The 226,725-nt window shown below is 63.0% G+C and carries 214 protein-coding genes, 1 tRNA gene and 14 pseudogenes (1 of these 229 only partly in view); 112 read left to right on the forward strand and 117 right to left on the reverse strand.

Going from position 1 to position 226,725, the window contains the following annotated elements; all coding sequences use genetic code 11:
- A partial coding sequence (locus tag X742_RS01000000169530) for a hypothetical protein (protein WP_032924728.1) occupies window positions 1-397 on the reverse strand: 397 nt, incomplete at its 3' end.
- A gap of 252 nt (window positions 398-649) precedes the next feature.
- Window positions 650-2,635, reverse strand: coding sequence for an LEPR-XLL domain-containing protein (locus X742_RS1000000176430; RefSeq protein ID WP_084569470.1), 1,986 nt, complete (start codon window positions 2,633-2,635; stop codon window positions 650-652).
- Between the two features lie 1,172 nt (window positions 2,636-3,807).
- On the opposite strand from X742_RS1000000176430, the gene X742_RS166270 reads away from it, so the two are divergent.
- On the forward strand, window positions 3,808-4,344 hold the full coding sequence (locus X742_RS166270) for a hypothetical protein (protein ID WP_023770103.1): 537 nt from the start codon (window positions 3,808-3,810) through the stop codon (window positions 4,342-4,344).
- A gap of 31 nt (window positions 4,345-4,375) precedes the next feature.
- On the opposite strand, the gene X742_RS166265 is transcribed toward X742_RS166270, so the two are convergent.
- From X742_RS166265 to X742_RS1000000173765, 3 genes are all read right to left on the reverse strand, one after another.
- Entirely contained in the window at window positions 4,376-9,622 is a 5,247-nt protein-coding gene (locus X742_RS166265) for an ATP-binding protein (protein WP_023770104.1), read from the reverse strand.
- Between the two features lie 479 nt (window positions 9,623-10,101).
- Window positions 10,102-11,919 (reverse strand): AAA family ATPase, encoded by a 1,818-nt coding sequence (locus X742_RS166260; RefSeq protein ID WP_023770105.1) that lies wholly within the window; start codon window positions 11,917-11,919, stop codon window positions 10,102-10,104.
- A gap of 271 nt (window positions 11,920-12,190) precedes the next feature.
- Window positions 12,191-12,409 (reverse strand): hypothetical protein, encoded by a 219-nt coding sequence (locus X742_RS1000000173765; protein WP_156939338.1) that lies wholly within the window; start codon window positions 12,407-12,409, stop codon window positions 12,191-12,193.
- Window positions 12,410-13,005: 596 nt separating this feature from the next.
- Here X742_RS1000000173765 and X742_RS166250 point away from each other — a divergent pair.
- The 3 genes from X742_RS166250 (at window position 13,006) to X742_RS166240 (ending at window position 17,706) form a co-directional block, all read left to right on the forward strand.
- On the forward strand, window positions 13,006-15,393 hold the full coding sequence (locus X742_RS166250) for an ATP-binding protein (protein ID WP_023770107.1): 2,388 nt from the start codon (window positions 13,006-13,008) through the stop codon (window positions 15,391-15,393).
- Between the two features lie 118 nt (window positions 15,394-15,511).
- Entirely contained in the window at window positions 15,512-17,188 is a 1,677-nt protein-coding gene (locus X742_RS166245) for a DEAD/DEAH box helicase family protein (RefSeq protein WP_023770108.1), read from the forward strand.
- On the forward strand, window positions 17,185-17,706 hold the full coding sequence (locus X742_RS166240) for a hypothetical protein (protein ID WP_023770109.1): 522 nt from the start codon (window positions 17,185-17,187) through the stop codon (window positions 17,704-17,706). The genes X742_RS166245 and X742_RS166240 overlap by 4 nt, the downstream gene beginning before the upstream one ends.
- Window positions 17,707-17,858: 152 nt before the next feature.
- Here the strand turns inward: X742_RS166240 and X742_RS166235 are convergent, their stop codons facing one another.
- Both X742_RS166235 and X742_RS166230 read right to left on the reverse strand, forming a co-directional pair.
- The gene (locus X742_RS166235; RefSeq protein ID WP_023770110.1) at window positions 17,859-19,016 is read right to left on the reverse strand and encodes a DNA cytosine methyltransferase; all 1,158 of its coding nucleotides are present in this window, start codon (window positions 19,014-19,016) and stop codon (window positions 17,859-17,861) included.
- Window positions 19,003-19,494, reverse strand: a complete 492-nt coding sequence (locus X742_RS166230) for a very short patch repair endonuclease (protein ID WP_084569473.1) — start codon at window positions 19,492-19,494, stop codon at window positions 19,003-19,005. Before X742_RS166230 ends, X742_RS166235 begins: the two co-directional genes overlap by 14 nt.
- 279 nt (window positions 19,495-19,773) lie before the next feature.
- Here X742_RS166230 and X742_RS1000000171990 point away from each other — a divergent pair, with 279 nt between their 5' ends.
- From X742_RS1000000171990 to X742_RS166220, 3 genes are read left to right on the forward strand one after another with little or no spacing between them, the layout of a single operon-like run.
- Window positions 19,774-20,202: a DUF3489 domain-containing protein gene (locus X742_RS1000000171990; RefSeq protein ID WP_023770112.1), complete on the forward strand. Its 429-nt coding sequence runs from the start codon at window positions 19,774-19,776 to the stop codon at window positions 20,200-20,202.
- A gap of 5 nt (window positions 20,203-20,207) precedes the next feature.
- Window positions 20,208-20,681, forward strand: a complete 474-nt coding sequence (locus tag X742_RS166225; protein WP_023770113.1) for a DUF2924 domain-containing protein — start codon at window positions 20,208-20,210, stop codon at window positions 20,679-20,681.
- Complete coding sequence (locus X742_RS166220) at window positions 20,678-22,369, forward strand: recombinase family protein (protein ID WP_031247635.1); 1,692 nt, start codon at window positions 20,678-20,680, stop codon at window positions 22,367-22,369. Before X742_RS166225 ends, X742_RS166220 begins: the two co-directional genes overlap by 4 nt.
- A gap of 200 nt (window positions 22,370-22,569) precedes the next feature.
- On the opposite strand, the gene X742_RS166215 is transcribed toward X742_RS166220, so the two are convergent.
- A tRNA-Ile gene (locus X742_RS166215) sits at window positions 22,570-22,645 on the reverse strand.
- Between the two features lie 133 nt (window positions 22,646-22,778).
- Here X742_RS166215 and X742_RS166210 point away from each other — a divergent pair.
- Window positions 22,779-23,489, forward strand: a complete 711-nt coding sequence (locus X742_RS166210) for an SIMPL domain-containing protein (RefSeq protein WP_023770115.1) — start codon at window positions 22,779-22,781, stop codon at window positions 23,487-23,489.
- Between the two features lie 160 nt (window positions 23,490-23,649).
- Here X742_RS166210 and X742_RS166205 read toward each other — a convergent pair whose 3' ends face one another.
- Together X742_RS166205 and X742_RS166200 are read right to left on the reverse strand one after the other, a co-directional pair.
- Window positions 23,650-24,006, reverse strand: a complete 357-nt coding sequence (locus tag X742_RS166205; protein ID WP_023770116.1) for a hypothetical protein — start codon at window positions 24,004-24,006, stop codon at window positions 23,650-23,652.
- Window positions 24,007-24,303: 297 nt separating this feature from the next.
- Window positions 24,304-24,750 carry a YcgN family cysteine cluster protein gene (locus X742_RS166200; protein ID WP_023770117.1) on the reverse strand — a complete coding sequence of 149 codons (447 nt, stop codon included), beginning with the start codon at window positions 24,748-24,750 and terminating at the stop codon, window positions 24,304-24,306.
- Window positions 24,751-25,600: 850 nt separating this feature from the next.
- On the opposite strand from X742_RS166200, the gene X742_RS166195 reads away from it, so the two are divergent.
- Together X742_RS166195 and X742_RS1000000176435 are read left to right on the forward strand one after the other, a co-directional pair.
- Complete coding sequence (locus tag X742_RS166195; RefSeq protein WP_023770119.1) at window positions 25,601-27,082, forward strand: OmpA family protein; 1,482 nt, start codon at window positions 25,601-25,603, stop codon at window positions 27,080-27,082.
- A gap of 259 nt (window positions 27,083-27,341) precedes the next feature.
- Window positions 27,342-27,476, forward strand: coding sequence for a hypothetical protein (locus X742_RS1000000176435; protein WP_023794280.1), 135 nt, complete (start codon window positions 27,342-27,344; stop codon window positions 27,474-27,476).
- On the opposite strand, the gene X742_RS166190 is transcribed toward X742_RS1000000176435, so the two are convergent.
- From X742_RS166190 to X742_RS166180, 3 genes are all read right to left on the reverse strand, one after another.
- On the reverse strand, window positions 27,470-28,336 hold the full coding sequence (locus X742_RS166190; protein ID WP_023770121.1) for an NAD(P)-dependent oxidoreductase: 867 nt from the start codon (window positions 28,334-28,336) through the stop codon (window positions 27,470-27,472). The two genes, X742_RS1000000176435 and X742_RS166190, sit on opposite strands and share 7 nt — an antisense overlap.
- Before the next feature lie 449 nt (window positions 28,337-28,785).
- A complete protein-coding gene (locus X742_RS166185; protein WP_023770123.1) occupies window positions 28,786-29,472 on the reverse strand; it encodes a helix-turn-helix transcriptional regulator in 687 nt (228 codons plus the stop codon).
- 8 nt (window positions 29,473-29,480) lie between these two features.
- A complete protein-coding gene (locus tag X742_RS166180) occupies window positions 29,481-30,353 on the reverse strand; it encodes a S1C family serine protease (protein ID WP_023770124.1) in 873 nt (290 codons plus the stop codon).
- A 168-nt stretch (window positions 30,354-30,521) separates the two neighbouring features.
- Between X742_RS166180 and X742_RS166175 the strand changes: the two genes are divergently transcribed.
- The gene (locus X742_RS166175; protein WP_023770125.1) at window positions 30,522-31,472 is read left to right on the forward strand and encodes a trypsin-like peptidase domain-containing protein; all 951 of its coding nucleotides are present in this window, start codon (window positions 30,522-30,524) and stop codon (window positions 31,470-31,472) included.
- Window positions 31,473-31,481: 9 nt separating this feature from the next.
- Here the strand turns inward: X742_RS166175 and X742_RS166170 are convergent, their stop codons facing one another.
- A complete protein-coding gene (locus X742_RS166170; RefSeq protein WP_023770126.1) occupies window positions 31,482-31,907 on the reverse strand; it encodes a VOC family protein in 426 nt (141 codons plus the stop codon).
- Window positions 31,908-31,973: 66 nt separating this feature from the next.
- Here X742_RS166170 and X742_RS166165 point away from each other — a divergent pair, with 66 nt between their 5' ends.
- Window positions 31,974-32,567 carry a TetR/AcrR family transcriptional regulator gene (locus tag X742_RS166165; RefSeq protein ID WP_023770127.1) on the forward strand — a complete coding sequence of 198 codons (594 nt, stop codon included), beginning with the start codon at window positions 31,974-31,976 and terminating at the stop codon, window positions 32,565-32,567.
- A gap of 99 nt (window positions 32,568-32,666) precedes the next feature.
- Here X742_RS166165 and fabF read toward each other — a convergent pair whose 3' ends face one another.
- Window positions 32,667-33,935 (reverse strand): beta-ketoacyl-ACP synthase II, encoded by a 1,269-nt coding sequence (fabF, locus tag X742_RS166160; protein ID WP_023770128.1) that lies wholly within the window; start codon window positions 33,933-33,935, stop codon window positions 32,667-32,669.
- Between the two features lie 71 nt (window positions 33,936-34,006).
- Window positions 34,007-34,588 (reverse strand): TetR/AcrR family transcriptional regulator, encoded by a 582-nt coding sequence (locus X742_RS166155; protein ID WP_023770129.1) that lies wholly within the window; start codon window positions 34,586-34,588, stop codon window positions 34,007-34,009.
- A gap of 175 nt (window positions 34,589-34,763) precedes the next feature.
- On the opposite strand from X742_RS166155, the gene X742_RS1000000174715 reads away from it, so the two are divergent.
- Complete coding sequence (locus X742_RS1000000174715; RefSeq protein WP_023770130.1) at window positions 34,764-34,862, forward strand: hypothetical protein; 99 nt, start codon at window positions 34,764-34,766, stop codon at window positions 34,860-34,862.
- 21 nt (window positions 34,863-34,883) lie between these two features.
- Here X742_RS1000000174715 and X742_RS166150 read toward each other — a convergent pair whose 3' ends face one another.
- The gene (locus X742_RS166150; RefSeq protein ID WP_023770131.1) at window positions 34,884-35,846 is read right to left on the reverse strand and encodes a LysR family transcriptional regulator; all 963 of its coding nucleotides are present in this window, start codon (window positions 35,844-35,846) and stop codon (window positions 34,884-34,886) included.
- Window positions 35,847-35,953: 107 nt separating this feature from the next.
- Between X742_RS166150 and X742_RS166145 the strand changes: the two genes are divergently transcribed.
- Window positions 35,954-36,589 (forward strand): FMN-dependent NADH-azoreductase, encoded by a 636-nt coding sequence (locus X742_RS166145; protein ID WP_023770132.1) that lies wholly within the window; start codon window positions 35,954-35,956, stop codon window positions 36,587-36,589.
- A gap of 227 nt (window positions 36,590-36,816) precedes the next feature.
- Here the strand turns inward: X742_RS166145 and X742_RS166140 are convergent, their stop codons facing one another.
- Complete coding sequence (locus tag X742_RS166140) at window positions 36,817-37,116, reverse strand: AzlD family protein (RefSeq protein WP_023770133.1); 300 nt, start codon at window positions 37,114-37,116, stop codon at window positions 36,817-36,819.
- Window positions 37,113-37,847: an AzlC family ABC transporter permease gene (locus X742_RS166135; RefSeq protein WP_023770134.1), complete on the reverse strand. Its 735-nt coding sequence runs from the start codon at window positions 37,845-37,847 to the stop codon at window positions 37,113-37,115. The genes X742_RS166140 and X742_RS166135 overlap by 4 nt, the downstream gene beginning before the upstream one ends.
- Window positions 37,848-38,016: 169 nt before the next feature.
- Here X742_RS166135 and X742_RS166130 point away from each other — a divergent pair, with 169 nt between their 5' ends.
- Window positions 38,017-38,475 carry an Lrp/AsnC family transcriptional regulator gene (locus X742_RS166130; RefSeq protein WP_023770135.1) on the forward strand — a complete coding sequence of 153 codons (459 nt, stop codon included), beginning with the start codon at window positions 38,017-38,019 and terminating at the stop codon, window positions 38,473-38,475.
- A 28-nt stretch (window positions 38,476-38,503) separates the two neighbouring features.
- On the opposite strand, the gene X742_RS166125 is transcribed toward X742_RS166130, so the two are convergent.
- Window positions 38,504-39,427, reverse strand: coding sequence for a LysR family transcriptional regulator (locus tag X742_RS166125; RefSeq protein ID WP_023770136.1), 924 nt, complete (start codon window positions 39,425-39,427; stop codon window positions 38,504-38,506).
- A 126-nt stretch (window positions 39,428-39,553) separates the two neighbouring features.
- Between X742_RS166125 and X742_RS166120 the strand changes: the two genes are divergently transcribed.
- The 3 genes from X742_RS166120 to X742_RS166110 all read left to right on the forward strand — a co-directional run bounded on the left by X742_RS166120 (window position 39,554) and on the right by X742_RS166110 (window position 42,350).
- Window positions 39,554-40,072 (forward strand): cupin domain-containing protein, encoded by a 519-nt coding sequence (locus X742_RS166120; protein WP_023770137.1) that lies wholly within the window; start codon window positions 39,554-39,556, stop codon window positions 40,070-40,072.
- A 15-nt stretch (window positions 40,073-40,087) separates the two neighbouring features.
- On the forward strand, window positions 40,088-41,005 hold the full coding sequence (locus tag X742_RS166115; RefSeq protein WP_023770138.1) for an alpha/beta hydrolase fold domain-containing protein: 918 nt from the start codon (window positions 40,088-40,090) through the stop codon (window positions 41,003-41,005).
- 142 nt (window positions 41,006-41,147) lie between these two features.
- A complete protein-coding gene (locus X742_RS166110; protein WP_023770139.1) occupies window positions 41,148-42,350 on the forward strand; it encodes an MFS transporter in 1,203 nt (400 codons plus the stop codon).
- A 70-nt stretch (window positions 42,351-42,420) separates the two neighbouring features.
- On the opposite strand, the gene X742_RS166105 is transcribed toward X742_RS166110, so the two are convergent.
- Window positions 42,421-44,403: an EAL domain-containing protein gene (locus X742_RS166105; RefSeq protein ID WP_051410571.1), complete on the reverse strand. Its 1,983-nt coding sequence runs from the start codon at window positions 44,401-44,403 to the stop codon at window positions 42,421-42,423.
- 309 nt (window positions 44,404-44,712) lie between these two features.
- On the opposite strand from X742_RS166105, the gene X742_RS166100 reads away from it, so the two are divergent.
- Window positions 44,713-45,747: a class I SAM-dependent methyltransferase gene (locus X742_RS166100; protein WP_023770141.1), complete on the forward strand. Its 1,035-nt coding sequence runs from the start codon at window positions 44,713-44,715 to the stop codon at window positions 45,745-45,747.
- A gap of 114 nt (window positions 45,748-45,861) precedes the next feature.
- Here the strand turns inward: X742_RS166100 and X742_RS166095 are convergent, their stop codons facing one another.
- Window positions 45,862-46,158 (reverse strand): HlyU family transcriptional regulator, encoded by a 297-nt coding sequence (locus X742_RS166095; RefSeq protein ID WP_023770142.1) that lies wholly within the window; start codon window positions 46,156-46,158, stop codon window positions 45,862-45,864.
- 44 nt (window positions 46,159-46,202) lie between these two features.
- Window positions 46,203-46,844 carry a TetR/AcrR family transcriptional regulator gene (locus tag X742_RS166090; protein ID WP_023770143.1) on the reverse strand — a complete coding sequence of 214 codons (642 nt, stop codon included), beginning with the start codon at window positions 46,842-46,844 and terminating at the stop codon, window positions 46,203-46,205.
- 178 nt (window positions 46,845-47,022) lie between these two features.
- Here X742_RS166090 and X742_RS166085 point away from each other — a divergent pair, with 178 nt between their 5' ends.
- The gene (locus X742_RS166085) at window positions 47,023-47,700 is read left to right on the forward strand and encodes a PspA/IM30 family protein (RefSeq protein ID WP_023770144.1); all 678 of its coding nucleotides are present in this window, start codon (window positions 47,023-47,025) and stop codon (window positions 47,698-47,700) included.
- Between the two features lie 64 nt (window positions 47,701-47,764).
- Complete coding sequence (locus X742_RS166080; RefSeq protein ID WP_023770145.1) at window positions 47,765-48,025, forward strand: YiaA/YiaB family inner membrane protein; 261 nt, start codon at window positions 47,765-47,767, stop codon at window positions 48,023-48,025.
- 69 nt (window positions 48,026-48,094) lie between these two features.
- Here X742_RS166080 and X742_RS166075 read toward each other — a convergent pair whose 3' ends face one another.
- From X742_RS166075 to X742_RS166050, 7 genes and pseudogenes are all read right to left on the reverse strand, one after another.
- Window positions 48,095-48,793, reverse strand: a complete 699-nt coding sequence (locus X742_RS166075; RefSeq protein ID WP_023770146.1) for a PadR family transcriptional regulator — start codon at window positions 48,791-48,793, stop codon at window positions 48,095-48,097.
- Window positions 48,794-48,938: 145 nt separating this feature from the next.
- The gene (locus X742_RS166070; RefSeq protein ID WP_023770147.1) at window positions 48,939-49,307 is read right to left on the reverse strand and encodes a DCC1-like thiol-disulfide oxidoreductase family protein; all 369 of its coding nucleotides are present in this window, start codon (window positions 49,305-49,307) and stop codon (window positions 48,939-48,941) included.
- A gap of 19 nt (window positions 49,308-49,326) precedes the next feature.
- Complete coding sequence (locus tag X742_RS166065; RefSeq protein ID WP_023770148.1) at window positions 49,327-49,596, reverse strand: DUF333 domain-containing protein; 270 nt, start codon at window positions 49,594-49,596, stop codon at window positions 49,327-49,329.
- 110 nt (window positions 49,597-49,706) lie between these two features.
- Window positions 49,707-50,000: a GYD domain-containing protein gene (locus tag X742_RS166060; protein WP_023770149.1), complete on the reverse strand. Its 294-nt coding sequence runs from the start codon at window positions 49,998-50,000 to the stop codon at window positions 49,707-49,709.
- A gap of 693 nt (window positions 50,001-50,693) precedes the next feature.
- Window positions 50,694-52,472, reverse strand: a pseudogene (rpoD, locus tag X742_RS0135740) (RNA polymerase sigma factor RpoD); the annotation flags it as partial.
- A 426-nt stretch (window positions 52,473-52,898) separates the two neighbouring features.
- Window positions 52,899-54,833, reverse strand: coding sequence for a DNA primase (dnaG, locus tag X742_RS166055; RefSeq protein WP_023770150.1), 1,935 nt, complete (start codon window positions 54,831-54,833; stop codon window positions 52,899-52,901).
- A gap of 143 nt (window positions 54,834-54,976) precedes the next feature.
- Window positions 54,977-55,345, reverse strand: coding sequence for an RcnB family protein (locus X742_RS166050; RefSeq protein WP_023770151.1), 369 nt, complete (start codon window positions 55,343-55,345; stop codon window positions 54,977-54,979).
- Between the two features lie 452 nt (window positions 55,346-55,797).
- On the opposite strand from X742_RS166050, the pseudogene X742_RS01000000169540 reads away from it, so the two are divergent.
- From X742_RS01000000169540 to X742_RS1000000172005, 4 genes and pseudogenes are all read left to right on the forward strand, one after another.
- Window positions 55,798-57,532: pseudogene (locus X742_RS01000000169540) on the forward strand (Na/Pi cotransporter family protein).
- A gap of 130 nt (window positions 57,533-57,662) precedes the next feature.
- Window positions 57,663-57,872: a DUF2061 domain-containing protein gene (locus X742_RS166045; RefSeq protein ID WP_023770153.1), complete on the forward strand. Its 210-nt coding sequence runs from the start codon at window positions 57,663-57,665 to the stop codon at window positions 57,870-57,872.
- Window positions 57,873-57,985: 113 nt separating this feature from the next.
- Entirely contained in the window at window positions 57,986-59,170 is a 1,185-nt protein-coding gene (locus X742_RS166040; RefSeq protein WP_023770154.1) for an MFS transporter, read from the forward strand.
- A 65-nt stretch (window positions 59,171-59,235) separates the two neighbouring features.
- A pseudogene (locus tag X742_RS1000000172005) lies at window positions 59,236-59,386 on the forward strand (P1 family peptidase); the annotation flags it as partial.
- 93 nt (window positions 59,387-59,479) lie between these two features.
- On the opposite strand, the gene X742_RS166035 reads toward X742_RS1000000172005, so the two are convergent.
- Together X742_RS166035 and X742_RS166030 are read right to left on the reverse strand one after the other, a co-directional pair.
- Complete coding sequence (locus X742_RS166035) at window positions 59,480-60,037, reverse strand: GNAT family N-acetyltransferase (protein ID WP_023770155.1); 558 nt, start codon at window positions 60,035-60,037, stop codon at window positions 59,480-59,482.
- A gap of 52 nt (window positions 60,038-60,089) precedes the next feature.
- Entirely contained in the window at window positions 60,090-60,800 is a 711-nt protein-coding gene (locus X742_RS166030; RefSeq protein WP_023770156.1) for a DNA helicase, read from the reverse strand.
- Window positions 60,801-61,178: 378 nt separating this feature from the next.
- Here X742_RS166030 and X742_RS166025 point away from each other — a divergent pair, with 378 nt between their 5' ends.
- On the forward strand, window positions 61,179-62,162 hold the full coding sequence (locus X742_RS166025; protein WP_023770157.1) for a hypothetical protein: 984 nt from the start codon (window positions 61,179-61,181) through the stop codon (window positions 62,160-62,162).
- Window positions 62,163-62,189: 27 nt separating this feature from the next.
- Here the strand turns inward: X742_RS166025 and X742_RS166020 are convergent, their stop codons facing one another.
- Window positions 62,190-62,981 (reverse strand): alpha/beta fold hydrolase, encoded by a 792-nt coding sequence (locus tag X742_RS166020; RefSeq protein WP_023770158.1) that lies wholly within the window; start codon window positions 62,979-62,981, stop codon window positions 62,190-62,192.
- Window positions 62,982-63,080: 99 nt separating this feature from the next.
- Between X742_RS166020 and X742_RS166015 the strand changes: the two genes are divergently transcribed.
- Entirely contained in the window at window positions 63,081-63,998 is a 918-nt protein-coding gene (locus X742_RS166015; protein ID WP_023770159.1) for a LysR family transcriptional regulator, read from the forward strand.
- A 64-nt stretch (window positions 63,999-64,062) separates the two neighbouring features.
- On the opposite strand, the gene X742_RS166010 is transcribed toward X742_RS166015, so the two are convergent.
- Window positions 64,063-64,512: a GatB/YqeY domain-containing protein gene (locus X742_RS166010; protein WP_023770160.1), complete on the reverse strand. Its 450-nt coding sequence runs from the start codon at window positions 64,510-64,512 to the stop codon at window positions 64,063-64,065.
- 274 nt (window positions 64,513-64,786) lie between these two features.
- Between X742_RS166010 and carA the strand changes: the two genes are divergently transcribed.
- Entirely contained in the window at window positions 64,787-66,088 is a 1,302-nt protein-coding gene (gene carA / locus X742_RS166005) for a glutamine-hydrolyzing carbamoyl-phosphate synthase small subunit (protein ID WP_031247641.1), read from the forward strand.
- Between the two features lie 33 nt (window positions 66,089-66,121).
- On the opposite strand, the gene X742_RS166000 is transcribed toward carA, so the two are convergent.
- Window positions 66,122-67,387 (reverse strand): tetracycline resistance MFS efflux pump, encoded by a 1,266-nt coding sequence (locus X742_RS166000; protein WP_023770162.1) that lies wholly within the window; start codon window positions 67,385-67,387, stop codon window positions 66,122-66,124.
- Window positions 67,388-67,543: 156 nt separating this feature from the next.
- Window positions 67,544-68,464: a neutral zinc metallopeptidase gene (locus tag X742_RS165995; protein WP_023770163.1), complete on the reverse strand. Its 921-nt coding sequence runs from the start codon at window positions 68,462-68,464 to the stop codon at window positions 67,544-67,546.
- Window positions 68,465-68,689: 225 nt separating this feature from the next.
- On the opposite strand from X742_RS165995, the gene X742_RS165990 reads away from it, so the two are divergent.
- On the forward strand, window positions 68,690-69,052 hold the full coding sequence (locus X742_RS165990; protein ID WP_023770164.1) for a hypothetical protein: 363 nt from the start codon (window positions 68,690-68,692) through the stop codon (window positions 69,050-69,052).
- Between the two features lie 69 nt (window positions 69,053-69,121).
- Here X742_RS165990 and X742_RS165985 read toward each other — a convergent pair whose 3' ends face one another.
- The 3 genes from X742_RS165985 to mntR form a co-directional block, all read right to left on the reverse strand.
- Complete coding sequence (locus X742_RS165985; RefSeq protein WP_023770165.1) at window positions 69,122-69,955, reverse strand: alpha/beta hydrolase; 834 nt, start codon at window positions 69,953-69,955, stop codon at window positions 69,122-69,124.
- A 26-nt stretch (window positions 69,956-69,981) separates the two neighbouring features.
- Window positions 69,982-70,170, reverse strand: coding sequence for a hypothetical protein (locus X742_RS165980; RefSeq protein WP_023770166.1), 189 nt, complete (start codon window positions 70,168-70,170; stop codon window positions 69,982-69,984).
- Window positions 70,171-70,274: 104 nt separating this feature from the next.
- Window positions 70,275-70,724: a manganese-binding transcriptional regulator MntR gene (mntR, locus tag X742_RS165975; RefSeq protein ID WP_023770167.1), complete on the reverse strand. Its 450-nt coding sequence runs from the start codon at window positions 70,722-70,724 to the stop codon at window positions 70,275-70,277.
- Between the two features lie 303 nt (window positions 70,725-71,027).
- Here mntR and X742_RS165970 point away from each other — a divergent pair, with 303 nt between their 5' ends.
- The 3 genes from X742_RS165970 to X742_RS165960 all read left to right on the forward strand — a co-directional run bounded on the left by X742_RS165970 (window position 71,028) and on the right by X742_RS165960 (window position 74,045).
- A complete protein-coding gene (locus X742_RS165970) occupies window positions 71,028-72,392 on the forward strand; it encodes an Nramp family divalent metal transporter (RefSeq protein ID WP_023770168.1) in 1,365 nt (454 codons plus the stop codon).
- Window positions 72,393-72,445: 53 nt separating this feature from the next.
- Window positions 72,446-73,282 carry a protein-L-isoaspartate O-methyltransferase gene (locus tag X742_RS165965; protein WP_023770169.1) on the forward strand — a complete coding sequence of 279 codons (837 nt, stop codon included), beginning with the start codon at window positions 72,446-72,448 and terminating at the stop codon, window positions 73,280-73,282.
- A 112-nt stretch (window positions 73,283-73,394) separates the two neighbouring features.
- Entirely contained in the window at window positions 73,395-74,045 is a 651-nt protein-coding gene (locus tag X742_RS165960; RefSeq protein ID WP_023770170.1) for a dihydrofolate reductase family protein, read from the forward strand.
- A gap of 9 nt (window positions 74,046-74,054) precedes the next feature.
- Here X742_RS165960 and X742_RS165955 read toward each other — a convergent pair whose 3' ends face one another.
- On the reverse strand, window positions 74,055-74,924 hold the full coding sequence (locus X742_RS165955; protein ID WP_023770171.1) for a LysR substrate-binding domain-containing protein: 870 nt from the start codon (window positions 74,922-74,924) through the stop codon (window positions 74,055-74,057).
- A 96-nt stretch (window positions 74,925-75,020) separates the two neighbouring features.
- Between X742_RS165955 and X742_RS165950 the strand changes: the two genes are divergently transcribed.
- Window positions 75,021-75,620: a LysE family translocator gene (locus X742_RS165950; protein WP_023770172.1), complete on the forward strand. Its 600-nt coding sequence runs from the start codon at window positions 75,021-75,023 to the stop codon at window positions 75,618-75,620.
- Between the two features lie 20 nt (window positions 75,621-75,640).
- On the opposite strand, the gene X742_RS165945 is transcribed toward X742_RS165950, so the two are convergent.
- Entirely contained in the window at window positions 75,641-76,435 is a 795-nt protein-coding gene (locus X742_RS165945) for an SDR family oxidoreductase (protein ID WP_023770173.1), read from the reverse strand.
- A gap of 278 nt (window positions 76,436-76,713) precedes the next feature.
- Between X742_RS165945 and X742_RS165940 the strand changes: the two genes are divergently transcribed.
- Window positions 76,714-77,172 (forward strand): MarR family winged helix-turn-helix transcriptional regulator, encoded by a 459-nt coding sequence (locus X742_RS165940; RefSeq protein WP_023770175.1) that lies wholly within the window; start codon window positions 76,714-76,716, stop codon window positions 77,170-77,172.
- 64 nt (window positions 77,173-77,236) lie between these two features.
- On the opposite strand, the gene X742_RS165935 is transcribed toward X742_RS165940, so the two are convergent.
- Window positions 77,237-78,415 carry an MFS transporter gene (locus X742_RS165935; RefSeq protein WP_023770176.1) on the reverse strand — a complete coding sequence of 393 codons (1,179 nt, stop codon included), beginning with the start codon at window positions 78,413-78,415 and terminating at the stop codon, window positions 77,237-77,239.
- Window positions 78,416-78,611: 196 nt separating this feature from the next.
- Between X742_RS165935 and X742_RS165930 the strand changes: the two genes are divergently transcribed.
- The 4 genes from X742_RS165930 (at window position 78,612) to carB (ending at window position 84,588) form a co-directional block, all read left to right on the forward strand.
- Window positions 78,612-78,968 carry a helix-turn-helix transcriptional regulator gene (locus tag X742_RS165930; protein ID WP_023770177.1) on the forward strand — a complete coding sequence of 119 codons (357 nt, stop codon included), beginning with the start codon at window positions 78,612-78,614 and terminating at the stop codon, window positions 78,966-78,968.
- 97 nt (window positions 78,969-79,065) lie between these two features.
- A complete protein-coding gene (locus X742_RS165925; RefSeq protein ID WP_023770178.1) occupies window positions 79,066-79,836 on the forward strand; it encodes a metallophosphoesterase family protein in 771 nt (256 codons plus the stop codon).
- Between the two features lie 149 nt (window positions 79,837-79,985).
- Window positions 79,986-80,822, forward strand: a complete 837-nt coding sequence (locus X742_RS165920; RefSeq protein WP_023770179.1) for an SH3 domain-containing protein — start codon at window positions 79,986-79,988, stop codon at window positions 80,820-80,822.
- A gap of 196 nt (window positions 80,823-81,018) precedes the next feature.
- Window positions 81,019-84,588: a carbamoyl-phosphate synthase large subunit gene (gene carB / locus X742_RS165915; RefSeq protein WP_023770180.1), complete on the forward strand. Its 3,570-nt coding sequence runs from the start codon at window positions 81,019-81,021 to the stop codon at window positions 84,586-84,588.
- A gap of 174 nt (window positions 84,589-84,762) precedes the next feature.
- Here the strand turns inward: carB and X742_RS165910 are convergent, their stop codons facing one another.
- The 6 genes from X742_RS165910 to X742_RS165885 all read right to left on the reverse strand — a co-directional run bounded on the left by X742_RS165910 (window position 84,763) and on the right by X742_RS165885 (window position 89,419).
- Entirely contained in the window at window positions 84,763-85,551 is a 789-nt protein-coding gene (locus X742_RS165910; protein ID WP_023770181.1) for a type I restriction enzyme HsdR N-terminal domain-containing protein, read from the reverse strand.
- A gap of 162 nt (window positions 85,552-85,713) precedes the next feature.
- Window positions 85,714-86,106, reverse strand: a complete 393-nt coding sequence (locus tag X742_RS165905; protein WP_023770182.1) for a RidA family protein — start codon at window positions 86,104-86,106, stop codon at window positions 85,714-85,716.
- Window positions 86,107-86,339: 233 nt separating this feature from the next.
- A complete protein-coding gene (locus tag X742_RS165900; RefSeq protein WP_023770183.1) occupies window positions 86,340-86,804 on the reverse strand; it encodes a cupin domain-containing protein in 465 nt (154 codons plus the stop codon).
- Between the two features lie 354 nt (window positions 86,805-87,158).
- Complete coding sequence (locus tag X742_RS165895) at window positions 87,159-87,716, reverse strand: DUF4142 domain-containing protein (RefSeq protein ID WP_023770184.1); 558 nt, start codon at window positions 87,714-87,716, stop codon at window positions 87,159-87,161.
- Between the two features lie 129 nt (window positions 87,717-87,845).
- Window positions 87,846-88,844 carry a YihY/virulence factor BrkB family protein gene (locus tag X742_RS165890; RefSeq protein ID WP_023770185.1) on the reverse strand — a complete coding sequence of 333 codons (999 nt, stop codon included), beginning with the start codon at window positions 88,842-88,844 and terminating at the stop codon, window positions 87,846-87,848.
- Window positions 88,845-88,996: 152 nt separating this feature from the next.
- Window positions 88,997-89,419, reverse strand: coding sequence for a pyridoxamine 5'-phosphate oxidase family protein (locus X742_RS165885; RefSeq protein WP_023770187.1), 423 nt, complete (start codon window positions 89,417-89,419; stop codon window positions 88,997-88,999).
- A 105-nt stretch (window positions 89,420-89,524) separates the two neighbouring features.
- On the opposite strand from X742_RS165885, the gene X742_RS165880 reads away from it, so the two are divergent.
- Window positions 89,525-89,743, forward strand: coding sequence for a DUF2945 domain-containing protein (locus X742_RS165880; RefSeq protein ID WP_023770188.1), 219 nt, complete (start codon window positions 89,525-89,527; stop codon window positions 89,741-89,743).
- Window positions 89,744-89,749: 6 nt separating this feature from the next.
- On the opposite strand, the gene X742_RS165875 is transcribed toward X742_RS165880, so the two are convergent.
- Window positions 89,750-90,493 (reverse strand): DUF899 family protein, encoded by a 744-nt coding sequence (locus X742_RS165875; RefSeq protein ID WP_023770189.1) that lies wholly within the window; start codon window positions 90,491-90,493, stop codon window positions 89,750-89,752.
- Window positions 90,494-90,647: 154 nt separating this feature from the next.
- On the opposite strand from X742_RS165875, the gene X742_RS165870 reads away from it, so the two are divergent.
- Window positions 90,648-90,986, forward strand: coding sequence for a hypothetical protein (locus X742_RS165870; protein WP_015316182.1), 339 nt, complete (start codon window positions 90,648-90,650; stop codon window positions 90,984-90,986).
- Window positions 90,987-90,999: 13 nt separating this feature from the next.
- Here the strand turns inward: X742_RS165870 and X742_RS165865 are convergent, their stop codons facing one another.
- From X742_RS165865 to X742_RS165845, 5 genes are all read right to left on the reverse strand, one after another.
- On the reverse strand, window positions 91,000-91,824 hold the full coding sequence (locus tag X742_RS165865; RefSeq protein ID WP_023770190.1) for a carbohydrate ABC transporter permease: 825 nt from the start codon (window positions 91,822-91,824) through the stop codon (window positions 91,000-91,002).
- Window position 91,825: 1 nt separating this feature from the next.
- Window positions 91,826-92,740 carry a sugar ABC transporter permease gene (locus X742_RS165860; RefSeq protein ID WP_051407597.1) on the reverse strand — a complete coding sequence of 305 codons (915 nt, stop codon included), beginning with the start codon at window positions 92,738-92,740 and terminating at the stop codon, window positions 91,826-91,828.
- Between the two features lie 38 nt (window positions 92,741-92,778).
- Complete coding sequence (locus tag X742_RS165855; protein WP_023770192.1) at window positions 92,779-94,047, reverse strand: ABC transporter substrate-binding protein; 1,269 nt, start codon at window positions 94,045-94,047, stop codon at window positions 92,779-92,781.
- A gap of 137 nt (window positions 94,048-94,184) precedes the next feature.
- Window positions 94,185-94,673 (reverse strand): GNAT family N-acetyltransferase, encoded by a 489-nt coding sequence (locus X742_RS165850; protein ID WP_023770193.1) that lies wholly within the window; start codon window positions 94,671-94,673, stop codon window positions 94,185-94,187.
- 5 nt (window positions 94,674-94,678) lie between these two features.
- Window positions 94,679-95,611, reverse strand: a complete 933-nt coding sequence (locus X742_RS165845; RefSeq protein ID WP_023770194.1) for a lytic transglycosylase domain-containing protein — start codon at window positions 95,609-95,611, stop codon at window positions 94,679-94,681.
- Window positions 95,612-95,791: 180 nt separating this feature from the next.
- Here X742_RS165845 and X742_RS165840 point away from each other — a divergent pair, with 180 nt between their 5' ends.
- The gene (locus tag X742_RS165840) at window positions 95,792-96,361 is read left to right on the forward strand and encodes a methylated-DNA--[protein]-cysteine S-methyltransferase (protein WP_023770195.1); all 570 of its coding nucleotides are present in this window, start codon (window positions 95,792-95,794) and stop codon (window positions 96,359-96,361) included.
- 23 nt (window positions 96,362-96,384) lie between these two features.
- Here the strand turns inward: X742_RS165840 and X742_RS165835 are convergent, their stop codons facing one another.
- Window positions 96,385-96,711, reverse strand: a complete 327-nt coding sequence (locus X742_RS165835) for a hypothetical protein (RefSeq protein ID WP_023770196.1) — start codon at window positions 96,709-96,711, stop codon at window positions 96,385-96,387.
- 274 nt (window positions 96,712-96,985) lie between these two features.
- Here X742_RS165835 and X742_RS165830 point away from each other — a divergent pair, with 274 nt between their 5' ends.
- Window positions 96,986-97,198 (forward strand): cold-shock protein, encoded by a 213-nt coding sequence (locus X742_RS165830; protein ID WP_015316174.1) that lies wholly within the window; start codon window positions 96,986-96,988, stop codon window positions 97,196-97,198.
- A gap of 243 nt (window positions 97,199-97,441) precedes the next feature.
- On the opposite strand, the gene X742_RS165825 is transcribed toward X742_RS165830, so the two are convergent.
- The 3 genes from X742_RS165825 to X742_RS165815 all read right to left on the reverse strand — a co-directional run bounded on the left by X742_RS165825 (window position 97,442) and on the right by X742_RS165815 (window position 100,029).
- Entirely contained in the window at window positions 97,442-98,050 is a 609-nt protein-coding gene (locus X742_RS165825; RefSeq protein ID WP_023770198.1) for a glutathione S-transferase family protein, read from the reverse strand.
- A gap of 231 nt (window positions 98,051-98,281) precedes the next feature.
- On the reverse strand, window positions 98,282-99,136 hold the full coding sequence (locus tag X742_RS165820; RefSeq protein WP_023770199.1) for an EAL domain-containing protein: 855 nt from the start codon (window positions 99,134-99,136) through the stop codon (window positions 98,282-98,284).
- Window positions 99,133-100,029 (reverse strand): EAL domain-containing protein, encoded by an 897-nt coding sequence (locus tag X742_RS165815; protein WP_023770200.1) that lies wholly within the window; start codon window positions 100,027-100,029, stop codon window positions 99,133-99,135. Before X742_RS165815 ends, X742_RS165820 begins: the two co-directional genes overlap by 4 nt.
- Before the next feature lie 217 nt (window positions 100,030-100,246).
- On the opposite strand from X742_RS165815, the gene X742_RS165810 reads away from it, so the two are divergent.
- A complete protein-coding gene (locus X742_RS165810; protein ID WP_023770201.1) occupies window positions 100,247-101,449 on the forward strand; it encodes a pyridoxal phosphate-dependent aminotransferase in 1,203 nt (400 codons plus the stop codon).
- A gap of 70 nt (window positions 101,450-101,519) precedes the next feature.
- Here the strand turns inward: X742_RS165810 and X742_RS165805 are convergent, their stop codons facing one another.
- Window positions 101,520-101,915 (reverse strand): cupin domain-containing protein, encoded by a 396-nt coding sequence (locus X742_RS165805; protein ID WP_023770202.1) that lies wholly within the window; start codon window positions 101,913-101,915, stop codon window positions 101,520-101,522.
- Between the two features lie 392 nt (window positions 101,916-102,307).
- On the opposite strand from X742_RS165805, the gene X742_RS165800 reads away from it, so the two are divergent.
- Window positions 102,308-104,359: an elongation factor G gene (locus tag X742_RS165800; RefSeq protein WP_023770203.1), complete on the forward strand. Its 2,052-nt coding sequence runs from the start codon at window positions 102,308-102,310 to the stop codon at window positions 104,357-104,359.
- 719 nt (window positions 104,360-105,078) lie between these two features.
- A complete protein-coding gene (locus X742_RS165795) occupies window positions 105,079-105,576 on the forward strand; it encodes an isoprenylcysteine carboxylmethyltransferase family protein (RefSeq protein WP_023770204.1) in 498 nt (165 codons plus the stop codon).
- Between the two features lie 20 nt (window positions 105,577-105,596).
- On the opposite strand, the gene X742_RS165790 is transcribed toward X742_RS165795, so the two are convergent.
- Window positions 105,597-106,493, reverse strand: a complete 897-nt coding sequence (locus tag X742_RS165790) for a LysR family transcriptional regulator (RefSeq protein WP_023770205.1) — start codon at window positions 106,491-106,493, stop codon at window positions 105,597-105,599.
- 88 nt (window positions 106,494-106,581) lie between these two features.
- On the reverse strand, window positions 106,582-107,556 hold the full coding sequence (gene trxB, locus X742_RS165785; protein WP_023770206.1) for a thioredoxin-disulfide reductase: 975 nt from the start codon (window positions 107,554-107,556) through the stop codon (window positions 106,582-106,584).
- A 263-nt stretch (window positions 107,557-107,819) separates the two neighbouring features.
- Here trxB and X742_RS165780 point away from each other — a divergent pair, with 263 nt between their 5' ends.
- Both X742_RS165780 and X742_RS1000000175430 read left to right on the forward strand, forming a co-directional pair.
- Window positions 107,820-108,299 (forward strand): Lrp/AsnC family transcriptional regulator, encoded by a 480-nt coding sequence (locus X742_RS165780; RefSeq protein ID WP_023770207.1) that lies wholly within the window; start codon window positions 107,820-107,822, stop codon window positions 108,297-108,299.
- Between the two features lie 304 nt (window positions 108,300-108,603).
- A pseudogene (locus X742_RS1000000175430) lies at window positions 108,604-108,807 on the forward strand (glycosyltransferase); the annotation flags it as partial.
- Between the two features lie 487 nt (window positions 108,808-109,294).
- Here X742_RS1000000175430 and X742_RS1000000171430 read toward each other — a convergent pair.
- From X742_RS1000000171430 to X742_RS1000000176670, 7 genes and pseudogenes are all read right to left on the reverse strand, one after another.
- Window positions 109,295-110,060 (reverse strand): annotated as a pseudogene (locus X742_RS1000000171430) (HAD-IIIA family hydrolase).
- Window positions 110,053-110,625 carry an SIS domain-containing protein gene (locus X742_RS165765; RefSeq protein WP_023770211.1) on the reverse strand — a complete coding sequence of 191 codons (573 nt, stop codon included), beginning with the start codon at window positions 110,623-110,625 and terminating at the stop codon, window positions 110,053-110,055. The pseudogene X742_RS1000000171430 and the gene X742_RS165765 overlap by 8 nt, the downstream one beginning before the upstream one ends.
- An 8-nt stretch (window positions 110,626-110,633) precedes the next feature.
- Window positions 110,634-112,127, reverse strand: coding sequence for a D-glycero-beta-D-manno-heptose-7-phosphate kinase (gene rfaE1, locus X742_RS165760; protein ID WP_023770212.1), 1,494 nt, complete (start codon window positions 112,125-112,127; stop codon window positions 110,634-110,636).
- A 133-nt stretch (window positions 112,128-112,260) separates the two neighbouring features.
- Complete coding sequence (locus X742_RS165755) at window positions 112,261-112,893, reverse strand: LysE family translocator (RefSeq protein WP_023770213.1); 633 nt, start codon at window positions 112,891-112,893, stop codon at window positions 112,261-112,263.
- A 46-nt stretch (window positions 112,894-112,939) separates the two neighbouring features.
- Complete coding sequence (locus X742_RS01000000169550; protein WP_245275481.1) at window positions 112,940-113,347, reverse strand: hypothetical protein; 408 nt, start codon at window positions 113,345-113,347, stop codon at window positions 112,940-112,942.
- Complete coding sequence (locus X742_RS1000000176440; protein WP_280800177.1) at window positions 113,340-113,465, reverse strand: hypothetical protein; 126 nt, start codon at window positions 113,463-113,465, stop codon at window positions 113,340-113,342. Before X742_RS1000000176440 ends, X742_RS01000000169550 begins: the two co-directional genes overlap by 8 nt.
- A gap of 18 nt (window positions 113,466-113,483) precedes the next feature.
- Window positions 113,484-113,531, reverse strand: a pseudogene (locus tag X742_RS1000000176670) (type II toxin-antitoxin system prevent-host-death family antitoxin); the annotation flags it as partial.
- Window positions 113,532-113,716: 185 nt separating this feature from the next.
- Between X742_RS1000000176670 and rfaD the strand changes: the two are divergent.
- The 3 genes and pseudogenes from rfaD (at window position 113,717) to waaC (ending at window position 116,548) form a co-directional block, all read left to right on the forward strand.
- Window positions 113,717-114,591, forward strand: a pseudogene (gene rfaD, locus X742_RS01000000169555) (ADP-glyceromanno-heptose 6-epimerase).
- On the forward strand, window positions 114,564-115,571 hold the full coding sequence (gene waaF, locus X742_RS165745) for a lipopolysaccharide heptosyltransferase II (RefSeq protein ID WP_023770215.1): 1,008 nt from the start codon (window positions 114,564-114,566) through the stop codon (window positions 115,569-115,571). The pseudogene rfaD and the gene waaF overlap by 28 nt, the downstream one beginning before the upstream one ends.
- A complete protein-coding gene (waaC, locus tag X742_RS165740; protein WP_023770216.1) occupies window positions 115,568-116,548 on the forward strand; it encodes a lipopolysaccharide heptosyltransferase I in 981 nt (326 codons plus the stop codon). The genes waaF and waaC overlap by 4 nt, the downstream gene beginning before the upstream one ends.
- An 834-nt stretch (window positions 116,549-117,382) precedes the next feature.
- Here the strand turns inward: waaC and X742_RS165735 are convergent.
- The gene (locus X742_RS165735; RefSeq protein WP_023770217.1) at window positions 117,383-117,916 is read right to left on the reverse strand and encodes a tetratricopeptide repeat protein; all 534 of its coding nucleotides are present in this window, start codon (window positions 117,914-117,916) and stop codon (window positions 117,383-117,385) included.
- Window positions 117,917-118,057: 141 nt separating this feature from the next.
- On the opposite strand from X742_RS165735, the gene X742_RS165730 reads away from it, so the two are divergent.
- The 3 genes from X742_RS165730 to X742_RS165720 all read left to right on the forward strand — a co-directional run bounded on the left by X742_RS165730 (window position 118,058) and on the right by X742_RS165720 (window position 120,632).
- Window positions 118,058-118,483: a DUF3775 domain-containing protein gene (locus X742_RS165730; protein WP_023770218.1), complete on the forward strand. Its 426-nt coding sequence runs from the start codon at window positions 118,058-118,060 to the stop codon at window positions 118,481-118,483.
- A gap of 200 nt (window positions 118,484-118,683) precedes the next feature.
- Complete coding sequence (locus X742_RS165725; protein WP_023770219.1) at window positions 118,684-119,709, forward strand: extensin family protein; 1,026 nt, start codon at window positions 118,684-118,686, stop codon at window positions 119,707-119,709.
- Between the two features lie 116 nt (window positions 119,710-119,825).
- Window positions 119,826-120,632: an extensin family protein gene (locus X742_RS165720; protein WP_023770220.1), complete on the forward strand. Its 807-nt coding sequence runs from the start codon at window positions 119,826-119,828 to the stop codon at window positions 120,630-120,632.
- 7 nt (window positions 120,633-120,639) lie between these two features.
- On the opposite strand, the gene X742_RS165715 is transcribed toward X742_RS165720, so the two are convergent.
- On the reverse strand, window positions 120,640-121,350 hold the full coding sequence (locus X742_RS165715) for a gamma-glutamylcyclotransferase (RefSeq protein ID WP_023770221.1): 711 nt from the start codon (window positions 121,348-121,350) through the stop codon (window positions 120,640-120,642).
- Between the two features lie 110 nt (window positions 121,351-121,460).
- Here X742_RS165715 and X742_RS165710 point away from each other — a divergent pair, with 110 nt between their 5' ends.
- Both X742_RS165710 and X742_RS165705 read left to right on the forward strand, forming a co-directional pair.
- Window positions 121,461-122,168: an LssY C-terminal domain-containing protein gene (locus X742_RS165710; RefSeq protein ID WP_023770222.1), complete on the forward strand. Its 708-nt coding sequence runs from the start codon at window positions 121,461-121,463 to the stop codon at window positions 122,166-122,168.
- Window positions 122,169-122,262: 94 nt separating this feature from the next.
- Window positions 122,263-123,573, forward strand: a complete 1,311-nt coding sequence (locus X742_RS165705) for a hemolysin family protein (protein WP_023770223.1) — start codon at window positions 122,263-122,265, stop codon at window positions 123,571-123,573.
- A 62-nt stretch (window positions 123,574-123,635) separates the two neighbouring features.
- On the opposite strand, the gene X742_RS165700 is transcribed toward X742_RS165705, so the two are convergent.
- The 4 genes from X742_RS165700 to X742_RS165685 all read right to left on the reverse strand — a co-directional run bounded on the left by X742_RS165700 (window position 123,636) and on the right by X742_RS165685 (window position 129,410).
- The gene (locus tag X742_RS165700) at window positions 123,636-124,955 is read right to left on the reverse strand and encodes an HlyD family type I secretion periplasmic adaptor subunit (RefSeq protein WP_023770224.1); all 1,320 of its coding nucleotides are present in this window, start codon (window positions 124,953-124,955) and stop codon (window positions 123,636-123,638) included.
- A 1-nt stretch (window position 124,956) separates the two neighbouring features.
- Complete coding sequence (locus X742_RS165695; protein WP_023770225.1) at window positions 124,957-126,693, reverse strand: type I secretion system permease/ATPase; 1,737 nt, start codon at window positions 126,691-126,693, stop codon at window positions 124,957-124,959.
- 35 nt (window positions 126,694-126,728) lie between these two features.
- Window positions 126,729-128,210 carry a family 16 glycosylhydrolase gene (locus X742_RS165690; RefSeq protein ID WP_023770226.1) on the reverse strand — a complete coding sequence of 494 codons (1,482 nt, stop codon included), beginning with the start codon at window positions 128,208-128,210 and terminating at the stop codon, window positions 126,729-126,731.
- 324 nt (window positions 128,211-128,534) lie between these two features.
- Window positions 128,535-129,410, reverse strand: coding sequence for a DMT family transporter (locus tag X742_RS165685; protein WP_051407592.1), 876 nt, complete (start codon window positions 129,408-129,410; stop codon window positions 128,535-128,537).
- A 228-nt stretch (window positions 129,411-129,638) separates the two neighbouring features.
- Between X742_RS165685 and X742_RS165680 the strand changes: the two genes are divergently transcribed.
- Window positions 129,639-130,043 (forward strand): YciI family protein, encoded by a 405-nt coding sequence (locus X742_RS165680; RefSeq protein ID WP_023770228.1) that lies wholly within the window; start codon window positions 129,639-129,641, stop codon window positions 130,041-130,043.
- Window positions 130,040-131,298 (forward strand): annotated as a pseudogene (locus tag X742_RS01000000169565) (RNA polymerase sigma factor). Before X742_RS165680 ends, X742_RS01000000169565 begins: the two are co-directional and overlap by 4 nt.
- 102 nt (window positions 131,299-131,400) lie before the next feature.
- Here the strand turns inward: X742_RS01000000169565 and X742_RS165675 are convergent.
- On the reverse strand, window positions 131,401-132,006 hold the full coding sequence (locus tag X742_RS165675; protein WP_023770229.1) for an NADPH-dependent FMN reductase: 606 nt from the start codon (window positions 132,004-132,006) through the stop codon (window positions 131,401-131,403).
- Between the two features lie 90 nt (window positions 132,007-132,096).
- On the opposite strand from X742_RS165675, the gene X742_RS165670 reads away from it, so the two are divergent.
- Window positions 132,097-132,465, forward strand: coding sequence for a helix-turn-helix domain-containing protein (locus X742_RS165670; protein ID WP_023770230.1), 369 nt, complete (start codon window positions 132,097-132,099; stop codon window positions 132,463-132,465).
- Between the two features lie 478 nt (window positions 132,466-132,943).
- Here the strand turns inward: X742_RS165670 and X742_RS165660 are convergent, their stop codons facing one another.
- Both X742_RS165660 and X742_RS165655 read right to left on the reverse strand, forming a co-directional pair.
- Entirely contained in the window at window positions 132,944-133,339 is a 396-nt protein-coding gene (locus X742_RS165660; protein ID WP_023770232.1) for an acyl-CoA thioesterase, read from the reverse strand.
- Between the two features lie 206 nt (window positions 133,340-133,545).
- Window positions 133,546-134,487, reverse strand: a complete 942-nt coding sequence (locus tag X742_RS165655) for a phosphoribosylaminoimidazolesuccinocarboxamide synthase (RefSeq protein WP_023770233.1) — start codon at window positions 134,485-134,487, stop codon at window positions 133,546-133,548.
- Between the two features lie 253 nt (window positions 134,488-134,740).
- Here X742_RS165655 and X742_RS165650 point away from each other — a divergent pair, with 253 nt between their 5' ends.
- The 3 genes from X742_RS165650 to X742_RS165640 are packed head-to-tail and all read left to right on the forward strand — an operon-like array spanning window position 134,741 to window position 138,488.
- Complete coding sequence (locus X742_RS165650) at window positions 134,741-136,357, forward strand: GMC family oxidoreductase N-terminal domain-containing protein (RefSeq protein ID WP_023770234.1); 1,617 nt, start codon at window positions 134,741-134,743, stop codon at window positions 136,355-136,357.
- Complete coding sequence (locus X742_RS165645) at window positions 136,354-137,568, forward strand: mandelate racemase/muconate lactonizing enzyme family protein (RefSeq protein WP_023770235.1); 1,215 nt, start codon at window positions 136,354-136,356, stop codon at window positions 137,566-137,568. Before X742_RS165650 ends, X742_RS165645 begins: the two co-directional genes overlap by 4 nt.
- Window positions 137,565-138,488, forward strand: coding sequence for an NAD(P)-dependent oxidoreductase (locus tag X742_RS165640; RefSeq protein ID WP_023770236.1), 924 nt, complete (start codon window positions 137,565-137,567; stop codon window positions 138,486-138,488). The genes X742_RS165645 and X742_RS165640 overlap by 4 nt, the downstream gene beginning before the upstream one ends.
- Window positions 138,489-138,574: 86 nt before the next feature.
- Here X742_RS165640 and X742_RS165635 read toward each other — a convergent pair whose 3' ends face one another.
- The gene (locus tag X742_RS165635) at window positions 138,575-139,513 is read right to left on the reverse strand and encodes a diacylglycerol kinase family protein (protein ID WP_023770237.1); all 939 of its coding nucleotides are present in this window, start codon (window positions 139,511-139,513) and stop codon (window positions 138,575-138,577) included.
- A gap of 903 nt (window positions 139,514-140,416) precedes the next feature.
- Here X742_RS165635 and X742_RS165630 point away from each other — a divergent pair.
- The 3 genes from X742_RS165630 (at window position 140,417) to X742_RS165620 (ending at window position 142,654) form a co-directional block, all read left to right on the forward strand.
- A complete protein-coding gene (locus tag X742_RS165630; RefSeq protein WP_023770239.1) occupies window positions 140,417-140,851 on the forward strand; it encodes a hypothetical protein in 435 nt (144 codons plus the stop codon).
- Between the two features lie 6 nt (window positions 140,852-140,857).
- Window positions 140,858-141,988, forward strand: coding sequence for a hypothetical protein (locus X742_RS165625; RefSeq protein WP_023770240.1), 1,131 nt, complete (start codon window positions 140,858-140,860; stop codon window positions 141,986-141,988).
- A 144-nt stretch (window positions 141,989-142,132) separates the two neighbouring features.
- Window positions 142,133-142,654, forward strand: a complete 522-nt coding sequence (locus tag X742_RS165620) for a hypothetical protein (RefSeq protein WP_023770241.1) — start codon at window positions 142,133-142,135, stop codon at window positions 142,652-142,654.
- 446 nt (window positions 142,655-143,100) lie between these two features.
- On the opposite strand, the gene X742_RS1000000175435 is transcribed toward X742_RS165620, so the two are convergent.
- The 6 genes from X742_RS1000000175435 to X742_RS165605 all read right to left on the reverse strand — a co-directional run bounded on the left by X742_RS1000000175435 (window position 143,101) and on the right by X742_RS165605 (window position 148,772).
- Complete coding sequence (locus tag X742_RS1000000175435; RefSeq protein WP_023770242.1) at window positions 143,101-143,358, reverse strand: hypothetical protein; 258 nt, start codon at window positions 143,356-143,358, stop codon at window positions 143,101-143,103.
- Between the two features lie 47 nt (window positions 143,359-143,405).
- Window positions 143,406-143,603 (reverse strand): hypothetical protein, encoded by a 198-nt coding sequence (locus X742_RS1000000175440; RefSeq protein WP_023770243.1) that lies wholly within the window; start codon window positions 143,601-143,603, stop codon window positions 143,406-143,408.
- Complete coding sequence (locus X742_RS165615) at window positions 143,600-145,303, reverse strand: FAD-binding oxidoreductase (protein WP_023770244.1); 1,704 nt, start codon at window positions 145,301-145,303, stop codon at window positions 143,600-143,602. Before X742_RS165615 ends, X742_RS1000000175440 begins: the two co-directional genes overlap by 4 nt.
- 180 nt (window positions 145,304-145,483) lie before the next feature.
- Window positions 145,484-145,726, reverse strand: a complete 243-nt coding sequence (locus X742_RS165610; RefSeq protein ID WP_015316128.1) for a DUF1344 domain-containing protein — start codon at window positions 145,724-145,726, stop codon at window positions 145,484-145,486.
- Window positions 145,727-146,424: 698 nt separating this feature from the next.
- Complete coding sequence (locus X742_RS1000000175445; protein WP_023770245.1) at window positions 146,425-147,603, reverse strand: DUF3137 domain-containing protein; 1,179 nt, start codon at window positions 147,601-147,603, stop codon at window positions 146,425-146,427.
- Between the two features lie 95 nt (window positions 147,604-147,698).
- Window positions 147,699-148,772, reverse strand: coding sequence for a CapA family protein (locus X742_RS165605; RefSeq protein ID WP_031247646.1), 1,074 nt, complete (start codon window positions 148,770-148,772; stop codon window positions 147,699-147,701).
- A 144-nt stretch (window positions 148,773-148,916) separates the two neighbouring features.
- Here X742_RS165605 and X742_RS165600 point away from each other — a divergent pair, with 144 nt between their 5' ends.
- The 9 genes and pseudogenes from X742_RS165600 to X742_RS165565 all read left to right on the forward strand — a co-directional run bounded on the left by X742_RS165600 (window position 148,917) and on the right by X742_RS165565 (window position 159,994).
- Window positions 148,917-150,173: a hypothetical protein gene (locus X742_RS165600; protein ID WP_023770247.1), complete on the forward strand. Its 1,257-nt coding sequence runs from the start codon at window positions 148,917-148,919 to the stop codon at window positions 150,171-150,173.
- A 537-nt stretch (window positions 150,174-150,710) separates the two neighbouring features.
- Complete coding sequence (locus X742_RS165595) at window positions 150,711-152,312, forward strand: DUF2778 domain-containing protein (RefSeq protein ID WP_032924743.1); 1,602 nt, start codon at window positions 150,711-150,713, stop codon at window positions 152,310-152,312.
- A gap of 117 nt (window positions 152,313-152,429) precedes the next feature.
- A complete protein-coding gene (gene uvrB, locus X742_RS165590; protein WP_023770249.1) occupies window positions 152,430-155,591 on the forward strand; it encodes an excinuclease ABC subunit UvrB in 3,162 nt (1,053 codons plus the stop codon).
- Window positions 155,592-155,719: 128 nt separating this feature from the next.
- A complete protein-coding gene (locus X742_RS165585) occupies window positions 155,720-156,625 on the forward strand; it encodes a DMT family transporter (protein ID WP_023770250.1) in 906 nt (301 codons plus the stop codon).
- A 300-nt stretch (window positions 156,626-156,925) separates the two neighbouring features.
- On the forward strand, window positions 156,926-158,452 hold the full coding sequence (locus X742_RS165580; protein ID WP_023770251.1) for an ABC-F family ATP-binding cassette domain-containing protein: 1,527 nt from the start codon (window positions 156,926-156,928) through the stop codon (window positions 158,450-158,452).
- Between the two features lie 48 nt (window positions 158,453-158,500).
- Window positions 158,501-158,650: pseudogene (locus tag X742_RS1000000173775) on the forward strand (addiction module antidote protein, HigA family); the annotation flags it as partial.
- A gap of 138 nt (window positions 158,651-158,788) precedes the next feature.
- Complete coding sequence (locus X742_RS165575; protein ID WP_023770253.1) at window positions 158,789-158,971, forward strand: hypothetical protein; 183 nt, start codon at window positions 158,789-158,791, stop codon at window positions 158,969-158,971.
- 152 nt (window positions 158,972-159,123) lie between these two features.
- Window positions 159,124-159,540, forward strand: coding sequence for a glyoxalase/bleomycin resistance/extradiol dioxygenase family protein (locus tag X742_RS165570; protein WP_023770254.1), 417 nt, complete (start codon window positions 159,124-159,126; stop codon window positions 159,538-159,540).
- 100 nt (window positions 159,541-159,640) lie between these two features.
- Window positions 159,641-159,994: a DUF1428 domain-containing protein gene (locus X742_RS165565; protein WP_023770255.1), complete on the forward strand. Its 354-nt coding sequence runs from the start codon at window positions 159,641-159,643 to the stop codon at window positions 159,992-159,994.
- A gap of 104 nt (window positions 159,995-160,098) precedes the next feature.
- Here X742_RS165565 and X742_RS165560 read toward each other — a convergent pair whose 3' ends face one another.
- Window positions 160,099-161,715: a sulfotransferase gene (locus X742_RS165560; RefSeq protein ID WP_245273809.1), complete on the reverse strand. Its 1,617-nt coding sequence runs from the start codon at window positions 161,713-161,715 to the stop codon at window positions 160,099-160,101.
- 875 nt (window positions 161,716-162,590) lie between these two features.
- Between X742_RS165560 and X742_RS165555 the strand changes: the two genes are divergently transcribed.
- The gene (locus X742_RS165555; protein ID WP_023770258.1) at window positions 162,591-162,860 is read left to right on the forward strand and encodes a hypothetical protein; all 270 of its coding nucleotides are present in this window, start codon (window positions 162,591-162,593) and stop codon (window positions 162,858-162,860) included.
- 324 nt (window positions 162,861-163,184) lie between these two features.
- Window positions 163,185-163,802, forward strand: a complete 618-nt coding sequence (locus X742_RS165550; protein ID WP_023770259.1) for an NAD(P)H-dependent oxidoreductase — start codon at window positions 163,185-163,187, stop codon at window positions 163,800-163,802.
- Between the two features lie 42 nt (window positions 163,803-163,844).
- Here the strand turns inward: X742_RS165550 and X742_RS01000000169575 are convergent.
- Window positions 163,845-164,186 (reverse strand): annotated as a pseudogene (locus tag X742_RS01000000169575) (Kazal-type serine protease inhibitor domain-containing protein).
- Window positions 164,187-164,828: 642 nt separating this feature from the next.
- Between X742_RS01000000169575 and X742_RS165545 the strand changes: the two are divergent.
- The 3 genes from X742_RS165545 (at window position 164,829) to X742_RS165535 (ending at window position 166,196) form a co-directional block, all read left to right on the forward strand.
- Window positions 164,829-165,041, forward strand: coding sequence for a cold-shock protein (locus X742_RS165545; protein WP_006202520.1), 213 nt, complete (start codon window positions 164,829-164,831; stop codon window positions 165,039-165,041).
- A 316-nt stretch (window positions 165,042-165,357) separates the two neighbouring features.
- The gene (locus tag X742_RS165540) at window positions 165,358-165,570 is read left to right on the forward strand and encodes a cold-shock protein (RefSeq protein ID WP_008877668.1); all 213 of its coding nucleotides are present in this window, start codon (window positions 165,358-165,360) and stop codon (window positions 165,568-165,570) included.
- Between the two features lie 185 nt (window positions 165,571-165,755).
- Entirely contained in the window at window positions 165,756-166,196 is a 441-nt protein-coding gene (locus X742_RS165535) for a BA14K family protein (RefSeq protein ID WP_023770260.1), read from the forward strand.
- Between the two features lie 93 nt (window positions 166,197-166,289).
- Here X742_RS165535 and X742_RS165530 read toward each other — a convergent pair whose 3' ends face one another.
- The 3 genes from X742_RS165530 to X742_RS165520 form a co-directional block, all read right to left on the reverse strand.
- Window positions 166,290-166,928, reverse strand: coding sequence for an MBL fold metallo-hydrolase (locus tag X742_RS165530; protein ID WP_023770261.1), 639 nt, complete (start codon window positions 166,926-166,928; stop codon window positions 166,290-166,292).
- Between the two features lie 135 nt (window positions 166,929-167,063).
- On the reverse strand, window positions 167,064-167,381 hold the full coding sequence (locus X742_RS165525) for a hypothetical protein (RefSeq protein WP_023770262.1): 318 nt from the start codon (window positions 167,379-167,381) through the stop codon (window positions 167,064-167,066).
- Between the two features lie 145 nt (window positions 167,382-167,526).
- Complete coding sequence (locus X742_RS165520) at window positions 167,527-168,420, reverse strand: branched-chain amino acid aminotransferase (RefSeq protein WP_023770263.1); 894 nt, start codon at window positions 168,418-168,420, stop codon at window positions 167,527-167,529.
- Between the two features lie 261 nt (window positions 168,421-168,681).
- Here X742_RS165520 and X742_RS165515 point away from each other — a divergent pair, with 261 nt between their 5' ends.
- Both X742_RS165515 and X742_RS165510 read left to right on the forward strand, forming a co-directional pair.
- Complete coding sequence (locus X742_RS165515) at window positions 168,682-169,215, forward strand: MarR family transcriptional regulator (protein ID WP_023770264.1); 534 nt, start codon at window positions 168,682-168,684, stop codon at window positions 169,213-169,215.
- Window positions 169,202-169,921: a response regulator transcription factor gene (locus X742_RS165510; protein WP_023770265.1), complete on the forward strand. Its 720-nt coding sequence runs from the start codon at window positions 169,202-169,204 to the stop codon at window positions 169,919-169,921. The genes X742_RS165515 and X742_RS165510 overlap by 14 nt, the downstream gene beginning before the upstream one ends.
- 52 nt (window positions 169,922-169,973) lie before the next feature.
- Here X742_RS165510 and X742_RS1000000175450 read toward each other — a convergent pair whose 3' ends face one another.
- From X742_RS1000000175450 to X742_RS1000000171445, 3 genes are all read right to left on the reverse strand, one after another.
- Complete coding sequence (locus X742_RS1000000175450; protein WP_023770266.1) at window positions 169,974-170,414, reverse strand: glutamine amidotransferase; 441 nt, start codon at window positions 170,412-170,414, stop codon at window positions 169,974-169,976.
- 81 nt (window positions 170,415-170,495) lie between these two features.
- Window positions 170,496-171,497, reverse strand: a complete 1,002-nt coding sequence (locus X742_RS165505) for a rhamnose ABC transporter substrate-binding protein (RefSeq protein ID WP_023770267.1) — start codon at window positions 171,495-171,497, stop codon at window positions 170,496-170,498.
- A gap of 48 nt (window positions 171,498-171,545) precedes the next feature.
- Complete coding sequence (locus X742_RS1000000171445; protein ID WP_051407593.1) at window positions 171,546-175,046, reverse strand: ATP-binding cassette domain-containing protein; 3,501 nt, start codon at window positions 175,044-175,046, stop codon at window positions 171,546-171,548.
- Window positions 175,047-175,349: 303 nt separating this feature from the next.
- Here X742_RS1000000171445 and X742_RS165500 point away from each other — a divergent pair, with 303 nt between their 5' ends.
- The 3 genes from X742_RS165500 to X742_RS165490 all read left to right on the forward strand — a co-directional run bounded on the left by X742_RS165500 (window position 175,350) and on the right by X742_RS165490 (window position 179,751).
- Complete coding sequence (locus tag X742_RS165500; RefSeq protein ID WP_245275482.1) at window positions 175,350-176,546, forward strand: ROK family transcriptional regulator; 1,197 nt, start codon at window positions 175,350-175,352, stop codon at window positions 176,544-176,546.
- Window positions 176,547-177,062: 516 nt separating this feature from the next.
- On the forward strand, window positions 177,063-178,478 hold the full coding sequence (locus tag X742_RS165495) for an ATP-binding protein (protein ID WP_023770270.1): 1,416 nt from the start codon (window positions 177,063-177,065) through the stop codon (window positions 178,476-178,478).
- Window positions 178,479-178,728: 250 nt separating this feature from the next.
- Entirely contained in the window at window positions 178,729-179,751 is a 1,023-nt protein-coding gene (locus X742_RS165490) for a glycosyltransferase family 1 protein (protein ID WP_023770271.1), read from the forward strand.
- 60 nt (window positions 179,752-179,811) lie between these two features.
- Here X742_RS165490 and X742_RS165485 read toward each other — a convergent pair whose 3' ends face one another.
- The 3 genes from X742_RS165485 to X742_RS165475 form a co-directional block, all read right to left on the reverse strand.
- Entirely contained in the window at window positions 179,812-180,171 is a 360-nt protein-coding gene (locus X742_RS165485; protein ID WP_023770272.1) for a tRNA-binding protein, read from the reverse strand.
- 15 nt (window positions 180,172-180,186) lie between these two features.
- Window positions 180,187-180,687, reverse strand: coding sequence for a YbjN domain-containing protein (locus X742_RS165480; RefSeq protein WP_015316098.1), 501 nt, complete (start codon window positions 180,685-180,687; stop codon window positions 180,187-180,189).
- A 319-nt stretch (window positions 180,688-181,006) separates the two neighbouring features.
- Window positions 181,007-181,309, reverse strand: coding sequence for an accessory factor UbiK family protein (locus X742_RS165475; RefSeq protein WP_015316097.1), 303 nt, complete (start codon window positions 181,307-181,309; stop codon window positions 181,007-181,009).
- Window positions 181,310-181,532: 223 nt separating this feature from the next.
- Between X742_RS165475 and X742_RS165470 the strand changes: the two genes are divergently transcribed.
- The 7 genes from X742_RS165470 (at window position 181,533) to X742_RS165440 (ending at window position 187,831) form a co-directional block, all read left to right on the forward strand.
- A complete protein-coding gene (locus X742_RS165470) occupies window positions 181,533-181,775 on the forward strand; it encodes a BrnA antitoxin family protein (RefSeq protein ID WP_023770273.1) in 243 nt (80 codons plus the stop codon).
- Window positions 181,776-181,921: 146 nt separating this feature from the next.
- Complete coding sequence (gene lgt, locus X742_RS165465; protein WP_023770274.1) at window positions 181,922-182,782, forward strand: prolipoprotein diacylglyceryl transferase; 861 nt, start codon at window positions 181,922-181,924, stop codon at window positions 182,780-182,782.
- Window positions 182,779-183,867 (forward strand): class I SAM-dependent methyltransferase, encoded by a 1,089-nt coding sequence (locus tag X742_RS165460; protein WP_023770275.1) that lies wholly within the window; start codon window positions 182,779-182,781, stop codon window positions 183,865-183,867. The genes lgt and X742_RS165460 overlap by 4 nt, the downstream gene beginning before the upstream one ends.
- Window positions 183,868-183,969: 102 nt before the next feature.
- A complete protein-coding gene (pgeF, locus tag X742_RS165455; protein WP_023770276.1) occupies window positions 183,970-184,911 on the forward strand; it encodes a peptidoglycan editing factor PgeF in 942 nt (313 codons plus the stop codon).
- Window positions 184,911-186,062 carry a Xaa-Pro peptidase family protein gene (locus X742_RS165450; protein ID WP_023770277.1) on the forward strand — a complete coding sequence of 384 codons (1,152 nt, stop codon included), beginning with the start codon at window positions 184,911-184,913 and terminating at the stop codon, window positions 186,060-186,062. The genes pgeF and X742_RS165450 overlap by 1 nt, the downstream gene beginning before the upstream one ends.
- Before the next feature lie 42 nt (window positions 186,063-186,104).
- The gene (locus tag X742_RS165445) at window positions 186,105-186,740 is read left to right on the forward strand and encodes a hypothetical protein (RefSeq protein WP_023770278.1); all 636 of its coding nucleotides are present in this window, start codon (window positions 186,105-186,107) and stop codon (window positions 186,738-186,740) included.
- 155 nt (window positions 186,741-186,895) lie between these two features.
- Window positions 186,896-187,831, forward strand: a complete 936-nt coding sequence (locus tag X742_RS165440) for a ribose-phosphate pyrophosphokinase (protein WP_023770279.1) — start codon at window positions 186,896-186,898, stop codon at window positions 187,829-187,831.
- Window positions 187,832-187,855: 24 nt separating this feature from the next.
- Here the strand turns inward: X742_RS165440 and X742_RS01000000169590 are convergent.
- Window positions 187,856-188,777, reverse strand: a pseudogene (locus tag X742_RS01000000169590) (helix-turn-helix transcriptional regulator).
- 1,464 nt (window positions 188,778-190,241) lie between these two features.
- Entirely contained in the window at window positions 190,242-191,099 is an 858-nt protein-coding gene (locus X742_RS165435; RefSeq protein ID WP_023770280.1) for an alpha/beta hydrolase, read from the reverse strand.
- 150 nt (window positions 191,100-191,249) lie between these two features.
- On the opposite strand from X742_RS165435, the gene X742_RS165430 reads away from it, so the two are divergent.
- From X742_RS165430 to X742_RS165410, 8 genes and pseudogenes are all read left to right on the forward strand, one after another.
- Entirely contained in the window at window positions 191,250-191,678 is a 429-nt protein-coding gene (locus X742_RS165430; RefSeq protein WP_023770281.1) for a MarR family transcriptional regulator, read from the forward strand.
- Window positions 191,679-191,908: 230 nt separating this feature from the next.
- Complete coding sequence (locus X742_RS165425) at window positions 191,909-192,550, forward strand: 50S ribosomal protein L25/general stress protein Ctc (protein WP_023770282.1); 642 nt, start codon at window positions 191,909-191,911, stop codon at window positions 192,548-192,550.
- 24 nt (window positions 192,551-192,574) lie between these two features.
- Entirely contained in the window at window positions 192,575-193,330 is a 756-nt protein-coding gene (gene pth, locus X742_RS165420; protein WP_023770283.1) for an aminoacyl-tRNA hydrolase, read from the forward strand.
- A gap of 98 nt (window positions 193,331-193,428) precedes the next feature.
- Window positions 193,429-193,539, forward strand: a pseudogene (locus X742_RS1000000175455) (aminoacyl-tRNA hydrolase); the annotation flags it as partial.
- 94 nt (window positions 193,540-193,633) lie between these two features.
- Window positions 193,634-194,607: pseudogene (locus X742_RS01000000169600) on the forward strand (redox-regulated ATPase YchF).
- Window positions 194,608-194,787: 180 nt separating this feature from the next.
- Window positions 194,788-195,318 (forward strand): solute carrier family 23 protein, encoded by a 531-nt coding sequence (locus tag X742_RS25640; RefSeq protein WP_023770284.1) that lies wholly within the window; start codon window positions 194,788-194,790, stop codon window positions 195,316-195,318.
- A gap of 151 nt (window positions 195,319-195,469) precedes the next feature.
- Entirely contained in the window at window positions 195,470-195,940 is a 471-nt protein-coding gene (locus X742_RS165415; RefSeq protein ID WP_023770285.1) for a MaoC family dehydratase, read from the forward strand.
- On the forward strand, window positions 195,937-196,395 hold the full coding sequence (locus X742_RS165410; protein ID WP_023770286.1) for a MaoC family dehydratase: 459 nt from the start codon (window positions 195,937-195,939) through the stop codon (window positions 196,393-196,395). Before X742_RS165415 ends, X742_RS165410 begins: the two co-directional genes overlap by 4 nt.
- Window positions 196,396-196,563: 168 nt before the next feature.
- Here X742_RS165410 and X742_RS165405 read toward each other — a convergent pair whose 3' ends face one another.
- From X742_RS165405 to petA, 7 genes and pseudogenes are all read right to left on the reverse strand, one after another.
- Entirely contained in the window at window positions 196,564-197,109 is a 546-nt protein-coding gene (locus X742_RS165405) for an adenine phosphoribosyltransferase (protein WP_023770287.1), read from the reverse strand.
- 94 nt (window positions 197,110-197,203) lie between these two features.
- Entirely contained in the window at window positions 197,204-198,349 is a 1,146-nt protein-coding gene (locus X742_RS165400; protein WP_023770288.1) for an alpha-hydroxy acid oxidase, read from the reverse strand.
- Between the two features lie 251 nt (window positions 198,350-198,600).
- Entirely contained in the window at window positions 198,601-199,296 is a 696-nt protein-coding gene (locus X742_RS165395; RefSeq protein ID WP_023770289.1) for a phosphatase PAP2 family protein, read from the reverse strand.
- A 149-nt stretch (window positions 199,297-199,445) separates the two neighbouring features.
- Window positions 199,446-200,318 (reverse strand): cytochrome c1, encoded by an 873-nt coding sequence (locus X742_RS165390; RefSeq protein WP_023770290.1) that lies wholly within the window; start codon window positions 200,316-200,318, stop codon window positions 199,446-199,448.
- 27 nt (window positions 200,319-200,345) lie between these two features.
- Window positions 200,346-200,900 carry a hypothetical protein gene (locus X742_RS1000000176675; protein WP_348524168.1) on the reverse strand — a complete coding sequence of 185 codons (555 nt, stop codon included), beginning with the start codon at window positions 200,898-200,900 and terminating at the stop codon, window positions 200,346-200,348.
- Window positions 200,895-201,618 (reverse strand): annotated as a pseudogene (locus X742_RS1000000176680) (cytochrome b N-terminal domain-containing protein); the annotation flags it as partial. The pseudogene X742_RS1000000176680 and the gene X742_RS1000000176675, both read right to left, overlap by 6 nt.
- A 16-nt stretch (window positions 201,619-201,634) precedes the next feature.
- Window positions 201,635-202,195, reverse strand: a complete 561-nt coding sequence (petA, locus tag X742_RS165385) for a ubiquinol-cytochrome c reductase iron-sulfur subunit (RefSeq protein ID WP_023770291.1) — start codon at window positions 202,193-202,195, stop codon at window positions 201,635-201,637.
- A 315-nt stretch (window positions 202,196-202,510) separates the two neighbouring features.
- Between petA and X742_RS165380 the strand changes: the two genes are divergently transcribed.
- Window positions 202,511-202,855: a cupin domain-containing protein gene (locus tag X742_RS165380; protein WP_023770292.1), complete on the forward strand. Its 345-nt coding sequence runs from the start codon at window positions 202,511-202,513 to the stop codon at window positions 202,853-202,855.
- Window positions 202,856-202,870: 15 nt separating this feature from the next.
- Here the strand turns inward: X742_RS165380 and X742_RS165375 are convergent, their stop codons facing one another.
- The 5 genes from X742_RS165375 to X742_RS0135850 form a co-directional block, all read right to left on the reverse strand.
- A complete protein-coding gene (locus tag X742_RS165375) occupies window positions 202,871-203,182 on the reverse strand; it encodes a DUF6665 family protein (protein ID WP_023770293.1) in 312 nt (103 codons plus the stop codon).
- Between the two features lies 1 nt (window position 203,183).
- Window positions 203,184-203,651, reverse strand: coding sequence for a GNAT family N-acetyltransferase (locus X742_RS165370; RefSeq protein ID WP_023770294.1), 468 nt, complete (start codon window positions 203,649-203,651; stop codon window positions 203,184-203,186).
- Between the two features lie 4 nt (window positions 203,652-203,655).
- Window positions 203,656-205,539 carry an ABC transporter ATP-binding protein gene (locus X742_RS165365; RefSeq protein WP_023770295.1) on the reverse strand — a complete coding sequence of 628 codons (1,884 nt, stop codon included), beginning with the start codon at window positions 205,537-205,539 and terminating at the stop codon, window positions 203,656-203,658.
- Between the two features lie 10 nt (window positions 205,540-205,549).
- Window positions 205,550-207,436, reverse strand: coding sequence for an ABC transporter ATP-binding protein (locus tag X742_RS165360; RefSeq protein ID WP_031247651.1), 1,887 nt, complete (start codon window positions 207,434-207,436; stop codon window positions 205,550-205,552).
- Between the two features lie 93 nt (window positions 207,437-207,529).
- Entirely contained in the window at window positions 207,530-208,057 is a 528-nt protein-coding gene (locus tag X742_RS0135850) for a hypothetical protein (protein ID WP_245275483.1), read from the reverse strand.
- A gap of 451 nt (window positions 208,058-208,508) precedes the next feature.
- On the opposite strand from X742_RS0135850, the gene X742_RS165355 reads away from it, so the two are divergent.
- Entirely contained in the window at window positions 208,509-208,967 is a 459-nt protein-coding gene (locus X742_RS165355) for a tRNA (cytidine(34)-2'-O)-methyltransferase (protein ID WP_023770297.1), read from the forward strand.
- A gap of 129 nt (window positions 208,968-209,096) precedes the next feature.
- On the forward strand, window positions 209,097-209,543 hold the full coding sequence (gene soxR, locus X742_RS165350; protein ID WP_023770298.1) for a redox-sensitive transcriptional activator SoxR: 447 nt from the start codon (window positions 209,097-209,099) through the stop codon (window positions 209,541-209,543).
- Here the strand turns inward: soxR and X742_RS165345 are convergent.
- Complete coding sequence (locus X742_RS165345) at window positions 209,540-209,797, reverse strand: hypothetical protein (RefSeq protein WP_023770299.1); 258 nt, start codon at window positions 209,795-209,797, stop codon at window positions 209,540-209,542. The genes soxR and X742_RS165345 overlap by 4 nt on opposite strands.
- Window positions 209,798-209,965: 168 nt before the next feature.
- Between X742_RS165345 and hemF the strand changes: the two genes are divergently transcribed.
- The 5 genes from hemF to X742_RS1000000172040 all read left to right on the forward strand — a co-directional run bounded on the left by hemF (window position 209,966) and on the right by X742_RS1000000172040 (window position 213,785).
- Window positions 209,966-210,880, forward strand: coding sequence for an oxygen-dependent coproporphyrinogen oxidase (gene hemF / locus X742_RS165340; RefSeq protein ID WP_023770300.1), 915 nt, complete (start codon window positions 209,966-209,968; stop codon window positions 210,878-210,880).
- A gap of 297 nt (window positions 210,881-211,177) precedes the next feature.
- Complete coding sequence (locus X742_RS165335; protein ID WP_023770301.1) at window positions 211,178-211,438, forward strand: DUF1344 domain-containing protein; 261 nt, start codon at window positions 211,178-211,180, stop codon at window positions 211,436-211,438.
- Window positions 211,439-211,624: 186 nt separating this feature from the next.
- Window positions 211,625-211,810: a DUF1059 domain-containing protein gene (locus X742_RS165330; protein ID WP_023770302.1), complete on the forward strand. Its 186-nt coding sequence runs from the start codon at window positions 211,625-211,627 to the stop codon at window positions 211,808-211,810.
- A gap of 248 nt (window positions 211,811-212,058) precedes the next feature.
- Window positions 212,059-212,637, forward strand: coding sequence for a hypothetical protein (locus X742_RS165325; protein ID WP_031247653.1), 579 nt, complete (start codon window positions 212,059-212,061; stop codon window positions 212,635-212,637).
- A gap of 86 nt (window positions 212,638-212,723) precedes the next feature.
- The gene (locus X742_RS1000000172040; protein ID WP_023770304.1) at window positions 212,724-213,785 is read left to right on the forward strand and encodes a S8/S53 family peptidase; all 1,062 of its coding nucleotides are present in this window, start codon (window positions 212,724-212,726) and stop codon (window positions 213,783-213,785) included.
- 49 nt (window positions 213,786-213,834) lie between these two features.
- Here the strand turns inward: X742_RS1000000172040 and X742_RS165320 are convergent, their stop codons facing one another.
- Genes X742_RS165320 through X742_RS165310 form a run of 3 tightly spaced genes read right to left on the reverse strand, consistent with a single transcriptional unit; the run spans window position 213,835 to window position 216,355 of the window.
- Complete coding sequence (locus X742_RS165320) at window positions 213,835-215,097, reverse strand: CCA tRNA nucleotidyltransferase (protein WP_023770305.1); 1,263 nt, start codon at window positions 215,095-215,097, stop codon at window positions 213,835-213,837.
- Window positions 215,094-215,726, reverse strand: a complete 633-nt coding sequence (locus X742_RS165315; RefSeq protein WP_023770306.1) for a CoA pyrophosphatase — start codon at window positions 215,724-215,726, stop codon at window positions 215,094-215,096. Before X742_RS165315 ends, X742_RS165320 begins: the two co-directional genes overlap by 4 nt.
- Window positions 215,726-216,355: a DUF1285 domain-containing protein gene (locus X742_RS165310; protein WP_023770307.1), complete on the reverse strand. Its 630-nt coding sequence runs from the start codon at window positions 216,353-216,355 to the stop codon at window positions 215,726-215,728. The genes X742_RS165315 and X742_RS165310 overlap by 1 nt, the downstream gene beginning before the upstream one ends.
- 158 nt (window positions 216,356-216,513) lie before the next feature.
- Between X742_RS165310 and X742_RS165305 the strand changes: the two genes are divergently transcribed.
- From X742_RS165305 to X742_RS165290, 4 genes are read left to right on the forward strand one after another with little or no spacing between them, the layout of a single operon-like run.
- Window positions 216,514-217,518, forward strand: coding sequence for a MoxR family ATPase (locus X742_RS165305; RefSeq protein WP_023770308.1), 1,005 nt, complete (start codon window positions 216,514-216,516; stop codon window positions 217,516-217,518).
- Entirely contained in the window at window positions 217,518-218,483 is a 966-nt protein-coding gene (locus tag X742_RS165300; protein WP_023770309.1) for a DUF58 domain-containing protein, read from the forward strand. Before X742_RS165305 ends, X742_RS165300 begins: the two co-directional genes overlap by 1 nt.
- Window positions 218,480-221,302 (forward strand): DUF4159 domain-containing protein, encoded by a 2,823-nt coding sequence (locus X742_RS165295; RefSeq protein WP_023770310.1) that lies wholly within the window; start codon window positions 218,480-218,482, stop codon window positions 221,300-221,302. The genes X742_RS165300 and X742_RS165295 overlap by 4 nt, the downstream gene beginning before the upstream one ends.
- A gap of 57 nt (window positions 221,303-221,359) precedes the next feature.
- Window positions 221,360-223,432, forward strand: a complete 2,073-nt coding sequence (locus X742_RS165290) for a membrane protein (RefSeq protein ID WP_023770311.1) — start codon at window positions 221,360-221,362, stop codon at window positions 223,430-223,432.
- Between the two features lie 97 nt (window positions 223,433-223,529).
- Here the strand turns inward: X742_RS165290 and clpS are convergent, their stop codons facing one another.
- From clpS to X742_RS165270, 4 genes are all read right to left on the reverse strand, one after another.
- Entirely contained in the window at window positions 223,530-223,835 is a 306-nt protein-coding gene (gene clpS / locus X742_RS165285) for an ATP-dependent Clp protease adapter ClpS (protein WP_023770312.1), read from the reverse strand.
- Between the two features lie 130 nt (window positions 223,836-223,965).
- The gene (locus X742_RS165280; protein ID WP_023770313.1) at window positions 223,966-224,280 is read right to left on the reverse strand and encodes a hypothetical protein; all 315 of its coding nucleotides are present in this window, start codon (window positions 224,278-224,280) and stop codon (window positions 223,966-223,968) included.
- Between the two features lie 166 nt (window positions 224,281-224,446).
- Window positions 224,447-224,740, reverse strand: a complete 294-nt coding sequence (locus X742_RS165275; protein ID WP_023770314.1) for a hypothetical protein — start codon at window positions 224,738-224,740, stop codon at window positions 224,447-224,449.
- Between the two features lie 38 nt (window positions 224,741-224,778).
- Window positions 224,779-225,078 (reverse strand): hypothetical protein, encoded by a 300-nt coding sequence (locus tag X742_RS165270; RefSeq protein WP_023770315.1) that lies wholly within the window; start codon window positions 225,076-225,078, stop codon window positions 224,779-224,781.
- Between the two features lie 279 nt (window positions 225,079-225,357).
- Here X742_RS165270 and X742_RS165265 point away from each other — a divergent pair, with 279 nt between their 5' ends.
- Both X742_RS165265 and X742_RS165260 read left to right on the forward strand, forming a co-directional pair.
- Entirely contained in the window at window positions 225,358-226,074 is a 717-nt protein-coding gene (locus X742_RS165265; protein WP_023770316.1) for a response regulator transcription factor, read from the forward strand.
- Window positions 226,071-226,725, forward strand: partial view of an ATP-binding protein gene (locus X742_RS165260; RefSeq protein WP_023770317.1) — the 5' portion only. Its footprint extends 755 nt past the window's final position; 655 of the gene's 1,410 nt are visible here — the first part of the coding sequence; its start codon is at window positions 226,071-226,073; the stop codon falls past the right edge of the window. The genes X742_RS165265 and X742_RS165260 overlap by 4 nt, the downstream gene beginning before the upstream one ends.

Raw genomic sequence — 226,725 nt, forward strand, 5'->3', positions numbered from 1 at the left:
GCAGCACGCCCGGGACCGGCGTGCCCGAAGTGATCGGATCGGCAGCGGCAAGATCCAGCAGCCGGAATTTGTAGGAGCCGGTCGCATCGAGCGAGCCATCGACGATTAAGGTGTAGGCGCCGGCCACAAGATCGAGAAGCGGAGGAGTGCCGAAGGGGCCATCTGAATTTGAGAAAGTGACCGGGGTGCTGGTCACCTCGCCGCGTGGACCGGTTAGCCTCCAGAAGAGGTTCGGGTCATTGGTGAGGCTGTCGAAATAGAGCCGTGCCGGGCTCGCGAGATCGAAGGCAAACCGGTTCTGCTGGCCGGAATGGGCGATCGCGCCGTCCATCGTCGTGCCGACCGTCAGCGGTGCCGTCGTGTCCTCGACCTTCTGAATCCCAAAGGTGAAATCCACCGGGCTCGTATTGGAAACATAGCCCTCGACCGCCAGCGTGTAGGTCCCGTTNACGTATAGCGGTTCTGCTGGCCGGCATGGGCGATCGCGCCATCCATCGTCGCGCCGACCGTCAACGGTGCCGTCGTGTCCTCGACCTTCTGAATCCCAAAGGTGAAATCCACCGGGCTCGTATTGGAAACATAGCCCTCGACCGCCAGCGTGTAGGTCCCGTTGAAGGCCAGCGTCTCGACATCCTGGTCCACGAAGCTGTTAAACCAGACCTGCTTGCCGAACGGATCGATCAGACGCCAATAGACATTGCCGCTGCCGGTTTGGCTTTGCTGGTCGAAGAAGAACTTCTCGCCGGCCTGCGCATCGAAGCGGTAGAGCGCCGTCTCCGTGCCGGTCGGCAGCACGCCNGCTTTGCTGGTCGAAGAAGAACTTCTCGCCGGCCTGCGCATCGAAGCGGTAGAGCGCCGTCTCCGTGCCGGTCGGCAGCACGCCTGGGACCGGCGTGCCCGAAGTGATCGGATCGGCAGCGGCAAGATCCAGAAGCCGGAAGCTGTAACTGCCGACCGAGCCTTGCACACGCAGTTGATACGTTCCAGGCACAGTAAGGGTAAATGTCGGGTCGCTCACATCCGAACTGAAAAACCGCGGGGAAACCACCTCGCCCTGTGGTCCGATCAAGCTCCAGGTGTGACTGGTGTTCGTCAGGGCATCGAAGAAAAGCTGTGTCTTCTGCGTGACGTCGAAGACGTAGTTGTCCTCTTCGCCCTCCGTGTCGATCGCACCTGGGGTGACGGCGCCCAGCAAAAGGGCTTCTCCAGCCGGAGCCGGCAGATCTACATGACCCTCGGATGTAACATTGAAGGTGTACTGAAGTGCCCCGTTGGCCTCGACCTGCCCCTCAAAGAGCAGCGTATAAGTACCCGCCAAAGGCAGCGTCAGGGTCGGGCTGTCGTTGAAAAAGCTCCCATAGACCTGACCGCCAAAGGGATCGATCAAACGCCAGTACGGGCTGCCGCCACTGAGTGCTTGCCGGTTAAGCAGAACCTGGTCTCCAGCCGCGGCATCGAAGCGGTAGAGCGCCGTCTCGTTTCCTGAGGCCAAAATCCCGGTGGAAGGATCACCGAGTACGATCGGATCGGCAGCGGCAAGATCCAGCAGCCGGAATTTGTAGGCACCGGTCGCGTCGAGAGAGCCGTCGACAATCAGGGTGTAAGCGCCGGCCACGAGGTCGAGTACCGGATTGCCTGAGAGATTGGCCGCATCCGAATAGATGAAGTATCGAGTGCTGACCTCCTCTCCGTGTGGACCGATCAACGTCCAGGAGAGGTTCGTGTCATAGGTGAGACTGTCGAAATAGAGCCGTGCCGGGCTCGCGAGATCGAATGTGAACCGGTTCTGCTGGCCGGAATGGGCGATCGCGCCATCCATCGTCGCGCCGACCGTCAACGGTGCCGTCGTGTCCTCGACCTTCTGAACCGCAAAGCTGAAATCCACCGGGCTCGCGTTGGAGACATAGCCCTCGACCGCCAGCGTGTAGGTGCCGCTAAACGCTAGCGTCTGGACATCAACGTCCAACTGCAACCAGTTCGACCAAACCGTGCCACCGAATGGATCGATCAGCCGCCAGGCGGCGGCGCCGCCGGTTTGGCTCTGCTGGTCAAAGAAGAACTTCTCGCCGGCCTGTGCATCAAAGCGGTAGAGCGCCGTCTCCGTGCCGCTTGGCAGCATGCCCGTGATCGGCGTGCCCGAAGTAATCGGCACCGCCGTCGCGACATCAAGCAGCCGGAAGCTATAGGAACCGGTCGTGTCCGCTGCACCACTGACGCTCAGAGTGTAATTTCCGACAACCAAGTCAATGGGCGAAGATGCTGATCCGTTTGGACGATCAGAATTATTACTGAAGGTGGATTCAGAGACTTCGGATCCATTCGGACCAATGAGGCTCCATGCGTACTGTCCGTCGCCGATTAGTGCATCGAAATAGATCTTCGTATCTTGGGAAATGTTGAAGCTGAATCGATCTGTTTCTCCAGGTACGTCTATCGACCCCTGAACCGGCATGAAGTCAGCTGACAAGAGCAGTCGTGGTTCCAGCGCCTCGAAATGAACCGCTCGTGTTTCGTGTTCGCGCCGTTTTCGCAACGGCTTTTCTTGCTTAGACTTCGCGCCATATCCAATCGCCGCTGCAAGCGCAGATACCGAGCAACTGTTTCGAAAGTTCGCGTTCCGGTAGCGGAATGTCATGCCCCTGACCCCCGGGAAGACACTCGAGAGATATGATCGGGAGCTATACGCTGCTCGTTCCCATCGCGAGCGACAAGTGTTTCCCCCGAGCGGGCCCACCTTCGGGCCGAGCAGGAGGCGACCTGACTTTGGCCACGCGCCTCATCTGGCACCGATGCACGAATTGTCGGAGTTCGCGATAGATGTTGGTCGGCGTAGCCGCGAAAGGTCAAGGTAAAAGGCGATGGCCATGTGAAAGTAGTTGCCGAAGTGCCGCCGGAGCTTACACTCGCACTGCTGGATAGCGCCAGCGACAATACATCCGTGAACGTGAACTCAGCCACGTCGACAACCCCCAGCCGCTCGGCAATACTATCAGTTGCCAAGTTACAGCTACTCGAGCACGAAAATCTGCCAATTTAGCCCAGGCTGATAAGTGCCTGACGACCCGCCGTTATTATTCTCCCGCTCGCTTTTTCCCGAAATTTCAAGTTGCCGCTGCAGTACACTAATGTCAACTGCTTTATTAGCAACTCCGAAAATTCCATCCGCTCAATTGGCGAGGGTGTGCCTGCAAGTTTTTGAGTTCCTTTGTCCCGTACCTCAAAAAGCCGGTGCCTACGATCCCCGTTTATGCCAAAGGAGGTCGCGCCGCGTTCGCTATCACCTGAATTTTCTCGGGCTGTTCGAAGTCAGTTGTGGACTAGTAGTCTGGATTCGAGCCCGTTTCGGAACTGCTGGGCTAGAAACTAGACCGAAGACCAACGCTGCCCTTCAATCTCTAAAGGCACTGATATCGCTCAAACGCGGAAAATTTCGCTTTACAATAATTTATTTCGCGTATATACGAACTTCCAACGCAACAAGAAGGACTCCCACAAATGATCCCGCGATCTTTCGAACGCAATGGCGAGGTGTTTAACCGCGTAACAATCGATTTCCTCCCTGGGCCGCATGCTTTGCAAGTCCGCGCCTGGACGCACGACGCCTTGATCCATGCCCACGGCTATCCGACGGCGCGTCTACTTACGGGGACCCTCGCAAGAGCTGGTGGGCGTTTTCGGGTAGCCATCGCCATGCGAAAGACCAAGGCATTGAAGCGCCGGCTCCTGCCGCTAGTTCGAGCCGGTTTGATTGCCCTTTACGTCGCTGGCCATCGCATTTTCGGGACCAAATGATAGGAATGTGGATTGATGCCGAGTCTTGCAAGTTGGATTCAAAGCTGGCGCGAAGTGGCGGAAGAGGTACCTGCCGGTCGCTACGTGCCAATCAATGTTGAGCGGGACGGCGTGAGTTACGAGATTTTGCGGATATCCAACTTTGACCCGCAGATCGACGGCGAGCGCCGCTTCGTGCGCACTGGCGCCCGCGAATTCGATGACAGAGTGGCCTTGTTCACACACTTGACGCGCGACATCGGGCTCGTACGGGTGATATCCCTTCGTGGCAGGCCACGCTGGGTGCTTGAACCGGGTGCTGACTCGCTCGAATGGCTCGCCGATGTGGAGGGCGTGTCGGTGCGTGAACTGAGCCTTGCAGCGCGTGAAGGCGCGTTGGGCCGCCGTGTCGCTGGTCTCGTACGACGCCGGGAACGGCGGTCGCGTGAAGTTTTGGAGGCCCAAGTCCAAGCACTACGAGAGCGAGCGGAGGATGCCGAGGCCGAGGCAGCGCTTCAACGTGCCGAGCTACAGACCAAGGAGCGCGATCTATCGCGTTACGACAAAGATTAGCGTTGGCAATCTCGCACCCAAGGCCGACACCTTAGTCCACCCCAAAGAATAACCGGACCCCTGCGCTCTTCTGTTCTGTGTAAAAGCTCTTGCCTTCCTCGCTCCGCGGGTTGGGAAGGACGCCCAAGGTGGCCTGATCGGGCTTCAAGGCATTCACGACATAAAGGATCCTGTAGTGAAGTCGGTTCTCCGCGTGGCAGACTTCCGCTTTCGCGATCTCGGTCGATCCCAGCTCGACCATTCTGACGTCTCCAGGGTCGGGCGAGGCCGTCGCCTTGACCTCGAAGAACCAGGTGGCCTTGCCGCTCTGGATCTCGAAGTCATAGCCGAGAAGGTCTTCACCCGTCTTTCCGCATGCATGGACGCGATAGCCAGACTTCCAGCACTCGTAATCGACCACACGGTTGCGGCCGAACTTTGCCTTGAGCCAGGCAAACGCGATTGCTTCACCGAAATAGCCGATGACGGCCTTCTCGTCATCACTGACGCGACTTTTCCCCCCGGTCCAGCCTCCGCCGTCGCCCCCTCCAGATCCGCCTTTCGACAAGATGACATGCCTGCCTTTGATCGTCTTCGAACTGGAGGCCAGGAGGGCTGCATTGCCGTCTGCGAGCTCGGATATCTGATCGGTGATCGAGGCAAGCGTCGTCTGGCCGACCACAAACGTTCCACCGGTGTAGTCGAGCTTGGGCGGTGGCGGGCTGGCGCGTTCCTCCCGCGCCTTACGCTCGGCCTCCTTCAAGGCCTCAAGGTCTTCGGCGAGCAAGCCATGATCGACGGGCGCCAGCGACGTTGGCCAATTCGCCGGCCAAAGCCCGCCGCGGCCGAGCCAATCTAGGATGCCTGCCTCATCAAGGCGGTCGAAGTCGAGCCATCCCTGCGCGTTCGCAAGCGCAACCAGCCGGCCCTCCAGACCATCGGGATCGCGCCACTGCTTGACGATTTCCGCCTCAATCCCAAGCTTTTTGACGAGCATTAGCCGCGCCTTTGGCGCCAGCGCCTTGAGGATTTTTTGATTTGCGTCGCGAACGGCATCGAGGCTCGCCTCGGCTCCAGGCAATTCGACAAGCGTGGCTATGTTCCAGCCGACGAGCCAGTCTGCCAGCCACAAGGCCCAGTCGGTGGGGCCGCTGCGAATGAGAGAGTGGCCGATGCCCCGTGGTATCGTCGGGGCTGGCGCGTCGCGCGCCGCCAGGTATCGGGCCAGCTTGCCTGAGCGGAAGTCGGCACGGCAGGCCTGGCGAATGCTTTCTCGTACCCGCGCTTTCTGGCGCAGATAGTAGTTGCTGAACATCTCCTCGTGATAAGCTGTCCGGTCAATCGATCGGTAAGGAACTTCGAGCTCCTCCAGGACCGTATTGAGAGCCGCCAGGTCGACGCCCAGATCCAATGCGGCAGCTTCCACCGAACCGCTGCGGCAGGCATCGAGCAATCGGGCCCCCGCGACCGGCATCGAGGCGAGAGCATCGAGGGCTGCCACCAGATCACCCTCGGTGCTCAGGCGGTGGTCCTGTAATATCCCTTCCACCGCCGCGGTGGCGCCCCACAGGCGGATAAAGGGACGGGCCACGTGCAGCAATGCTCCAAGCAGCGATCGGGACGCCTGCATTGCAGCGATAACATCTTCGGACGCGACGTCCAGCGCTTCCGCCAGACCTTCTGGCGTCAGGCCCTTGCCGGCTTGAAACATGCGCGCGGCCACGGCATAGAAGGCGTCACTTGCCAGCGGTCTCGAAGCGATCGCCTCGCCGATCCCCGGCGCTAGGACCATCAGTTCCCTGTCGGTACCCCTGGCCGCCATGGGCGCCAGCAAAGTGTCCCCCTGCCCGGCGTTCACGAGAACGGCCGAATGCTGGAACGAGGGCAATGGCAGCGTGTGCTGGCCGACCTGCAGTTCGAGCGAGTCCACCCATCGGATGCGCAAGGCCGAAAGCTTGCCGAGGATCTTGTCGGGTCCGGCTGAGACGAACTTGCACCTGTAGCGGACGGTCAGCAGAACGAAGCTACGCAGGTCTCCAACGAAGTCCTGTTCCAGCAAGGCATCGGACGTGTCGTAGGTGAACGCGCCGTCGGGCGTCCTGTAGACCACCTCCATGTCAGACATGCGCTGCAGGCGCTCGGAAACCTTTGAGCATAGATAGCTCGCCACGTCCTTTGCCTTAACCAGAGGCGGCTCGAACATGATGACGCCTCGCGCGACGCGAGAAAGGGCTGCCGCCATGGAACGGTCGTCGGCATCGGCGATGTAGACAGCGCGTTCCTCGGTGCGCGGATCAAACGAGATCACCGCCCCGTCCATTTTTCCAAGCAGACGCATGCCGGCGGGCAGGTCCCGGCTGAGGCTGGCATGGGCCCAGGCGTCAACCGTGAGGGCCCACAGCCGTTCGGCCGGATGAGACGACCCATCTAGCCATTCCCCCGCCTGCGCCAACAGACGCCACGCTGCGCCCTGTTCGCCGAAGATGGACAACCCCTCGTCAACCAGGATCTCCCGCGCCTGGTCGGCGCGCTCGATTGCCGTTCGCACGTGGTGGGTGACCAGGGGCGCCTGCGGCGGCGGCGTCTCGTGCAGCGCGGGCAGCCATGACTTATCAAGCGTTCGCTTCACGTCGCCGATGATGGGAACCCAGGCCTCGGTGGCGAGGAAACTCCGCGCCGGCGAGGCCCAAGTCCGTGTGTTGGGAGCACCGGAATGATTGGGCCGGAACACCGTCATCTCGACCAGCCCGGGAAAGTCCTCAAGCATGCGGACAACCTGGATCGCGTAGGCCTCCGCGGCAATCTTACCGATCTCCTTGTAGTCAGCCTGTCCCGGGAAGCGCCATGCGTCGCGAACGGTATATTCGGTGAGAGGATTGGGCAGGTTCGCCTCGCTTGCGAGACGCTTGATCCAGGCTTTTTGTTGATCGTCGGAGAGCGCTAGCTTGCGGCCCGCAAGTGCTGAAATGACGCTGTTGCCCTGGGCACGAACAGGCTGGCCAGCGATCGTCTGCAAGGGCCGCAGGTGATCGACGACGCCGGCCTTTTTCAGGAAGGCGATCCATGCCTCGCGCTTGCCCGGCGGAACGTTCCACTGCGTGTAGGGAACAAGCCGATAGTCGCTCAAGGAAGCCAGCTCGGCTGACACAAGGGACACCTTGTCAAACAGATCGTCCAGCTCATGCGAGCGCGTTCCGGCCCAGCCGCCGAAAAACGCTTCTGTCGCCCGCACCCAGCCTGCGCGGGCCGGCACCCGCAGACCGATTTCATCGGCCTCGGCAATGGAGCCGCCTTCGCCGGTGCAAATCGTCAAAATGGCAGTAAGCGCTTCCCACCTAGCCTGGTCGGGATCCTTCGCCTGACCCGGGTCGATGATCACGCCGGCGATCACGCGCAGAATCTCGCGCCGGTCATATTCGCGGACCAGATTTGCGCCGACAAGGAACTTCCTGCCTGGATTGGCGCCATCAGAGACGCAAGCCAGCGCGCCGTTCAGGTAGGTCATGCGTCTTGAAACTGCGACTGGCAGAGCAAGCAAGGCCGACGCCTGGCGCAAGGGTGGCAGGAAAACGGTCGACAGGCGCCGGCGCACCCTTACCTGCTCGTCAGGAACCGGCGCCTCAGTCAAAACCAGTTCGTTGCGATCGGTCAGAAGGATCGGACGGCCCTGCAGCCGCTCACCAGCGTTGGGAAGCAGTTCCGGCAAGGCGGAATAGAACCGGTCCCAGTCGGAGACGGGTGCGCCGGCGTTAAACAGGTCCTGCGCAATAGCGACGGCGACATCGGCCTTTTCCTCGAGACTGACCGACAGGTTGACGGCCGAACCTGCCAGCTTTCGAAGATTGGCGATGCGTGTAGGACCCAATCGGGTATCGACGAGTGGAAAGGCTGCTGATTGCGCCACACGCTTGGGCAAGAAAAAGCCGGCGTTTTCCCACACGCGAACCGATTTCAGGCTGGCCCAGCCCGGTTCCCCGCGCCGGTCCTCGGCAGGAATGACAAGGTCGCCCTTGTCGAGCAGAGCGGTGCGAATGTCGGTGTGACCCTGCCCCGTCCAGAACAACAGGTCGGCCACTACATGGCGTGCGGGGTGATTGTCCAGCACCGACTTGGCGATGGTTGCCGCGGCCAATGCCAGGGAACGGCACTGCTTCATCAGATAAGCGTTGAAAGTCCCGCCCTCTTCAAGGTTCTTGCGCTCGATCGTAGCAAAGAACGGGGCGTCCAGGTGACCTGCAAGCGGAGCCTCGGCACCCTCGCCCATCGGCAAGAAGGTATAGAGCCGGCCCTTGATTGGATCTCCCGAGGCAGCCACGGCCAGCGATATGATGGCATCGCCCTTCCAGTCAGCCCAGCTTTCCGGCAGCGCCTCGCTGCCGAGATCGGCCTCGATAACCTGGCGGATCGTCGCCTCTTTCAGGGTTCGCCGCGCGACGATATAGCTCCTGGACCCGCAGGCCACCTTCTGCAGCTTCAAATCGTCGAGCTCGTAGAGCGTTTGCGGATCGCGGCCGAGAACATGGGTTTTGCCCGCCAGCTCAATTTTCAATTCCGAGATGCGATCGAGAAACAGCTGTACTTCAGGCTGGCCGGTGGCAAGCGCGTGCAGCTGGGCCTCGACAGCCAGGCGCGCTTCCTTGTTCTTCAGTGGAAGGCGCAGGACGGTTGCGTAGCCTTCCTCACCCAGTGAGAGAACCCGTGGAGGCGGGCTGCAGGATGGTAGTGCGAGATAAAGCTGCGGCATGCTGTCGGCAATGCGAACCACTTGGTCCGCCAGCCCCTCCGGCTCAAGGAATGTGCGCAACTGGCTGACGTCCGCGAAGGAAAAGCAATAGCCGTCAAAATCCGGCGATCGGATGGGTCTGGGCCGCGAATAAACTTCCGGATGGGCACATATCTGAAAGACGCTCAAAAAGCCGACGCCCTTGTTGCCGATGGCCTCATTTACCGTCTTCGTGGTGCGCGTCGGGCTACAAAGCGCGGTCAGATTGTCGCCGGTAAAGCCTAAGCCGTCGTTGGCTGCGTAGAGGACGCCATGGTTACCCTCATCTTCGAGCAAGAAGCGAATTCGACCTTTGGTTTCGCCCGGGGCATGGGCGTCGTGGGCGTTTTGCAACAGCTCAAGCACGGATCGGTTGCGGTATGAAACCGAGACGGTCGTACAAAGTCCTCTCAGGTCCGAATAGACCCGCACGTCCCGCGGCGACTGCAGGAAATGGTTTATTCTGTCAAGCGTCGCTGTCCTGATCTCCTCGATCGGATCGACATGTTCCGCCGTCTCCAGGACGATATTCAGCATACCCCACCCATTCAATTGCCCATCGTCGCGTAGGTTGCCGCACGCCTGCCTGCTCGAACCGCAGTACCTTACCTGCTCATTCCACGGCGACAGGCACAGGTTAGCCGCCATCCTGTCGAAAAATACAAGATCGTCACCCTCACAACACTTCCGCAACAAACCTGGAAGGCTTTGTTGTCGCTTTGAGGGGCTGGGATATAATCTCAGTTACGGCGCTCTCCGACTCTCAAAATGACGGCGATCAGTCTGCGATCCCAACAAAGTGCTGGTGCATCGCCTAAGCGCGGAACAAATCTTCCGACGATGGGACTCTACCTCCCAATGCCGACGATGACGACGCAATCCCCGGTACTCCAGACTGAATGTCAGAGACGCGCAAAGGACTCACATCCCCCTTTTGGCTCAAGGTCCGCCCGCATCAGGACGGCCGCTCGAGCACACCTTTGCACGCTCCAGTCTCCATTCGAAGACGGCGTATTTCACGCGGCCGCAGGCATCTCTGGAACGGCAAGGTAGCGAAGCACTTCGTCCAGCAGAGTACCAACTCTCGCGAACTCGGTACGGATGCGATCTTCACCAAAACGCCTCACGTAATTTGCTGCATCTACCTTTGTACCGCCACGAAACTGCTTTGTTACGTAGGTTCTATAAGCCTCGTCGACGACCACATTGCCAGCCTCTCCCTTGAGGATTTGTTCGACGAGGCCAGTCGGGAATGTTTCAGCCCGGATCCGGTCCTCAAGCATGCCGTTTTCCTCAGCCCATTGCCAAATATCGACACCGTAAAGAACCTCTAGCGTTACGGGAAGCCGGAAGCCGGCGGCTAGGGCAGCGATCGCATGAGCAGGCTTTGGATAGCAGAAGCACTTAGCCGAGTTAACATTTCCAGAACCAGCGTTCCACGCGTTTTTCATCTCGACAGCGTCCCAATCCAAGACGCCCGCTGCTCGTGGGCCTCCTGGATGATGCTTATGTTGGGACCGCCAGCCGTTAAGCATATCAATTACGTAGCTGTGGCCGGCGCCATCACGCTTCGTTTCAAAGTCGACGAGCGCCGCTCGCGCTGGGTGGAAAACAGTCGCACAACGCTGCAAGATGATCCGATCGCTCTCTCCCTCGACAAAGATTTTCGGGCGGTTCTGCCGCGCCAATTGCTCGGCCGCGACCCTCGCCTCGACTTGGCCGCGAACGTCCTGAACAAGCTCTTTTACTCGGGGGGCAAGAAGCGCCATAGTCCCCATCTTCTCATCGACCTCAGAGGCCGAGTCGCTCGCCTCGCTACCCCGTTCATCAGTATCTCTGAAGATGTGCGAACAGGACACTTGCGCCGCCGTCGTGTCATTTAGGTCATAGAACACTGGCGAATGCGTGGTTAAAAGTATCTGGGCCACCCCATCCCTCGCAAATCCCGAAAGTTGCGACGCAAGCTCCACTGCACTTGCGAACTCGAGATTGTTTTCCGGCTCTTCGTAGGCCCAAATAAAACTATAGGGCGGCGCTCCTCGCCCTTGAAGCGACCGTTTCTTCTCGGTCATGAACTTAAGAATTAGTGGAATGTGTCGGCACTTTATGCCGTCACCGCGGTGGTTGAGCGAGATGCCCTTGGCGCCGCCGAGGAAATCTAATCGCTGGAAGATGTGGCTAAGGTCACGGGGAAGCGCCAGGCGGGTTTCGAATCCCAGTGCGTGTCCGATGCCCGTAGTGAGGTCCGCTAGATGTTCTCCGATCGAGTCTTCGAATGCAGTACTCGACGTCCTGAAGGTTCTAGCCGCAACCTCGGCAATGATAGCGTAGATACGGCCGCGTAGGTCGTCAAAGTACCCGGCGTCCTTGATTGCCGGAACATACTCGAATTCAATTTGCCTCAGAAGGGTATGCGCGTTGGACTTCTCGGGGATGTCGACATTTGTCCGCACCTCTCGACCACGACGATTCGTTGTGAGCCTGTTGCCCCAATATTCGTTCGAATGAAGACCGCCAGCACGCCATCGTTTCTCCCAAATGATGATCTCACCATTGGTCGCGCGATAGGAAGTCGGAATATCGAGCTCTAGCCGTACGACGACTTCCTTTGCCACCTTTGCCCGGTCGGGCACGAAAAGATTATAGTCATCGTCGAAAACGAACGCTTTTCCCGGGTTTGTTACCCCGTTGAAGAAAAGATTTAGGGCTCGCAAAATGTTAGATTTTCCGCAGTCGTTCTTTCCTACAAAAATAGATAGCTTGCTCGCAGGTATCGTAATCCGCTGTATTGAGCGGAAGTTCTCAACGTGGATTTGACGGATTGATACGCTCAACGACGCCCCCCAATTCAAACAAACGCCCCCACGGCGTATACAGGCTCCTGAATATCACGGAATGATCGCCTGCCAAGCCTATCAGCACAGCTGTGGAGGCTCTATTCACAAGCGAGCATCCCGAATGTGGGCACCCTTGTGAGCGTAACCTTTTTTCCTTAAGCGCATATTCGAACCTGGAAAAATGCCCAGGAACTCGAACGCTTTGCCGTTATCTGTATGTAGGTTGCCAACGCGCTGTGAACGAGATCCATGCTATCCCCAATACGCTTCATTCGTCCTGCTCAATAAGCCGATGGAGGCGACCGACGAAATAATCGTTCACCCGTTCGATGGCATCCCGCACGGGAAAGGCGAAGTGCTCGTCCAGTTTGCTTCCGAGTATCGCCAAGGGTGGCTGCAACGAGAGTAAATCATAATAAAAGACGATGTGCGCATGACTCGACGTTGGTGCAAAACCCGCCTTTCGCCCGTAGTCCTTGAGCAGCATGTGTGTTCGAAGCAAATCCTCTTGGATCAGGCGCCGTTTTCCTAGGTCATATGATCCATTGCCTCTTTTTACGTTATATGAGCTTAGCCGCCCGCTTTCCTCGTCATATACGAGTATGTCGACCCGGATGGATCGTTCGCGATCTCCATAGGCGAGGTCCGTCCTTAGCAGCGGTTCAATTCGCTCCACGATTCGTGTTTGTTGTAGCGACTCATGCGAAAGTTTGAACTCGTCCTCGGTCCAAACTCGAAATCGAGCGCAATCCTTCAATCGCTCCAACAAAGCTCGATCCAGGATCGCTCCATGTCGTTTATAGGCTGAACTGATGATTGACGTCGCTCGGGAGTATTTCCGACCGGCAACAGGATCGTCTCGGAAACTTGCGTTCCCTAGTTTCTCAATCGTATCGTCGACCAGGGGACGGAGTCGATCAAGGTAGGCATCCGTTTCCAAAGCCACGGATGGGTCGGGGTGAGGCGACACCATGAACATCCCTTTGCGCATATCTAGTAATATTGATATTTTTACGAGTGATCTGAAGTATTAATCGGAAAGATTAGCAGAATTTCAGCATGTCATGGACACAGGAAAATATCATGATCAGTCAAGACTTCGATTTGCAGCCCGATCCGCGCGTCCTGCCGATGCTTGGCGAGATCAACATTGATCAATGGCGCTGCCTCGCGGAGTTGATCGACAATTCCATCGACGGATTTCTCAAAGAGAGCCGCACGGGGACTCCTCTTTCAGGTGCCCGCGTTGATGTCATACTTCCAGCCGCCGACAAGGAAGGCGCGGTTGTCCGCGTCATCGACAATGGTTCTGGCATGACCTCGGACGTTCTCGAAAGTGCGGTTCGCGCGGGATGGTCGGGAAATAATCCCATCGATAGCCTTGGTCTCTTCGGAATGGGATTCAACATCGCGACTGCCCGCCTGGGCTCGGTGACCGAGGTTTGGACGACACGGAAGGGTGAATCGGAATGGCATGGATTGTCGATCGATTTCGACGCGCTGAGGCGTCAGCGACATTTCCGCACTCCCCATCTGACAAGGCCCAAGACCGACCCAAACCAGCATGGGACGGAAATCACGATCAGGCAACTCAAACCGGAACAGCGCAGGTGGCTTGCGAAAAACGGAAATCAGACGATCGTCCGCAAGAGATTGTCGCAGGCCTACTCCGCGATGCTTCGCGCTAATGGCATCCCTATTTCCTTCGAACTATACCTCAACAACAAACGTGTCGAGGCCCGCCGCCACTGCGTGTGGAATGAGGATCGAGTCGTCTCAGGCGTGGGCGGCATCGACGTGAATGCCGTCATACAGGTCAATCACGCTCTTTCGGAACGCTTCTATTGCACGAACTGCATGAGCTGGCTCGCGGAAGCGTCTGAATCCGCAGCTTGCCCACTATGCGCTTCGACCGGAACCGTCGTCAAACGCACTCGGCGTGTCACCGGGTGGCTGGGCATACAGCGGTATTTGGATCAATCCGAGTTTGGAATCGACTTCATTCGAAATGGTCGCAAGATTGAAATCGCCAATAAAGACCTCTTTTCCTGGCATGATGGTGAAGCCGAGGAACGCGAATACCCCATCGACGATCAACGAAACCGCGGCAGGATAGTTGGAGAAATCCATATCGACCATTGCCGCGTGAGCTACGCGAAGGATCGGTTTGATCGAGCCGATCCGACTTGGGACGAAATGGTGCAGCTCCTTCGAGGAGATGGGCCGCTACGCCCTGAGAAGGCAAAGGACTTGGGCTTCCCCACGAATGAGTCGCCCCTTTTTCGTCTATTCAAAACCTTCCGCCGCACGAGCCCCCACTCCAAAACCGCCGGCGCGTACGCGCGTATCTTGATCGTCAAGGACAACAACCGAGCCTTGGAAATGGCGAGTTATTTCCATGAAGGCAATCCGGAATATCAGGACGACGACAAGTGGTGGGAACTGGTCGAGGCCGCTGATCGCGAGCTTCTATTTGGCCAGGGAGGCGGCGAAACATCTAACGGAGGAGACGCACTCCCAACGGGGCTAGTTGACGAGCCGTTACGCCCTGCTGACAATCCTGCCCCTACTCCGCCGCCCGTGGCCCCTAAACCAGCGCCGCCGGCTCGAAGGGACGTGCCATCCCTGAGCCGAAAATACCATCATCAGCCATCGAGCATTCAATGGAACGTTTTGGCATTCGAGGTTGCAAATACTGATCCCGACCTGCCGAGCGGTGCTCCTTGGACGGTTCGCATGGGCGATATTCCGACAAAGACGTATCACTATCTTTATAACCCAGCTCACCCAGTGTTTCAATCTATTACGATGACACCACAGGATGGGCTGTTGGCCAATCTTGCCTTCATGACGGCCGATCAAACTCGATCCTCCAGCCAGACTCCCGATATCGCGCGCATTCTTAGCGAATTCCGCCTGGAATATGGCGACGAAAACGCATTGGATTATAAATCACTGCCTGCCGATGCATCCGCTATCTTGATTGACGTGGCAAGGTCCATGGTGGCTGCTTGTCCCGTGGAAGAGAGAGCTTCGCTCTTCAATGGGCTTTCGGTCTCCGAACAACATACAATCATGCGGGCGCTAGCTGGCAAGAAAATAAAGCCGGCCGAGTCGACGATCGACGGCAGTTTCCTTCAATCCGCACCTTCGGAAATCATCAAGGTCCTGGTGAAGAGCCGGCCCGAACTATGCTTCGATGGAAACGTTTGGGACGAAGCGTACGCCGACCTCGATTACGGCGACCCAGACATCACCGAGGATGCCAGGCGGAATGTCCTATCCAAGTACGTGAGCCTAGTGAGCGATGCTATCTGGCTTTCGAAACAAGACCTCAGTGACTTGGGAATGGCTTCGAAGGATGAGATCATCCGGGCGGTCATGTCGTTGATGCTTCTCAGGCCAGATGTCGANACCCCGAAATCACGGAAGACGCGCGAAATGCGGTTCTCTCGAAATATCTCGGTTTGATAAGTGACGCCATTTGGCTTGCGCGACAGGACAGTAGCGACCTCGGCATCGCGTCCCGTGATGAGATTATTCGTGCGGTCATGTCGCTGGAACTTCTTAGACCCGACGTCGAGCCAGCATGATGAATGCCTTTTTGGATGACCGGCGCCTTTTGCGCGGCCCTTGGCAGGCATTCGAGCGCGATGTAGCGAGACTCTTAATTCACGCAGGTTTCGATGACATTCGCGTTGTCGGCGGGTCTGGTGATAAGGGCGCGGACATTGTTGGCGTCAAGAATGGTGAGATCTGGGTCATCCAATGCAAGCACACGACGACCGCTCCGCCGACGAAGTACGCGGTCCAAGAAGTCGTTGAAGCCGGTACTTTTTACGGCGCCAACCGTATGCTTGTCGCTACCTCACGCGCAGTTGGCGGTGGAATTCATGCGGAAATCGAGCGCTACAGGCGTATCGGTATCAATGTCGAATTGCTTGACCCCGCTCGTCTCGTCGCCATGGCGGCAAGAGTTCCCGAATACACCAAGGCGCGGCGCGAACTTCGTCCATATCAACAAGACGCGCTCGCTCGATTTCGTGAAGGACTAACAGACACCGGCCGCGCTCAAATCGTGCTCGCGACCGGTCTTGGAAAAACGGTCGTCATGGCCGAGGTAGTCAGCGATTTGTATCGTGACAGGCTCATCCGCGATAATCGCGTCCTGGTGCTGGCGGATAAACGCGAACTTATTCGACAATTGCAATTTGGGTTCTGGTTTCAACTACCGAAGTGGGTTCCTACTCATTTGCTATCAGGTGACGAGACGCCATCCTTCTATGACGGCATCACGTTCGCGACCGTGCAGAGCGTGATTGGGAGAATTGATGATCTGCCGAGCTTCGGCTTAGTGCTTGTTGATGAAGCCCATCATATAGGTTCAACCACCTTCCGGCGCGCTCTCGAGGCCCTTGGGCCACCCATGGTCGGTGGAGTCACGGCCACGCCTTGGCGTGGCGATGGTTTTGATATCGACGAAGTTGTTGGCAAACCACTCGTGCGCCTTGGAATCTCCGACGGCCTTCAGAACAAATATCTTAGCGAAGTGGACTACCGATTGCTCGCTGATAACGTCGACTGGAAGTTCGTGCAGGACATTTCAGCCCATAATTATTCGCTGAGCCAGCTCAATAAGAAGTTGATCATGCCCACGCGGGACGAGGAAGCCGCTCGTCAAATTACGGAGGTATTCCACAGCGAAAATCGTCGTGGAGGCATCGTGTTTTCTCCAACGGTTGATCACGCGGAAAGCTTCGCGGGCTCCCTGCGCGGCTTCGGACTTAGTGCCGAGGCGATATCCTCTCGTCAGGACGCGCGCGAGCGCGATCGCTTGATGGCCATGTTCCGTAGAGGCGACATTGACCTCCTTACGAGCGTTGATCTTTTCAACGAAGGCGTTGATGTTCCCGACGTTGACCTGATCGTTTTCATGCGTGCGACCCATAGCCGGCGCATTTTTGTCCAGCAACTTGGGCGTGGACTCCGTTTAAGCCCAGGGAAAGACAAGGTCATCGTGCTCGATTTCGTTACTGATTTGAGACGCGTCGCCGAAGTAATCGAGTTGGAGAAGGCCGCGTCAGGGCCATTGGAAAGATTGCCGTTGGGCAATCATTTGATCAATTTCCGCGATGCGTCGGCGGGCAGCTTCATGTTCGAATGGATGAAAGATCAGGCGGACCTCATGTTACGGGAGGGAGACGCGCAGCTCGAAATACCGCGCTTCGAATTTCCTACTGTCCCTCAACCGGGCGGTGTCGCATGAGCGTGCCAACCAAAATTAAGAAAGCTATCAAAGATCGACTTTGGGCCGAAGCGGATAACCTCAGTTGGTGGTCGCTGTCAGCCGCCGACAAAACTCGTTACTACACCATCTGGACGGAGACGAAGGAAGTCGGAGGTGTCCTCGGCTCCTACATGGACCCGCGCCAAGTACGCGTCTACATCAAGGACACTTTGCTCAAACCTTATACGCGAGAAACGTCAGCGAGTCCGGAAAAGGCTTTCCGTGTGCTCGGCATAGGGCAGGATGCTTCGACCATAGCTACATTCATCAAACCGCATGGCCGATTGCTTGCTGACAATCGACAAATCGCTTGGAGCAAGGCAAGCGAATGGAAGGCCACGCTAATGGCGCTTCACGAACGGTCATTCGAAAAGGGCATGCCTTTCGCTGCGGTATTGACCGAGGCCGGTGGTAAATTCTCCACGAAACAAGATCGATCCGTCGTGGAAAGCGCGGCCACGAAGCTTGGCATCGAAAAAGTCGTTTGGCTCGATTAGGGGACGTCAAACTTCGTCTGTCATGTCCTCGGCTTCCGCCTGGTCCTCGGCTTCTTGTTCTTCGATCACTTGGGTGTCTGATTGTCGACAAGGGCACGAACGGTTTCTTGGCAAGTTCGGCCTTGTCGAGAGGATTGTCCCGTCGCCCCCTATCACGCCGCAGTCCTTGGCAGATGCTCGGCGACGCTCTCTCCGACGACGCGGGCGAGATCAACGGGAACTGCGTTTCCGAGTTGGCGCATGGTTTCGCCCCAAGAACCATGGAAAAGAAAATCATCCGGGAAGGTTTGTAGGCGAGCGCTTTCGCGCACGGTGAAATAGCGAACCGATCCATCGGGGCGTAGCAGCATGTTCTCCCCACCAGGGACGCCATGCACGCCTGCCTTCAAGGTCTTGGCAGGTTCGTCCAAGGGGCTGCCGGTGTGACCCTTATAGGATCGCGCGCCGGACTGAAAACGGTGATTCAAGATGATGGCGCTATTCTCGTGTTCGAATTCGGGATCGGGAAGGCCAAAGAGCGCGTCGCGTGTTGTGCGCCAGGGCCTTTCGCTAGGCTTGTCTTGCTTGCTAACGCGATCAGAGCCTTTGGGGCACAAGCGGAATTTGCGGGCGATCTGATGCCGATCCCAGTAGTCGCCGTGCAGTTGATCCCAGATTAAAGCGTCCTGGGAATGCGTCGCGAGGGGAAAATGCCAGCTGACGGCGAGGTCCTCGCGAAAACCCACGAAAAAGACCCGCTCGCGCTTTTGAGGAATACCGTGATCGGCGGCGTTTACCAGTTGCGTGACGACGCGGTAGTTGAGCCCCGCCCTGTTCCCGCTGGTGTGGTGCTGTTCGAGGCGGGCAAAGTGATTAGCCCAATCCTCGCCGCGCTTGGCTTTGATGTCGGGATGTTCGAGTTGCAGGCGAACATATTCGAAATAGTTGCGGAAGGAGTTGCGGGTGAGGCCCTTCACGTTCTCGAAAACGAAGGCTTGAGGCCTGGTCTCGCGCACGGCGCGAATAGCTTGGGGGAACATATCACGCACATCGTCATAGGCGCCGTGTTTGCCGCCGAGCGAGAAAGGCTGGCAAGGCGGCCCACCAGAGACCAGTTGAATCTTTCCGTTGTAGGGCTTGAAATCAACCTTGCGAACGTCGCCTTGGGTAACTTTCCAATTTTTCACAGCATGGAGGCCGCGGGCCTTATTCTCGCGAATGGTGTCACAACAATAAGAGTCCCATTCGATGACATTGACGGGGCGAAAACCGGCATCGTGCAGTCCGATGCCAAGTCCACCCGCGCCAGCGAAAAGTTCAAGCGATTTCATGACTGAAGAAGGACCCAATTGTTGACTTCAGGAAAGCGCGATCTTTGAGTTCACATTCCCATATCACCAGGATATCCCAGCCAAGAGCGCGAAGTCCCTCTTGATTGCGGCGATCCCGAGCGGCGTTCGCTTCAAGTTTCGGAAGCCAGAACTCGCTGCGGGACTTGGGCAATCGGGCGAGCTTGCAGGCCGAATCATCGTGGCGGTGCCAAAAGCATCCATGCACGAAAATGACCTTGTGCCGAGAGCGGAAAACGAGGTCTGGCTTTCCGGGCAGGCCAGGATCGTGAAGGCGACAGCGGTAGCCCATCGCGTGAACCAGGCGGCGCACGATCATCTCCGGCCCGGTATCCTTTCCACCGATCCGCCCCATGCGCTCGGAGCGCTGCTCTTTGGTCAATGTGTCCGCCACGCCGGATGATACCCAGCCGGCCAGCCGCAGGCAAACTTCTTCAGGGAGTTGCAACTTAACCGCCATCAAGCGCTAAAGGCGTCGGTCCAGGTTCTTGCGACCGGGGGCCGCTCCCATCGACTCCAAGCAAGGGGAAAATCCCAGTGCTTCTCACCTGCCATTCTTAAAATAGCTAGCCGTCGACGCTCATTCCACTGGACTTCGTTACGCACGCAAGCATTGCTCTGGGTAACAACGCGGCGGCAGTCTTCTCTGCAGTTACCAGGTCTCTCCAGCCCGCCAGGCGGGCTCAAGTCAGTACAGGCGCCGGATCGGCCGGCAACTGCAAACTGAAGGAGAACGACCATGGCAACACTCGGCACTGACCAGAGCACTGAATCGAACCACGACAAGCTTCAGATCCCATCGGCCCCGCACGAGCACATTTCGGATGTGCTAGCGAACCCGCCCAAGCAGGCTAAGAAGGCCAAGTCCACCAAGAGACAGACGGGTGGCACGGAGAGCACGGCGGAGCCGGCATCTACGAAGCCGCCGAAGCTTGCGCCCCGTGGTGAGACCAAGCCGAACAAGTCGGACCAGGTGCTGAAGAAGCTTCGCCTGGCAAAGGGTGCCACCATCGAGATGTTGATGGAAGCGACTGGTTGGCAAGCACACTCGGTGCGAGGCTTCTTGTCGGCGGTCGTCAAGAAGAAGCTTGGCCTCAACCTGGTCAGCGACTTCGGCAAGGACGGGGTTCGCCGCTACCGTATCGACGACGGCTCGAAAGACGCCTGAGCCTCATGCGCGCCAAGCTCGACATCGAAGCAGAGGTCGCCGCCTTGGGCGACCTCTCCCGCGAGGAACTCGCTGTGCAATGGGAGAAGATCTACAGGTGCGCGCCACCAAAGGGTGTCAGGCGCGAGCTTCTGATCCGGGCAGCAGCCTGGCATCTTCAGGCAAAGCGTCTCGGTGGGTTTTCCACCGAGACGCGTCGCATGCTCAGGTCCGCCATAGATCGCGTCGAGAAGAAGCTCGCCGACCGCGACAGCCAAGCTATCGTCGTCGTCGACGACATCAAGGTGACGATCGCTTCAAAGCGCAGACAAGTTCTGCCGGGCGCGCGGTTGGTTAGAGATTGGAGCGGCAAGACCCACATCGTCGATGTGGTCGAAGATGGCTTCGTCTTCGACGGAAAGGTCTACCCTTCTTTGTCGTCCATCGCGCGCAAGATCACCGGCGCGCATTGGTCCGGTCCGAGGTTCTTCGGGCTATGAGCAGCAACTCGACACCCCGCCTGCGCTGTGCGGTCTACACTCGCAAATCGAGCGAGGAAGGCCTCGACCAGGAATTCAACTCGCTCGACGCCCAGCGCGAGGCCTGCGTGGCGTTCATCGCCTCGCAGGTTGGCCTTGGCTGGAAGCTTGTCCCTGATCGCTATGACGACGGCGGCATCTCCGGTGGGACGATGGATCGCCCTGCCCTGCAGCGACTGCTTCAGGACATCCGCGATAAGAAGGTGGATGTCGTGGTCGTCTACAAGATCGACCGCCTCACCCGCTCGCTTATGGACTTCTCGAAGATCGTCGAGATCTTCGACGCCAGTTCGGTATCATTCGTCTCTGTCACGCAGCAGTTCAACACTACCACATCGATGGGCAGGCTGACGCTCAATGTCCTTCTCTCCTTTGCGCAGTTCGAGCGCGAGGTCACGGCCGAGCGCATCCGCGACAAGATCGCGGCATCCAAGAAAAAAGGTATGTGGATGGGCGGTGTCGTGCCGCTCGGCTATCGCGTGGAGCACCGCAAACTTGTCATCCACGACGCCGAGGCGAAGATCGTTCGACACCTCTTTGATCGCTATCTGACTCTGAAATCAGTGCGTGACCTCGCTGACGAGGCCGCGCGCGACGGCCTCGTGACTCGAACCCGCGAGCGCCAGGATGGGACCGTTGCCGTCACGATGCCATTCGGCCGTGGCAATCTCTATCACCTGCTTTCAAACCCGGTCTACATCGGAAAGATCAAACATAAGGATCAAGTCCACGACGGCGAGCATGAGCCGATCATTGCAGGCCCGGTGTTCGAAGAGGCACAGGCGCTTTTGGCGTCTCAGGCACCGCGCCGCCGGAGCACATCGAACGTCACTCAGCAGCATCTTCTCACAGGGCTGCTCTTTGATGAAAGCGGTGAAAAGCTTCGATCGATGCATGCCAACAAGCGCGGCGTTCGCTATCGGTACTACGTCTCAAAACAATTTGTTGATCAGCGACGCGGCACCTCCGACGGATGGCGTCTTCCCGCCTACGCAGTTGAATCAGTCGTTGAGCAACAGCTGAATCGTATTCTCAGCGATCACAGCCAAATCGCTGATTTGATTCAGCGATGGGGAGGTCCCGGCGAAATCCAATACGCGATGCGTCGCGCGGCTGAGGTCCGGGCTGCTTGGAGCTCCGAGACTGCTGACGCTAAGCGATCGCTGCTGCAAGAACTCGTCCGCATCACGCTTGGTCAGAAGGAGCTGACAATCGACATTGATTGCCGCGCATTCTCCGAGCATCTGCTCGACAAAGTTTTGCCATCCGGTAGCGACGCTGAAACGGTGTCAATCACATGCCCATTTGACATCAAGCGACGTGGCGTCGAGATGCGCATCGTTCTAGGTGATGCCTCGTCCAACAACCCAGAGCCGGACGCTGCATTGATCGATGTTGTCCATCGCTCTCATCGATACCTTCACCAACTCACCGACGGCTCTTGCCGAAGCCTGACAGAGATCGCCAGCGTGAATGCGACCACCGTCTCGGAAGTGAGCAGGCTGCTACCCCTAGCTTTCCTCTCGCCAAAAATCGTATCCAAGATCATCGCCGGCCAGCAGCCGATCGAACTCACAGCCCATGGGCTGTCGCGCCTGTCCGGCCTTCCGCTCGCCTGGACCGATCAGGCTGCCCTCCTCGGCCTTTGATTTCGACCATCAGCCGAGCATCGCTTTTCCAAACAGTTGGCTACGGAAATGGGCGGCAGAGACGGAGGCCCGAAATCCGGGCATTATGGGCCCGGAAGGCGGCGTCTCCGCCAAGCGGTGCCACGAAGCCGCCGCTAACCTGCGGAAATGTCGACGCTATTCTGAGACGGTCGAAAACGCGCCAAAACTGGCGGACTGAATGGTGGGCCCGGAGGGACTCGAACCCCCAACCAAGCGGTTATGAGCCGCCGGCTCTAACCATTGAGCTACAGGCCCCACGCGGGCTGGATTAATGTTTTTCGCATCCCGGCACAAGGCTTTCCCGGCGGGCTTTCGCAGATCGCCCAAATCAACCCATAATCGCGCTCTACGCGACCCTGCGACTTGATCGCAGACCAAGGAGATTTTCATGACCAGACATCTGTTGCCCCTCGCGCTCGCCGCTGCAATCGCTTTTCCGGCGATGGCTGGAGCCACCGATCTGCCGACGCCGCCCCGCATCATTGTGTCCGGCGAGGGGGAAGCAACCGTGGCCCCAGATCTGGCGGTGCTGACGCTCAGCGTCATGCGCGAAGCCAAGACGGCGCGCGCCGCGCTCGACGCCAACAATGATGCCATGGCCGCCGTGATCGCCGCGATGAAGGCCGCCGGCATCAAGGATCGCGACCTGCAGACCGCGGGCATCCAGATCAACCCCCGCTACGATTACACCAACAAGCCGGACGGCGGCCAGGAGGCCGAACTCGTCGCCTATCAGGTGACCAACACGCTGTCGGTGCGCGTGCGCGACGTCGACAAGACAGGCGAGATCCTCGACAAGGCGGTGTCGCTCGGCGTCAACCAGGGCGGCGGCATCGCCTTCACCAACGACAATCCGGCGGCCACCGTCACCGAGGCCCGAAAGAAGGCTGTCGCCGACGCCATGGCCAAGGCCAAGACGCTGGCCGAGGCGGCCGGGGTCAGCCTGGGCCGGGTGCTCGAGATCACCGATCAGAACATCAGGCCGGCGCCGATGCCTATCAACGCCAAGGCATTCGACGCCGCGGCCGGCGCGGCGCCGGTACAGGCCGGCGAGAATGCCTACAATGTCCAGGTTACCGTTACCTTCGAACTGAAGTAGGCGGCGCTGGACGCCGTGGCCGAGCATTGCTTGGCCACGGACCTGCTAATGAGAGACCACAGCGGACATTCAAAAACCCCGCGGAATCGCTCCCGCGGGGTTTGGGGCCACTTGTTTCCGAGAAAGGGGCTCCATCTTCATGGTTTCAGGCCGAAAAACTTCAGCGATTGATGACCGGGCAACCGCGCTCGTTGGCGAACACGATGACGACGCGGTCGCCGTACTGACGGCCCATCACCTTGACCACGCGGCGGTTGACATCGACGATGCGGGCACGGTGCAGCCCCATGCGCTCGGCCTTGTCGAGAGCGCGGTCCGGCGAGCAGCCACGGCGCCAGTCGTCGCGGCGCTCGTCCCGGCGGTGGCGATAGCCGTCGTCGCCGGCATAGACGCCGAAGCGCGGATCCTGGTTGTTGCCGAAGCCAAGATAGAGGCTGTCGGCATGGGCGGGCATGGCCGCCAGCGTGCCGAGGCCGACCAGAGCCGAAAGCGCCGCCGTCTTGATGGTGGTGTACATGGTTGTCTCTCCTTGTTGCGGGCTTGCGCCCTCCTCGTGAAACCGATGGCGGGAGAATGCACCGGCCTGTCTGAACTATTTACGAACTGCCCGTTCATCTGCGGTTCATGTGGCGCCGCACGGGCAAAGCGGCCGAATTTGCAAATCTCTCGCCGGCCAAATCCCTCGCCGGCCAAATCCCTTGCCGGCCAATCCCTTGCCGGCCAATCCCTTGCCGGCATTCAAAATTATCGCGCCAAGCGTCTTGCCCTCGCACGGTTCCCGACAGGCAAACTCCTGACGGTTTACTGTCGCGCGTCAGGGCTCGTCGTCGAGCATATAGTCAAAATAGTCTTCCGGCTCGGCCAGGTCGGTCTCGCTCGCCTTGACCCGGCCGCGCATGGAAATGCCGGCCTCATGCACGGTCTCGGCATTGCCCGAGACCAACCGATGCCACCAGTAGAGGTCGCGGCCCTCGGCCACCAGCCGGTAGGCGCAGGTGCTGGGCAGCCAGCTGATGGCGCGCACATTCTGCGGCGTCAGGCCGACGCAATCGGGAACGCGCGCCAGCCGGTTGGCATAGTCCGCACAGCGGCAGCTCTCGGCGTCGAACAGCCGGCAGCCGACGCTGGTCCAGTAGATTTCACCGGTGTCCTCGTCCTCGAGCTTGGACAGGCAGCACTTGCCGCAGCCGTCGCAGAGCGATTCCCACTCGGTGGGGCTCATCTCTTCCAGCGTCTTGGTCTTCCAGAACGGGGTTTCCATTCCCGGCATGTGGCCCCAGCCGCGGCCAAGGTCAAGCGCGGCAACAGCCGCAATGAGGCTGCTAGCGGGCCGAATGACATGAAGTTGCCTTCAAAAAGTCGGCCAATAGCCCTGTACGGCCCCTAACGATGGGCAGCTGGAACCAATTTCGTTAAAAGCGGTTTCGGCAAGGATGGGACCCCACAAGGAGAATTTCGATGAAACGCCAACCACGGATTCTGGCAGGCACAGCACTTGGCCTGTTGATGGCGTCCGCGCCGTTAGGCGCGTCCCCGCTTCAGGGGACAGCCGCGTTCGGCCCCATGCAACCCGGGGGGACACCGCAGATCGTCCTGGCGCAGGACACGCCCACTGACCAGAGCGACCAAGAACTGCCTCGCAAGAAGAAGCGCGAGCAGCAACAGCAGACCCAACAGGCGCCCGCCGCCGAGCAGCCCGCGCCTGCGGCCGAGGAGCAGCAGCCCCGCAGGAAGAAGCGCGACCAGCAGCAGCAGACCGAGCAGGCCCCCGCCGGAGAGGCGGCACCCGCNCCGACGAGCAGCAGCCCCGCAGGAAGAAGCGCGACCAGCAGCAGCAGACCGAGCAGGCCCCCGCCGGAGAGGCGGCACCCGCCACCGACGAGCAGCAGCCACGCAGGAAGAAGCGCGACCAGCAGCAGCAGGCCGAGCAGGCCCCCGCCGGCGAGGCGGCACCCGCAACCGACGAGCAGCAGCCACGCAGGAAGAAGCGCGACCAGCAGCAGCAGACAGAGCAGGCCCCCGCCGGCGAGGCAGCCCCTGCCAACGACAACCAGCCGACCAAGCCTGGCAGGAAACACAAGCTGGACCAGCAGAAAGAGGCGCCGGCCGCCGTGCCGGAGACCGCTCCGACACCGAAGCAGGCTCCTGCCGGCGAAGCGACGCCGAAGGTTGAATCCGCTCCCGCCGGCGAGCAGGCTCCCGCCCAGGGCGAGCAACCTCAGGACAAGACGAAGAAGCACGGCAGGAAACCGGCTGGCGAACAGCCGGCGAATGGCGAGCAGCCCGCGACCGGCCAACAGCCGGCGACGGGAGAGCAGCCCGCTACCGGTGGGTCCGCTACCGATGGGAAGGCCGCGCCTGTCCAGGGCGAAAACCCGGTTCAGGGCGAAGCACCCGCCGACAAGAATGCCGCCCCCATCCTCGATAGCCAGAAGGATGCCAGGCGCAAGGGTCGTGGCGAGAACGGCCGGAACCCAGCCAACCAGCCCGCCAACCAGAATGGCGAAGAGCAGAACGGTGGACAGCAAAATGGTGGGCAAAACGCCCAGCAGGGCGGTGACCAGGGCCGGAAGCCGGTAGTGGCGCCGGTGGATCAGGGTCCGCCTCCAACCGACGACAGGGCAGCCCAGGAGGCGATCAAGACGGAAAAAATCGTCCCGGTGACGCAGGAGAAGGGCAAGCGGCTCGAGCGCGCGCCTGACGAGAACATCCGTGACCGCCGCAGGCCCAAGGGCGTCGACGTCCTCAAGGAGATCGGCGACCGGGTGATCGTCCAGTTCAACGACCAGACGTTCGTCCAGAGCAACGATCGCCCGCGCCTGACCCGCGGCGCCAAGGATGTCTACTACGAGGACCTGCCGCAAGGCCGCACGCGCGAGACGGTCGAGCGCGACAATGGCTTCCGGATCGTCACCATACGCAACCGCTACGGCGACATCCTGCAGCGGTCGCGCATCGCACCCGACGGTCGGGAATATGTGCTGAGCTATGTCGACGAGCGCAGCTATCAGGACGAAGAGGACTGGCGCGATCCCGGCGATGATCTGCCGCCGATGCGGCTGACCATCCCGCGCCGGGACTACATCCTAGATTCCGAGGATGTCGAAAGCCCCGACGACTACTACACCTTCCTCGAACAGCCGCCGGTGGAGAAAGTGCAGCGTCTCTACTCGATCAACGAGGTCAAGCGTTCGGCTCGCGTGCGTGACATTGCACGGCGCATAGATCTCGACACGCTGAACTTCGAATTCGGCTCGTCCTCGATCTCCGACACCGAGGTGCAGAAGCTCCAGGGTGTCGCCGACGCCATGGAGAAGCTGTTGAAAAAGAACCCGGCCGAGACCTTCCTGATCGAGGGCCACACCGACGCCGTCGGCACGCCCGAGGCAAACCTTGCTCTGTCGGACCGTCGCGCCGAAGCCGTCGCCGAAGCGCTGACCAACGCCTTCGGCATCCCGCCCGAGAACCTGACGACACAGGGCTATGGCGAGGAGTATCTGAAGGTCGATACCTCGGCGCCCAACCGTGAGAACCGGCGCGTCGCCATCCGCCGCATCACCTCGCTTGTGGCGCCGGTGGCGAGCAACAACTGACCTGCGTTTCCAGCCACTTGTAGTGATTCCTGGAATCAGATCGGCAACAACGTCCCATCCCGGTCAACCGGGATGGGATTGAATCACCGGGGTTCGCACCCCAGATTCCTGACTGGGCGTTCCCTGCCCCGTCCCGACTCCAGCGGGACGCATTGAGCCCCGCCGGCCCTCTCCGGCGGGGTTTTTTGCTTTCAGATCCACCGTGCAAACCGTGCCCTGCTGGCCGAAATACGTGCTCAACGAAGGACGAGGCGACTTGATGCCTACGGAAGAAAACGGCGATCAGAAGCTTGAGCAGCTTCGTCGGGCAATCGATGAGCGCGACCAGTCAGGTGAACCGGAGCTCGAGTCGTTTTTTGAAAGCGAGCGGCGGCAGCAGGATTCCCTTCAGTAGATGTTCTTGATCTTGCTGTCCGTCCTGGCAAACACCTCATCCGGCACAAAAAAGTCTCCGGCCAGCGGTCCGGTTGCGTCAGGCGCATAGACCGAGAAATCGCTGACGCCCTCGGCGCGCAGCACCTCTTCGTCGATATAGAAATTGCCTGATGCCACGCGCGACGGCCGCATGAAGATCGCATGCGCGGCATCGGCCATGATGTCGGGCGACCGGCTCATCGCCGCCACCGTGGCTCCGCCCAGAAGGTTGCGCACCGCGGCGGTGTCGATGGTCGAGATCGGCCACAGCGAATTGACCGCGATGCCATCCCTGGCGAATTCCGCGCTCATGCCTAGCGTGCACATCGACATGCCGAATTTGGCCATGGTGTAGGCGACATGGTTCTTGAACCATTTGGCCTTCATGTCGAGCGGCGGCGCCAGATTCAGGATGTGAGGGTTTTTCGCCAACTTCAGGTGTGGAATGCACATTTTGGACACGAGGAAGGTGCCGCGCGTGTTGATCTGATGCATCAGATCGTAGCGCTTCATGTCGGTTTCCAGCGTGCCGGTGAGCTGGATGGCGCTGGCATTGTTGACGCAGATATCGATGCCGCCGAATTTCTCGACGGTTCTGCCGACCGCCTCGGCAACCTGCGCTTCCTCGCGGATGTCGCATAGCACCGGCAGTGCCTTGCCGCCGGCCTGCTCGATCTCTTCAGCGGCGCTGTAGATCGTTCCCGGCAGCTTCGGATGCGGCTCCGCCGTCTTGGCCGCGATCGTCACATTGGCCCCGTCGCGCGCGGCGCGCAGCGCGATCGCCAGGCCGATGCCACGTGACCCGCCGGAGATGAACAGCGTTTTTCCGTTCAGCGACATTTTCCGCCTCCCTGCAATCTTTTCGTCGTCGCGATCCTTGCCCGCGCTGCAGCGGGATACAAGAGCCCGCGACAGGAAGCCATGGTGACGCAGCGGAGGCCGGCCAGGGTTGGGAGCGCAAAACCTATTGGATTGGCAGCCCCGGTTGTTGGCAGCGCCAACCTTTCTTGAAACCACCATGGTGCTCGCGGGCAGCCGGTAGGATCAAGTCCTGGATCGCCTTGAACGCTTCCTGTGAACCGCCTTGTTCGAGACAATCGACTTCACCGGCGCGACCATGCAGCTGTCGCCCCGGCAAGCCTTTCCGCGTTACGGCAAGGGGCGGCACCCGCGGCGCTGACCTTCGGCGACTGCATCGCTTACGCCACGGCGCGGCTCGAAGCCGTGCCGCTGCTCTCACGAACGAAGACTTTCGGCCGACCGACATCGAAGGCGCGATCTGATCAATGTCAGACCAGAACCAGCCCCTGCCGCATCGCGATGGCGATGGCGTCCGTACGATTGACGGCACCGAGCTTGATCAGGATCGCGGCGACATGGAACTTCGCCGTGTGGACGGAGATGTTGAGCCGCCGCGCGATCACCTTGTTGGGCGCCCCTTCGGCCAGCAGCGCCAGCACTTCCGCCTCGCGCGGCGACAGCGCCGGCCGGGCGGCGGCGCCATCGTCGACCGTTTCCTCACCGAACAACCCGCTATGGCTTTCATCCCCATTGGCCGCATCGCCGCGGTCGAAATCGGCATGCCTATCCGGCACCGAACGCCCTTCGCCGGACACCCGGTAGCCGGCGGCGGCCAGCCTGACGGCAGCGGCGATCAAAGCTGCGTCCGCGGCCGACGGCAGCACCGCAAACACCTGGCCTTGCGGCCGGCCCGCGCGGTCCGAAAGCAGTACCTTTGGGGTCGTGATGCTGCCGACGCTGGCTCGATCGACCAAGGCCGCGCTGTTGGCGACGGCATCATCGATGATGGCGACATCGGCGACCCCGCCGGCGGCCACGACCGGCAGCAGATCGTCCGTCATGGCAAGCGAAGCCGACAAGCGCTCGGCGCGCGCGGCATCGCGCAGTGCGATCAGCACCACGAGCTGGCGTTCGCCGCGCGCCACGTCAGGCCTTGTCAGCGTGTCGCTTTCCATCCGTCCTCTCAGCTCAGCGGCTTTTCACCGATGGTCAGCACGACGTCGCGCTGTTCGCCGCCGCGCACGACACCCAGCTTCACCGAAACACCGGCGCTGTCGGGCCCGAGCCGACGGATCAGGTCTCGCGGACCATGCACGGCCTCGCCGTTCCATGCCACGATGATGTCGCCGAGCGTGAGGCCAGCGGCCTTGGCCGGACCATTGTCGTCGAGGCTCATCACCATTGCGCCACGCGCGTCGCGGTCGCGCACCGGATGCAGGCCGGCGCCGAGGTAACCGCGGGCGACATGGCCTTTTTCGCGCAGCGTCGCCACCGCGCGTTCGATCGTCTCATGCGGCATGACCAGCGCGCGGCCACGCGGGCCGAACAGAAGCATGCCGATCAGTGCGCCCTTGGCGTCCAGCACCGGGCCACCCTCGAAGCGGCCGCCGGCGCCGACAGCCAGGTTGATGCGCCGGTCGATGGTGCCGCCGCGCATCGAGCGCCAGGCCGGGCCGACTTCACCGACCGAGCCCGACACGGCCAGCACCGAGCCCTGGCTGCTGCCGATGGCTATGGCGATATTGCCTGGCCGAACGGGGCTGGCTCTATCGAGGACAGGCGCGGTGGCCGCATCCGCGGGCTTCAGCAGGGCGACGCCCGTCGAAGGATCGCGGCCGACCAGTTCGGCCTTCGCCGTCTCGCCGGAGGCCAGCGTCAATTCGATCTCCTCGCCGGCCTCGACGGCTTCCTCGGCGGTGACGAAATAGCCGTCGCCCCAGTGGAAGGCGCTCGCCGTGCGGTGATGATGCGTGGCGAAGCTTGCCGTTGTCGGCGTCGCCTTGGCGGCGATATCGGCGATGGCATCGGAAAATGCATTCAGATTGAAGTCGCTCATGATGACCTCCTGGGTTTTCTCCTGCCCCAGATATCGCTCGGCGGTACGCCAGGAGGTACTCGCCTGACGGCTAGTTGCGGGTTCGACTGGCCATCTGGTCAGGTCGCGGCGGTTCCGGCCGCTCCGCACATATAGTCACGATCAAGCCTGAAAACACGGAGCCCCCCAATGGCCCTCGCCGCGCCAAAATTCCAACCGGACGAGACATTGCTCGACGCCTATTCGACGACGGTTGCCGACGCGGTCGACCGCATCGGACCGGCCGTCTGCCGCATTGAGCGCATCGGGGGGCCGGGCGGCCATGGCTCGGGCTTCGTCATCGCGCCTGACGGGCTGGTCGTCACCAATTTCCATGTCGTCGGTGATGCCCGGACGGTACGCGTCTCGATGCCGGACGGCGCCTCCAGCGAGGGCCGCGTGCTCGGCCGCGACCCCGACACCGACATCGCCCTGGTGCGCGCTGACGGCAGCTTCGCCGACGTGGCGCCGCTTGGCGATTCCAAGCGGCTGCGGCGCGGCCAGATCGCGATTGCCATCGGCAATCCGCTGGGCTTCGAATGGACGGTCACCTCGGGCGTGGTCTCGGCGCTCGGCCGTTCGATGCGGGCTTCGACCGGCAGGCTAATCGACGACGTCATCCAGACCGACGCCGCGCTCAACCCCGGCAATTCCGGTGGTCCGCTGGTCTCGTCGGCCGGCGAGGTGATCGGCGTCAACACCGCCATGATCCATGGCGCGCAGGGCATTGCCTTCGCCGTCGCGTCCAACACCGCGAACTTTGTCATTTCGGAGATCATTCGCTTCGGCCGCGTGCGCCGCGCCTTCATTGGCGTCTCCGCCGACACGGTAAACCTGCCGCGGCGCGCGGCACTCTTGTCGCAGGTCTCGACCAGTACGGCGGTACGGCTGCGCAGCGTCGAGAAGGACGGCCCAGCAGCCAGGGCGGGTCTCAGGGAAGGCGACATCATCTCGGCAATAGACGGGCGCCCGGTGACCGGCGTCGACGACCTCGTGCGCATGCTGGACGCCGAGCGTATCGGCCGCGAGACGCTGTGCACCGTGGTGCGCCGCACCGGCGTCAGCCAGATGGCGGTGACCCCGGTGGCACGGGCGGGCTGAGCCTGCCATTCAAGCCCCCGCCGCGCCTTCCGCATACCGCGCCAGGAACTCTTCGCTGGGCGGGATCGGCTTGATGACGTCGATAAGCACGCCGTTGGGATCCCTGGTGATGAAGTGGCGCTGGCCGAAAGGCTCGTCGCGCAGCGTTCGCAGGATAGGCAGGCCGGCAGCAAGGATCCGGTCATGGACCGCATCGGGATCGCGGACCTCGAAATTGATCAGCAGCCCGGAGGTCCGCCCCCGCCCCTCCTCGGGGATCGTCTCGTGGTCGCCCTGGACGATGCCGAGATTGACGCGTTTGTTGTCCACCGACCGCAGATGCACGTACCAGTCGCTCTCAAACAGCGGCTGGAAACCGAAATGCCTGATATAGAAGGCCGCCGTGCCGGCGACATCGCCGGTCATCAGCACCGGATAGTAGCTCGTCGTCTTCATCTTTCCTTCTCCCGTCAATTAACATACAGTCTGCATGTAAATTGAAATAACATACAGGCTGCATGTATGCAACAGGGATCCGCGCGTCGTTCGAACCGCGATCGTACCGAGACGACGCGCGCCGAGCTGATCTCGGCGGCGCGCGAACTGTTCACGGAGAAATCCTATGCCGAGACCGGCACGCCGGAGATCGTTGCCGCCGCGGGCGTGACACGCGGCGCGCTGTACCACCATTTCGCCGACAAGCAGGCGCTTTTCGCCGCCGTGGTCGAACAGGAAGCCGCGGCGGTAGCGCGGGAGATTGACCGCGCCTCCCCGCCTTCGCTCAGCGCCCGCGATGCGCTGATTGCCGGTTCCGATGCCTATCTCACAGCCATGCGCGTGCCCGGCCGCACGCGGCTCTTGCTGCTCGACGGCCCCGCCGTGCTCGGCCGCGCTGAAATGGATGCCATCGACAACCGCCACGGCAACCGCTCGCTGCGCGAGGGCCTTGTCGCGGCGATGCGGACACAGTCGATGAAAAGATTGCCGCCCGAAGCGCTGACCGCCCTGCTTGCCGCCGCCTTCGACCGCGCGGCGCTGGCCATCGAGGCCGGCGCGTCGGGCGAAGACTACCGTGCCGTCCTGACGGCGCTGATAGAGGGACTGTCGCCCGCCTGAAGTACATGGCGACATCGTCGCCCCGCACCCGGGCAATGACTGCACATTCGCGGGCATGCCACCGCCTGACCAGGACATCGCGATTGCCGCGAGCAGCGGCTAGTCCGTCCAGCGCCGGAACAATGCGCTGGCGTTCACGCCGCCAAAGCCGAAGCCATTGGAAATCGCGTAGTCCATCTCCATCGGCCGGGCGTGGTTTGCGACGAGGTCGATCCCGTCGCTTGCCGGATCGGGGGCGCTCAAATTGAGGGTTGGCGGTGCGACCTGGTCCCTGAGCGCCAGGACCGTGAAGATCGCCCCAAGCCCCCCGGCGGCGCCGAGCAGGTGTCCGGTCGCCGATTTCGTTGCACTGACGGCTATGCCGAAATCCACGCCAAAGACGCTTTTGATCGCCTCTATTTCCCCCGCATCGCCGACCGGCGTGGAGGTCGCGTGCGCGTTGAGGTGGCGGACCTCCCGTGCCGAAATACCGGCTTGTTTGATCGCGATTTCCATCGCCCGGCGCGCACCGTCGCCATCCTCCGGACCGGAGGTGATGTGATAAGCGTCCGCCGTCGTGCCGTAGCCGACGAGCTCGGCCAGCGGTTTGGCGCCGCGCGCAAGCGCATGGCTCAATGCCTCGATGACCAGGATTCCGGCGCCTTCGCCCATGACGAAACCGTCACGCAGCATGTCGAACGGGCGGGACGCCTGATCGGGACGGTGATTGAAGGAGGTCGAAAGAGAGCGTGCCGCGGCAAAGCCGCCGAGGCTGACCGTATTGATGCAGGCTTCCGTTCCGCCGCAGACCGCGATGTCGGCCTCATTGGCGCGGATAAGACGCGCCGCATCGCCGATCGCCTGGATGCCGGCCGCGCAAGCCGTCACCGGAGCGCCGAGCGGACCCTTGAACCCATATCGGATCGAAATCTGTCCCGCCGCCATGTTCACCAGGAACGACGGCACCGTGAACGGTGAGAGACGCCGGACACCGCGCTGATCGACGGTTCGCACAGCTTCGGTTATCGCGGGAAATCCTCCGACGCCCGAGGCGATGATCGTCGCGGTGCGGGCCCTGTTATCGTCCGAAACCGGATTCCACCTGGCCTCCGCAAGCGCCTCTTCCGCGGCCGCAAGCGCGAACACAATGAAGCGATCGGCCTTGCGCTGTTCCTTGGCGGCCAGGACGGTGTCTGGATCGAAGCCACCTTCGGGATCCTGTTCGAGGGAAGGAACGATGCCGCCGATCTTCGCCGGCAGGTCTCCCACCATTTCGTCCGGAAGGCTCCGAATGCCCGAGCGGCCAGCCAGGAGCCGGGACCAGGAAGTCGCCGCATTGGCCCCAAGGGGGCTGACTGCTCCCATGCCTGTAACAACGATACGACGCATGTCTACTCCAGCTTCTGTTTGATAGGTTCGCCCGACGGCGCCGCGGGGACGCTCGATGGCGACCACCGCCTCTATCCTTGCGCGGCCGCAATTCGCCTGACTTCGCTGGCGGCGGCATCGAGAAAACGCTGCGATATCTCTTCATCTCTGAAGATGCGGGAGATCGTCACCGCCCCCACCATCAGCGACAGCATCGCCATGGTCTTGCGCTGGTTTCTCGGGCCTTCCGCGGCTGGCACCAATTCGTCGAGGACTTCAAGGTGAGCTGCGATCCCATCCTGGAAGGGGATCCTCACTTCCTCGCTTTGACGCGCCGCATCGGAACCAAGCGCCACGATCGGACAACCGTCGCTCTTCTCTTCGCGATGCCCGAGCGAAAGGTAGAGTTCGATAACGGCTTCTAGGGGATCAGGGCTCCCGGTAGCAACAGCCGACCATCTGCGGGTCGCGTGCTCCATCGCTCGCCTCGATGCCTGGGCTGCCAAGTCTTCCTTGGATTCGAACTGCTTGTAGAAGGCACCTTGGGTCAGCCCGGCACCCTTCATCAGATCCTTCAGCCCGATACCGTGAAAGCCGTGCTCTCGAAATAGGCGGCTTGCCGCGTTGATCACCGCTTCGCGATTTGCTTGTGCCTGCGCACGGCTGACCCGCATGTCATTCTTCCAGTTAGATTTTGAATGACATCTATAGCGAGGATAGAGTTTGAATGCAATCTAACCTGAATCACTCACCTTCCGTGGCAGAGAAATGCAATGGCGAGGCAACCGGAACCGTCCAGTCCCGTTATGGCTGCTCACTCACTTGCGGGCTCGCATTCGGGTTGGACACATGAAAAAGACCTATGAGAAACCGACGCTGCACAAGCGCGGAAAATTGACCGCTCGTACGGCGCAGATCGTGGTTTCCGGGGTGACGCTGATCGAATGATTTTCGGCTGAGTTCCAGGATTCAGCCGCCGGCGTTCGCATCGCCGTCGGTCTCCGGCTCCTCTTCGGGCACCTCGCCCGGCTCGAACTCGTTGAAGCAGCCGAGCCCGCGCTTGAACCGGTTGATCAGCCAGGCCGCCGCCGGCTTTGGGCTGCGATCGTTGCGGTGCATGGCAAACAGGGGCGAACTCACTTCCTTGTAGGGCTCGAGATCAAGTTCCACCAGGCGACCCGTGGCCAGGTCGTCGGCGATCAGCCAGCGCGGCAGCCCGCCCCAGCCGAGTCCCTCGCGCATCAATATGTGCTTGGTTCGCATGTCGGTCAGTCGCCAGGTGCGGTAGGCGAAGACGCCGTAATCGCGTCCCTTGGTGCGCTCGGACTGGTCGGTCACGACAAGCTGCGTATGCTCGCGCACATCCTCGAGCGCCACCGGCTTCGGCAGCAGGGCAAGCGGATGATTGGGAGAGGCGGCCGGCACCAGCGACATGAAGCCGATGCGCACGAGATGCACGTCGACATCGCCCAGCAGGCCGCCAATGCCGAGATCGACCTGCCCGCTGACGACAAGATCGGGGATCAGGCCGAGCGTGCCGATATGCAGGCGCAGCATCACGGTCGGAAACCGCGCCTCGAATGCCTTGAGCACCCGCACCAGCACGGGGGAAGGCAATGATACGTCCACCGCCAGCGCCACCTCGGCCTCCAGCCCGTGGTGGTGCCCGTCGACGCGCGAGCGCATCCGCTGCAGCACGCCCACCATTCGCCGCGCGTCTTCCAGCATAGCCCGGCCGATCTCGGTCAGCTGCGGCTCGCGCGTGCCCTCGCGTTCGAAAAGCTTCAGCCCGAGCTGCGCCTCGAGATTGGCGATTCCGTAGCTGATGACCGATTGCGCGCGGTTGAGCTTGCGGCCGGCTGCCGAGAAACTGCCGGTGTCGGCAACGGCGACAAGGATCTGGAGCTGGTCGAGGGTCGGGTTGGGCTGCATCATTGTATCTACTTTATGGATGGATCATATCGAAAATATACCAGTTTATCTGGTAGGTCGATGCCCCATATATGGCGGGACAATTCATTCCACTGGAGAGACCCGCTATGTCCATTCTTCTCGTTACCTCAAGCCCCCGCGGCGCTGCCTCGCACTCGACCCGCATCGCCACCGAGTTCGCCCAGAAGCTTCTCGCCGCCGACCCGTCGAACACGCTTGTCGTGCGTGACCTCGTCGCCAACCCGCTGCCGCACATCGATGCCGACTATGCGACCGGCATCTACACGCCGGCCGATGCCCGCACCCCGCGCCAGGCTGAAGTGGTGGGCGTTTCCGATGTCGTGCTCGACGAGTTGTTTGCCGCCGACACGGTGATCTTGGCCACCGGCTTCATCAACTTCAACATCTCCTCGACGCTGAAGTCCTGGGTCGATCACGTCGCCCGCTCCGGCAAGAGCTTTGCCTATGGCGAGAACGGCCCCAAGGGTCTCGTGACCGGCAAGAAGGTCTACATCGTGCTGGCTTCCGGCGGCATCTATTCCGAAGGTGCGGCCGTGCAGTTCGATCACGCCGTCCCCTACCTGCGCAGCGTGCTTGGTTTTATCGGCATGACCGACGTCGACGTCATCCGCATCGAGGGCGTCGCCAAGGGACCTGACGCGGTCACCGAAGCACTCGCCAAGGCGACCGCCAAGGTAGATGCCGTTGTGGCCAGGACGCGCGACGTCGCCGCGGCCGCGTAGGGCACGGCGTCATCCCGCATCGAAGGCAGGCGCCCCGCGCCTGCCTTTCTTTTTTATCGAGTGTCCTAGCGTCCGCCTGGAACTCGGACAGCGGCGGCGAGCGGATTCGTTAGCGCCGGGTCAGCATGTTTTTCTGGCACCGGACCTGCTCCAGCTCCATCTGTTCAACGCCATGGGTCGACGTCCATGGTCCAGTAAACTCGGACGCCCATCGGCTTTGTTGGACGCTACCCAATGAAATGCCTGAGCAGGCCCGCGGCGCCCACCCCGATCAGCACGGTTGGCAGCATGGAAAGCCGTGTCGCGGCGACCAAGGTGATGGCCAATGCCGCGAGATCAGCGGGATTGCGCGACACGAAGGCCGGCGCGATGACAGAGATCAGCACGCAGCCGGGCGCTGCCTCCATCACCGCCGTGGCGCGGGGACTGAGCACGCGGCTGCGCAGCACGACATAGCCGCCGATCCGCGTCAGATAGGTGACCCCGGCCATCAGCACGATCGTGAAAAGGGTCGCCATGTCGATCATGCGTCACCTGCCATCAGCCAGGCCGCGACCAGCCCCGACACGGCACCTGCCGCGACATACCAAGCGCCGGGAACGAGGAGATATACGAGCGCGGCGACGACAAGGCTTACAAGCCAGGGCCGCGCCGCCGCGACGCCCTTCCACATGCCGCGCATCAGCACCAGGAAGACGGCAGGAAACGCCATGTCGAAACCATAGGTCTCTACATCGCCCAGCATCGGGCCGAGCAAAGCGCCGAGCGTGGTGAAGGCCACCCAGGTCAGATACATCGCCAGCGCCGCGCCCATGTAATAGCGCGGGCTGAAGGCCGGCGCGATGCCGGCCTCGGCGCGCTGTTTGGCGTCGGCAAGGCCCAGCGCCCAGCTTTCGTCGCATAGGAAGAACAGCGCCGGAAACACTTTGCGCCGCGGCAGATCGCGCAGGAACGGCGCGAGCGCCGCTCCCATCAGCAGATGGCGGCTGTTGACCAGGAAGGTGATGGCGACGATGAGCAGGATGTGCGGCGGCGACGTCCACAACTGGATCGCCGCGAATTCCGAGCCGCCGGCGAAGTTCAGCCCAGTCATCGTGGACAACTCGACCGTGCTCAGCCCTTTCTGCACGGCCTGGGCGCCAAGCACCAGCGCATAGGGGATGGTGCCGAGCAGCACCGGCGCGCAGGACGCCACGCCACGGCGAAACTCCGATCTCGAACCGTTGCCCACCGACTCGACTGCCTGTGAAATGCTCATGTCCTGCCATTGGGCGGCCTCACAGCCGCCTGCTTGCGTTTGAAAATCTCGTGATGTCAGGGGCAAAACATACCTACACCTCGACGCAATTGGGTTGCGAAGATTGTTGTCTTTCGTCAGATTTTGGCATTCACTGTTACGAAGCCACAGGAAAATGGAATTCGACGCCATGAAGCTCGACGACATCGACAAACGCATCCTGCGGGCGTTGCAGCGAGACGGCCGCATGGCCAATAATGATCTGGCCAAGGAGGTCGGCCTATCGCCCTCGCCTTGCCTGCGGCGCGTCAAGCTCCTGGAGGAAGCCGGTATCATCGACCGCTACGTCGCCGTGATCAATCCGGCCAGCATCGGCAAGGGCCTCACCTTTTTCACCCGCATCTGGCTGAAGGCACAGGACGAGGACACGATCGAACATTTCGCCACCGAGGTCGCCAAGCTGCCGCAAGTGATGGAGTGCTATCTCATGCTCGGCGACTGCGACGCCATGGTGCGTGTGGTGGCCGCCGGCATCGATGACTACCGGCGCTTCCAGTCAGAGCATCTGAGCCGCATCAAGGGCGTGCAGAACGTCAAGACCGACGTACCGAGCCAGACGATCAAATATACGTCGGAACTGCCGATCTGATCCTCGAAAATCCCGCGCCGAGGCGGCATCAACCCGTCGCCACGATGCCGCCTTGCCAATGCTCGTTAGGGACGGAAACCTCGCGCATGAAATCCACGAAGCTGCGCACGGTCTGCGACAGCTCGCGCTTGCTCGGAAACAGCAGATTGACCTCGACCGGAGCGATGTCCCAATCGGTGAGCAGCGGAACGAGACGCCCTTCGGCGAAGTCGTCCGCACAGAGATAGGTGGAAAGCACGCCCAGGCCCGCGCCGTTGCGAACCAGTTGGTGGATGGTCAGCGCATCGTTGACGCTGACCCGGTTGTGCACATCAACCGTGGCCATCTCACCGCCCCGGTAGAAATGCCAGGTCCGCGTGCGGCCGTCGCCTCGGGGCATTTCGATGCATTCATGGGTGGACAGATCGGCCGGCGTGAGCGGCGTGCCATGCCGGCTGAGATAGCCGGGCGCGGCAGCGAGGCAGCGCCGCACACTGCCCAGGCGCGTCGCCACCAGTGCGGAATCCGGCAGCGGGCCCATACGGATCGCCACATCGACCCGCTCGGCGACAAGATCGAGGTCGCGGCTGGTCAGATCGAGCGCGACGTCGACATGGGGAAACCGGGCGAGGAACGCCGGCAGATGCCGGGACAAGACATTGATGCCGAAACCGATGCCGGCGCTGACCCGCAGCAGACCGCGTGGCTCGCCCGCGAGGCTCTCGACATAGGTCACCGTCTCGTCGATCCGCGACATCAGCTCGACGCAACGCGTCCGCAACGCGTCTCCGGCCGCGGTCAGGATCACCGCGCGGGTGGTGCGCTGGAACAGCCGTGCGCCCAGCTGCTGCTCCAGCCGGGCAATGTTTCGGCTGACTGTCGACTTTGGCAGGCCGAGTACGCGGCCAGCCGCCGAAAAGCTGCTGGTCGCCGCCACTCTTTCGAAGACGCGCAAATCGTTGAGATCGATCATGGGGGCGACTGTTCCATCCGTGGGACAGTGAGTCCAGCCGGTCGAACGAGCTTTTTGGTGCTTTGGCGCCTGCCAGCAGCTACCACTGACAAGGGCTGGAAACCTCGCCGACCCTGGAGATCAGACATGCTTGAGTTCACCATCCCCGCCGACGATCCCAACCGCCAGATGTCGATTGTTGATCCCGACGATCCGTCGCTCCAGCATCTGGCCATAGTGGGCGACACCTACACCATCCTGCTGTCCGGCACGCAGACCGCCGGGCGCTTCTGCCTCATCGACATGAAGGTTCCCGATGGCGGCGGCCCCGGTCCCCACCGGCATGATTTCGAGGAGACGTTTCATCTTCTGGAAGGCGAGATCGAGTTCACCTTTCGTGGCCAGAAAAGCGTGGCCAAGGCAGGCATGACGGTGAACATCCCGGCCAACGCCCCGCATTCGTTCAAGAATGTCTCGGGCGCGGACGTCCGCATGCTGTGTATGTGCGCGCCGGCGGGACAGGAAGAGTTCTTTGCCAGCGTTGGTACACCGGTCGGGAGCCGCACCGCTCCGGCACCGAAACTCAGCCCGGCGGAATTCGGCGCCTTCCTCGGCAAGGCAGCAGCGCTCGCGCCGCAATTCCGCACCGAGCTTCTGAAGCCATAATCCTGACAGGCCGTCATGAGCTTCGAAATCCACCCCGAGGACGAGCGCGACCGCGCCGTCATGCTGGCGATGCGCGACATGCTGGCGACGCTGCCGGCGCTGGAGTTCGCGCCGGCGTCACGGCCGGTCTTCGAAGATCTGATGCAGCACACGCCTGTCGCCGACGGCATCAGTTTCGAGACAGGGACCGTCGGCGCGGTATCGGGCGTCTGGTGCCGGCCAATGGCCGGTGCCGCGCGCGCCGCGATCCTCTACCTCCATGGCGGCGCCTACGTGCTCGGCTCCGCCATCGGTCACCGCAACTTCGTCAGCCAGATCGTGCAACGCGCCGGCGCGCCGGCCTTCATTCCCGACTACCGGCTGGCGCCGGAGCACGGTTTTCCGGCCGCCATAGACGACGCGCTCAGCGTATTCACCGGTCTTTGCGACATGGGCTATGACGCGACCGCGATTGCCGGCGACTCGGCCGGCGGCGGCCTTGCGCTGTCGTTGCTGGCGCTGGTGGCGGCCAGGGCCAGAAAGGGCGCCGGCGTCATGCCGCGTTGCGCGGTGCTGATGTCGCCATGGATCGATCTTGCGCTGGCAGGCGGCTCGATGCTGACGAGAGCGGAAACCGATCCGCTGGTGAAACGCGACGAACTGAAAAAGGCAGCCGATCTCTATCTCAAAGGCACCGATCCAACCGATCCCCGCGCCTCACCGCTCTATCAGCCCCTGGGCGGACTGCCGCCGCTACTGGTCCATGTCGGAGACGACGAGATCCTGCTCGACGATTCACGCCGCGCGGTCGAGGCGGCGTCGAGCGCCGGCGGCGAGGCGGCGCTGCATATCTGGGAAGGCATGACGCACGTCTTCCCCTCTAACCTTGCGCAGTTGCAGGCGGCACGCCAGGCCATCGACATGGTCGGTGCCTTCATCCGCCAGCATCTCTAGATTTGGCTGTATGGATCGCAGGCCCTAAAAAAAATCGATCTGAAAATGTCGATTTGAGCGCTGCTCGGACGTCCTTCGGACGCAACCGGAATTGCCGGGGGGCGTCGAAAGATCGATCCTGCTCCCGGCTGGGAGAAGAAACATGAACCATTCCTACCGTTGGGCCATCGTCGCGGCTGGCGCGCTGATGTCCTGCGTCGCCATCGGCACGATGTTTTCGCTGGCGATCTTTCTCGAACCCATGGCGCTCGATACCAACTGGTCGCGCGCGGGCATTTCGAGCGCCATGACGCTCAACTTCCTGGTGATGGGCCTTGGCGGCTTCGCCTGGGGTGCCCTGTCCGACCGGTTCGGCGCCCGCATCGTCGTCACGATCGGCGCCGTGCTGCTCGGGCTGGCGCTGGTGCTGGCAAGCCGCGCCGGTTCGCTTCTCACCTTCCAGATCACCTATGGCGTGCTCGTCGGACTCGCGGCCAGCGCCTTCTTCGCGCCGATGATCGCTCTGACGTCAGGCTGGTTCGACACCAATCGCGGGCTGGCCGTATCGCTGGTCTCGGCCGGCATGGGCGTGGCACCGATGACAATCTCGCCGCTCGCCCGCTGGCTGATCTCCGCCTACGAATGGCGTAGCGCCATGTTCGACATCGGCATCCTGGCCTGGGTGCTTCTGCTGCCCGCCGTGCTTCTGGTGCGCCAGCCGCCAAAGCCTGTCGCCTCCGATGCGGCCGAATCTCGAGCCGCCGAAGGCGCAGGCCTCACAGTCGGCCAGGCGCTGCGCTCACCGCAATTCATCGTGCTGGGGCTGACCTTCTTCGCCTGCTGCGCGGCTCATTCCGGCCCGATCTTCCACATGGTCAGCTACGCTATGCTGTGTGGCGTCGCCCCGATGGCGGCAGTCTCGATCTACAGTGTCGAGGGTCTGGCCGGCCTGGGCGGCAGGCTGCTCTACGGCGTGCTGGCCGACCGGCTCGGTGTCAAGCCGGTGCTGATCGCCGGGCTGGCTATCCAGGCGATGGTCATTGCCGCCTATCTCTCCATCAGCCAGCTCGACCAGTTCTATATGCTGGCCGTCATCTTCGGCGCCACCTATGGCGGCGTCATGCCGCTCTACGCGGTGCTGGCGCGCGAATATTTCGGCCAGCGCATCCTCGGCACCGTATTCGGCGCCGCCACCATGCTCTCCAGCCTCGGCATGGCGCTGGGGCCGCTTGCCGGCGGCATGATCTTCGACGCCTATGCCAGCTACCATTGGCTGTTCATCGGGTCGGCGCTTATCGGCCTGGGTGCCGCGGGGATAGCGATCGCCTTCCCGCCGCTGCCACGCAGGGCGTTGCGGACGGCATAGGCATCGCCGCGCTGCAATCGCCAGAGGGCAGACGAGCTTGACGGGCCAATGGCCGGTCAAGCCAGCGCCTTTAGGCAGACTTGAGAACCGTGAATGGCCGCTTTTGAACGGCCCGCTTGGTCTGGAAATTCGCGGCCGGAGCGGGACGGCCGACGTGAAAGCCCTGGACCTGGTCTATGCCGAATTGGCGCATGAGGACCATCTGCTCTTCGGTCTCCACCCCTTCGACCAGGATCTTGTGGCCGCGATTTCTGACCAGCGCAATGATGTCCTGCAGCATTGCCATGCCCTTGGGAGTGCCGCAGTCGTGAAGGAAGGAGCGGTCTATCTTGACCGTATCGAACTCGATGAGACGAAGCCATGAAAGGCCGGCGAAGCCCGTCCCGAAATCATCGAGCCAGATCTTGATCCCGAGCAGTTTCAGGTCGCTGATGCAGCGCAGGATGTCGGAGTGCATCTCCATCTCCAGCCCCTCGGTGATCTCGAAGGCCAGCCTGTTTCCGGTTACGCCGGTCTCGCCCAGAATGGTCGCGACCGACGTCGCGAAGCCCGGCGTCTTGAGCTGGATCGGCGAGACGTTGACGCTGACGACGCGCACGTGATCCTGCGCCAGGAGTTCGGCGCACACCGTCCTTATTGCCCAGCGCCCGAGCTCGAGGATGGCGCCGGTTCGCTCCGCGACGGGAATGAACAGGCTCGGCGGAACCAGGGTGCCGTCGAGCATCTTGAGGCGCATCAGCGCCTCCACGGCCTCGACCCCACCCGACGCGACATTCTGTATCGGTTGGTAGACGAGCGAAACCAGGTCCTGGCCAATGGCGATCTTCAGCAAGGCCGCCAGGTTCTCGCTCTCGTCGCTGCTCTGGGGATCGGTCGGATCGAACAGCCGGGCACAGTTTCGGCCGCTGGCCTTTGCAAGATAGAGCGCTCGATCGGCCTCGTGGATGATCTTCTCCAGCTTGGCGGCGGTCTGCTTCCTGGTGAACGCCGCGCCGACGCTCGCCGTCACGATCGAAATGCCATCCCGGCGCAACTCGTGCGCGATCGCCAGGTTCTCGATCGTGCGGCAAATGGCTTCCGCCAGATCCGAGACCTCGCCCTTCTTGTCCATGCGGGCCAGGACGATGAATTCCTCGCCGCCGTAGCGGCCGATGGAGCCATCATGTTGCTTGATCAGGTCGCTGAGCGCATCGGCGACCTGGATCAGGCAACGGTCGCCTTCCTGATGGCCATAGCAATCGTTGAACTTCTTGAAGAAGTCGACGTCGATTAGGATCGCCGCGAAACCGTGACCAAGCTTTTGCCAGTCATTCCAATAGTCGCGCAGTTTTTCGTCGATCGCGCGCCGGTTCTCCAGCCCTGTCAGCGGATCCGTGCGAGACAGCCTGAGCAGGGCCTTGCCGCGCTCGGTCGCCTCCTTGTGCTGGATCTTGGCTTCCAGCGCGTTCAGGAAGACGTTGTAGCGCTCTTCGTTCAGCTTCCAGTTCACATAGGACGTGAATGTGAAGCACGAAACGTAGAAGGTGCCGAATACCATTTTGTATATCAGCGTAGCGGGTAAAAAGTAATTCACCACATACAAGATGCACAAAATTATCGTCGACGTTATGATTGAGACCTTGAAGCGGAATGTAAAAAAGAGATTGGCACTCATCATGAAAATGGTGCCGAAGACCATATAATAGGCGACGCTTTCCTTGTTCGCGCCCATGGAAGCGGGGTAAAGCCAGCCGATATAGCCAAAGATGATGGCCGCGGCGCAAGTTACGTCAAGCCAGTCGGTGGCGGCTCCCCTGCGAAGCTGTGCTTCCAGCACCAACAGTGCGGTCAGTCCGACAGCGAAGCGGGCCGTGATCGTAAGGGCGGCAACATCGGGTATCAGCAGCAGATCCGATACCGAAAACAAGACGTAGATGGCGACGGCGATCCAGAGGCCTGGCCTGGCTTCCTTCCTTCGCTTCGCCTGGGCTTCCGTGCGGTAGAGCGTTCGAAGTTCGGCCGCCCCCAGCTCCTGGCGCGGATCGTGCGGTTCCGCAGTCACCGCATCGGCCACTGTGGATGACGCGCGTTCGTTCACGACAAATCCCGGTTGAAGGGCATTTCGCGTTCCGAACTCTTTTCCAGCTTCTGCCCCCAACGCAGACCGACTCCTTGGGCGCGACACGTTTGCCGCGCGATCAAATGCAATGACGCAGGACAAGTTTCCGTTAACTCGAACCCGGAATCCCGTCCTTAAAAACTCCAATGAATTGGCATGGTTAGCAGGAAATTAATCATATCGGTAAAAGGCACCGGACCCGCCGTTGGCAAATGGAGTATTCTACGCAATAAGTTAACTGACTGTTAACCAAGGAGTCCTGGTGTGCAAACCGTGTTTGATGGCAAGAGCCTTATCACTGCCGAGGCGATCGCCGGTGGTCTCCGTCGAGGAAAGCCCGAGCATCATGGCGAAGCGTTCGAAACCGCTCGCGCGGAGCTGGCGCTGATCCTCCACGCTACACAGCAACAGGTCGAGCAGCAGAAATTTCCCGCCGAGATCGTCCGCCGACTGCTCTCGCTTCTCAATGCGCTGCGCGCCAAGGTCCATCCCGACGTGTGGCAGGCCTTGATACCGGTGGCGCAGAACCACCCGATCCAGAAGTACTTTCTGGAGGATCCGCTGACGCATTGGTCCTTCACCAAGCCCAGGGGGTATTCCGGCGACGCGCAGTTGCTCGACTACATCTATTGCGACCCGCATGTTGCCGAGAGCGTCGCAAGCGCTTCGGAGGTCGGCAAGGCGCTTTACAGCCATACCCAGAACGTTCCGTCATGCGTCGCGGCACGCGAGCGCCGCGATCTGCTGACCCGCTATGTCGATGAGACCGCGGCCAGGAACGGACCCGAAACCGAAGTCCTGGCGATCGCTGCCGGCCATCTGCGCGAGGCGAACCGTTCGGCCGCTTTGGCCGAGGGCGGTCTCAAGCGCTGGGTCGCGCTCGACCAGGATCCCCAGAGCGTCGGACTGATCGCGCGCGACTTCCAGGGCACCGCGGTCGAGGCCATCGACGGCTCGGTGCGCACCGTGCTCACCAGAGGCCACAAGCTCGGCAAGTTCGACCTCATCTATGCCTCCGGCCTTTACGACTACCTCCAGCACAACGTCGCAGTGAAACTCACCAAGACCTGCCTGCAGATGCTGAAGCCGAACGGGACCTTCCTGTTTGCCAACTACGCCGAGGGCACTCCTGACGCCGGCTACCGGGAGACGTTCATGGACTGGGTGCTGCTGCTGCGATCGGAGGTCGATATGTGGAACATCATCAACGCCAGCGTCGACCGCAACGCCGTCGATGCGCAGGTCTACTTCGGCGAGAACCGCAACGTGCTTTACGGCGTCATCCAGAAGCGTGGATAATACCCGTCTGGATGCAAACCGGCTGACGTAAGGACCTCGAGCGCTTCGACCGCGGTGCTCGAGGGTTTCGGTCCTCTTACGCGCGCCCCAGGCTCGCTGCTGGGACCGCCTGTCCTAGCCGAAGATCCGCTCGCCCTGTTCGTCGACGAGTTGGATGCCTTTCTTGATCGAGATGTCGACGGCGTCGTCCAGCCCGGCGAAACGGTCGGCGCGGATGAACCTGTGCTCCTTCACAACGCCGTCGATCTCCTTGGAGACGACGCCGCAGGTCTGGTACTGGCCATCAGCCTTGTAGGGCGTGGCGCTGATCGTGAAACCCTTGTGCTCGACCTGCTTGGCGGGCGCGGCATTTCCAGGCTCGGCCGCTTCGCCCCCACCGCCGCCGCCGAAAAGACGTTTCAGAAAAGACATAGCCCAAATCTCCTTGTCGCCAGCGATCGCGGTTCGCGCGCGATTCACGACGTTATCCCTCCAGCATGCGCGAATGTGCCGCCGCGTTCCAGTCCCCTGATGAAGACGGAGACCAGGAGTTCGATCTGCTGGCTGATCTCATCGGCCTGGCGGCGGTCGGACCTCGCCGCATAGCCGCTGGTGACGATGCCATGCACGCTTGACCAGAGGGTTCGCGCGGCGATCCGGCGCGTGTCCTCGTCGAGATCGAAGCCGCCATCGGCAAGCACGCTGGCGATGATCTCGAACAACTGGTCGAGCCGCGCCTCGTAGACATCGGGCTCGGTCAGCACCGGACGCCGTCTGTTGAAGGCAAGCAGCGCCGGCCAACTGCCGGGGTGCGCCTCGACGAAACGAACATAAGCGCCGGCCAGTGCCATCAACCGTTGGCGCACGTCGGTGATGCCGCGCCTGGCAAGTTCGGCCATCGCCACGGCGCCCGCGCCCCCCAATCGGTCGAGCAGGCGCATGTTGACGGCGCGGTGCACCCCGTCCAGATCGGAAAACAGGTTGTAGACCGAGCCGACCGAGATGCCCGCCTGTTCGGCAATGGTCCTGGCCTTCAGATTGTCCATGCCGCCTTCGTTGAGCAGCGCTTCGGCAATAGCCAGCACCCGCTCGCCCGTCTCTTCCTTGTCGAGTGCCATGCTTTTCCTTCTGATGAGCGCGCCTTGCAAATGACCCGCCATTTCCCGACCCGATCCCGCTCGTTTACCATATCCGGGATATCGTGAACAGCGTTCAAAAACGATCTTGAACAATGTTCATTTCGTGCTATATTGACTTAGTGAACATCGTTCACCCAACGTCTAAGGGAGAAGAACCATGCTTGCCCTGATCAGAACACTGCTCGACGGCGCCAGCGCACGGGCCGAGGACGGCCTGAGGGATCGCTTCGCCATCGACCTTTTGGCGCAGCGCATCCGCGACGCGGAGGCGGGTCTTGCCGCTGCCAAGCAGACGCTTGCATCCCTGATCGTGCGCCAGCGTGCCGAACAGGCTGGCCTCGACCAGCTCGACCGCCGCCACGCCGACCTGGAGATCCGCACGGTCAGCGCACTGGCCGCAGGCATCAATGGCCTGGCAGAAACCGGTGCCGCGGCCATCGCCGAACTGGAGAATGAACGCGAGGTCCGCCGCGCCACGGTGCAAAGCCTTGGCGAAAAGACCTTGCGGATGCGCGTTTCAGTGGAGCGGGCGCACCGCCGCATCATCGACCTCAACCAGGGCATGATCTCGGCCAGGGCCATCGATGCCGAGCGCAAGGCGCAGTCACGCCTGGTCAGGTCGATCGGCCATTCGTCGAGCCTCAACGACGCCGAGGAGCTTCTGGCCCGCATAAAGGGAGCCAGCGATCCCTTCGAGGAGGCCGGCATTCTCGACGAGATCGACGGCGAGCTTCGTCATGATGCGATCCGCGACCGCCTCGCCGACGCCGGCCACGGACCGGCGGTGAAGGTGCGCACCAGGGACGTGCTCGAGCGCCTGAAGACCATCAACTGAAAACCAGCCTTCGCGGACCTGACTTCCATCAAATCCAATATCATCGAAGCAACGGAGAAATTGAATGAACGCCAATCAGACCTACATCATGTTCAACACTATTTCGGTCGGCGCAGCCTATTTCATGCTCGGGCTGTCGCTGTGGCTGGCACCGGTCGACCTGTCGACCAAAGGCTACTGGGCCATGGGCATCCTGCTCTTGACCGGCAGCTTGGTGAACCTGGTCAAGTACCGCACCGACGAACGCATTTCCGCCGAGACCACCGCCAAGATCGAGAAGGCCCGCAACGAGAAGCTGATCAGCGAATATGTCGGCAAGGAATGATGCATCGCGGCGTTGCTGACGAAAAAAGCCCGGGAGACCGGGCTTTTTTGTACGTTTCATCCGACGGGATCAGCGGTGCGACAGCGCTTCCAACGCTTCGGCGGCGGCTTTCAGAATGGCAATCGCCTCGGCCTGCTTTTCGGCCGGGGCATCGACGATCTCGCCGAGTGCCGCGCGTAGCCGGTGGCGGATGGCGCGGAATTCGTCGCGCGTTTCGGAGCGCTCGCCACGGCCACCCCGGCCGCCGCGACGATCCTCGCCGTCGTCGTTCCAGCCGAACCAGTCGCGCGCCTTGGCCATCTTGCGGCCGAAGCGCTCGAGATGATCGAGCACGCCGTCGATCATCTCGCGATTGTCGGCCAGATGCGCCTGCCCGGCCTCGGTGATCGAGAACACCTTCTTGTTGCCTTCGCTTGACGACACGGCATAGCCGGCCTCTTCCAGGAAGGTCAGCGTCGGGTAGACCACGCCCGGGCTCGGGCTGTAGATGCCGCTGGTGCGCTCTTCCAGCGCCTTGATGATGTCATAGCCGTGGCGCGGCGCCTCGGCCAGCAGCGACAGCGTGATCAGCTTGAGGTCGCCATCGGCCAGCATGCGCCCGGCGCGAAAGAAGTCGCCAGGTCCACCGCGACCGCCGCCGCCCCTGCCCCCGAACGGGCCGAAGCCGCCGCCCCCTCTGCCACCGAACTTGCCGGCCATGTGCATGAACATGCGCTCGCCGAAATGATGACGGTCGGAATGATTGTGCCCAAAATTGTGCTTGTGCATTGATTGCTCCTTGAGTTCTATCTCACGATATATCTTAACTAGGCGCACCCAAGCGATGAGTCAAGATATATCTTACGATCTATCTTTAGCCAATCGGTTGCGTCGAGCCATCAGGCGCGGCAGGAATGGGTGGTGTGTGAATGGACTACCAGCGGCCCTTGCGCCGATTCCAGCCGTAGAGCAGATCGGCGAAGCGATCGTAGGCAGCGCGGGTCGGCGGCAGCATGAGCCGATTGCCGAACAGGCGCGCCAGCCATCCCTCGCCAGGCGTTATCAGCCAGACCGCGATCGCCACGTCCGCACCGACCAGCAGTCGGCCATCCGCATCGGTGGCATGCAACCGGCGGCGGATGGCCTCCAGCGAGACGCCATGCGACGACAGCGCATCCGGCTCCAGGTTGATGTCGCGGAATTCGATCCGACCGGCCTTGACCGCCTCGATCAGCCGCCGCTTCTGCCGACCGATGCCGGCATCGCAGACGGGGCAGCGCGTGTTGTACCAGACGGTCAGCACGGCGTGGTTCTGCCATCAGTCACTTGGCGTGCATGCCCGCCTTGGGCCCGACGCATTTGTTGTCGCGAAACAGTGCCCACTCCTCGCAAAGGCGACCGTTGGGCAGCCGGCAAAACCCGTATTCGTTACCGGCCCTGTCTTTCCTGACCGCGAAGCGGCCACCGATCGCGCCGCAATGGGCCGAGGCGGGGTTGGCAATGCCGACCGATTTTCGCGCGGCGGCACCGGCGTCGATCGGCATCAACGACACCAAGGCAAGGCTGGCGGCCAATATCGAGACTTTCTTCATCGCGATCTCCCAGGAGTGGCCGCAATCTATCACGGCGAACCGCCCTGTCTTGCTCCAAGGCGTCCCGCCGCAACCTGAGAGTCGATTTCCAGAAACCCGGCCGCCTTTCTTCATTCAAGCGACGAGACGATCTCGCGGTAAGCGAACTCCGGGAAAGCCTTCAGTGTCCGTGACTTGAGGCTTCCGCCCGCGGCCAGCATCAGGGCGAAACGCGCCAGCACCGCATCGTCCGGCGCCTCGACCACCGCCACCATGTCGAATTCGCCCATGGTCAGATAGAACGACTTGAACGATCCTCCCATCTCGCCCAATTGCTTCTTGGCGGCATCGAGGCGCTTGGGCGAGTCGCGCACATTCTTGGCGCCGTGCTCGGTCCAGTTCATCAGCATGATATAGGTCGTCATGGTAGGCCTCTCTCCGGGGCCCACGGAGCACGGCGCTCAAGCCATGGACTTGTCGACATGGCCTCGACCGGGGCGGGCTTCCGGGGTTGTCGCCCAGAAATGCATCCGACGCGAAATTATCCTCCCTAACGGCGGGGGCCGCAAGGGCGAATACCGCCACGAAAAAGGGCGCCAGTAGCGCCCTTGATCTTCAACAGGAATGGCAGGTCTCAGCTATCGAGGAAGCTGCGTAGCTTGCGGCTCCGGCTCGGGTGCTTGAGCTTGCGCAGCGCCTTGGCTTCGATCTGGCGGATACGCTCGCGGGTGACCGAGAACTGCTGGCCGACCTCTTCCAGCGTGTGGTCGGTGTTCATGCCGATGCCGAAGCGCATGCGCAATACGCGCTCCTCGCGCGGGGTCAGCGAGGCCAGGACGCGCGTGGTGGTCTCGCGCAGATTGGCCTGGATCGCCGCGTCGATCGGCAGAATCGCCATCTTGTCCTCGATGAAATCGCCCAGATGCGAATCCTCCTCGTCGCCCACAGGGGTTTCGAGCGAGATCGGCTCCTTGGCGATCTTCAAGACCTTGCGCACCTTTTCGAGCGGCATGGCGAGCTTTTCGGCCAGTTCCTCCGGCGTCGGCTCGCGGCCGATCTCGTGCAGCATCTGGCGCGAGGTGCGCACGATCTTGTTGATCGTCTCGATCATGTGCANCGATCGGCAGAATCGCCATCTTGTCCTCGATGAAATCGCCCAGATGCGAATCCTCCTCGTCGCCCACAGGCGTTTCGAGCGAGATCGGCTCCTTGGCGATCTTCAAGACCTTGCGCACTTTTTCGAGCGGCATGGCGAGCTTTTCGGCCAGTTCCTCCGGCGTCGGCTCGCGGCCGATTTCGTGCAGCATCTGGCGCGAGGTGCGCACGATCTTGTTGATCGTCTCGATCATGTGCACCGGGATGCGGATGGTGCGCGCCTGGTCGGCGATCGAACGCGTGATCGCCTGCCGGATCCACCATGTCGCGTAGGTCGAGAACTTGTAGCCGCGGCGGTATTCGAATTTGTCGACCGCCTTCATCAGGCCGATATTGCCTTCCTGGATCAGGTCGAGGAACTGCAGGCCGCGATTGGTGTATTTCTTGGCGATCGAGATGACGAGGCGCAGATTGGCCTCGACCATTTCCTTCTTGGCGATCGCGGCTTCGCGCTCGCCCTTCTGCACCTGGTTGACGATTTTCCTGAATTCCAGGATCGAGATCGCCGTTTCGGTGGCCAGGTGCTGGATCTCGGCGCGCAGCTCCTTGATCGCGTCCTTCTCGTTCTTGGTGAATTCCTTCCAGCCGCGCGAGGTCAGGTTGGCGATCGAGCGCGTCCAGTTGGGGTCGAGTTCGGAGCCCTGATATTCCTTGAGGAATTCCTCGCGGCGCACGCCATAGCTTTCGGCCAGGCGCAACAGCTTGCCCTCGTTCTGGACCAGGCGCTTGTTGATGTCGTAGAGCTGCTCGACCAGCGCCTCGATGCGCGCGGTGTTGAGCGACAGCGACTTCACCGCCTTGATCAGCTGGTCCTTCAACTCCTTCAGCCGGCGGTCCTGGCTGGGCGACAGCGTGCCGGCGGCGGCCAGACGGTTCTCGACCTGCTGGTCCTGCAGCTTCCTGAGCTTCTTGTAGGTGTCGGCGATGACGTCGAGCGTCTCCATCACCTGCGGGCGGAGTTCCGCTTCCATCGCCGCCAGCGACAGGCTCGCCTCGTCCTCGTCTTCCTCGTCGTCATCGCCGATGCCGCGCGTGTCGGCGCCGACATTGGTGATGTCGTCTTCGTCGTCGCGTCCGCGACGCGACTTTTCGTCGACCTTGGGTGCTTCCTCGACGCGTTCGACCACCGGCGCCTGCTTGGCTTCGGGGCCGGCATAGGTGGCTTCGAGGTCGATTATCTCGCGCAGCAGGATCTTGGATTCGTTGAGCTCGTCGCGCCAGATGATGATGGCCTGGAAGGTCAGCGGGCTTTCGCACAGGCCCGCGATCATCGTCTCACGCCCGGCCTCGATGCGCTTGGCAATGGCGATTTCGCCTTCGCGCGACAGAAGCTCGACCGAGCCCATCTCGCGCAAATACATGCGCACCGGATCGTCGGTGCGGTCGGTCGGCTCTTTCTTGGTGGTGGTGGCGGCGACCGCGGTGCCGGTCTGCTCGGCCAGCTCGTTGGCGTCTTCCTCGGCATCGGCGGCGGTGTCGCCAGCCTCGGCCTCTTCGCCCTGTTCGTCATCCTCGACGACGTTGATGCCCATGTCGGACAGCATCGCCATTGTGTCCTCGATCTGCTCGGAGGTCACTTCCTCGGAAGGCAGCACCGAATTCAGCTCGTCCATGGTGACATAGCCGCGCTTCTTGGCGGCCTTGATCATCTTCTTGACAGCATCATCGGAAAGGTCGAGCAGAGGCCCATCGGTGGCGCCTTCGCGTTCGGTCTCGACCTCTTCCTTTTCCTTTGTCGCCATAGTCTTTTTCTTCTCCTAGCGGCCGGCCATCGGGGCCGCGTAAGCTGTCGGACCAGTCAAATCGGATACGCCCGTTTTCTAAACGCGCCTTACCCGGCCCACAAACTGCATCCACTCTTTTGTTTGGTGCATGCCGTTCCCCAAAACCGGGTTTCACTCTTGGGCGGCATACATTAAGTCCAGATTAACCCTGATATCTGTGGCAGGCGGGCCGCCTGTCCAGTGACCAAGTTACCTTGCATCGCTTGTTTCCCGTCGACGCGGGTGCGGGTTAACGTTTCGAATCGTCCTGATTCCGTCATTCTGTCCGAAGGTCAAGCGCCTCTGGCATGATTCGCATGAAAAAAGCGAATCAATTACCCGACTTAGCGCACCGCGCCCCCAAGGGAAGCGCGGCCACGCCTTCATTCCTGCACTCAGCTGCGCTTAGGCTCGCCCAGCCCTGCCCGACGAAACGCCAAATCCTTCGATCAGCGCTTCCGTCGCTTGTACATCCTGAAACTGCGCCTGAATTTCGATCAGATGGCGGAAATTTTCGTCCGAAGGATCCGCCTCGAGCGCCGCTTCCGCCTGTTTCAGCTCCTTATGTAAGGTGCGCGCGCTGCGCTGCAAGTGCAACGCCTGGTTCAGGGCGTCGCGGGCGTCCTCGAGCGCCGCCGTCTCCAGCGCCGGCCATTGCCGCGCCCGCTTGATCAGTCCGACGGCGCGCTCCCAGATCTCGGCGCAGCCGGCGCGCTCGATCGTCGCCACCACGGCGTGGCGGTCGTTGGCCATGTCATGCGCCATCGCGTCGAGGATGGCGGCATGCAGCCGGGTCAGATCGGAATTGGCGAGATCGAGGAACTCGACATGAGCGAAGTTCTCGTCGATCAGCGCCGGATGGTTGATCAATGCGACGATGATCGTCGCCTCGCGCACCGACATCCCTTCGCTGCCGCGCTTGACCAGCGCCGACTGGCCGAGGCTTTCGGTGATCGTCATGCGGCCGCCGCCAGGCTTGGCGAATTGGCCACCGGGTGCGGCTGCCTTGCCCTGGCCCGGTTTCCAGTCCTGGCGGCCTTGGCGCGCATTGCGCTGGGAGCCGAAGAAGCTCAGCACCCGCTCGCGCATTTCCTGCTGGTAGTGGTAGCGCGTGCTTTCGTCGCGGATGCGGCTGCTGAGTTCCCGCAGCGTCTGTCCCAATTCCGCCCGCCGCTCCGGCGTGTCGAAGACGCCGCCCGCCGTCTCGCGCATCCATAGAAGGTCGACCAGCGGCCGCGCATCGGCCAGCACGGCGCGGAAGGCGTCCGGCCCCTCGGCCTTGACCAGGTCATCGGGATCCTTGCCTTCCGGCAGCAGCGCGAAGCGCGCCGAGCGTCCGGCCTGTACTGACGGAAGCGCCATGTCGGCGGCCCGCCATGCCGCCTTCAGCCCGGCCTTGTCGCCGTCGAAGCACAGCATCGGCTCCGGCGCCATGCGCCACAACAATTCGAGCTGGTTTTCGGTAAGCGCGGTACCGAGCGGCGCCACGACATTCTCGAAGCCGGCCTGCGCCAGCGCAATCACGTCCATGTAGCCCTCGACGGCGATGACAGTACCGCCTTTCGCCAATGCTTTGCGGGCGCGGGCGAAATTGTAGAGCACATTGCCCTTGTGGAAGAGCTCGGTGTCGGGCGAATTCATGTATTTGGCGAGCGCATCGGGCGCCAGCGCGCGGCCCCCGAAGGCGATGATCTTGCCGCGCGAATCCGGGATCGGAAACATGATGCGATCGCGGAACCAGTCATAGGAGACCGGGATATCGTCGCCATGGCGCACTAGCCCACAGGCCTCGATATCGGCCTTCGGCACGCCCTTGGCCGCCAGATGCTCCTTCAGCGCGTTGCGGCTGTCGGGCGCGAAGCCGAGGCGGAACGACTGCTGTGTCGCCGGTGTCAGCCCACGGTCGCGCAGATAGGCACGGGCTTTGGCGCCTTCAGGCCCTTGCAGGCGCTCCTGGAAGAAGACGGTCGCCATTTCCATGACATCGGTCAGGCTGGCGCGTTCCTTCTCGCGCCGCTCTTCCTGCGCATCGCGAACCGGCATCGGCACGCCGGCCATGTCGGCGATCTTCTCGACCGCCTCGGGAAAGCTCAATCCCTCGAGTTCGGTGAGGAACTTGAAATGGTCGCCCGAGACCGAGCAGCCGAAACAGTGGTAACGCCCCTTCTTGTCCTCGCAGTGGAAAGACGGGCTCTTTTCGCCATGAAACGGGCAGCACGCCCAGTAATCGCCACGCGAGGCATTGGTCTTCTTGCGATCCCACGCGACGCGCTGGCCGATAACCGATGAAATCGGCACGCGGTCGCGGATCTCGTCGAGAAAGGCGGGCGGAAAGCGCATTGAGGGAACTCGTTTCCCCACCATATAATCATGCGCGCGATTTCAGACGACCCCTAATGCGGACCATGCCCGGTTTCCACAGGCCAGATAGAAAGGCGGCCATTGCGGACCGCCTTTCTTTTCAGTCCGACACCAGTCGGAACTTACTGCGCGGCCAACGCGCCGAAGATGACGCCGGAGAGGATGCCGACCAGCACATAGTCGTTGCCGACGCGGATCCACTCCTGGCCGCGGCCGGGACGGCGCAGGCCATAGCGGCCATAGTCGCGGATCGGCCGGTGCTGCCTCCAGCCGGAATATTTCTGGCCATTGCGCCAGTTGTTCCGCTTCACCACGACCTTCTTCATGAAGACACGCTTTTTCATATCCCGGTGGCCGCCGGGCTTCTGCCAGTCGACCTTGGTGTAGTTCGACCGCGGCGCGACCGGAGCGTTCATCGGCGCTGCCTGGCCGGTGAGCGAGGTGGCGGCCAGCATCGAGAAAGCCAGAGCGGAAAGAACAATGCGTTTCATTGGAAGTCTCCTTGGTTGTCGATGCCAGAGGAATAGCGGCCAGGGGATGAACCGAAACTGAACGCCGGCATTACAATCACGTAATGAATCCAGCTGCTTAGTCCGAAGATCTGAACATCATCGCAAGGAGCGGCGCCAACGCCCTCGCAGGTCCGGCCGATCCACGGCTCAAGCTCGTGCAACCATTTGCGGGCCCGTCCATTTTCCGACACTGGCTGTCGCCTCGCGGCGACCCCTTGAAATCGACAAATTTTTATTATCCGGCTAAAATATTCCGGCTATATTCCAAGGCTGCCATGACCATGATTCGTACCCTCGCCTTAGCCACCGGTCGCCATGCTGCCCGCCGCGCGCGCCATGCCGGCATGCAGGCGCCGCGGTGAGCGGCTCGGTCGTCCTTCTGCATCTNATGCTGCCCGCCGCGCGCGCCATGCCGGCATGCAGGCGCCGCGGTGAGCGGCTCGGTCGTCCTTCTGCATCTAGCCGGCGCCGTGGCGCTGATGCTGTTTGCCACCCGCATGGTCAAGACCGGCGTCGAGCGAGCCTATGGCGACGTGCTGCGTCATCGCCTGCGCGCCACCATGCGCAATCCGATCATGGCGGTGCTGGCCGGCACCGGCCTCGCCATCGCACTGCAGAGCTCCACCGCGGTCACCTTGCTGGTCGGCTCCTTCGCTGGTTCCGGCATTGTTTCGGGCGCCGCCGGCCAATTGGCCGTGCGCGGCGCCGAGATCGGCTCGGCCCTGGTGGTCAAGCTGCTCACCTTCGACCTGACCTTGCTGGTGCCGCTCTGCCTGATCACCGGCACGGTGATGTTCATGGCCACCGAGCGGCGCGACTGGCGCCAGACCGGCCGCATCCTGGTCGGCATCGGTCTCCTGATCCTGTCGCTGGAGATGATCGGCCAGGCCTCGGAGCCGCTGCGCAACAGCCAGCTCATGCCGGTCATCATCAACTACTTCTCCAGCGATTCCATCACCGCCTATCTGCTGGCGGCGCTGATCACCTGGCTGTTCCAGTCCAGCATCGCGGCGGTTCTCTTGATGGCGACGCTTGCCGGCCGCGGCCTGATCAGCCCGGAACTGGGCGTCGTTCTTATCCTGGGCGTTAATCTCGGCTCGTCCATCATCGCGCCGATGCTGACCCGCTCGGCTGGCCCCGAAGTTCGCGTCGTGCCGATCGGCAATCTCCTGATGCGCGGGCTGGGCTCGCTGGTCATGCTGATCCTGTTCATGATCTTCAGGCCGCATGTGGGCTTCCTCGGAGCCACGGCGGCGAGCCAGATCGTCAACGCTCACATCCTGTTCAACGTGATCATCCTGCTCGCCGGCCTGCCGCTGGCCGGTTTCGTCTATCGTGCCTCCGAGAAAATCGTGGCGCTCGGTACCAAGGCGGCGCCGGCCGCTGCGCTCGACGTCGTCGAGCTTTCCGCGCTCAACGAAAGCGCGCTCGATGTGCCGAGCCAGGCCCTTGCCAACGCCACACGCGAGGTGGTGCGGGTCTGCGAGACCGTCGAGATCATGCTGAAACGCATCATCGAGCTCTATGAGAGCGCTGACTCCGACAAGATCAAGGCGCTGGCGGCCCTGGACGACCGTGTCGACCGTAGGCACGCGGCCATAAAGCTCTACCTCGCCAAGGTCACCAGGAATCCGATGACCGAAGACGAGGCGCTGCGTTGCCAGGAGCTGATCGGCGCCTGCGTCAAACTCGAGCAGGTCGGCGACATCATCGTGCGCAACATGCTGGTGCATGTGAAGAAGAAATTCGACCGCGGGTTGGAATTCACCGACGAAGGCTGGAGCGAATTGTGCGCCTTCCATGGCTCGGTGTTGGCCAATGCCCGGCNTGGAATTCACCGACGAAGGCTGGAGCGAATTGTGCGCCTTCCATGGCTCGGTGTTGGCCAATGCCCGGCTCGCCTTCAACGTCCTGGTCTCGCGCGATCCCGAGACCGCGCGCCAACTCGTGCTGGAAAAAGACCGGCTGCGCGACCGCGAGAAGGAAACCAGCGCCAGCCATTTTATGCGGCTGCGCGAAGGCACCGCCAAAAGCGTCGAAACCAGCTCGATCCACCTCGACACCATCCGCGACCTGAAGCAGATCAACTCGCTGCTGGCCTCGATGGCGTACCCGGTTCTGGAAGAGCGCGGCCTGCTCACGGGATCACGGCTGAAGGCGAGCTGACCGGCGGAAGTTTCCCGCAATCGCACCGATTTGGAACACGCTTCCATCATTCGGGAAAGAGCGCCAAACTTAGCCTTTGCTTATCCAGCCATCCGTCGGCTAAGCATCCGTTTCCACCGGGAGGAAATCGATGGATACCCATTCGCGCAGTTTCGCCAAGGCGCTTTCCTGGCGCGTGACCGGCACTATCGATACGATGATCATCTCGCTGGTGGTGACCGGAAGCATCAAGCTTGCGGCCGCGATCGGGGTGACGGAGGTCTTCACCAAGTCGCTGCTCTATTATTTTCATGAGCGTGCATGGCTGAAGATCCGTTACGGACGCAAGTCCGTGACCTGATGGGCTTGCGATCGATCGGTCCCGTCAAGAAAACCTAAACCGGCGACAAAAATTTCTGGATTGCCTGCTACGGCCATCCATGGTTTGAGCCCTGCATTCGGGGGTTCCTTTTCATGTCGCTGCCGCTCATCGCCCTGTTCATCGCCGCCTTCGCTTTCGGCACCACCGAATTCGTCATCGCCGGCGTGCTGCCGCAGGTGGCGCAGGGGCTAGGCGTTTCTGTTCCTTCCGCCGGCTACCTCGTCTCCGGCTATGCCTGCGGCATCGCCATCGGCGGGCCGCTGCTGGCGCTCGCCACCAAGAGCCTGTCGCGCAAGACCTTGCTGCTTGGCCTGGCCGTCATCTTCACCCTCGGCCAGGCGGCCTGCGCGCTGGCACCCGACTTCACCTCGATGTTGTTGCTGCGCATTGCCGTGGCTGTCGCGCATGGCGCCTATTTCGGCGTCGCCATGGTGGTCGCCGTCGGACTTGTGCGCGAGGATCAGCGCGGCATGGCGGTCGCCGTCATCCTGTCGGGTCTCACCGTCTCCAACGTCATCGGCGTGCCGGCCGGCACCGCCATCGGCAACATCTGGGGCTGGCGCGCGACCTTCTGGGTGATGTGTGCGCTGGGCGTGGCGGCAACGCTCGCCATCGCGGCCTTGCTGCCGCGCACCACCGGATATCAGGCCAGGGCGGCGAGCCTTGCCAGCGAAGTCCGCGTCCTGGCGCGCCAGCAGGTCTGGACTTCCTTGATCCTGATGCTGATGCTGATGCTCGGCCAGTTCTGCCTGTTCACCTACATCACCCCGACGCTGCTGGAGGTCACCGGGCTCGATGAAAACCTGGTGCCCTGGGTGCTGCTGCTCAACGGCGTCGGCGCCACGCTTGGCGTCTTCCTGGGCGGCAAACTGTCCGACTGGAAACTGATGCCGTCGCTGATCACCATGCTTGCCCTGCAGGCGGTGACGCTGGCCATCATCTATGCCGTCAGCCCCTATCCCGCGCCGATGGTCGTCGCGATCATCGTCTGGGGCGGCCTCAACTTCGCCATCGGCACACCGATCCAGACCCGCATCCTGGCCTGGACGGCCGACGCCTCAAACCTCGCCGCCTCGCTCATCCCGTCCGGCTTCAATATCGGCATCGCGCTGGCCGCGTCGCTGGGCGCCGCCATGCTCAATGCCGGCTACGGCTATCGCAGCCTATCGCTTGTTGGCGCCTTTGCGATGGTCGTCGCTGTCATTGTGGCTGTCATCTCCCATTTCTGGGAACGGCGCAGCGACATCAGCCCGCCGGTACCGGCGGCCGCCGGATAACATGGCAACGACAATCCGATTTCGGCCTGACCTGCGGCACCTTGCCGGCGGGCACGTAAAACGCGATCACCGATGTGCCTGGCGTGCGGCGGTCACTGCACGTTGCGCGACGGCGACATCAACACCGGCGTGACCGTGATCCTGCCGCATGGCGGAAACCTCTTTCGCGGCAAGGTGACGGCTGCGAGCTATGTCATCACCGGCTTCGGCAAGACCGTCGGGCCGACTGGCTGCGCGACCAGCCCGAAAGGCGATAGGCGCGGAAAACGCCATCAGATGGCCGCCGGCGTGGAGTTTCCAAACGGCCTCTTACAAATCGATCCGGAACCGCAGGCTCTCCACCCCGCCATAGGCGGCGTCCTCGAAGAAGCGCTCGACGAGTTTGCCGCCATTGGCCAGCATCACCTTGTGCGAAGCCGGATTGCCGGGCTTGGCGGTGATCTCGACATGGGGCAGGCCGACCGCCCTCGCCTCGTCCAGCATCAGCCGCAACGCTTCGGTGGCGTAGCCGCGCTGCCGCTTCCAGGGCACGACGGCGTAGCCGATATGCCCAAGCACGTGCGAAGGCAGTTCCGCCGTGCCCTTCTGCCAGCGAAAGCCTATCGAGCCCGCCGCCTCGCCGTCCCATATCCAGCGGCGGAAACCCGGCAAACGTGGCACCTGTGTCCCGTCGGGCAAGGCGATGGGCGGCCCCTTGGCCTCGGGATCATCGAGGCTGGCCAGGAACGCCACCGGGTCTTCCTCTATTGCCGCAAGCTGCTCGCGCGTCGCTTCCAGGAGCCGCACATTGTCCGGCGACCAGCCGCGTTCGAGCGCCGCCTTGTAGCTCGGCAGATGTTCAAGCGCCGGTTTGACGATCTCGACCATGATCGATGCCTCCTGAAAAACGCCGCAGGCATAGCCTTGGACAGCAGGGTCCTCAAGCCGCCTGGAAATGGATCTCCCCCTTGTTCAGGAAGCAGGTCTTGCTGAACAGCGACAGGTCGAGCGGATTGGGCAGCCTGATATCGCCGATATCGGGGACCGGTTTTTTCGACAATTCGTACGAACGGTCGACCTGCGCGATGAAGACCAGGATAAGCCCCCTGTCGCGCGCGAATGATCGTAGCCTGCGTATCTGGATCATCAGATCCGGATTTTCCCGCTTCTGGTCGAGCAATTGCAGGTAGTCGATCACCACCAGCGTGCCGGCCCCGGCCTGGGCTAGCCGCGCCACCATGTAGTCGGCCGAGATGACATCGGAATTGTCGAATTCGAACCGACCTTCGAATTGCCGTGGCTCGACCCCGATCGCGCGGAAGCGGTCGAGAATGTCCGCCTGCGTATATTCCAGCGTGAAGAACACGCTGCGCCGGCCGCGCCTCATGGCTTCGACCGCCAGTTCCAGGCTCATCAGTGTCTTGCCCTGGCCCGGCCGAGCGCCGACCAGCAAGAGGTCGCCGGGCGCAAGTTGTGCAAACAAGCTGGCGGCGGGTCCGGTTTTCGCGACCTTCGCCGCAAGCAGGCTCCAGCTCGCAAAACCTTCTTGTGCCGCAATACGATCGAGCGCCTGGTGGAGCGGGATTTTCACCGCGCGGGACAACAGCCTGGCTTGACGCTTCAGATGATAGACGGGCCAAGACAGCCTCATCGCAAAACCTCCTGGTGCGAGCAGTCTTTGCAACCCCTCCTTATGCCTGGTGCTCGAACAGTCGGTGCGGTGATTGGATGGCCCCGCATGAACGATGCTTTCCCGGCGGAGGGAGGAGGCGTGGGGCGCGCCAGAATCAGATCATAGCCCAATCGCGCCGGCTCGAAAATCGGGCGTTCGTAGATATGGAGGCTCCCGCCGCAAGCCTTGACCCGGCATGGCCGCTTATGGATGGTTGCGCGTTGGCCTGGTCTTTTCGCGCCTACTTGCCGGTGCGCTAAACAAGATGTGTTTCGCCTGATGGCGCGCCGCGTTTTATGATCGCCCTCGGGTGATTCCGCGGGGATCACAAACGGCTTCGACAGGAGAATGGGTCCGGTGCGGTTGATATCTGTCCCGTTGGGTGTCGTTACGTTCCTCGGTCTCCTCGTCGCCGTCATGGCCTTGATGGCATCGGCCCGGTCCTTTGCCGCGCCATCGGTCATTCCGGCCTGGCTGGACGCCCATGTCGGCGATGGCGATGGCCAGATCTCACAAGTGGTGCTGGAGCGGGCGCGCGCGCTTTACCTGAAAAAGGTCGCGCAGGGCGTCGTCCGGAACCCCTGCTACTTCGCCATGGACGCCACCCGTCCCGGCGATTTGGGCAATGGCGTGCTCGGGCGCCGCTACTATGTCATATGCGAAGCCAGTCAGTCGTTTCGCGCGATTTCGTCTGGCCACGGCGGCGGCCGCAACCTGAAAGGCACGGTGGACTTCTCCAATGGCAGGCGCTGCGCCAGGAATTTCGGCAATGCCATGGATTCGGAACTGACCGCCGGCGGTCCCTACATGACCCGCGAGGCGAAAACCTCGTTCAAGGGCTATTATCGCATCGGCGCCAAACAGGACGTGGCTTTCCAGCGCACCTTCATCCAGTTCGACGGCGAAGGCGAAGCCGCCAATGCAAGGCAGCGCGTGATCGGCGGCCACGCGGCGCAGGTGCTGCGTGGTATGTGCCTGCGCAAGAGCCCGAACAGTTCCTATGCCGACCATGACGGCTTCGTGCCGTTCGGCAAGCTGGTGGATTATGCCGGCGGCCGCAGCAATGGCTGCACCAGCTGGTCGCCGGCCGATGCCAGGCAGCTCATCTCGATGGTGAAGGACAACCCGACCACGCTCTATATCTATCCGGAATCGCGCGACATCGCCGCCGTGGCAAACGGCCATTCCCGTTCAGGCACCTACTGGAACGCATCCTGCCTGAAGGAAATCGGCACGCCGAAATTCTGGCCGCGAACAACCCTCGAGCCGGTCATTGACCAGTACAAGAAGGACCATCCGGCGGCGCCGCCGCAGCCGCTGCCGATGTGCAAGGAGCCGTGAGATGGACCCACGGCACCCTGCTCCGGCTCAGTGCAGGAAATCGAGCACGGCCTGCATGAACTCGGTGGGGTATTCCACGTTCGACAGGTGAACCGCGGGAAGCACGACAAGCTTCGCGCCGGGCACCGCGGTCGCGATCAACTCACTATGGCTCGCCGCCGTCACGGTGTCGTGCTGGCCGGCGATCACCAGCGTCGGCCTCGGGATCAACGCGACGGTGCGCCGAAGGTCGGCATCGCGAACCGCCGCGAACAGGCCGGCGAGGCCTTGCCGGTCGATCGCAAGCAACATGGCGCGGAATTTCTCGATGACGGGTTCGTTGGCCGCCACCATGTCGGCCGGGAACCAGTTGTTGAGGAACACTTCGGCGGTTTCCGACATGTCCGGCGCCTGCCGCACGACGGCGATCCGCTCGTCGAAATAGCTTGCCGGGGAGAGGTGAGATGAAGTGTTGCTCAGGATCAGCCGGTCGACCCGTTCGGGCGCGTGGATGCCGAGCCACTGCCCAACGAAACCGCCCAGCGACAGACCGAGGAAATGCACCCGGCCAAGGCCGAGCGCATCGATGAGTTCGATCACGTCGCGGCCAAGCCGGTCCAGCGAATAGGCGCCGACTGGCACGCTCGATCCGCCATGGCCGCGAAAGTCGTAGCGCAGAACGCGGAAATGCCTGGACAGTTCGCCGACCTGGCCATCCCACATGTGCAGCGTGGTGGCGATGGAGTTCGAAAGCACCAGCACCGGTTGCCCGGCGTCACCATCGCGGCGGTAGGCGATGCGCGTGCCGTCGCCGACGGTCACGTAATTCAGCTCATTCATGGTAAGATCCTTTTGGAACGTTGAATGAGGCAAAGCGTAGCTGTGGCCGGGATTTGGTGATATTACAAAGATAGAACAATCTCTGTAACCAAAGCTGACATGGCCGAATTCACCCTGCACGACCTCCAGTGCTTCGATGCGGTGATCCGCAGCGGCGGCTTTCAGCCGGCCGCGGCCCTACTCCATCGCTCGCATCCGGCGGTGTTCGCCGCCGTCGCCAGGCTCGAACGACAGCTTGATCTCGTCCTCCTGGATCGCGGTGGCTATCGCGTGCGGGCGACCGAAGCGGGCCTGTCGTTCCATCGACGGGCGCAATCGCTGCTGCGCGAAATGGAAGCCCTGCACGTCCACGCCGCCCAGCTGTCGATGGGCGAGGAAAGCGATATCCACGTCGTGATCGGCGACCTCTGCCCCCGTCCGCAAATGCTAGGCATGCTCGGACGGTTCTTCTCCCAGTACCCCGGCACGCGGCTGCATCTCCATTTCGAAGCCGTCGGCGGCCCGTGGGAGCGCCTTTTTGACGACGAAGCCGATCTCATCCTGCACTGGATCGACAAGGGCGACGTACGGGTTGAATGGATCGATCTCAGCAAGGTGTCGTTCATTCCCGTCGTTGCGCCGGGCTTTCTGCCAGAGCGCGTCGAACAACCGGTCACGCTGGAGAAGATGCAGGCATTCACCCAGTGCGTGATGCGCGACACCGCGACGCATTCGCCGCGACAGGACTACTTCGTGGTCGAGGAGGCGCCGCAATGCCTGGTCCCCGATCAGGCCATGAAGAAGGAAATCATCCTGCAAGGGCTCGGCTGGGGCCACCTGCCTCACTTCCTGATCGCGGAAGAGCTGCGCGACGGCCGCCTATTATCCATAGCCGGCAGTCATCTGCCGGGCCGCACCGACGAATTGGTGGTGGCGCGCCGCCGCGACCGGCCGCACGGGCCGATCGCCAATCGCTTGTGGGAGCATATCCAGCAGGAAGCACCGGCATTGCGCCGCGCGTTGGAGCCTCCGGTCTAACAGCAAGCCTCCGCTTGGCGTCGAGTGGGCCGTGTTGGAAGCCGACGACGCGAGGGTAAAGGCCCTACTGCAACAACCCCTTGACGATGCCGCTGGCCTTGCCGAAATCCATCTGGCCGGCATATTTCTGCTTCAGCGCCGCGATCACCTTGCCCATGTCCTTCTGGCTGGCCGCGCCAGTTGCCGCGATCGCCGCGCGCGCCGCCGCCGTGACAGCCGCATCGTCAAGCTGCGTCGGCAGGAAGCCGCGGATGATCTCCATCTCGCCGCGTTCCTGCGCCGCCAGTTCCGGGCGTTTGCCGTCCTCGAACGCCTTGGCCGATTCCTCGCGCTGCTTCACCATCTTGGCCAGGATCTGCAGGATTTCCTCGTCGCTGGCGGGTTCCTTGCCGGCGCCGCGATTGGCGATGTCGCGGTCGTGGATGGCGGCCTGGATCAGCCGCAATGTCGGCAGCCGGTGCTTGTCCTGCGCCTTCATCGCGGTCTTCAGGGATTCGGCGATTTTCGCGCGCATTGCTCTCTCTCCTTCGGTCGGCGCGGACAATAGCGCCGGGGACAGGCCAACGCAAACCAGATATTGTGGATCAAGCCTATGATATTCCTCAATGAAATAAATCGCGGCCGCATTTCGCATGATCATTGACCGCCCTGTCCCCTTCCCCTATGTACTGGGCCTTGCATGAACTGAAGCTTGGGTGCGTGGAGGCCGCGAATTCGCCGCTTCGCGCCGTTTGCCGCGCCAACGCCCGCCGGGCTATGGAAGCGCGCGGCTTGATAGGAGTGCCGCCATGGCCGAGATGACGCCCGCGCTGACCCCACCTTGGGCCACCGAAAAGCCGACCGCCCTTCTGGTGCTGGCTGACGGCACCGTCATCGAGGGTCGCGGCCTCGGCGCCACCGGTTCCGCCGTTGCCGAAGTCTGCTTCAACACCGCGCTCACCGGCTACCAGGAAATTCTCACCGACCCGTCNCTCGGCGCCACCGGCTCGGCGGTCGCCGAGGTCTGCTTCAACACGGCACTTACCGGGTACCAGGAAATCCTCACCGACCCCTCCTATGCCGGCCAGATCGTCACCTTCACCTTCCCGCATATCGGCAATATCGGCACCAATGGCGAGGACATCGAAGACCTCAACCCAGCCGCCCGCGCCGGCGCCGTCGGCGCCGTGTTCAAGGCCGATGTCACCAACCCGTCCAACTATCGCGCCGCCGGCCATCTCGACCAGTGGCTGAAGAGACGCGGCATCGTCGCGCTCTCGGGCATCGACACCCGCGCGCTCACCGCGCTGATCCGCGAAAAGGGCATGCCCAATGCCCTCATCGCGCACGCGCCCGACGGCGTCTTCGACCTCGACGATTTGAAGCGGCGTGCCGCCGCTTGGTCGGGCCTGATCGGGCTCGATCTCGCCAAGGAGGTCACATCGGGGCAGTCTTCTGTCTGGCGCGAGACGCCTTGGGTGTGGAACGAAGGCTTTGGCGAACAGGCCGATCCGTCGCTGCACGTCGTCGCCATCGACTACGGCGTCAAGCGCAACATATTGCGGCTGCTGGCCGGTCTCGGCGCCAAGGTGACCGTGGTTCCGGCCAAGACTGGTGCCGAAGAAATCCTCGCCATGCGGCCCGACGGCATTTTCCTCTCCAACGGCCCCGGCGACCCGGAAGCCACCGGCGACTATGCCGTGCCTGTCATCCAGGACCTACTCAAGACCGACATTCCGGTGTTCGGCATCTGCCTCGGCCACCAGATGCTGGCGCTGGCGCTGGGCGGCAAGACCGCCAAGATGCATCAGGGCCATCACGGCGCCAACCATCCGGTCAAGGATCACACCACCGGCAAGGTCGAGATCGTCTCGATGAACCACGGCTTTGCCGTCGATGCCGACTCCCTGCCCGCGGGTGTCGAGGAAACCCATGTCTCGCTGTTCGACGGCTCGAATTGCGGCATCGCGCTCACCGGCCGCCCGGTGTTCTCGGTCCAGCATCACCCCGAGGCCTCCCCCGGCCCGCAGGATTCGCACTATCTGTTCCGTCGCTTCGTCAACCTCATCCGGCAAAAGCGCGGCGAGGAATTGCTGGTGGAAAGGGCTTGAGAGGCGTCGCGCCGCCCCTCACTTGCCTCCGGCTCATAGCTGGGCTCCATCTTCCACGACATCGTTCGTGACAGTCATGACCGTCGCCGGCCTAGCCACCTTGGTGACGAAGACGATGACCGCCAGCACCAGGAAGCATGCACCGACCAGATAGGGCGCGCCACCGAAGGTGACGGGCGCGCTGGGGCCGGTGAACCAGGAAAAGATGGCGGTATAGAGCAGCGGCGTGATGATCGATGTGATCGAAAAGATCGAGGTCATCGCGCCTTGCAATTCGCCTTGTGCCGAAGGGGGAACCTTGGCTGCGGCGAGGCTTCTCAGCGGCGGATCGGCCAGCGCTTCCAGGCAGCCGGCGACGATCACCGCGTAGACCATCCAGCCTTGCGAGGCGAAGGCATAGCCGAAGGCGCTGGCCGCGGTGAACGTCAGGCCGATGACCGCAGTCCTCCACTCGCCGAGCCTTGGGATGACGCGCGGCAGCACCGTGCCCATGATGATGGCGCCGCACAGGCCGAAAGCGCCGAGCGAGAAGCCTATCTGCTGCTCGCTCCAGCCGTAGCGGTAGTTGGACACGAACGACCACACCGCCGGATACATCATGTGGCCGAGCGTCATCAGGAAGAAGACCAGCCCAATCCAGCCGATGCCCTGATATTGGCGCATCTGCAGAAGCGTGCCGACCGGGTTGGCGCGTTTCCACTCGAAGCGGCGGCGGTGCTTTTCATCGAGCGTTTCCGGCAGGAAGAACATTGCGATGAGGAAGTTCACGAAGGCGAGCCCGGCGGCGAAAAAGAACGGCACGCGCGGTCCGAACGTGCCGAGCAATCCGCCCAGCACCGGCCCGATGACGAAGCCGACGCCGAAGGCGATGCCGAGCAGGCCGAAATTCTTCGCCCGGTTCTCGTCGTTCGAAATATCGGCGATGAAGGCCGACGTCGTCGAATAGCTGGCGCCCGAAATGCCGGCTAGGACGCGACCGATGAAGAGCATCGGATAGGACCAGGCGATGGCGCAGATCAAATTGTCGATGGAGAAAGTCAGCACCGAGGCGAGCAGGATCGGCCGCCGCCCGAACCGGTCGCTCAGGCCGCCCATGATGGGCGCGAAGAAGAACTGCATGGCCGCATAGACGAAGAACAGCCAGCCGCCTTCGATCGCCGCTTCGCTGATGCCGACGCCGGTCAGTTCCCTGAGAAAGGCAGGCAGCACCGGCATGATCATGCCGAAACCGATGATATCGAGCAGCAGCGTGGTGAAAACCAGCGCAAGGCCCCGCTTGGCGGTTTTGGGGTCGATCATGCTGGGTCAAGCTCCTCTGGCCGCCCTTGGGCGCGGGCGGACGCACCTTATAGGCGAGCCTGCGGAAAGGAACAATGCGAGAACAGGCAGGATGCTTTGATCCTGACACTCCCTGACGGCGTCTTGGCCGCCAGCTCCATGTCCGAAAATGACTGCTTAGAGCGGGCCGCTCATCGTGTTGCAATCGGAAAGCTTGCCGCTCTTGTAACCGCGCGTCAGCCAGGTCTGCCGCTGCTGCGAGGTGCCGTGGTTGAAGCTTTCCGGCACGACATAGCCCTGCATCTTCTTCTGCAGCGTATCGTCGCCGATCTGCTTGGCCGCGTTCAGCGCGCTTTCGAAGTCGCCCTGCTCCAATATGCCCTTCTGCCCGGTATAATGCGCCCACACGCCAGCGAAGCAGTCGGCTTGCAGCTCGATGCGCACCGACAGCTGGTTGGCATCGGCTTCGCCCATGCCTTGCCGCATCTGGTTGAACTTCCCCATGATGCCGGTGAGGTTCTGCACGTGGTGGCCGACCTCATGCGCGATGACATAGGCGCGGGCGAACTCGCCGGAAGCGCCGAACTGCTGGTCGAGTTGCTGGAAGAAGGTCATGTCGAGATAGACCTTGTGGTCGCCCGGACAATAGAACGGTCCGGCCGCCGCCGAGGCAAAGCCGCAGGCGGAGCGAACCTGGCCGGAAAACAGCACCAGCTTCGGGTCCTCGTAGGTCAGGCCTTGCGACTTGAAGATGCCGGTCCAGGTGTCTTCCGTCTCGGCGAGCACGGTCGCCACGAACTGCTTCATCTCGTCATTGGCTGGTGTTGCGCCGCTGTCCTGGCCACCGCTGTTGTCTGATATCTGGCCACCGCCGCCCGGCAGCAGGCCGCCGTCGCCACCGCCCAGGATCGTTGAGGGATCAAAGCCGAAATACCATCCGGCCAGCACCACCAGGATGACGAGAAATATGCTGCCGCCGCCACCGGCGCGGCCACCGATCGGGATGCGGAACTGACCGCCACCACCACCGATCCCGCCGCCGCCATCGCTACGGTCGTCCTCGATATTGTCACTCTGACGACGGCCTCTCCAGAGCATGGCAACTCCTCGTGCTGCGAACTTCCTCATTGCTCCGGCAGGGCCGGCTCAACCCAACAAACAAGTATCGCAATGGTTGCTCCAAGTCACAGCATTTTTGTGGTCAGGCATGGCCGCTTCACCGCACTGGCGTGTGCGCCCAAGGCCTGTAGCATCGCCGGCATTGGGAGGGGTTCCAGGCTTGAGGACGATCAGGGGTTTCCTGTCGCTGCTGGTAGCGTTGCCGTGCCTCGAACAGAAGACAGGCGGCTTTCCCGGCGGCATGCTGCGCAAGGCGAGCTGCGACAGGCTCCCCGACGAGGCGAGCCGCGGCCGGCTGGCCAAGACCGGCTGGCCAAGACCGGCTTCAACGATTGCATCGCGTCCGGCAAGGACCACAAATTCTGCACCAAGGAATTCTCCAAGACCGCCGGCCCGCGCGCTTGCGACAAGGCCCATCCCTGCCGCGCGGATTATATCTGCACCGAAGGCTACGATGATCTACCCGAGGCCAAGCCTGGCGAAGGGACCTGCATCCCGCCCTGTTTCATCTTCCAGTTCCGCGTCGACGGCCATCCGCGCAGCTGGAAGCAAGATGTCAGCGAGTGAAGCAGACCGAGGGCGGCAGGCCCGGAAGGAATTAGACCGGTCCGGCGGTTCTATCAAACGCCGAACCGCCTAGCCGGCTTCCAGGCTCCGCCAGAACTGGAGGACCGTGGCGGCGATCGCCTCCGGCGCATCTTCCTGGACGAGATGCTTGGCGTCGGGGACTGTCTGAAACGTCGCGCCAGGGATGCGCCGCGCCAGTTCCCGGCCGTCCTTTACCGGAATCCAGTCGTCATTTTCGCCCCACAGGATGGCGACCGGACAACGAATCTCGCCATATCGCCACTCCACCTCCTCCGTGTACTTGTCGTCCATCTGCGCGACTTGCCTCCAGAACGCCTTCTGGCCCTCGTCGCCAAGCCATGGACGAAGATAGGCCTGCATCTCGTCTGCGCGTAACCGATTGTCCGTCGCGCCATCGATGTAGGCCCGCAAGATTGCTTCGTGAACATACGCGGGCAGCCCAGCAAAAACCTTCTCGCTCTGCTTGGCTGCCTGGACCAGCGGCGAACCTTGCGGGCTGATCGCCACCGGATCGATCAGCACCAGCGAGCGGAACTCCAAACCGTTGAGCAGATGACCGCGCAGAGCGGTTGATCCGCCGAAATCATGCGCGACCACGTCGGGCCGTTCCAGCTTCCAGTGGGCATAGAGGGCCGCGAACAGCTCGTTCTGGATGCCGCGCGACACATCGCCGTCCGGCTTGTCCGACCAGCCATAGCCAAGCATGTCGAAATAGTGGATGCGTCGCTGCTTCGCTAGCCATGGCGCGATGCGGCGCCACTCGACCGAGGAGAATGGCGTGCCATGGAGAACGACGGCGGGCGGTCCTTCCCCCATCATGCCCCAAGCGATCGAATGTCCCTGAAAGACGAAGCGTTCGGGCGGGCGCCACTCGATGGTCATCCGCATCGATCCAGAACTGCCGCCGCCTAGTCTTTCTGCTTGGCGCCGGCGCTCTTGCCGTCGGAGCTTTTCGAGCGTTCCTCGAAACGATCGGCGCCCTTCTTCAGCGGATGTCCCGTTTCGGCCTCGGTCTTGCGCTCGTCCCTGGCGGCCGCCTGTTCCAATCCTGTGGCTGCCTGCTTGCCTTTTGCGGTCGGTGCCTGCTCGATGCCCATTGCTTCCTCCCTGGCGCGCAACAGGCGCGCAATGAGAGGGGAACGCGTATAAGCGCCGGCGGTTCCAGCGGCTAACATGGTCGAAAACGCGGCAATGAAGCGCTTCAACGCGCCGTCATCGCCTTGCGGAAAGCTTCCAGCGTCTCGGCGCTGACATGGTGCTCGATCCCCTCGGCATCGATGCGCGCCGTCTCGGCGCTGACGCCGAGCGAACGCAGGAAGGCCTCGACTGTCTGGTGGCGGATGCGGCTTTCCTCGGCGACCTTGCGGCCGGCTTCGGTCAGGAACACGCCGCGATAGGGCTTTCGCGACACGAGCCCGTCAGCGCAGAGCCGCGTCAGCATCTTGGCCACTGTCGGCTGGGCGACGCCAAGACGCGCGGCGATGTCGACCTGGCGCGCCTCGTTGCCGTCCTCGATCAGGTCGGCGATCAGTTCGACATAATCCTCGACCAGCGCGCTGCGGCGCGCTTCGCGCGTCTGCCGGAACCCTTCCGAATGGACACCTGCATCGAGCAACGGCTCACGCGGGACCGGTCTGTTCTTAAGCGCCAATGCGCGCTCCTCCTCGGGAGTTTACCGTCCCTGCTTTATAGCACGGGCTGTGATTCTTCAGGCCGTTTATTTGCATTCCGAGAGAGGCGCAACCGGCCTCTCCCAGNTTTATAGCACGGGCTGTGATTCTTCAGGCCGTTTATTTGCATTCCGAGAGAGGCGCAACCGGCCTCTCCCAGGCGCCCCTTCGCACGCACAACGCGGCGAGATAAAAAGCACCAACAATGAAATATAGCATATTGCATAATGTTGAGCCGTGGCATACCTTGAGGGCATCCTCCGGAAGTCGCGGAAAGCCTTTTCATGTCAGAAGCAGACGTCACAACTTCCCGGTCCGCATGGCGCTTCGCCAGTCGGGATGAAGACGATCAGCCCAGTCTGCGCGAGGTCAACGCCTCCATCGCGGTGCCGACATCAGGCGTCTGGTTCCGCCGCCTGTTCGCCTTCATGGGCCCCGGCTACATGGTCTCGGTCGGATATATGGACCCGGGCAACTGGGCGACCGACCTCGCCGGTGGCGCCCAGTTCGGCTACACGCTTTTGTTCATCATCATGCTGTCCAACCTGATGGCGATCCTGCTGCAGGCGTTGGCCGCGCGTCTTGGCATCGCCACCGGCCGCGACCTCGCCCAGGCCTGCCGCGCCTACTATCCGCGCCCGGTCAACCTCGTGCTGTGGATCGCCTGCGAACTCGCCATCATCGCCTGCGACCTCGCCGAGGTGATCGGCACCGCGATCGCGCTGCAGCTTTTGTTCGGCATCCCGCTGATCGGCGGCGCCATGGTCACCGCGCTAGACGCTTTCCTGGTCCTGCTCCTGATGAACAAGGGTTTTCGCTATCTCGAAGCCTTCGTCGTCGCGCTTTTGATCGTCATCTTCAGCTGCTTTGCCATCCAGATCTTCGTTGCCGCCCCGCCGGCCGGCACGATCCTGCATTCGATGTTCGTGCCGTCCTCGGAAATCGTCACCAATCCGGCGATGCTCTACATCGCCATCGGCATCATCGGCGCAACGGTCATGCCGCACAATCTCTACCTGCATTCCTCGATCGTGCAGACCCGCGCCTATGAGCGCACGGAGGCCGGAAAACGCGATGCCATCAAATGGGCGACGACGGACTCCACCATCGCCCTGATGCTGGCGCTGTTCGTCAATGCCGCCATCCTGATCGTCGCGGCGGTCGCCTTCCACGAAACCGGCCACCAGGATGTCGCCGAGATCGACCAGGCTTTCAAGCTGCTGTCGCCGCTGCTTGGCCTCGGCATCGCCTCGATCCTGTTTGCCGTGGCACTGCTGGCGTCAGGCCTGAATTCGACGGTGACGGCAACGCTCGCCGGCCAGATCATCATGGAAGGTTTTCTGCGCCTGCGCATCCCCAACTGGGCTCGGCGCCTGCTGACGCGCGGCCTCGCCATCATTCCGGTGGTGGTCGTCACCGCGCTCTATGGCGAGAAGGGCACCGGCCAGCTGCTGGTCTTCAGCCAGGTGGTGTTGTCCATGCAACTGCCTTTCGCGGTCGTCCCGCTGGTGCAGTTCGTGTCCGACAAGAAGAAGATGGGCAATCTCGCCATTCCGCGCGGCGTCGCCGCACTGGCCTGGGTGGTCGCGGCCATCATCCTGGTGCTCAATTTCAAGCTGCTCTACGACACAATGTTCGGGGTTGGTTGACGTTCCGTTTAATCACGGGACAAGCCGCCGGATCGCGCTATCTTCCCGATGCCATGAGCGACCTCGAAGACATCAGGACATTCTACGCGCGGCTGATGGCGGCCAATGCCGCCTCATCGGACCCGCGCCTGGAAGAAGTGTTCGCCAGCGTACCGCGCGAGGCGTTCCTCGGCCCCGGCCCATGGACGGTCATCACCGGCAACGGCACGGTCACCACGCCAAGCGCCGATCCGGCCCACATCTGCCAGAACGTTCTGGTAGCGCTCGATGCCGACAAGGGCATCAACAATGGCGAGCCGTTCCTGCACGCCATGTGGATCGGAAAAGTCGCACCAAAGCCTGGTGAGGCCATCACGCATATCGGCGCGGGCAGCGGTTATTACACGGCTTTGCTGGCCAAACTGGTTTCGCCAGGCGGCACCGTCACCGCCTTCGAGATCGACGAAAACTTGGCTGGGTTAGCGCGCAAGAATCTGGAAACCTACGGCAATGCGACCGTTTTCCATGGCGACGCCGTGACGTCGCCGCTGTCGCCATCCGACATCATTTATGTCAATGCCGGTGTCGTCGCCCCTCCCGCCGGATGGCTGAAAGCGTTGCGCCCCGGCGGCCGCATGATCTTTCCCTGGCGTCCCGCCGAGCGCGTCCCGCTGGCGATGCTGGTGACCCGCACCGAAAAGGGCTTTGCCTGCGATCCGTTCATGCGTGCCTGGTTCATCCCATGCTTCGGCGCCTCGCTCGCGGATCTTGCGGCGAAGATCCCGACACGCGAGCAGGCCACGCGCAGCCGCTCGATCTGGCTGGTCGAGGACAGGCAACCGGACCGCACCGCCACGGCGATCTTCGAGCATGTCTGGTTCTCGTCGAAAGCCGTGAGCGTCCGCGGCTGACCTATCGCGGGCGGACCAAATCTCGCGGCCTTTGTCGGGACGGGCGCGGTTGCTCCGTCCTTGGGTTGAAGTCCGGCCGCGATGGCGTGGACGCAAGCAAAGGGAGAGCACAATGAGAAAGATCATCGCCGCGACCTTCGTCAGCCTCGATGGCGTCATGCAGGCGCCGGGAGGGCCGGAAGAGGATCCGGTCGGCGGCTTCGAATTCGGCGGCTGGACGTTCCACTATTTTGACGAGGTGGGAGGCGCGGCAATGGAGGAATTGTTCTCCAGACCCTTCGCCCTGCTGCTCGGCCGCAGAACCTACGACATCTTCGCCGCGTACTGGCCCTACCAGAAAGATCCGATCGCGGATGCGTTCAACCCCGCAACCAAGTACGTGGCGACGCATCGGCCTGACACCCTCACCTGGCAGAACACGCACGCGCTTGGGCCCGATATCATCACGGCCTTGCGTCGCCTCAAGCAGGAAGATGGACCTGACCTGCTCATCCAGGGGTCTGGCGATCTCATCCAGACCTTGCTCGCCAACGGGCTGATCGACGAGATCCAGCTGATGATCTTCCCGCTGTTGCTGGGCAAGGGCAAGCGGCTGTTCGGCGATGCAGCGATGCCGGCCGCTTTCAAGCTGGTCAAATCGCGGACTTCGACCACCGGCGTCGTTATCGCGACCTATGAGCGCGCGGGCGAGATCAAGGTCGGCTCCTTTGTCACTGGCGAGCCATCCGACGCCGAACTCGAGCGGCGCAAGAACTGGAAGTAAATTCGGTCATCAAGCAGCCTGTAAACGCCGCGCCAGCCCGTCCCTTATATGCCGGGCGAATTCCTGCGCCGCCGTGCTCACGCCATGCCGCGGCAGGTGCAGGTTGATGGCAAAATTCGGCAGCGGCGGCAGGCCGGTGTCGAACGGCAATATGTCGAGATCGGCTGGCACGGTGGAGGCGAGCCATGTGGTGACGGCGAGGTCGGAACGAACCGTCGCCGTCGTCGCGTCGATGTTGCCGTTCTCGAACACGCTGCGCCATTCCAACCCATGCTCCTTGAGTGCCGCCAGCACCACCGGCCGGAAGGCGCAGGTGTCGGCAACGATCGAGACGGGCAATGGCCGCTTGGCGCGAGCCACCCCACCCCTTGCGCCGACCCAGACCAGCCGGTCGATGGCCAGGCATTCGCCCGAGGTTGGACCGACCCGCTCCTCGATTACCGCGAGGTCGATGGTGCCCGCCGCCAGTGCCGCCGCCAGTTCCGGCGAGGAGGCGCAGACCAGCGATATCTCGACCTGCGGATAGGCCTCGGCATAGGCCTTCAGTACGGGGGCCAGCAAGGTGCCGACAAGGTCGTAGGGAACGCCGAGCCGCACCTGTCCGGCGACAACGCTCCCCACCATCTCGGTCCAGATCTCGTCATTGAGGCTGAGCAGGCGCCTTGCCTTGTCGAACAGCCGCTCGCCGGAATGGGTCAGCCGCAGACCGCGCCGGTCGCGCTCGAACAGCCCGCAGCCGAGCGTTTCTTCCAGCCGCTTGACCTGCTGGCTGACCGCGCCCTGCGTCAGGTGCAGCGCGTTGGCCGCCGCTGTCATGCTGGCCTTGTCGGCGACGGTGACGAAGGTGCGCATGAGACTGGTATCGAGATTGCGGATCATGATCGGCATTATAATTGCTAATGACGATCATCGCAAACATTGCATTTACTGATCCAACTCTCAGTCTAACATGAAGCCTCCGACAAGGGATGCTCCATGCTCCAGCCTATCCTGCCGCTCATCCTGTTTGCCTTCGTGGCCACCGCGACGCCGGGCATCGCCACGACATTATCGACCGCTTCGGGTGCGCAATTCGGCTTTCGCCGCTCGGTTCCCTTGATGATCGGCAGTGCCGCCGGCCTCGCGACCGTGACGGGGGCGGCCGCTGCCGGGCTTGCCGGGCTGCTGCTTGCCATGCCCTCGCTGCAGCTTGCCATGAAGATCGCCGGCTCGCTCTACCTCGTCTGGCTGGCAATCAAGATCGGCCGCGCCGGCCCGCCCAATCTCGATGTCACCATGGCCAAACCCAACAGTTTCCTGGGCGGCGCCGGCATCCAGTGGATGAACCCCAAGGGCTGGGCGATGGGCCTGGGCGCGGCGGCCTCCTTCGCCGCGCTTGCCGACGGGCCGGGACAACTTGCTTTGCTGCTCGGCTCGACCTTCGGCCTCACCGCCGCCATCTCGCTGTCCGTCTGGTGCGTGGCGGGCATGGTGCTGGCGCGGCTGCTCAAGGCCGAGTGGCAATGGCGCGCGCTCAACATCGTGCTGGCGCTGGTGCTCGCCGCGTCGATCATCCCGATGTGGCGGACGGTCTGACGGCCGGCCGCCACGTCGGCCTAAGCCGCGTAGCGCGGGGCCGGCTTGTCGGCATGCAGGCTGCCATAGAAGGCCTGGCGGGCGCCTAGGAATGTGTCCAGCTTCCCGGTGTCGGCAAGCGCCGGCACGGTGACGGCCTCGCCCCTGGCCAGGCCGACAAGGGCAGCGTCCACCAAATCGTCGGCGGTCATGACGATCTCCTTCGGCAACTGGTCGATATCACCGCCGGAAAGCTTCCAGAAATCGGTCCGGGTCGCGCCCGGCAGCACCACCTGCACCGTCACTCCAGTGCCCGCGACCTCGCGATGCAGGGCTTCGGTGAAGTTGACGACATAGGCCTTGGTCCCGCTGTAGATGCCGCCGAACGAGGTATCGAAGGCCAGGACCGAGGCGATGTTGACGATCCCGCCCCGGTCGCGCGCCAAGAGCCCAGGCAGCACGGCACGCGTCAGCCGGGTCAGAGCCACGACATTGACCTTGATCATGCGCTCGGCCGCGTCGGCGTCGGCGGTTGCCACCACTGCCTGGCCGCCAAGGCCGGCATTGTTGACCAGCAGCGTCACGGTTTCGTCGGCTGATATCGACTGCTCGACACGGCGCAAATCGTCGTCGTCGGATAGATCGGCGCTGAGCACGCTGACGTTGCGACCGTGGGCATGGCGCAGCTTCTCGGCCAGCGCCTGTAGTCGATCTGCACGGCGCGCCACCAGCACCAGGTCATAGCCCTGCCCCGCCAGACGGTCCGCATAGACGGCGCCGATCCCCGATGAGGCGCCGGTGACGACCGCCGTGCCCTTGTTGTCATTCTTGCTCATTATCGCGTTCCTTGTGTTCGCTGTCTTCCGCCGGGGTGGATATATATATCGGCCGGCAAGGCTGCTGTTCGAATTAGTGGCATATGCCACTTTCCGCGAAGTAGGTATATGCCAGCATCTTGTCAACGGCGGCGGTGAAAACTATTTTTGCGGCGGGCTGGCGCACCTGCCGGGGCGATTCCAGCAAGTGCTCAGCGGTTTAGCGCCCCGAATTGCGCAACAAGACAGAGCATTGGAGGCGATGCGTTTCGCCGGAGATGTTCCAGCAAGGAGCGGTCATGAGTGAAGCTGATGGATTTAGCCGTTGCAACAATGCCACCTTGCGGCGCACCGCGCGCAGGCTTGGCCGGTTCTACGACGACGCGCTGGCGCCTTCCGGCCTGAAGGGTACGCAGTTCGGCCTGCTTTTCCAGATCAGTGTCGGCGCCGACCCGGCGATGGGAGCCATTGCCGAGGCGCTGATCATGGACCTCTCGGCGCTCGGCCATACGCTGAAGCCCCTGGTCCGCGACGGCTATGTCGAAACCTTCCCCGACAAGGACGATCGCCGCGTCAAGCGCGTACGGCTGACGCCATCAGGACAGGCCAAGCTCGACGAGGCGATCAAGCTATGGAGCGTCGCCCAGCGGCAATTCGAGGCCATGATCGGCGCGGAGCAGGCCGCGAAACTGCGGGCCACACTCGATGAAGTGGCTGCGTTGAAGCTGGAACTGCCCGCGGTCACTCCTTCCAGCTGAAGAAGCGGCCGCCCAGCTGAAGAAGCGGCCGCGAAAAACGACGATGCATGCCTCGGAGCCGGCCTTATTCCGCCGGCATGGTGACGGCCCGGGCAAACACCCGTCCCGCCAGCACGATGCCCAGTCCGATGATCGGGAACACCGCCGCGACCAGGCCGAGATCGGCGGGCGCGCCGTAGCGCAGCACGCCACCACCGACCACCGCGCCCACCGCCACGCCGAGATAGAGCGCCGAGCCGTTGAGCGACAGCACGATCGGTGCGGCGTCCGGCGCCAGCTTGATGATGCGGCTGGCCTGCGCCGGCGGGAACGCCCAGCCGACGATGCCCCAAGGCACCATCATCGCCATCAGCGCCGGTCCGGCGATGTGCTGCGGCAGGAAGGTCGGGATGACCGACAGCATGACCAGCATGGCCGCACTCAACGCCAGCGACCAGCCGACGGTGCGGGTGGCGCCGAAACGGTCGGCCGCCTGGCCGCCGGCAATGTTGCCAACCACAGCGCCGACGCCGAAGGCGAGCAGCATGCCGGGCAGCGCGATCTCGCTCAGCCCGCCGCTCTCGATGGCAAGCGGCGCGACATAGGCAAAGACGGTGAAGGCACCGACCAGCGCCAGTAATGTCGTCACCAGGATCGGCATCACGCCGGGACGCATGGCGGCCGCCAGCCGGCGCTTCAGCGGCAGCCTGGTGCCGATGATGCCGCGAGGCAGGCGGTACCACAGGATGGCGCCGGACAGCGCGCCAAGGCCGGCAATGGCGTAGAAGGTGCCGCGCCAGCCGGCGATGGCAGCGACCAGCGCGCCAAGCGGTGCACCGACAGCGACGGCCACCGTGGTGCCGCCGACGACGACGGCGATGGCGCGGGCTCGGTGATGATCATCCACCAGCGCCACCGCCGTGCCTTGCGCGGTCGCCGCGAACAGGCCCGACGACAGCGCCATGATGATGCGTGCGACGAGCAGCACTTCGAAGGATGAGCTCAGGGCGGCGACGACATTGCCGACGACGAAGAACACCAGCGTCCACAGGATGACGCGGCGCCGATCCCATTCGCCGGTCAGCGTCGCCAGGATCGGCGTGCCCAGGGCATAGGCGAGCGCGAAGGCGGTGATCAGCGAGCCGGCGAGCGGCACCGAGATGCCGGCATCCCTGGCGATATCGGGCAGAAGGCTGGAGATGACGAAGCCTTCGGTCGAGATTGCAAACGATCCGAGCGCAAGCCAGAAGATTCTCTTGTCCATGGGAAAGCGTCCTTAGTTCAAAAGTTATTGAACAATTGGACATAAAAGGGCATCATGTCAATGAAGCCAGGCAAAAATAGCACAACCATGCTGACAGCCCTGTGTCAGGACGGCCCATGAAGTGGAGAAATAGCGTGTATGGACCGGGCAGGATCGACGCGTTGAAATCGGCCCGAACTGTGCTTAGGTTCCAGCGATGACCTTGCCACACCCCAATACGGACCAGATCAGCCTGCCCATTGTGCTCGGCGTGCTCGGCGACCCGACGCGGCTTGCGATCGTGCGCTATCTCGCCAGCAAGGAAGGCGTGCCGCTGAACTGCAGCCGGTTCCTCGATCTCGGCTCCAAGACCAACCTCAGCTACCACCTCGCCAAACTGCGTGAGGCCGGCGTCACCCGCGCCGAAGTGGTTGGCACCAACCGCATGATCACGCTGCGCCGCGCCGATCTCGACGCCCGCTTCCCCGGCCTGCTCGACAGCGTCATCGCCGCGGCTGCGGACGACGCCGCCCTGCCGGCCGTCGGCGGCCACGACATCGAAGCGTCGGCCTGACACGTTTCCTTTCTCTCGCGAAGCGGTAGGAAACCATGTCCCTGTCAGGATCGCCCTTTCGACCAGTCCCTTGCCAGCCTGTGGAGCTCCCTCGAAAATGCGCTTAGCCGTCCTGGCCGATATCCACGGCAATGTTCTCGCGCTCGACGCCGTGCTCGAAGACATGGCGCGGCGCGGCGGCGCCGACCTCACCGTCAATCTCGGCGACAGCGTTTCGGGGCCGCTGTGGCCGCGTGAAACAATGGAGAGGCTGGAGGCGCTCAACCTGCCGACGGTGCGTGGCAACCATGACCGCCGCGTCGCCGTCGATCCGGCCGACGAGACCATGTGGGCGTCCGACATCTATGCGCGGCAGCGACTGACGCCAGCGCAGCGCGATACACTGTTCGCCCAACCCTTGATCCTTGAGATCGCGCCCGGCGTCATCGCCTTCCACGCCCGCCCCGATCACGACGAGAAATACCTGCTCGACGCGATCGTCGATCGTCAGCTGGTGCGCGCGCCGCTGGCGGCGATCCGGCGCCGGCTGAAGGCGCTCGACCCGGCCTGCCGCATCGCGCTGTGCGGCCACAGCCATCGACCCGAACTGATCCGTATCCCTGACGGTCCCGTCATCTTCAACCCGGGCAGCATCGGCTGCCCCGCCTATGACGACGACACGCCGCCGGCCCATGTCTCCGAACAGGGTTCGCCGCACGCCCGCTACGGCATCGTCACCCTGGGCGGCGCCGGCCAGCCGGATCGCTTCGAGATGATCGCCGTCGAGTACGACCACGAGGCGGCGGCACGGCAGGCTGAACCCACGGGACGCCCGGAATGGGCGCACGGCCTGCGCACCGGCTTCATGCCGGAAGCGGCGCGGCCGTGATCCTGATCCCTAGACTTGCACCGCCAGCACCGGTCCGCCGCAATGACTAGCCTCAATTTCCAGCTTACATGGCGGCACATCGTCCCTTATAGAATTCGCCGGACATGCGGCGAGACCGCCGCGGCATGGTGGTATCGGCGCACGGCCAAATGATGAGGCGCACAGTTACGCTCCGAACAGGTTTGCATGCGCTGGTTGCCGCTCCGCTGCTGATGGCGGCATGGCCGGCTGTCGTCCCGGCCCATGCCGAAGAGGCGCCGTTCATCTCCGTCATCACCGGGCTCGCCCCCGACGACCTGCTCAATGTGCGCGCCAAGCCGTCGGCGATCGGCAAGACCGAGGCCCGTCTGGCCGCCGGTGCGAGCGTGAGAAATCTCGGCTGCAACGACATTGACGGCCATCCCTGGTGCAAGGTCGAGTCTGACAATCCCAAAGCCACCGGCTGGGCTCCCGCGCGCTACCTCGTTCCTCTCAATCCCGCGACCGTGCCCGACGGGGCGGCGGATACGCCCGGCATGGCCCCCGAAGCCGCCGCGATGCCCAATGCACCCGACCTGACCGCACGGCTGGGTGGCGCGAGCCAACCGGCCAGCCCCGAAACCATGCCGAAATCCGCGGCGGAGATCGCCATGCAGGATGCCTACGGCCTGGCGCTGGCGGCAACTGAAAACGCGCCCGCGGCCGAAGAGCCAACGGGGGCCACGGCAGCCGCCGATGGCGCCCTGCAGATTCCCTGCGCCCGCTACGTTGGACAACCCATGGCGCCTTGCGCGGCGAACGTGACACACAAGGGCACTGACAAGGCCGACGTGACCGTGACCTGGCCCGAGGGCGGCAGCCGCGTCATCTCCTTCACTGCCGGCCTGCCGGCAAGCTCGGACGCCGGCAGCGACTTCCGCTTCACCCGGGAAGGCAAACTCAACATGATCCGCATCGGCGTGTCGGAGCGGTTCGAGATCACGGACACGGTGGTGTTGGGGAATTAGGCACGCTCCAGGGTCGACGCGAGGGCATGAGACACTTGTTTGCTTAGCACGCGTACCCGCATTTTCGGGGTTACATCGGGCAAAACTCTTCCCTATAAGGCCCTCCTAGCCTGATACCAGAATCGCGAGCACAACCGGCCGGGTCTTCCCGTCCCGGTTTTTTGTGCAAGCCCGCTGCCGAACGGAATTCATAGACATGCCCAGACGAACCGACATCAAGTCGATCCTGATCATCGGGGCCGGCCCCATCGTCATCGGCCAGGCCTGCGAATTCGACTATTCCGGCACCCAGGCCTGCAAGGCGCTGAAGGAAGAAGGCTTTCGCGTCATCCTGGTCAATTCCAATCCGGCCACCATCATGACCGACCCGGAACTGGCCGACGCCACCTATATCGAGCCGATCACCCCCGAAGTCGTCGCCAAGATCATCGCCAAGGAGCGGCCCGACGCGCTGCTGCCGACGATGGGCGGCCAGACCGCGCTCAACACCGCTTTGTCGCTGCGCCGCATGGGCGTGCTCGAGCGCTACAATGTCGAGATGATCGGCGCCGACGCGCATGCCATCGACAAGGCCGAGGACCGCGCGCTGTTTCGCGAGGCGATGAAGACGATCGGGTTGGAAACGCCGAAGTCGATGCTGGCCAACGCCACCGACGTCAAGAACGCCGACCGCAAGACGCATGAGGCCGAGCGCGCCGCGCTGAAGGCCGAGAAGCCGGACAATCTCGACGCCGAACTCGATGCGCTGGAAACCCGCTGGAACCTCGGCGAAGGCGACCGCAAGCAGCGCTACATCAGCCATGGCATGGCGATCGCGGCCCAGGCGCTCGACCATGTCGGCCTGCCGGCCATCATCCGCCCGTCCTTCACCATGGGCGGCACCGGCGGCGGCATCGCCTACAACAGGGCCGAATTCTACGACATCGTCCAGTCCGGCCTCGACGCCTCGCCGACCACCGAAGTGCTGATCGAGGAGAGCGTGCTGGGCTGGAAGGAGTATGAGATGGAGGTCGTCCGCGACAAAGCGGACAATTGCATCATCGTCTGCTCGATCGAGAACATCGACCCGATGGGCGTGCACACGGGCGACTCGATCACCGTCGCCCCGGCACTGACCTTGACCGACAAGGAATACCAGATGATGCGCAACGCCTCGATCGCGGTGCTGCGCGAGATCGGCGTCGAGACCGGCGGTTCCAACGTGCAGTTCGCCGTCAACCCGGCCGATGGCCGTCTCGTCGTCATCGAGATGAACCCGCGCGTCTCGCGCTCGTCCGCGCTCGCCTCCAAGGCGACCGGCTTCCCGATCGCCAAGATCGCCGCCAAGCTAGCCGTCGGCTACACGTTGGACGAACTGGAGAACGACATCACCGGCGGCGCCACGCCCGCCTCGTTCGAACCGAGCATCGACTATGTCGTGACCAAGATCCCGCGCTTCGCATTTGAAAAGTTCCCCGGCGCCGAGCCGGTGCTGACCACGGCCATGAAGTCGGTCGGCGAAGTCATGGCCATCGGCCGCACCTTCCAGGAATCTTTGCAGAAGGCGCTGCGCGGTCTCGAAACCGGCCTCACCGGCCTCGACGAGATCGAGATCCCCGGCCTTGGCCATGCCCTGGGCAACAACCCGGACGACCGCAACGCCATCCGTGCCGCCCTGGGCACGCCGACGCCCGACCGGCTGCGCATGGTGGCGCAGGCGATCCGCATGGGCACCTCGCTGGAGGACGTGCACGCCATGTGCAAGATCGACCCGTGGTTCCTCGAACAGATCGCCGGTATCGTCGCCATGGAAGCNGACGTGCACGCCATGTGCAAGATCGACCCGTGGTTCCTCGAACAGATCGCCGGTATCGTCGCCATGGAAGCCCGCATCCGCGAGCACGGCATTCCGGGCGACGCCGTCAATCTGCGCATGCTGAAGGCGATGGGCTTCTCCGACGCGCGCCTCGCCTCGCTGACGAAGACCGACGCCGAAGTAATTCAAAGGATTCGTGAAAAGCTCGACGTTCATCCGGTTTATAAGCGCATCGACACCTGCGCCGCCGAATTCGCCTCGCCCACCGCCTACATGTACTCGACCTATGAAGTGCCCTTCGCCGGCGCGCTCGCCAACGAGGCGCAGGTCTCGGCGCGCAAGAAGGTCGTCATCCTCGGCGGCGGGCCGAACCGCATCGGCCAGGGCATCGAGTTCGACTATTGCTGCTGCCACGCCGCGTTCGCGCTGCGCGATGCCGGCTATGAAGCGATCATGATCAACTGCAACCCCGAGACCGTTTCGACCGACTACGACACCTCGGACCGGCTCTATTTCGAGCCGCTGACGGCGGAGGACGTGCTGGAGATCCTGCGCGCCGAGCAGGCCTCGGGCGAGCTGGTCGGCGTCATCGTCCAGTTCGGCGGCCAGACGCCGCTGAAGCTGGCGGACGCGCTGGAGAAGGCAGGCATTCCGATCCTCGGCACCTCGCCCGACATGATCGATCTCGCCGAGGACCGCGACCGTTTCCAGAAGCTGCTGCACAAGCTCAACCTCAGCCAGCCGAAGAACGGCATCGCCTATTCGGTCGAGCAGGCCCGCCTCGTCGCCGGCGAGCTCGGCTTCCCGCTGGTGGTGCGCCCCTCCTATGTGCTCGGCGGCCGCGCCATGCAGATCATCCATGACGAGGGCATGCTGCAGAGCTATCTGCTCGACACCGTGCCCGGCCTGGTGCCGGAGGACATCAAGCAGAAATATCCCAACGACAAGACCGGCCAGATCAACACGCTGCTGGGCAAGAACCCGCTTCTGTTCGACACCTATCTCTCCGGCGCCATCGAGGTCGATGTCGACTGCCTCTGCGACGGCAAGGCTACCTTCGTGTCGGGCATTCTCGAACACATCGAGGAAGCCGGCATCCATTCGGGCGACAGTGCCTGCTCGCTGCCGGTTCACTCGCTGCCCGCGGAATTGGTCGACGAGCTGGAACGCCAGACGGCGGCCCTGGCCCGCGCGCTCAATGTCGGCGGGCTGATGAACGTGCAATACGCCATCAAGGACGGCACGGTCTATGTGCTGGAGGTCAACCCGCGCGCGTCGCGCACCGTGCCCTTCGTCGCCAAGACCATCGGCCGTCCTATCGCGAAAATCGCCGCCCGCATCATGGCCGGCGAGACGCTGGAAGACGCCTTCGCCCATTACGGCGCCATGCCCGATCCGCGCAATCCCGGCCACATCGCCGTCAAGGAAGCCGTCTTCCCCTTCGCCCGCTTCCCCGGCGTCGACATCCTGCTCGGCCCGGAAATGCGCTCGACCGGCGAGGTCATGGGCCTCGACCGCGATTTCGCGCTGGCGTTCGCCAAGAGCCAGCTCGGCGCCGGCGTCGACCTGCCCCGCTCCGGCACGCTGTTCGTCTCGGTACGCGACGAGGACAAGAAAGGCATCCTGCCGGCAGTCAAGCGCCTCGCCGGCCTCGGCTTCAAGGTGCTGGCGACCTCAGGCACGCAGCGCTTCCTCGCCGAAAACGGCGTCGACGCGCAAAAGATCAACAAGGTGCTGGAGGGCCGCCCCCACATCGAAGACGCCATCCGCAACCGCCAGGTGCAGATCGTCTTCAACACCACGGATGGCCAGAAGGCGGTGTCGGACTCCAAGTCGCTGCGGCGAGCGACGCTGATGCAGAAAGTGCCGTATTACACGACGCTGTCGGGCGCGGCTGCGGTGGCGGAAGCGATTGCGGCGCTGAAGGCGGGGAGTTTGGAAGTCAGGCCGCTGCAGGAGTATTTTGCCTGAGGTGATTGGCTCTCTTCTCCCCGTTCAACGGGGAGAAAGGTGCCGGCAGGCGGATGAGGGGCAGCGCTCGCACCTCAAATTGGCGGCTGCCAGTCCAGGCAACGCGGCAAAGACGGCCAACATCGCCACTCTACCCATGGGGGCAACCCACAGACGTCTCACTGTTGTTGGAGCTTAGCTCGCTAAATCGGCGACAACAACTTTCGTAACCTTGTTCTTAGCTCGTTCCAGCTTGTTCAGCGCCTTTCGCATTCTGGCGACCGCTTCCTTGGCTTTGTCCCCTTCGATCGTGTCCCGCTTGATCACTTCATTTTCAACCATCAGCGAGAGGTTCTCGTTGCCGACTTTGATGTCAGGAAACAGTCTCCGGATTTCCCGACGCACCACTGAGATGACAGCATCCGACCGTATGATCGCAGATACAGTAAACTTGTTGAATAATTGGGCCTGCTGATGAAAGGCATCCATCGCATCGGTCGTCAGCCCTTCCTTGGCGAACAGGAAGAGGCACTGCAGGTGATCCTCATTCTTGGGATTCATATCCGCGAGTACTATACGGCAAACTTCTTCGTGGCTGATCTGTTTTGCCACATAGATGCGGACCAGCCGCCATTCGACGGCATTGGTCAGGATCACCCAGTGAATGCCTTGATGAGCTCCATAGTCGATGACCTGCCTGAGGTGATTATCGGCCAAGCTGCTGCCTGCTGATTTCACTTCGACAAGCAATCGCAGTTTTCCTGCGATCTTGATCGCGAGATCACAATATGTCGCCTTGATCTGATGTTCCGACGTCAGTTCGTCATATTTGTCGTAGCCAAAAACATCAGCCAGAATGTCCTTGACCAACGTAACGGTGTCAGCCTCCGCGACATCGGATTTTTGCTGAGCCAGCGTAATCCGCTGATACTTCTTGAGATTCGACGCAACTCGCTCGATAAATTTTTTCGATAATTTGTTCAATGACTCACCCTCCCTATCCCCGACGGGAGTTGAGAGGGAGTTTACTTGAAAGACAAGTAAAAATTACACTAGAGACCCCGGCCCTTCGCAGGCTCAGGGCGTTCGAAGCTCGAAAAGCCAAGCGATTGGCTTTTCGTCCGCTGCGCGAACCGCTTCTCACCCTCACCCCACCGCCACGCACTCAATCTCGATATCAAATTCCATCGGCCAAGACGCCACCGGCACGAAACTGCGCGCCGGCGGGTTGACGCTGAAATACCGGGCATACACCCTGTTTATCGCGTTGTAGAAGCCGGAGTTGACGGCGTAGATGCGCACCATCACCACGTTTTCGAGTGAGGTTCCGGCCGCTTCCAGGCAATGTTTCAGCGCCTTCAGCGACGCGTCTGTCTGGGTCTCGATATCGCCGCGCACCATCTCGCCGGTCACCATGTCCACCGGCGGCGTCGCCGAGATGAACACGAAACCGTTGGCCCTCACCGCCGTCGAACAGGGCAGGCCGAGTGAGCGCACCTTGTCCGACATGACAGGCACTTCGATGACTTCTTTCTTCATGGGTGTCCTCCCCCGGGTTGGCAGGGCTGGCGCCACTCCCCCAGCCTCCGCTTCGCTCGGCTGACCTCTCCCCGAGGGGAGAGGAGATCACGAGCGCCGGCGCCGGCTCTTCTCCCCAGCGGGGAGAAGGTGGACGCGAAGCGGCCGGATGAGGGGCTGGCGCCGACTCCTGCGGTAATAGGCAACTTATCCCGGCACCGGCGGAACGCCAGCGCCGACGCATGGTCCAGCCCTCACCCCTGCCCCGGATAGGGCGTGCCGTCCTTGTGCAGGAAGCGCCCGTCAGAACTCGGACTCATCATGTCGATGTCCGAGCAGGTAATCACATCGTCGGGGTTGCGCGAGCCGACTTCCAGGTAGCGTGCGGTAAGCGACGCGCGGTTGATCATGTGATGGCCGTTGCCGCTGTTCTTGGCGAAGGCAGCACTATCGCCGGCCTTGAGCAGCGTCTCGCCGCCATCCTCGACCAGCGTCAGCTCGCCTTCCAGCACATAGACGAGTTCGTCCTCATGGCTATGCCAGTGACGCTGGCTCGACCAGCCGCCCGGCGGCAGCATCATCAGGTTGACGCCGAAATCGGTGAGCCCGCCGGCATCGCCAAGGCACCGGCGCGTGCGGTCGGCACACGGGGCGTCGAAGGGAACGGGGTAGCCCGAGCCCTTGCGCACGGGCACGGATGCGAGGTCGATCTTGGGCATGGGATGCTCCCGAGGTGAGGCCGGGTAGTGTAGCGCATGGCGGGTGGAGGCACAGGGGCCTCTTTCGGCTGCTGGTTTACCAGGGGTAGAGCGCCTGACACCTCAACTTCGTCATCCTAGGGCGAAGCAGCCGCGGAGCGGCGTCGCGGAGACCCTAGGATCCATGCCGCGACATCGATGGGGACGCAGCGGAACAGAATTACGAACTGTAGCGACGCTTTGAAGTCCCGACATGGATCCTCGGCTCTGCGCCGCGTCGCTGCGCTCCTTGCTCCGCCCGTGGATGACGAAATGAAGGAGGTCTCCACCGGCCAGAAGGATGGCCTACCCTTGACCGAACAACTCGCCCAGCCCCTAATGCGCCGCGCCGAGCTCCTTCACGTGCTTCTCATGCATCTTCAGTGTCGGCAGCGTCTTTTTGGCGAATTCCTTCAGCGCGGGGTCGTCGCCCGATCTTGCATAGGTGCTGAACAGCGCGACCGCCTGCTTGTGGGCCTCGGTCTGCATCATCACGTATTTCTGGTCGAACGCCTTGCCGCTGGCGGCTTTCAGCTGGTCCAGCATCTGCTGCTGCTTAGGTTGCAGCGCGGGGCCAGCGGGCTTGATCGAGGCGGTGGTCTGCCCCTTGCTCAGCGCCTGCTTGAAGTCCTCGCCGGCCTTGGTGTGGTCCTTGATCATCTGGCCGGCGAAGGCCTTGACGTCGGCCGAGGCGGATTTCTGTTCGGCGAGCTGGCTCGACTGGATCTCGAATTCATTGGCACTGGGCACGGCGCCGACGAAGGTCGGGGTGTCGACCTTGCTGTCGGGCAACATGGGCGCGACGGCGTTCGAATTGGTGCCGTTCGTCTGGGCAAGGGCGGCGGGCGCGACGGCTGTCAGCGCGACGGCGGCCATGGTCAGGAGCATTTTCATCTGGCGTCTCCGATCGGAATGGTTCCCTCAAGGAGTCCAACGCCGCGGACGCCGCGAGGTTGCCAGCCGGGTCTCTTCTGGTCACGGGAAGGCGGGAAAGCAGCCTTGCAACCGCGGGATGATCTCTCCCTACGGGCGGCGAGGCCCCAGCAGAAAGGCCGTCATCGTTGCGCTCACGCACGCCACCGCCAACAAGGGGACGAAGCCCGAAGAGCCGGGCGTTCGGCGCATTGGAACAGGGCTTTCTGAAGCCGGAGCATTTTGAACCAAACCGTCCAGGTCGGACCTGCTCCCCCGTCGAACGGAATAGGCGCGCGTCAACTCCGCACCGAGCAGAAAGATTTCCGATGAATAATAGACCCAGAGCAGTATGACGAGCAGCCCTCCGGCCGCACCATAGGACGATGCGACCGCACTTGTGCCGATATACCAACCGATAAGCGACTTTCCCAACGTGAACAGGGCGGCGGTCACCACGGCACCGATCCCGACATCGCGCCATTGCAAGGCACGGTCCGGCAGGACTTTGTAGATCGCGGCAAACATCACGGCGATCAGGGAAAAGGAAATCAGGGTGTTGATGGCGCTCAGAAAAAATTCGCCGAACGGCAGATGAGCGCTGATCACGTTGCCCAGAGCCGAGATCGCAGCGCTCGCCGCCAAGGATACCAGCAACATGAAGCCGAGGGCGGCGACCAGGCCGAGACTTGCCGCGCGTGCGCGCAACAGACGCGACAGCGAATCCCCTTTCGCTTCAACCTTCCATATTGCATTCAGGGCCTGCTGCATCTCGCCGAACACGGCGGAGGCGGTGACGAGCAGAGTGGCCACGCCGATAAGCGCCGCCAGGGTCCCCGATGATTTGCTGGACGCCCCTTCGAGCGCCGTCTGAAGGAGCGCCGCGCTTTCCGAGCCCATCAGCCCCGATATCTGGGCGGACAAGGCCAACCGTGCCGCGTCATGACCAAAAGCGATGCCGGCTATCGCGACGACGATTATCAGAACCGGGGCCAGCGACGTGGCGGCATAAAACGCCATTGCCGCCCCATGACTAAGGGCATTGTCGTTGACAAAGCCAACCACGCTTTCTCGCACCAAGTCCCATACGTCTTTAATTACAGGGCGCACGTCCAATCCGTGAAGCGGGTCGCAAACCGTCTCCTATCAATGCAGCGGATCGTCCGATGTTCCGGCCGACTTGAGCGGCTTCAGCAGCCACGTGAAGCGCGGATCAAGGACACTGAAGCCAGCAGGATGCGGCGAGGTTGCCTGCCGGCGCCTCAAGACGACAGGGTCACCTCGCCCTCGTCCTCACCATCCCAGTAATGGGCGCGAACGGCTTCGATCTTGATCATGGCCAGCCCGGGCGTATCGGTCCCCTGTTCGAACCCCTCGTCGATATCGTCGGTCCAGTGTTCCTCGAAGGCAACCTTGTCGCGGATGATCTCGGCCTTGCCCTCAACCGCGACCCAGAAACCATCGTCGCCCTTGAAGGCAAGCGACACATTGGCATCGCGTTCGATATCCTCCACCACCTGCGACTTGTCCCAGGTAAAGTAGAAGGAGGAGCCGTCATAGTCGACGTCCTGGTTGTTGCTCATCGGTCGGCCGGCAATGGCACCGCCTTGCGTGTGGGTGGACAGCATGGCGACATCGATATCGCGCATCTTCTCGGCAATTTCGGCAAGGTTTCTGTCGGTCACGGCGGGCTCCTGTTGGTTGTATTGGCTAGGCCAACGTCCCACCCCGGCTTTGGTTCTCAGGAACCGCGGGCGGCGCGGGACATTCCTGACCCGGAGGACCTTCGGATGCGGAAGCTGCGCAAGGGAACACGCGTCACCTGGGCCTGGGGCGCTCATACCGGCGAGGGCAAGGTGGCGGAAAGTTTTACCCGCGACGTGTCCCGCCAGATCAAGGGCACCGAGGTCAAACGCAAGGCATCGCCCGACGAGCCCGCCTATCTCGTCGAACAGGCCGACGGCGACCATGTGCTGAAGAGCCACTCGGAACTGAAAAGGGCGGACTGAGCGACTTCAGTGGCAGCACGCCTCGCCATATTGCAGTTGCTCGCCGAAACTCGGCCGGCCCTCCGGCGTGAAATCCATCAGGTTCCACAGGATCTCGCAGGTGCCGATGGCGCGCGGGTCCTGGCCGGGCTCGGTCGGCGCGAAACCGAGTTCCGACGACCAGAAATGCCTGATGCCGTCAGCATCGCGGTGGAACACCGACAGCAGCGGGATCTGCGCGCCGTCGGCGTCCTCGGCATTGTAGTCGCGCTTGAAGCTGTTGTTGGCCGACGACACCAGCCGCATGTCGCGCCAGCCGCGATCGCGGCCGAGCGTGACGAGGTTTTCCAGCGCCGTCTTGGCCACCACGGCGAAGTTGAAGCCGGCCGCTTCGAGATGGCCGACCGCGCCGTCGAACTGGTCGAGCAGGGCGGTGCAGGACGGGCATGGCTGGTCGGGCCGGGCGAGCTTCGCCGTACCGCCGCTGGTCGCGACGTCGCGCGTCTCCCGCGGATGGCGCGGGAACATCATGTTGTAGAGGATCAGCGTGTTCTTGCCGGGCGCGAACAGCTCCGAAAGTTTTATCCTGGCGGGCTTGCCGGCGGCATCGAGCCCGTCGAATGCATAATCCTGCGGCACCAGCCCGCCCGGCGGCAGCGCGCGGCGCGCCTCGGCCACGGCTTCCATGGCGCGGCGCAGCTCGATTTCCTTCTTCAGCAGCCTTTCGCGTGCGGTGCGGTATCTGGCGGATTCGTTGGGAAAGGTGATCATGATCGGCTCCTTGGTTCCGCGCGCCGGCGTCCCGGCGCGGTTGCCCTGCGCCCCAAGGACGTTTGGCCGCGACCGGTCCCGACATTTCGCATCGGGACAGGCCCGGCCTTGCCACATCCCCGTTATCGGCTACAGCTGCGGAGTGGAGAGAAGAATGCACGAAGCCGACGAGATCGACCTGCGCTGCCCGCAAGTGGTGGCCGACAATGCCGCCAAGGGCCTGCGTCTGCGCAAGCAGTTCGGCCGTGGCGGCACCGAGATCGGCGTGGCGCGGGCGACGGAGCTGAAGAACCGCGAGAAGCTGGCGCCTTCCACCATCCGCCGCATGGTCAGCTACTTCGCCCGCCACGAGGTCGACAAGCGCGGCAAGAATTACGGCAATGAGGAAAACCCTTCGGCTGGCACCATAGCCTGGCTCTTGTGGGGTGGCGACGAGGGCCGCGCCTGGGCGCTGGAGATCAAGCAGAAGATCGGCAACGCGCCCGATATCTGAACGCGACCGCCCCTCACCCCTTGACCCCGCCGGCGGTGAGGCCGGAGACGATCTTGCGCTGGAAGATCAGCACCAGCACCACCAGCGGCACCGTGACGATCACCGAGGCGGCCATGATGTTGCCCCAGGGGATTTCGAACTGCGAATTGCCCGAGAGCAGCGCGATCGCCACCGGCACGGTCCGCCGCGCGTCGTTGGAGGTGAAGGTCAGGGCAAACAGGAACTCGTTCCAGGCGCCGATGAAGGCCAGCAGCCCGGTGGTCGCCAGCGCCGGCCACATCAGCGGCAGGAAGATGCGCGTGATGATGATCCACGGCGTCGCGCCGTCGAGGATCGCCGCTTCCTCGACCTCCACCGGCAGGTCGCGCACGAAAGCGGTGAGCACCCAGACGGTAAACGGCAGCGTGAAGATCATGTAGGAGAAGATCAGCGCGAAAAGCGAATTGTAGAGGCCGAACAGCCGCACCAGCTCGAACAGCCCGGCCAGCACCGCCACCTGCGGGAACATCGAGACCGACAGGATGGCGAACAGCAATGCCGAGCGGCCGCGAAAGCGGATACGCGCCAGCGCGTAGGCCGCGGTGACGCCGAGGAACAGCGACAGCGCCACCACCGCGCCCGAAACCACCAGCGAGTTCAGGAGGTTGCGCAGGAAGGCGCCTTCGGCCAGCACGTTGCGGTAATTGCCGAGGCTGGGCGCCTTCGGCCATAGGTCGGCCTGGAACAGCTCGGTCCCCGATTTGAGGCTGGTGACGATGGCGTAATAGAACGGGAACACCGCGATGAGCACGATTGCTCCGACCAGCAGATAAAAGGCCATGCGCTTCAGGAGCCACATCTCAGCGACCTCCGTCCAGGCTTATCCGGCCAATGCGGATGGTGAGGATGGTGAGCAGAGCGAGGATGAGGAAGAGCAGGGTCGAGGCGGCCGAGCCATTGGCGAACTTGTCGAACTCGAACAGGTTCTCGCGGGCGAACACCGACATCGACTTGGTGTGCGCATTGTTGGGCGTCAGCACATAGATCAGGTCGAAGATTCGCAGCGCATCGAGCACCCGGAAGATCACCGCCGCCATCACCGCCGGGCGGATCAGCGGCAAGGTCACGCGCCAGAAGATCTGCCAGGGATTGGCGCCGTCCAGCCTGGCGACCTCGATGATTTCGCGCGGCAGCATCTGCAGCGCCGCAAGGATCAGCAGCGCCATGAAGGGCGTCGTCTTCCAGATGTCGATGATCAGCACCGCCGCCATTGCCGTATCGGCGCTGGCGGTCCAGGCGATCTTGTGGTCGATCAGCCCTAGGTTGATGAGCACGACATTCATGATGCCGAACTGGTCGTTCAGCATCCACTGCCACATCTTCGCCGAGACGATGGTCGGGATCGCCCAGGGAATAAGGATCGCCGCCCTGACGATGCCGCGGCCGGGGAATTCGGCGTTGAGCACCAGGGCGACGACCATGCCGAGGATCGTCTCGCAGGTCACCGAAACCACCGCGAACCGCACGGTGTTCCACACAGCGCCCCACCAGACCGGGTCGAGAAGCAGCCCGTCGTAGATGACCCGCCCGCTCGGCATGCGCAGGACCGAGACATAATTGGCCAAGCCGGCCCATTGGCGGGCGTCGAGGTCCGACAGCGAGGCATCGGTGAAGCTGAAATAGACCGTGCGCGCCAGCGGCCAGCCAGCAGCGGCGGCGAGCACCGCAAGCATCGGCGCCAGGAACAGCCATGCCGAGCGCACACGCTGGCTCATCAGCCTCGAACCAGAGCGCGCATCGGCCGGGTGCGCGCTCACCAGCCCTTGCCTTTCAGCCGGGTCAGCGTCGCTTCGAGGTCGGCCAGATTGTCGGCGGCGCTGCCTTCGCCGGACAAGGTCTTATGGACGGCGTTCCAGAACTGGCTGGACGCCTCATTGTACTTGTTCCTCGTCACCGCCGAGGGCCGTGGCCCGGCACTGAGGAAGACCTCCTTCCAGTGTGGAATGATCGGCTGTTGCCGGGCGATGTCGGGGTCGTCATAGAGCGCCTGGATGGTCGGCAGGTTGGCGGTCTTGAGCGTGCGGTATTTCTGCATTTCCGGCGAGGCGATGTACTTGACCAGGTCGATCGCGGCATCCGGGTGCTTGGAATATTTCGAGACCGCGAGGTTCCAGCCGCCGAGCGTCGCTGCCGGCCGCGCGCCCTCGCCCGTGCCAGCCGGCAGCGGCGCGACATCGAACTTGCCCTTGATCGGCGACCCCTGGCTGTTGCCCAGCGCATAGGCATAGGGCCAGTTGCGCATGAAGACCGCATTGCCGGTCTGCCACACGCCGCGCGCCTCCTCTTCCTGGTAGGCGAGCACGCCGGGCGGTGCGATGGTGCCGATCCAGGCCTTGGCCATGTCGAGCGCGGCCGCCGCCTGGGGGTTGTTGATGGAAATCGCGCCATCCGGCTCGACGATATGACCGCCGCCATTCGACACCACCCATTCGAACGCGTCGCAGGTCAGCCCTTCATAGGCATTGCCCTGGAAGACGAAACCCCAGATATCCCTGTTGCCCGAGGCCCGCTCCTTATCCATCACCAGCCTGGCGGTGTCGCCCAGTTCCTTCCAGGTGGCCGGCACCTTGGCGCCGTATTTGTCGAGCAGATCCTTGCGGTAGTAGAGCGCCGGCGCATCGGTGAAGATCGGCAGCGCCACCAGCCTGCCGTCGACGGTCTGCGACTGGATAATCGACGGGAAATGCTTGGCCACGACATCCCTGGTCGCCTGGGTCAGGTCGACGAACTGGCTGGCGAGCTGCGGTGCCCAGATGACATCGGTCTGGTAGACGTCGACGTCGCTGTTGCCGGCAGCGAGCCACAGCCTGTACTGGCCGAACTGGTCGGTCCCCGACGACGGCATGGCGACGATGGTGACCGTGTCGCCGCTCTCCTTCTCATAGCGGTCGAGGATCTCGCGCAGCACCTTGAGGCCGTTGCCGGTGTCGCCCGACACGATCGACAGCTCTACCGATCGCGCCGGACCCGCCGCGAGCACGACAGCGACGCTCAACGCCAGCCATGCGTGGAAAAGCTTCATCGCGGTGGATCTCCCTTGGCAGCCGCCGGCGCACCGCACCGGCAGCCGGTCAGGCCCCACCGTTCATTGAATGCGGAGCAGCGCCTTGGGTTCCCGAACAGCCATCGCCGGTGAAGGGGACGGATCAACGTCGTCGGTCAGCCTTCCCAGGCGACGGGCCTCATGCCCAGCCGCTCATAGAGCCGCACGGCGGCGGGGTTCTCGAGCGTATTGGTCTTGAGATCGACATGGGCGGCGCCCCGGTCGCGAAAAATGGCGAAGGCGTGCCACATCAGCGCTTCGCCGACACCCTTGCCGCGCGCCTCGGGATGAACGGCCAAATCCTTGACGAACGCCGAGCTCCAGCACAGTGCAGCCGCCGCCAGCCTGCCCTTGGCGTCGATGACGAGGAAACACAGCGCCGGGTCGAATTCGGGGTCTTCGGATATGCGCGGCCACCATTCGTCGAAGGGGCCGTCGGTGCCGTCGTCGAACACTTCGCCCAGCAACGCATGCAGGGGCGGCGCGTCGCCGCGCTCGAACGAGCGCATGAGGAAGCCGTCCGGCCAATGCGGTGGAACGAGCGTCTCATCGAGGATCTTGCGCAGCCGGATGTCGTTTGGAGCCGGCGGGCGCGGTTCGGGCATCGCGCTCAGGCGTCGGGCTGAAGACGCCCGCGCTTGCGGTCGGCGCCGAGGCCGGTCGCCTCGAGCAGGCCCTTGCGCTTGGCGTCGAAATAATAGCCGGTCTGGTAGAGCCAGTCGGCCTTCTTGGCGTTGCCGTTGGAGACCAGCCAGGCGCCGCGCAGATATTTGACCGCGTATTTGAGGTTGGTCTCGGCGTCGAACAGGCCTTTGGCCGGCCCGTCATAGCCCATGCCGCGCGCCGTCGCGTGCTTGATCTGCATCAGCCCCCAATGGCCGTTATTGTACGCCTTGGGATTGTAGGTACTCTCGCGATTGACGACATAGCGCACCAGATCCACCGGCACCTGGTAGAAGGCGGCGTATTTGACGATCAGCCGGTCCACATCGCCGCGCATGCCGGTCACCTGCTCTTCCGGCTCGACCGGCGCCAACGGGAACTGCACCAGCGCGGCCGGGTTCTGCGGCACGACATAGGCCACCTGCTGCACGCCAGGCAGTTTCTGGCCGCCCTTGGCAACCGCTGGCATGATGAGCCCGGCGGTCCTGTAGGTCTCCGCCGACTGGATCGGCCGGCCGGCTTTCGCCGGGGCCGGCGCCTGCCAGGCATTGGCGGTCATCACGGCGGGTATCGCCGGCGCCGTTGGGGTCGCCCCGGCAAAGGCGGCGGGCGCCGCGGTCGGCTGGGCGACGGCATCAAGGGCGGGCGTGGCCGGGCTGGGAGTCAATTCAGCCGCCTGAACAGGCTTGATTCCAGAGGATTGCGGCAACACCGAAACCGTTTCCGGCAAGGGGATGGTGAAGCCGGCATCGCTGCCGGCGACAGTCGCGGTTTCGGTCAGGGACGGCGCGGCCTTCATCCGTGAGGTCGAGGTGCAGCCGCTGATGCCGGCAGCCGCCACGATCACGCCGATGGCGATAAGGGTTTGTTTTGCTGGCAAGCCGCGTTCGATGTCCGGTTTGTCGGGTGTTAAGTTTTCCTTACACCAGCGATTCCTGGGTAGCAATCGGGGCCATCTGGTGGTTTTCGGGTGGCGGGATGCAGGCCGTGATGCCATATCGTTCCTGATATGTACCTGCGGGAATCCCGGATTTTGCCGCTTTGCGGAAAGGAGCTCAGCATGCAAACGACATCTTCGATCACGGCCGGCCACGCAGTGTTAGAAACAGTGATCGGTTTCATGGGCATCGCTTGGAGCGAAAAGGGCCTGATCCGTCTTTGCCTGCCGGAACGCAGCCGCGAAGCGGTGGAGCGGCGGTTGATGCGCCATGCCGGCATTTCCGCCTCCACGGCCCAGCCGTCATGGGTGGTCGAACTGATCGCCTCGATCAAGGCTTACGCTGCTGGCGAGGACGTCGATTTCACCGGCTTTCCCGTCGATCTCGATGGCATCGACGATTTCCGCCTCGCCATCTACAACGCGGCACGAAAGCTCAGCTATGGCGAAACCACCACCTATGGCGAACTCGCCAAGCGTGCCGGCCATGCCGGCCTGCCGCGCGAAACAGGGGCGGCCCTTGGCGCCAATCCAGTGCCCTTGGTCATCCCGTGCCACCGCATTCTTGCCGCCGGTGGCAAGATCGGCGGCTTCTCGGCGCCCGGCGGCTCCGTCACCAAGGAAAAGATGCTGGCCATGGAAGGCGTGCATGTCGGCCCGCCGCCGCCGGCGCAGGTGTCTTTCGGGTTTTGAGAGCAGTAAGCCGCTCCCGGGGGCTAATGGCGCCGGATGAATCGATGCCTGAAATGCTCATTGTCCGGCCGCTTGCAGTTGTACACCGGGCAGGACTTGGTGTCGGCGCTCGGCACATAGGCGCGCGTCCGCACCTCGCCCATGGTGCAGAACTGCTGGCTCTGCACATAGCGGTCATAGAGCGGCAGCCCCGGCACCCGCTTCGACTGATAGCGAAGGATAACCGCACCTTGGCGCGCGATCGCCGACTGGACCTTGCCGCAGCTCAAACGTGTCGGGTCGTAGCGCGAGATCGCCTGCGCCTGGGCGGCCACCAGCGTGAGGCAGGTGGCAAGCACGATGGTTTTCATGGTCCTCTCCCCTCGATCCGCCGCCCGGGACGGCACGATCTTGCGCCACGGTTTCACCAGATTGGGGCGGCCGTTGGGCGACCCCAGATCACGACGTTTTCACGCAGTCTTGTTTTTTGTGCGAAAGCAGCCTATATCAGCCCCATTGATATTTCGGCCGATCGATCCGGGCCTCGCGATCTTCGCGTTTGCTGACGTCTATCTCCAAAATCTCGATGCACACCGGCTGGACTTCGGTCCGGTCATACCAAAGCAAATGTGAAGGACTATTTTTATGGCAACTGGAACGGTCAAGTGGTTCAACGCCACCAAGGGTTTCGGCTTCATCCAGCCTGACAGCGGCGGCGCGGACGTTTTCGTCCACATCTCGGCTGTCGAGCGCGCTGGACTGTCGACCCTGGTCGAAGGCCAGAAGATCAACTTCGAGATCGAGCAGGACCGCCGCACTGGCAAGTCGTCCGCTGGTTCTCTGAGCAAGGCAGCCTGATTTTGAAAATGGCGCGCGCCGGACGAGAGTTCGGGGCGCGCGGCAAGTCACGGATGTACTGACGGTCGCGCGAGAAGCGCGCCGGAGCGGAAAGACCCGACAAGCTGGAACAGCAGATAGCTGCCAGCCCGGACCGGATGCTCCCAATCAGGCTACCGAAATGGGAAGGCGGGATTTATCCCGCCTTTTTATTTGTCTGGGGCTCAGAGCTGTGTTGCCGCTTTCGCCAATGGCCTGCCTTGCCTACCCCACCCACTCGATCGGCACATGCCGCGGGTCCGCCTCCACGCGGCCCAGCCAGGCGACCACCGACGGATAGGCGTCGAGCTGGAAGCCGCCCTGCTCCGCCGTGTGGGTATAAGCATAGAGCGCGATGTCGGCGATGCTGAATGTGCGGCCGGCGAAGAAGTCGTTGTTTTCGAGATATGTGTTCATGACGCCGAGCGCCTTGTTGCCGCGCTCCAGCGTCGCCGCCAGCCGCTCCGGCGTGGCATCCGCGGCCCGCTCCGGAAAGGTCAGCAGCGCCTTGCGCACGGCGATATAGGGCTCGTGGCTGTATTGTTCGAAGAACAGCCACTGATAAGCGAGCCCGCGCTCATACTTGTCCGCGGGCAGCAAGCGTGTGCCTTCGGCGAGATAGAGCAGGATGGCGTTGGATTCTGCCAGCCGCCGGCCGTCGTCCAGTTCCAGCAATGGCACCATGGCGTTCGGGTTCTTGGCGACGAAATCGGCCTTGCGCGTATCGCCGGTATGCGAACTCACCTCGACAGTGGTGAAGGCAAGGCCGAGCTTGGCCATCAGCAAACGCGGCTTGTAGCAATTGCCGCTATCGATCATGCTGTAAAGTATCATCATGGTTCCCCGGAGCGCTGCTTCTGCGAGCCGATTATCGCAGCGGCATCATCCTCAACCAATGATTTGTTTTGGCGCGACCATCAACGCCGCTTATGCAATGGTACGACCTTGTTGTCGAANTATCGATCATGCTGTAAAGTATCATCATGGTTCCCCGGAGCGCTGCTTCTGCGAGCCGATTATCGCAGCGGCACCATCCTCAACCAATGATTTGTTTTGGCGCGACCATCAACGCCGCTTATGCAATGGTACGACCTTGTTGTCGAAGCCCAGCAGCGCATCGACGGCAAGCGGCTCTTCGTTGAAGATGGTGCCGGCCAGCGCCGGACGCCCGAGCAGAAAGCCCTGCAGCAAATCGACCCCGCCTTCGAGCGCGACACGCAAATGGGTGGGCTGCTCGATACCCTCGACCAGCACCTTGGCACCGCGATCGTGGAGGCTGGACACCAGCGGGCGGAAGAAGCGTTCGGCGGCGGCGTGGCGGCAGAATTCCGCGAACCAGCCGCCATCGATCTTGACGATGTCGGGCTGAAGCAGGCTCACCCGCTCCACGGTCGAATGGCCGGTGCCGAAATCGTCAATGGCGATGCGGATGCCGTCGCGCCGCATTTCACGCACCAGCCGGGCCAGCAGCGCATCGTCCGCCGCCTGCTCGGTGATTTCACACACCAGCATGGCTGGCGCCAGGCCGAGTTCGTCGAGGTGCCGGCTCATTAGCCGGATCTCGGCCAGCGCCCGCCCAGCATGGTCGTTGACCAGAGGATTGTAGTTGAAGAACAGGTCGAGCCCGTCGACCCCGATATTATGGAAATTTCTCAGATGCAGCACCCGGCACATTGTTTCGACGTACAGCCGCTCCGGAGCCGCGATGCTGTCGAAGAACATCCGAGGCGACACTGGCCGGCCGGCACGGTGCGGTTCGATCAGGCCCTCTACGGCCACCGGATGCAAGCTGCCGCCGCGCGGGGCGTAGATTGGCTGGTAGGCGCTGCGCAGGCGGAAGTCGCCATGGATCCCACATTCGATGCCGATCTCGTCGATGAAGATCGCATCGCCGACGGTGCGCCGCCGCTCGCGGCTCATCGCGCCACCTTGCGCCCGAAGGCTTTTGCGGGCCGCCCGGTTCGCGGCGCGACGGCGGCGGCAGCGGACGCATGGCTCGAGGGAGGAGCCGGCTCGGGACTGCCCTGGCCGAAAGCGCGGAAACTCGTCGGCGCCAGTTCTGGGCGGGCCAGCACATAGCCCTGGACCATCGAGGCGCCGGATCGTTCGGCCAGCTCCAGTTGCCAGCCTTCCTCGATGCCTTCGAACCCGGTGCGGATGCCCTGGTCCTCGAAGCTCCTCACCATGGATGTCAGCAGCGCGAAACCGGCGCCCGATTCCATCAGTTGCGTGATCCAGTGAGCATCGAACTTGACGATGTCGGGGCGCAATTCCTTGACGCGGGTGATGTCGGAATCGTCGGCGCCATAGTCGTCGACGGCGATCCGGAAGCCGTTGGCCCTGAGCGCGGCGACGAAGCCGTGCAGGGTCTCCTGCGATGCCGATCTCTGCTCCGTCACCTCGCAAACGACGCGGCCCGGATCGATGCCGGCTTCGTGCAGCACCAGCCGCATGTCACGCAAGGCACTGTCGGCGACAGCGCGCTCGGTGAATACCGACGGGTCGAAATTGATGAAGATCGACGCCTCTTGCGGCAGGCAGACGCCGGCATTGAGCAGATGCAGCGTCCTGGTCAGCGCCTCGACATGCAGACGGTCGACCGCCGGACAGGTCGAAAAAAAGCTCATTGGCGATTGCGGCTCGCCGTCGCGAAACGGGCGGATCAGCCCTTCGAAGGCGGCAACCGAAAGCTTGCCCTCATTAAAGGCAAATATCGGCTGAAAAGCGCTTTGCAGGGTATAAATGCCCCAGACACCGCTCGAGGTGCCGTCATCATGACGGACGATTTGGGCAAGTCCGATGCTGCGTGACAAAGGTTCCTCGCTCCGCGACCTGGCGGAATTGAACCGCGATCCTGCCATGCAAGCCTCTACCGCCCGTTAATGAACTTTCCTCTGCCGATCACGCCTGATTGACCGCGCCGTCCCCACTTGGCCCAGCCGACAAGGCTTGCGCTGACGGGAATGTTGCGACATGAGAAGCGCCGCGGCCGCTCCTGGCCGCGCCGATCCTTTGGAGAGACAAAAGGTCATGGCCTTTCTTGCCGACACCCTTTCCCGCGTTAAGCCTTCCGCCACCATCGCGGTGACGCAGAAAGCGCGCGAGCTGAAAAATGCCGGGCGGGACATCATTGGCCTTGGCGCCGGCGAGCCCGATTTCGACACGCCCGACAACATCAAGAAAGCGGCGATCGAGGCCATTCGCCGTGGCGAGACCAAGTATCCGCCAGTTTCGGGCATCGTGCCGCTGCGCGAGGCGATCGCGAAAAAGTTCAAGCGCGAGAACAATCTCGACTACAAGCCCGAGCAGACCATCGTCGGCACCGGCGGCAAGCAGATCCTGTTCAACGCCTTCATGGCGACGCTGAACCCTGGCGACGAGGTCATCATCCCCCGCCCCTACTGGGTCAGCTATCCCGAAATGGTGGCGATCTGCGGCGGCACGTCGGTGTTTGCCGACACCTCGATCGACAATGGCTTCAAGCTGACGCCGGCAGCGCTGGAGAAGGCAATCACGCCAAAGACCAAATGGCTGCTGATGAACTCGCCGTCGAACCCTTCGGGCGCGGCCTATACCGAGGCCGAACTGCGGGCGCTCGCCGACGTGCTGTTGAAGCACCCGCAGGTCTGGACGCTGACCGACGACATGTACGAACACCTGACCTATGGCGACTTCGTCTTCAAGACCATCGCCGAGGTCGAGCCGAAGCTCTACGAGCGCACGCTGACCATGAATGGCGTCTCGAAAGCCTATGCCATGACCGGCTGGCGCATCGGCTACGCCGCCGGTCCCGTCCAGCTGATCAAGGCGATGGACATGATTCAGGGCCAGCAGACCTCCGGCGCCTGCACCATTGCGCAATGGGCTTCGGTCGAGGCGTTGAATGGCCCGCAGGATTTCATCGCCAAGAACAAGGCGATCTTTCAAGGCAGGCGGGACCTCGTCGTCTCGATGCTCAACCAGGCGCGTGGCATCACCTGCCCGTCGCCGGAAGGCGCCTTCTATGTCTATCCGTCGTGCGCCCAGCTGATCGGGAAGAAAACCAGGGCCGGCAAGGTGATCGACACCGACGAGGCCTTCTGTTCGGAACTGCTCGAGGCCGAGGGCGTCGCGGTGGTGTTCGGCTCGGCCTTCGGCCTTGGCCCCAACTTCCGCATCTCCTACGCCACCTCGGATGCACTGCTGGAGGAAGCCTGCACGCGCATCCAGCGCTTCACGGCATCGCTGACCTGATCGAGTAGATCCGAAACAACCCGGCGTCACCGCTGTCGGGCGTTTCCGCCGGGTTTTGTGGATACGGCACTCAGCCGCTATATTGGGCCGCAGTCACTTCTTCCAGCCAGTCGGCATGGACGCCGTCGAGCGCCTCCTGCATAGCGATGTGCGTCATTGCCGATTTCGGCGCCGCGCCATGCCAATGCTTCTCGCCGGGCGCGAAGGAGATGACGTCACCGGCCCTTATTTCCTGGATTGGCCCGTCCCATGTCTGTACCAGGCCGGCGCCCGCGGTGACATAAAGCGTCTGGCCAAGCGGATGCGTGTGCCAGTGGGTGCGCGCGCCGGGCTCGAAACTGACCAGCGTGGCCCGGAGCCGCGCCGGCGGCTCCTTCTCGATGATTGGCGTCTGCAGAACCCGGCCGGTGAAGTATTTTTCCGGCGCTATAACGGTCGGCACACTGCCGCAAGCAATGATCTTCATCGTCTGTCCCTAAGGCTGTTGGGAGTTGGCGAGACGCCGACCCTTGAAGTCAACACATTCTCGACCCGGATAGGCCCGGACGCAACCAGCCGTGTGTCAGCCCGCTCCGACAAAGCCTGATTTTTGATCATGAACCTTGCCCTCATGGGACGCTCGCGCATCTTGGCGGGCGCTGGGGCGAACCGCTCGCGCTCGGCGCCCGAGACGACCGCCGGTGCCTGCTTCTATTTTTCTTGCCCTGCCGGCAAACAAGTGGGACGATAATCGCGGGCAGGTCGACACAGACCGCCCGCGACGGTCGAACAGGCCGGCCGCCGCTCAGGACCGATTGACCCTGGCCTGAACCATGAACGCCAGTCGGTCCCCAGGAAACGCCTGAGTGGAGGTCAGTCATGGGTACTCGCGCCGGAGGACGACGCACGGGACCGAAATGCATTGCCATAGTCGGTCCCTTCGCAAGCGGTAAGACGACACTTCTGGAAGCCATATTGGCGCGTACCGGGGCCATCCCCCGCCAGAACCCAGTTTCCTCTGGCAACACCGTTTCAGATCATTCGCCCGAGGCCCGCGCCCACGCCATGAGCGTCGAGGCGTCGATCGCCACCACCGAGTTCATGGGCGAGCAGTTCACCTTCATCGACTGCCCCGGATCGATCGAATTCTCCTTCGAGGCCGAACCGGTGCTCGCCGCCTGCGACGTCGCGGTGGTCGTGGCCGAGGCCGACGAAAAGAAGATCCCCGCCTTGCAGCTTATCATGCGCAAGCTCGACGATCTCGGCGTGCCGCGCATCCTGTTCCTCAACAAGGTCGACAAGGCGATCGCGGGCGTGCGCGATACGCTGAAGATGCTTCAGCCGACAAGCGCGGCGCCGCTGCTTCTGCGCCAGATTCCGCTGCGCAAGGACGGCGTCGTCATCGGCTCGATCGATCTGGCGCTGGAGCGCGCCTACATCTACCGCGAATATGCCGAGAGCGAGGTGGCCGAGATACCGGGTGACGACAAGGCGCGCGAACTGCAGGCGCGCTTCTCCATGCTGGAGACGCTGGCCGATCATGACGATGAGTTGATGGAGCAACTCCTGGAAGAGATAGAGCCACCGAAGGACGCGATCTTCGACGACCTCGCCGCCGATCTGCGCGAAGGCGCGGTGACGCCGGTGCTGATCGGCACCGCCGAGAAAGGCAATGGCGTGCTGCGCCTCTTGAAGACGATCCGCCACGATGCGCCCGACATCGAGGCGACCCGCAAGCGGCTCGGCGCCCCGGACGGCAATGCGACGGTGGTCCAGGTGATGAAGACCATCCACACGCCGCATGGCGGCAAGCTGTCGGTGTCGCGCATCCTGTCCGGCCAGGTCACCGACGGCTCGGAACTGTGGCTGCCCGGCGGCGACACCGCCAAGGTTTCCGGAATCTACAGGATGCTGGGCAAGGATCAGGTCAAGCTGACCGCCGCCAGGACCGGCGACACCGTGGCGCTCGGCAAACTGGACGCGGTCAAGACTGGCCAGACGCTCACCTCGGCCAAAGGCGGAGCCAAACAGCTCTTCGATGTCGAGCCGCCGCAGCCGGTCTTCGCCTTCGCGCTGCGCCCCAGGGAGCGCAAGGACGAGGTCAAGATGTCGGCCGCCATCCAGCGCCTGGCCGAGGAGGATCCCTCGCTCAGCCTGCGCCACAACCAGGATTCGGCCGAGACCGTGCTGTCAGGGCATGGCGAGATGCATCTGCGCGTCGTGCGCGAGCGGCTGGAGGGCAAGAACCAGATACCGGTGGAAGGCCATGCGCCGGCGGTGCCCTATCGCGAGACGATCCGAAAGCCGGTGCAGCAGCGCGGCCGCCACAAGAAGCAGTCGGGCGGCCACGGCCAGTTCGGCGATGTGGTGATCGAGATCAAGCCGCTGCCGCGCGGCTCCGGCTTCCAGTTCACCGACACCATCACGGGCGGCGTCGTGCCCAAGACCTACATCCAGTCGGTCGAGACAGGCATACGCGATTACCTCAAGTCCGGCCCGCTCGGCTTCCCCGTGGTCGACGTCGCGGTCAACCTGTCGGACGGCTCGTACCATGCGGTCGATTCCTCCGACATGGCCTTCCAGATGGCGGCCAAGCTCGCCATGAAGGAAGGCATGGCCGCCTGCTCGCCGGTGCTTCTGGAACCGGTGATGAAGGTCGAGATCGTCACGCCGTCGGACGCGACGTCGAAGATCATCGCGCTGATCCCGCAGCGGCGCGGCCAGATCCTCGGCTATGACGCGCGGCCCGACTGGCCGGGATGGGATGTCGTCGAGGCGACCATGCCGCAGGCCGAGATCGGCGATCTGATCATCGAGCTGCGCTCGGCCACCTCAGGCGTTGCCAGCTACCGCGCCGTTTTCGATCACATGGCCGAGCTGACTGGCCGTCTCGCCGACGAAGCAATGAACGCCAACGGCAAGGCTGCCTGATTTCGTCCGGCGCCCGATCGAACGATCGGGGGGCAAAAACCAAAAACGACGCCCGGGGGGCCGGACGTCGTTTTGTTTTGCGGACCGTTTTCTCGGGAGGAAAAACGGCAGGTCCGCCGCATGTCAAGGTCGCCGCGCTTCGGCGGAAAAGGTTCGGACGCGGTAGCCGCCTGAGCCCGGGCCGTACGAGTGATGCCCCCATCTCCCGTCCGAACCACACCGCGTCCTATCATTCACTTAGCAGATGGAGGGTGTCCTTGTCATGTTACCAGAGGTTACATGACACTGTTACGCGGCAATTCTGGTGAATTTTTCAGCCATCCCAGTGGCATGCAGGCAACAAAAAAGCCGGATCAATGAAGATCCGGCTGAGTTTGATTGGAAGTGCCTGTTAAGGCTAACCTCCAGAGGGGAACACTCGAGGACGCTAATGGGAGGAGAACGCGTCCAGGAGATGATCTAAATATGTGCTCTTCATGCCCAAGAAACAAGCATCTATTTTGCAACACACACATGCAAAAAGGCACAGGCTGTGGTCCAACCCGTTCCGGAAGCCAATAGGACCAGCAGAATCGTGAAAATGAGCCGCGATTTCGGGTCATTGTCGTCTCGAAAACGCCAATCCCGACCGATTTTGCTCCCGAACGTCCAAAAACACTGATGATGTTGAATGAGGCAGCGGCGGTTCAATTCCAAGGCATTCAAGCGAGGATCGACCATTGCGCAGGTTTTCGGCGATCGCCGGCAGCGGCATTTTCCTGATTGCGGCTCCCGGCGTTGTCGCCGGGCTGATTCCCTGGCTGCTCAGCGATAGCTGGGGCCTGCCATGGTCGCCCCTGCCCTTGTTTGCTCTCACGGGCGGCGTGCTCGTCATTGCCGCGGCCGCAGTGTTGCTGCATGCCTTCGCCCGCTTCGCGCTGGAGGGGCTGGGCACACCCGCCCCCGTCGCGCCGACCGAAAGGCTGGTGATCGGCGGCATCTACCGCCATGTCCGCAACCCCATGTATGTTGCCGTGCTGTCGATCATTCTGGGCCAGGCGCTGCTGTTCTCAAGCTGGTCGATCGCTGCCTACGCGGCAATCGCGGCGGCTGCCATGGTGACCTTCGTCAAGCTCTACGAGGAGCCGACGCTCGCCGACCGCTATGGCGCCGAATACGAGGCCTACCGCCGCAACGTACCGGGCTGGCTGCCGCGGATGACACCTTGGAAGGGATAGGCTCGCGGACCCGACTTGGATCAGAACGACCAGCTTCTGGCCTTGGCGATGATGAAGTCGCGAAACACGTGCAGCTTGGCCTGGTTCTTCATCGCGTCGGGATAGGCGAAATAGGTGTCGAAGGACGGCACTTCGGTCTCCGGCAGCAGCTGCACCAGGCCGGAATCCTTGCTGATCACATAGTCCGGCAGCATGGCGATGCCGGCGCCGCCCTGCACGGCGCGCTTGATCGATAGGATGTCGTTGATCTGCAGCGACGGCACGCGCTGGCCGCTCTCGAAATCGCCGACCGTCTCCAGCCAGTTCAACTCCGACAGATGCGACGGCACGGGCAGGCCGAAGGTGACGATGCGATGGGTTCTCAGCTCCGCGACCGAGCTCGGCTTGCCGTGCTTGGCGACATAAGAGGGGGCTGCGTAGAGGTGGAAATGCACGGTGAACAGGCGGCGCTGGATCAGGTCCGGCTGTTGCGGCTGGCGTAGCCGGATGGCGCAATCGGCCTGGCGCATGGTGAGGTCGAGTTCCTCGTTGGCGAGGATCAGCTGCAAGCTGATTTCGGGATAGAGTTCGATGAACTCCTGCACCCGCTCGGTCAACCAGCCGGCGCCGAGGCCAACGGTCGTCGTTACCCTGAGCACGCCGGACGGCCGGTCCTTGGTCTCGGTCAGCCGCGACTTGATGGTCTCGAGCTTCATCAGCACGTCATGCGCCGTGCGGAACAGCATCTCGCCCTGTTCGGTCAGCACCAGGCCGCGTGCATGACGGTTGAACAGCGGCACGCCGACATCGTGTTCCAGCGCGCTGACCTGCCTCGAGATCGCCGATTGCGACAGATGCAGCGTCTCGGCCGCATGCGTGAACGACCCCGCTTCCGCCGCAGCGTGAAACACGCGTAGCTTGTCCCAGTCCAACGCCATGATTTCCCCTCGTTTCGGTTGGCGTCTGAATGAAAAATCAGGCTTTTACACGGCGTTTCTAAGCCGTTTTTTACAGTCTGCGGCGGCCCTATTCCGCCGCTTCGCGATGGACTTCGATGCTGGCCAGATACTTTTCCGCTTCGAGCGCGGCCATGCAGCCCAGCCCCGCCGCAGTCACGGCCTGCCGATAGATATCGTCGGTCACGTCGCCGGCGGCGAACACGCCGGGCACGTCGGTGCGCGTCGAATCCGGCGCTGTCCACAGATAGCCGTTCGGCTTCTGCTTCAGCTTGCCGGCGAACAGCTCGACCGCGGGCGCATGGCCAATGGCCACGAAGACGCCGTCGATCTTGAGGTGGCTCTCGGCGCCGGTCACGGCATGCCTGAGCTTCAGCCCTTCGACCGAAGGCGGCAGCGGTGCCTTGCCGGGGCGGCCGGTGATCTCATCGACGATCGTGTCCCAGATGACGCGGACATTGTCCTTCTTCAACAACCGTTCGCGCAGGATGCGTTCGGCACGGAAGTCCGAGCGTCTGTGGATGACGGTGACGCTCTTGGCGAGGTTGGACAGATAGAGCGCCTCCTCCACCGCCGAATTGCCACCGCCGACCACAGCGACATCCTTGCCGCGATAGAAGAAGCCGTCGCAGGTGGCGCAGGCGGAAACGCCGAACCCCATGAAGTCCTGCTCGGTCGGGATGCCCAGCCATTTGGCTTGCGCGCCGGTAGCGATGATCAGCGCATCGGCCGTGTAGGTCGTGCCGGAATCGCCCATGGCGCGGAACGGTCGCACGTTGAGGTCAACCTCGGTGATGATGTCGTTGATGATGTCGGTGCCGACATGCTCGGCCTGCTTGAGCATCTGCTCCATCAGCCACGGCCCCTGGATCGGATCGGCGAAACCGGGGTAGTTCTCGACATCGGTGGTGATCATCAATTGGCCGCCCTGTTGCAGACCGGCGACCAGCATCGGCTTCAGCATGGCGCGCGCGGCATAGACCGCCGCCGTGTAGCCGGCCGGACCGGAACCGATGATGAGGACGGGCGCGTGCTTGGTGGTCATTTGGAGCCTCTGCGGGGCGGACAGCGAGTGTGCCTTGGAAAAAAGACGTGGAATATCGCGCTTAATGTAAGGGCTGCCAACCACGCCAGCAAGACGAACGGACCGTCGTCCCCGGAAAGCTTCGGCCCATAAGGATATTCGCGCGATGGCCGCTTTCGTTACCTGTCCACAATCGCGTAGACGAGGGCTGGCTTCGACGCAAAAGTCGTTTAATTACAAAATAGCGAAAGATTCTTGCGCCACACTGATCATCGAGAACCCTGATGCCCCTCAAGGCCGATCTTGACGCCATCGACTGGAAGATCCTGCGCGAGCTTCAGTCGGACGGGCGCATGACCAATGTCGAGCTCTCGAACCGCGTCGGCATTTCGGCACCGCCCTGCCTGCGCCGGGTCAAGCGGCTGGAGGAAGCCGGCATCATTCGCGGCTACCGCGCGCTGCTCAACGCCCCGGCGCTGGGCCTCGATGTCGTTGCCTTCTGCCTGGTCGGACTGCATCACCAGGCTGATGCCGAACTGCGCATCTTCGCCGAGCGCACGCGCGGCTGGCCGATCGTGCGCGATGCCTGGATGGTGTCGGGCGAATCCGACTTTCTGCTGCATTGCGTGGCGAGCGACCTCGGCGCCTTCCAGACCTTCGTCATCGAGGAGCTGACCTCGACGCCGAACGTCGACACGGTGCGCACCGCGCTCACCATCCGCCGCGTCAAGGATGAGGGCCTGGTATCGTTCGAGCGATCCTGAGCCAGGCGAAAACCTGCGCGATGGGCAGATTCCCGACATTCGCCCCACCGGTGCCGCGTTGGTATTCGAAAGACGCTGATGTACAAGGCTGGACGGCTCTGCCGGATTCGCCGCTCAACTGACGCTTCATTGGTTTTTCAAGCAATTCCAGCAAAAATGTGTAACGGTTTTTCCGCCCGGAATTGCTTGAGAACAGATGCCGCCAGCAGCGTATATTCCGGGAAGAATCCGCCATGGGAAGGGGACCATGACCCGTTTTGCAAGCCCGGTCTCGGCGCTGATCATCTGCGTGAACGAGGCCGATATGATCGGCCCGTGCCTGGAAAGCATCGATTTCTGTGCCGAGATCATCATCGTCGATTCCGGCTCGACGGATGGCACCGTCGAATGCGTTGAAAGCTACATCGCCAAGGGCTATCCGATAACGCTGCTGCACAATGACTGGCCGGGCTTCCCCCGCCAGCGGCAATTCGCGCTCGACCACGCCAACCAGCCCTGGTGCCTTTCGATCGACCCGGACGAGCGCGTCGACGACCGGTTGCGGCAGTCGATCGTGGCTATCGCCGGGGCGGCCGGCGGCAAGGCCAGCGGATGGTACATGCGCCGCCGCGACTGGCTGAAGGGCTACGGTTACGCCCATCGCTGGGTGCTGCACAACAGGCTGCTCAGGCTTTTCCGTAGGGAAGGCGCCAGCATGGATCTAACGGCGCGGGTGCATGAATCCATTCACGTGCCGGGCGAGACCGACACGATCGAAGAGGGTNAACACCTATTCCAGCCTCAAGGCGGTGACGCTGGTCGAGAGAGGCAAGAAGCCCGGCCTGGTGCGGCTGGTGCTGTCGCCGTTCGGCAACTTCCTCAAATTCTACCTGGCCAAGCGCTACTTCCTGTGCGGCCGGCACGGCTTCGTCTACTCAATGTCGGTGATGATCTATTCCTTCGCCACCGAAGCCAAGCTCTACGAAGCCTTGCAGCAAAACGACAAGGCGTAGGCCCTACGATCCGAGCGCGTCGATGGCGGCAAGCAGCCCGCCGAGATCGTGGTCGTCATGCAAGCGCCTGATGGCGAAACCAGGCTGAAGCGCCGCCTCACCGTCGACCAGCCAGCCCTGTGCCAGCCCTGCGCGTTGGGCCGCCTGTATGTCGGCCAGCTTGTCGCCCACCATCAGCGAGCGCTGGAGGTCAAGATCAAGGCGCCTGCCCGCCTCGATCAGCATGCCCGGATTGGGCTTGCGCATCGGATGGTCCGTTATGGCGAGCAGCCCGACGCCCGCCTCGTGATAGNACCATCAGCGAGCGCTGGAGGTCAAGATCAAGGCGCCTGCCCGCCTCGATCAGCATGCCCGGATTGGGCTTGCGCATCGGATGGTCCGTTATGGCGAGCGGCCCGACGCCCGCCTCGTGATAGGCGCAGGCCAGCACCATGTCGACGAACGCGCCCTGCCTGTCCAGCAAATGGAGCACGCGGCCGTTTACCGCGGCAAAGACGCCCCAGTCGAAATAGCCGCGCGCGATGCCGGACTGATTGGTGACCACGACCACCGGAATGCCGATCCGGTTGGCGGCGGCGATCGCCGGCAGCATCCGCGGCCTGAGTTCTATCTCGCCCGGATCGCTGGGATAGTCGGTGTCGACATTGATGGTGCCGTCACGGTCCAGGAACAGCGCCGGCGAGCGCGCGGGGAAAACCCGCCCGCCGACCTGCTCCACCCACAGGCCCGGTTCGGTCAGCTGGTGCGGCTTCCCGATCCTGTCACCCATTCGACAGGCGCGCTTCGACCACCTCGCACAGATAGTGATAGAGGCACAGATGGCCCTGCTGGATGATCGGCGTCGAGGTCGAGGGGACGTTGAGCAGGATGTCGGTGAGCGGCTTGAGCTTGCCGCCGGTATCGCCGGTCAGGCTGATTACCGTCATGTCCATCATGCGCGCCTGTTCGGCAGCGGCGAGAATGCTCGGCGAATTGCCGCTGGTCGAGATCGCCAAAAGCACGCCGCCCGCGGCACCATGCGCTTCGACCTGGCGCGAAAACACCGTGTCGAAGCCGTAATCATTGCCCCAGGCGGTCAGCATCCCGGCGTTGGCCGGCAGCGCAATCACATTGTAGGCCTTGCGCTCCTTCAGGAAGCGGCCGACCAGTTCGGTGGCGATATGTATGGCGTCGCTGGCCGAGCCGCCATTGCCGCAGACCAGCAAGGCCTTTCCCTGGGAAAGCGCCGCCACGACAGCACTCACCGCACGATCCATTTCGCCGGTCAGATCTCGCTCGACCGTGGCAGTGATGGCCGCCGCCGAGCGGACCAGATAGTCGTTCAATTCGGACATGAATTCTCTCAGTTGGTGGCGCCGCCGGCGCGCAGTTTGCCGATGGTGCCAGTGGTGCTCTTGCCGGCGACGAGATCGACCAGAACGACACGCCCGCCCGCCTTCCGCACCACATCGGCGCCGACCACGGTGTCGATCGTGTAGTCGGCGCCCTTCACCAGAATGTCGGGAAGCAGCGCCTCGATCAGAGCCAGCGGCGTATCCTCATCGAAGACAATGACGGCATCGACCGAAGCGAGGGCCGCGAGCACGCAGGCGCGATCGTGCTGGTCGTTGACCGGGCGGCCCGGTCCCTTCAGCCGTCGCACCGAGGCATCGCTGTTGAGGCCGAGCACCAGCCGGTCGCACTGGCTGCGCGCCGCGTGCAGCAGGCTGACATGGCCGGCATGCAGGATGTCGAAACAGCCATTGGTGAAGCCGACGCTCAGGCCCTCCGCCTTCCATCCCGCCACCATGCGCGCGGCCGAAGTGGCGTCCAGGATGGCGTCCTTGTGCGCGGTGGGTCCGTGCGAGCGGAACAGTGCGCCGGTGAGTTCCTCGACGCTCAGCCGCGCGGTGCCGCGTTTTCCAACCACGACGCCGCCGGCGGCATTGGCGATGGAGGCAGCGGCGACGGGATCGGCACCGGCGGCAAGCGCAAGCGCGAAGGTCGCGATCACCGTATCGCCGGCGCCCGAGACGTCGAACACCTCGCGCGCCTGGGTGGCGATGTGGCTCGCCTCTTCGGGACCGACCACGCTCATGCCTTTCTCGCTGCGCGTGGCGAGGACGAAATCGAAGCCGTGCGCCACAATCAGTTCCCGTGCCGCCGCAACGATCTCGTCATCGGCGTACACCGCATGGCCAACGGCCTCGCCAAGCTCCTTGCGGTTGGGGGTGACGGCGGTCGCGCCGGCGTAGCGCGCGTAGTCGCGGCCCTTCGGGTCGACCAGCACCGGCTTGCCCGCCTCGCGGCAGATGGCAATCAGCTCGGCGGCGACGCCGTCCAGCAATATGCCCTTGCCGTAATCGGACAGGATGACGATGTCGACATGTTGCAATGCATCCCGGAAACGGCGGATCAGCTCCGCCCGTTCCGCCTCGCCGAGCGGCTTGATCTCTTCCTCGTCGAAACGCAGCACCTGTTGGTTGAGCGCGCTGAAGCGGCTCTTCGACGAGGTCATCCGGCCGCGCTGCTGTGAAAGGCCCACTGTCTCGGCGCCAAGCTCGCCCAGCATCCGTACCAGACTGTCGCCGGCGGGATCAGTGCCGATCACCGAGACCGGAATGGCGCGCGCGCCAAGCGAGACGATGTTGGCCACGACGTTGCCGGCGCCGCCCATCGCCGCGCTTTCGCCACGCCCATGCAGCACCGGGATCGGCGCTTCCGGCGAGATCCGCTCGATGACGCCATTGACGAAGCGGTCGAGGATGATGTCGCCGACCACCAGCACGGCGACGTCGCCGAAGCGCGCAATGGCGCGGTGCAGGGGCTCGGGTGAAGGCGGATTGTGCTTGATCATGTCATCTGCCACGCGCGGGAAACGCCGATCTCAGATAGGTCGAAACACCAGATTTGCGAGGCCGGCCGGTCATGCCTGCCGATATACCGCAATTGGGCACAGCGCAACGCCGGGCGGAGGCAAACCGGACAGGTCAGGCCTTCTGCAAGGCGACGTGGACGCCCAGCCCGACCAGCACCGCGCCGCCTGCCCTCTGCATCAGCCGCTGCGCACGGCTCGAACGCCGCAGCCGGCCGATCACCAGGCCGGCCAGGAACACGCACACCACATCGGCCGATGAGAACATCAGGTTGACGACGGTGCCCAGCACCACGAATTGCACCCAGACCGGGAACCCCGCCGAGGCATCGATGAACTGCGGCAGGAAGGCCATGAAGAAGATCGCGGTCTTGGGATTGAGCACCTCGACGGTGATGCTCTCGAAGAACGCGCGCCGCGCCGACTTCCGCTCGATCGCGGGCAGCGCCACGTCGCCCTCCACGCGCTTGCGAAACAGCGAGATACCCAACCAGATCAGGTACAGCGCGCCCACCAGCTTGACGGCCATGTAGAGCGGCGGCACGGCGTGGAACAGCACCGACAGGCCAGCGGCGGCGGCAAAGACATGGACATAGCCGCCCAGATGAATACCGAGTGCCGCCGTCAGCCCCGACCAGCGCCCCCGCGCCATGGTCTGCGCGGCGGCATAAAGCATGGCGGGGCCCGGAATGTAGGCGAAGATCGCCGTGGTGGCGAAAAACGCGATCAGCAGTTCGGTCGGCGGCATTTCTTGTCCCTCATGATCCTGCCCTGCCCGATTGCAGGGCTTTCAGTCAGCCCGTGGGATGGCTTTGGGTTGGCCCGCGCGAACAGTTGCCATGGAAGCCGACATGACTTTTTGTGGAATGACGGACTGAATGCGCCGATACGTGCACCCGGTTCGAATAAGCCGACCATTCCAGAATATCGTGGTTGTACTCGTCGACTATGACCCAAAGCGGGGTAGGGTCAAGGCCGGCGCGGCGGCGTTCAATTTCCGGAACGCCAACTGCGACGCGATCACGGCCCGGCTGGGTGGAGGTGATTGCAAGGATGAAACGGTTCGTGCCTCCGGCTTTTCCGGGAAGAACGGCAACGAAGGCGCCAGGCCTAGCCTTGCGGCCTTCGGTCTCGCCGTCTCCATGTCGGCGATGCCACAGATATGGATATCGCCAGACGTCCGCGGCCACGGGTTTAATCACCGTGCAATTCCGCGGCGTACTGCTCCAGCATCTCGACATGTTGCAGCGGTGCGTCCTCGGCCGCGTAGACGCGACAGCTATCGTTGCCGAAGCGCGCTTCGTAGGCCTCGATGCTCATCAGGACGTATCTCGGCCTGTTGTGGCGAGTGATGGAGACCGGCTGCTGGCTGGCAGCCGCGAGCACATGGATAGTGTTTCATTGGAAACTTGTTTGCCCCATAATAGACAAAATGGACAAAACAGAAAGCCTGAGCAGGCGAGCCCCGAGCGGCCACCTGCTTTGTCGACAGCCCGGCCAGCCTCCCTTATAAGGACCGGAATCGCACGCAACCAGAGGCCTTCATGATCATCGTCACGGGCGGCGCCGGCATGATCGGCTCCAACATCGTCGCCGCGCTCAATGCGGAAGGCCATGACGACATACTGGTCGTCGATGACCTCACCGACGGCCACAAGATCGCCAACCTGGCCGATTTGACGATAGCCGACTATCTCGACAAGGATGATTTCCTGTCGCCCATGGAGGCCGGCACTCTTGGCCGTGTCGAGGCCGTTTTCCATCAGGGGGCCTGCTCGACCACCACTGAGTGGAACGGCAAGTTCATGATGGAGGTGAATTACGCCTATTCGAAACGGCTGCTGCATGCCTGCCAAGCACTGCGCGTGCCCTTCCTCTACGCCTCCTCCGNCGGCCGCTCAACGTCTACGCCTATTCCAAGAAGCTCTTCGACGACTATGTCAGGCGCACGGTCTTCGACAGTGATCATTCGCAGGTCGCCGGCTTGCGCTACTTCAATGTCTATGGCCCGCGCGAGGCGCATAAGGGCTCCATGGCCTCGGTCGCCTTCCATCTGTTCAACCAGGTCCAGCGCGGTGAAAACCCGAAGCTATTCGGCGCCTATGACGGCTTTGGTCCCGGCGAACAGAGCCGCGACTTCATCCATGTCGGCGATGTCGCCGACGTCAATCTGTGGCTGTGGAAGCGCGGCGCCAGCGGCATCTTCAACTGTGGCACCGGTCGCGCCCAGCCGTTCCGCGCGATCGCCGAAACGGTCATCGACACGCTGGGCAAGGGCGAGATCGAGTTCATCCCCTTCCCCGACCACCTCAAGGGCAGCTACCAGAGTTTTACCCAGGCTGATATGTCCCGCTTGCGCGCGGCCGGCTATAACGGGCAATTCCGCACTGTAGAAACCGGCGTCAGAGACTATGTCGAATGGCTGAAAGCCCAACGATCCTCGTGATCGGCCCACGCTGGGTGGGCGATATGGTGATGGCGCAGTGCCTGTTCTCGGCGCTGAAGGAACTCCATCCCGATGCCGCGATCGATGTGCTGGCGCCCGCCTGGGCGGCACCTCTGGTCAAGCGCATGCCCGAAATCCGACAGCAGATCGATTTTCCGCTGAAGCCTGGCGCACTCGAATTCAGCCATCGCCGCCGTTTCGGCCGTCTGCTGCGCGGCCGCTACGACATGGCCTATGTCCTGCCGGGCAGCTGGAAGTCGGCGCTGATCCCGTTCTTTGCCCGCATTCCGCGCCGTATCGGCCATCTGCGCGAAATGCGCTACGGGCTCCTGACCGACATCGTGCCGCTGCCCGACACCATGAAACGACGCACCGCGCAGGCCTATTTCGGCCTCGCCCAGGGTGGCGGTTTCCGCGCACCCCGGCTCACCGTCGACGCGAAAAACCAGGCCGCCCTGCTCGATCGTTTCGGCTTGGCGCCGCGGAAATTCGTAGCCCTGATGCCCGGGGCCGAGTTCGGCCCGGCCAAGCGCTGGCCAAGCGAAAGCTATGCCGGCCTTGCCCGCGAATTCATGGCCAAGGGCCTCGAGGTCGCTCTGTTTGGCTCGAAGAACGACCGCGACGTGACGGCGGAGATCGCAGCCCTTGCACCCGGCGTCGTCGACCTTGCCGGCCAGACGCGGCTGGAGGACGCCATCGACCTGATCGCGGCGGCCAGGCTCGCGGTCTCCAACGATAGCGGGCTGATGCATGTCGCGGCCGCCGTCGGTACACCCATCGTTGCCGTCTATGGCTCGACCTCCCCTGAAAACACGCCGCCGCTGGCGGAGCGTCGCGAACTGGTCTGGCTCGGCCTGTCCTGCTCGCCCTGCCACCGGAAAATCTGTCCGCTCGGTCATCTCAACTGCCTGAAGACATTGGAAGTCGGGCAGGTCGCCGCGGCAGCGGACCGCCTGCTGAAAGTGTCGGCCGCGGCATGAAGGTGCTGATCGTCAAGACTTCGTCGATGGGCGATGTCATCCACACTTTTCCGGCACTTCAAGATGCCTGCCGCGCACGGCCCGATATCGCTTTCGACTGGTGCGTGGAGGAGGCGTTTGCCGGCATCCTGACGCTGCATCCGGCGATCCGCACCATCCACACTGTGGCGATAAGGCGCTGGCGAAAGAACCTCTTCGACACGAACACCTGGCGCGAGGCGGCGGCCTTGCGCCGAACCTTGCGCGAATGCCGCTACGACCTCGTCATCGATGCGCAAGGCCTGCTGAAGTCGGCCCTGGTGGCACGCCAGACGCGCGCGCCGATCGCCGGCTTCGACCGGTCGAGCGTTCGCGAGCCCTCGGCGACGCTGTTCTATGATATCACCTTTGCGGTGCCGCGCGACCTGCACGCCATCGAGCGGACACGGCGGCTGTTCGGGCTGGCGCTCGGCTATCGGCCGGACCTTTTGACGCTCGACTCCGGCATCGTGGCGCCGATCAGCATGGTCGACGGCATCGACGGCAGGACCGCGTTCCTGCTGCACGGCACTAGCCGCGAGGACAAGAAATGGCCGCTCGAGGACTGGATCGGAACCGCCCGCTTGCTGGTCGAGCGTGGCATGACGCCGCTCACAACCTGGTCGAACGAACGGGAGAAGGCGGTGGCCGAAGCGATCGCCAAGGCCGTGCCATCCACGGTCGTGGTGCCGAAGTCACCGCTGGCCGACATTGCCGCCATCCTCGGCGGCTCGACCCTGGTCATCGGCGCCGACACCGGGCTGACCCATCTCGCCAGCGCCTTCGACCTGCCGACGGTCGCCGTGTTCCTGGCGACGGAGCCGGGTCTGACCGGACCGCGCGGGCCGTATGCGTCGACGTTGCTGGCCGTGCCCGGGACGCATGTGACGCCGGCTGAGGTGGTTGCGGAAGTGGAGAGGTTGTTGATGCTTCGCCAGACCGGTCCCGGCGGAAATTGATTTATTCAATCAATTCGATCCGAAGGGCGCCGCCGCCCCTCATTGCCCTGCCGGGCATTTCTCCCCTTAAACGGGGAGAAAGAAGCTGGCCCGCAACGCCGGCGATTGGCGAAACCCTAAATGACAGCGTCCTTCTCCCCGTTTACGGGGAGAAGATGGCGGCAGCCAGATGAGGGGCCGGCGCGCCATTTGGCAATCGAGCAGAGGCAGAAAAGGCGGCGTGCCCTCGTCTTCGGTTTTTAAATGAACTGCACCTGGACGATCTCATACCCCCTGGCGCCGCCCGGCGCATTCACCTCGATGGCGTCGCCGACTTCCTTGCCGATGAGCGCGCGAGCGATGGGCGAGGNAGTTCAGACGTGTGCTCTTCCGATCTCGTTGACGCGGCCTTCATTGAGGCTCTGCGCCTCTTTGGCGGCATGGTATTCGGCATTTTCGGACAGGTCGCCATGCGAGCGCGCCTCGGAGATCGCCTCGATGATGCGCGGCCGCTCTTCCTGCTGGCGCCAACGCAGTTCTTCCTTCAATGACGCGAACCCCTCGCCTGTCATCGGGACCTTGTTCATAGTGCCTGACCTTTCCTGCCGCCGCCCCCGCATTCGGGGGAAGCCTTGTCGTTGGGGTACAAAAAGAAAACGGTCCGGCAGCCTCGGGCTAACGGAACCGTTTCACCGCAATTTCCCTGAATATAGCAATCTTTGCGGGCTTTTCACGCCCAAAAATCGGTTTTGTAAAAATCATCCCTTCTTTTGTAGCGAGGGCGGCCGTGGGACGGAGCCGAACAAAAACGGCCGCGATCGCTCGCGGCCGCTTTGAGAAATCATGAGGGCCCGATCAGCTCCTCATGAAATGCTCGATCTGCTCGGACAGCATGCCGTATTCGCGCGAACCCTTGCCGGTGCGCTTTTCGATTTCCATCAGCTGCTGCTGGGCGCCGGCCAGGTCGCCGATCTGCAGATGCGCCTCGCCGAGATATTCGCGCACCAGCGTGTAATCGGGATCGATGCGCAGCGCTTCCTCGTAATAGCCGAGGCCGACGGTGACGCGGCCGGAATGGCGGTGCGAGTAGCCGAGATAGTTGAGGATGCGCGGATCCTGCTTGTTGGCGGCGAGGCTGAGCACGGCGATCGCCTCGTCATAGCGGCCGGCCATCGCCAGGTCATGCCCGGCATAGTAAATGCTGTCGTCGTCCAGCATGCCTTCCTGGGGTGCGACGCACTTGTTCTTCTTCTTGTCCCAGACCATGCCTTTCTTGCATTGGGTGGTCGTATTGGTGTCGCCGCCACTGCCCGCCGCAAAAACGGGAACGGCAAGGAACTGCAGAGCGATAAGCGCGCTCGCCGCGTGGATCAGCACTCTTTTATGCATGGAAACCTCCTGAGGGTGTGACAATGCAACACTAACGCCGAGCGGTCCGCGTTTCATCCCCGAAAAGATAACCTGTAGAACATGAGGTGACGGATGCCGCAAATCCGGTATCATCCGGCAAAAGACTGACGGAGAGGGCCCGTGCAGCGACGGCTCGAAAAGGACTGGGATCTCACGATCGGCCCCGATACCGTGCGGCTGTTCATTCTCAAGGCCAAGGCGCTGAGCGCGGCCGTCAACGAGGACTATGCCGACGGCGCCGAACACGAGGTCGAGTTCGACGGCGACACGCATGACAACCACCACCACGACGGGCTCGCCGAGGAAAGCTCGGAAAACCTTACCGAGGAAGAGCTGCGCGAGCTGATCAACGACCTCAATATCGACGAGGCCGCCGAGCTGATCGCGCTGGCCTGGGTGGGCCGCGGCGACTACGACGCCTCGGAATGGGCCGACGCCGTAACCGCGGCACGCGAGCGCGCCAACAAGCGCACCGCAAAATACCTGCTCGGCATGCCGCTGCTCGCCGACTGGCTGGAAGAGGGGCTGGAAGCGATCGGCGCGTAACGCGGAGGTAACCGATTGTGATCGGGTCTAAGCGCCTGTCCAGGCAACTTCAGCCGGCCGGCGCCGTTTTGTGGAGAATGGCAAAGCTGAGCTTTTCTCGAAGGTACAGGATTGCATTGGCCTTAGCCGTCACGGCTCTGCTGGTCATGCCGGCCGACGCCAAACATCGTCACAAACACCATGGGCCGCTGAGCCCGCGCGTGGGGCAACCGCTGACACAGCGGGCCGATCAGCCGCTGAAGCCGCGAGGCAAGCGGCAGTCGAGAGCGCGAGCCAGGCAGCATCTTGCGCCCAATCCGGCACCGCTGGCAACGCAGGATGCTCGGCCGTCCGCCGATGTTCCGGTGCCCGAGCCACGTCCGGTGGACACTCCGAAGGCGGACACCCCAAAGTCGCAAGACCAAAACGCTGAAAATCCAAAGAGCGGCGCGGCGCCCAATCTGCCGAAGGACGAAGAGTCACGTCAGAAAAGCCCGAAACCACCGGAACCACCAGCCGAAACGGAAAGCGAGCCGGAGCCGCCTGCCGTGGCGCCGACGCCGACGCCGAAGCCCGCCACCACGACGCCCGAACCTCAACCGCCGGCCGTCGCCCCGCAGCCAACGCCAAAGCCGGCGGAAGCAGGTGGCGAGGAGAAGATGCTGCCCGATCCACGCTCGGCCGATTTTCCCGCCGACAAGATGCCGGCTGAGGAAGTCGCCTGCCGCGAGCGCCTGAACACGCTCGGCGTCGAATTCGAGGAGCGCAAGGCCGAAAGCAACCCCGAAATCGGCTGCTCGATCCCCTACCCCATCGTGCTGAAGTCGCTTGGCAAATCGATCGCGATTGGTCCGGGCACCGAGCTCAACTGCCCTATGGCCGAGGCGGCGGCGCGTTTTGCCGCCGACGTCATCCAGCCGGCGGCTAAAGCCGAATTCGGCGCCGACCTGAAATCGATCGGCCAGGCGTCGGCCTTCGTCTGCCGGCCGCGCAATGGCACGCGCAAACTGTCGGAACATGCTTTCGGCAACGCGCTCGACATTGCCAGCTTTACGCTATCCGACGGCAAGACGATCGAGGTCGGGCCGGCGCCTCCGGAAAAAGACGGCAAATTCCTCGACGCCGTACGCAAGGCCGCCTGCGGCCCGTTCAAGACCGTGCTCGGCCCGGGCGCCGACGCCGACCACGCGCTGCACTTCCATCTCGACCTTGAGCCCCGGCGGCATGGCGGCACGTTCTGCCAATAAACGCGGTCGACGCAGGATCACCGCCGCAATTCCGCCCCAGGCATGAACGCGGACGCTGAGTTTTCCTTTACCCTTGATCGTTAGAATGCCGGATATGCAGAAGTAGGATTCCGCCAATGGCCGGCAAATTTCGCGCCGTTTTCCTCGCCGCCGCGCACCAACTGAAACCTGCGGCGCTTATGGCCGCCGGTCTTGCATTGGCCGCGGTTTCCGCCTGCAACACCGGCAGCGTGCTGTCGCTGCAGCCTGCCGTCGATGTCGGCTCGCAGACCGCGGCCGTGCCGCAATATCAGGGCATGCAGAAGCTTGTTCCGTCCAATCCTTACATGACGCAGGCCGCCTATCCGCGCATGGACGAGCCGATGTCGCCGGTCGAGCAGATTCCAGCCAGCGAAACCGATTGCCGCCAGCAGCTGAGGCGCCTCGATGTCGCCTACACCGACCTGGCACCGATCCATGAAGGCCAGTGCGGCATCGACTATCCGGTCAAGGTCACGGCTATCGGCAGCATCCAGATGAAACCCGCGGCGACCCTGACCTGCGACATGGCCGCCACCTTCGCCGCCTGGACCAAGAACGAACTCGTTCCCTCCGCTCGCTGGCGCTATTTCTCCGGCGTCAGGACCATCCACCAGGGCTCAAGCTATTCCTGCCGCAACATTGCCGGCGAAGGCGTGCTGTCGGAGCACGGCAAGGGCAACGCGCTCGACGTCATGAGCATCGAACTCAACAATGGCGACGACATCGACGTGCGCAAACCAGGCCTGTTCGCCTTCCGCACCCGCGGCTTCCTCAACAATGTGCGCGCCGACGGCTGCCAGTATTTCACCACCGTGCTCGGCCCCGGCTACAATTACGACCACCGCAACCATTTCCATTTCGACATCAAGAACCGCAGGAACGGTTATCGCGCCTGCCGGTAGGAACAGATCATGCGTCACCGGTGGACGCGATAATTTGCCGAGCCACGAGATCCTGGATGCGCCAGAGATTCTTATCGCGAATACCGCTTTCTTCCAGCTTGCTGACGGTCCGGAACAGATACTGCGCCGACGACCCCCAGTGTCCGGCGGCTCGCGCCAGCGTGTCCGCAACCTGCTCCAACGGCAACCGTCCGGCATAGGCCTTGCCATCCGGCGCGGCGACGAAAGCCAGAGCGCGTAGCGGACCCTCCGTGGTCTTGACCTTGATCCAGCAGGGCACGTTGGTTGGCGGGTTAGCATCGATTTCCCGGCGCATCAGTTGGCCGAGCTGCCCGAAATGATCTTCATCGGGCAGCCGGTAGACGATCCCGTTGCAGCTGCCGCCCCGGTCCAGCGCCAGCATCAGGGCAGGCAATTCGCGCGTCCCCCGCCAACGCGTCAGCTTCAGGCAGAACGAGCGGTGCCATCCAGGCGCCGTCGCCCGGCGCTGCTCGACAGGAACGAATTCGGGATTCCAGATCAACGAACCATAGGCGAAGACCCACAGCATTTCGGGCCGATATTCGGCAAGCAGTCGAGCGACCAACTCATCGAACTCCGCGTTGGTGTGCTCGGCCGTTCCAGGCTCGGGCCCGGGATCCGGTTCGACGCGCTCGACCCGGGCGACAAGATCCGCGGTCAACGCCATCGTTCTCAGGCCCGTCGGCTTCCGCTTCATTCCCGCCCCCACGAAAAAATGATGGCTGACGATAAACCGTCTGCTCATCTCTGGCCATTGATTTCCAGGAACCGTCAGGCAACAGATACCGCTCGGATCGAGCCGCGTTTATGAGCCAACGAAGCCTCCAGCGACGCATCGCGATCTGGGCAGCGGCCGTGCTGGGTGCCTGGCTGGCGCTCGCCTATGTCGCGGCGCCGGAATTCTGGACGTTCCGTGATCGCGGCTTTGGCGATCGGCATTTCGAGATGGTCACCCACACGCCGCAAGGCATTCCCGGTGACCCCATCAATGTCGGCCTGATCGGCACGGAGAAGGAGTTGGTCCACGCTTTCGCCGTTGCCGGCTGGGACACCGCCGACGCCGTCACCTTGAGAACCGCCATCGACATCGGTGAAAGTGTCCTGTTTTCCCGCCCCTATCCCGACGCACCGATAAGCCGTCTGCTGTTCGAAGGCCGCGCCCAGCAACTCGCTTTCGAAAAGCCGGTCGGCGACAGTGCCGACCGGCGCCATCACGTCCGTTTTTGGCGGACGGATACGGTCGGCGACGATGGCAGGCCGCTCTGGCTGGGTGCCGCCAGCTTCGATCGCGGCGTCGGTCTGAGCCATGACACGGGCGCCATCACCCATCACATCGGTCCCGACCTCGATGCCGAGCGCGACTTTATGATCGGCGATCTCAACGCGGCCGGCTTGTTGGCTTCGACCAGCGGCCTGGCAGGCATCGGCCCCACCCGGAGCGGCCGCAATGGCGGCGGCGACCCTTATTTCACCGACGGCAAGGCGATTGTCGGCGTGCTGAAGCAGTTGCCGTGACGGCAGGTCAGGTCGTGGCCCGCATCCGCTGTCATCTTTCTAAAATGGCTTCCGACTATTTTCGAAAGCCGTGCTGCAATGCTATTGAGCCCTCATGCTATACGTTGAAATCGCCACCGTGGTCGTCCTCATCTGTGTGAACGGCCTTCTGTCGATGTCCGAACTCGCCATCGTCTCATCGCGGCCGGCTCGCCTGAAGGCGATGATCGACCGCAACGTCAAGGGTGCCGGCCGCGCTTTGGCGCTTGGCTCCAATCCCGGCAAATTCCTGTCCTCCGTGCAGATCGGCATCACGCTGGTCGGCGTGCTTTCGGGCGCCTTTTCCGGCGCCACGCTAGGCCAGAGACTGGCGCAATATCTGGCTACGGCAGGCATCCGCGAGAACATAGCCGACCCGCTCGGCGTCGGCATCGTCGTGGCCATCATCACCTATGCCTCGCTGATTGTCGGCGAACTCGTGCCCAAGCAGATCGCGTTGCGCGATCCCGAGCGGGTCGCGGCACGGGCGGCGCCGGCAATGACCATCCTGGCCACCATCTCGGCCCCCCTGGTCTTTCTGCTCGATATTTCGGGCCGTGCCGTGCTCTGGCTGCTCGGCCAGCGCGGCGAAAGCGAGGAAAAGGTCACCGACGAGGAGATCAAGATGCTGGTCGCCGAGGCCGAGCATCACGGCACCATCGAATCCGACGAGCGGCGCATGATCGCCGGCGTCATGCGGCTTGGCGACCGCGCGGTGCGTGCCGTCATGTCACCGCGCACCGATGTCGACTGGATCAACCTGCAGTCCGATGATGCCACGATCCGCAAGCTTCTGATGGACACCCAGCATTCGCGCCTGCCCGCCGGCGACGGCGGGGTGGACGCCATGATCGGCGTCATCCAGACGCGCGACGTGCTGGCCGCACTGCTCGGTGGCCGCGCGCTCGACCCGCGCAAATATGTGCGCACGGCACCGATCGTGCACGACCAGGCCGATGCGCTTGATGTGTTGCAGAAGCTGAAGGAGAGCGACGTGCCGATGGCGCTGGTGCATGACGAATACGGCCACTTCGAAGGCATCGTCACCCCCGCCGACATCCTCGAAGCCATCACCGGTGTCTTCCGCTCGGACCTTGAGGCCGGCGAGGAAGAAAACGCAGTCCAGCGCGACGACGGCTCATGGCTTCTCGCCGGCTACATGCAGGCCGACGAGATGGCCGAGGTGCTCGGCATCGACCTGCCGGAGAACCGCGACTACGAGACCGTTGCCGGCTATGTGCTGTCGCACATGCACCATCTGCCGGCGACCGGCGAATGTGTCGACGCGCAGGGCTGGCGCTTCGAGGTCGTCGACCTCGACGGCCGCCGCATCGACAAGCTGATCGCCACCCGCCTGCCCAGCGGCCACCGCGAGATGGTGCGCTGACGGCATATGCCTGGTTTTCGGCCCGGCGGTTCTCGACCAATATATTGCGCGGACGGCGAGCTCTACCGCTCGGTGAAGGCGCGGGCGAAGGAATCGAGCATCGGCCGTGCCAGATACTCCAGGAAAGTCCGGTCGCCGGTGTTGATGAACGCCTCGACCGGCGTCCCGGGATAAAGCTGCTCGGGCTTCACGCCGGACGGCAGGTCGGCCGCGATCCTCAGCTTGGCGCGGAAATAGGGCTCATGCGTTGCCTCGTCGATGAGCCGGTCCGCGGAAATTTGCGCCACCGTGGCTGAAACCTCGGGAGTGAGCCGCGCGTTCAAGGCCGACAGTCGCAGTTTCGCCGGCTGGCCGACACGGACCTGATCGAGGTCTTTCGGCCGCAGCCTTGCATCGACGACGAGGCCCGATGCCGTGGGCAGGATTTCCATGATCTTTTCACCGGGGGCAATCACGCTTCCCTTGGAATTATATGCCGACGACACCACGATGCCTGCCGCCGGCGCCTTGATCGTCGTACGCCGCAGCACCGCCTCCGCCGCCATGGTCTGCTCCTCGACGTCGGCCAGATTGGCGCGAACGTCGTCCAGCTTCGTCAGCGCCTCCTCGACGCGTTGCGTGGTCTGGCGCTCGATCTGCTCCTGGGCTTCGACGATCTGGGTGTTGGCCGTCGCCAGATTGGCCTCCAGCGCCCCGGCCTGCCCGACGAGATCGGCCTCGCTGCGCAACAGCTGGGAGTACTCGGTGCGGTTGGTGAGGCCCTTGTCCAGCAGGCCGGTCTTGATGCCGAGTTCGTTCTTCACGACGTCGGCTTGCTGCTGAATGGCCTGTTGCTGGGCCTGCAACCCCACCACCGATTGTCGATGCATGGCGACGCGTTGTGCCAGGATCGATTTTTCCGACCGGAACCGCGCGAGCCTGGCGTCGAATTCCTTTTGCTGTTCGCGAACCAGGATCTCGAAATCGTGCTGGAAAGGTGCCGGCGCCGCTTCGGTGATGGGTGCCATCCTGTCCAATCCGTCGCGTTCCGCCTCCAGCCGCGCCGCACTTGCCCTGAGCGCGATCGACTGCCTCACCAGCCGGTTGAGCTCGGCCTGCGCGGCCGTTGGGTCCAGCACGACCAGGTCCTGACCCTGTTGCACGCGATCGCCCTCATGGACCGGTAATTCCCTGATGATACCGCCCTCGCGATGCTGGATGCGGATGTTTCCGCCGGTCGCCGAGATCGTGCCTTGCGTGATCACCGCTCCCGACAAGGGAGCGCTGACGGCCCAATAGCCGAAGCCGCCCGCCAGCACAGCTATGGCGACGTAGCCGGTGAGGGCCACGCGTCTTATGTCGGTGCGCGGCTGGCGGTCCCAGGCGAGGCTCTGTGTCGTCATCTCACGATCCGAAACCGCCACCCGCGCGGATTGTCGGGACGAATGACCCGGTCACCACCGTGCTCTGCTGGGGGGCCTTGCCGATTACCGAGCGCCGCAGCACCTCGTCGCCAGGGCCGAAGGCTTCGACCATGCCGCCGCGCAAAAGCATCACGCGGTCGCAAGCGGCGGCGATCGCAGGGCGATGGGTGATCACGACGACCGTGACGCCCGCCGCGCGCGCGGCCGAAAGCACCGCCTCGAGCGCGGCCTCGCCGCTGCCGTCGAGATGGGAGCTGGGCTCATCGAGCACCAGGAGCCGCGGATTGCCGTAGAAGGCGCGCGCCAGGCCGATCCGTTGGCGCTCGCCCCCCGAAAGGGCCCTGTCCGACGGGCCAATCATGGTCTGGTAGCCGTCGCGCTGCGCCAGGATAAGCTCGTGCACCTGGGCGCGCCTTGCCGCCTCGACGATCGCGGCGTCGTCCGCTTGCGGGTCGAAGCGGGCGACGTTTTGCGCGATCGATCCAGGAAAGAGCTCAACCTCCTGCGCGAGGTAGCCGACATGCTTTCCGAGCTGGCCTTCGTCCCAGGTCCTGAGGTCGGCGCCGTCGATCCTGATTGAGCCGCCGGTCGGTTGGGCGGCACCCACGAGCAACCGCGCCAGTGTCGATTTGCCGGCCCCACTCGGGCCGACGATGGCCAACGCTTCGCCCGCGCCGATCGCAAAGTTGAGCCGCTTGAGGATGGGTTCCGTGCCGGGTTTGGCGTTCGGTGCCATGAAGAAGACGTCCTGCACGGAAATCGCGCCAGCCGGATCGGGCAGGATCAGTTTTCGCGGCTCGGCCGGACGCATTGCGAGCGCTTTTTCCAGCCGCGTCCACGCCCGCCGCGCGTCGGCGATCTGCCGCCAGGCGCCGATCAGCTGGTCGAGGGGCTGCAGCGCGCGCGACGACACCAGCGAGGAGGCGAAGATCATGCCGGCCGTCATCTGCCCCTGCAGCACCAGCCATGCGCCGGCGCCGAGGATCGCCAGCTGCAGCACCATGCGCAACGCCCGCGAGGCGCCGCTGAAGATCGCATTGGCGCTCGAGGAACGGTCATGGAAGGTAAGCGCCGCCGCCACGTGCCGTCCCCAGACCAGGGAGGCATTCCGCACCATGCCCATGGCGCGCAGCGTCTCGGCATTGCGGGCAAAGGCCTGTTCCGCCTGGCTGGCCAACGCCGAACGCTCCGCGGACAAGGCATCGTTCCTGCCGATCGCAAGCTGGTTGGCAACGACCAGGAAGAGCAAAAGCACCGCGCCGGCGACCGTCACCCAGAACAGCACCGGATGGATGAGATAGAGCAAGGCGAGGAAGACAGGGGCGAAAGGCAGGTCGAACAGCACCGCCACGCCGCGTGACCTGATGAAGGCGCAGACCGAAGCGAGATCGCGCAGCGGCGACAGGCCGCCGGCATATCTCGCGCCGAGCGAAATGGCGAAGGTGCTGGCACCCAGCTTGCGGTCGACTGTCGCCGCGACGCGCTGCGTGTAAACGGCGCGGATCGCGTCAAGCAGCCCGAGAAAGGCGAGCGCGAGCACCGCGATAGCTGAAAGATAGACGAGCGTCTCGACGCTGGAGGACGGCAGCACGCGGTCATAGACCTGCAGCAGGTAGAGCGGAATCACCAATAGCAGAATGTTGATCAGCAGCGAGAAGACGCCGACATCGGCGATGGCGCGCAGGAAGACCGGACGCAGGCCGGACGGTCCAGTCATTTCCGCATTTCCCGTCGCTGCATGATCCCGGGACCTTACGCGTGGCCCCCGAATTCGGAACCGCCGTGCAGCGTGCTGCTGGCGATGCTATGCGTGGCGGTGCTGGTGGCGGTGTGCAAGGCGCTCGCCGGCGCGTTGTCCAGCGTATAGGCGCGGATATAGTCGATCTTCATCTCGGCAGGCGTCGCCAGATGATCGGGAGGCGCGCCGGCAAGGCCGCCGACCGCGAGATCGGCCAGCATGTACATGGGCTTGTGCATATCGGATGGCGTCGCCGCTTCAGCGACCTGGACACCGTCATAGGTCCAGACGAGCTTGTCCGGGGTCCACAGCAGCCCATAGGTGTGGAAGCCGGCGGTATCCATGGTGTTCACCATCGACGTCACCTTGGTGTGGGTTCCCGTTTCATTCGAATGCGCCGTCATGATCAACGAGTTCGGGTCCTGCCCGCGCGTTTCGATCACATCCAGTTCCGGCGGCCACGAGCCGTCTGCCGGGAGCAGCCAGAAGGCCGGCCACGCGCCGGCGTTCTCGGGCAGGTCGGCGCGCATTTCGAAATAGCCGTAGGTTTGTGAGAAGGTGCTGTGCGTATTGAGGATACCTGACGTGTATTCGTAGTTGTTGATCAGGGGCTTGATGTCGGCTGGCGCCTGCGCGGCGGTGATGGTGAGGACGCCGTTGTTCACGCTGAACGGGTGGATGGAACTCGTAGGCCCGTAATTGGCGTCGATGTACCATTGCAGCTCGCCATTGCTGGTCAATGTGCTGCCGTTCGGCGCTCCCCATGAGAAATTGGTATCCCACGTGCCGCCCTGGGCGTTGTGAAGATTGAGCGTGTTGAAATCGTCGCTGAAGGACAGCTTCATGCCGGACAAGTCGATCGGCAATTCGAACTGGTTGGGCTGCAGCTTGTCGACGGTCGTGTCCTTGAACTCGAGGATCTCGCCGGATCCGAGGTTCAGCAGCACGTTCGATCCCGCCTGGATCAGGTGCGAGTGAACGGCATCGAACGACGTGAACCCATAGCCATTGAGGCGGACGGCGTCGGTGGCGGCAAAATTGGCGATCAGGTCGCTGCCGTTGCCTTTCGAGATGACGAACGTGTCGTAGCCGCCGCCGCCATCGATCAGCACGTCGTTTCCCGCGCCGCCGTCCAGCGTCTGGTGCCCGGCCTTGGCGGTGATGATGTTGTCCAAACCGTTTCCGAAAGCGTAGTTATTGGGGTTTGTGACGATGAGGTTCTCGACATTGGCGGGGAGCTTGTAGCTCATCCACGTGCTGATCGTGTCGATGCCTGCACCGGCGCCCTCGGCCACCTTGTTGCCCGCCCCATAGAGGTAATAGATGTCATCGCCCGTGCCGCCATGCATGGTGACGTTGAGATTGCCCGCTCCGTAAAACGAGTCATTTCCCGCGCTGCCGTACAAGTCGGGCCCGGCCCCAGGCGCCGAGAACCAGTGGTTGGACGTGCCGCTATAGGAAAGAGGAACACCCACGGCGTTGACGAAGAAGCTCATCGGATACATCCTCCTCGTGAGGCCTGGCCGCCTCGAACCGTCGCTTAAAATTTCCGGATGGCCACGTAGGACCAATGCTGAAAGGAACGATTTTCGTTCCAGGGAATCATTACACAATCCACCATATCATCGATCTTTCGGAAGACATATACTTATTATTCGGGGAAAGAGCGTCGCTTAAGCAAGGCTATTTAGTAAAATGGTGTATAAACTCTAAATTGCAAAGGATCTACTTAGATGAATGATCTACTTAGATGACCGCTATCCTCCTCCGGGCTCATCAGCCTTCCTCTTAGGCGCATGGCGGGCGGGAAGCTTACGCCATCAGAGAGCAGCTTCGATCGGCTCGGCAAGCCTGGGATTTGAGCGTGCCGCGATCAGGCAACTGGTGACGATGAGACCCGCTCCCGCCAGCGTGGTCCAGGTCACCGCCTCGTCGAAGAAAAGCCAGCCAAGGGCGATCGCCCAGATGAAGGCGGAGTATTCCGTCGGAATCAGATACTGCGCTTCGGCCCGCGCATAGGCCCAGCTCATCAGGAATTGGCCGGCGAGCGACAGCGCCGTCACCCCGGCGAGCGGAAGCCAGAGCTCACGCGGCAGGGCAATGGCCAGCCAGGGTGACGCGAGACCAAGGAAGACCGCCACGCAAAGGTTCTGGAACAGCATGATCTCGATCGGCTTGGCCACCAGCGCCTGCTGCCGCGCAAGGATCAGATTGTAGGCATAGAATCCCGTCGACACCAGCACCGCCGCCGTGCCGAGCAAGGCATCCCTGGCATGGCTTGTCTGCCCGAACTGTCCGCCGACGATGATTATGACGCCCGCAATGCCGGCCAGCGAGGCCCAGATCGCCTGACGCTGTATTCGTTCGCCGAGCAGCAGCGCCGCGAGCAGCAGGGCAAACAGCGGCGCCACGAAACTGAGTCCGATCGCCTCCGCCAGCGGCAGCCGGGCAAGCCCCCAGAAGAAGGACAGCAGGACAAAGCCGACGACCGCGGCACGCAGCGCATGCAGCCTGAGCACGGAAGGCGCGGGTAGCGTGCGCGGTCCCGCCGACCAGCCGGCGCCGGCAACCACGGTCGCCAGCATGCTGCGCCACAGCACCGTGTTGTAGACGCCGACGGCAAGGACCAGGACCTTCATCGCCGCGTCCATCCCTGACAGAAGGAAGATGCCTAGGGCGCAGACAAGCACCGGCATCGTGGGAGAAACGGCGCCTGCAAGGCTGGAAGACTTCACGAGGCCCCCTCATGTGGTGGATCGCAGCTGGATATATCAGGGCGGACCGGCGGGGCCAGGTGGCAGCCCCGCCGATATGGCGGTCCACGTTGCTGCCGGAGTGATCGGGGCCTGAATTTTCTTCGCGCTGTCGATTCCGCCGTTGCCCGTTCGTCATATGATCGAACCAACCCAAACAAGGAGAAAGACATGCGATTCATGATGCTGATGATCCCCGCCGGCTACGCGCAGGCGACGCCCGATGTCAGGCCCGGCGCCGAGGCCGTGGAAGGGATGATGAGATACAATCACGAGCTGAAGAAAGCCGGCGTGCTGCTGGCGCTCGACGGGCTGCATCCGCCATCCTCCGGAGCGCGGGTCAGCTACAAGGGCGGCAAGCCTGTGGTCGTCGACGGCCCCTTCGCCGAGGTCAAGGAGGTTCTTGGCGGTTATTGGGTGATCGACGTGCGCTCGCGCGACGAAGCCATCGAATGGGCGCGCCGCTGTCCCGCCGGGGAGAATGACGTGATCGAAATCCGCCAGGTTTTCGAAATGAGCGAATTTCCCGAGGACGTCCAGAAGGTGGCGGAAGGCTTTGGCGAGTTGAAGGCTTGACGGCCAGCGCAACCATCGAAGCCGTCTGGCGGATCGAGCAGCCAAAGCTCACCGCCAGACTGGCACGCACCCTCAGGGATGTCGGACTGGCCGAGGAAATCGCGCAGGACGCCTTCCTGCTGGCGTTGGAGCGCTGGCCTCGCGACGGCATTCCGCGCAATCCGGCCGCCTGGTTGACGCAGGTCGCCAGGAACCGGGCGCTCGACCGGCTGCGCCGCACCACCATGATCGACGGCAAGCATCGCCAACTCGCTGTCGACTTGACCGAGCTGGAGCGCGAGATGCCCGACATCGAGGCAGCGCTCGACGAGGATATCGACGACGACCTTTTGCGGCTGATCTTCACCGCTTGCCATCCCGTCCTGCCCGCCGAGCAGCGTGCCGCGCTTGCCTTGCGGCTCTTGGGCGGGCTGTCGACGCCGGAGATCGCCCGCGCCTTCCTGGTGTCCGAAGCCACCGCCGCCCAACGCATCGTGCGCGCCAAGCGAGGCCTTCGCGATGCCGCCGTCCCGTTCGAGACCCCGCGCGCGGAAGAGCGCCGCGAACGCCTCACGACTGTGCTGGAGGTGGTTTATCTCATCTTCAACGAGGGCTATGTGGCCACCGCGGGACCGGACTGGCTGCGTGCCGATCTATGCGGCGAGGCGCTGCGCCTCGGCCGCTCGCTGGCGGCGCTGGTACCTGATGAGCCCGAGGTGCAAGGGCTGGTGTCGCTGATGGAGTTCAATGCCTCGCGCTTCGCCGCCCGCACCGACAAGGCGGGCGACCCGATCCTGCTGCTCGACCAGGACCGCGGCCGGTGGGACTGGTCGCTCATGCGGAGCGGCCTCGACGGCCTGAACCGCGCCATGGCCCTGACATCGGCGCCCGGCCCCTATCTGCTGCAGGCGATGATCGCGGCTTGCCATGCGCGCGCGGTCACCGCCGCGGACACCGACTGGATCGCGATATCCGCCTACTATCAGGCGCTTGCGCTCTCGGCCCCTCGCCCATCGTCGAAATCAACCGCGCCGTGGCGGTCGGCATGGCGTTCGGCCCGGCGCAAGGGCTCGCCATCGCCGAGGCGCTGAACGACGAGCCGCGCCTGAAGGACTCGCATCTCTTGCCCACGGTGCGCGGCGATCTCCTCGAGAAGCTCGGCCATGGGGCGGAAGCCAGTGCCGCGTTCCGCCACGCCGCTGAATTGACCGGCAATCACAGGGAACGCGCCCTGCTGCTTGCCCGCGCCACGGCGGCCGCCGGTCGGGACCTTTAGTTGGCACTCCGCCGCCAACTTCTTTGCAAGAACGCAGCCAACGAAAAAAGGGCGACGCAAGCGCCGCCCGTATCCCTTGGGAGGATAATCCCGTCCGGCGGATCAGGCCGCCTGGGCTTCTCCGGCGATGGCGTCGGCGGCGCGGGCGGCCTTCAGCACCTTGGCCCACCACGCGACGTCGTTGACCAGCGCGGTGGCGGCCTGGTTCAGATGCTCGAGATCTTCGAGCTTCTTCTCGCCCTGGCGCACGGCGAGGAAATCGCCCCAGGCGATATGGACTGCGGACTTGACCGGCGCCATCTGCAATTCGACGGCATGGAGACGAAGCTGTTCGACGGCGCGGGCGCCACCGACGCTGCCATAGCCGACAAATCCGGCCGGCTTCTTGTTCCACTCGTTGGCGGCGTAGTCGATAGCATTCTTCAGCACGGCCGTCGGACCGTGATTGTATTCGGCGGCGGTGAAGATGAAGCCGTCCAATCCTGCGACCTTCTTCTGCCAGCGCTGTGCGACTTCGTTCTGCGACGGCGCCCAGGCGGAGGACGCGACCTCATCGAAGAAGGGCAGCGGAAAGTCGCGCAGATCGACAATTTCGACATCGATGTCGGCATGTGCCTTGGCGATCTTGGCGATCCACTGCGTCGGCACGTCGGCGAAGCGGGCGGCGCGCGTCGAACCGACGACAATAGCAATTTTGGGCTTGGACATAAGGGGCTCTCCTTGCGGGAATCTTTGGTATCATTTGGATACCGGCGCTATATGTGATACTGATAATTTGATGCGCAAGGAGGCACGTTTTTGTTACTGAGGCACCCGCATAACACCGAGGACTGCCGCGCAGTATCGGAAATCCTGCAGCGCGTCGGCGACAAATGGACCGTGCTCGTGGTCGGCAAGCTAGGTGGCGGACCGCTGCGCTTCAACGAGTTGCGCGCCGCCGTCGGCGGCATCTCGCAGAAGATGCTGACCACCACGTTGCGCGGCCTGGAGCGCGACGGCTTCGTCACCCGCAAAGTGTTTCCGACCATTCCACCGCGCGTCGACTACGAGCTGACGGAGCTCGGTCACGAGTTGCTGGTGCCCGTCGGCGCGCTTGGCGAATGGGCACGCAAGAACACCCAGCGCGTTCAGTCGGCGCGCGCTAGGTTCGACGACATGCATGCCTGAAACCCTTGCGCGGCAAGGGGTCCAAATTCGCACCGACCGGCACTAGCTGCTGCTGCCGGAGTAAAGGTTCCCTGAAAGCGACTTGGGGATTTTGTCTATGGCGCTCGATGCCGGTCCAACGCCCCGGTACCCTCGACGGACCGCATTCCAACGGCAGCCAGTCAGGCACTTCGCACCAACGCTCCGCAAGGCGTCTGGCTGCAGAGCGTGCACGTCGCTAACAGCTGCTTAGCATCCGTCGTGTCATGCAGGCAGGCGGTGCGCCCAAGGTCCTGTTTGACTTCGGCGTAAGCGGTTATGCCGAGCAGGCAGACCAGGGCCACGAGAGCTGCCGCAAGCCAGCCGTTCAACAGGTGTTGACGCATTGTCTTTCTCCGGTGCCCCGCAGAATTGCGCGTGAAGGGCAACGGCAGGATGTCGCTGAACGCATCGCTTCGCTCCGGCGATGTTACAAATGCCCCGGCTTGGCGGTGTGGAATCAGCTCTCGGCGGGAACCGCCTTCGGCTTGCCCTCGCCGTCGAGCGCCACCATGACGAAGTCGGCGTGCGTCACCTTTTCCATCAGGTCGGAAAGATAGCGCTGCGCCCAGGCCTCGACCTTGAGCGTCATCGAGGTGCGGCCGACGCGTTCGACATGGGTGTAGATGCACAGCGTGTCGCCGATCTTCATCGGCTTGGCGAAGGACATTTCCTTGACCGCCGCCGTCACCACGCGGCCGCTGGCGCGCTCTGCGGCGCGGATGCCGCAGGCAAGATCCATCTGCGCCATCACCCAACCGCCGAAAATGTCGCCGGCGGCATTGGCGTCCGAAGGCATGGCCAGGGTGCGCAGGGTCAGGTCTCCGATCGGCCGTCCGTCCGCGTACTGCACCATGGGAGCATCCTTAAGCAGTGATGGTCATCAATCCCGTATCGCCGCCATGGGACTAGGTCAACGCGCGGCGGCCGCTGTTTCCTCGCCCCAAGGCCATAGGCTAACCTGGCATTCGCCCGGTTGTGCCTGGTTTTCAGCGGCTTCGGGTGTCAGGGAGGATTTCTCCCAATCGCCGAGGAATGCAGTTCCTGGAGATCGCACCTCTCTCAAAAATAACGTGCAAGGTTAGCGCGGATGCGGTCGAGAACAGTGTCGCCGAAAATGTCGGGAACGAATGCCTTGGCGGTGATCGCCTCGTAAGCCTGGGCATACACCTTGGAGGCCTGGTCGACGATCTCGTCCGGAATCCTCGGGATCGGGTCCTTGTAGGGATCGCAGCGCGCCGTCACCCATGAGCGGATGAAATCCTTGTCGAAGCTCTCCGGCCGCGTGCCATCAGCCAGCGCCTGCTCATAGCTCGCCGCGATCCAGTAGCGGCTGCTGTCGGGCGTGTGGATTTCGTCGGCGAGAATGACCGTCCCGTCCTTGTCTGTGCCGAATTCGTATTTCGTGTCGGCGAGAATCAGGCCGCGTTCGGCCGCGCGCGCCTGGCCACGGGCGAACAGCTTCAGGGCATAATCCGAAACCGTGTCCCACTGCTCCTGCGTGAGCAGGCCCTGCTCCAGGATCTCGTCCCTGGCCAGCGGCTCGTCATGTCCGCCGCCGGCCGCCTTGCTGGTTGGCGTGATAATGGGTTCGGCCAGCTTCTCATTGTCGCGCAGGCCACCTGGCAGGCGCATTCCATACATGTCCCGTTCGCCGCGTCGGTAGCGGGTCAGGATCGAAGTGCTGGTGGTCCCCGCCAGATAGCCGCGCACGACGATCTCGACCGGCAGTATGTCGAGCCTTGTGCCGACGACGACGTTGGGGTCGGGGTATTCCAACACATGGTTGGGACAGATGTCGGCCGTTTCCTCGAACCAGTACCGCGCCGTCCGGGTCAGGATCTCTCCCTTGAACGGGATCGAGGTCAGGATAATGTCGAAGGCGCTGAGACGGTCGGTAGCGATGATGATACGCCTGCCGTCGGCCAGGTCGTAGTTCTCCCGGACCTTGCCTTTGTAATAGCCCGGCAGTTCGGGAATGAAAGCATCCGACAGGACACGCATGGGTTCTCCTGCCTTGCGCAGAGTGGGCAGAGCATGATTCCAAAAAGTTGCAGATTCTTCGACAAATCATGCGCCAAGTAAGATCACCGCATAGTCCGTCGACCCCATGCATATCAAGTGCGATTGTCGGCATTCCCCGAAAGCGGCCCGGGATACCAGTCGCTTTTTTCACAACCGATGCCGGAAGGCGCGGCGACGCGGCGAACCCATGGCGTCTAGGCTGCGCCAGATTTCCGGAGCCGCCATTTTCATCATGCAGACCCATGACTTCATCATCGTCGGCTCCGGCTCGGCCGGCTCGGTTCTGGCCGACAAATTGTCGGCCTCGGGCCGCTTCTCGGTGCTGGTGCTGGAAGCCGGCGGCAGCGACCGGCGTTTCTACGTGCAGATGCCGCTCGGCTATGGCAAGACCTTCTTCGATCCCGCGGTGAACTGGAACTACAAGACCGAGCCGGATCCCGGCCTCGGCGGCAATGTCGACCACTGGCCGCGCGGCAAGCTGCTTGGCGGGTCGAGCTCGATCAACGCCATGGTCTGGATCCGCGGCGCCCGCGAGGACTTCGATAACTGGCGCGCCGCCGGCAATCCCGGCTGGGGCTATGACGATCTGTTGCCGGCCTTCAAGGCGCTCGAGGACAATGAAGCCGGTGCCGACGCATGGCGCGGCAGCGGCGGTCCCCTGCATATCAGCGACACAACTGATGCCGTCCACCCGCTGACGAAGCGCTATCTCACCGCCGGCCAGCAGGCCGGCCTGCCGCTCAACCCCGATTTCAATGGTGCTGCCCAGGAAGGCGTCGGCATCTACCAGATTTCGACCAAGAACGGCCGCCGCATGTCGGCCGCCCGTGCCTTCCTGCGCCCGGCGATGAAGCGCGCCAACGTGCGCGTGGAGACCAACGCGCTGGCAAGCCGCATCCTGTTCGAAGGCAAGCGCGCCGTCGGCATCGAGTATTTGCAGAACGGCCAGACCAAGACGGCCCGCGCCGGCCTCGAAATCATCCTGTCCGCGGGCTCGATCAACTCGCCGCAGATCATGCAGCTCTCCGGGGTAGGCCCGGCGGCGCTGCTCAAAGGCTTGGGCATCCCGGTCGTGCACGGCAACGAGAATGTCGGCGCCAATCTGCAGGACCATGTCGGCATCAACTACACCTTCAAGGGCAAGCTGCCGACGCTCAACCAGATCCTGCGTCCCTGGTGGGGCAAGCTGTTGGTCGGCATGCAATATATCCTGACCCGCTCCGGCCCGCTGTCGCTGTCGATGAACCATGGCGGCGGCTTCTTCCGCACCGATCCGGCATTCTCCCGGCCCAACATGCAGCTCTACTTCCAGGCCTTCTCGACCCTCATCCCGAAGAACGGCGAGCGTCCGATCCTGACGCCGGACCCGTGGCCGGGATTCTCCATCGGCCTGTCCAACTGCCGGCCATCGAGCCGGGGCCAGATCATGATCCGCTCCAGCAATCCCCTCGACTATCCCAAGATCGTCGCCAACGCCTATTCCACCAATGCGGACGTGACCGAGATGCTCGACGCGGTGAAGTTCGTGCGCAAGATCGCCTCGATGCCCGCCATGGCCGAGATCATCGCCGAAGAGGTGCTGCCCGGCCCGTCGATCCGGTCCGACGCCGACCTGATCACCGATTTCAGAAAACGCTCCGGCACCGTCTATCACCCGGTTTCGACCTGCCGCATGGGACCCGACCCCTCGCGCGCCGTCGTCGATCCGCGCCTCAAGGTGCACGGGCTCGAAGGCTTGCGCATCATCGACGCCTCGATCTTTCCCGACAACATCACCGGCAACACCAACGCCGCCTCGGTTATGACCGGGTGGAAGGGCGCCGAACTGGTTCTGGAGGACCACACATGAAGATCACCGACGTCAAGACATGGGTTGTCGGCAACCCGCCACCCGGCATTGGCGGCAAGTATTTCATCTTCGTCAAGCTCACCACCGATGGCGGCGTGGTCGGTTATGGCGAAGCCTACAACGCCACCTTCTCCGCCCATGTCACGGCCAAGCTCGTCGAGGACATGGCCGAGCGCTATCTGATCGGCCACGATCCGCACGACATCGAGAACTTCTTCCGCCGCGCCTATTCCTCCGGTTTCACCCAGCGCCCCGACGTGACCGGCATGGGTTGTTTTTCCGCACTCGAAATGGCCTGCTGGGACATCATCGGCAAGGAGGCCAACAAGCCGGTCTACAAGCTGCTCGGCGGCCAGGTGCACGAGACGCTTCGCTCCTACACCTATCTCTATCCGCACACCGGCAGCGTCCATTCCGAGGACGCGCCGGACGGCAGGAATGTTTACAACGACCCGGAGATGGCGGCGGCCTGCGCGCTCGAATATGTCGAGCAGGGATTCAATGCCGTCAAGCTCGACCCGGCCGGCCCCTACACCGCCTTCGACGGCCACCAGCCGCGCCTCGTCGATATCGATGTCTCCACCCGCATGATCAAGGCCATCCGCGAGGCGGTCGGTATCCGCGCCGATATCCTGTTCGGCACGCACGGCCAGTTCACCGCATCGGGCGCGCTGCGCATGGCGCGCGCCATCGAGCCCTATGATCCGCTGTGGTTCGAGGAGCCGGTGCCGCCCGACATGCCCGAAGTGATGGCGCAGGTCGCCCGCGCGACCTCGATCCCGATCGCCACCGGCGAGCGGCTGACGACCAAATCCGAATTTGCCCGTGTCATCGAGAACCGCGCCGCCACCATCCTGCAGCCGGACCTCGGCCGCTCCGGCGGCATTCTGGAAACCAAGAAGATCGCGGCAATGGCCGAGGCCTATCACATCCAGGTCGCGCCGCATTGCTATTGCGGGCCGATTGTCGGCGCCGCCAACATCCAGCTCGCGGTGACGCTGCCCAACTTCCTCATCCTCGAATCGCTGAAGCAGTGGGACGGTTTCCACGCCACGCTGTTGAAGAAGAAGATCGAGTGGCAGGACGGCAATGTCATCCCGTCGAAGGAGCCGGGCCTCGGCGTCGAGCTCAACGAGGCGGTCTGCGACGCCCATCCCTACACCGGCAAGGACCTGCATCTGCAGATGATGCAGACGCCGCTGATGCCGTGAGCGAGAGCTACGCCTTCATTGGCCTTGGCCATCTCGGCGGCAACCTTGCCGCCAGCCTGATCCGCAACGGCTTTGCCGTCACCGTCGTCGACCGCGACCCCGCAGCCGTCGAGCGCCTTGTCGCGCTCGGCGCGACGGCCGCCAACAAACCGGCCGAAGCTGCGGCGCGGGCCGGCAATGCCATCACGTGCCTGCCTTCGCCAAAAGTCAGCGAGGCGGTGCTGGCCGGCCCGGGCGGATTGCTGGAAGGGCTGCCCAGGGGCGGCATATGGATCGAGATGTCGACCAACGGCCGTGACGAGATTTTGCGGCTGGCCGCCCTCGCTTCGGCCAAGGGGATCGAGACGTTGGAATGCCCGGTCACCGGCGGTGTGCATCTGGCGGCCGTCGGCAAGATCACCGCGCTGGTCGGCGGTCACGCCACCCTCTACGAGCGTCACCGTCCGGCCATCGAAGCGATGTGCGCCAAGTCGTTCCTGATGGGCCCGATCGGCTCCGCGGCGGTAATCAAGGTCATCACCAACATGCTGGCCTTCATCCATCTGGTCGCCGCCGGCGAGGCGCTGATGCTGGCCAAGCAAGGCGGGCTCGACCTTGCGCAATCCTACCACGCCATCGTCGCGTCTTCAGGCAACAGCTTCGTCCACGAGACCGAAAGCCAACTGGTGCTGAACGGCTCCTACGATATCGGCTTCACCATGGACCTGGCGCTGAAGGACCTTGGCTTCGCGCTGACCATGGCCGAACAATCCGGCGTGCCGCTCGATCTGGCGTCACGCGTCAATGCGATTTTCGAGCAGGGCAAGGCGGCTTATGGCGGCGACGCCTGGTCGACCCAGATCGTTAAATTGCTTGAGGATACCGTCGGCACCGACCTGCGCGCGCCGGGTTTTCCGGCCAGGCTGGAAGTCGATCGGTGATCCGAAGACTACGCAGTTTCCTCCACTTGAATAGATAACCGGATTCAGTTCCGGAAAGACTTGAACCAGACCCTCAACGCCTTGATTCAATATCTCACCATCAACGCACCAGGCAGGATCTCGAAGGTCGCGGGTATGCGTCCGGGCGACTCGCCGTCTATGTCGACCAGCGCGCCATTCTTCTCGACGTCGCCGAGCGGTTCGACTACCACTTTCCTGCCGCGCAGGATGGTAATCGCTGGATGATTGCGGTGCCGCCCGCCATAGAGAAGGCGGATGTCCCAGATCAGCTTCAGCTTGCCCGCCGCGCGCAGGATGACGATGTCGAACTGTCCATCGGTCAGTTCCGCATCGGGCGCGATCATCATGCCGCCGCCGAAGAATTTGCCGTTGGCCACCGCCACCAGCGCCATGCGCGCCTCGACCGGCGTGCCGTCATCGACGGTGATCCGCACGTCCTGGAAGCGGTAGCGGATGAACTCGACCACGGTGCGCCACAGGAACAGCGCCTTGGCCGACATCCTGCCCTTGCGCTTGTCGGCATTGACGGCGCGGTCGGTGGCGCCCGACAAGCCAAGGCTGGCGATGTTGATGAAGTGGCGGCTGGCCAGCGCGCCATGGTCGTCGATATAGCAGATGCGGCCGGCATCCACCGCCCTGGCCTTCGCCTCGGCAATCCGTTTCAGCGTCGCGCCGATCTCTTTCGGCAGGCCGAGGCCGCGCGCGAAATCGATGCCGGTGCCGCAAGGCAGGAGGCCGAGCTCGGTTGTCCTGCCGCCCTCCTCTCGGGCCTGGAGCAAGCCGTCGGCCACCTCGCTCGCCGTGCCGTCGCCGCCGGCCGCGATCACCAGGTCGAAGCCGTTTGCCGCGAGATCGAGCGCCAGCCGCTCGGCGTCGCCTTCGGCCTGCGTCTCGCGCAGTTCGAAATCGCCGAAGTGCTTTTTCAGCGCGGCGGCGACGTCAGGCCAATGCCGTTTCAGCCGGCCGCCACCAGCAATCGGATTGAGCACCACCCCGACCTTCAAGTTTCGCCCTCCCCGGCGCCGGACATGGATGCCCGATCCTTTGCCGGCATTCAAACTCGTACCGGGCGGCGGAGCAAGGGCGCGTTCGGCCATGAATGCCAAAAAGCGCGGGGCAGGCTGTCCAAGGCGTTCGCGCTTGAACTTCCCTGGCTTCTGGCATTGGTCCCCGATAATCCCGCTATCCACAGGGGTCCGGCCATTCCCCAAACCCCTTACCCGGCGTAAGTTCAACCCATCTCAGGCGGCTACCGATCATCAAGCCGAAAGGCGAAGTGAAAGGCGGATTTCCTGAGGCCCGTACGGCCCGAAACGAGAGCAGGCTTGCTTGTTCAAGGGACGGAAGCCGAGACCTACGGGGCCGCGGAAAGCGTGCCAACGCCGACGGCGGACCGATGCTGCCATGAAGGACGGCAAAAACCTTCGATGGCACGCAGGGCAAAGCCCGCCAGGGCCAAGACCGGCGTGGTCTGGAACGGATGCTGCTCTCGGGTGGCTTCTGGCAGGACCGTCAAAATCAAGGCCGGCATGGCGCGACGACTTTACGGAAGTTGCTGCCGCGACCGTGTCCTGATCTGACAGGGAGGCGCTGGGAGAAATCCCGGCGCCGACTGTCTTTTAATTCCCTCAACGTTCTTTCCCGGCGAAGTTGCGGGCGCCGCTTCACCGTGCGCTAAAATCGGTTAGTATCGCCTTTCAGAGTCCGTTCGGTGACGTGCTCTAGACTGTTTCGAACTCGCTCTGGCGAGTCATATGGTGGTGGTTTCGAGAACCGGAGCGCAGCGGACATATGGGTCCGTGAGCTAAGGTCTACTGCGACGCAGTAGAACGCGGAAGCGCGGAAAACGCCATCAGATGGCCGCCGGAGCAGAGTTTCCAAACAGCCTGCTTGAAGGGGGATACTTTATGACGCTGATCCAGAAGCTTGCCGTCGCCTACGCGTTCCTGTTCTTCGGCGTCGTGGCCATCGGTTACATTCCGGCCTTCAACGACGCCGACGGCAATCTGTTCGGCCTGTTCTCATTGCAATGGTACGACGACCTGCTGCACGCCTTCTCCGGCGTCTGGGCGTTGGCTGCCGCCTTCATCTCGCATCGCCAGTCGGTGTTCTATTTCAAGCTGTTCGGCTCGGTCTACCTGTTCGACGGCGTGCTCGGGCTGATCACCGGCTCCGGCTGCCTCGATGCCGGTATCTTCATCAACGGCTTCCGCTCCCTCAACGACATCGAATTCCCTGCCCGCTTCTTCGCCAACCTGCCGCACATCGTCATTGGCGGCATCGCCGTCTATATCGGCTTCTGGCTGTCGAAGCGCATCTACGACCACTTCGCCACGGCCTGACGGGTCATGGTCCTGTTCCGCTTGATAAAGCGCATCATCAAGGCGATCCTCTGGCTGGTCGTGATCGTCATCCTGATCCCGATCGCCGGCCTCGCCTATGGCTTCCTGACGACGCCGGCGCTCGACAGGACGCCGCTGCCCGGCATTGCCGACGGCGCGCCGCCCAAGGCGCTGGCCGACAAGGTGCGCGCCGAAATCCCCGGCTACCAGCGGCCGGAGGAGTCGACCTTTCTCACCTACCCGGAATGGGCGATCGTCTACGCCGCGCGCGAATATGCCGGTTTCGTCGCCAAGGACCAGCCGAGCGGCTTTCCCTATTGGTCCTATGTCGGCCGCTTCTGGCAAGACTATGCCACGGTGATCCGCGCCAGCTCTCCCTACAAGTTCAACTACGCCAACCACCAGATGCTGGTCATCATCGGCACTAGCCATTCGATCGAGCATATCCTGCAATGGACCTATGAGAACACGGTCGGTCGTATCACCGAGGCGACGTCGGCCAAGCGCACGGCGGCCGACATCTACCAGGCCAAGGTGGCCGCGGAGTATGCCTCTTTCCTCGACCAGGTGCCGTGGTACCAGTTCCCCTATGCCGAGAAGCGCGCCGGGCTGTTCGCGGTGCAGCCGGCGCCTGGTGACAGTTCCATCCGCACCAGCGAACGCAAGCTGGCCTTCGGTCTCGCCGACACCATCAAGCAAGGCTATGCCGACCTGATCACCAAGGCGCTTGCGGCGACCGCCGACCCGGCCGTCCTCAACGTCCATGTTTGGGCCAAGGGGCCGGTCGGCGAAGCCACCCGCAACGAGCCCGACACCTTGCTGGAACGCGATTATGGCGTGGACGGCACCGTCTTCGTCACCAAGCGCTACCAGGTGTTCACCGACATGATCCCGCGGCTCATCGACAAGGGTGTCTCCTTTGTCGAGATCGGCGGCAATGACGAGATCATGGTCACGGTGCTGTCGACCGATTCCATCGCCATTCCCGAAGGCATGCGCATCCTGTTCAGCTATCCGCTTCCCGCGGATCCCTCGACACGCCGCACCGGTATGGTCGTGGCCGTGCGCAAGCTGCATCTGGTGCTGCCGTCGCTGATCAAGGCCGGCGCCAGGCTCGAACACGTCTACGATTATTGAGACCTTTCGGCCACGCTCGGCCGAGATCGGAGACTTGCCACGCTCATTCCATAATCGCGGCCAAATCCAGCCTTGTTCGCGCGCGATGGAATGAGGCAGTATCCTGAATGGGCTGCCGGGGGGTATCTCGAAGGGACGAGACCCGTGATCAAGACCGCCCTTGTCGCCATGACCATCGTCGGCTGCGACTGCGACGCCAAGCTGTGCGAATATATCGGCGAGACGCCGGCCAAATGGTCGACCATCGCCGAGTGCGAAGCCGCGATGAAAAGCCAGATTCTGCACGAGCGCAATTTCAACTATCCGCTGGTGTCCGGCATCTGCCGCGCCAAAGGCTCGGCGTCCTCCTCGCACCTTGCCGCGATCGCCTCGGGCCCGGAACTGAAGCCCGCCAGCCGGGCCGTCAGGACGGAAAGCCCGCTGCCGCCGGAGCTCAGCCATCGGCCGAGTGTCCCGGTCGGTTCGCCGACGACGGCTCTGGACGCGGCCGCTGCCCGGCCCGTCGCCTATGAACAGGTGGTCGATGGCGGAACCGGCGTGCTCTATCGCACGAAGAACGGCTACGCCGTGGTCAAGACCGATCTCGGCCGCGCCGCTTCGGCAACCGCCGACGCGGCAAAGCGCTCCGTGAACTGGCTGGCCGGCCTGATGCCGACCGGGCTGTAATCGCGCTAGCGTCTCGGCCGCTGGCCGGTTCTATCCAGCGGTGATAAGCCGCCCACTCTCCGTTTGGTCAATTCGACTTGATACATGCTTCGCGGATGCCGTCTCAGTCGCCATGCGTTGAGAGACATGATCAGCGCCAAATATCCGAACAGCGCAAAGAGGCCCCAAAAAAATCCAAACATGCTGATTGCGATAGAAATCACAAATCCAACTGCAACCACGACATAATATAAGATCGAGGCCCAGACATATTTCTCCATTTGGGAGCTACTCATCTATCTGTGGGTCCGGTTTGGCCATTCGCTTCATAGCTCACCAATGCTGAGCAATTCGTTCTTGAGAATATGTCAATGGAGCGGGGCGTCTTCAACCCACAGCCGAAATCAAAACTGAGACACTACCCCGCCGCTACATCTTTTACCTTCAGGCTCTCCAGAACTTGTCGATCAACGGCTGTTCGGTGCCCTGGTCCTCGCTGCCGACGCGCGTGATGAACAACGGCCCCCCTGATCGGCGAAGCCATAGCCGACGATCTCGAAATACGCGGTATCGGTGCGCGTCTTCACCTCGGCGCGGATGCCGGTCAGTTCCTTGCCGTCGGGAAGCTTGCGTGTCGTCGGCTGCTGCGTCAGTTCGGCGCCGGCCTGCACCGATTCCCCGGTCATCTCCTGCAGCATCAGCTGGTTGAGCGCCACCGGGTTCATCTTGCCGTATTCCTACACCACGACGATCGTGCCCAGCGCCGAAGCCATCAGATATTGCGTGATGTTTCGCCAAGATCGGTCTTGGTCGCCGACATGGTGCTTGGATGGTTGAAGGAGAAACTGCCGCCCGAAAAGGTGGCGAAATCGTTGCGTTCGAGCGTCACCTTGCTCTTCTTGCCGCCGGGCAGCGTCACGTCGGCGCTCTCGCCGGGATCGATATTGACCGCCACCCCGTCGATGGTCAAAGCCTTGAGGTCCCTCGGCGCCCGCCGGTCCAGCGCACAGCGCGATGAGGGTGAGTGCCGCCGCTGATACGTCTCCTAGCGTCAACCCCGCTCAGCGCCTTGATGGCCCGGTAGAAGGTCGAGGAAAACAATTCCGCCGGGTCGTAGTGCCGCTTTGCCGTTAGGAAGGCCGGAAGTTCGGGATAGGACGCCAGCAATTCCTTGGCCGTATAGTGCAGTTGGTAGGGCAGGAAGAACCGCCCGCCATGGTTGATCGTCACGTCGATCAGCGCGCGCGTCAGCGCCCGCATCTTGGCATTGCCATCGGCGTCGGCCGGCTGGTTGATATAGAGCACCAGCGAATAGGCCGGCTCCGGCGCATAGGTCAGCGCCACGTCCTCCTTGTGGACGATCCGCACCGAGGCGTTGAGCACCGGCAGGTCCTGGTTGCGCAGGATTTCGCGCGCTTCCGCGACGAATGGATTATAGCTCGCGCGAGGAATAAAATATTCGTGCAGTATGTCGGTCTCGCCCATGAGGTCGTTGAACAGATACGGCACCGAATCGTGCATCGGGTTGTTGCGGGTGACGAGACAGGCCTCGCCCTGGGCAAGCGCCGAGCTACGCGGCACCGTGCAGCTTTCGAATTTCGGCTCCAGCGTCTTTTCGGTGAACCATTTCAGTTCCTGGAACGCGCTGCCCCATTTGGCCATGTTCATGATCACCCGCTTCAGGCCAACGCCATCGGGTTCGCCGAGCGCCGGCTGGTCGGTTGGCGGCTGCTCCGCCACCTTATCGTAACGGTAGACGATCATGTCCTCGAGGAAATTACCCGGCGCCGTCGACAGATGCCCGTAGAACAGGCCGATGTCCTTGTTCGGCTCCAGCACCTCGGCGAAGAATTTCGGGAAATCGTCGGATTTGATGATCTCGCGCGAGGTGCGGTAGACGGCATTGTCGACGATGTCGAGCGTCGCCTCCAGCACCACGCCGAACAGACCGTAGCCACCGACGACATGTCGGAACAGCTCGATGTTTTCGGTTGGGGAGCAGATGGTCACCGACCCGTCTGCCATCATGACCCGCATCGAGCGGATGGAGCCGGCCACCGAGCCGGCCTGATGGTCCATGCCATGCGCGTTCACCGAGAGCGAGCCGCCGACCGAAAAAATGTCGGTCGACTGCATCGCCTTAACCGCGAAGCGCGGATGCAGCATGATCTGGATGTCGTGCCAGCACGCGCCCGGCTGCAAGGTCATGGTTTTGGCCACGGCGTCCACCGTAACCTTGTTGAACCTTCTCAGATCCAGAACCAGCGCATTGTCGTCGAAAGCATGCCCGCCCATTGAATGGCGGATGGCCGCCAGCGACACTTTCAGCCCGTTGGCGCGCGCGAAGGCGAGCGCCTTGGCGATATGCTCGTCCTCGCTGACCTCGACGACGCCATAGACCGGCGTCCTCGACAGGCCGCTGGCATCGTTGATGTCACCGCCTTTGGCCAGCCAGGGCAGCGACGGATCGAAGGCGGGCGGGCTCGCGATCGGCTTCAGCGGCAGCGCGATGCCGTCTACATCGGCGATACGTCCGGTGTTCTTCGGCCCTGACGGGCCGCGCGCAAGCCTCGCCACGGTGGCGCCGCCCCACAGCACGGCGCCGCCGAAGACGGCCGCGCCCAGCAGCAGCCGCCGCGACAGGCGAAATCCCTTTTGTTCCTCGGCCATGCAGATCCCCCGGCAGCCAAGGAATAGCGCGGCCTTTTGGCGAAAACCATAGCGTCGCTGCCGCAACGGCGTTCCGCCACCGTCGTCGCCTTGCGGTAAGTGTCCAAGCTAATGAAAATGGCCGGTTCCCCAAGGAACCGGCCAGATTGGAGCAGGGTCTCAGAGTCCGATCGGCAGTCTCTACGAGGCCTTCTTGATCGACGTCACCATGCCGGTCTTGTCGTCGACGGTCACCGCCACCTTGGCGCCGACCTTCAGTTTCCCGACCGACGCATCGGGCGAGAGCTGGTAGATCTTGCCGTCGTCGAGGGTGACCGACTTGGTTGTCGGATCGACCGCCTGGATTGTGCCCTGAACGGTCGCGGCATAGGCCGTGCCTAGGAAGGCGAGCAGAGCGGCGGTGGTTGCGAGGGTCTTCTTCATGGATAGCACTCCGTGCTGTTTCGGTTTTCCGGTACCGCTTGGGAGAGGGCAGCACCGAACGGCCGGAGACTGGAGCGGAAAGAGCACTGTCCGCAAATCACGTTGGATGTATTTTCGCAAGGAAATCATCGGCTTAATCCCGACACAATAGCCTCCTAGCCGCCGATGTCGACAGCTTACGCGCCCTTATGGAAGGCTCTTCCCCGCGCAAAAAGAGTCGTTTGCCGAATTGCGGCCGGCGCCATCGGCGATCACGTGGCCGCCGCAATCCCTTCCCGGCCGCATCACGAAACAGGACTTCGATTTTTTCATCGATACACGTTTTATGTCGCGAGCCGGCGCGATCCTCCTACCCGGCAAACACGAATCTGGCGCTCAGGTTGCAAACTCCAAGCGAACGCGAATTGGTGTCGCGCGTTGTCATAAAAGGGGACTTCCACGAAAATGGCCGTCCGGACCACGCTGTCCCCGATGCTGGCGACAACCCAGCCTGGCTGGCGCGCAAGGCGCCGAACCGGGCGATGACAAGACGCTGATCTTTGCTCCAGCGATCCCGAGATGACGGAGGCGATGCAAAGGCCCTTGCCAGCCTCGACGAGTTCCTGGCCTTGTCCGAAGCCCCTGCCTCCGCCGTCTGCGTGATGTAGGTCGACTATATGCGCGACGTGTACGGCTTCGACTGCTGACGACGCCGCCAGCTAAGCTTCGTCCTTCGCGCCGATCTTGCGCACAAGTGCCGCGGTTGCCAGCATCGCACCCAGGTCCGAAATCATCGGTGCGACATGGCTGGCATAGTCGAGCGGCACAGAAATATCAGGCAGTTCGAAGAAGTTCTTCGGTTGCGGCAGGAGCAGAAAACCGTCGCTGCCGTTGAGCGCGACACGCGCGGGTTCGTCCGGCCAGGTTTCGCCGAGCCATTTCAGCGCTTGCGCCAGGCGGCCGGTCACCAGCGGCCGCGCCGCCTCGACATTGTTGGTGCGGAACTCGTAGGCGGCGTCGAGCTCCGGCACGCCGGACGGCAGTTCCTGCATCTTGGCCGCGAACATGCCGCGGAAAAAGCCGATCACGCCACTTGCACGTCGCGCGGCGACCAATATTCCTGGAAACGGCTCGATGGTTTCGAAGGCTACGACGACGCCCTTGAACGTGGTGGCCTTGTTCTTGGTGGCGCCCCCGTCCCATAGGTCGGCTTCGTACAGTNCGTCGTCGAGCTCCGGCACGCCGGACGGCAGTTCCTGCATCTTGGCCGCGAACATGCCGCGGAAAAAGCCGATCACGCCGCTGGCACGTCGCGCGGCGACCAATATTCCTGGAAACGGCTCGATGGTTTCGAAGGCAACGACGACGCCCTTGAACGTGGTGGCCTTGTTCTTGGTGGCGCCCCCGTCCCATAGGTCGGCTTCGTACAGTTCAAACGCAAATCCGTCATAGCGTCCGGAGATGATATCGTCGAAGCGGCTCATGGTGAAACCGCCGACGGTCTCGCGCGGCAGTCGGTCGAAGGAATGCGGCGTCACGTCATGCTGGTAGCGCATATCCCCAATGAAGCCGAAGATGATCGGCATCAGCGTCTGGCGAAACGATTGCTGCAGCCTCGCCGCCGGCCTGATCGCCCGGAAATAGAGCACGATCGCCACCACGAAGCCGATGACGTAGAGAAATACGTGCGGCGTCGAGAACCATTGCTCGTTGGGATCGGCGACCTTGTTGAACAGCCAGGCAATGAGCGCCACGAAGACGACCACCAGGCCAACGAACAAGGGTACGCGCCACTTGGCCGCGCGTGCCACCGAGGCCCTTTTCGCTTCGTGGATCTCGATGTCTTTCTTGATGGCTGCGATAGCAGCCGCGTCCGGCATGAAATCCGCTGTTTCCATCGCCATCCCCCGCCGCCAGTATTGCGGCATGATATCCGTTTTTGCGGGAAAGTCGCCAACGCATGCTCCTTTCCGCCCGTCGGGCCTGTCGCCAGTCAGGGCCACACGTCCACAAGGGAAGAAGGGAAAACCGCTCCCAGCCGGCCCTCGATTTTTTGCCGCATGGGCACGTCCAATGCTTCTACCGGCACCAGACGCTCGTGGTCTCCCGCACGCAGGCGGACAAACGGATAGAACCAGTAAGACGCAACAGTCCCGCGCGTTTGCGGATCGGCGCTGACGTCAACGATGAAAATCCCGCCGATCCGCCCCGGCCATGGTTGGCGGGCAAAGGCGGTGCCGAGGAAATCGCCGAGCCCATAGGCAACCACCGCCCCGCCGATCCGCTCCACCGGCTGCACGACATGGGCGTGATGGCCGGCGATCAGACCGACGCCCTGCCCGGCCAGCCGCCGAGCCAGCGCCCGTGTTGCAGCACGCGGAAAATGCCGGAACTCCCAATCCCAGTGCGGCACGGCACAGAGGAGATCGAGCCCAGCACTCGTCTCGCGCGGCCAGCGCGCCGGATCGCCTTCCATCGAGACGCGGCCGGCAAACAGGCGCTCGTCGGCGTTGCGCCAGAGCGTGAAAGCGGCGAAGCCGAGAGCGAGCGGCCCGGCAGCGAAGCGTTCGACCGGTCCCTTGGCGGCGAGGCCGATGGTGCCGATGCCGAGCCGCTTCAACGCCGCGACCGTCGCGTCGAAACCAGCGGCGCCCTGGTCGAACACATGATTGTTGGCCAGCGACAGGACCAGTTTTTCGCGCCCAATGCCGACCGCCGCGAGTGCCTCGGCCAGAAAGCGTTCGCTCATCGCATGATGCGTACCGAGCTTTGTCCCCAGCACGGCGCTCGGCCTGTCGACGACAGGGCTTTCGCAATTGCCGATCACCAGGTCGGCCGTGCCCAGCAGCGCCTTGATCGCCGGATCGCAGTCCGGCGCGCTCCGGTTGGCTACCGCCGAGATGTCGCCGATGAAGGCCAGCCGCATCGTCTGTCTCGGTGGCGGCTCCATCAGCGTCCCCGATGCCGGCGCGAACCCGTTGACGTCGCCCTCGAGCGACGGTTTCAGGAACCTCGGTAGCCAGGACAGTTTGTAGGAGAGCGGATAGTTCGACACGACACGCCTCATCATTGGCCTTCTGTAGACCGTCCGCCGGACCGGTTGAAGCGTGCCCGGCGACAATCATGCAACGATGTGGACGGCGTGCCGGCATCGACAGGCGCGGCGTCGTAAATCTGTGTATGGTCGCCGGCGACAAATGGGAGGGAAAAGATGACACGAATAGCAAGCCTGCTGGCATCGGCTTTCATTCTGGTCGTGCCGCTGTCCTCCGCATCGGCGGCCATGCCCGAAGCGGCAACGGCTTTGTTCGAGGCGAGGACCGTGGCCGCGCGCGACGGCGCGCTGTCTACCTTGGAAGCGGCCGCGCCGAAAGATCCAGCGTCAGCCTATGCCGCAGGCGCCGGCGAGTTCTTCACCGCGCTGGAACTGCTGGCCAGCGGCCTGCATCGCCATGGGTTCGAGAGCCCGCAATCCTTCATGCTGCCGCTGATGCAGTTGCCGGTACCGGCGAACCCCAATCCCGAGCCGCTGACCTATGAAGAGTTCCGCGCCATACTGGTCGCCTTCCGTGACCGGCTCGCAAAGTCCGCCACCACCCTTGGTTCGGTGCCGGCCGATGCCGCTATCGGCATGATCATCGACCTCACCCATGTCGGCATCGATCTCAACGACGACGGCACGATCGCGCCCGATGAAAGCATGGCGGCGATCATGGTGGCGCTGTCGCGCGGGGGCATGGCGCCGGACGGTGGTGCCCCCGCGCTCACGTTCCGCTTCGACCGCGCCGACGGCTATTGGCTGCAAGGCTATGCGGAATTCCTGATGGCGCAGGCCGATTTCTGGCTGGCGCATGATTTCAAGGGCACGTTCGATGGCTCGTTCCACATGCTGTTTCCGCGCGCCAAGCTGCCGTTGCAGGACATCCTCGTGCCGCCGCCAAGCGAGATGGGCTCGAGCATCTTCTCCTCGGAATGGCGCATCGCCGATTTCATCTCGATGGTGCACATGATCAACTGGCCGGTTGTCGAGCCGGAACGCCGCAAGGCGGCGCGCCAGGAGCTGCTCGAAATGATCCGGCTGTCGCGCGAGGACTGGAAGGCGATCCGGGCCGAGACCGACAATGACCGCGAATGGCTGCCCGGCCCACAGCAAAAGGGCGAGAACCCGCTCACCGGCCTCCAGGTCGGCGAGGAACAGGTCCGGGCCTGGCTCGCCACCCTGGCGATGGCCGAGGACTTGCTCGAAGGCCGCGCGCTGCTGCCGCACTTCCGCATCACCGACAAAGGCATCAACATGAAGCGCTTCTTCGACGAGCCGAAACCCTTCGACCTCGTACTCTCGATCACCGGCCCCGGAATCGCGCCTTACCTCGAAACCGGCAAGATCCTGACCAGCGAGGATTTCGACCAGATCCAGCGCCAGTTCGGCGGCGGCGGGTTTTTGACGTTCGCGCTGTGGTTCAACTGAGCGGTGCGGACGCTACGCGTCGGCCGAACTCCGACGTATCCGAAAGTAGGGAACCGTGGACATCGGCGTTGGAGCCGTAGAAGCCCACCACAACCCCTGCTATGAGCCCCGAGAGCTGACCCTTTTTGGCCGAAGAATTGTGGCAGGACGGCAACAATATCTGTTGGCACCCGGGCGGCTCGGCCGACAGGCATTTGGCGTGCCTCACTGTCCCGGAAGCGCCGAACCGCCTTTTTGCGTGGTTGGCAAAGACTGTTCTGCTTGACTCGGCAGATAAAAACATGCAGCAAAAAAGCCTTGGAAGGGCTGCAATACCGCGTGCATGGTCGTGGACGAGCCTTTTTCGGCACAAAGTCCACGTCTCTCGATTGGTTTTGAGAGGGATTGGTTAACCAACTTTGTCCATATTTTGAAGCAATCGGCAACTAACGACAGGCGCGGCAAACGCGTCGGGGACCACCTGGGATCACTCACAGAATGGTCGTCGCGGCTATCACGGCCGCGGACGTGGGAGCCGATTGGAGCAAGATTGGTTGCATGGCGTTGTTGAGTCGTAAAATTGTCGGGGACAGGCGTTGCAGCGGCGAGACCGCCTTCGAAGCGCCACGTGCCTCATCCTTCACCCCTGAACGGGTTGTCCGCTGGATCGCGGTGCCGGGCGTCAGCGCCGCCGTCGGCCTATGGCTGATCGGCACCATGGCCGGCCTTAGCTCTGTCGGCGCCTCGCTTTCGGTAACGTCGGCCGGCCTGCCGCAGACGCTGTCCATGCCGGGCACGCTCGCTCTCGCCGATCCGCTGAAGCAGCATTTCCTCAGCTCTTCCGCGCCCTTCATGACGGCCAATGCCCATGGCGGCTCACAGGCGCTGCACGACCATGCCGTACAGTGCGGTGCCAGTTGCTTCAAGCTGGCCGCGATAACCTCCAAGGCGGAGAAATCCGGGCGCCTGGTGGCGCAGGCCAAGCCAACCCCGGCGAAGTCGAAATCGCAGCAGCGCTTCGAACTGATGGAAGCGTCGCTGTCGCCGACAAAGCTTGCCGCTGCCTTCGCCGGCGCGGGCAAATCGGCGACCGCGGCCAGCACACATCCCGTGATTTCCAGCGCCGCTCCACGGGTCACCGAGGCATCCCTCGTGCCGTCCGTCCAGGTCATGGCCAGCCTGTCCAACGACATGCCGGCTCCGGCGGCGGAACGCTTCGCCCGCGCCGAAACGGGTTCCGTCGTGCAGACCGCGCCGGCGCCGATGGGCTTTGCTCAGTCGGAAACGCCCGATAACGCGCAGCTGGCGCTTGCCCTGGTCGAGTCGATGCCGGTCGAGGACGAAGCCTTCGCCTCGCCGCTGCCGATGACCGAATCCTCGCCCGATGTCGCGGTTGCGCCGGTCGAGACCCAGCAGGAACAGCCGGGCGACGCCGCTTCGCTGCCGGATGCGCTCACCGACGACGTGCCGCTGCCGACCCGCCGCCCGCAATATGACGCGCCTCGGCAACCCCGGGCCGTGGAAGAGGACAAGCCGGCCACACAGCCCAGGGCCTTGGAGCAGAAGCCGGCGCTCCAGCCGAAGCCCGTCCTGCAAGCCAGGCAGCAGCCGGCCCGGCAAGGCCGGACCCGTGATGGTGGCGACGTGCTGGCCTATGCCAAGCCGGATACGCCTTCGGGCGGCCTCGGCCAGGCGTTCAGGAACCTGTTCAACGGCCCGAGCGCCGGAAGCGGCGCCGGCCATGGCGTCGCCGTCTACGACATCAGCGCCAAGACCGTCTACATGCCCGACGGCCAACGGCTCGAGGCGCATTCCGGCCTCGGCGCAATGGTCGACCAGCCGCGCTATGTCCATGTCAAGGATCGTGGCCCGACGCCGCCCAACACCTACAATCTGTCGCTGCGCGAATCTCGCTTCCACGGCGTCGAGGCCATCCGCCTGACCCCGACGAGCGGCGGCAACAAGTACAACCGCAACGGCCTGCTCGCGCACACCTACATGCTGCGCGGCGGTCGCGCCGAATCCAATGGCTGCGTGGTCTTCAGGGACTATGCCCGCTTCCTCGCCGCCTTCAAGAAGGGCAAGGTCAACCGCCTCGTCGTGGTGGATCGCCTGAACGGATCGGCGACCCGGGTCGCGTCGAACGGAAGCGGCGCTTGAGATAAGGCGAAACCCTCCGCCACCTCCTGACAGCCTTCTGTCAGGAGCCTGACGCGGCCGTCGGCCCGTCCTCATCGCGCTCTTTCCATTTTGGCCGAGAAATCCCATATTCGGGACATGGCCAAATCCCCAGATAAAAGAACGCCGCCGACGGCGGATGAGGACCGCGCCGCGCCGAAGCGGCGCAGCCCGCTGACCGATTTCCTCGACGCCTCGGAACCGCTGCAAAAGGGCGGCTTCGCCGAGATGCCGCAGGCCGAATTGTCGGGCACGCCGCTGACCGGCTCGATCTCCGATTGGGCCGAGCAGATCGAGCAGGAGGCTGAACGGGAAGGACGCGCCGCGGGCAAAGGCGGCGGCGCCAAGTCGCCGAAGAAGATTCCCGAGCGCTCCGCCGCGCCGGGCCGCACCGCGCGCGGCACCTCGATGGGCGGGGCCGCGTCGGCCCGCGAACGCACTGCCGCCGGCCTCAATCCGGTCGCCGGGCTCGACATCTCGCTGGAAGAAGCCGAGACGATGTCGTCCAGTGGCGTCACCGCCACGGTGGCCGCTCTCTCGGCGCTGATCGAATCCGGCAATCCGTTGCACAAGGACGGCGTGCTGTGGACGCCGCACCGCCCTGCCCGGCCGGAAAAATCCGAAGGCGGCATCGCCATCAAGATGGTGTCGGACTTCGAGCCCGCAGGCGACCAGCCGACCGCCATCAAGGATCTGGTCGAAGGCGTCGACAACAACGACCGCACCCAGGTGCTGCTCGGCGTCACCGGCTCCGGAAAAACCTTCACCATGGCCAAGGTGATCGAGGAGACGCAGCGCCCCGCTCTGATCCTGGCGCCCAACAAGACGCTGGCCGCGCAGCTCTATTCCGAGTTCAAGAAATTCTTCCCCGACAACGCGGTGGAGTATTTTGTCTCCTATTACGACTATTACCAGCCGGAAGCCTATGTTCCGCGCACCGACACCTTTATCGAGAAGGAATCCTCGATCAACGAGCAGATCGACCGCATGCGCCATTCGGCGACGCGTTCGCTGCTCGAGCGCGACGACGTCATCATCGTCGCCTCGGTGTCCTGCATCTACGGTATCGGTTCGGTCGAGACCTACACGGCGATGACCTTCCAGATGCAGATCGGCGACCGGCTCGACCAGCGCGCTTTGCTCGCCGACCTCGTTGCCCAGCAGTACAAGCGCCAGGACATCAATTTCGTGCGCGGCTCGTTCCGCGTGCGCGGCGACACGATCGAGATCTTCCCGGCCCACCTTGAGGACCGCGCCTGGCGCATCTCGATGTTCGGCGACGAGATCGAGGCGATCACCGAGTTCGACCCGTTGACCGGCCAGAAGACCGGCGAGCTGAAGAGCGTCAAGATCTACGCCAACTCGCACTATGTGACGCCACGCCCGACGCTCAACCAGGCGATCAAGTCAATCAAGGAAGAGCTCAAGCACCGGCTGGTGGAACTCGAGCGCGCCGGCCGCCTGCTCGAGGCGCAACGGCTGGAGCAGCGTTGCCGCTTCGACCTCGAAATGCTGGAAGCCACCGGCTCCTGCGCCGGCATCGAGAACTATTCGCGCTACCTCACCGGTCGCCAACCCGGCGATCCGCCGCCGACGCTGTTCGAGTACATTCCCGACAACGCGCTGGTCTTCATCGACGAGAGCCACGTCACCGTGCCGCAGATCGGCGGCATGTATCGCGGCGACTTCCGGCGCAAGGCGACGCTGGCCGAATATGGCTTCCGCCTGCCCTCCTGCATGGACAACCGGCCGCTGCGCTTCGAGGAATGGGACGCCATGCGGCCGCTCTCGGTTGCCGTTTCGGCGACGCCGGGCGGCTGGGAGATGGAACAGGCCGGCGGCGTCTTCGCCGAACAGGTCATCCGCCCGACCGGCCTGATCGATCCGCCGGTCGAGGTGCGCCCGGCCAAGAGCCAGGTCGACGACGTCGTCGGTGAGATCCGCGACACCACCAAGGCGGGATATCGCACGCTGGTGACGGTGCTGACCAAGCGCATGGCCGAGGATCTGACCGAATACCTGCACGAGCAGGGCGTGCGCGTGCGTTACATGCACTCCGACATCGACACGCTGGAGCGCATCGAGATCCTGCGCGACCTGCGCCTCGGCGCCTTCGACGTGCTGGTCGGCATCAACCTTTTGCGCGAAGGCCTCGACATTCCCGAATGCGGCTTCGTCGCCATTCTCGACGCCGACAAGGAAGGTTTCCTGCGTTCGGAAACGTCGCTGATCCAGACCATCGGCCGTGCCGCCCGCAATGTCGACGGCAAGGTCATCCTCTACGCGGACCAGGTCACCGGTTCCATGGAGCGGGCGATGGCCGAGACCAACCGGCGCCGCGAGAAGCAGATGGAGTGGAACGCCGCCAACGGCATCACGCCGGAATCGGTCAAGTCGCGCATCTCCGATATTCTCGACTCGGTCTACGAGAAGGACCATGTCCGCGCCGACATCTCGCGGTTCACCGACAGCGCCGGCGCCATGATGGGCAACAATTTCAAGGCCCATCTCGACGCGCTGGACAAGCAGATGCGCGACGCCGCCGCCAATCTCGACTTCGAGAAGGCGGCCCGCATCCGCGACGAGATCAAGCGGCTGCACGAGATGGAATTGTCGATCTCCGACGATCCGCTGGCGCGCGAAGTGGAAGGCCAAAGTCCCGCGTCAGGCCGCGAAAAGGGCAAGCACAACAAGGGCGTGGCCAAGCATCGGACATTGGAGGAACAGGAACGGTTCCGCAGGCTCGACCAGGCACGCGCGGCCGAAGAGGCGGCCAAGGCCGCCAGGCCCAACCTGTTCCGCAAGCCCGATCTCGACGAGATGGGCGCCGACCGCGCCGTGCCGGTGAAGAAGCCGCTGTTCGCCAAGCCGTCACTGGACGATATGGGCCCTGGTACCGACATGCCGACGCCGTCAGGCGCGGTGTCGCGGTCGCTGTTCAAGAAGCAGTCGGCGGAAGAAGCGCACGGCTCCGATTTCGGCATTCCCGGCGACGCCACCAAGCCGTTGTTCAAGAAGAATTCGCTCGACGAGATGACGGTGCGGCGGACCGAAAAACCGGTAGAGGGAAAAGTGCCGGCGAAGCCACAGCCAACCTCTCCCCAAGTGGGGGCCGGCAGGACAGAGGGGGGCGCGAAGGATCGCGGCGATGCCAACAAGCCTATCGTCCGTCAGCGCTCCGGTATCGGCTCCTACGAGGACCAAGGAGACGCCCGCCGAGAAAAGCGCCGGCCGGGGAAGACGGGCAGACCGGGACGGTAGCAATCCTTCGCGCCCCCTCTGTCCCTCCATTATAGATCAGCTCTTCTTGCCACCTTGCCAGTCGTGGGACGAACCTATACGGGCCTTGCAATTCTGCTCTTCCGCTCCGAAACCATCAGCCAGCTCCCATGAAACCCAGAGACATCGCCGCCTACGTCTTCCTGGCTGTCACCTGGGGACTGTCGTTCCTGGTGCTGCTCAAGGTGGTGCATGCCTTTGGCTGGGTCGGCGCGGTCACCTTGCGCGCGCTGATCGCCGGCATCACGCTCTTTCTGCTTGCCGCCGTGACGCGGCGACGGCTGGATTTCAGCGCCGGCTGGTGGCACTTCGCCATGGTCGGCGCGACGACGGTGGCGGCGCAGCTGATCGGCCTGTCCTATGCCACGCCCCGCATCGGCACGGCGATGGCGGCCATCCTGGTTGCCGCCATCCCGCTGTTCTCGATGATCATCGGCCAGCTCTGGGGGCTTGAGCGCATCGCAGTTCGCGGCCTTGCCGGACTGCTGCTCGGCGCTGCCGGCATCATCGTCCTGGTCGGTTTCCCCGCCGTTCCGGTCACCGCATCCTTTGCGATCGGCTGTGCCGCCTCGCTGTTCAGTTCCTTCTCGGCGGCATTCGGCAGCAACTACGCCAATCGCCATTTGCGCTCGGCCCGCTCGCTGGAACTCACCAGCGCCGCGTTCCTGTTCGGCGGCCTGATGACGCTGCCGCTGCTGCTCGCCGTGCCGGTGCCGGCCATGCCGCGCTCTGTCGACTTCCTCTACCTGGCCATACTGGCCTGCGTGATGAGCGCATTGACCTATGTCGTGTATTTCCGGCTGGTGGCCAGCATCGGAGCGACCAGGACCATCAGCGTCGAATTCGCTGTGACCACGATCGCGGTGCTGGCCGGAACGATTGTGCTCGGCGAGTCGCTGACCTTGATCCAGGGCTTCGGCGCGGTGGCAATCATCGGCGGCTGCATACTGGTGCTGGACCCCTTCCCGCGCAGCCTGAAAGCGGCGGCCTTGCCATCAGCCTCGCCTTTGGTGTAGCCAGTCGTCACACTCGAACGTCTCGAAAGGAGGGCTCACGTGTTTACGTTTTTTCGTCACCATCGTCAGCGTGGCCCGATTTCTGCCCTGCGAGCCAGCTTGCAGGGCTGACCAGGGACGGTCCGGGTTTTTTCCCGCTTCGATTTTTTGGTCTGCCCTTCGTGGTATGCAACGCCTGGCCTGATGGCCGGCACGCGCACCGTCAAAGTGCACCCGGAGTTGTTTCCGGCAAGAGCGCATGACCCCGAAAGCCGGATGTTTCGGAAAGGATCATGCGCCAACCAAAAAAGCGAAATCAAAATGGCCCTGATCAGCCTCAAATCCCTCGGCGTCACCATGAGTGCGCCGCTCTTTTCCAATCTCGACCTCACCATCGCCAACGGCGACCGGCTCGGCATCGTCGCCGCCAACGGCCGCGGCAAGTCGACCTTGCTCAAATGCCTGACCGGCGAACTGGAGCCGACAACCGGCGACATCACCCGCACGCGCGGTCTGCGTGTCGGCCATGTCCAGCAATCCGTAGCCTCTGCCCTGCTTGGCCGCACTTTCCACGAGGTTGTGGCCGAGGCGTTACCGCCCGAACAGGCCGACAGCGAGATGTGGCGCGTCGATGTGGCTCTCGATTCCCTTGACGTGCCCGAGCCGATGCGCGGGCGAAAAATGCAGGCACTGAGCGGCGGCTGGCAGCGGCTGGCGCTGATCGCCCGCGTATGGGCCACCGATCCCGACGTGCTTTTGCTCGACGAGCCGACCAACCATCTCGACCTCGCCAGGATCAGCCAGTTGGAAACCTGGCTCAACGCGCTGCCGCGAGAGATGCCTGTCATCATCGCCAGCCATGACCGCGCCTTCCTCGACGCCACCACCAACCGGACGCTGTTCCTGCGCCCGGAACAGTCGCCGGCGTTTTCCCTTCCCTATTCCCGCGCCAGGGAGGCGCTGGACGAGGTTGACGCGTCGACCGAACGGAAGTTCCAGCGCGACATGAAGGTGGCTCAGCAATTGCGCCGGCAGGCGGCCAAGCTCAACAATATCGGCATCAATTCCGGCAGCGACCTGCTGACGGTCAAGACCAAGCAACTCAACCAGCGCGCGGAAAAATTGGAAGAGGCCGCCTATCCGGCGCACCGCGAGAAATCGGCGGGCGCGATCAAACTCGCCAATCGCGGCACCCACGCCAAGGTGCTGATCACGCTCGACGACGCGGCGGTCGAAACGCCCGACGGCACGCTGCTGTTCAGGACCGGCAAGCGCCACATCTGCCAGGGCGACCGTATCGTGCTGCTCGGCCGCAACGGCGTCGGCAAGTCGCGCTTCGTCACCTTGATCCGCAACGCCATCCTCGAACCGGACACGGTGCGCAATGTGAAGGTGACGCCGTCGACGGTGCTCGGCTTCAGCGACCAGGCACTGTCGGGCATCAGCGGCGATGACACGCCGCTGGCGATGGTCTCGCGCCGTTACGATGTCGGCGAACAGCGCGCCCGCTCGCTGCTCGCCGGCGCCGGCGTGGTCATCGAGATGCAGGAGAAAAAGATCGGTGTGCTGTCGGGCGGCCAGAAGGCACGGCTGATGATGCTGGCGCTCAGGCTCGCGAATCCCAATTTCTATCTGCTCGACGAGCCCACCAACCATCTCGACATAGATGGCCAGGAAGCGCTGGAGGAGGAGTTGCTGAAGCAGCAGGCTAGCTGTCTGCTCGCCTCGCACGACCGCTCCTTCATCCGCGGCATCGGCAACCGCTTCTGGCTGATCGAGAAGGGGAAGCTGACCGAAGTCGAGGATCCGGAAAGCTTCTTCCGCGAGGTGGCTGAGGGAACCGGCTGAGCGGCGGGCGATCGGCATGCCTGTAACTTATTTGCTTACAGGCTCTTAAAGCCGGTGTCCCCGGCAGTGGCCGCTCGACTTGGGAAGCTGTTCGGCGACTGCGCCGCGATCTGGCTTCGGATGCAGGCGGCTTTCGATGCCTGGCACGCCGAGCGTGAGGTCGATGTTTCGGCCATTCCCACGCTCAAGGTCGCATAGGTTCTCCTCGGCTGCGCCTGAACGAGATCTAAACGCCGACAAAAAATTCTCCGGGCAATCTGTCGGATCGCCCGTTGCTGCCTCGTCCTTGGGATGCCGACACGATGATGCCGGCGCCAACCCAAGGGAGAAGTCACCATGTCCGTCCTGTCATCCATCGGTCGCATCGCAACCCGGTATGCCGCCGCGCGCGCCCGTCACCGCAGCGAACGCATCCTGCTGTCGCTGCCGGCCGAACTGCGCAAGGATATCGGCTTTCCGGAAATCTTCGACGCCCGCGACAGCCGCCGCGCCGCAACGTCCTCGGCCAAGGTCATATGACCATGGCCCGCCGCCAGTGCGAAGCCCTCAAAAGCTGGCCTGTCGCCCGATGAACCGGGCCAGCCGAAAAATTTTCAACGTCCTGTAGGATTGCCGTCATCTCATCCGTCCTATGGTCCGCAAGACCAAACAAACGTGAAGAGGAACATGCAATGACCGACCAGACCCCACCCCGGCCAAAAGTGCTTGGCGGATTGACCCCCTATCTTGAGGTCGACGGTGCCATCAAGGCGGCCGAGTTCTACAAGAAGGCTTTCGGGGCCGAGGAAGTCTTTGCCTACCCGGCGGATGAAAAAGGCCGCACCATGCATATCCATCTCTATATCAACGGCTCGACACTGATGCTGGGCGACGCCTATCCGGAACACGGCCATCCGCACCAGGCGGCGCAGGGCTATACGCTGCAGCTCCATCTCGGCAAGGATGATATCGACGCTTGGTGGAAGCGCGCCGTCGACGCCGGCTGCGAGGCCGTCACGCCGCTGCAGGTGATGTTCTGGGGCGACCGCTGGGGCCAGGTGAAGGACCCCTTCGGCGTCGCCTGGGCAATGAACGCACCGACGGAATAGGCTTTAGCGAGCGCGCCCCGTCGCCGAGGGGATGCGCCAAACCGCGCCGGGTCTTTTCCCCGCTGACCCGGCGTTCGAATTCAGCAAAGAGGAGACCACCATGTCGTATGTCGATGGCTTCGTGCTTGCCGTGCCGAAGGCAAATCTCGATGACTATAAAAAGCTCGCCAACCTCGCAGGCCCCATATGGATGGAACACGGCGCGCTCGCCTATGTCGAATGCATCGGCGACGATGTACCCTATGGCGAGCTGACCTCGTTTCCGCGTGCCGTTCAGGCCAAGGACGATGAGATCGTCGTTTTCTCCTGGGCCGTATACAAATCCAGGCAAGATCGCGATGCGGTAATGGCCAAGGTGATGGCCGACCCTCGTCTGCAGCGCGATATGGCCACGATGCCGTTCGACGGCAAGCGCATGATCTTCGGCGGCTTCCAGCCCTTCCTGGAACTTTGAGACAGCTCGACCCCGGGGTCCGGAACCGAGCGTACATTTGAATACGTGAGTACCGGAAGCGCGGGAAACCGCCGTTCGCAGGCCGGCCTTACCGCGATATTGGCCTATCCGAGCTTATCCAGCAGTGGTTTCAGCCGGTCGCCATAGCGCTTCCACAGATCGACCGATCCCTGGTACATGGGCTGGCGCACCTGCGCGGCCGACGCCGTGCGCACCGGCCTGTCGGTCTGGTGGAACGACAGCACGGCATCGTGCCATGGCAGGCCGAGATAGTCGATCAGCGCCCGGCTCTGCCCATCCTGGTCGGCGACGAAATCCTCGTAGCGCACATCGTGCACGACGCCGGGCAGCACCTTGTGCCAATGCGCCATGATGTCGGTGTAGAGATTGTGGAAATCGGCGAGCTCACCGAGGTCATAGCCATAGCGGTGGCTGTCGCCGCGGAAATGCACCTTGTAGATCGACAGGCATGTCGCCGCCGCATCGCGGGCGCAATGGATGATCCTGGCCTTCGGCAGCATCATGTGGATGAAGCCGACAAGCAGGAAGTTGCCCGGCATCTTGTCGGTGACGTGGCGCATATGCGGATAGCGGGCATGCAGCATGTCCAGATAGGCCTGCCCCGCCTCGGCGAAATCCCTATCGTCCGTGTCGGCCACGCCCCACGGGAAGCCGCCCGGCATGTTCGACGGGAACTGCTTGCCGACCGCCGTCTTCAGGATGCTGAGCTCGCCCGCGCCAAAGACCTGGGGGTGACTGGCGATGATCTGTTCGACCAGCGTCGTACCCGAACGCGGCATGCCGACGACGAAGATCGGCGCGTCGTCGGCAATCGGGCTCGGCCTGTGCTTTTCGAAGAAGCCGGCATCGAACACTGTCTTCATTGCCTCGAACTCGGCGCGCGTCTTCACCGGGTCGTAGTCGATGCCCTTGCGGCGGATGGCATTGCCCTCGGCGAAATAGCCGAAGGCTCTGTCATAGTCCTTGAGATCGTCATTGGCCTTGCCGAGGCCAAACGACAGCTGCATGCGTGCCAGGCTGTCCTGAGGCGCCTTGGCGTGCTGCGCCTCCATGCCGGCCATTTCAACATCGCGCTCCTTCTGGCGCTTGACTTGCGTCAGCATCAGCCACGCGCGGGCCATGCCGGGCTGGATCGCCACCGCCTGCCGGAACAGGTCGGTCGCCTCGTCGAGCTTGCCCTTTTCCATCAGCCCGACACCCAGTCCGTGCAGCAGGTCGGCATCCCTAGGCCGGATGGTCAGTGCCTCCTGGAAGACAGCCAGCGCCTCGTCGAGGCGTCCGGCTTCCTGCAGGGTTTCGGCAAGCCCGATACGGGCGCGCACGTGGAATGGATTGCGCTGCACCGTGCCGCGATAGATGTCCTCGGCCTCGTCGAACCGGCCGATCTGCTTCAGCGATGAGCCGAGATTGTCGCGCGCCGCGAGCTGCTCCGGCCGCAGGTCCACCGCGCCGCGGAAGAAATCGATCGCCGCCGCGACACGGCCCAGATCGCGCATCACCGTGCCGAGATTGTTGAGGAAGTCGGGATTGGTCGGCTGCAGCTGAACCGACTGTTCGAGGAAATCCATGCCTTCTTCGCTGCGCCCAGTCTGGTGCAGCAGCAACCCCAGGAAATGCGCCGCGGCCGCGTGTTTGGGCTGACGCGTCAGCACCTGGCGGTAGATCGCCTCGGCTTCCTGCCGGCGCCCAGCCTGGTGCATTTGCAATGCCTGCTGCACATACTGGTCGAGGCCCAGCGGCGGCTGTCCTCCCCCGCCAGACTTAGCCGTGCCAGGCTTGGTTCCCGCACCCGCCGCTCTTCTCTGATCTCTGTTGATGGGACACCTACCGTGTTCGTGCGCCTGCCGCGATCTAGGCCATCGGCGTTACAGGTTCAAGGCTTTGCTTGATTCTGCGCCTCACGTCGCGGCGAAAGCGATCAAATCAGGCGATTGGTCTCGGCAACCTGCCTGGCCCGCCTCACAGTTCCATCGGTATCGGAGATCGTTCGCCTTGCCGCCTCGTCGCTTCTGATGGTCAGCCGCGCCGACTGGACGGCCATCGGCTTTCCGGCAGCGCCAATGGCGTACGTGGCGATTGGCCTGACGATCGGATTGATCGCCACGNCGGCCATCGGCTTTCCGGCAGCGCCAATGGCGTACGTGGCGATTGGCCTGACGATCGGATTGATCGCCACGCTCTTCCCTTTCGAAGTTCTGACTGAATCCATGGCTTTATCCCTTTCAGAAAAAATAAAAGTATAGACGCCGAGGAAAAACTCGGCACGCCTCCAAGAAATTTTCGAAGATATCTGCAGCCATAGCAGATTTATTCCAAAAATTATATCCATCTATTTTTCTGATCGAAGCGAGGAGTTCGGATCTTATTCTTGAATAGAGCGCCGAATTGAGCTACATAGGAAATATGGTTTGGGCCACATTTGTCATCTCGCGGTGTCGGAGGTTCTCGATCCGCCAATCTCATTCCAATTGTTAGTACCGGATGCGCGTGGATTACAGTCGTCGTGTCCCCGCCTTTTTTGCGCTCAGGGCGCTGTTCACGTGACGCCGCGAGGCGGGATATCAAGGCCAGGACAATGCCGGACCGCACCACCCGTTCCATCGCCCATTTCACCGCGCCATTCGTGCTCGGTGGCCTGGAAGGACAACTGCCGGCCGGCGACTACGACATCGATCACGACGAGGAGTTGATCGAGGGCATGTCGCGGCTTGCCTGGCGCCGCGTCGCCACCTTCATCCACCTGCCGGCAAAGGCGGTGAACAACCCGCTCACCAGCCAGCTTGTCGCCATCGACCACCTGGACCTCGAAACCGCGCTGGTGCGCGACCGGGAGAATGCAGCATGATCCGTTTTCAACAGAATGCGCGACCGCGCACCGATACCCCCTCGCATCTCTTCGCCATCGGTCAGACCGTGCGGATGAAAAGCAGGACCGGCTTGGTCAACAAGACCGTGGAACTGTTCGAGATCAAGAGCAGGCTGCCGGTCAAGGACGGTTCCCCGCAATATCGCATCCGCAGCGACCAAGAGACCCACGAGCGGGTCACCACGGAAGACAATCTCGAATGGCCGACAATCCGGCCAGCTGAGCGGAGGCCAGCCGACACGCCGCGCAACCGCAAACGCCTCGCGGCGTTGAGCCTGCACACCCAGATGCAGGAGTTTCGCGATGTCCCTCACCGCCTTTGCCCTCAACTGTTCGCTGAAAGCTTCCGGCGACAAGGAAAAATCGTCCACCGACAAGATCATCGCCGATCTGCTGGCGGCGCTCAAGCCGCATGGCGTGGAAGGCAAGGTCGTGCGCGCGCTCGATCATGACATCAAGCCCGGCGTGCTCTCCGACATGGGCAAAGGCGACGACTGGCCCGGCCTGCGCGAAAAGATCCTCGCCGCAGATATCTTCATTCTCGGCTTGCCGATCTGGTTGGGCCAGCCATCGAGCGTCGCCAAGCGCGTCTTGGAGCGGATGGACGCCTTTCTCGAGGAGACCGACGACAAGGGCCGCATGCCGGCCGCCGGCAAGGTGGCCCTGGTGGCGATCGTCGGCAACGAGGACGGCGCGCATCACTGCCACGCGGAGTGCTTCCAGGCGCTGAACGATGTCGGCTTCACCATCCCCGCCAATGGCGGCGTCTACTGGGTCGGTGAAGCCATGCAAGACGTCAATTACGTCGACCTGCCGAAAAACCCCGACAAGGTTACCGAGGCCATCGAAATGGCGGCCTCAAACGCTGCTCATCTGGCCGGCCTGCTCAAGAGCAGAGCTTATATTGGCGTGGAAAAATAATGAGCCGCCTTGCCTTCCCCCCTCGCGGGAGAGGGCAGAATCTCAGCACGGCCCCTCGCCGACGACGCGATAGTCCGAGGCACGCGCCTCGCAGGCATTGGGAATGGTGCGCATCTCGCCATGCCGGCGGGCGCACACCGGCGCGTATTCACGGTTGCAGAACGTCTGCTCGCCATCACCGCCGCCGCCACCGCGACAGGACCCGTCACGCACGACGCGGTAACCCGCCCGATCGGCCAGACAGGCATTGGCGAAGGTCTGGCGATCTCCGCCGCGCCGGGCTGCAGATCGGTTCGTATTTGGTGCAGAATTGCGGTTCAGGGCGGCGGAGGCGGTCGCGGCCCAGGTCCGTCCATCGACGACCACCGTGCAGGCGGCAAGAATTGCCTACAGGAAAAGGATGGCAAAAACCTGCCGTGAAAAGATCGCCGCAAGAACCTCAAGATCGTCTCTCACTTGATCCGCGTACCGGTCCGTACCACCCAAGCCCGCGTGGCGGTACGTTGGTAATTATATCGACCAAAACAAGATTTAGATCAGTCGCCCACGGCGTGACCCTCGTCATTCCACTGCCAATTGCAACCCTTGTTTGCGGCTTCTGTAGGAGAACGACACCCGAACCGGTAGGCCTCGGCCGCATCGCCGGCAATCGTCGTATCTGGCCCATCCATGACCGGCGCTGTGGGCCGATGACCCCTCCGCCAACGAAGCCTATTTGCGGCCGGTCGCCGCTTTGATCGGCCGATTTTTGCGTCGGGATGCGCCAAGGGCGGCGACCCGCGGCGCTATCTTGCAACCTTCACGTTTCCGTGCGATAAATTCTGTGTTCGGGCATTTGCGACCCGGAGAGCGGAACGTTTTGGACGACCTTTCCCCGATACTGTGAATCTCTGACGGCCCCGTTTTTCGGCGGGGGGTTTGACCATGCGCCAATGCATGACTGCCGAAAGCAACCACCAGGAACTGCCCTCGACGCCAGGTGGCGGGCAGGACCACCAAGACTGAACGGGTGAAGGAGTTTCCCCAATGGCCCAGACCGGCACCGTTAAATTCTTCAATGCGACCAAAGGCTTCGGTTTCATCACGCCCGACGGCGGCGCCAAGGACGTGTTCGTCCACATTTCAGCGATCGAGGCTTCGGGCCTGCGCACGCTCGTCGATGGCCAGAAGGTCACTTTCGACGTCGAGCCGGACCGCATGGGCAAGGGCCCGAAGGCGGTCAACCTGCGCGCAGCCTGAGCGATCGGCGCGCACATCCCAGGCGGATGGGCCAACGAGGAGCTTGACCAGGACCTGGGCAGGCAGACGGATTTTTGAAAGGCGCGGCGGTTTTCGCCGCGCCTTTTGCATGTCCGCCGCGCAGCATAGACTCATCTCATCCGGAAGTTCATCCCAGGTCCGGGCCAATGACGCGCATCATAACAAGCACTTAAAGCGACGTGCTTTAAGTGCCTGCAAAACTTTCTCTTGCCGATAGCGCTAAAATAAAGGACAAATTTCCATTCGGGCATTTGCCGGCCCGAGACTGGAATTTATGGGATCAAAGGAGCTTCCCATGCCGCAGACCGGCACCGTCAAATTCTTCAACCATGCCAAAGGCTTCGGCTTCATCACACCGGATGATGGCGCGAAGGATGTCTTCGTCCATATTTCGGCCGTGCAGGCGTCGGGTCTCCCCGGTCTCGAAGATGGGCAGAAAGTGACATTCGACACCGAGCCGGACAAGCGCGGCAAGGGACCCAAGGCCGTCAACCTGTCGGTCGGCTGAGCCGGCTTCGGACCGGCTCCGGCAGTCAGGTCCGCGCCGAAGGTGCGGTTTTGAGGGCGTCAAAGAATGCGTGCGGCCAAATTTTCGTTCAGCCCCCGTTCAGCCACGGTCCCATATTAGTCATCGGTAAAGCCGGACTGCATCCCCTGCAAGAAACTGCACGGTCCGGTACGAAGGAGACCAAGATGAACCGCATTTTCAAGACAGCCGTGCTGTCCGCAGCCGTGGTCGCCACCACGCTGGGGACCTTTTCGGCGGCCAATGCCGATGACTGGCGCCGTTGGCACCATCACGGCCATGGCCATGGCAATGGCGACGCTGTAGCAGCCGGCGTTCTCGGCCTTGCCGCCGGCGCATTGATCGGTGGCGCATTGGCCAATGACAGGCCACCACCCGATTCCGACCGCTATTACGATGACGGTTACTACGATCGTGAGGTGCGGGTGCGCCCTGCCCCGGTCCGCCGCTACTACGCGGAACCGCAGGTGGTCTATGCCGACCGTTACGCCGAGCCGTGGACGCGCGGCTGGTACGAGTACTGCTCGGACCGCTACCGCACCTTCAATTCCCGTACCGGCACCTTCACCGGCAGCGATGGTGAACAGCATTTCTGCACCGCCAACTGAGCTTCCCTGCCCCAAACAAAAAAGCGCTGACCGCAAGGCCAGCGCTTTTTTGTTGTGAGCTAGTTGGGCTTCCGGCAGCGGTCCCTGTCTCATTCAGGTCAAAAACGGATTGGTTCGCCGTTCCTCGCCAAAACGCCCGCCGGGGCCATGGCCGCAGATGAACCCGATGTCGTCGCCGAGCGGCAACAGCTTGTCCTTGATCGAGGCGATGAGGGCCGCATGGTCGCCGCCCGGCAGATCGGTGCGGCCGACCGAACCGCGAAACAAAACGTCGCCGACATGGGCGAATTTGGCGGCGCGGTTATAATAGACGACATGGCCCGGCGCGTGGCCGGGGCAATGCAGCACCTCGAACACATGGCCGCCGAACGACACCGTCTCGCCCTCGGTGAGGAACCGGTCGGGCACGCAGTTTCGCACACCGCCGATGCCGTAGCGCCTGCCCTGGTTTTCCAGATTGTCGAGCAGCATCTTGTCGGCTTCATGCGGGCCGATGATCTCGACGCCGAGTGCTTCCTTCAGTTCCATGGCGCCGCCGGCATGATCGATATGGCCGTGCGTGATCCAGATCGCCTCGGCCGTGATCGCGTTGTCCTTCAACGTTGCCAGCACCTTGTCGATGTCGCCACCCGGATCCACGACGACGCCATGCTTGTCGTCCATGTCGAACAGGATGGTGCAGTTCTGCTGGAACGGTGTGACCGGCACGATGCCGGCATTGAGCTGACCCATGATCGTCCTTTCGCTGTGTCAGCGATCATGTAGAGGCATCGGTCAAAACCGTCCACAGCCGAAGGCCAAACAGTGCGTCTCCAAAAGAATGGGCGGCCGAAGCCGCCCATTCTGCGAAGCCCGAGATCGGCGGGCTTATTTCTTCATGGCGCCCATGACCGCGCCGAGAATGCCGGTCAGGATCGCGCCACCGCCGGCGCCACCGAGGATGTTCTGCAGGTTGAGCGCGCTGCCCAGGCCGCTGGTCGCCGCCGCGGCCGCGTCAGGACTGATCGTACCGCCGCCAAGCAGGCTGCCGAGGATCGCCGCGCCGCCGACACCGCCGATGGCTCCGCCCAGGATCTTGGTAAGCTGGCCCATTGCCGCCGTCTTGATCGCCACACTGACCGCCTGACCACCAATAATGCCTGTAATAATCTGAATAATGATCGGAAGAAGCGTGTTCATGTCCATATGATTAGTCCCTCCATAGCTGCCAGCCTCCCGGGCCGACACCATGATGAGACGCCGAATTGGATGAAAGTCAAATGCAGAAACGCTGAAATAAAAGGGGCGGCCCGAAAACCGCCCCTGCTTGCACGAAAAGCTGTGACTATCGTTATTCTGCGGCGATAGCATGCTTGGGTTGAACGGCGATAGAATAGTCGTTCATGAGATTCTTGGCGATCTCGCCGACTTCGAATCGGTAAGGGCCGATCTCCGAAACCGGAGTTACTTCCGCTGCCGTTCCGGTCAGGAAGCACTGCTCGAACCCTTCCAATTCTTCCGGCAGGATGGCGCGTTCGATGATCTCCAGGCCGCGATCCCTGGCGAGACCGATGACCGTGCGGCGGGTAATGCCGTCGAGGAAGCAATCGGGCTTGGGAGTGTGGATCTTGCCGTCCTTGACGAAAAAGATGTTGGCGCCGGTTGCTTCGGCGACCTGGCCCCGCCAGTCGAGCATCATGGCGTCGGCAAAGCCCTTGGCCTCGGCGGCATGCTTGGACATGGTGCAGATCATGTAGAGGCCGGCGGCCTTAGACCGCGACGGCGCCGTGCGCGGATCGGGCCGGCGCCATTCCGCCACATCGAGACGGATGCCCTTCAGCTTCTGCGCCGGGTCGAAATAGCTCGGCCATTGCCAGATGGCGATGGCGACGTTGATGCGGTTGTTTTGCGCCGAAACACCCATCTGCTCGCTGCCGCGCCAGGCGATCGGCCTGACATAGGCGTCCTGGAAGCCCTGCTTCTTCAGGAGCGTGGTCGACGCGTCGTTGAGCTCGACCACCGAATAGGGAATCTTGAAGCCGAGCAGGCGCGCCGATTCATGCAGGCGTTCCGTATGCTCGTTGAGCTTGAAGATCTCGCCGCCATAGGCGCGCTCACCCTCGAAGACCGCGCTGGCGTAATGCAGGCCGTGGGTCAGCACATGAATCTTGGCGTCCCCCCACGGGACGATCTCGCCATTCATCCAGATGAAGCCGTCCAGTTGATCGAAGGGAACGGATGCCATGGTAACCTCCCGCGGGTCGCGACCCGCATATCCTAGTGTCGTTGCGTGTTCTTTTTTGGCAGCGCCATGTGGTTGGAGACGCCGGCCGGTGTCTGGAAGCGTAAGCGGATATTCGCGCCCTGGCAAACTCAGGAAGTTCCGGAAAAACCGGCCTGCCTCGCCTTTTCGTTCGCAATCCGCTCAAAAGCTTGTCAAAAATTACCATTGCAGGGAAATTACGTCAATAGTACTGACATAATCTCCCGTTCCCATGGAGAAATGATGACGGATAAAAGCCCAGCTGCCGGAAAACCGATCAGGACCGCGATCACCAGCGAGGACGGCATCGACTTCGCCCTCATCGAACTCTTCTTCTTCGCCTATCGCGACTTCACCTCCGATCCCGATCAGATCCTGGCCGACTACGGCTTCGGCCGCGCCCACCACCGCGTGCTGCACTTCGTCAACCGCCGGCCGGGCCTGACCGTCGCCGAACTGCTCGACGTGCTGAAGATAACCAAGCAGAGCCTGGCGCGTGTGCTGAAGCAATTGATCGACACCGATCACGTCGTGCAGTTGCAAGGCCCGCGCGACCGTCGCCAGCGCGAACTCTATCCGACGGCCAAGGGCCGGGCGCTGGCGCTGGCGCTGGCGCGGCCACAGTCACGCCGCATCCGTGCTGCATTGGAAGATTCCGGCGCCACCGAACGGACCTTGGTGGAACGCTTCCTCGAAGCGATGGTCAATCCGGAACTGAGAGCTCAGATCGACGTTGGGTCCGCAAAAATGTCAGGGAAAAGCCATGGAGAGCACTGAGAGGGTCGACACCGCGGCCGCACCGGATGACGACGCACCGCATCTGCTCGTGGTCGACGACGACACCCGCATTCGCAATCTTCTCAAGCAGTATCTGACCGAAAACGGCTTTCGCGTCACCGTCGCCGGCAATGCCGGCGAGGCCCGCCGCAAGCTCGCCGGCCTCGATTTCGACCTGCTCGTGCTCGACGTGATGATGCCGGGAGAAAGCGGCGTCGATCTCACCAAGGCTCTGCGCGCCGAGAAGAACGTGCCGATCCTGATGCTGACGGCCTTGTCGGAAACCGACAGCCGCATCTCGGGGCTCGAAGCCGGCGCCGACGACTACCTGCCAAAACCCTTCGACCCGCGCGAGCTGATCCTGCGTATCAACAACATCCTGCGCCGGGGCGGCCCGGCGGCGACGCCCAAGGTCGAGCAGCTGGTGTTCGGCCCCTACACCTTCCAGATCGCCAGGCGCGAACTGAAGCGCGGCGGCGAGGCGCTGAAGCTGACCGACCGCGAACAGGAGATCCTGGCGATCTTCGCAGCGCGCGCCGGCGAAACCATCCCCCGCCACGAACTGGTCGGCGATGATTCGGAAGTCGGCGAGCGCACCATCGACGTCCAGATCAACCGGCTGCGCCGCAAGATCGAGCGCGATCCGTCCAATCCGGTCTGGCTGCAGACCGTGCGCGGTATTGGGTATCGGCTCAGCGTGGAATAGCTAGTTCTACAGCGAGAACCGGCAACGGAGTTGACCCAGGTATTCGTCTTGCTTACTCGATGCCGGCGAGCCACCGCACCATGTTCGCCATCATTTTGCCGTAGAGCGGCCACCGAGAAAATCCTGCGACAGCCAATGCGGCCCGATGTCGGTCGCCCAGGCGAGCGTGCGGGCGCGACCGGGGTTGCGAACCGCTAGCAGCGGCCAGTCCGTGCCCCCGATAGTAGCAGGTCGCAAGCAGACGGGATGAACAGTCATTCCTGAAATCCAGCTTGTTCATGCCCAGGATGGGCGGCAACGGCCCCTCCACGCCGGCAAAGATCGGGTGGACGACTGCAGGATGGAGGCGTTGAGGCACGGTGATGCCCTCGGCGGCCAGCGCGGCGTTGAAGGCCGTTGCGCCATTGGTCGAGGTCGCACTTGTCAGCGCGTCGCCGCCAACGGCGTCCAACGTCGTCGCTACGAAGGTTTCACCTGCAAGCAACAGTTTCATTGCCGCTCACACTGTTCGATCAAGAGTTGGGAAAAGAGGCGCCGGTTTCAGCCGGCACCCGCCGTGTCTAGACCTGGAGGATCAGAACTTGAACTCGGCCAGGTTTTCAGGGGTCACGATTTTCGCCGGCCCAAGGATCAATTCGCCGCTGGCCCCGATCGTGTATTCGCCGAGCCTGCCTGCCGTGAACTTCTCACCTTCCTTGCCGGTGATCTTGCATTGCGCAAGCGCCTGGGCTGCTTGATAGGCAAGATAGCCAAGATCGGTGACATTCCACCAGATATCCTGCGCGGCGCCGTCCTTGATGTACTTCGAGATCAGAGTGGCCGGCGCGAGACCGGTCAGCTTGACCTTGCCGATCATGCCGGCTTCCTCGAGTGCACGCGCGGCCGCCGGAAGGCCAATGCCTGCCGGAACGATGATCACCTTGAGATCCGGAAACGCCTGGACCAACGCCAACGCCTGTTGCTGGTTGACCTGTTCGCTCTCTTCGCCATAGGCGACCTGCACCAACTTCATCTTGGCGAACTTCGGCTCGGCCGCCATCTTCGCTTTGATGAAGTCGATCCAGGCGTTCTGGTTGGTCGCCGTGGGTGTCGACGATAGGATTGCGAATTCGCCTTCACCGCCGCTGAGATCGAATGCACTTTCCAGCATCATCTCGGCGAGACTGTCGCCCTTCACCTGGTTCACGAATACCGCGCGGGCATCGGCCGCCACGTCGGAGTCATACGAGATCACCCTGACGCCCTGCTGAACGGCGCGCTTCAGAGCAGGCGCAACGGCATTGGCGTCGTTGCCGGCAATTGCGATGACCCCGACCTTCTGCGACACGAGGCTGTTGATGAATTCGATCTGCGCCTCGGCCGTCGCCTGCGATGGGGCGACCTGGGTAGCAGTGCCGCCAATTTCCTTCGCCGCCTCTTCGGCGCCTCCAAAGGCCACCTTGAAGTAGGGGTCTGTGTCGAGCTTGGGCAGGAAGCCGACCGTCACGGGTTCCTTGGCGCATTCCTGGCTGAAGGCCAGCGAGGCCGGCGCGAGCAGAACCGCGGATGCGATCAGGGCTAATCTAAACGCTTTCATTGTGACTCCTCCGTCAAAAACATCGGGCTTGAAGGAAGGGGCTCGAGATCACCCCTTGGTCTCGCGCAAGACGCGCGATCTGCTGAGCCTCTCCTGTGCGGAGCGCCAGTAATTGCCGACCAGCAGCGAGCCGATCAGAAGCAGGCCGATGATCATACCCTGCGCGTCGCCGCCGACCTGGTTGAGCGCCAGCACGTTTCGGATCACGGCGATCAGGAGCAGTGCCAGCATGACACCGGTCAGGCGGCCCTTGCCGCCAAACACGCTAACGCCGCCGAGCAGCACGATGGTGATGACGTCGAGTTCCATGCCGAGCGCGTTGTTGGCGCGGGCGTTGGAGAGCCGCGCGGTATAGACGATGCCGGCGATGGCCGCGACCACGCCCGAGACGATGAATAGATTCAGGATCATCCGGCGCGTGTTGATGCCGGAATAGCGCGCCACTTCGGGGCTGCCGCCGAGCGCATGGATGCGCTTGCCGCTCGGCGTCTTCTGAAGGATGACGGCAAACACTGGCGCCAGCACCAGGAAAGGCACGATGGTCCACGGTATCTCAGTGCCCGGCAGGTTGTTGATCCCGAAATCGACGACGGCTGGCGGCAGTATGTTGACCGAACCGGTGCCGAGCAGGATGTAGCCAATACCGCGATAGAGCGCCATGGTGCCGAGCGTCACCACCAGCGACTGCAGTCCCAGGCCCGAGACCAGATAGCCGTTGAAGGCGCCGAGCAGGCCGCCGGCCAAGAGCGTCAGCGGGATTGCCGCCAGCGTAGGCACGCCCGCTTGGACGAGCAGGCCGAACACCACGGACGTCAGCGCCAGCACCGAGGCAATCGACAGGTCGATCTCGCGGATGATGATGAGCAGCGTCATCGGCAGGATCAGCAACGCCTTTTCCGAGGCACTCGCCGCCAGCTGCGAGAGATTGAAGCCAGAGACGAAATTCGGCACGAAGATCGCCGCGTAGAGGAAGGCGGCCAGACAAGAGGTCGCCAGCAGCAGGTCCCAGAAATCGATCGAGCGCAGGAACTTGTTCATCGCGCCCTTGCCTGTCTTGCCTGCTCCGCGCGCCGCACGATGAAGGTATCGATGCCGATGGCGACCAGGATCACCAGCCCGTAGACGCCTTGCAGCCACAGCGGGTCGACGCGCACAAGGGTCAGCCCGTTCTTGATGACCAAAAGGGTGAGCGCGCCGAGGATGATGCCGAGCAGTGTGCCCGAACCACCGCGGATGGCGACCCCGCCGACCACCGCCGAAGCGATCACGGAGTTCGAAGCCAAGCGCGACGCGGGCATCGATGGTGGCATAGCGGGAGGCCCACAGCGCCCCGCAAAGGCCACCGAGCAAGCCCGCCATGCCAAAGGCAAGCAGGATGCGGCGGTCGACCGGGATGCCGATGAGCCGCGCGCCGTCGGGGTTGGAGCCGGTAGCAAACAGTTCGCGCCCGACGGAAGTGCGATAGAGCAGGACGTAGCCAGCGCATAAGATGAGAATAGCGATGACGACGATCAGCGGCACGCCGGCGATCTTCAGGCCGGTCATGTCGAGCCAGGCCTGCGTGACCTCGTCCGCACTGACCTGGTCGCCGGCCGCCCAGATCGAGTTGAACCCGCGAAAGATCGACATCGAGGCCAGCGTGACGACGATGGCCGGGATCCTTCCCCGGGTGACGACAAGGCCGTTGATCAGACCGGCGATGCCGCCGACCGCGCATGCGGTCACCAGGCCGATGCCGATGTCGAGCCCGGGATAGGCCTGAACCATGCTGGCGGCCATATAGGCGGAAAGACCGATCACCGCGGCGATCGAAAGGTCGATATTGCGGGTAATCAGCACCAGCATCTGGGCGAGTGCGGCGACGACCAGCAGTGCCGCGTCCATCGACACGGCGGTCAGGTTTGCCGCGCTTACCATGCGCGGGTTGATGATGGTGACCGGAATGGCGACCGCTAGCATCGCGGCGAGCAGCCCGAACTCTCGCCGCTTCAGGAAATCGAGCGTTCCTTTTCTCTTATCCTTGAAGGCGGCACGCTCAGCCTGCGCTGCCGGATCGACGCGCTCGCTGGTCTTCGTCGCCGCTTCCAGCACCCTTTTCTGGGTGGCTTCGCCGCGTGCGAATTCGGCCGTTTGGTGACCTTCGCGCAGGACGACGATGCGGTCGCACATGCCGATCAGTTCGGGCATCTCGGAAGAAATCAGGAGGATCGCCATGCCTTGTGCGGCAAGGGCGGCGATCATGGCATGCACTTCCGCCTTGGTGCCAACATCGATGCCTTGCGTCGGCTCGTCGAGGATGAGTACGCGCGGCTCGGTGCGCAGCCATTTGGCCAGCACCACCTTCTGCTGGTTCCCACCGGACAATTCCTTGACCGGCTGCCCGTAACTGGAGAAGCGCAGCTTCATGCGTTTCAGCCAGTCCGCAACCAGATCGATCGCACGATCCGTGCCGTAAAAACCGGCCGGCGCGGCCTTGTCGAGGACCGGCAGCACCGCATTGTCGAGGATCGAGAAATCCATCACCAAGCTCTGGCCCATACGGTCTTCCGAGACATAGGCGATGTGCGCATCCATGGCGTCACGCGCCGAGGCGAAGCGCACGACTAGGTCGTCGATCAGGATTTCGCCAGCGTCAGGCTGGTCGATGCCGAACAACACGCGCGCGATCTCGGTTCGCCCGCTGCCCACAAGGCCGCCAAGTCCAAGCACCTCCCCGGCGCGGAGCTTCAAATCAATGTTGGAGAAGCCGCCGGCGCGCGAAAGCCCCCTCGCCTCCAGCACCAATGCGCCGGTGGCGTGGTTTCGTTCCGGGTAGAGGTCGGTCACTTCGCGGCCGACCATCATGCTGATGGCCGCGGCGCGACCAAGCTCAGCCTTCGGCTTGACGCCGATAAGGCGTCCGTCCCGCAGCACCGCGATGCGGTCGGCGATGCGGAAGATTTCGTCCATGCGGTGACCTACGAACATCATCGCCACGCCGTGCAGCCTGAGATCGGCAACGACAGTGAACAGCCGCTCGACTTCGCGCTGCGATAGGGCCGCCGTGGGCTCGTCCATGATCAGCACGCGCGCGTCGAGCGATAGCGCGCGGGCGATCTCGACCAATTGCTGCTCGGAGGTGCGCAGCGCGCCTAACCGCATTTCGGCCGGCACGTCGAGACCGACCGTCGCCAACACCTTGCGCGCGCCGGCTATCATGGCGGCGTTGTCGATGCCACCAAAACGGTCGCGCGGCATGTGGCCGAGATAAATGTTTTCCGCGACCGGTAGATCGGGGAACAGGCCGGGATGCTGGTGCATAACCGCGATGCCGGCAGCCTGGGCGTCCTGTGGCGAATGCAGAACAACAGGCTTGCCATCGATCTCGACATGGCCGCCGGTTGGGGCATGCACACCGGCCAGCAGCTTCACGCACGTGCTCTTGCCGGCGCCGTTTTCGCCAAGCAATGCCAGCACCTCGCCGGAGCGCAATTCGAAGGACGCATCCTTGAGGGCGATCGTGCCACCAAAGGCCTTTGTCGCCTGAACCAGGGCGATGGGGACAGCCACGTTCCCATTTGCCGTAGCATCGGCTTGGCCATGTATGCCTGAGTGCAGCACCTCTCCTCCCCAGCAGCTGTTATTTTTTCAATTTGCTATATTAAATGCGCCACGCCCGCAACCAGAAAATTGACTTCCGTTGCCCTGGGAGCCACTGTCGCGTTGCGCACGGGTGCGGATGGGGTGCCACGATCGCAGCAGATTGGGAGCTGCAGGCGGCCAGAGTGGCTTCGCAAGAGATGAATGGAGGCGTCGGTTTTGTCTGGAAAAGGCAGTAATTCCGTCAAGGTTCGGCATTACAACGAGCGATTCGTGCTTGATGCCATTCGCCGACTGAAGGAGGCTTCCAAGTCTGACTTGGCGCGCGCGGCAAACCTGACACCGGCCGCTGTGGCAACCATTGTCGACGGGTTGGAGTCGTCTGGTTTCGTAAAGCAAGTGGGAAAAAGGTTCGGACAGCGCGGTTCTCCTTCCACACTCTACAGGCTTACGCCGGAGCGCATCTACAGCGTCGGCATCAAGATCGGCCGGCGTGCGCTGGAGGCCGTGCTTGTCGACTTTGCCGGCGAGGTCCGCGCGCGCGAGTCGCACGAATACCGGCTTCCGGATCCGGATCTGGTGCTCAGAGCCGGAAATATGTCGCTTGCCAGTTTCGACAAGGTGGTCGCCGGGCTTGGCGATGCCAGCATTGTCGGCGTCGGAATCGCTTCGCCTTATTTCCTCGGCGGCTGGAGCGAGGAGCTAGGCTTTCCCGACGACCTTGGCAGCCGGTGGGAGGCAATCGACCTGACGACATTCTTCGCCTCGAGGCCCAAGACGCCAGTCTTCGTGGAAAACGACGCGTCGTCGGCAGCGTTGGCCGAACTCATCCAGGGGGCCGGCGCGCGGTTCCGCGACTTCATGCATATCTCGATCGACACTTTCGTAGGCGGCGGGCTTGTGCAAGGCGGCAAGGTCCATACCGGCCCGCATGGCAACACGGCTGCGCTTGGCCCGTTGCCGGTCTCTCCTTCAGGCCTCGATTCGGTGGCGGCCAAGCCGGCGCGCTACCAGAGTCTGCTGCACCGCGCCTCCATCTATGTGCTGGTCAATCATCTCAAGTCTCGCGGCATCGAGATCAATCGCGTGCGGGAACTGGATCCGCTGCCGCCTGGGGCGCGCGAGCCGTTGTTCGAATGGGTCGAAGATTGCGCCAACGCGCTGGTTGAGGCGATCATCGCCATCACCTCCGTCATCGACATCGAGGCGATCGTTCTCGACAGCATCCTGCCGCGGCCTATCCATCTCGAGCTACTGGCGAGGGTGCAGACCCAGTTTAACCGGACTAGCGCCCTCGGCATCGTGGCGCCGGAAATCGTGTCGGGACAATTCGGCCCTGAGGCGTCACCGATCGGCGCGGCCATGTTGCCGTTCTCCGCGCTGCTGGCCCCTGACAGCGGCGTGCTGATGATCGGCAAGGACAGAATAATGTTGCTGGGTAGCCTCTCGAGGCTTGCCGCCCAAAGGTAACGAGCAAAATGCTCAGCGGTCTTGTGCGCGAGCTAAATGGACTGGACTGTATGATCGTCACTCCCCATGGTGGTCGCCCGCGGTTCGTCCTGCATGGCCCTGGACGGCGCCAAGCGTCCTGCCGGCCTCGCCACACTTTACGCGGTGCCGAACGTCACCGTCGGGGAGCCAACTCAGCCCTAGTGAGTTTGATAGAATGGCTTATATGAGGTCAAATACCTACCAAACGAAGCGGCGCCGCGCCCAAAGGCATACGCTCCCGCGGTTTGACAATTTAGGGATAGAGCCTTTGTTATCAACGAGCGATGAGCACACGTTTGACAGCCTAACCAGTTGAACTCAAGCGGCTGTTCCAGAACGGCTCAGCGTGGAATAGAATGCCGGCGGCCCAAATGCATGATCCCGAAAAGTGGGAACCGGTTTCGGAAAAGATCATGCTCCAACAAAGAGTTGGATCAGGATGACGATTCAGCCAAACGTCGTCCTGATCCAATACCGCCGAGATGAAAAGAGCCAATGGCGACCACGGAACTGGAACAGCCGGACAATGACGGCTTGAGTGCACGCGCCACACGGTCGCTCAAGGCGGTGCCGCGCATCTGGAACCGGTTCTGGCGCCTCGTTTCGCTTTACATGCCCAAGCGCCTCTATGCGCGCTCGCTGATCATCGTCATCGCGCCGATGATCCTTTTGCAGTCGGTCGTCGCCTTCGATTTCATGGAGCGCCACTGGGCAACCGTGACGCAACGCCTGTCGCAGGCCACGGTGCGCGACATCGCCGCCATGATCGACCTGATCGAGACTTACCCGCACGACGCCGACTACGCCAACATCATCCGCACCGCGCAGGATCGCATGCAGCTGAAGGTCGATCTTCTGCCGCCCGATCCGCTGCCGCCGCCCGGTCCAAAGCCGTTCTTCTCGATCCTCGACGATGTTCTCTCCGCCGAGATTACCCGGCAGATCAACCGCCCGTTCTGGATCGACACTGTCGGCAATTCCAACATCATCGAAGTGCGCGTCCAGCTCGAGAACAAGGTGCTGCGCGTCTTCGTGCGCCGCAGCCAGGCCTATGCCTCCAACACCCACATTTTCCTCATCTGGATGGTCGGCACCTCGCTGGTGCTCCTGATGATCGCCATCCCCTTCCTGCGCAACCAGATCCGGCCGATCCTGGCGCTTGCCGAGGCAGCCGAAAGCTTCGGCAAGGGGCGGCCGATGCCGCGCGATTTCCGCCCGCGGGGGGCCGAAGAGGTTCGCCGCGCCGGCTTTGCCTTCATCCAGATGCGCGAGCGCATCGAGCGCCAAATCGAGCAGCGCACGGCCATGCTGACCGGTGTCAGCCATGATCTCAGGACCATCCTCACCCGCTTCAAGCTGCAGCTGGCGCTGGCCGGCGGCAAGGCCGAGACCAAGGCGGCTCTCGACCAGGACATCGAGGACATGCAGTCGATGCTGGAAGGCTATCTAGCCTTTGCCAAGGGCGAGGCCTCGGAGGACCCGGGACGTTTCGATCTCGAAGCCTATTTTCAGAAGCTTGGCGAAGAAGCGAACTTGCGCAAATGCAGACTGTCGACGACGCTTTTCGGCGATCCGACCGTGCATGTCAGGCCGAACGCCTTTGCGCGGCTGCTGTCCAACGTTATCGGCAATGCCTTCCGCTATGCCCGCACCGTCGAGGTCACCGCCGACCATGGCCGCGGCTCGCTTCTGGTCACCATCGACGATGATGGGCCAGGCATTCCGGCCGACAGGCGCGAAGACGTGTTCAAGCCCTTCGTGCGGCTCGACGAGGCGCGAAACCTCGACGCCAGCGGCACCGGGCTCGGCCTGTCGATCGCCCGCGACATCGCCCGCAGCCATGGCGGCGACATCACGCTCGACAACAGTCCGATGGGTGGCCTGCGCGCGGTGATCAAGGTTCCGGCCTGATTTCTATTTGGCATGATCTTGCCTGAAAACCGCTTTCGACTTTTTGGGATCACGGTCTGCTTCATCCGCCCGTCATGAAACCATGGTCAAGAGCGCGCATGAAGCGCGCGACCGCACTTGATTCGTCCTTGCCGCCTCACTTCCACCCCGTGCCCGTCAGGGTGCGCTGGAGCGAAGCGAGGGCGGCCGCATGGTCGCCGTTCCGGCATCGTTTCAAGGCAACCGCCGACCTCCGGAGCAAAGGGCCGCCATGCGCATAGTGATGGTCACCGACGCCTGGCGCCCGCAGGTTAACGGCGTCGTTCACACGCTGGAGCGGCTCACCGAGACCCTGAAATCCTTCGACGTCGCGGTCGAATTCCTGACCCCCAACATCTTTCGCACCCTGCCCTTGCCGACCTACCCCGACATCCGCCTGGCGCTGACCACGCCCGGCCATGTCGCGCGCCTGATCGACGGCTACAAGGCCGACCACATCCACATCGTCACCGAGGGACCGCTAGGCATCATGGCGCGGCGCCATTGCCGCAATGCCGGCCGGCCGTTCACCACCAGCTACCACACCCGCTTTCCCGAATATCTCAGCGCCCGCCTGCCGGTGCCGGAGAGCTGGGCCTATCGCTGGCTGCGCGATTTCCACAATTCGGGCCAAGGCACGCTGGTCGCCACCCAGTCGCTCGCCGACGATCTCACGGCGCGCGGCTTCAACAAGCTGAGGCCCTGGACGCGCGGCGTCGACACCGAGCATTTCCGGCCCGACAAGCGCAAGGACCTTGGCTTCCCCGGCCCGGTCTTCCTGTGTGTCGGCCGCGTCGCCATCGAAAAGAACCTGCCGGCCTTCCTTGACCTCGACCTGCCCGGCAGCAAGGTGATCGTCGGTGAAGGGCCCGAGCTTGCCAAGCTGAAGGCGAAATATCCGAAGGCGCATTTCCTCGGCCATCGCCCCAATGACGAACTGGCCGAAATCTATGCCTCTGCCGATGTCTTCGTCTTCCCCAGCCGCACCGACACTTTCGGTAATGTCATCATCGAGGCGCTGGCCAGTGGCACGCCGGTCGCCGCCTATCCGGTAACCGGACCCATCGACATCGTTGGTGATGGTGTCGGCGGTGCTGTTTCCACCGATTTGCGCGAGGCCGCGCTTGCCGCGCTCGACGTCAGCCGCGACCAGGCCCGCGAGCGTGCCATGCGCTACAGCTGGAAGGCCTGCGCGGAAATGTTCCTCGACGCGGTCGAGGGAGCACTGGGAACGACGCGCAAGCTGGCGGCTTGATCCGATAGGCCGGCGGCAGTGCCAAGGAACGAGGCGGTATTCTGTTTGGCCTCGGAACGCCTAGAACAGCCTGCCGCCATCCGGCACCTTGCGTTCGATGGCGCCCAACACCACGGCGCCCTCTTCATCAGGAAAGCCGAGCGTCAGCACTTCCGACATGAACGGCCCGATTTGGCGAGGCGGAAAATTGACCACCGCGAACACCTGGCGGCCGATCAAGGTCTCGGGCGTATAATATTTAGTGATCTGCGCCGAGGACTTTTTCACTCCGATCCCAGGCCCAAAATCGATCTTCAGCTTGAAGGCCGGCTTGCGCGCCTCCGGAAACGGTTCGGCCTCGACGATCGTGCCGGCACGGATGTCGACACGAACGGAATCGGCGAAGCTGATTTCAGGCTTGCGCTCGTTGTTTGAACTCATGTCGAACGCTTCTGCTCAGGCGTTGCCGAAGGTCTCGAACAGCACGCCGGCCAGCGCGTCCTTGGCCGAGGTTCCCGACCAGACGACGAATTGGAAAGCCTGGAAATAGCACTCGCAGGCTTCCAGCGCCGAGGACAACAGCACTTCGACCTGCTGGCTCGATGGTTCGACCCCGCCGGCGAGCAGCAGCGACTGGCGGAACATGATCGCGCCTTCTTGCTCCCAGAGGTCGAAATGGCCGAACAGCATCTGTTCGTTGATCAGCGACAACAGCCGCATCACTTCCAGCGTGCGGGCTTCCGGCACCTTGATGTCGAAGGCGCAGGCAAGGTGCAGCGCTTCGAAATCCTCCATCCACGAGAAGGAGACGTGATAGTCGGTCCAGCTGCCGGCAACCGAGATCGAGATTTCGTCATCGCCGGCCCGTTCGAAGGACCAGTCATTGTTGTGGGCCACCTGCTCAATCACATCCACCGGATGGATTTCGCGGGAAAATTCGAGTTCGAGAAGTTCCATGGAATGCTTCCTGTGTTCAGGGGGAGCGCCACACGCTCCGCGGGGCACACACGACGAACAATCTTGTCTAGAACTCGGACGGCCGGGACTTATCAACGCAAAGACCCCAGACCGAACCCCACCGCCCGGTTGCATAACCCTGCTCCGAATCATGCAACAAATTCAGTCTATTGATCGGGAGTCGCGTGAACAGCCCAATTTTTCGCACTGCGTCATTCGCATGTGGAAAGGTGCCTGTCACAAAGAGTCACGCAATGCCGGTAAGCGATTCACGGCAAAGCGATTTTCAGGCTGGTGCTTTGTGGAAAAGTTTAACGAATTATTTTTTCGGCTTGGGCTTCGCCGGAGCCGCGGGTGTGGCCTGACCGGTCAGCTCGGCGATCCTGGCCTCGAGCGTCTCGATGCGCGAGGCGAGCCTGCCGTTTTCTTCCCTCGCCTTGGCGGCCATCTCGCGCGCGGCCTCGAACTCCTCGCGCTGCACGACATCCATGGAGTTGAGGATGCGTTCCGCCTGGCCCTTGAAGGCCGTCTCCACCTCGCGCCGCACACCTTGAGCGGCACCGGCGGCATCGGTCATCAGCTTGGCGAATTCGTCGAGAATGCGGTTCGGTCCGGTCGACATGGCAAATCCTCGCTTGCTTGATTTGAATTAGTGACGTGGCGCGACGAATGCAAGAACGTTGGGGCCCGATGCGGCCTCCGCGTTGCTATGGCGCACCGCCCGCATGATGGGCGCGGGTCCTGCAGGAGCCTCTCCAACGGCTCCGAAGCTGTACTTGATGGTGGCAAGTCGCCTATTGTAAGGCCCTCGTCTCCCTTCAGGCACGTTTCAATCAGGATAAGCAATGGCAACGCCCCCGCGCAGACCGACAAATCCGATGGAAGCCGCCGAAGCTGTGTTCAAGCCGATCAAGAAACCGGCAGCGACCCCGCCTCGCGAACCCTCCACCGCCCCGAATGTCCGCGAGCTTGTCTCGATCAGGATCGACCGGGCCGTGCTTGATCATTTCCAGGAAGATGGTCCCGGCTGGCAAGACAGGATCAACGACGCCTTGCGCGAAGTGGTGGCCGCCAAGCCCAGGGGGTGAGCACGCCCAACCCCGGCGACGAAGCTGGACCCGAATCTGTTCCCGGACCCGAATCTGTTCCCGGACCATTGACGTCCGTGACCTTGCCTTGACCCTGCCAAAACCCTGCCGCATGGTCCGCGCCGATCGCAACCGAGAGCTCCCCGTTGAACGAATATTTCCTGCTGCCGCTGGCTTCGCTGCCTTTTCCCAATATCAACCCGATTCTCGTCCAGATCGGGCCGCTGGCGGTGCACTGGTACGGCATCGGTTACATCGTCGGCATCCTGTTTGCCTGGTGGTATGCCAAGCGGCTCTCCGCCAATCCTAAACTCTGGCCCGACGGCGTCCTGCCGATGAAGCCTGAGGATCTCGACGATTTCATCGTCTGGGCGGCCATTGGCGTGGTTCTGGGCGGCCGCACCGGTTATGTCCTGTTCTACGACCTGGCGCGCTACATCGCCCATCCGCTCGACATCTTCGCCGTCTGGCAAGGCGGCATGTCCTTCCATGGCGGCCTGCTCGGCGTCATCCTCGCCATGACGCTGTTTTCCATAAAGCGCGGCATCCGCACATGGTCGCTGTTCGATGTCGTGGCAGCTGGCGTGCCGGTCGGTCTCGGTCTCGTGCGCGTCGCCAACTTCATCAACTCCGAGCTCTGGGGGCGGCCCACCGATGTGCCCTGGGCGATCGAATTCCCCAATGGCGGTCCGTTCACCCGCCATCCGACCCAGCTCTACGAGGCTTTGCTCGAAGGGCTGGTGCTGTTTGTCGTGCTGCGCATTCTTACCCATTCGCGCTTCAAGCTGAAGACACCGCGCTTTGTCGGCGGCGCCTTCATCTGCGGCTACGGCCTGTCACGAATTTTCGTGGAGTTCTTCCGCGAGCCCGACCAGCAGCTCGGCTATCTCCTCGGCACCAACTGGCTGACCATGGGCATGATCCTGTCGACGCCGATGGTGCTGGCCGGCATCTGGGCGATGGCGACGGCCAAGCCGGTGACGCAAGCGCAGCCGCGGGCGACATGACGCGGCTGAAGGCTCGTATCGTCAAGCTGATCGAGGCGGTGGGTCCGATGCCCGTCAACGAATACATGGCGCTGTGCCTGTTCGATCCGCGCGATGGCTATTACACGACACGCGAGCCGTTCGGCGCGGCCGGCGATTTTATCACCGCACCGGAGATCAGCCAGATGTTCGGCGAGCTCGTCGCCGTCTGGCTTTACCAGGCTTGGGCAGCGATCGGCCGGCCGATGCCGGTCACTGTCGCCGAGATCGGCCCCGGCCGTGGCACTTTGATGAAGGACATGCTGCGCACTCTGTCGCGGCTCGATCCGGCCTTGGCCAATGGCGCCGTCTTCGCCATGATCGAGAGCAGTCCGCGCTTGACCGATATCCAGAAGCAGACGCTTGGAGCGACACCCTTCGTGATAGGCTGGCATGAAACGATCGAGACCCTGCCCCGTCAACCGCTGTTGATCGTCGGCAACGAATTGTTCGATGCCCTGCCCATCCGCCAGTTCGTCCGCGCCGGCGCCGAGTGGCGCGAGCGCATGGTCGGCCTGGACGACGCGGCCAATCTTTGCTTCTTCGCCGGCGCCGGCTCGGTCGACCCGACGCTGCTGCCCAGGGATGCGGCCGACGCGCCGCAAGGCGCGATCGTCGAAATCGCACCTGCCCGCACCGCCCTGATGGCGGCGATCGCCGAGCGCATGGCCGCTCATGGCGGCGCCGGGCTATTCCTCGACTACGGCCATCTGCGGCCCGGTGTCGGCGACACGCTGCAGGCCCTGCGCCGGCACAATCACGAAGGTGTGCTGGCCAATCCTGGCGAGGCCGACCTTACCTCCCATGTCGATTTCGCCGCTCTTGCAGCGATTGCGCGCGCGCATGGTTTCGATGCCCATCTGTCGACGCAGGGCAATTTCCTGCTCGGCATGGGCATTCTGGAGCGCGCCGGCCAGCTGGGCGCCGATGCCGGCCAGGCGGCACGCGACAAGATATCGGATGCCGTCGAACGGCTCGCCGGGCCGCAAGCGATGGGCGAACTCTTCAAGGTCCTCGCCGTCGTCCCACGCGCCGTCCCCGTCAGGCCCTTCGCCACGGCGGATTGACTTTTCGTCGCTACCCCTCCCAATCTCCCGTCCGGTAAAAGAGCCGCCGGACTGCCGGCGCTTTTCCTTGACGAAACCGCCCACACGGACAACAACGCCCGCATGCTCAATCAGACCAAACCGGATCCCGTTCGGTCGCCGCTGCTGGACAAGGCGCAGGCACAAGGCATCCGCCACGGCTATTTCACCCGCATCGGCGGCGTCTCCGCGGGCATCTACCGCGGCCTCAACATCGGCACCGGGTCGGATGACGACCAGGCTCTGGTGACCGAGAACCGCGCCCGTGTCGCCGCCTGGATGGGGGTGCCCGCAAATCATCTGCTGACCGCCTGGCAGGTCCATTCGCCCGACGTCATTGTCGCCAGGGAACCCTTTGCCGGCGAGCGGCCGAAGGCCGACGCCATTGTCACGGACCGGCCGGGCATTGCCATCGGCGCCTCGACCGCCGATTGCGGTCCGGTTCTGTTCGCGGATGCCGGCGCGCGCATCATCGGCGCGGCGCATGCCGGCTGGAAAGGCGCTTTCACCGGCGTGCTCGAAAACACCATTGCCGCCATGGAGAGCCTCGGCGCCCGGCGCGAAAACATCGTCGCCGTGCTTGGCCCTTCGATTGGTCCCGCAAATTACGAGGTCGGGCCCGAATTCGTCGCCCGCTTCGTCGGGGCCGATGCGGAAAATATCGGTTATTTCGTACCTTCGGCCCATGCCGGCCACGCCATGTTCGACCTCAACCGCTACACGATCGACAGGCTGGCCAGGGCCGGCGTGACGGCCGATGGCCTTGGCCGCTGCACCTATGCCGAGGAAGATCTGTTTTACTCNAATATCGGTTATTTCGTACCTTCGGCCCATGCCGGCCACGCCATGTTCGACCTCAACCGCTACACGATCGACCGGCTGGCCAGGGCCGGCGTGACGGCCGATGGCCTTGGCCGCTGCACCTATGCCGAGGAAGATCTGTTTTACTCCTACCGGCGCACCACGCACCGCGGGGAGCCCGATTATGGCCGGCAGGTTTCGGCAATCGTTTTGGAGAAGGTATAATGGCGCTGCATTTTGAACGATCCGAATTCGACGCGCGGCGCGACCGGCTGATGATCGAGATGGCCGAGAAGAAGCTCGACGCCATCCTGCTGTTCGCCCAGGAAAGCATGTACTGGCTCACCGGCTACGACACGTTCGGCTTCTGCTTCTTCCAGTGCCTGGTGGTCAAGGCCGACGGCTCGATGGTGCTGCTGACCCGTTCGGCCGATCTGCGCCAGGCGCGCCAAACCTCGATCATCGACAACATCGTGCTGTGGACCGACCGCGACGGCGCCAATCCCGCGGTCGACCTGCGCAACCTGCTCAACGAACTCGACCTGCTCGGCGCCCGCATCGGGGTCGAATACGACACTCACGGCCTGACCGCCTATAATGGCCGCCGCCTGGACGAGCAGTTGCAGACCTTCGGCCAGATCGCCGATGCCTCCGGCATCGTCGGGAGGCTGCGCCTGTTCAAGAGCCCGGCCGAGGTCGCCAAGGCTGAAAAGGCGGCCAATCTCTCCGACGACGCGCTGGACGCGGCCCTGCCGTTGATCAAGCAGGGCGGCGACGAGGCGCTGATCCTGGCCGCCATGCAGGGCGCGGTCTTCGCCGGCGGCGGCGACTATCCGGCCAACGAATTCATCATCGGCTCCGGCGTCGATGCGCTGCTGTGCCGCTACAAGGCCGGCCGCCGCAAGCTCACCAAGAACGACCAGTTGACGCTCGAATGGGCCGGCGTCTTCCATCACTATCATGCGCCGATGATGCGCACGGTGCTGACCGGCAAGGTCTCCAAGCGTCATCAGGAACTGTTCGACGCCGCACGCGCGGCACTTCTGGCCGTCGAAAAGGCGATGACGCCCGCAAACACCTTCGGCGACGTGTTCGATGCCCACGCCCGCACCATGGAAGCGCACGGGCTGACCAAGCACCGGCTGAACGCCTGCGGCTATTCGGTCGGCGCCCGCTTCACGCCGTCCTGGATGGACATGCCGATGTTCTACCAGGGCAATCCCGAGCCGATCGCGCCGAACATGACGCTGTTTGCCCACATGATCATCATGGACTCCGAGACCGAGACGGCAATGACGCTTGGCCGCACCTACCTGACCACCGAATCCCAGCCGAAGCCGCTGTCCCGCCATGATCTCGACTTGATCGTGCAGTGAATCCATAATGGAGGCGTTCTTCGCCAAGGAGTTAGAAGGCAAATGAGACGATCGCATGTGACGACCGTGTCATTGCTTGTGGCATTGGCTTTGACCGCCTGCACCAACGCAAAGGACGTCCTCGAACCTTCCGCCATCACCCCGCCGGCCGCATCGGCGCAGCCCGCACCGGCCACGCAAGGCAGCGCTGCTGCCACCGTTCCCGCCCCGGCGCCATCCACGGCCGCGACGGCCACCACGACAGCGGGTGCGCCCGCGCCCGTCACTTCGGCCCAGGCCGCCGCCATCCTGTCGAAGACCCGACTGCAGATCGCGCCGATCGTCGGCGCTTCGGTGGAAGCCGCCACGCCGCTGACGGCGGAACTGCAGACACGCGCCAGGCAGCGCGGCATCACGCTGGCCGGCAGCCAGGACCAGACCGCGACCCATGTGCTCAAGGGCTACTTCTCGGCGATGACGGAGGGCAAGGACACCACGGTCATCTATGTCTGGGATGTCTACGACCCCTCCGGCAACCGGCTGCACCGCATCAACGGCCAGATGAAAGCGCCTTCCGCCGGTTCCGGCGACAGCGCGGGCGCCGACAGCTGGAAGTCGGTCTCGCCAGCCACCATGCGGGCGATCGCCGACCAGACGATCGATCAATTTGCGGCCTTTCTCAGCGGCAAGGGGAGCTGAGGTGTTGCCAGCCGGTGATGGCGAACAGCTTTCTTAGGCTTAGCCGGCGGATTCACGATGTCGGCGCTTGCAATAGCCGCGCGGGCCGCTAAAAGCCCGGTTAAAAGGTGCGGGAGAGTCCGTCAGGCCTCTCCGTCCTCCACCAGGAACGGTGCATGAAACTCTTCGCGGGCAATTCCAACAGGGTGCTGGCCGAAGCGGTCGCCCGCTATCTCAACGTCCCGCTGGGCAAGGCCAGTGTCAGGCGCTTCGCCGACCAGGAAATCTTCGTCGAGATCCAGGAAAATGTGCGCGGCGAGGATGTGTTCATCCTGCAGTCGACCTCGTTCCCGACCAACGATCACTTGATGGAACTGCTCATCATGATCGACGCCTTCATGCGCTCATCGGCCAAGCGCATCACGGCGGTTATTCCCTATTTCGGCTACGCCAGGCAGGATCGCCGCGCTTCCGGGCGCACGCCGATTTCTGCCAAGCTGGTCGCCAACATGATCACCCGTGCAGGTGTCGACCGGGTTTTGACGCTGGATCTCCATGCCGGCCAGATCCAGGGCTTTTTCGACATCCCCACCGACAATCTGTTCTCGGTGCCGGTGATGGCCCGCGACGTCAAGGCGAAGTACAAGCAACTCGGCAATGTCGTCGTCGTGTCGCCCGATATTGGTGGCGTGGTGCGTGCGCGTGCGCTTGCCAAGCGCTTCGACGCGCAACTCGCCATTGTCGATAAGCGCCGTGAGCGTCCCGGCGAATCGGAAGTCATGAACATCATCGGCGCGGTCGCCGGCAAGGATTGTCTTTTGATCGACGACATCGTCGATTCCGGCGGCACGCTGTGCAACGCCGCCGACGCGCTGCTGGCCAACGGCGCGACCAGCGTCACCGCCTATATCACCCACGGCGTGCTGTCGGGCGGCGCGGTCGCTCGCATCAGCAGCTCGAAGCTGCAGGAACTGGTGATCACCGATTCCATCCAGCCCACGCAAGGCGTGCTCGACGCGCCCAACATCCGCGTCATTTCGATCGCCGACCTGATGGGCGAAGCCATTTCGCGCACAGCGACCGAGGAATCGGTCTCGAGCCTGTTCGACTGAAATCCAGTTACCCCTGCGGCCGGGCTACTCCCGCGGCACGGCCGATGGCGTCGGCGCCTCCAACCGGGCCGGGGCTCGGCGCATGCCTTCGCCGGCATCACGCGCGCCGCGCATATAGCCGCGCGGCGAGGAGCCGAGCATGCGCTTGAACATCGTGATGAAGGCCGGCACGCTGTCATAGCCGAGATCGAGCGCCACCCGCGTGATCGGCTCCCCCCCCCCCCCCCCCCCCCCNCTCGCCATCGGCGAGCCTCGGCAGCGCCGCGAACAGGCAGGCCTGCTGGCGCCATGTCGACAGGGACAGGCCGGTCTGCCGCTGGAAGGCGCGCGTGAAGGAGCGCCGGCTCATGCCGACGGTATCGGCCCATTCATCGATCGTCGCATGCGGTGAGGGTGCGGCGACGAAACGCCGGCAGAGCGCCGCCAGTTTGGGATCCGACGGGAACGGCAGGCCGAGCGGCCGCTCCGGCAATTGCGGGATCTCGTGCAGGAGCAGGTTCATGATCAGGCCACCGCGCCCTTCCAGTTCGCCGCCTTGCGGCAGCTTCTCGGATTCCACGATAAGACTGTGCATCAGGTCGGTGACGCCGACGACGCGCATGCCCTCCGGCAAGCCTGGAATCGCCTTCGGCATGACATAGACCGAGCGCATCGAGACGTCGCCGAGCATCTCGACGGAATGTTCGATGCCGGCCGGAATCCACATCGCATGGTCCGGCGGCACCATCCAGCGCCCATGCCGCGTCGTCACCAGCACGACGCCGACCAGCGCATGCAGCAACTGGCTGCGGCTGTGGTGGTGGTGAGGCACGTGGTAGCCATCCGGATATTCGGTCGGCAACACCACCGCCGGCCCGACCGCCTGCTCGAGCCACTGCCAGCGCAGCCCGTGCAATTGCTCGAGGTCGGTGTGGCCGGCGCCGAAAATTTCCCTGGTTTTTGGCATTCGGTATGGCCCACTTGCGAAACTATTGGACCAAACCACGAAAGAAGTCGCCTGGCAACCGGACTATAAGGCTGCCTGCGGGAAGCGCCCGCCACGTCGCCTGTGGGAACGACCCGCCAAAAAGACTACGGAGCCTATCTTGACCGATACGACAGCCACCAGGGTCGCGCCGCCTGCGACCGCCAGTCACGCGTCAGCCCAGGCGACGGCCTTCACCGTCATCCTGGCGGTGAGCCTCTGCCACTCCATCAACGACATCATGCAGTCGCTGCTATCGGCCATCTATCCGCTTCTGAAAGACAATTACGGCCTCGACTTCTGGCAGATCGGGCTGTTGACCTTCACCTTCCAGGTAACGGCATCCCTGCTGCAGCCGATCATCGGCGCGGTCACCGACAAGCGGCCGATGCCTTACTCGCTGCCCTGGGGCATGGCATCCTCGCTGATCGGCCTGGTCGTGCTGGCTTATGCCGGGCACTACTACCTGCTGCTGATCAGATCGGAAGAGCACACGTCTGAACNATCGGCATCGGTTCGGCGATCTTCCATCCGGAATCCTCGCGCATCGCCCGCTTCGCATCCGGCGGCCGGTTTGGCCTGGCGCAGTCGCTGTTCCAGGTCGGCGGCAATTTCGGTCAGTCCATGGGTCCTTTGCTGGCCGCCTTCATCGTCGTGCCCTTCGGCCAGACCAGCATCGCCTGGTTCGCCGTCGGCTCGCTGATCGGCATCGTCATCCTGTGGCAGGTCGGTGGCTGGTACAGCCGCCTGCGCGCCGCGCAAGGCAATCGCAAGGCGGCAAGCTTCGTGTCGCCCTTCCCACGCCGCAAGGTGATGTGGGCCCTGGCGGTACTGACCTTGCTGGTGCTGACCAAGAACGCCTACATCGCCAGCCTGGCCAGCTACTACACCTTCTATTCCATCCATAAGTTCGGCGTTTCGGTGCAGATGTCGCAGGTCATGCTGTTCCTATTCCTCGGCTCTTCGGCGTTGGGCATCCTGCTCGGCGGTCCGTTCGGCGACCGCTATGGACAAAAGGCGATGATCTGGTTTTCGATCGTCGGCGTCCTGCCCTTCACGCTGGCGCTGCCTTACGCCAATATGGAATGGACGATGGTGCTGACCGTGCTGATCGGCCTCATCCTCTCGTCGGCCTTCTCCAACATCGTCGTCTTCGCGCAGGAACTGGTGCCGGGCCGCGTCGGCACGATCGCCGGCATCTTCTTCGGTTTCGCCTTCGGAGTGGGCGGCATCGCGGCCGCGGTGCTTGGTGTCGTCGCCGACATGAAAGGCATCGACTTCGTCTTCCAGATCTGCTCGTACCTGCCGTTCCTGGGGCTGCTGACGGTGTTCCTGCCCAACATGAGGGACGCGCGCAAGGCGCAGGCCGCCGCTTGAATCATCTGTATCCCGGCAAAAGGCACCCGCCATATGGCGGGTGTCTTTTGCCATTCCGGTGGGAGGGCTTCAGGCCTTGAAGAAGGCCAGAAGGTCGGCGTTGATGATGTCGGCGTGGGTCGTGGCCATGCCGTGCGGAAAGCCTTTATAGACCTTGAGCTCGCCCTTCTTGAGCAGCTTGATGCTCAGCAGCGCCGAGTCAGCAATGGGAACGATCTGGTCGTCGTCGCCATGCATGACCAGCACCGGCACGTCGATCGTCTTGAGATCTTCGGTGAAGTCGGTCTCCGAGAAGGCCTTGATGCAGTCGTAATGCGCCTTGGTGCCGCCCATCATGCCCTGGCGGTACCAGTTGTCGATAACGCCCTGCGAGACCACGGCGCCCGGACGGTTGAACCCGTAGAACGGGCCAGCGGGAACATCCACGTAAAGCTGCGCGCGGTTGGCGGCCACGCCCGAGCGGAACCCGTCGAAGACCTCGATCGGCAGGCCGCCGGGATTGGCTGGGGTCTTTAGCATGATCGGCGGCACCGCGCCGAGCAACGCTGCCTTGGCGACACGGCCGCCCGCCCCATACTGGGCGACATAGCGCGCCACCTCGCCGCCACCCGTCGAATGGCCGACATGGATGGCGTCGCTGAGGTCGAGATGGGCGACAAGTTCAGCCACATCGGCTGCATAGGTGTCCATCTCGTTGCCGATATCCGTCTGCGTCGAACGGCCGTGGCCGCGACGGTCATGGGCGATGACGCGGTAGCCTTGGCCCAGGAAGAACAGCATCTGCGCATCCCAGTCATCGCTGCTCAGCGGCCAGCCGTGATGGAACACAATGGGCTGACCGGTTCCCCAGTCCTTGTAATATATCTGCGTGCCGTCCTTGGTGGTGATCGTGCCGCTGCCTGAGCCTGGTTTGGTCTGCGAGGTCATCTCAATCTCCATCTGATTTCTGTCGCGATAAACAATATCGCGATATCAATGTCGTTAACCCAGATCGAGGTTCTTGTCCATAGAAATATGTATCGCGATATTTTTTTTCGTGGTACATAATGCGGCACTTAATCGGCAAAGGAATCCACCGTGCCTCTCCCGCTGGACAATCAGCTCTGCTTCACGCTCTACGCCACCAGCATGGCAATCAATCGCACCTACAAGCCGATGTTGGACAAGATGGGGATCACCTATCCGCAATATCTCGTACTCAACGCGCTGGGCGAGGCCGACGGCATGTCTATCGGCACGATCGCGCACAGGCTCGCCCTGGAATCGAGCACGGTCACGCCGCTGGTAAAGCGGATGGAGCAGGCCGGCCTGGTTACCCGCCAGCGCAGCCAGACCGACGAGCGGCAGGTCCAGGTCGACCTGACACCGGCCGGCCGCAAGCTGCTCGTCCAGTGCAACTGCTTGAACGAGACCCTGGTCGAACGCTCGGGCATGACGCTGGCCGAACTGGACAGGCTGAACCGGCAGGTCCAGGCGTTGCGCGATGCGTTGAGCGGCGACCGGTAGCTTCCCACCGCCGCTTGCACGCCTGCCCGCCTTCCGCTATAGAGCCGCCACCCGCGTAGACACCCTTGGAGGCAACGCGGCGGAAGGCTGCCTTCCCCTTGTGGTCCCGAACAAAGATCCGCTCGCTGCGGTTTCCGGCATTCGGACATCGAGGTCTGGCGGCTTTCGACGTTTACGGCCTGGCACATTGCCAACCGTAGGCGCTCCATAACACGCGAAAAGGAAAAGCCATGAGCCACGATACTTACGAGCTCAAGGCCGAAGCGCGCGAACAGGTCGGTAAGGGGTCCGCCCGTGCAGTTCGCCGCAACGGTAAAGTGCCTGCGGTAATTTATGGTGACAGACAGCCTCCCCTGGCGATCGCGCTCACCTACAAGGACATCTACTACAAGATCCATGGCGGCGGGTTCCTGACCACGATCGCCACGATCGATGTCGACGGCAAGAAGATCCAGGTCCTGCCGAAGGACTTCCAGCTCGACCCGGTCAAGGATTTCCCTGTCCATGTCGACTTCTTGCGCATCGGCAAGGACACCGAAGTCAACGTCGATGTTCCCGTGCACTTCATCAATGAAGACAAGTCGCCCGGTATCAAGCGCGGCGGCGTGCTCAACATCGTGCGTCACGAAGTCGAGTTCCACTGCCCGGCCAATGCGATCCCGGAATTCATCACCGTCGATCTCACCGGCGCCGACATCGGCGATTCGATCCACATCTCGGCGGTCAAGTTGCCGGCCGGCGTCAAGCCGGTCATCTCCGACCGCGACTTCACCATCGCGACCGTTGCCGGTTCGTCGGCGATGAAGCCGGAGACGGAAGAGACAGCTGAGGCCGCGGCTCCCGAAGCGGCTCCCGCCGCCGAAGAGAAGTAACTCTTTTCACGCCCGGAGGCGACGATGCCAGAAAAGACAGCGCTTGTCTTTGCCGGCCTCGGCAATCCGGGCGCGAAATACGCTGAAAACCGACACAATGTCGGCTTCATGGCGGCGGACGCTATCGCCCGCCGCCATTCCTTTTCGCCCTGGTCGAAGAAGTTCCAGGGCCTGGTTTCCGAAGGCACGCTCGGTGGCGAAAAGATCATCCTGATCAAGCCGCGGACCTTCATGAACCTGTCCGGCCAGTCGGTCGGCGAAGCGCTGCGCTTCTACAAGCTCGATCTTTCCGCCCTCACCGTCTTCTATGACGAGATCGACCTTGCCGAAGGCAAGCTGCGCATCAAGACCGGCGGTGGGGCCGGCGGCCATAACGGCATCCGCTCGATCGACGGCCATGTCGGCAATGCGTATCGCCGCGTGCGCATCGGCGTCGGCCATCCCGGCGTCAAGGAAATGGTCCAGCATCATGTGCTGGGCGATTTCGCCAAGGCCGACCGCGACTGGCTCGACCCGCTGCTCGACGCGATCGCCGACAATGCGGCTATGCTCGTCAAGGGCGACGAATCCGGTTTCATGAACAAGGCCGCCCTCGCCGTCCAGGGCAAGACGGGCGCAGAACCGGAAAACCCTGCGCGGAAGCAGTCGAGCCCGAAACAGCAAAGCCCAAAACAACAAAGTCATGTCCGCCAGGCCCGCCCTCAGCAGCCGGTCGCCAAGCTGCCGGAAAGCGGCCCGATGGCCGCCATGCTGAAGAAACTCTTCGGCAACAAGGACTGAGGCGTAGCCTCATGCGGCGTCACGGGGCTTGACGTTCCCAACCCCTATCGCCCATAGCCTCATCAAATTTCGCTTTTCCCGANCGCTCTTCCGATCTAAAACAACAAAGTCATGTCCGCCAGGCCCGCCCTCAGCAGCCGGTCGCCAAGCTGCCGGAAAGCGGCCCCATGGCCGCCATGCTGAAGAAACTCTTCGGCAACAAGGACTGAGGCGTAGGCTCATGCGGCGTCACGGGGCTTGACGTTCCCAACCCCTATCGCCCATAGCCTCATCAAATTTCGCTTTTCCCGAGGACTTGATAAAATGGGTTTCAAATGCGGCATCGTTGGCTTGCCCAACGTCGGCAAGTCGACGCTCTTCAACGCGCTGACGAGGACGGCCGCCGCGCAGGCCGCCAACTATCCCTTCTGCACCATCGAACCGAACACCGGCGAGGTGGCGGTGCCCGATCCGCGCCTGCGGAAGATCGCCGAAATCGCCAAGTCGAAGGAGATTATCCCGACCCGGATCTCCTTCGTCGACATCGCCGGCCTGGTGCGCGGCGCCTCCAAGGGCGAAGGCCTGGGCAACCAGTTCCTCGCCAACATCCGCGAGGTCGACGCCATCGTGCATGTGCTGCGCTGCTTCGAGGATGACGACATCACCCATGTCGAGGGCCGCATCGACCCCGTCGCCGACGCCGAGACGGTCGAGACCGAGCTGATGCTCGCCGACCTCGACAGCCTCGAGCGCCGCATCGTCCAGTTCCGCAAGCGCGCCGCCAGCAAGGACAAGGAAGCGACGACCGTACTGCCGATGATGGAGGCCGCGCTCGAGCTGCTGCAGGAGGGCCGCCCGACCCGCATCCTGCTCAAGGGCATTTCGGAGATCGGAAGAGCACACGTCTGNTGATCTCGGCCGCGATCGAGGCCGAAGTCGCCCAGCTCTCGGACGAGGAAGAGATGGAATTCCTGTCCTCGCTTGGGTTAGACGAGCCGGGCCTCAACAAGGTCATCCGCGCCGGCTACGACCTGTTGCATCTGATCACCTATTTCACCGCCGGTCCGAAGGAAACGCGCGCCTGGACCATCCACAAGGGCGACAAGGCCCCGCAGGCCGCCGGCGTCATCCACACCGATTTCGAGCGCGGCTTCATCCGCGCCCAGACCATCGCCTACAACGATTTCGTCACGCTCGGCGGCGAAGTGGCCGCCAAGGAAGCCGGCAAGGCACGCGACGAAGGCAAGGAGTACGTCGTCCAGGACGGCGACGTCATGCTGTTCAAATTCAACACCTGATGTGACGGAAATCGCGCTGTCCACGGTGCCGTGAAGTTCGCTCTCTCTGTGCGGCCACAAGCCGGTTCAGCTACCGGCCACCATCCGACCATTCACCCACACCTTGGCAATATTGGACCGTACCGCATTGAGCACGATCTTCTGAAAGACGTCGTCGAGCGCATCGTTGGCGGCGTTGACATGGATGTTCGAGGCGCTCGCTTTGGTGTCGATCAGCAGCGCGTCGAATTCGTATCCGACACGAAAACTGCCGGCGCCACGGGCGAAGGCTTTGGCTGTCTGATCAGCGCGCTGCTGTGCAGCACGCCGGTCACCGGCTATTCGTCGAACGCTGGTATCATCGCCATCACCGGCATCGCCAGCCGTGCCGCCTTTGGAGCGGCCGGCATCTTCCTGGTGCTGTTCGGGCTGGTCGGCAAGCTTTCGGCGGTCATCGCCTCAATCCCCGGGCCGGTCATCGGCGGCGTCTTCGGTGTGCTGTGCGTCATCATCGCCATGAACGGTTTTCGGGTGGTGCGCGCGACGCCGCTGACCGAACGCAACATGCTGGTCATCGGCCTGCCCATCCTGATGGCGCTGTTCGCCACGCTGGTACCGCCGGATTTCGTCAAGACGCTGCCCGATATCGTGCAGTACATTCTGGGCTCATCCATCGCCTTCGGCGCCGTCTGGGCGATCGTCCTGCACCAGATCCTGCCGAACGCCCGTTAGGCGATCGGAGGCGCCGCGGCTGGCCCCTACGGCCGCCGCGGGCCCGATCGCGCCGGCTGGCTCACCAGAAAGGACTTGACCAAATCGCGCGCTCCCTGCATCCGGGTTCGCCGATCCATGCGGATCGCGCGTTCTGCAGGGATGCCAGACCATGACCGGCAAGACATGGGCCTATGAGGACTTCGTCGAGGGTGCCTCGTTCGATCTCGGCACCAAACAGGTGAGCGCGGCCGAAATCATCGAGTTCGCCAGCGAGTTCGACGCCCAGCCGATGCACCTCGACGAGGCGGCCGGCAAGGCCAGCATCCTGGGCGGCCTGTCGGCCTCGGGCTGGCACACCTGCGCCATGTTCATGCGCATGCTGTGCGATGCCTTCCTGCTGGACTCCACCTGCCAGGGCGCACCAGGAGTCGATCAGGTCAAATGGAAGAAGCCGGTGCTCGCCGGTGATACGCTGCGGGGCAGTCTGGTGGTTGTGGCCAGGCGCTTGTCGAAATCGAAGCCGCAACTCGGCTTCGTGACCATGCGCAGCGAACTGGTCAACCAACGCGGCGAAAGCGTCTTCGAGCTCGAGAACTCAGTCATGTTCCTGACGCGCGATGTCGGGGGGAACTTCCCATGACACTGGATGAATTCTTCCGCATCGGCACCACGGTGACGCTGGGCTCGCACAGATTCGAGCCCGAGGCGATCAAGGCGTTCGCCCGCAAATACGACCCGCAGATCTTTCACATCGACGAAGAGGCCGCGAAGAAGAGCGTGCTCGGCGGCCTCTGCGCCTCCGGCTGGCATACCGCCGCCACCTGGATGAAGCTGAACCTGGAAACCCGCCTGGACGCCGAAGGCTGGGATGGCCCGGTGCCCGAATTCGGCCCCTCGCCCGGATTCAAAAACCTGAAGTGGCTGAAGCCCGTCTTTGCCGGGCAAACCATCACCTTCACGCGCACGGCGCTGTCCCATCGCCCCGTCGCGTCCCGCCCCGGCTGGCGGTTGCTGGCGCTGCTCTGCGAGGCCACCGATTCGACCGGCGGCAAGGTGCTGGAGTTCGAAAGCGCGGTGCTGGTGAAGGTGGAGTAGGTTTCTTCCTTCTCCCCGTTTACGGGGAGAAGGTGCCCGAAGGGCGGATGAGGGGCGGCGCCGGCGATGGTGTTCTCGCGTTGCCTCCCGGCTCTTCGCCATCGCTCCGGGCGTTCGAGCCCTTTGAAAGGTCCACTGGACCTTTCAATTTGCTTCGGCAAACCGGTCTCAAACCCCCTCGAACCCGATCAGCGTTCGCACCGGCACGCCGAGCGCTTCGAGCTTGGCGCGCCCGCCCAAATCCGGCAGGTCGATGACGAAACAGGCGGCGAGAATGTCGGCGCCGATCTGGCGCAGCAGCTTGACCGCCGCCTCCGCCGTGCCGCCGGTGGCGATCAGATCGTCGACCAGGATCACCTTCTCGCCGGGCGCGACGCCGTCCTTGTGCATCTCCATCTCGTCCAACCCGTATTCCAGGCTGTAGGCGACGCGCACGGTCTCATAAGGCAGCTTGCCCTTCTTGCGGATCGGCACGAATCCGGCCGAGAGCTGGTGGGCGACGGCGCCGCCCAGGATGAAGCCGCGCGCTTCGATGCCGGCGATCTTGTCGATCTTCTGCCCGGCATAGGGATGCACGAGCTCGTCGATGGCGCGTCGGAAGGCGCGCGCATTGCCGAGCAGCGTGGTGATGTCGCGAAACAGGATGCCGGGCTTGGGATAGTCCGGGATGGTACGGATCGATGCCAGCAGCGTGTCTTCGAGAGAGGATTTCATGGTTTGCGCTCCACGCTTGCGTCTGCTGTCTTGCCGCGAAGAGCCAGACCAACTGCCTTGTCGATGGCCGGACATCGGCCAGCTTCCCAGAAGACTATCTGAAACGGAGATTTTGGCGCGTCAATTGTTCTATCGAGGTGCAGCCCATCAGCTTCATGCCGCGTTCGATCTCGATGCGCATCTGTTCAAGTGCCCGTTCGACGCCCGCCTGTCCGGCCGCCGCCAGCGGGAACAGGTAGTAGCGCCCGACACCGACCGCCTTGGCGCCGAGCGACAGCGCCTTCAGCACATGCGTGCCACGCTGCACGCCGCCATCCATGACCACGTCGATCCGATCGCCGACGGCATCGACGATCTCGGCAAGCTGGTCGAAGGCCGCCCGCGAGCCATCCAGTTGGCGCCCGCCATGGTTCGACAGGATGATGCCCTTGCAGCCGATCTCGACGGCGCGTTTGGCATCTTCCACCGACATGATGCCCTTGAGGCAGAACGGCCCCGGCCACAGCTTGACCATCTCGGCGACGTCGTCCCATGTCATCGACGGATCGAGCATCTCGGTGAAGTAGCGGCTGATCGACATGGTGCCGCCACCCATGTCGACATGCTCGTCGAGCTGCGGCAGCTTGAACCCCTCATGGGTAAAGTAGTTGATCGCCCAGGCCGGCTTGAGTGCGAACTGCATCATCCCGGCAAGGTTGAGCTTGAAGGGGATGGCAAAGCCGGTGCGCTTGTCACGCTCGCGGTTGCCGCCCGTGATGCTGTCGACGGTCAGCATCATCACCTCGACGCCGATATCCCTGGCGCGTTGCATCATCGCCCGGTTGAGACCACGATCGCGATGGAAATAGAACTGGTAGACTTGAGGGCTGCTGCTGATTGCCCGCGCCTCCTCGAGGCTGACGGTGCCGAGCGAGGAGACGCCGAACATGGTGCCATATTTGGCCGCCGCCTTGGCGACGGCCCGCTCGCCCTGATGGTGAAACAGTCGCTGCAAGGCGGTCGGCGAGCAATAGAACGGCATCGCCAGCTTCTGGCCCATCACCGTCACCGACATGTCGACCTCGCTCACGCCCCGCAGGACGTTCGGGACCAGGTCGCAACGCTCGAAGGCTTCCGTGTTGCGGCGATAGGTGACTTCATCGTCCGCCGCGCCGTCGATATAATTGAAGATCGGCCCCGGCAGGCGGCGCTGCGCCATGCGGCGGAAATCGGAAAAGTTATGACAGTCCTGCAGCCGCATCATAGAATTCCAAACACTGTATCGGGACGGGCCTCGCCGCCGTTCAGGCGTCGAATATCAATCCGGTGCCCCCATGCCAACGGGCTAATTGCGGCTCGCGCGCCCAGCGGAGGCAGTCCGCATGAAAAAGGGGCGCATCGAGCGCCCCTTCCGTTNGGCTAATTGCGGCTCGCGCGCCCAGCGGAGGCAGTCCGCATGAAAAAGGGGCGCATCGAGCGCCCCTTCCGTTACAGCCGATTTCCCGCGGAACGCTACATGCCGAGATCGGAACGAAGCTCCGCCCTGGCCACGTCGTATTCGGCCTTGAAGTCATCCCGGTTGAGCAGGACGGCGGCGATGACGCTGCCGGAAATCTTGCCCATCTCGACGTCGGACGGATAGTGTATACCGCCGACGATGCGGTTGTGGCCGAACTCGGCCGCGCGCGCCATGATCTCAGCACGCCTTTCCGGAACCATGTCGGACAGGATGATGCCCATCATCGTGCCGACGGTCGCATGGCCGGACGGCCAGGAACCGGAGCTCGACAGCTTGACCACCGGCTTGACGAGATCGCTGAGCTGGTGCGGACGCGGGCGCTTCCAGACATCCTTGGCCGGATCGACGACGGCGCCTTCGGTCTCCACCACGCGATCGAAGAAGGCGCTGAATTTCGGCAGCTTGTCCTTGTTGAAATTCGGTCCCATGACATCGGCGAAACGCCAGACGTTTTCCTCGGCGTCGGCGATGGCGCGGGCTTCCATCTCGGGCGTGCGCGTGACCTGCACGGTCAGCACCTCGCCAAGCTCGGCCTTGGTCTCAGCCGAATCATTGGCCGGCGGCGGCGGCAGGATCATCGTCAGGTCGACATCCTTGTTCGTGATGAATGGTTTTGCGTCTTCGGCGCGGGCCGTGGAACCAACGACGAGCAGCAGCAGGCCTGCCGCAAGCGATGCGTATCTTTTCATGGGCGTGATCCTTTGATGAGAGCGCCGCAGGATCGCGATGTGTGGTGACGGCCATGTGACACCGCCGCGACGTGGAGGGCGCAATCCACTCAAAAAGCAGAAAGGGCACCTCGCGGCGCCCTTTTGCGAATTCCAGAATGCGGCATCGCTTAGTGCGCGACGGCTTCCCACACCTTGCGCTTGGTTAGGTAGACCAGGGCGCCGAACAGAAGCAGGAACACCAGCACGCGGAAGCCCATCTTCTTGCGGTCTTCCATGTGCGGCTCGGCAGCCCATGTCAGGAAGGCAGCCACGTCGCGGGAATACTGGTCGATGGTCTGCGGCGAACCGTCGTCATAGGTGACCTGGCCGTCGGAGAGCGGCTTGGGCATCTTCAGCGACACGCCGGACATGAAGTACGGGTTGTAGTGCGTGCCTTCGGGGATGACCATGCCGGCGGGCGGCGTCTGGTCGTAGCCGGTCAAGAGCGAATGGATGTAGTCGGGACCACCCGCATCATACTGGGTGAAGATATCGAAAACGAACTGCGGGAAGCCGCGCTCGACGCCGCGCGCCTTGGCCAGCAACGACATATCCGGCGGCGCCGCACCACCATTGGAGGCAGCGGCGGCTTCCTCATTGGCGAATGGTGCCGGGAAATGGTCGGACGGCTTGCCGGGACGGTCGAACATGTCGCCGGCATCGTTGGGGCCGTCATGGATCGTGTATTCGGCTGACAGCGTCTTGATCTGCGCGTCGCTGTAGCCGAGGTCCGAAAGCGTGCGGAACGCCACCAGGTTCATCGAATGGCAGGCCGAGCAGACTTCCTTGTAGACCTTCAGCCCGCGCTGCAGCTGCGCCTTGTCATAGGTGCCGAACGGGCCGGTGAAGCTCCAGCTTATTTCCTTCGGCTCGTTGATCGGGAAATGCGTCGGCGCCGCCGCGTTATGCGCCTCTTCGGCCGCGAACGCCCACGTGCCTGCAACTCCGGTGCAGGCGGCCACGAGGCCGATCAGCGCAAGCGAGGTGAGAATCTTTTTCATGCCAAATCCCCTTAGATTCTCTACCGCTCAGCCCTTGGTCTCAGGTGCTGCCGTGGCGCCCGCCGGATGCCCGCTGCCACCCTTGTTCTTTTCGAGCACCGCCTCAGTGATCGAGTTCGGCAGCCTGCGGGGTGTCTCGATCAAGCCGAGCACCGGCAGCGCGATCAGGAAGAAGGCGAAGTAGAACAGCGTCGCCATCTGCGCCATGAACACATAGCTGCCTTCCGCCGGCTGCGAGCCCAGCCAGCCCAGCAGGATGGCATCGGCCACGAACAGCCAGAAAAACAGCTTGTACCAGGGCCGGTAGACCGCCGAGCGCACCTTGGAGGTGTCGAGCCACGGCACCAGGAACAGCATGACGATGGCGCCGAACATGCACAGCACGCCGCCGAGCTTGGAATTGATCGGCCCGATGTTGAAGGTGATGGCGCGCAGGATCGCGTAGAACGGCAGGAAGTACCATTCCGGGACGATATGGGCCGGCGTCTTAAGCGGGTTGGCGACCGTGTAGTTGTCCGGATGGCCGAGATAGTTCGGCAGGTAGAAGACGAAGTAGGCGAAGACGAACAGGAATACGATCATGCCGAACGCGTCCTTGATGGTCGCGTAGGGCGTGAAGGCCACGGTATCTGTCTTCGACTTGACCTCGATGCCGGTAGGGTTCGACTGGCCGACGACGTGCAGCGCCCAGACATGCAGCACGACGACGCCTGCAATCATGAACGGCAGCAGGTAATGCAGCGCGAAGAAGCGGNCCGAGCAGGAGCTGCTGGATCCAGTCGCCAACCAGCGGAATGGCGCTGAAGAAGCCGGTGATGACAGTGGCGCCCCAGAAGCTCATCTGCCCCCATGGCAGCACATAGCCCATGAAACCGGTCGCCATCATCAGCAGGTAGATGATGCAGCCGAGGATCCACAGCAGCTCGCGCGGCGCCTTGTAGGAGCCGTAATAAAGACCGCGGAAGATGTGCAGGTAGACGGCGATGAAGAAGAACGAGGCGCCGTTGGCGTGCATGTAGCGCAGCAGCCATCCGGAATTCACGTCGCGCATGATCTTTTCGACCGAACCGAAGGCGAGATTGGTGTCGGCCGTATAGTGCATGGCCAGCACGATGCCGGTCAGGATCTGCGCCACCAGCATGATCGCCAGGATGCCGCCGAAGGTCCACATATAGTTCAGGTTGCGCGGCACCGGATAGGCGATGAAGCTGTCATAGACCATCCTGGGCAGCGGCATGCGGGCGTCGAACCAGCGTTCGATACCGGTCTTCGGCGTGTAGGTCGAGTGTCCCTCGCTCATCGAAATATCCCCTGCCTCAACCGATAAGGAGTTTGGTGTCGGAAATGAATTTGAATACCGGAATCGCCATGTTCTCGGGCGCCGGGCCTTTGCGGATGCGGCCGGCCGTGTCGTATTGCGAGCCGTGGCACGGGCAGAACCAGCCGCCGAAATCGCCTTCCTGGCCGAGCGGGATGCAGCCCAGATGGGTGCAAACCTGAACCATGACCATCCAGGCCTCCTTGCCGGGCGTGGTGCGGTTGGCGTCGGTCGCCGGCGCATCGGACGCCAAATTGGCGTTGCGGGCGATCGGATCCTTGAGATCGGAGAGGCTGACGGCCTCGCCGTCTTTCATTTCCTTCTCGGTGCGGTTGCGCACCACGACCGGCTTGCCGCGCCACTTGACGATCAGCGAGCTTCCAGGCGTCAGCGAGGAGACGTCGACCTCGACCGAAGCGAGCGCCAGCGTCGAGGCGTCGGGGCGCATCTGGTCGATGAACGGCCAGGCCACGGCACCGGCGCCGACCACCGCGGCCATGCCGGTGGCGACATAGAGAAAATCTCGACGATTGGGATCGTGGATGTCGGTTGCGCTCACGGGTGCCTGATCCTTTCGCCTCTTCCGCGCCGGGGGCCGAGCCTTGTTCCCCGCTCAATCACGCCAACCCGACAGCGCATGGCGAACAGGCTAGCGAATTCCTCCGGCATTTGGACTTCGGTTTATGCGTGAAGCCCGTTTTTGTCCAGACGGGTGAAGGCACAAGGGCAGATTGTCGCGGGGACAAAATCCCCTAGTATCCGGCGGGACGGCGAATGGCTGCAACAGGCGGCTAAACAACCGGGAAATATCAGCAAAATCCCAGGCTCCAGCTTGCCTCGACACAGGGCGCCGGTGTGATCTATCCTCCTTCGCATGGCGCACGTCATCGATCGCGAGCAATGGGCTGTTCGTTCCGACCACTGGAAGGGCGAACTGCAGTGCGGTGCCTACGGCTCAAACTCCTGCCTGATCTTCAATCACTTGCCCGACGTCGGCGGCGGCCCGCCGCTGCACGCCCATCCCTATGCGGAGATCTTCATCATCCGCCAGGGAACCGGCCTCTTCACGGTCGGCGACCAGGAAATCGAGGCTTCGGCGGGACAGATCCTGATCGTGCCGCCCAACACGCCGCACAAATTCACCAATCTCGGTCCGGGTCCGCTGGAAACGACCGATATTCACGAAAACGGCAGCTTCATCACCGAGTGGCTGGAGTGATTCCTGAAAACTGAATTACGCGGCGCCGAGCCTGACCAGCACGGCTTTCGGAATATTGTATTCCCGGATGACGGCGTCATGCTTGCGAAGGCCGCACAGTTCGCGCTGGATGAAATAGGCGTGAACGGCCACGGCAGCATCCTTGAGCAGACGGTGGCGCAACTCATCGTCCCCGTTGTCGCGCAACCGGGCCAAGGTTTCTTCCACGCGCTGTCCGGCGCGGCCGAGCGCCGCCGCCTTCTCGGCCAGTACTTCATGGCCGAGTGCGTCGAAGGCCGCGTCGGCAGCCGACGTGCCGGCAAGATGGGATGGCGGACGCAAGGACATTTCAGTTCCCTTTCCCGAACACCATGCGATGGGTGACGAATTCTTCGTCCTCCACGCGCTGAAAACCAAGCCGTTCATAGAAACCGAAAGCTTCCGGCGGCGCGCGGGTGTTCAACACGGTGAAATACCGGCGGGCTCGGTCGATCACGGTCTCGACCAGCGTTCGGCCAAGGCCGGCGCGACGGTGACGCCCGCTGACGAACAGGTGGCGGACCCGGCCGTGGTCCCTGCCCTCGAAATAGGGATCGATATTCAACCCGCAGACACCGGCGAGCTCCGCGCCGTGCCATGCTCCGAACAGCGCCTCGCCCCGCTTCAGGAACTTGTTGCGGCCGCTTGCCCAGCCATCGCCCAGGCGCACCAGCATCCAGTAACCTTCCAGCCGGCTCTCGTCCTTCAGCATGTCGAAAGCCGGCGTGACTGGCCGGAGCCGCTTGATCCCATAGTCGATCTTTGCCGATCCACCCATGCGCCTACTCCGCCGGCCGCGTCTCTTCCAGCACGCTCTCATCGTGATAGAGGAAGCCGCCGGACTGGCGCTTCCACAGCCGGGCATAGAGCCCGTCTAGCGCCACCAGTTCGTCATGCGTGCCTTGCTCGACGATGCGGCCGCCGTCGAGCACCACCAGGCGGTCAAGTGCCGCGATCGTCGACAGCCGGTGCGCTATCGCGATCACGGTCTTGTTCTCCATCAGCCGTGTCAGATTCTCCTGGATCGCCGCCTCGATGTCGGAATCGAGCGCCGACGTCGCCTCGTCGAGGATCAGGATAGGCGCGTCCTTGAGGAAGACGCGGGCAATCGCCACGCGCTGGCGCTGGCCGCCCGACAGTTTCACGCCGCGCTCGCCGACGAAGGCTTCGTAGCCCTGGCGGTCCCTATTGTCGCGCAAGGTCAAGATGAATTCGTGGGCCTCGGCTTTTTTCGCCGCCGCGATGACCTGCGCGTTGGTTGCGTCGGGCATGCCGAGCTTGATGTTGTCGCGCAGCGAACGGTGGAACAGGGCCGTGTCCTGGCTGACGACGCCGATATTGGCGCGCAGCGAATCCTGCCTTACACCTGAGACGTCCTGACCGTCGATGGTGATCTGGCCGCTTTCGAGATCGTAGAGGCGCAGGATAAGGTTGGCCAGCGTCGTCTTGCCGGCGCCCGAAGGCCCGACCAGCCCGACCTTCTCGCCCGGCTTGACGACAAGGTTGATGCCGTTCAGCACCCCAAACCCCTTGCCGTAGTGGAAGTCGACATTTTTAACGTCGATGCGCCCGCCCGCCACGTCCAGTTCCTTTGCGTCCGGTGCATCCGTCAGGCCGAGCGGCTGCGAGATCAGCGCCTTGGAGTTCTCCAGCACGCCGAGATTCCGCAAGATACTGTTCATCTGCATCATCAGCCGGCCGAGCAGCATGTTGAGCCGCAGCACCAGGCTGAGCGTGAAGGCGACCGCCCCGACCGTGATCGAGCCCTCGACCCAGAGATAAACTGCAAAGCAGCCGATCGCCGAGATCATGATGCCCGACAGCGTCGTCAGCGCCATGCGCACGCCGGTCAGTCTTCGCGTGAAGGGCCGCAATGCGTCGAGATAGATGTCGAAGCCGTTCCTGATGTAACGATCGTCGCCGTCAGCCGCGAACAGTTTCAGCGTCTGCACGTTGGAGTAGGAATCGACAATGCGGCCATTGATCATGGAGCCCGCCTCCGCCGTCGCTTCGGCGTGCTTGCGGATTGCCGGCAAATAGAGTTTCGCCAGAAAGCCGAAGGCGGTGATCCAGACCACCACGAGTGCCGCCAGCCTGAGGTCAAGCCGGGCGACCAGCGCCAGCGTCGTCACGGTATAGACGACCATGAACCAGACGACCTCGATGAAGCTTTCCATCAGGTCGCCCGTCGCCTGCCCGGCCTGCCAGACTTTCGTCGCGATGCGGCCGGCAAAATCGTTCTGGAAGAAGGCGTAGGACTGGCGCGAGACGTGCCGGTGCGCCTGCCAGCGCACCAGATTGTAGAAGCCGGGCGTGATCGTCTGTTCGTCGACCAGCGCCGACAAGGCGACGACCACCGTGCGGATGACCAGCACCACCGCGACCATGAACACCAGTTCGGGGCCGGCGGCGGTCCACAGCGCGTGCCAGCTCCGTTCGCCGGGCAATTGGTCGAGAATATCGACCAGCCGTCCGACGAAATAGAACAGGCCGGCCTCGACCAGCGGTGCGATGCCGCCGATGACCAGCATGGCGAAGAAGGCGAACTTCGCTTGCCCAACATAGTGCCAGAGGAAGCCCGTGACGCTGGCCGGTGGCCGAAGATTCGCCGGCTCCCTGAACGGGTAGACCCAGGTCTCGAACCAGCGGTAGACGGCTGTCATCATGCGGCGGCGATCATTCTGCGGCTTGCCCCTTTGCTATTGTGTCATTGGCGGCTTCGACTGGGACGTCATCGAGCAGGAATCCACCCGACTGGCGCTGCCAGAGCTGCGCGTAGAGTCCGCCTCTGGCGACCAGTTCCTCGTGCGAGCCCTCCTCGATGACGCGACCCTGGTCCATCACGACGAGCCTGTCCATCGCCGCGATGGTCGACAGCCGGTGCGCGATGGCGATGACGGTCTTGCCTTGCATGAGCTTGTAGAGGTTCTCCTGGATGGCGGCTTCCGCCTCGGAATCGAGCGCCGACGTCGCCTCGTCAAGGATAAGTATGGGCGCGTCCTTCAACATAACGCGAGCAATGGCGATGCGTTGCCGTTGACCGCCGGACAGTTTGACGCCGCGGTCGCCCACATAGGCGTCGAACCCCTTGCGTCCATGATGGTCCGAAAGTCCTGATATGAAATCCATCGCCTCGGCCCGCCGCGCCGCCTCGAGCAGCATCTCGTCGGTGGCATCGGGCCGGCCATAGAGAATATTTTCGCGCACCGAACGATGCAGCAGCGAGGTATCCTGCGTGACCATCCCGATCTGCGCGCGCAGCGAATCCTGTTTCACGCCGGCGATCTCCTGGCCGTCGATCAGGATCCGGCCGCTTTCCAGGTCGTAGAAGCGCAGGAGGAGATTGACCAGCGTCGACTTGCCGGCGCCCGAACGGCCGACAATGCCGACCTTCTCGCCCGGCTTGACCACCAGCGACAGGTTTTCGATGACGCCCTTCTGCTTGCCGTAATGGAAGCGGATATCCTCGAAGCGGATATCGCCATTGGAAACGATGATCTCCTTGGCATCCGGCCTGTCCTCGACAAGGCGCGGCAACGAAATCGAGGCAATGCCGTCCTGCACCGTGCCGATATTCTCGAACAGGCTCGACATTTCCCACATGATCCACTGCGACATGCCCCACATCCGGAGCACCAGACCGATGACCACGGCGACCGCACCGATCGTCACCACTTGCCCCATCCACAGCCACAACGAGATGGCGGTGACCGAGAACAGCAGCAGCGCGTTCAGTATGTAGAGCGAGCCGAACAGCAACGTCACCAGCCGCATCGACCGGTAGACCGTATCGAGGAAGCCCATCATGCCTTCCCTGGCGAAGGCGGCCTCGCGGCGTGAATGGGAAAACAGCTTGACCGTCTGGATGTTGGTGTAGCTGTCGACGACGCGGCCGGTCATGGTCGAGCGCGCATTCGCCTGCTCCTCCCCGACCTTGCCCAGTCGCGGGATGAAGAAGCGCAGCAACAGGATATATCCGACCATCCAGACGCCAAGCGGCGCCGCCAGCCGCCAGTCGGCCGAACCGACAATCAACAGCATGCCGAGGAAATAGACGACGACGTAGTTCAGGACGTCGATCACCTTGATGACGCATTCGCGCACGGCAAGCGCGGTCTGCATCAGCTTGGTGGCGATGCGGCCGGCGAACTCGTCCTGGTAGAAGCTCATCGATTGCTTGAGCAGGTAGCGGTGCACCTGCCAGCGGATGCGCATGGGGTAATTGCCCATCAGCGTCTGCTGGTTGAGCAGCGAATGCAGCCAAACCGTGCCGGGCAGCGCAAACAATACGATGAAGGCCATGCCGGCGAGCTTCCAGCCTTCCGTCTGCAGGAAGGTCTCGCGGTTCTGCCCCGACAGCCAGTCGACGATGCGGCCGAGGAAGCCGAACATCCACACTTCCGCGATGGCGATGGCCGCGACCAGCACCGCATCGACAAGAATATAGGGCCATGCCCCGCGCGTATAATGCAGGCAGAAGGCAACCAGCGTCCTGGGCGGCTCGACCGGTTCCGCTACCGGAAACGGATCGAGCCTTCTTTCAAACCAACTAAACAACAACATAGGTCATGCCTGTGAAATCTGTTTTCCGCTTACGCGGCTTGGCGGTGTACGAAGTCCTCGGACCGCATGGCATCGAGGGCCGACGCTCCGGAATCATCCGGAGCGTCGGCCCTGCTTCGCGCTATATAGGAGTTCGCCGGCTTTTCGCCGACAGGCATNGGAATCATCCGGAGCGTCGGCCCTGCTTCGCGCTATATAGGAGTTCGCCGGCTTTTCGCCGACAGGCATCTTTGTCGATCCTGACGACACGACGCCACCGGTCCGGTTTTTCGCGCCCGGCCGGATCAGCCGGATGATCCGGCGCACCAGCGACGGACGGCTCGGATCGGGTACCGCGCGCGAGAAATCAACGTCCGGCAGCATGCCGCGATGTGGACGCCGGCGTACTTCGGCATGAACCGCCGACGAATAGGTGTCGCCGATCAACAGCGCCCAGGTCGGCAGCCGGTGAATATGCAGGCTCCTCGAGCCGGGTATTCTATAGGGATCGAACATCGGTCCGTCCTCCGTGTTGAAATAGAGATAAAAAGGATGATCGACATCGTGCCGCGGGATCGGCGGCGGATCAGTCGGAACGCGTTGGGACGGGGCCATCGGCCCCTTCGGCAGCTTGAAAAACATCGCAGGATTCCTTCGAAGACCCGGGTAAGGTTTCGGCGGAAAATCGGTGCGGAAGTGTCTAAAAGATCAGGAGAAACGTCGTACCGAAACCGCCAGGGCNTCGGCGGCGGATCAGTCGGAACGCGTTGGGACGGGGCCATCGGCCCCTTCGGCAGCTTGAAAAACATCGCGAGATTCCTTCGAAGACCAGGGTATGGTTTCGGCGGAAAATCGGTGCGGAAGTGTCTAAAAGATCAGGAGAAACGTCGTACCGAAACCGCCAGGGCGCAAATAAGCCCACAGGTGGGGCGCTGGATGTACATGGCCATCATGAATTACCCCTCCATCGGTTCGGGTTGACAATGTTGTTCGTATACCCGACTTCCAAAAAAATGGCCACCCGCAGGTCCAGGAATTTCCAAAACCAGGAAGCTGCTGTGGCCGATCTGCCACTTATTAGAAGGACGCGGAAGTGAACCCTGGTCTCCGCATCGCGCTCTACCAACCTGACATTGCCGGCAATACCGGGACAATCCTGCGCTTCGCCGCTTGCCTCGGCCTCGACGTCGACATCATCGAGCCGGCCGGCTTTCCGCTCTCCGACAAAGCGCTCAAGCGCGCCGGCATGGACTACCTCGTAATGGCTGCCCTGACCCGGCATGTCGACTGGCACGCCTTCGAGGAGTGGCGCAAGGCCCGCGCGGATCGGCTGGTGTTGCTGTCGACCAAGGCTGCGACCCCCTACACCGACTTTAGCTTCACCAAGCGCGACATCCTCCTGTTCGGCCGCGAATCCGCGGGCGTGCCGGATCCAGTCCATCAAGCGGCGGATGCGCGCCTGACCATCCCGATGCAGCCCGGCGCGCGCAGCATCAACGTCGCCCTTTCCGTGGCCATGGTGGCGGGCGAAGCCGTCCGGCAACTCCGATAGGGGATCGCCGGCAGCGCCGTCCGCGGTGATTTTTGCCCAGGCGCACATCCGCCTTCTCCTTGGTTTGCACAGTCAGGCTTTCTTGGCTACAAGCTCAACTTAACTTGAGGTCAAGCGGAAAGTTCAAAAATGCCGCCGGTAACGGAATTGACGGTCGGCCAGGTGGCCGCGCGCAGCGGCGTGGCTGTGTCGGCACTGCATTTCTACGAGGCCCGCGGTCTGATCCGCAGCCATCGCACGGCAGGCAACCAGCGGCGCTACGGCCGTGACGTGCTGCGCCGGGTGGCCATAATCCGGATTGCGCAGGAGGTCGGCATCTCGCTCGCGGAAATCGGTGCCGCGCTTGAATCATTACCTGAAGGCCGCACGCCGACGCGCGAGGATTGGAATCTGCTTTCAACGGCTTGGCGCGATAGCCTCGATCAGAAAATCAGCCAGCTAAAGAAGCTGCGCGACGGCCTGACCGACTGCATAGGCTGCGGCTGCATGTCGATCGACAAATGCCCGCTTCGCAATAAGGGGGATCGGCTGGCAAGGGAGGGAACGGGCGCGAGGCGCCTGTTGGTCGAGCGCTAATCCGCAGCCGGCAGCCGCCTTATCGTGAACTCGATCAGATCGCCCGGGCGTTCGAACCAGCTTTCGATTTCGGTCCAGTAGGCCTGCTTGGGGAAGCGCTCGAACCATTCCTTGGCCTTGAGACGGGCGTCCGAGCGCGGCAGGACGAAGGTCTCGCGCAAAAAGCCGTCGCGCGGCATGCGTGCGCGCTCGGCCCGGCTTTGATCGAGCCTTTTCTTCAGGCCATCCAGCGGCGGTCTTGCCGGGGTGCGCACGAACCAACTCCTTGCACCTGGCGCATGACCCCGAAATCGGAATCGGGTTTCGGAAAGGATCATGCGCGAAACCAAAGTGACTTGACCCTGTCCCTTAAGAGATTAGGGATCGCGCCCGGAAAAGACGAGTCTTTTGTCGACTCACCGCCCCGCAACCGGAGACGGCACTTGGAACGACCTGAAATACCGGCGGGGCTGCCCGCCGACATCGAAGAAAAGAAGATGAAGGCCCGGCTTTGGTTCGAGGCGCTGCGCGAGCGCATCTGTGGCGCTTTCGAGCATATCGAGCAGGATCTCGGCGGGCCGCTGGCTTCGTGGTCACCGGGCCGTTTCGAAAAGACGCCCTGGGAGCGCGATCACGGCAAGGGCGGCGGCGGCACCATGTCGATGATGCACGGCCGCGTCTTCGAGAAGGTCGGCGTCCACACTTCGACCGTTTATGGCGAGTTCTCGCCCGAGTTCAGGAAGCAGATGCCCGGCGCCGAGGAAGACCCGCGCTTCTGGGCATCGGGCATTTCACTGATCGCGCACCCATGGAACCCCAACGTTCCGGCCGTGCATATGAACACCCGCATGGTGGTGACCTCGCGCCAGTGGTTCGGCGGCGGCGCCGACCTGACGCCGGTGCTCGACCGCCGCCGCACGCAGGACGATCCCGACACGATAGCCTTCCAGCGTGCCATGCAATTCGCTTGCGAAAAGAATGCCGCCGTCGCCGACTATCCGACATTCAAGGCCTGGTGCGACGAGTACTTCTTCCTGCCGCACCGCAACGAGCCGCGCGGCACAGGCGGCATCTTCTTCGACTACCTGCATCCGGAAGAAGAGAAGGGTGGCTGGAATGCCAATTTCAACTTCGTCCAGGATGTCGGGCGTTCTTTTCTCGTGGTCTACGGTCACCTCGTGCGCGCCAACTTCAACGAGAACTGGACCGATGGCGACCGCGACGAACAGCTCGTTCGACGCGGCCGCTATGTCGAATTCAACCTTCTTCACGATCGCGGCACCATCTTCGGGCTCAAGACCGGCGGCAATGTCGCCTCGATCCTGTCCAGCCTGCCGCCCGAGGTGCGTTGGCCATAAAAAAATTGTGAGCGCGATGTGAGGCCGCATTGATGTCCCATTGTTCGAATCTGGGCGCGGAATGTGACACAATGAATATCTTTTTCGTCTAATATCCATCTGAAAAAACTGGGTTATTTGTCGCATTCGGGTCGGGAAGCGCCGGTGGTTTGCCTGAGGGCAATTCCAGGAAAATGCGGTTTTCCCTTCGGAATTGCGTCGGAACAGGCGAACCGCGACTCGACGCGACCGGACGGCCCGAAGACGATGCGGATCATCTTCGTCAAAGGATGGCCGCTTTCCCAGGAGTATATCAGCATGAGAAAGATCATTGTTTCCGCTGCCGCGGCTGCCCTTCTTGCTTCCGGTTCGGTGGCGTTCGCCGCCGTCAAGCACACCACCGGAACGGTCAAGAGCTTCGATGCGACGGCCAAGAGCCTGGTTCTCGACAATGGATCGTCTTTTACGCTTCCCCAAACCTTCAAGGATCCTGGCCTGAAGGTCGGCGAGAAGGTCAGAATTTCTTGGGACATGAGCGGCAAGGACAAAGTTGCCGAGGCAGTCAAGATCGTGAAGTGACGGCCTGCCCGCTGGGCTAGCGTAAGAGGGCGGAGCAGTGCTGCTCCGCCTTTTCACCGTTGACCGCAACCAATATCCCACCATCTGTGTTATGGTTTTCACCCCGCCCATGATCGGAAAAGTCGGATCATGGGCCAAAAAAGTACCGGGGCCTCGCAGGCTCCACGGAGGAAAAGGAGAAATCCGATGAAGGAATTTCACTGCGGGTCGCTGGTTCCCGGCTGTGAGTGGCATACCCGTGCCGGTGAGGAGGCCGAAGTGATGCGCCGTGCCGTCGAGCATATGCGCGAGACACATGGCGAAACGACCATCCGCGAGACGATGATCGAGGCTATCCGCTCCCGAATTGAGAAGGCCCGCGACGCGGCGTAGGGCGCGCGCGCGGGCTGTCGATATCAGCAAAAGAACCGCGGTGGCACGCGGGTAACGCGCGTCGTACCTGGCTTATTTCGACACATGCGGCCCGCGCCTCAAAAAATCATATTTGCTTCAGCTAAATAAACTGTGCGGTAACCGAACCCGTGCGATCGTCAGATTGATATCCAGACTACAGGGGCTGCCAGAGAAGCCCGTCGCCGTCAGGCACTGGTCCGGACTCGATAGGGCGAGGTGTTTCGCGGATGCGCGAAAAGTCCGGCAATCGCGCGAGTTTGTGCGCAACGGCGCTCCTGCCGTGGGCGCTCCTCGGCGCGCCACAGGCGGTTGCCCAGGAAATGACGACATCGTTCATCGACATCCACCAAGGCTCGCCGCTCAGCGACAAGGCAAGAGGCCTGAGTGACGGCGGATATGAGTTGCAGTCCGGAAGCCGGGTATCGTTCAACCGGTGGTATCAAACAAACTGGGTCGACACGCATGTGGACCTAATGACGCAGATCACGGAGGACACCGGTATCCTTTGGGGGTTCGGCACCGGGGAACAAGGCGAGAAGTATCGGATCGAGCCCAGCCTCAAGCTTGGTTTCCTCACACAGATACATCCGAGTGCGAACAGCATACTGTCCCTGTCGTTCACCACTACTTTCGGCGGTAAGCTCACCGAAAAGCCCTGCCAGGCCGATTATGGCGATCTGGGCACCTACGGCGTCAATTGCCGGCTCGCCGCCGGCGAGATGGCGCCCGAGGAAACCTTGAAATTTCTGGTTAACGCTAAACCGGAGAGCCAGCATCTCTGGCTGAATTACCGTGTTACTTTCTGATCGCGAGGGCGAGGCACGAGATGTGGCGTTGCCTTCGGAGACTCGCGGTCGTCCATCCTAGCTTCTGTTTGAACCGGGGTAAGATCATGTCAAATGCACGTTGGAAGTTCGGTATCGCCACGGCCCTCGCCATTCTGCCGGCTTCCATGGCGGCGGCTCAAGAAGCTGGCGGTCCGGATCCGCTATCCGCGCTCTGCAGGGGCGGTCAGTCGAACGCTTCCATATGCTTGAGCGCAACCTTGCCGGCGGCCACATTGCAGACCTTGCAGAGTTGGATGAGCCCGGATGTCGGAGCCGCATGGCGTGCGGGTTACAAGGGCCAAGGCGTCACCATCACGATCGTGGACGATTTCTCCAGCACATCGAAGTTCAGCGGCAATTTCGGCATCGGCACGCAGACCCAGCGCCACGGCGAATGGACCCGCGAAGAAGCCAGCATGGTTGCGCCCTTGGCAACCATCAGATCGAAAGACTTTTCCACCAGTTCATCGGTCGCGCTGTCGCCGGGCCTGAACGTGCTCAATCNGGCAACCATCAGATCGAAAGACTTTTCCACCAGTTCATCGGTCGCGCTGTCGCCGGGCCTGAACGTGCTCAATCTGAGCTATGGCATGTACGCCAACGCGGGTTATAGCCCCAACCAGATCGGATGGAGCGCCGAGGAAGCCTCCATCATCTCCTATGCCACCAGGGGAACGGCCGTGGTTTCGAAGGCTGCCGGCAACGACGCGGTTGCCGTGGGCGGCGTCACCAGCGGCCAGCAGGATTACCTTGACCTTGCCCTGGTCGGAAAGGCATCCGCGATTTTCGTCGGCGCGCTCAACAGCAACGGCACGCCGTCGAACAAGGCCAGCATGGCCTGGTACTCCAACATCGCCGGCTCCAACCAGGCTGTGCAGAGCCATTTCCTGGTCGTGGGTGTCACCGGGGACAAGACCGGCCTTTACGGCACCTCTTTCGCCGCGCCGATCGTTGCCGGCTACGCTGCCATCGTGGGCAGCAAGTTCACCAAGGCAACGCCGACTCAGATCACCAACCAGTTGTTGAATACGGCCCGTACCGACACGCTGGCCAACTATAGCGCCTCGGTCTATGGCAAGGGCGAGGCAAGCCTTTCGCGTGCCCTCGCTCCGCTGTCGATCAAGTAGCGGCACGGCCCGCCGGGCAACACCGGCGACGAAGACCAGCAGTTCTGGCCTACGTTTCAAGTGCCTCCGCGGCGCGCTTGATCAGTGCGTCGCGATCGGGCGTAAAACTCGCATCGACCCATTCCGCTTCCAGGTTCTTGAGGATTTCGCCGAGCTTCGGCCCTGGCGTTGCGCCGAGCGCGGTCAGATCGGCGCCTCGCAAGGGAAATTCGGGCTTTTTCCATTTGAGCACAAAGGAAAGCAGGCGCGAAAAACCGCCAGCTTCTAGCAGCGCTTCATTGTCCTCGACGGCCCGCACCCGCGCCGCGGCAAGCGCAAGCCGCAGGCGGTCGACAAATCCTTGGCGGTCACCGCGATAGAGCCTCTTCGCCAATTCGCCCTCGGTCGTCTTCGGCTCGACTGCCGTTGCCATCGACCAATGGCGCAGGCGATCCGCTTCAGCGGTCGAGAATTTCAGCCGCTCCGCAAGCGCCTTCATGCGGGCCGTATCCGGCGGCACCATCGCCTCCAGCCGCAGCATCGGATCCACTACCCAGCCGAGGTCCTTCTCGGCCCTGGTCAATCCGTGGATCGCATCGATGCCCCATTTGTCGCTTTCCGACAGCGCGGCGGTCAAGACACCAGCCTGCCGCATCCAGAGCAGCGCCCGCGAGGGATCGGGTGCGGACAAAAGCTTTTTCAGTTCGGACCAGATGCGCTCCGCCGAGAGTTGGGCGAGGCCTTCCTTCAGCCGGGCGCAGGCCTTCAGCCCCTCGGCGTCGGGCCGGCCTTCGCCATACCAGGCGAAGAAGCGGAAGAAGCGCAGGATGCGCAGATAATCCTCGCGGATGCGCGCCTCCGGGTCGCCGATGAAGCGCAGCCGGTGTGCCTCGATGTCGGCGATGCCGCCGACAAGGTCGACAACGCGGCCATCGGCCTCCGCGTAAAGCGCGTTGATGGTGAAGTCGCGCCGCTCGGCGTCGAGCTTCCAGTCGCGCCCGAACGACACCTTGGCGCGACGGCCATCGGTCTCGACATCGGCGCGCAAGGTGGTGATTTCATAGGGTTTACCATCGGCAACCACGGTGATGGTGCCATGCTCGATACCGGTCGGCACCGCTTTGAACCCTTCCGCCTCGGCGCGGCGGATGGTTTCCCGCGGCAGGCAAGAGGTTGCTATGTCGATGTCGGTGACAGGCTGGCCCATCAGCACGTTGCGTACGGCGCCGCCGGCGATGCGCGCCTCTTCACCGCCTTCGGTGAGCGCGCCAAGCAGGCGCTGCAGATGCTTGTCGAAGAGCCAGTCCGCCCTGCCCGCGATCGAAACACTCACGCATAGAGCCTTTCATACAGCGTACGGATGATCCCGGCGGTGACACCCCAGATGCGCCGGTCGCCATAGGGCATGTCATAGAAGAACCATTCGAGATCGTTCCACATGCGGCTGTCGCGCTTGTGGTTGGCCGCGTCCATCAGGAAGCGCAGCGGCACTTCAAAGGCGGCGTCGACCTCATCGGCGTTCAGGGTGAGCTGGAAATGTGGGCGCACGATGCCAAGCACCGGCGCGATGCGATAGCCGCTGCCGGCGACGTAATCGGGCATCCGGCCGATGATCTCGATGCGATCCTTGCCAAGGCCGATCTCCTCGAAGGTCTCGCGCAGCGCCGCCGCCTCCGGGCTTGCGTCGGTCGCATCGATCGTGCCGCCCGGGAAAGCCACTTGCCCGGAATGATTGCGGAGTTTTTCGGCTCGTTTGGTCAGCAGAACCGTCGCCTCGCCGTCATGGTCGACCACCGGAACCAGCACGGCAGCGTTGCGCAGCGGCTTGCCAGGGTTAAGGCGCGGATGGCCGGGATTGAAGCGGTGATCGCCATAGTCGCCCCCGGCATGCGCCTCCGGCTGCGCGGCAAAGCGCGCGCGAAAATCCGCCGACGAAAACGGCGCCGGAGAGACCTGGTCCATCATGCGCTCAACCGCTTCAACTGATCGGCCGGCATGATCGGAAACACGGCGTTCTTGGAGCGCACCGAAAACATCGTCCTGCCGTCGATTTCGATCTCCTCGCCATGCCCGACCAACTCGTACATGACCGGCCGCGCCACAAGCGCCTCCAGCCTGCCGCGCACCAGCACATAGGGCTTCAAACCGCCGGTCCCGTTCTCGTCGACGAAGCGCAGCGGCCGCTCCGGTCCGGCCTCGATCACGTCGCCGACATTGGTGCGAAAGGTGATGACCTGATCCTCGCCTTCGCCCGAAACATCGATCTCGACGGCGACGAAAGGCGCATCGGCGACGCGGATGCCGACTTTTTCTACCGGCGTCACCAGATAGGTCCTGCCGTCGGCGTCCTTGCGCAGCACGGAGGAGAAAAGCTGCACCAGCGGCATCCGGCCGATCGGCGTGCCCAGGTAAAACCAGGTGCCGTCGGCCTTGATTTCCATGTCGAGATCGCCGCAAAAGTCGGGATTCCAGCGCTCGACCGGCGCCGCGCCCTTGCCGGCGCGGGCCGCGCGCGAGATCAACGCCTCGAGGCCCCGAGCCTCGGTGGCCTGCGTAAGGCTTTGTTGGCGATGTTCGTGGTGTTCGCTCATCGTCACGAAATAGTCACTGTTGTTCCGCTTGTCAGCCTAAGTCTGTGATTTAAGTTCAACCATAGGCGCCCCGCGAGGCCGAATCGCGGCAGCCTATGGTATGGTGCGGGCCAGCATTTCCAAACCATGGCATTTCCAACCGAAGGGATCGATGCGGCATGAGCGTGATGGTCAAGGAAAGCCCGATCAGCGAAACGGACATGGTCGCCGAGGCCGAGAAGGCGCTTGCCGACATCTCCAGGATCCGCGACGGGGTTGGCCGGGTGATCTTTGGCCAGGAGAACGTCGTCGAGCGTACGCTGGTGGCGCTGCTGGCCGGCGGCCATGCGCTTCTGGTCGGTGTGCCGGGCCTCGCCAAGACCAAGCTGGTGGAGACGCTGGGCGTCGTGCTCGGGCTCGATTCGCGCCGCATCCAGTTCACGCCCGACCTGATGCCGTCCGACATCCTCGGCTCCGAGGTCATGGAGCAGGACGAGACCGGCAAGCGCTCGTTCCGCTTCATTTCCGGGCCGATCTTCGCCCAGCTGCTGATGGCGGACGAGATCAACCGCGCCTCGCCCCGCACGCAGTCGGCGCTGCTGCAGGCGATGCAGGAATATCATGTCACCATTGCCGGCGCGCGCTACGACCTGCCTTCCCCCTTCCATGTGCTTGCGACGCAGAACCCGCTGGAGCAGGAAGGCACCTACCCGCTGCCCGAAGCCCAGCTCGACCGCTTCCTGATGCAGGTCGACATCCTCTACCCCGAAATCGAGGCGGAGCGCCGTATCCTGCTGGAAACCACCGGCGTCGAGGACGCGAAAGCCCAGAACGTGCTGCAGCCAGCGCGGCTGAAGGAGATCCAGACGCTGATCCGCCGCATGCCGGTACCCGAAAGCGTCGTCGAGGCGATCCTTACCCTGGTGCGCTCGGCGCGTCCGGGCCAGGGCAATGCCGACACAGACAAGCATGTCGCCTGGGGCCCGGGCCCGCGCGCCAGCCAGGCCCTGATGCTGTGCACCAGGGCCCGCGCGCTCTACGACGGACGACTGGCCCCCTCGGTCGACGATGTCAGGGCGCTGGCCGAACCGGTGCTGCAGCATCGCATGGCGCTGACCTTCGCCGCCCGCGCGGAGGGCACCAGCGTGCGCGACGTGGTGGCAAAGCTTGTGAAAGGCATTTGATGGCGCCTATCGGCGAAGTCCAGGCCCCGGCAGCGACGCGCGATGCGCTCGCCCGAGGCCGGTTGCGGGCTTCGCTGGTTCCCGACCTGCTGGTCGAGGCACGCCGTATCGTCAACACCGTGATCGCCGGCTGGCATGGCCGCCGCAAGCGCGGCATCGGCGAGAATTTCTGGCAGTTCCGGCCCTATGTCGAAGGCGACGCCTCGCGCATCGACTGGCGCCGCTCGGCCCGCGACGACCACACCTATGTGCGCGACCGCGAATGGGAAGCCGCCCACACCGTCTGGCTGTGGGCCGACCCCTCGCCGTCCATGCTCTACAAATCGACGGGAGCCGGCGTTTCCAAGCAATCGCGCGCGCTGGTGCTGACCTTGGCCATGGCCGAGCTTTTGTCACGCAGCGGCGAACGCATCGCCTGGCCTGATCTGACCGATCCATTCACCGCCCGCAACGGCGCCGAGCGCATCGCCGCCCAGCTCATGCATGCCGGCGAACTGCCGGCAAAACCCGATCTCTCCGACATCAGGCGCTTCTGCGACATCGTCATCGCCAGCGATTTCCTCGACCCTGTCGAGGAAACCATGGCCTGGCTCGACGTGCTCGCCCGCCATGGCGTGCGCGCCCATCTGATCGAAGTCGCCGACCCTGCCGAGGAAACCTTCCCCTATGCCGGCCGCACCGAGTTCACCGATCCCGAGACCGGCGACAAGCTGACCGCCGGCCGCGCCGAGATGTTGGCCGATGAATACCGCCTGCTCTATACCGCTCGCCGCCAGGAGCTGGCCGGCTGGTGCAAGCGGCTTGGCTGGAGCTTTACCGTCAACCACACCGACCGACTCGCGTCCGACGCGTTGGTGCGCCTGCACATGGCGATGACCGCCGATGGCGGGCATACCGGGATGATTGCCGGCGATCAGCCCAGGCTGATCGCCAAGGGCGATCAGCCTGGAAAGGCGGTCGCATGAGCTGGCTGCCGCTCTCCTTCGGCGCCCCCATGGTGCTGTGGGGCCTGCTGGCGCTGCCGGTGATCTGGTGGCTGCTGAGGCTCACCCCGCCAAAGCCGCGGACCGAGGTGTTCCCGCCGCTCAAGATCCTGGCCCGTGTGCTCAGGCGTGAGGAAACCCCGCGGCGCAGCCCCTGGTGGCTGACGCTGCTCAGGCTGCTGATGGCCGCCCTCGTCGTCGCGGCATTGGCCGAACCGGTGTTCAACCCGCGCGAAAAGCTGCCGGCCGAGGGTGCCGCCCTTGCCCTGGTCATCGACAATGATTGGGCAAGCGCCGCCGACTGGAACAAGCGCGTCGCCACCGCCGAGCGGCTGATCAACGACGCCGGCTCGAACGGCGTGCCTGTTGTCGTCGCCTTCACCGCCGAAAAGCCCAATGCCGAGATCGGCCCCTTCGATGCCGCCGCCGCGCTCGACCGGCTGCGCGCCGCCAAGCCGCGGCCGATCCCCACCGACCGGCCCGCCGTCTATGCCCGCGTCGCCGGCATGCTGGAAACCATGCCCGGCGCCAGCGTCGCCGTGCTGGCCGATGGCCTAGCGGCAAAGGGCGACGAGGCCGCCTTCAACACGCTGTTGTCGAAAAATGCCGCCCGCATCGTCTGGGCGGTGGCCGACCGGCTGTCGCTGACTGGCCTGACATTAGCCGAAAACCAGGTTGATGGCTTTGGTTTGACCGCTATCCGCGCGCCCGGCGATCCCGCCCCGGCGCAGGTCACCGCCGGCGCATTCGACGACAAGGGCCGCCGCATCGCCGATGCGACCCTGACCTTCGCGCCGGGCGAAGCCACGGCCACCGGCACCATGGCGGTGCCGTTCGAATTGCGCAACGACTTCGCCTCGATCGCGCTCGATGGCGAACGGCATGCGGGTGCCGTGCGCGTGCTCGACGAAAGCTCCAAACGCCGCCGCGTCGGGCTGTTGTCGCAAGCCGAAGCCGACCAGGCGCAGCCACTTCTGTCGCCGCTCTACTACATCAAGCGCGCGCTGCAGCCCTTCGCCGATCTGGTCGAGCCCTCCAGCGCCGATCTCGCCGACGCCATCCCGCAGATCCTCGACCAGAAGCCGGCGATGATCGTCATGGCCGATATCGGCACCATTCCCGCACAGGTCCGGCAAAGACTGGTCGACTGGGTCGACAATGGCGGCACGCTCGTGCGTTTCGCCGGCTCGCGGCTGGCCGCCGCCGGCAATGACGACGATTTGCTGCCGGTCCGCCTGCGCACCGGCGAGCGTTCGCTCGGCGGCGCGCTGTCATGGACCTCGCCGCAGCCAGTCACCGAATTTCCCAAGGCCGGCCCCTTCGCCGACCTGGCGCCGCCGACCGAGGTCACGGTGACCAGGCAGGTGCTGGCCGAACCGACACCCGACATCGTTGAGCGCACCTGGGCGGCCCTTGCCGACGGCACGCCACTGGTGACCGGGCTGAAGAAGGGCAAGGGCACGCTGGTGCTGTTCCATGTCACGCCCGAGGCGACGTGGTCGAACCTGCCGATCTCGGGCAGCTTCGTGGAGATGCTGCGCCGCATCGTGCAATTGTCGCGCAACCAGGGCGCGGCGATCGCCAATGCCGAAGCCGCCGCGACGTCGCTGGCACCCTATCGGATGATCGCGGCCGACGGCTCGCTGGTGCCGCCGACACCGGATGCAAGGCCGCTGGTGCCGGGCGCGGGACCACTGCCGGTCACCTTCGAGAACCCGCCTGGCCTCTATGGCTCGGAGACCGGCGTCTTCGCCCACAATCTGCTCGACGCCTCAAGCACCTTCGCCCCGCTGGCGCGCCCGCAAGTGACGGTGCCTGTTACCACCGTCCAGTACGCCTTCGATGAATCGCGCAACCTGAAGGGCGCGCTGGTCGCGGCGGCTCTGTTGCTGATGCTGCTCGACACGCTGGCGGTGTTGTGGATGGGCGGCCTGTTTTCGCGCCGGCCGCGCCGTGCCGGTGCGGCCGCGACCACGGCCGCCGTGCTGATCGCGCTTGGCGCATTGTTCGGCCATGCCGATATCGCGCGCGCCGATGATGCCAAGCCGGGCGATCAGGTTGCTATCGAGGCGATTTCAAAAACCCGCATCGCCTATGTGCTGACCGGCGTCCCGGGTGTCGATTCGATCAGCCGCGCCGGGCTCGAGGGTCTGACCCGCTTCCTTATCGAGAAGACGGCACTCGAACCGGGCGCACCGGCCGGCGTCGACATTTCGAAGGACGAACTGTCCTTCTATCCCCTGATCTATTGGCCCGTCGATCCGGCGGCACCGATGCCGAGCCCGGCCGCGATCGCCCGCATCGACGCCTATATGCAGCAGGGCGGCACCGTGCTGTTCGACACCCGCGACCAGTTCGCCAACGGCATCGGCGCCGATTCCACCAGCCCGGCGACCGAGCGGCTGCGCGACATCCTCGGCAACCTCAACGTGCCGCCACTGGAGCCGGTGCCGTCGGACCATGTGCTGACCAAATCCTTCTTCATCCTGCCCGAGTTTCCCGGCCGCTTCGCCGGCAGCCCGCTCTGGGTCGAGGCATCGCTCGATGCCAGCAATGCCGACAACCGGCCGGTGCGCACCGGCGACGGCGTATCGCCGATCATGATCACCGCCAATGATTTCGCCGGTGCCTGGGCGGTCGACGAGAATGGCGACCCGCTGCTGCCGACCATACCGAACGATCCGATGCAGCGGGTCTACGCGCTGCGCGCCGGCGTCAACATCATGATGTACATGCTGACCGGCAACTACAAATCCGACCAGGTGCATGTTCCCATCCTGCTCGAACGGCTGGGGCAGTAGGATGACGTTCTTGCCCCCCACGGCGGTCAACTCTCTCCACAACGGAGGGGATGAAGCATGAACTGGTCGATCTCCTTCGAACCGCTTCTATCCTGGCCGCTGCTGGCCCTGGTGCTGGTACCCTTGGCGCTGCTGGCGCTCGTCGGCCTGTGGTTTCGCCAGCGCGGCGCGGTCCTGCGCCTGGTTGCCCTGCTGGCGCTCGCCGCCGCCCTCTTCAACCCCGTATTCCTCAACGAGGAGCGCGAGCCGCTGAGAAGCGTCGTCGCGCTGGTCGTCGACCGCAGCCAGAGCCAGGACATTGGCGACCGCACCAGGCAGACCGACGAGGCCGTGGCCGGGCTGCAGCAGCGTCTTGGCCGCTTCAAGCAGTTCGACGTCCGTGTCGTCGAGGCCGGCAAATCCGACGCCGCCGAGGAGCGCACGGAAACGCGGCTGTTCGGCGCGCTGGAAGGCGCCTTCCGCGACGTGCCGCCCTCGCGCATTGGCGGCGCTATCATGATCACCGACGGCGAGGTGCATGACACGCCGTCGGGCACGCCCGAGTTCAACGCCCCGCTGCATGCCCTGATCACCGGCAACGACCATGAGAAGGACCGCCGCATACGTTTCGAGAACGCGCCGCGTTTCGGCCTTGTCGGCAAGCCGCTCGACATGAGCTATCGCGTCATCTCGACCGAAAACGAGACCGGACCGGTCGATGTGCGCGTCTCGGTCAATGGCGAGCAGGTTTCGGTCGAGCATGCCACGGTCGGCCAGGCCATGCCGCTGCAGGTGACCATCCCGGGTGCTGGGCGCAATATCGTCGAACTGGCCATCGACCGCGAACCGGGCGAACTGACCGACACCAACAACCGCGCCATCGCGCTGGTCGACGGCATCCGCGAGAACCTGCGCGTTCTGCTCGTTTCGGGCGAACCGCACGCGGGCGAGCGCACCTGGCGCAATCTGTTGAAATCCGACGCCTCGGTCGATCTCGTCCATTTCACCATCCTGCGGCCGCCGGAGAAGCAGGACGGCACGCCGATCAACGAATTGTCGCTGATTGCCTTCCCGACCCGCGAGCTGTTCGTCGAAAAGATCAAGGATTTCGACCTGATTATCTTCGACCGCTACCAGCACCGCGACGTGCTGCCGATCCTCTATTACGACTACATCTCCGAATATGTCGAAAAGGGCGGCGCGCTGCTGATCGCCGCCGGTCCCGAATATGCCGGCGAGGCTTCGATCGCACGCACGCCGCTAATGTCGGCGCTGCCGGCCATGCCGACCGGCGAGGTTGTCGACAAGGCCTTTTATCCCCGCCTCACCGAACTCGGTCAGCGTCACCCGGTGACGCGTGGCCTCGACGGTTCGGCCACCGAGCCGCCGCACTGGAGCCGCTGGTTCCGCACCATCGGCGTGCAGAATCCGCAGGGCGAAGTGGTGATGAAGGGCGCCGATAACCGGCCGCTGCTTTTGCTCGACCGCAAGGGTGAAGGCCGCGTCGGCATGCTTCTGTCCGACCAGGGCTGGCTGTGGGCGCGCGGCTTCGAGGGCGGTGGCCCGCATGTCCAGCTCTACCGGCGCATCGCCCACTGGCTGATGAAGGAGCCCGAGCTCGAGGAAGAGCGGCTGACCGCCGAAGGACGCGGCATGGTGCTGGAGATCCGCCGCCAAACCATGGCCGACGATCCGGGCCCGGCGCAGATCATCACCCCCTCCGGCAAGACGCTCACCGTCAAGCTCGACAGGTCCGAGCCCGGCGTCTTCCTCGGCAGCGTCCAGACCAGCGAGATCGGCCTCTTCCAGGTTGCCAATGGCGATCTCACCGCGCTTGCCCATGTCGGACCGGTCAACGCTCCGGAATTCGCCGACGTCGTCTCCACGCAGGAGCGGCTGAAGGCGCCGGCGGAAGCCACCGGCGGCAGCGTGCGCCGGCTGGCGTCCGCCACGGCCAGCGACGTGACGCTGCCTTCCATCGTGCCGGTGCGCTCGGCCGGCGAGGCGTCGGGCAGCGACTGGATCGGCCTGCGCACCACCGACGACAGTGTGCTCAAGGCCGTGTCGCGCGTGCCGCTGTTCGGCGGCTTCCTCGGCCTCGGCCTGTTGCTCCTGGCGATGGGTTCGATGTGGTACCGCGAGGGACGGTAGAGCGGTGCGCTCTTTCTTTCTCCCCGTATACGGTGAGAAAGACGCTGTCGCGAATGGTTTCGCCAATTGTCGAAACCAGACTATGACGAGCCCCTCCTCACTCCTCTGGTTCCGTCGTGAACAGCAGTGGGTAGCCCTTGGCCTTGCCGGCGTCGGTGGCCCGCGTCGCCTTGGTCTCGGCGACATCCCTGGTGAAGACCGCGACCACGCAGACGCCACGCTGGTGCGCGGTGATCATGACCCGGTGCGCCTGGTCCTCTGAGAGCTTGAACTCGCCTTTCAGCACCGTCACCACGAATTCGCGCGGCGTGAAATCGTCATTGACGAGAATGACCTTGTAGAGCTTCGGCCGCTCTGTCCGTGGCTTGACCTTGGTGCGCGGTTTTGTGGTGATTTCAGGCATTCGAACCGACTGTTTTCGCGATCAGCTTAAGTCCGCATTTTTCCGCGGGCGGCAGTGATCGTCCATTTACTGACCGTCGGCGGGCGGGCCCGGTCCTCCCAGGATCATGTGGGGAATTGTCGGTCGCGGTTCAACGGCCCTGACGGCCGAAGACGCGGCGCGTTTCGTCCCCATCGGCCCGGCGTTCCAGCCATGCCGCGATCGGCCATCCGGCAACGCAGATCAGCGTCACGCCGGCGAGCACGATCAAAAGCCAGGCCTGCACCGGCGTGATGTAATCCCAGTTGCTGGAAATCGCCGGTGCGAACAGCGAAGGCTCGGTGCGCCCGCTTGCAGGGTCCGGCACGGGGCTGGCGGTGAGCAGAATCAGCACCCTGGCGACGCCGGTGGCAACCAGGCCGCCGATCACCATGGAGCGAAAAATGGACGAAAGCCGCTTCTTCATGCGGATTGGTCCTACAGGGCCGGCATTGCAAACGGGTTAAGCACGATCGAGATACGTGGCTGGAAGCCGCCGGCGTCAGCTCATCGACCGACCGTGCCCTTGGCAGAAGGCCGCCCCAGCCGGTTTGCGGCTGGGGCGGCCTTGCTAGAACTAACCTCGAAGCTGATCAGGGCTTCTTGGCAGCAGCCTTCGCGGGGGCCGCCTTCGCGGGAGCCGCCATCGCGGGGGCCTTCTTGACCGGGCACTTGTGCTTCTTGGTCACCTTGCAGACGGTCTTCTTGGCGACCTTCTTCGGAGCAGCCATGGCCGGAGCGGTGGTCGTCGCGGCAGCAGCCGGAGCGGTGGTCGTGGTGGCAGCGGCCGGGGCAGCGGTCGTGGTCGCGGCAGCGTTGCCGAGAACGGGCATCGAGAAGGCGAGAGCGACGGCGAGACCAAGGGCGGACAGGAGGGATTTCTTCATGGCTTCGTTTTCCTTTTTTGTACGGGTCGTTTTGAGTGTCACTGGACCGGGTCGTTCGGTGTCACTCCAAGCAGCTTCAAAGCATTGGCGAGCATCCGGATGCCCTGCGCCTGTTTCTTGGCGGCGCAGTACCGGTTACCCTTTCTCTGAAGTGCCTTTGCCGCGGTGACCTGCGTTGCCGTGGCATGGGTTGCGAGGGCTTCATCAAATTGGTGGCTGAGATTGGCGCACCGTTCGCTCCGGGTCAGCGGCGCCTTTGCATCGGATTGGCCGACAGCGGCAGTGAGCAGGCCAAGGCCCAGCAAAACTCCCAACGAACTGATCGACAATCTTGGCATCGGTTTATCCGTTAACCCGGAGACTAGCGTCGCAGCCGATGACCTGACCGCCACGGCACCGTTATGCCGGCCTACCTTTTCAGGAGTTTTTCCGGATTGTAGAATTTTGTTTCTGGATTGTGTCTGGCCAGGCCACTCCAATCTGGCCGTTGCTTCATGTGGAGAAGGCGGTATTCATTTTTCCTTGAAAAGCAAGGCACTGGCCAACATACGGCCCGAATTCTATCGTGTGGCTCACCAGCCAAGGATGGCGTGGCCGGCAAACCAGACAGGGCAGCTGTGAAATCCGAGACACACATACTCATCGTCGACGACGACAAGGGCATCCGCGACCTGCTTCAGGAGTTCTTCCAGAAGCGGGGCCTGCACACCTCGGTTGCCGCCGACGGCACCGAGATGGAAACCATCCTGCGCCGCACGCAGGTGGATCTGATCGTGCTCGACGTGATGCTGCCCGGCAGGAGCGGGCTGGAACTGTGCCGCGACATCCGCGCCCAGTATTCGACGCCGATCATCATGCTGACCGCCGTCACCGAGACGACTGACCGCGTCGTCGGGCTCGAGATGGGCGCCGACGACTATGTGCCCAAACCCTTCGACCCGCGCGAATTGCTGGCCCGCATCCGCGCCGTGCTGCGGCGCAATGGCGCCGCCGAGCCCAAGCGCGCCACCACCAAGCAGATTTACCACTTCGCCGGCTGGACGATGGACTGCTCGCGGCGGCGGCTGACCGCGCCTGACGACGTCAGGGTCGAACTGACCATGGCTGAGTTCAACCTCCTGCAGACCTTCGTCAAGAGCGCCCAGCGCGTGCTGACCCGCGATCAGCTCATTGAACTCTCCGGCGGCGACAGTGACTATTCCTTCGATCGCAGCATCGACATCCTTGTCTCCAGGCTGCGGCGCAAGATGGAAGATGATCCCAAGACGCCCAAACTGATCCTCACCGTGCGCAGCGGCGGCTATCAGTTCCTGCCCGAGACGACCTCCGAATGAGACGTTTCCTGCCGCAGACCTTGCCTGTCTGGGTGCTGCTGATCGTCATTGCCGGCCTGTTGATCAGTCAGGTCGCGACGCTGTATATCGTATCGCGCGACCGCGCCGCCGCCAATGACGTGGTCGACCTTTACCGCCTCAACGACCGCGCCTTCTCGCTCGTGCAGCTGATGCACGACGCCACGCCGGACGAGCGCAAGGCGACGGCGACCGGGCTTTTCAACTCCACCTACGCGCTCACCGTCTCGGACACGCCCGCCGTCACCTCCTCGATCGCCGGCGACGACGAACTGGCCGAACTCGAAGACATCCTCGTCGGCCGACTGTCCAAGTTCGGCATCACCGACGCGCGCGTGCGGCGCGATCCGGCGACGCGCGAAGCCGACGATGCCGGCGGCGTGGCGCCGGGACCCGAGATCGGCCAGGTCGAGCGGGATCTTCTGGTGCTGGCCGCCGATTTCGCCCAGAGCGACAAGCTGACGGCTTCGCTGCGCTTCGCCGACGGCCAATGGCTGAATTTCACCGAACCGATCACGCCCGTCGGCCCGATCCTGAGCGTCGATAGCCTGCCGCTCTATTCGCTGATCGCGGGGCTGGTGGTGATCATGTCGATCTGGTCGCTGCGCCGGCTGACCGCGCCCTACCGGATGA

Source organism: Mesorhizobium sp. LNHC229A00, from assembly GCF_000502415.1.
GTDB lineage: Bacteria > Pseudomonadota > Alphaproteobacteria > Rhizobiales > Rhizobiaceae > Mesorhizobium.

What these genes read in the sequence shown, in the direction of transcription:
- X742_RS166270 (WP_023770103.1), top strand. Translation starts at nt 3,808, where the DNA reads ATGCCGAGTCTTGCAAGTTGGATTCAAAGCTGGCGCGAAGTGGCGGAA.
- X742_RS166265 (WP_023770104.1), bottom strand. Translation starts at nt 9,622, where the DNA reads ATGCTGAATATCGTCCTGGAGACGGCGGAACATGTCGATCCGATCGAG.
- X742_RS1000000173765 (WP_156939338.1), bottom strand. Translation starts at nt 12,409, where the DNA reads ATGCTGCTCAAGGACTACGGGCGAAAGGCGGGTTTTGCACCAACGTCG.
- X742_RS166245 (WP_023770108.1), top strand. Translation starts at nt 15,512, where the DNA reads ATGATGAATGCCTTTTTGGATGACCGGCGCCTTTTGCGCGGCCCTTGG.
- X742_RS166240 (WP_023770109.1), top strand. Translation starts at nt 17,185, where the DNA reads ATGAGCGTGCCAACCAAAATTAAGAAAGCTATCAAAGATCGACTTTGG.
- X742_RS166235 (WP_023770110.1), bottom strand. Translation starts at nt 19,016, where the DNA reads ATGAAATCGCTTGAACTTTTCGCTGGCGCGGGTGGACTTGGCATCGGA.
- X742_RS166230 (WP_084569473.1), bottom strand. Translation starts at nt 19,494, where the DNA reads ATGGCGGTTAAGTTGCAACTCCCTGAAGAAGTTTGCCTGCGGCTGGCC.
- X742_RS1000000171990 (WP_023770112.1), top strand. Translation starts at nt 19,774, where the DNA reads ATGGCAACACTCGGCACTGACCAGAGCACTGAATCGAACCACGACAAG.
- X742_RS166225 (WP_023770113.1), top strand. Translation starts at nt 20,208, where the DNA reads ATGCGCGCCAAGCTCGACATCGAAGCAGAGGTCGCCGCCTTGGGCGAC.
- X742_RS166220 (WP_031247635.1), top strand. Translation starts at nt 20,678, where the DNA reads ATGAGCAGCAACTCGACACCCCGCCTGCGCTGTGCGGTCTACACTCGC.
- X742_RS166210 (WP_023770115.1), top strand. Translation starts at nt 22,779, where the DNA reads ATGACCAGACATCTGTTGCCCCTCGCGCTCGCCGCTGCAATCGCTTTT.
- X742_RS166205 (WP_023770116.1), bottom strand. Translation starts at nt 24,006, where the DNA reads ATGTACACCACCATCAAGACGGCGGCGCTTTCGGCTCTGGTCGGCCTC.
- X742_RS166200 (WP_023770117.1), bottom strand. Translation starts at nt 24,750, where the DNA reads ATGGAAACCCCGTTCTGGAAGACCAAGACGCTGGAAGAGATGAGCCCC.
- X742_RS1000000176435 (WP_023794280.1), top strand. Translation starts at nt 27,342, where the DNA reads ATGCCTACGGAAGAAAACGGCGATCAGAAGCTTGAGCAGCTTCGTCGG.
- X742_RS166190 (WP_023770121.1), bottom strand. Translation starts at nt 28,336, where the DNA reads ATGTCGCTGAACGGAAAAACGCTGTTCATCTCCGGCGGGTCACGTGGC.
- X742_RS166185 (WP_023770123.1), bottom strand. Translation starts at nt 29,472, where the DNA reads ATGGAAAGCGACACGCTGACAAGGCCTGACGTGGCGCGCGGCGAACGC.
- X742_RS166180 (WP_023770124.1), bottom strand. Translation starts at nt 30,353, where the DNA reads ATGAGCGACTTCAATCTGAATGCATTTTCCGATGCCATCGCCGATATC.
- X742_RS166175 (WP_023770125.1), top strand. Translation starts at nt 30,522, where the DNA reads ATGGCCCTCGCCGCGCCAAAATTCCAACCGGACGAGACATTGCTCGAC.
- X742_RS166170 (WP_023770126.1), bottom strand. Translation starts at nt 31,907, where the DNA reads ATGAAGACGACGAGCTACTATCCGGTGCTGATGACCGGCGATGTCGCC.
- X742_RS166165 (WP_023770127.1), top strand. Translation starts at nt 31,974, where the DNA reads ATGCAACAGGGATCCGCGCGTCGTTCGAACCGCGATCGTACCGAGACG.
- fabF (WP_023770128.1), bottom strand. Translation starts at nt 33,935, where the DNA reads ATGCGTCGTATCGTTGTTACAGGCATGGGAGCAGTCAGCCCCCTTGGG.
- X742_RS166155 (WP_023770129.1), bottom strand. Translation starts at nt 34,588, where the DNA reads ATGCGGGTCAGCCGTGCGCAGGCACAAGCAAATCGCGAAGCGGTGATC.
- X742_RS1000000174715 (WP_023770130.1), top strand. Translation starts at nt 34,764, where the DNA reads ATGAAAAAGACCTATGAGAAACCGACGCTGCACAAGCGCGGAAAATTG.
- X742_RS166150 (WP_023770131.1), bottom strand. Translation starts at nt 35,846, where the DNA reads ATGCAGCCCAACCCGACCCTCGACCAGCTCCAGATCCTTGTCGCCGTT.
- X742_RS166145 (WP_023770132.1), top strand. Translation starts at nt 35,954, where the DNA reads ATGTCCATTCTTCTCGTTACCTCAAGCCCCCGCGGCGCTGCCTCGCAC.
- X742_RS166140 (WP_023770133.1), bottom strand. Translation starts at nt 37,116, where the DNA reads ATGATCGACATGGCGACCCTTTTCACGATCGTGCTGATGGCCGGGGTC.
- X742_RS166135 (WP_023770134.1), bottom strand. Translation starts at nt 37,847, where the DNA reads ATGAGCATTTCACAGGCAGTCGAGTCGGTGGGCAACGGTTCGAGATCG.
- X742_RS166130 (WP_023770135.1), top strand. Translation starts at nt 38,017, where the DNA reads ATGAAGCTCGACGACATCGACAAACGCATCCTGCGGGCGTTGCAGCGA.
- X742_RS166125 (WP_023770136.1), bottom strand. Translation starts at nt 39,427, where the DNA reads ATGATCGATCTCAACGATTTGCGCGTCTTCGAAAGAGTGGCGGCGACC.
- X742_RS166120 (WP_023770137.1), top strand. Translation starts at nt 39,554, where the DNA reads ATGCTTGAGTTCACCATCCCCGCCGACGATCCCAACCGCCAGATGTCG.
- X742_RS166115 (WP_023770138.1), top strand. Translation starts at nt 40,088, where the DNA reads ATGAGCTTCGAAATCCACCCCGAGGACGAGCGCGACCGCGCCGTCATG.
- X742_RS166110 (WP_023770139.1), top strand. Translation starts at nt 41,148, where the DNA reads ATGAACCATTCCTACCGTTGGGCCATCGTCGCGGCTGGCGCGCTGATG.
- X742_RS166095 (WP_023770142.1), bottom strand. Translation starts at nt 46,158, where the DNA reads ATGTCTTTTCTGAAACGTCTTTTCGGCGGCGGCGGTGGGGGCGAAGCG.
- X742_RS166090 (WP_023770143.1), bottom strand. Translation starts at nt 46,844, where the DNA reads ATGGCACTCGACAAGGAAGAGACGGGCGAGCGGGTGCTGGCTATTGCC.
- X742_RS166085 (WP_023770144.1), top strand. Translation starts at nt 47,023, where the DNA reads ATGCTTGCCCTGATCAGAACACTGCTCGACGGCGCCAGCGCACGGGCC.
- X742_RS166080 (WP_023770145.1), top strand. Translation starts at nt 47,765, where the DNA reads ATGAACGCCAATCAGACCTACATCATGTTCAACACTATTTCGGTCGGC.
- X742_RS166075 (WP_023770146.1), bottom strand. Translation starts at nt 48,793, where the DNA reads ATGCACAAGCACAATTTTGGGCACAATCATTCCGACCGTCATCATTTC.
- X742_RS166065 (WP_023770148.1), bottom strand. Translation starts at nt 49,596, where the DNA reads ATGAAGAAAGTCTCGATATTGGCCGCCAGCCTTGCCTTGGTGTCGTTG.
- X742_RS166060 (WP_023770149.1), bottom strand. Translation starts at nt 50,000, where the DNA reads ATGACGACCTATATCATGCTGATGAACTGGACCGAGCACGGCGCCAAG.
- dnaG (WP_023770150.1), bottom strand. Translation starts at nt 54,833, where the DNA reads ATGCGCTTTCCGCCCGCCTTTCTCGACGAGATCCGCGACCGCGTGCCG.
- X742_RS166050 (WP_023770151.1), bottom strand. Translation starts at nt 55,345, where the DNA reads ATGAAACGCATTGTTCTTTCCGCTCTGGCTTTCTCGATGCTGGCCGCC.
- X742_RS166045 (WP_023770153.1), top strand. Translation starts at nt 57,663, where the DNA reads ATGGATACCCATTCGCGCAGTTTCGCCAAGGCGCTTTCCTGGCGCGTG.
- X742_RS166040 (WP_023770154.1), top strand. Translation starts at nt 57,986, where the DNA reads ATGTCGCTGCCGCTCATCGCCCTGTTCATCGCCGCCTTCGCTTTCGGC.
- X742_RS166035 (WP_023770155.1), bottom strand. Translation starts at nt 60,037, where the DNA reads ATGGTCGAGATCGTCAAACCGGCGCTTGAACATCTGCCGAGCTACAAG.
- X742_RS166030 (WP_023770156.1), bottom strand. Translation starts at nt 60,800, where the DNA reads ATGAGGCTGTCTTGGCCCGTCTATCATCTGAAGCGTCAAGCCAGGCTG.
- X742_RS166020 (WP_023770158.1), bottom strand. Translation starts at nt 62,981, where the DNA reads ATGAATGAGCTGAATTACGTGACCGTCGGCGACGGCACGCGCATCGCC.
- X742_RS166015 (WP_023770159.1), top strand. Translation starts at nt 63,081, where the DNA reads ATGGCCGAATTCACCCTGCACGACCTCCAGTGCTTCGATGCGGTGATC.
- X742_RS166010 (WP_023770160.1), bottom strand. Translation starts at nt 64,512, where the DNA reads ATGCGCGCGAAAATCGCCGAATCCCTGAAGACCGCGATGAAGGCGCAG.
- X742_RS166000 (WP_023770162.1), bottom strand. Translation starts at nt 67,387, where the DNA reads ATGATCGACCCCAAAACCGCCAAGCGGGGCCTTGCGCTGGTTTTCACC.
- X742_RS165995 (WP_023770163.1), bottom strand. Translation starts at nt 68,464, where the DNA reads ATGCTCTGGAGAGGCCGTCGTCAGAGTGACAATATCGAGGACGACCGT.
- X742_RS165985 (WP_023770165.1), bottom strand. Translation starts at nt 69,955, where the DNA reads ATGACCATCGAGTGGCGCCCGCCCGAACGCTTCGTCTTTCAGGGACAT.
- X742_RS165980 (WP_023770166.1), bottom strand. Translation starts at nt 70,170, where the DNA reads ATGGGCATCGAGCAGGCACCGACCGCAAAAGGCAAGCAGGCAGCCACA.
- X742_RS165970 (WP_023770168.1), top strand. Translation starts at nt 71,028, where the DNA reads ATGTCAGAAGCAGACGTCACAACTTCCCGGTCCGCATGGCGCTTCGCC.
- X742_RS165965 (WP_023770169.1), top strand. Translation starts at nt 72,446, where the DNA reads ATGAGCGACCTCGAAGACATCAGGACATTCTACGCGCGGCTGATGGCG.
- X742_RS165960 (WP_023770170.1), top strand. Translation starts at nt 73,395, where the DNA reads ATGAGAAAGATCATCGCCGCGACCTTCGTCAGCCTCGATGGCGTCATG.
- X742_RS165955 (WP_023770171.1), bottom strand. Translation starts at nt 74,924, where the DNA reads ATGATCCGCAATCTCGATACCAGTCTCATGCGCACCTTCGTCACCGTC.
- X742_RS165950 (WP_023770172.1), top strand. Translation starts at nt 75,021, where the DNA reads ATGCTCCAGCCTATCCTGCCGCTCATCCTGTTTGCCTTCGTGGCCACC.
- X742_RS165945 (WP_023770173.1), bottom strand. Translation starts at nt 76,435, where the DNA reads ATGAGCAAGAATGACAACAAGGGCACGGCGGTCGTCACCGGCGCCTCA.
- X742_RS165940 (WP_023770175.1), top strand. Translation starts at nt 76,714, where the DNA reads ATGAGTGAAGCTGATGGATTTAGCCGTTGCAACAATGCCACCTTGCGG.
- X742_RS165935 (WP_023770176.1), bottom strand. Translation starts at nt 78,415, where the DNA reads ATGGACAAGAGAATCTTCTGGCTTGCGCTCGGATCGTTTGCAATCTCG.
- X742_RS165930 (WP_023770177.1), top strand. Translation starts at nt 78,612, where the DNA reads ATGACCTTGCCACACCCCAATACGGACCAGATCAGCCTGCCCATTGTG.
- X742_RS165925 (WP_023770178.1), top strand. Translation starts at nt 79,066, where the DNA reads ATGCGCTTAGCCGTCCTGGCCGATATCCACGGCAATGTTCTCGCGCTC.
- X742_RS165920 (WP_023770179.1), top strand. Translation starts at nt 79,986, where the DNA reads ATGATGAGGCGCACAGTTACGCTCCGAACAGGTTTGCATGCGCTGGTT.
- X742_RS165905 (WP_023770182.1), bottom strand. Translation starts at nt 86,106, where the DNA reads ATGAAGAAAGAAGTCATCGAAGTGCCTGTCATGTCGGACAAGGTGCGC.
- X742_RS165900 (WP_023770183.1), bottom strand. Translation starts at nt 86,804, where the DNA reads ATGCCCAAGATCGACCTCGCATCCGTGCCCGTGCGCAAGGGCTCGGGC.
- X742_RS165895 (WP_023770184.1), bottom strand. Translation starts at nt 87,716, where the DNA reads ATGAAAATGCTCCTGACCATGGCCGCCGTCGCGCTGACAGCCGTCGCG.
- X742_RS165880 (WP_023770188.1), top strand. Translation starts at nt 89,525, where the DNA reads ATGCGGAAGCTGCGCAAGGGAACACGCGTCACCTGGGCCTGGGGCGCT.
- X742_RS165875 (WP_023770189.1), bottom strand. Translation starts at nt 90,493, where the DNA reads ATGATCACCTTTCCCAACGAATCCGCCAGATACCGCACCGCACGCGAA.
- X742_RS165870 (WP_015316182.1), top strand. Translation starts at nt 90,648, where the DNA reads ATGCACGAAGCCGACGAGATCGACCTGCGCTGCCCGCAAGTGGTGGCC.
- X742_RS165865 (WP_023770190.1), bottom strand. Translation starts at nt 91,824, where the DNA reads ATGTGGCTCCTGAAGCGCATGGCCTTTTATCTGCTGGTCGGAGCAATC.
- X742_RS165860 (WP_051407597.1), bottom strand. Translation starts at nt 92,740, where the DNA reads ATGAGCCAGCGTGTGCGCTCGGCATGGCTGTTCCTGGCGCCGATGCTT.
- X742_RS165855 (WP_023770192.1), bottom strand. Translation starts at nt 94,047, where the DNA reads ATGAAGCTTTTCCACGCATGGCTGGCGTTGAGCGTCGCTGTCGTGCTC.
- X742_RS165850 (WP_023770193.1), bottom strand. Translation starts at nt 94,673, where the DNA reads ATGCCCGAACCGCGCCCGCCGGCTCCAAACGACATCCGGCTGCGCAAG.
- X742_RS165840 (WP_023770195.1), top strand. Translation starts at nt 95,792, where the DNA reads ATGCAAACGACATCTTCGATCACGGCCGGCCACGCAGTGTTAGAAACA.
- X742_RS165835 (WP_023770196.1), bottom strand. Translation starts at nt 96,711, where the DNA reads ATGAAAACCATCGTGCTTGCCACCTGCCTCACGCTGGTGGCCGCCCAG.
- X742_RS165830 (WP_015316174.1), top strand. Translation starts at nt 96,986, where the DNA reads ATGGCAACTGGAACGGTCAAGTGGTTCAACGCCACCAAGGGTTTCGGC.
- X742_RS165825 (WP_023770198.1), bottom strand. Translation starts at nt 98,050, where the DNA reads ATGATACTTTACAGCATGATCGATAGCGGCAATTGCTACAAGCCGCGT.
- X742_RS165820 (WP_023770199.1), bottom strand. Translation starts at nt 99,136, where the DNA reads ATGAGCCGCGAGCGGCGGCGCACCGTCGGCGATGCGATCTTCATCGAC.
- X742_RS165810 (WP_023770201.1), top strand. Translation starts at nt 100,247, where the DNA reads ATGGCCTTTCTTGCCGACACCCTTTCCCGCGTTAAGCCTTCCGCCACC.
- X742_RS165805 (WP_023770202.1), bottom strand. Translation starts at nt 101,915, where the DNA reads ATGAAGATCATTGCTTGCGGCAGTGTGCCGACCGTTATAGCGCCGGAA.
- X742_RS165800 (WP_023770203.1), top strand. Translation starts at nt 102,308, where the DNA reads ATGGGTACTCGCGCCGGAGGACGACGCACGGGACCGAAATGCATTGCC.
- X742_RS165790 (WP_023770205.1), bottom strand. Translation starts at nt 106,493, where the DNA reads ATGGCGTTGGACTGGGACAAGCTACGCGTGTTTCACGCTGCGGCGGAA.
- trxB (WP_023770206.1), bottom strand. Translation starts at nt 107,556, where the DNA reads ATGACCACCAAGCACGCGCCCGTCCTCATCATCGGTTCCGGTCCGGCC.
- X742_RS165780 (WP_023770207.1), top strand. Translation starts at nt 107,820, where the DNA reads ATGCCCCTCAAGGCCGATCTTGACGCCATCGACTGGAAGATCCTGCGC.
- X742_RS165765 (WP_023770211.1), bottom strand. Translation starts at nt 110,625, where the DNA reads ATGTCCGAATTGAACGACTATCTGGTCCGCTCGGCGGCGGCCATCACT.
- rfaE1 (WP_023770212.1), bottom strand. Translation starts at nt 112,127, where the DNA reads ATGATCAAGCACAATCCGCCTTCACCCGAGCCCCTGCACCGCGCCATT.
- X742_RS165755 (WP_023770213.1), bottom strand. Translation starts at nt 112,893, where the DNA reads ATGCCGCCGACCGAACTGCTGATCGCGTTTTTCGCCACCACGGCGATC.
- X742_RS1000000176440 (WP_280800177.1), bottom strand. Translation starts at nt 113,465, where the DNA reads ATGAGCATCGAGGCCTACGAAGCGCGCTTCGGCAACGATAGCTGTCGC.
- waaF (WP_023770215.1), top strand. Translation starts at nt 114,564, where the DNA reads ATGGCTGAAAGCCCAACGATCCTCGTGATCGGCCCACGCTGGGTGGGC.
- waaC (WP_023770216.1), top strand. Translation starts at nt 115,568, where the DNA reads ATGAAGGTGCTGATCGTCAAGACTTCGTCGATGGGCGATGTCATCCAC.
- X742_RS165735 (WP_023770217.1), bottom strand. Translation starts at nt 117,916, where the DNA reads ATGCATAAAAGAGTGCTGATCCACGCGGCGAGCGCGCTTATCGCTCTG.
- X742_RS165720 (WP_023770220.1), top strand. Translation starts at nt 119,826, where the DNA reads ATGGCCGGCAAATTTCGCGCCGTTTTCCTCGCCGCCGCGCACCAACTG.
- X742_RS165715 (WP_023770221.1), bottom strand. Translation starts at nt 121,350, where the DNA reads ATGAAGCGGAAGCCGACGGGCCTGAGAACGATGGCGTTGACCGCGGAT.
- X742_RS165710 (WP_023770222.1), top strand. Translation starts at nt 121,461, where the DNA reads ATGAGCCAACGAAGCCTCCAGCGACGCATCGCGATCTGGGCAGCGGCC.
- X742_RS165705 (WP_023770223.1), top strand. Translation starts at nt 122,263, where the DNA reads ATGCTATACGTTGAAATCGCCACCGTGGTCGTCCTCATCTGTGTGAAC.
- X742_RS165700 (WP_023770224.1), bottom strand. Translation starts at nt 124,955, where the DNA reads ATGACGACACAGAGCCTCGCCTGGGACCGCCAGCCGCGCACCGACATA.
- X742_RS165695 (WP_023770225.1), bottom strand. Translation starts at nt 126,693, where the DNA reads ATGACTGGACCGTCCGGCCTGCGTCCGGTCTTCCTGCGCGCCATCGCC.
- X742_RS165690 (WP_023770226.1), bottom strand. Translation starts at nt 128,210, where the DNA reads ATGAGCTTCTTCGTCAACGCCGTGGGTGTTCCTCTTTCCTATAGCGGC.
- X742_RS165685 (WP_051407592.1), bottom strand. Translation starts at nt 129,410, where the DNA reads ATGCCGGTGCTTGTCTGCGCCCTAGGCATCTTCCTTCTGTCAGGGATG.
- X742_RS165680 (WP_023770228.1), top strand. Translation starts at nt 129,639, where the DNA reads ATGCGATTCATGATGCTGATGATCCCCGCCGGCTACGCGCAGGCGACG.
- X742_RS165675 (WP_023770229.1), bottom strand. Translation starts at nt 132,006, where the DNA reads ATGTCCAAGCCCAAAATTGCTATTGTCGTCGGTTCGACGCGCGCCGCC.
- X742_RS165660 (WP_023770232.1), bottom strand. Translation starts at nt 133,339, where the DNA reads ATGGTGCAGTACGCGGACGGACGGCCGATCGGAGACCTGACCCTGCGC.
- X742_RS165655 (WP_023770233.1), bottom strand. Translation starts at nt 134,487, where the DNA reads ATGCGTGTCCTGTCGGATGCTTTCATTCCCGAACTGCCGGGCTATTAC.
- X742_RS165650 (WP_023770234.1), top strand. Translation starts at nt 134,741, where the DNA reads ATGCAGACCCATGACTTCATCATCGTCGGCTCCGGCTCGGCCGGCTCG.
- X742_RS165645 (WP_023770235.1), top strand. Translation starts at nt 136,354, where the DNA reads ATGAAGATCACCGACGTCAAGACATGGGTTGTCGGCAACCCGCCACCC.
- X742_RS165630 (WP_023770239.1), top strand. Translation starts at nt 140,417, where the DNA reads ATGACGCTGATCCAGAAGCTTGCCGTCGCCTACGCGTTCCTGTTCTTC.
- X742_RS165625 (WP_023770240.1), top strand. Translation starts at nt 140,858, where the DNA reads ATGGTCCTGTTCCGCTTGATAAAGCGCATCATCAAGGCGATCCTCTGG.
- X742_RS1000000175435 (WP_023770242.1), bottom strand. Translation starts at nt 143,358, where the DNA reads ATGAACCCGGTGGCGCTCAACCAGCTGATGCTGCAGGAGATGACCGGG.
- X742_RS165615 (WP_023770244.1), bottom strand. Translation starts at nt 145,303, where the DNA reads ATGGCCGAGGAACAAAAGGGATTTCGCCTGTCGCGGCGGCTGCTGCTG.
- X742_RS165610 (WP_015316128.1), bottom strand. Translation starts at nt 145,726, where the DNA reads ATGAAGAAGACCCTCGCAACCACCGCCGCTCTGCTCGCCTTCCTAGGC.
- X742_RS165605 (WP_031247646.1), bottom strand. Translation starts at nt 148,772, where the DNA reads ATGAGGCGTGTCGTGTCGAACTATCCGCTCTCCTACAAACTGTCCTGG.
- X742_RS165600 (WP_023770247.1), top strand. Translation starts at nt 148,917, where the DNA reads ATGACACGAATAGCAAGCCTGCTGGCATCGGCTTTCATTCTGGTCGTG.
- X742_RS165595 (WP_032924743.1), top strand. Translation starts at nt 150,711, where the DNA reads ATGGCGTTGTTGAGTCGTAAAATTGTCGGGGACAGGCGTTGCAGCGGC.
- uvrB (WP_023770249.1), top strand. Translation starts at nt 152,430, where the DNA reads ATGGCCAAATCCCCAGATAAAAGAACGCCGCCGACGGCGGATGAGGAC.
- X742_RS165585 (WP_023770250.1), top strand. Translation starts at nt 155,720, where the DNA reads ATGAAACCCAGAGACATCGCCGCCTACGTCTTCCTGGCTGTCACCTGG.
- X742_RS165580 (WP_023770251.1), top strand. Translation starts at nt 156,926, where the DNA reads ATGGCCCTGATCAGCCTCAAATCCCTCGGCGTCACCATGAGTGCGCCG.
- X742_RS165575 (WP_023770253.1), top strand. Translation starts at nt 158,789, where the DNA reads ATGTCCGTCCTGTCATCCATCGGTCGCATCGCAACCCGGTATGCCGCC.
- X742_RS165570 (WP_023770254.1), top strand. Translation starts at nt 159,124, where the DNA reads ATGACCGACCAGACCCCACCCCGGCCAAAAGTGCTTGGCGGATTGACC.
- X742_RS165565 (WP_023770255.1), top strand. Translation starts at nt 159,641, where the DNA reads ATGTCGTATGTCGATGGCTTCGTGCTTGCCGTGCCGAAGGCAAATCTC.
- X742_RS165560 (WP_245273809.1), bottom strand. Translation starts at nt 161,715, where the DNA reads ATGCACCAGGCTGGGCGCCGGCAGGAAGCCGAGGCGATCTACCGCCAG.
- X742_RS165555 (WP_023770258.1), top strand. Translation starts at nt 162,591, where the DNA reads ATGCCGGACCGCACCACCCGTTCCATCGCCCATTTCACCGCGCCATTC.
- X742_RS165550 (WP_023770259.1), top strand. Translation starts at nt 163,185, where the DNA reads ATGTCCCTCACCGCCTTTGCCCTCAACTGTTCGCTGAAAGCTTCCGGC.
- X742_RS165545 (WP_006202520.1), top strand. Translation starts at nt 164,829, where the DNA reads ATGGCCCAGACCGGCACCGTTAAATTCTTCAATGCGACCAAAGGCTTC.
- X742_RS165540 (WP_008877668.1), top strand. Translation starts at nt 165,358, where the DNA reads ATGCCGCAGACCGGCACCGTCAAATTCTTCAACCATGCCAAAGGCTTC.
- X742_RS165535 (WP_023770260.1), top strand. Translation starts at nt 165,756, where the DNA reads ATGAACCGCATTTTCAAGACAGCCGTGCTGTCCGCAGCCGTGGTCGCC.
- X742_RS165530 (WP_023770261.1), bottom strand. Translation starts at nt 166,928, where the DNA reads ATGGGTCAGCTCAATGCCGGCATCGTGCCGGTCACACCGTTCCAGCAG.
- X742_RS165525 (WP_023770262.1), bottom strand. Translation starts at nt 167,381, where the DNA reads ATGGACATGAACACGCTTCTTCCGATCATTATTCAGATTATTACAGGC.
- X742_RS165520 (WP_023770263.1), bottom strand. Translation starts at nt 168,420, where the DNA reads ATGGCATCCGTTCCCTTCGATCAACTGGACGGCTTCATCTGGATGAAT.
- X742_RS165515 (WP_023770264.1), top strand. Translation starts at nt 168,682, where the DNA reads ATGACGGATAAAAGCCCAGCTGCCGGAAAACCGATCAGGACCGCGATC.
- X742_RS165510 (WP_023770265.1), top strand. Translation starts at nt 169,202, where the DNA reads ATGGAGAGCACTGAGAGGGTCGACACCGCGGCCGCACCGGATGACGAC.
- X742_RS1000000175450 (WP_023770266.1), bottom strand. Translation starts at nt 170,414, where the DNA reads ATGAAACTGTTGCTTGCAGGTGAAACCTTCGTAGCGACGACGTTGGAC.
- X742_RS165505 (WP_023770267.1), bottom strand. Translation starts at nt 171,497, where the DNA reads ATGAAAGCGTTTAGATTAGCCCTGATCGCATCCGCGGTTCTGCTCGCG.
- X742_RS165495 (WP_023770270.1), top strand. Translation starts at nt 177,063, where the DNA reads ATGGCGACCACGGAACTGGAACAGCCGGACAATGACGGCTTGAGTGCA.
- X742_RS165490 (WP_023770271.1), top strand. Translation starts at nt 178,729, where the DNA reads ATGCGCATAGTGATGGTCACCGACGCCTGGCGCCCGCAGGTTAACGGC.
- X742_RS165485 (WP_023770272.1), bottom strand. Translation starts at nt 180,171, where the DNA reads ATGAGTTCAAACAACGAGCGCAAGCCTGAAATCAGCTTCGCCGATTCC.
- X742_RS165480 (WP_015316098.1), bottom strand. Translation starts at nt 180,687, where the DNA reads ATGGAACTTCTCGAACTCGAATTTTCCCGCGAAATCCATCCGGTGGAT.
- X742_RS165475 (WP_015316097.1), bottom strand. Translation starts at nt 181,309, where the DNA reads ATGTCGACCGGACCGAACCGCATTCTCGACGAATTCGCCAAGCTGATG.
- X742_RS165470 (WP_023770273.1), top strand. Translation starts at nt 181,533, where the DNA reads ATGGCAACGCCCCCGCGCAGACCGACAAATCCGATGGAAGCCGCCGAA.
- X742_RS165460 (WP_023770275.1), top strand. Translation starts at nt 182,779, where the DNA reads ATGACGCGGCTGAAGGCTCGTATCGTCAAGCTGATCGAGGCGGTGGGT.
- X742_RS165450 (WP_023770277.1), top strand. Translation starts at nt 184,911, where the DNA reads ATGGCGCTGCATTTTGAACGATCCGAATTCGACGCGCGGCGCGACCGG.
- X742_RS165445 (WP_023770278.1), top strand. Translation starts at nt 186,105, where the DNA reads ATGAGACGATCGCATGTGACGACCGTGTCATTGCTTGTGGCATTGGCT.
- X742_RS165440 (WP_023770279.1), top strand. Translation starts at nt 186,896, where the DNA reads ATGAAACTCTTCGCGGGCAATTCCAACAGGGTGCTGGCCGAAGCGGTC.
- X742_RS165435 (WP_023770280.1), bottom strand. Translation starts at nt 191,099, where the DNA reads ATGACCTCGCAGACCAAACCAGGCTCAGGCAGCGGCACGATCACCACC.
- X742_RS165425 (WP_023770282.1), top strand. Translation starts at nt 191,909, where the DNA reads ATGAGCCACGATACTTACGAGCTCAAGGCCGAAGCGCGCGAACAGGTC.
- pth (WP_023770283.1), top strand. Translation starts at nt 192,575, where the DNA reads ATGCCAGAAAAGACAGCGCTTGTCTTTGCCGGCCTCGGCAATCCGGGC.
- X742_RS25640 (WP_023770284.1), top strand. Translation starts at nt 194,788, where the DNA reads ATGGATGTTCGAGGCGCTCGCTTTGGTGTCGATCAGCAGCGCGTCGAA.
- X742_RS165415 (WP_023770285.1), top strand. Translation starts at nt 195,470, where the DNA reads ATGACCGGCAAGACATGGGCCTATGAGGACTTCGTCGAGGGTGCCTCG.
- X742_RS165410 (WP_023770286.1), top strand. Translation starts at nt 195,937, where the DNA reads ATGACACTGGATGAATTCTTCCGCATCGGCACCACGGTGACGCTGGGC.
- X742_RS165405 (WP_023770287.1), bottom strand. Translation starts at nt 197,109, where the DNA reads ATGAAATCCTCTCTCGAAGACACGCTGCTGGCATCGATCCGTACCATC.
- X742_RS165400 (WP_023770288.1), bottom strand. Translation starts at nt 198,349, where the DNA reads ATGCGGCTGCAGGACTGTCATAACTTTTCCGATTTCCGCCGCATGGCG.
- X742_RS165395 (WP_023770289.1), bottom strand. Translation starts at nt 199,296, where the DNA reads ATGAAAAGATACGCATCGCTTGCGGCAGGCCTGCTGCTGCTCGTCGTT.
- X742_RS165390 (WP_023770290.1), bottom strand. Translation starts at nt 200,318, where the DNA reads ATGAAAAAGATTCTCACCTCGCTTGCGCTGATCGGCCTCGTGGCCGCC.
- X742_RS1000000176675 (WP_348524168.1), bottom strand. Translation starts at nt 200,900, where the DNA reads ATGATCGTATTCCTGTTCGTCTTCGCCTACTTCGTCTTCTACCTGCCG.
- X742_RS165380 (WP_023770292.1), top strand. Translation starts at nt 202,511, where the DNA reads ATGGCGCACGTCATCGATCGCGAGCAATGGGCTGTTCGTTCCGACCAC.
- X742_RS165375 (WP_023770293.1), bottom strand. Translation starts at nt 203,182, where the DNA reads ATGTCCTTGCGTCCGCCATCCCATCTTGCCGGCACGTCGGCTGCCGAC.
- X742_RS165370 (WP_023770294.1), bottom strand. Translation starts at nt 203,651, where the DNA reads ATGGGTGGATCGGCAAAGATCGACTATGGGATCAAGCGGCTCCGGCCA.
- X742_RS165365 (WP_023770295.1), bottom strand. Translation starts at nt 205,539, where the DNA reads ATGATGACAGCCGTCTACCGCTGGTTCGAGACCTGGGTCTACCCGTTC.
- X742_RS165360 (WP_031247651.1), bottom strand. Translation starts at nt 207,436, where the DNA reads ATGTTGTTGTTTAGTTGGTTTGAAAGAAGGCTCGATCCGTTTCCGGTA.
- soxR (WP_023770298.1), top strand. Translation starts at nt 209,097, where the DNA reads ATGCCGCCGGTAACGGAATTGACGGTCGGCCAGGTGGCCGCGCGCAGC.
- X742_RS165335 (WP_023770301.1), top strand. Translation starts at nt 211,178, where the DNA reads ATGAGAAAGATCATTGTTTCCGCTGCCGCGGCTGCCCTTCTTGCTTCC.
- X742_RS165330 (WP_023770302.1), top strand. Translation starts at nt 211,625, where the DNA reads ATGAAGGAATTTCACTGCGGGTCGCTGGTTCCCGGCTGTGAGTGGCAT.
- X742_RS165325 (WP_031247653.1), top strand. Translation starts at nt 212,059, where the DNA reads ATGCGCGAAAAGTCCGGCAATCGCGCGAGTTTGTGCGCAACGGCGCTC.
- X742_RS165315 (WP_023770306.1), bottom strand. Translation starts at nt 215,726, where the DNA reads ATGGACCAGGTCTCTCCGGCGCCGTTTTCGTCGGCGGATTTTCGCGCG.
- X742_RS165310 (WP_023770307.1), bottom strand. Translation starts at nt 216,355, where the DNA reads ATGAGCGAACACCACGAACATCGCCAACAAAGCCTTACGCAGGCCACC.
- X742_RS165305 (WP_023770308.1), top strand. Translation starts at nt 216,514, where the DNA reads ATGAGCGTGATGGTCAAGGAAAGCCCGATCAGCGAAACGGACATGGTC.
- X742_RS165300 (WP_023770309.1), top strand. Translation starts at nt 217,518, where the DNA reads ATGGCGCCTATCGGCGAAGTCCAGGCCCCGGCAGCGACGCGCGATGCG.
- X742_RS165295 (WP_023770310.1), top strand. Translation starts at nt 218,480, where the DNA reads ATGAGCTGGCTGCCGCTCTCCTTCGGCGCCCCCATGGTGCTGTGGGGC.
- X742_RS165290 (WP_023770311.1), top strand. Translation starts at nt 221,360, where the DNA reads ATGAACTGGTCGATCTCCTTCGAACCGCTTCTATCCTGGCCGCTGCTG.
- clpS (WP_023770312.1), bottom strand. Translation starts at nt 223,835, where the DNA reads ATGCCTGAAATCACCACAAAACCGCGCACCAAGGTCAAGCCACGGACA.
- X742_RS165280 (WP_023770313.1), bottom strand. Translation starts at nt 224,280, where the DNA reads ATGAAGAAGCGGCTTTCGTCCATTTTTCGCTCCATGGTGATCGGCGGC.
- X742_RS165275 (WP_023770314.1), bottom strand. Translation starts at nt 224,740, where the DNA reads ATGAAGAAATCCCTCCTGTCCGCCCTTGGTCTCGCCGTCGCTCTCGCC.
- X742_RS165270 (WP_023770315.1), bottom strand. Translation starts at nt 225,078, where the DNA reads ATGCCAAGATTGTCGATCAGTTCGTTGGGAGTTTTGCTGGGCCTTGGC.